Source organism: Arthrospira sp. PCC 9901, assembly GCF_059013425.1.
In genome coordinates this window covers 3077185-3307870 of the sequence record NZ_CP102296.1, presented here as the reverse complement: position 1 = coordinate 3307870, position 230686 = coordinate 3077185, and the positions used below count along the sequence as shown (strand labels likewise).

Here is a 230686-nt window from a genome sequence, read left to right as displayed (position 1 = left end):
TAACAAACTCACCGAGTCCGAGTCCGAGAAACTCCTGCACATGGAAGACACCCTCCACCAGCGTCTTATCGGTCAGGAAGAAGCTGTCAAAGCCGTTTCTCGCGCCATCCGTCGTGCGCGTGTCGGACTCAAGAACCCCAACCGACCCATCGCTAGTTTCATCTTCTCTGGACCCACAGGCGTAGGTAAAACCGAGTTGACTAAATCCCTCGCCGCCTACTTCTTCGGCTCAGAAGAAGCTATGATCCGCCTGGATATGTCGGAATTTATGGAGCGGCACACCGTTTCTAAACTCATCGGTTCCCCTCCCGGCTATGTGGGTTACAACGAAGGTGGACAACTCACCGAAGCCGTGCGCCGTCGTCCTTATACCGTGGTGCTGTTCGACGAAATCGAAAAAGCTCACCCCGATGTCTTCAATATGTTATTGCAGATTTTGGAAGATGGGCGCTTGACCGATGCTAAAGGTCGCACCGTAGACTTTAAAAACACCCTGATCATCATGACGAGCAACATTGGCTCTAAGGTGATCGAAAAAGGTGGCGGCGGTCTTGGGTTCGAGTTTGAAGAAAATCAAGCTGATGCTCAATATAACCGCATCCGCAACCTGGTTAATGAAGAACTTAAACAATACTTCCGTCCTGAGTTCCTTAACCGTCTTGATGAAATTATCGTCTTCCGTCAACTCAATAAAGATGAGGTCAAGGAAATTGCGGTAATTATGCTTAACGAGGTGTTCGGTCGCCTCACTGAAAAAGGCATTCGCCTGGAAGTTACCGATCGCTTTAAAGAAAGACTGGTAGAAGAAGGTTATAATCCCAGCTACGGTGCGCGTCCCCTGCGTCGCGCCATTATGCGTTTGCTGGAAGATAGCCTCGCCGAGGAAATCCTCTCTGGTCGCGTCAAAGAAGGCGATACGGCGATCGTTGATGTCAATGAGGACGGTCAAGTTCAAGTCTTACAAGGCGAAAAACGGGAACTGCTCCCCCAAGCCGCTGACTAATTGCTAGGCGTAGGTTTTTAAGCCTATTGTTATTGCATCGATAATATATGTAGGGATAATTCGTGAATTGTCCCTACTTTTTTTTAGAATGATGTAGTAGCGTTTTCACAAAAATCATGAATAATAAAAACTCGGGGCGCTTGGTTTGGAATCACTCTACCCACCTTCAGGGCTTGATCCCTGTCTTAGATAGATTAACCAAGTATCAGGGAATTCACACGATTACCCCGGGAGTAATTACTAGGGCTAAGGCTCATTGTCCGCACATGAAGTTAAGAGTATCTGTTCCTATTCGCGGCGGCTTTAAGGTCTTGGCTAGGGCGGGAAAAACCGTTCAGGAAGTCTTTTTTGTGACTAGCCTCTCCCAAAGCGAATTAGAAGGAGCGATCGCTAATGCTCTGAGAAAATGACTTAATATCCTAGACTTTCCGGGTAACCGGGTTCCTATCCGAAAAGGAGTCACGGAACCCGTTACACCCGGTCAAAGTATCAGAAACCTGGTTTCTCAGTCCTCTCTCTAGCCTCCAGCCACAGCCGGAACAATACTCACTTCATCACCATCAGCTAAGGCGGTATTCGTACCATCTAAGAAGCGAATATCCTCACTGTTGACGTAGAAATTCAAAAAGCGCCTCGGTTTTCCTTCATCATCACAGAGACTTTTCTTGATACCCGGACAACTAGCTTCCAGGGAATCAATTAGTTCCATAATGTTCGTCCCCTCGCACTCAAGGGTAGCTTGGTTGTTAGTGAACTTTTGCAGGGGAGTGGGAATTAAAACTTTAACAGCCATTGTTGATTAATTGGATAGAAAATTGCCGTCAAAAGGAGAAGGCTTGCACCTTCCCCCAAGATTTCACGTAAAACTCCTGGGAGAGTTGGAAGCTCCGTGATTTATCGCGGAGAGGAAAACCGACTCAAGCGGCTTTAGCCGCCAGCACCCCCTTGCGGGGTGGAGGGGTATGGTTGCCCCTCCATGGAGCTATGGTTGGCTCCGACTCCCTTGCGGGGTAATGTTTGCTTCGCCAATGTTCAGAGTCGGTACTATCCAAATCGCACGTCCTTAACCCCTTAGAGATGTTTAACGATTCGGTTCTAGGGCCTGGAACTAGCACGCATTCCAGGGTAGGAACTTTAACTCTTGCTCTGAACGTAGCCAGTTAAGGCTTAGGCTGGTCAGCTACCTGAAAGGGGGGCACGAAGCCCCTGTGCTTCAGCCGGGGGTGCTGACATCTTACCCGATTTTGGCTAATCTTAAACCAAAACCTGTTGCCATTCTAAGCGATCGAGAGTCCGTGCGCGTTCGATCGCCACTTCAAAGCTATCTAGTTTCGGGTCAATGGTCAGAGGTTCGCCAATGTAGCCGTGAACCGCCTCCTGAGTTTTTAAGCCATTTCCAGTAATGTAAACAACAGTAGTTTCATCGGGGTCAATTTTACCCGCTTCCACCAGTTTTTTCAACACCGCAATCGTAGTTCCGCCAGCCGTCTCTGTAAAGATACCTTCAGTTTCCGCCAGTAATTTGATACCCTCGATAATTTCAGCATCATTAACTGACTCCACACTACCGCCAGACTTTTTGGCTAATTCTACTGCATACACACCATCAGCCGGATTACCAATAGCGATAGATTTAGCGATCGTATTAGGTTTAACTGGCGTAATAAAGTCGCGATTTTCCTTGAAAGCATGGGCTACAGGAGAGCAACCTTCCGCTTGTGCGCCACTAAAACGCACGGGTTTATCTTCCACTAAACCCACCTTAACAAACTCTTGGAAACCTTTATGAATCTTGGTATATAACGAACCAGAAGCGATCGGCGCTACTACATGATCTGGCAGTCGCCAACCTAACTGCTCTGCTACTTCAAAACCCAGAGTTTTAGAACCTTCCGAATAATAGGGGCGCAGGTTGATATTAACAAAACCCCAACCGTAGGTATTAGCTACTTCTGAACAGAGGCGATTAACTTGGTCATAATTGCCCCTAACTGCCATCAGAATCGGATTATAAATTAATGTTCCTAACACCTTCCCAGCTTCTAAATCGGAGGGAATAAATACACAACAATCTAATCCCGCTTTAGCTGCGATCGCTGCCGTAGAATTCGCTAAATTTCCCGTACTCGCACAGGAAACCGTCGAAAAACCTAACTCTCTAGCGCGGCTGAGAGCCACAGATACCACCCTATCCTTAAAGCTAAGGGTAGGCATATTAACAGCATCATTTTTAATATAAAGATTTTTTAGACCAAGGCGGCGGGCTAACCGTTCTGACTTCACCAACGGAGTCATCCCAGTTCCCACATCAATAACATTATCTGTAGCTACCGGTAAAAAGTGACGATAACGCCAGATCGAATTTGGGCCAGCTTCAATAGTTTCGCGAGTTACCAGTTGGCGAAGGTTGTCATAGTTATAGTGAACTTCCAGGGGACCAAAACACACCTCGCAAACGTGCTTGGCTTCCAGAGCATATTCCGCGCCGCACTCTTTACATTTGAGTTTATCAAAAGTAGCTCCGGCGGTGGGGGTGGTGGTGTGGTTATGGGTGGCCTGGGTCATGACACTTACCTCTGCTTTTTCTGCTGTTCTAACTGTTGGATGAAGACTATCACAGTTGTCAAATTCCCGTCAACCATACCCGACTTTTTTTGTCGGGATTAAGAAAAATCGCCGTAAATCATGGCTTTTCGCCGATAATGCCCGAGGGAATGGGGGTAGAAAAATTTGGGGTAAATAATTTACGCCCTCACGATAGGATTAAGAAAGATGACCCAAGTCGTACTTTAAAAGCATTGAGATTAAGACATGGAATTTAGAGCCACAGATACTAACCGCCTAGACTGGAGTGGAGATGTGTTAGCGATAGGTCTGTTTGAAGGACAAGTCGAACTGAGTGGGGATTTAGCAGAACTTAATCAAAAACTCGGTGGGACCCTACAAGAACTTATCGAAGAATCAGACTTTCAGGGAAAAGCTGATAGTAGTGCTTCTGGTCGTGTGGGTGGCAATAGTCCCATTCGTAAGGTGGTTTTAGTGGGGTTGGGGTCTGCTGAGGACTACACCCTAGAAGCTATCCGACGTGGTGCGGCTGCGTCAGGACAGGCGGCGAAAGCACTCAAAGGTAAAACCCTGGGTATCAGTTTCCCGGTGGGTAATGCGTCGGAGACGGTGGGGGCTATTGTAGAAGGATTAGAGTTAGTTCTGTATCAGGATAATCGCTTTAAGTCGGAAACTAAGGACAAAGAAATTCAAGTCGAGTCTGTAGATCTGCTAGGGTTTCCGGGTACAGAAGCAGCCATTACCCTGGCTCAACAGGTCTGTTCTGGGGTGTTCTTGGCGCGGGAGTTGGTGGCGGCTCCGGCTAATGAAGTTAACCCCATAACTATGGCAGAATTGGCTAAATCTCTGGCTGCTGAGTATGGGTTGGAACTGGAAATTTTGGAACGGGAAGATTGCGAAAAATTGGGAATGGGAGCATTTTTAGGGGTGGCTCAAGCCTCGGATTTGCCTCCTAAGTTTATCCATCTCACCTATAAACCCCAGGGAACACCGACCCGGAAACTAGCTATTGTGGGTAAGGGTTTGACTTTTGATTCGGGTGGTTTGAACCTGAAACCCACGGGTAGCGGCATCGAAATGATGAAAATGGATATGGCTGGGGCGGCGGCGACTTTTGGCGCGGCTAAGGCGATCGCCACCTTAAAGCCCACAGTTGAGGTGCATTTTATCAGTGCCGTAACCGAAAACATGATTAGCGGCCGTGCTATGCGCCCTGGAGACTTCCTGCGCGCTTCTAATGGCAAAACTATTGAAGTCAATAATACGGACGCTGAAGGGCGTTTAACTTTGGCTGATGCTTTGGTGTTTGCTGACCGCCTAGGGGTTGATGCTATGGTGGATTTAGCAACTCTCACCGGAGCCTGTATCATTGCCTTGGGAGATGATATCGCTGGGTTATGGAGTCCTGATGATCAATTGGCGCAACAGTTACAATCTGCTTCCCAAAAAGCTGGGGAAAAATTCTGGCGGATGCCAATTGAGGAAAGATATTTTGAAGGACTCAAGGCTATTCATGCTGACATGAAAAACACGGGACCTCGCGCTGGGGGTTCGATTACGGCTACTCTGTTCCTGAAACAGTTTGTTAAGGATACCCCTTGGGCTCATTTGGATATTGCTGGCCCAGTTTGGACAGATAAGGATAAGGGCTATAATAAAACTGGTGCGACCGGATTCCCTGTCCGAACCCTGGTGAATTGGGTTCTGGCTAATTCCTAACCAGGATGGCAATTCCCCTATGCAGTTCGGAGGCGATCGCCTGGGGGATTGCTCCCATTTTGCACCTTTTCTGGTTATGGCAATCAATGCTCCATTTCCCCGCCAACCGCCAACCCCTTGGTTGGTGACTAAATGCCTCCCATTCCGGTATCTTCTGGAATCCGGTTGTATTAACTTTCACCTATTATCACCATTACTATAGACATCTCAATATTGGGCAACTAATTTGCTAGGTTAATTATGCTTTTCAATGGGGATAACCACCGAATTATGGGTGCTTATAGATAGGTTTTCCCCTAGTGGATCAATATCTGCTCTCTCTGTTGACGGGAAGCGAACCCCAAAAAATAATTTAACAAATGCTAGAATTGTTGGTATATGTTTTTACCCAATTATTAACCTTTGAGCCTCATATAATGCTCAGGGGGTATAGCTTTTCGCCAGAATCACTATCAAACTGGCTACATTTGTGGTTAACTGCTGCGATCGCATTGGTTAGTTACTTGTCAGCAGGTATGCTCAACAATAGCTTATCAATCTATGGCGATCGCTGTCAATTATCAACCCCAAATCAACCCTTTTGGCGCGGCGGTGGTAATTTCATCGGTAACTCGGGGTTACTCAGCTTGGGGTTAGTCATGGCGGGGAATTTTCAAATACTTGACACAGAAATTCACTGGTATCCCGTCGGGGGAATATTTGTGATAACTATCTTAGCCATTTTAGGATTACTCGCTACCAACTTAATATTCTTTTGGCTGTGGTGGTTTCAGATACCTATGTTGGGGTTTATCCGCCGCCATAATTTGACATCTAGCCTAGATAATTCAGCCGCCAATAACTCCCCCAACTCAGGAAATCCCAATCCATTAACTATCAAAGTAAACGCCAAGATCAATAACTGGTCTGCGGAAGATACCATATCCCTGACACAATTTTCTATTGATAAAGCCGCCGATGCGATTTTTTGGATTGGAAGAGAAGGAGAAATTATTTATGTGAATGAGTCAGCTTGTCGCCTGTTGGGTTACTCCCCTAGCGAATTATTGTTATTGACTATTCATGATATTAACCCCGATTTTCCGCGAGAGTCTTGGGATTTGCATTGGCAAATACTGCGGCGCTGTGGGTCTTTAAAAATTGAGGCTCGTTATCGGACTAAACATAATCGCCTAATTCCCGTGGAAATGATGATTAATCATCTCAACTTTAAAGGTCAGGAATATCAATGTGTGTTTATCCGAGATATTAGCGATCGCAAACAAGTTGAGAGAATGCTGCGGGAACGTCAGGGAGAATTTCGCACCCTGGTTTCTAATATTCCCGGTGCAGTTTATCGCTCTAATTTAGACATCGATCGCACCATGACCTTTATGAGTCCGGGGGTGGAGTCTATTACTGGTTATAGCCCTAATGATTTGATTTTAAACCGAACTATCAGCTTTGCAAGTCTGATTCATCCTGATGACCAACAAACAGTTATAGACGCGATTCAAATATCCGTAGAAAAACGCCATCCCTATATTTTAGAGTATCGGTTACGGCGAGCCGATGGTTCCCAACGATGGGTTTATGATAAGGGTCAAGGTATCTTTGATGATGACCAACAAGTTTTATGTTTGGCGGGGGCAATTTTTGATATTACTAAACAAAAACAAGCCTCGGAAGCTCTGCGGATTAATGAGGAGAGGTTACAATTAGCATTAACTGGAACTAATCAGGGTTTATGGGATTGGAATTTAGGCACTGATGAGGTCTATTTTAGCCCTCAATGCCGACAAATGCTGGGTTATGATATGAAGCACATCAACAACCATCCTCGGTCTTGGTTGAAGCTGGTGCATCCTGAAGACCGCCATCAGGTGATTTATTGCTTAAAACAACACTGGCAAAATCACACGCATTTTTGTGAGGTTGAACACCGGATGTTTACCAATAATGGGGGTTGGAAATGGGTGCTTAATCATGGTCAGGTGGTGAGTCGAGATGAGCAAGGTAAACCCCTACGCATGACCGGGACAGTTAGGGATATTAGCGATCGCAAACAGGCTGAAGATGCTTTGCGACAGTCGGAAGCTAGGGAACGCGCCAGAGCATTACAGTTGGAACTAACCCTTAAACAACTCCGACAGGCTCAAGCACAATTAATTCAAAATGAAAAACTTTCCAGTCTGGGTCAAATGGTCGCAGGAATTGCCCATGAAATTAATAACCCAGTTACCTTTATTTATGGTAATATTAGTTATGCGGCTCAATATGTCCAAGACTTGTTGGCACTGATTGAACTATATCAGCGATATTATCCACAGCCAGTGGCGGAAATTCGCGATCGCATTGAGGAAGTAGAACTAGGTTTTATTGTAGAGGATTTACCCAGAATTTTAGATTCAATGGAAGTCGGTTCAAATCGGATTCGACAGATTGTTTTGTCTCTGCGGAATTTTGCGAGACTTGATGAGTCGGAAATGAAGCCAGTTAATATTCATGAGGGGATTGAGAGTACATTATTAATCCTACAACATCGACTCAAAGGACGACTTCCCACCTTAGAAAAACATGAGTTTCCCGAAATTAAAGTCATTCGTAATTATGGAGACTTACCCAAAGTAGAATGTTATGCGGGTCAACTGAATCAGGTATTTTTGAGTATTTTAAGTAATGCAATTGATGCGATTTTGGAAGTAGAAAAACTCGAAAATGGCTTGGTTGACTTCGAGCCTACTATTCAGATTAGCACTGCATTAATTAACTCTGATTGGGTGTCAATTAAAATTTCTGATAATGGTTTGGGTATGGAAGAAGAAGTGCGAAAACGATTATTTGAGCCATTTTTTACCACTAAACCCGTGGGTCATGGTACAGGTTTAGGATTAGCCATGAGTTATCAAATTGTGGCTAAACATGGGGGAAATTTAACCTGTAAGTCGGTACTAACTAAGGGGTCAGAATTTGCGATCGAAATTCCCCGGCGACCTTCTGTATTGAGCAAAACCGGACGATATTATCTCCAAAGTGAACATTATTCTAAGACAGAATATGAACGGGACTCTCTTCAGAGTTGAGGAGAGCTAAATTAACTATAGCATCCCCTTGATTAACTAAGGGATTTTGCTGATTTCCAATAACTAACCCATCAGCAGGAGCCCTGACTTTGACGCTGGTATCACCAAAAGCATCAGATATAACACCTAGTAGTTGGCGCTTATATACCCGTTCCCCCAACTCAATAGATAGTTGTAATATCCCACTACGAGAAGCACGCACCCATTGAGTATTTTGCACTTCTATAGGTTCCAGGGGAAAGTTATCAAATTGGAACTCATACATATCTAAGGTTTCCATCACCCGTAGGATACCTTGAACGCCAATATAAATAGCATGGGAATTAAATCGTAGCGCCTCCCCTCCTTCATATAGAAGAACCGGAATCCCTTTTTGAGTGGCGGCTTGACGGAGGGAACCATCCCTAAGTTGGGAGTGAATAATCACAGAAGCGCCAAAAGCGCGCGCACATTGGTAGGTAACAGGATCATCTAAGTTGGCTCGAATTTGTGGTAAATTCTTACGGTGACCTGATGCTGTATGTAGGTCAATTCCATGGGTGGAGTGATTGACAATTTCTTGGAGGAATAAATGAGCTAGACGGGAGGCGAGGCTTCCTCTTTTGGAACCCGGAAACGAGCGGTTTAAGTCTCGGCGATCTGGTAAATATCGAGATTGTTCGATAAATCCAAAGACATTGACAATGGGAACAGCAATTAAGGTCCCCCGCAACCGCTTGGGGGAAATTTTTTGCAAGACTTGATGAATGATTTCAACGCCATTAATTTCGTCGCCGTGAATAGCGGCACTTAGCCAGAGTATGGGTCCCTCTGTATAGCCATTGATGACGATAACGGGTAGGGATAGCATAGTTTGGGTGGGAAGGCGAGCCACGGGGATTTCGATGCGCTTAGTGCGTGCGGGGGGAATTGGGGTGCGGCAAATTTCAAGCATTAATGGACGATCGCTGGTCAGAAAGCGGAACTATAAGAATACACTTATGACATGATTATAGCAGATAATAGCTCATCGATTACTGAGTTTTTTTACTCTGGAGATATTCCCAGGCTAAAAAGATAGCAGCAATGGTTCCGGCTACTTGAATCTTTTGGGTGGCGATCGCATCTATAACTTCAGCCACTGGTATCAGAACCACTTGGATATCTTCGGTGGGGTCCAGTTGGGTCTGGTGCTGCAGTTGCACATTTTCCGCCAAAAATAGGTGAATAGAATTAGTGTCCTTGACGGGATTATCGTATAGGGTAGCTAGGGGAATTAAAGAGGAGGCGACATAACCTGTTTCTTCCCTAAGTTCCCGTAAGGCGGCGACGGTGGGGGTTTCGGTAGCCGGGTCAAAACCGCCAGCGGGGAGTTCTAATAAAATCTGCTCGACTCCATGTCGGTATTGGCGAACAAAAATCACCTGCTGGTCTTCGGTGACAGCAAAAACTAAGGCGACATCAGGCCGAATATTGATAAAAAAATCATCTATAATATTCCCATCGGGAAGGGCGATCGCATCTTGGCGCACCCGACACCAAGGATGATCTATGATCATTTGCGATCGCAGTCTTTTCCACTTTTGCATGAGTTTCCAAATCTAGGAGTTAGGGTTGCATTCTAACTAAAAACATGATACTAACTCCAGAGATGAGCTATAGTAGCAATCAGCTTTTCTCAGAAAACTTTTTTTGATGTGGCGATCATGCAAAACAAGTATAGACCGTTTCCAGTGTCACTTGGTTTTTCCAGTGCCGCGCCAACCCAACCACTCCCAATCGGGAAATTGACACGGCCGCGGTTCCCTAGTCTTTTCAAATTAGGTCTAACTACAGCGATCGCCACTTTGATAGTAGGTACAGAGGCGATCGTCAACACAGTTTTAGCCGTTACCGTTCCCCAGTGGACCCTCAACCCCAATAACGGAACCGTTCAAGTCCAACTACCAGAAGGAGTTAGACCCCGACTAGCCGTAGTCCAACAACCCAGCCGCATTATTATCGACCTACCAGATACAGATTTAGGTGTTAATGTCACCGAACTCTACGAGTCCGGCTTAGTGCGTCGGGTCAGCGTTAGCCAACTTGAACCCACCGTAGCGCGAATGACAATTGATTTCGCTCCTGGCTTCATTCTTGATGACAGAGAAATTCAACTCAGACGAGTTGGCGTAGAAAATCAGTGGGTATTGCGTCCCGTTTTGTTAGCCCGTCGTCAACCCCCCGCAGAAAATAACTTAACCACAACCCCCATAACTCAGTCTCCCACATCTGCCAATATTTCCCCCCAATTAACCCCCCAACCACGCCCCATCAGCGCCTTACCCAATCCTCAACCCCAGCCTTTCCCAGATGTTGAGTTTCTGCGAGTCCCCCTAAATCGCCCCACCCAAACCAGCTTGGTGAGACCAGAGCCACTTGCTCAACAAGTCGGAACTCAAATTCTCCCCATGTCTAACACAACTGCAGCTATCCCCTTTGGTCAACCTCTACCCACAGAATTACCACCACCTAGCCAAGGTTTTCGACCCGTACCAGAACCCCAACGCCCCGACCGTCGTATTTTATTACCCGTCGGTACAACTGTCACTCTCCAATATCCTGGAATTGACGATGTGCGCCTAAAATCCCAATTCAACCGCCAAGATGTTTTACTTTTGCAAGGGGGAATTGTAGACGCAGCAGGTAATTTTGTCGTACCTCCAGATACCCCTGTCGTCGGAAGGTTTGAAACCACTAATCAGGGAACCCGTTTTGTCGCCCAAGCCATTAACCTGGAAGGTCGTAGCATTCCCTTTGTGGCTGAATCAACTTGGATTCCAGGTGCGAGACCAATTAAGCCGGAAAATGTGGCTATTGGGTCAGGAGTTGGCGGTTTGGGAGGATTACTCGTTAGTGGTTTTGATGGATTGGGATTCCTAGCTGGGGCTGTGGGAGGGGCTGTTGTTGGCGCTATTAGTTCCCCTCAACAGCATATTCTTGAACCGGGTCAGGTTGTCCAAGTCCGATTGGTTCAGGAATTAGCCCAAAATGACTTTTTGCTAGGAATCACCCCAGCTTTACCAACTAGCCCACGATTTTAAAGGGTTTTAAAAGCGATCGGACTCTGGTCTAGGACGGTTCTGGATTAGACCTGATTGATTCAGAAAATCGTTCTGGGCGCTATTGTTTTGGTAGATACAGTTTACCTCTGCATCATCGTTCAGGTCTCCCGTATAGCCAAAGGTGTTCATCCGGTGTTTACAGTCTCTTTCGTCTTCCACGGTGATCAGGTTCCGCTGTCTCAGTAGAGCCCAGTTACTGGTCCGCAAAACGCATCCGGGTTGCATCCGAGGTTGAGCGACGAAAACACTAAACGGGTTCAGGGTCACAAATACCCGTAAATCTGTCACCATGGCACTGGCTCCGAATTTAACACAGATTTCTGGGTTGGGAGCGCTGCGATCAATGAATTCGCTGGATGCTACATTCTGGGGGGTTAGGGTGGCGGTGGAACTTATCGCCATACCTATACCAATTCCCAACACCAGAACGCCTGCTATCACTGCCATCGCGGTATAGTTAAAGGCGGAAGCTATGGGAGATGTGGGCTTAGTTCTACGTTTCATGAGCTTTTGGAATACCGTGATCAATTTTTATTCTCTACCGAGAGCTGCATTTTAAGGCTCTGCACCCTATTGTAGACATGACGATCGCTCTTTGGTATTCAGCAGTTAGGATTTTTCACCGCTAAACTTTTCTACACACCGCACAAACATTTCTACCCCCATACTTAGGGCGGTTTCGTCAAAGTCAAACCGAGGATGATGGTGCGGATAAGCTAAATTGCGATCGCTATTAGCAGACCCCATGAAAAAATAACACCCCGGTACTTCTTGCAGGAAAAATGACATATCCTCACCTCCCATAGTCTGACATTTTGGCACTATCCCCGCTGGGGTTTCTACCACACATTCCGCCACACTTCTCACCAAATTGGCTAGGGATGGATCGTTAATTACTGGCGGATAAGTTCGTTGATAATTTAACTCATATCTCGCCCCATGACTTTGACAAATTCCCGCCACAATTGATTCGATGCGGTTGCTAAAATATTCATTAAATTGAGGATTGAAATAGCGCACTGTCCCCTTGATTGTCGCTTGGTCTGCAATCACATTATGAGCATCTCCAGCATGGAAAGAACCCACAGTAACCACGGCAGACTCTAAGGGGTCAACATTCCTTGCTACAATGGTTTGCAGGGTATTCACAATTTGGGAACCTAACAAGATTGCATCTATGGTTTGATGCGGCATCCCTCCATGTCCCCCTTTCCCCAATATGCGACATTCAAAGATATCTACCGCCGCCATTAACGCACCAGCACGCACCCCCACCGTTCCCAATGGCAAATTATTCCACAAATGCAACCCCAAAATTGCCTCAACATCAGGATTTTTTAATACCCCAGCTTCAATCATGGGCAATGCGCCGCCTGGCCCCTCTTCAGCGGGTTGAAAGATTACTTTTATTGTACCACACAAATCCTGTCTGTGTTGCGATAAATAATAGGCAGTTCCTAGGGCGATCGCTGTATGTCCGTCATGACCGCAAGCGTGCATAATGCCATCATGACAAGATTTATAACTAACCTCATTTTCTTCTTGAATAGGTAAGGCATCAAAATCCGCCCGAATTGCTAAAACTGGCCCCGGTTGATGACCTTCAATAATGGCTACAATTCCGGTTTCGGCAATTTGTGTTTGATGATTAATTCCCCATTCCTCTAGTTTTTCGGCAATAAACTTAGCCGTTAGTTTTTCTTGAAATGCTAACTCTGGGTATTGGTGAATATGTCGCCGCCAGCTAACTAACCGTGGCTGTAGTGCTTGAATGTCCGGGCGAATTTTCTCGGTGCTGACCCGGTGGGGAGTGGAGACAGTTGCAGTCATAGATGATTTATAATGGCTGTGGGTGTACTAATTTTATCATGATTTTAGCAGATAATCAGCCCTAGGGGAATTCTGCCTTTTTCTTTCTCTAGGTGATGAAAATTGACAGCGATCGCGATAAAATTGGAGTGGTGCAGTCCTTAGCAATTCCTGCCCAGGCTAACCACCATCATCAGTATATATCAGATTCGACCTATGTTAAGTTATTCGCGGATTTTCTTAATCTCAGCATTAGGACTGGGAACCTTACTCCCTAACCCGGCTATATCAGTTCCCCATATAGTGGTTTCATCTCCATTGTTATTAGCCCAAAATCAACCATTCCAAATTAGTGAGATGCAAATGGTCACTAATGAAACCCTCACCGCCGGACGTTATACGGTAGAAGGTAAACTGACTAATCAGAGTTCAGAGGTAGTGCGATCGCTACAAGTAGTTTATCGTTTATACCGTCAGGAAGGTGATATTTTAGTGGAAGTAGAAAGCCACCAAGCCACCGTTAGCCCAGGGGAGTTACAACCCGGAGAAACTGGTAAATTTGGCTGGGCTTTTTCCGAGGTTCCCCAGGTGTTTTTCATAGAAGCGATCGCCTCAGAAAACGGAACCACAGAAATTAATCAGTGCTATGCTGATGGTTTAACTAGGCGAGAAATGTGTCGCCTACAGCTTAATCCTCAAGCCGTTTATCCCCTCATTATCAACAACTAATTACTAACCATAGGATAACTCAAACATGAGCCAACTTTACCCTCCCATAGAACCCTACGCCGAAGGAAAACTACAAGTTAGTTCCTTACATACCATTTATTTTGAACAGTCCGGGAACCCAGAAGGTAAACCCGTGGTGATACTTCATGGGGGACCCGGCGGCGGATGCTTACCAGAATATCGTCGATATTTTGACCCCGAAAAGTGGCGAATTATCATGTTTGACCAACGGGGATGCGGTCAAAGTATCCCCCATGCAGAATTAGAAGAAAATACGACTTGGCATTTAGTAGAAGATATCGATCGCCTGCGAAATCACCTAAATATTAACAGTTGGGTGGTGTTTGGTGGTAGTTGGGGAAGTACCCTATCCTTAGCCTATAGTCAGACTTACCCCCAGCATTGTCAAGGGTTGATTTTGCGGGGTATTTTCATGTTAAGAAAAGCCGAACTACAATGGTTTTATCAGGAGGGAGCCAGCTACATTTTTCCTGATGCTTGGCAGGAATATATCAAACCTATTCCCCCAGAAGAACGTCACGATTTAATCTCAGCTTATTATCGTCGTTTAACCAGTGATGACCCCCAAATACAATTGGCGGCGGCTAAGGCTTGGTCAATTTGGGAAGCCAGCACCAGTAAATTATTGCCAGATCAGCATTTAATCGAAAGATTTGGTGATGGCAATTTTGCCACGGCTTTCGCTAGAATTGAATGCCACTATTTTGTCAATCAAGGTTTTTTTGAATCCGAAGACCAACTATTAGTTAATGTTCAGCGTATCCGTCATATTCCAGCGGCGATCGTTCAGGGTCGTTATGATGTAGTTTGTCCCATGAAAACCGCCTGGGAATTGCATCAGGCTTGGCCGGAAGCCGAGTTAATTATTATTCCTGATGCTGGACATTCCATGAGTGAACCAGGCATTCAAAAAGCCCTAATTGACATATCAGATAAATTTGCCACCTTGTAGGTTAGATACCCTCTCCCAGTGTAGGAGAGGAGAGGGGTGAGGATGAATATAACCGGGGTATGACGCACCGGAGGGGGGATTAATTCAGGTTTTCGAGTTTGATGCGAGGGTCTACTGATTTTAACAATAAATCCGCCAAAAGATTACCCAGAATCAGCATAACAGCACCCATCATTAAACTAGCCATAACTAGATAAAGGTCCTGTTGTCTAACTGCTTCTAAAGTTAACCTTCCTAGTCCCGGCCAGTTAAAAAAGGTTTCGGCAATAAAAGCGCCGCCTAATAAACTAGCAAATTCAAATCCTAATAAGGTAATTAAAGGATTAATGGCATTTCGGAGAGCGTGAACATAAATCACTCGGTTTTCTGGGAGACCTTTAGCGCGCGCCGTTTGGATATAGTCTTGACGTAAGACATCGAGTAATTGACCGCGCATGAGTCGCTGTAAACCCGCGAAACTGGTGATACTTAAAGCCAGGGTTGGTAAAATCATGTGCCAAGCAATATCACCGATTTTCCCCAAGAGAGACAAATCAGGATAGTCTATGCTGGTCATACCTCCAACGGGAAAAAGAGGGGAAGTTTTTTGGGCTAAAAATAGTAACAGTAAGGCGGTGATGAAACTGGGGAACCCTTGACCAGTGTAGCTGATTACTTGTAGGGTGCGATCGACTCGGCGGTTTTGATTAACGGCGGCCAAAATTCCTAGGGGAAGTGCGATCGCCCAAGTTAGAATGAGGGAAGAAATAGCTAACAGTAGGGTAGCGGGGACTCTTTCCCAGAGTAAATCCGTGACCGATCGCTGATTTTCAAAACTATAGCCAAAGTTCCCCCTAGTGACAATTTGGGTTAGCCAATTCCAATATTGGATAATAGGAGGTTGGTCTAATCCGAATTGTTCTCTAAACTGATTGAGAGTGTCCTCAGAAATTTGGGGATTATTGATATATTTATCAAGATAATCACCCGGAGCCAGTTGGACGATCGCAAAACAGAGTACAGAAGCCAATAGCAGAGTAATCAGCGCCTGAAAAAGTCGTTTCGCCACATACAACAAGTTATCAGAGTCAATGCTCATATTTTTTTTTCAGTGATAATCTATTAAAGTGACAATGGGGACATCAGGTAATTGATTTCGTCCCCCCAAGGCCTTTAACTCGATGATAAAAGCAAAACCCACCAAATGACACTGAGCCTCTTGTACCAATTGAGCCGTGGCCGCCGCCGTTCCCCCGGTAGCTATCAGATCATCAACAATCAGAACCTTGCTACCTGGTGCCATGGCATCAATGTGCATTTCCAGGCGATCGCTCCCATATTCTAACTGGTATTGTGCAGCGATGACCTGTCCTGGTAGCTTCCCAGGTTTTCGCACGGGGATAAACCCACAACCCAACTGATAAGCCAGGGGAACCCCAAACAGAAACCCACGGGACTCCATACCCACGACATAATCTGGGGAGAGGCGATCGCACTTATCCTTCAAAGTGTCAATCGTATAGCGTAAGCCCTGAGAATCCCTTAACAGGGTAGTAATATCTCTAAAGACAATACCGGGCTTAGGAAAATCTGGGATATCGCGAATAAAAGATTTAAGATCCATCAGGGTAATGTAAATATTAGGAGCATGATTTCATCTCAAATTAGGTTAACATTTTACGGCAATACGGTATAATACCAAGTATGGTGCGAGACCTTCGGGTATGAAATAGAGCTGAAATGGGCGTGGGGACTACCCGGTGAGGACTTCAACCCCCTGGTTGATTGGGTCGCATCCCTGGCCATCCCATAACACAGCCTGATTTTTTTGCCCCCCTTCGAGACTTCCAATATGGTTGCCAAGGTGAAGCGTCTAATCAGGTCTAAGACTGCCCGCGCCATGCTGAAATGGGCGCATTATCGATTCAAACTAACCCTGAGACATAAGCGCGGAAATAACTGAACAGTTGTAGATGTGACCGAAGAATACACCAGCAAAACCTGTACTCACTGTGGTCATGTCCATTCCCAGCTAGGTGGCTCAAAAGTGTTCCGATGTCCGGAGTGGGGGTTCACTCTACCACGGGACTGGAACGGTGCTTTTGGAATCTTTCTAAAAGCTTTGCGGGATACCGCCTCTGTTACCTTAACGGGTAATAGTGCTATCGTTGCATTGTCCGGGAACAATCGGAAAAATGTCGCGTAAATGTATCAGATTTGCTAACCAATCTTTAACTATATATTGTGTTGGAATCGATGTTGCCGTGAGCATAATGCAAGTAGAACCCTATCAAACTAATTTAAACCCAGTCATATTAGACAGTTTGCCGGATATACCCATCTCCGACAAAGGATGTCCCCGTCGGGCGCGATTACAAATCGACCTGATGTTACTAGCCATTGAAGCCCTCGCCCTGGGGAGTTCCGAACGAATGCTGGTCAAGATATCGGAGTTAGAACTGCAAGGAATTATCCCGAATCGAGTGGTATTATGGCGACTGCGTAGCACTAACCCCCTGCGACGCTACAGCCAACGACAACCCCTCACTCTGAAGGAAGCTAAAGCCCTAGTGGTGATTATTGCCATGATAAGTCGAGAGTTAACAGTGAGAATTCGCCAGTTGCTGATTGACTTTGAGCAAATGCAGCGCAAGCAAATCCCCATAGAACAGCATTTGCAATTATATAGCTATCTGGAAAGGTTCCAGGCTCACTTCCGTAGTCGGATGAATCCTCGGCGCGCGGGTGTAATTGCTTACAACTCCCCAGAGAAACTCAATGATTTAGCGATCGCTTTGCTGGGAAAATTGCTATTCTGTACAGGCACGGCAGGGATGCAACGGTTTTGGATGAGTCTGTTTGATGGAGAGATAGCATGACGATTATACGTCAGTACAGTTTGCCTAACTGCAAGCTGATTTTGCATGGGTTGAGTAGTCCCACAGATAATACCTCAGAAACTCGGCCCCGTTTATCGCGATTGATGAATGCGGAGTGCCATTTTGTCGGTTATCCTCAGCCTATTGTGGGAGGGAAAGAGTTTTTCGAGTGTTTACTGCAACGGGTGAGTCAATACGCCCAAGAATTTCTCAGCGGCGTATCACATCCCCCCTCTGCTAACACTGCTGCTGAGGTTCCTATGGTGGAGTTACGCAGACTAGACGGCAATTTACACCGCCTGATTGTCCGTAATACCCCGTTAGATGGGGATTCCCAGATGAAAACCGATCCGACATCCCCAGTGGAATTAGATTTAACCACGGTGCAGTTATTTGATCTGGTGGAAGCAGTGGATCAGTTTTTCGCTGATTCTGGGACTTTACCTGAGCTTTCCTTGCAGTTAAAAGCTATTCCCAAGCGTTATACTAAGGCAGAGCAATCTGTTACCCAAAGGGCGATACCTGTAGCGGTAGGGGTGTCTGGATTGGCTATTGCAGCGATCGCATTATTTGCTCTGCCAGTTCCAGAGGTTCGGCGACCCCTAGAACCTAATCCTCAAGAGTCCACAGAAACCCAATCACTATCAGAAACTGAAAGACCACCATCAGCCGGACAATCTCCACCACAGGGAGTTAATACAGACACAGAGGGGGAAAATACCACTATTGGCGAACCCGGTGCTACCATTGGCCAGTCTAATTTACAACCTAATTTAGTCTCACCGCCATCTATTGATGACCCCCAGGAAATTGAGAGATTACAGCGAGAATTGTTTGCTCAGATAAACCAAGCATGGGTTGCTCGCATTAACCGAACCCTAGTTTATCGGGTTACAGTAGCCAGTGATGGCAAAATTATAGATTATGAAGCAGTTGACGATGTTACCCCAGAGGAAGAGGCTCCCATTCCCCTATCAGAGTTACGCTTTCAGCAGGTAGGACCTGACCCAGCAGAACCCCAAGCGGATATGATGGTGAGATTTAATCATCCCGGAGGTCCGTTAGAAGTGCGTCCTTGGGAAGACTGATAACCTAATGGCAATTGAGGGTAAATTTATGGCAGATCCAAAACCAAGTAAATCTTCCCCTAAATCCAATTCCGGGGTTTTGGTGGGGCTGTTGTCCTTCATTTTTCGTCTGTTATTGTTGGGGGTAGGTAGTGCTGTGGCTTGGGTAGTGGGAATGGCTGTAGCTCAAGTTTACCCGAACACCAGTTCGGAAATGCCCCTAACTGAACAGTTACTAAGGCGCGAGCCAGCATATCAACCCTCTTTCCCAGACCGAGAAACTCCTAGACTCACTCCCCCCAAAGCGCCACCTACTTCCCTAACTCCAGAAGTCCAACAAACCTTACAACCCCAACTCCAACAATTACAACAAGATCTCAATGCCTTGATCGGTCGCACCGCCGCCCTAGAAATTCAAATCGGTAATAGTCGGCCAGCAGAAACGTTGGAGAGACGCTTACAAATTATAGAACAGCAATTAACAGCCCCTAGTTCCCCGGAGGCGGAAAATATACCCCCACCAACTCCCCGCACTGCTAGGTCTAGATCTGGAAGTGGCTTGATCATGACTTTACCCAGTGATATTTTATTTAACCCAGGTAGTAGCACTTTGCGCCCTGGGGCTAATGTGATCCTGGATAACTTGATTCCAGATCTGCAAAACTATCGGGGGGCTGTAGTGCGGGTGGCAGGTCATACTGATGATAGCGCTCGCCGTCAGCAAAATCTGGTTTTGTCCTCTGCACAGGCGGAAGCAGTTGTGCAATACCTCTCTAATGCTGTGGACTACCAGGCTTATCATTGGGTGGCGATCGGTTATGGTATGACTCGCCCAGCCTTGGAAAATACCTCGGACATCAATAGACAACTTAACCGCCGCATTGAAGTTGCCATTACCCCCCCCTGAAAAACCTAAATCTAAACACAAAGGGAAAATTTATACATGAGACTGGTTTTTTTTGGTACGCCTGAGTTTGCTGTGCCTAGTTTGCAACGATTATTGACTGATGAGCAATTTCAGGTGGTTGGGGTGGTTACTCAACCAGATAAACGACGGGGACGTGGTAGTAAAACTAGCCCTTCCCCGGTAAAGGCGATCGCATTATGTGCAGGTCTACCAGTTTGGCAACCCCGTCGCATTAAAAAAGACCCACAAACTTTGGCTAATTTGCGGGAAGTTGAGGCTGATGTTTTTGTGGTGGTCGCTTATGGACAAATCCTCTCCCCGGAACTTTTGCAGATCCCTAAATTAGGATGTGTCAACGCTCACGGCTCGATTTTACCAAAATATCGCGGAGCGGCACCTATTCAGTGGTGTTTATATCATGGCGAGACTGAAACCGGAATTACTACCATGTTGATGAATGAAGGCATGGACACAGGACCCATGCTATTGAAGAGTTACACCCCCATTAGTTGGGAGGACCAAGCAGCTAATTTGGCTGAACGTCTCGCTAATATGGCGGCGGAACTTTTAACGGAGACTTTGCTACAAATGCGATCGCAAACGATACAACCTATTCCCCAGGATGATACTCAGGCTACATTAGCGCCTCTCATTAAGCCAGAAGATTATCAACTTGATTGGTCGAAGTCAGCAGTTGCCCTCCATAATCAAATTAGAGCCTTTTATCCCCATTGTGTCACTACCTTTAGGGGACAAAGTTTGAAAATTAGCGCCTCGGTTCCCTTGGGTTTTGTTCCCGAAACAGAACTTCCTCCACCATTGGCTCGTTTGTCTACCGCCGATCTTAACCCCGGTAACATTGGGGAAATTGTGGCGATCGCCAAACGCTTCGGCCCAATTGTTCAGACCGGGTCAGGATACCTATTGGTTTCCGAAGTCAAGTTACCCGGAAAACGGGTTCAGTCCGGTTGGGATTTTGTCAATGGTACTCGTGTAGCGATCGGAGAAATTCTCGGTTAAAATTAGAACTATGCAACCCCAATAATTTGTGTAACTTTCATACACCTACTAGCATTAAGAGACTAATATGGTCAGTCCTAGCCCAGAAGTTAATTTTCCTGTCCATTTTCAAGATAATATAGCCTGGGTCAAAATTCCCCATCGCCTCAGTGTATTGGAGGCTGTGGATTTTAAGTCAACTTGTCATAATCTCGTTTTGGGAGATCAGGTTCCACAGGCTATTATTCTCGATTTTAGCGAGACTACATTTATGGATAGCAGCGGAGTCGGTGCCTTAGTCAGTAACCTCAAAGCCGCCAAAAACAAAGATGTGGAACTTTTGCTAAAAAATGTCGGTCCCCAGGTAATGGCGGTTTTTTCTTTAACATCCCTTGATCAGGTTTTAACCTTTCAACAGGATGAACCCGCAACTCCTCTTCAATCTACCGGAGGTGGGGATAATAGCCAACTATTACCCGTTACTCATCCTTCCGTTCGCTCTGTGGTTAAACGCTCTATTGATGTCGTCGGCGCTCTAGTCGGATTAGGAATTACTGCAGTTTTATCTATTCCAATTGTTATTGCTATTCGCCTTGATAGCCCTGGTCCGATTTTGTTTGGTCAAATTCGTTGCGGTTGGATGGGTAAGCGTTTCCGTATGTGGAAGTTTCGCTCTATGGTGATTAATGCTGAAGAACTCAAAAGCACAATTCCTAATCAGGCGAAAGGTCAAATCTTTAAAAATGATGATGACCCCAGGATTACTAAAGTAGGTCGGTTTTTGCGGCGCACTAGCCTGGATGAATTACCTCAATTTTGGAATGTTTTAATGGGGGAAATGAGTCTGGTCGGCACTCGACCACCTACTCCTGATGAAGTCGAACGTTATGAGGTTCCCCAGTGGCAACGCCTAGATGTTAAACCCGGTATGACTGGAGAATGGCAAGTCGGCGGGCGATCGCAGATTAAGGATTTTGAAGATATTATTCGCCTTGATCTAAAATATCAGGAAAACTGGAGCTTGATGTATGATCTCAAAATGATTGTCCGCACGATCGCCATTTTGTTCAAAAAAAATAGTGGTGCAATGTAAGATTAATGGAAGATGAAAGTCTACTAATGCGATCGCATCTTAAAGTAGGTACAGATCTACTGTTTTTAGAGGAAGTATTAGAATGGTTTGATCAGATAACTACTCCCTTTTTACCTCCCGATCTGGGCTACGAATGCAAGATTGCTATTACCGAAGGGTTCACTAATGTGGTTCGTCATGCACACCATGGATTATCTAAAAACACTCCCATTGATATTCAGGTGCAGATTTTATCTAATTCTATCGAAATCAAACTCTGGGATTTTGGTCAACCTTTTGATTTCCCCAAAACCCTGCATTTTATTCTTAACGAAAAGATTGCACCTTTGGAAAAAGAACAAGGTAGGGGTTTGATTTTGATGTCTAAACTCACTGATGAAGTCACTTATTGTCGCCTGGATGACCATCGTAACTGCCTAACTATGCGACGGCATTTCTCTTAACTTTCAGTCATTATATAGAGTGCATCTACTAACTATACCCACCCTCAACTAATTATCTGAGATTATCTGAGATTATCTCAGACTGTGACATTGTATAATATAATAGATTTGTGATAAGTACAAAATATTGATTTAGTCAAACCCTAAACTAGAGCTATGATAGCCTCACCTACCACTACACCCAGTCGTTCTAGTCAAACCGTCCGTAAGCCTTACCCTAACTATAAGGTAATTGTCCTTAATGACGATTTTAATACCTTTCAGCACGTCGCTAACTGTCTAATGAAATATCTTCCCGGAATGACTAGCGATCAAGCCTGGGAGTTGACCAACCGCGTCCATTATGAAGGTCAGGCGACCGTGTGGGTAGGCCCCCTAGAACAAGCCGAATTGTACCATACCCAACTCAGTCGCGAAGGTTTGACAATGGCTCCCCTAGAAAAAGCCTAATCGTCACCTTCAGCATCTGACATCATAGCCGATCGCATTAATCCCGGCCAGATCAGCAGGAAAAATCCCATCCAGGTCAGGACGGGAACCCCTACAATTACCGATAGCCAAACCTGATGAAAGATTAACCAACTCCCGCTAATTAAGCTAACTCCCGTCAGCATAATTGACCACGGTTGACACCACCAGGGTTTATAGTCCCAAGGATTATAACTTGAGGGTTGATTTTGATTCATTAACTGCCTTTTTGTAATTGCTTAACTAGATGAACTAACTCAGGTAAAATCAGCTTTTCCATAGCTAGTTTAACTGCTCCTTGGGAACCGGGAACCGAAAATAATAGAGTTTCCCGATATACCCCGGCGGTGGCGCGAGAGGCGATCGCACGGGAACCAATATCATGGTAACTCAAAAACCGGAACAGTTCCCCAAAGCCAGGTAAAGTTTTTTCTAGTAACCCCTCAATAGCATCATAAGTCGTGTCTCGTGGTGCTATTCCCGTTCCCCCATTCACAATCACCGCCTGAATTTTAGCATCACCACACCATTGATTAAGCGCCTGAGTAATCAAGTCCGGTTCATCTTTAATTATCACATAATTTCCTAGATGATGACCATTATCTCTCAGCATTTGCTTAATCAAATCACCGCTTTTATCCGTGGACTCAGTGCGAGTATCACTCACAGTTAAAACCGCACAATTGACGCTAAAACTACCGCTATCTGGGTGAGGAATTGAGCTACTCATAACCATCCTTAACTCTCATGCTAACATTAAGCCAGTTCCATCACCACATCTAAAGTATGTCCTAAAGACTCATAGACTTGGCGCTGTTCAAATACAGTTAAAATATCCCCATTAATCTTATTCGCCGCCGCTTCACTGCGGATAATTTTCAGAGCTGTAACCGTAGGAACTCCATGCTTATAAGGTCGATCGCCTGCTGTTAGTGCGTCATAAATATCAGCGATCGCCATCATTTGTGATTGGATCGGAATTTTCTCCTTTTTCAATCCCAAAGGATAGCCACTACCATCTAACTTTTCATGATGTCCATAGCTAATCTGTGGCACATTTTCCAGTCCCTTAGTCCAGGGAATTTGCTTTAAGAAATTATAGGTATGGGTGACATGACCTTCAATAATTTCGCGTTCGGAAGCCGTCAAATTACCGTGAGTTATTAACAATTGTTCAATCTCTTCTGGTGTCACCAGCGGCTTAATCTTGCCATCTATATCCCGATAGGTAATCTTTGATAAATCATGGAGTTTTTCCAGGGGTTGAGAAGGTAAAATCTCCGGTTCGTTGGCTTCCAGCACCATCTCCCAAAACCCTTGCAAATGCTCAATCTCCTGATTCATTTCCAAATCCATACTTTCAAGAGTTTGACAGTGGGGGCATTCTGTGCTATTCTGGGAGTGGTTGCTGCTGTAGTCTAAAAGCAGTTGATATTTCCTTTGTAGACAGTCTATCTGTAAACTCTGTCGAGCGATCGCAAACCGTTTTTTCATGATTTCCAATTCCCAAGGATAAAGTTTCTTAGCCTTGTTTAAAACAGCTTCAGGAACTCCCACTTTGCCAAAATCATGAAGTAGTGCCGCATAACGTAACTCTTGGAGTTGGCGATCGCTAAATTGTACCGCCGCCAGGGGACCCTCAGATATCTGATTAATTTCCTCCCCCAAACGCACCGTCAAAACTGCCACCCTTTCCGAATGTCCGAAAGTACAGGGGTCCCGTGTCTCAATCACCTGCACGGAGGTTTTCACAAACCCCTCAAATAGTAACTCAATACTCTCTTGTAAATCACTGCGTTCAATGGAAATTGCCGCCTGAGAAGCGAGACTCCGCAAAATCCGTTCTTCCCAATCAGAATAAGGCTGGGTGTACTCCATGGTATTTTCAGGAGTCAGCACCAGCTCAGATTGTAGCTTGCGGTTAATCAGTTGTAGAACCCCCAGGGTTTCCCCTTCCCGGTTTTGCATGGGGAGAACTAAAACCGAGCGAGTCCGATAACAGATATTCTCATCAAAACTGCGATCGAGACGATAAGGCTGTCCCTGTGGTAAGTCGTAAGCATCATCAATGTTGAGACTTTTCCCAGTCAAAGCCACATGACCAGCCAGACTCCTATCAGTCAGAGCGATCGCAAATTCTCGGAACGACAAATCTGGCAAAGACTGATTTTGAGCCACCTTAAACAGCAATTTAGGGTGATCATCACTGCGATCTACCAGATAAACGCTTCCCGCATCGCTACAGGTAATCTCCCGACTCTTACTGAGGATCAGATTTAACAGCTTCCCCAAATCCAGAGTTCCCGAGAGTGCCGTACCGATATCCAACAGCTTTTCAATCAGCAGCGACTCTTCACTAACCCCTACAGACACATTAAGATTATCAAAGACCATAATCCCACATCAGAACCTAGAACCAGCTTACAGCTACCCAACTTTGTGGAATTCTAGCGGATTTTGGGGCAGTTTATAGAATCTAACTCAAACTGGAAATTTTCTCAGCCATAGAAAAATCATTCTTAGTCAACCCCCCAGCATCATGGGTAGTCAGGGTAATTGTCACCTTATTATAGGAAATTTCCAAATCCGGGTGATGACCTGCCGCCTCTGCGGGTTCCACCAGTTGATTAACAAAAGCCACCGCTTCCACAAACCCCTTAAAGGTTTTCACACACTTAATAGTTTTACCCTCAACAGACCATTCGGGAACCTGAGTAGCCATTTGTTGAATTTCAGTTGCACTCAGTAGTTCAGCCATATCAAAAATACACCAATTCTATTACATCTAAAAAAACTATCCGCTCCCACGGATAACTCAAGCCTTGGATACTACCAGGACATCAGTCAGCGATATGAGAGCGGTCTAGCGGGTCTCTGTTGTTGGAACCTGACTGCCGGAAGGATCTCTCCAATCCAGCCAGACCATTTAGTAGGCTTTTCGGCTCCTAGCAATAGGAACCTAGGCCGAATTTTAGAGGTCAGCCCCGGCGCACAGCCGGCGTTCTCCAACACAGTGACCCATGCGTTTACTACTGTCACTCATGGGCATCACCTCCTGGATATCCGAAACTTACGAACCAGGATAACACAAAATTCTGAAAGTGCAAGCTCACCGCTGAGAGTTGGCTATTTTGTGATTAATAGGCGATCGCACTTTCTGGACCGAGATGCTGAAATCAGCCACCAGAGAAGACTTTAGTCCAATAATGGTTATAGTCCATCAGATCCCCCGTATCATTTTCCAGGAAATAGTGACCCACCCCAATCTGAGTAAAATCTGGATTAAGAATATTATCACGATGTCCGGGACTATCCATCCATCCCTCAACCACTAACTCCGGTGTAGTATGACCCGCCGCCATATTTTCTGCCAATGGCACTATCAATGTAAACCCTGTGGCCCTAATCCGGTCAGTTAAATTAGATCCATCAATTCCGGTGTGACTAAAAAAGTCTTGCAGTGCCATATTAGTGCTATGGGTACGCGCCGCCTGGGTGAGTAGGGGGTTAAGCCTTAGTGGTTGCAAATCTTCCATAACTCGTTCTTGATTGACCAATTCCAGCACTTGCTGTTCAAAACGCAAGTTAGAAGCAGTTTCACCTAAGTCTAGTTGAATATCAGCATGATTTGCTGCTCCTAGTTCCCCAATAAAGTCGCGAGTAGTGATTGATTCAACATCGACATTTTCCAGGGTTGCCACCGTCTGACCATCGAGTAAAATCAAGGTAGAGGCATCGGATTGTTTAATCCGTAAATCTGCAATAGTAACCCCATCAGGAACCCGCAATTTATCGATACCAGGCTTAAAGTCGGTAATCAGATCTTGATTGAGAGTCGATGATTGCAAAATAAACTGATTAGCACCACTGCCTCCGGTGAGAGTGTCTAAACCTCGATCGCCTGATAAAACGTTATTACCAGACCCGCCGACAATCCAATCATTGCCTACACCTCCATAGATAGTATCATTGCCAGACCCGCCATAAATGGTATCATTGCCCCGATTACCAAATAACAGGTCATCACCAGAACCACCATTCAAGTAATCATCGTTTTGACCGCCATAAATCGTATCATTGCCGGAATTACCGATAATCGTATCATTCCCCTGATGTCCTAAGAGGATGCGTCCTTGTGCATCATTGACCAAATAATCATCACCCGGCAAAAGGGCGATCGCTTGTGGTAATCCCGGACTTGACAAGCGCGCAATTTGCTCATCTGGCAGTTCCGAGACGATCATGAAATCGTTAGCTGGACTAGCCATAGCAAAAGTCAAGCCGTTTTGAGTGATGATATCGGAAAACATAATAACAGACCCTTTTTCTGACCATGATAAATCGTGGTTTTACCATCTTCTATGTTTATTCATTAAGAATTATGGATATCCGAATGTTATCCCAGGAGAATAATGATTCTGTAGTGTTGGGGATTGAATAATGCGATCGCGTTCGTCCCCAAATTTGACCATTCGGGGCAAGTTTGTGTTAGGATCTGGAAAATGTGCGGGTAAAACTCCCGTGGCATATCCTCCGGGGGTGAGAATATATAAAATTATTGGGGAGTTCGGGAGAAAAAATTGTTTTTGGTCGTCAGTCTGACTGTTATCGTGCCAGGGTAAGAATTGCGCTATACAGGAATACTCTAGCCAGCCTCCATCAACAGACTTGATGGGTGGTATGGATCAACCCTCGCTGTCATGTTTGTATGAGCCTAGAGGTATAACGCCAATATAGAAGCGTGGGGGAAATGTCAAAATGAACTATTACGATCGCAACTTGAGAACATGATTAAATCATTTTTCCATTTGAGCCTGTTACTGGGAGTTATCAGTAGCCATTTGTTAATGAGTCCTACCCTCCCACCGAGGACCGTGGGAGCATCTCTGCTGGGAACCCAGGCGGCTGAAGCATTAACATTAGAGGAAATTCAGGAAAAATTACGGCCAGTCCCAGTATTTACCATTACCGACCCTACCGGTTCCCCCCTAGTGGCCACAGTTCCCGCTGGAGAAAATGGCAGCGGTACCGCTGCGGTAGCAGGGATATTTATTAGCCGTCAGGATGCTCTAAGATTTGTGGAAAATCTGAGAAACAATAACCCTGAATTAGCCAACTCCGTCGAGGTAACAGCAGTTTCTCTGGGGGAAGTCTATCAAATGAGCCAACAGAGTCGCAACCGTCCTGATGATATCCAGTTTGCTTATGTTCCCGTGCAGCGAGAGGTAGAATCAGCCCGGGAGGTAATGCAGCAAAGTGGTCGATCGCCTAATGAGTTTAATGGCGTGCCTCTGTTTATGGCAAGAGGAGGCCCAGACAATGGTTATTTAACCATCCAACGTGGCAATGACCAAGTGATTCCCATGTTCTTCTCTAAACAAGACTTAGAGGGGATGTTATCCCAATTTCAAGAACAGCAACCGGACTTAATATCTTCGGTTACTGTCCAGGTGGTTCCCCTGGAAGCGTTATTAGAAGCCTTCCGAACTGATGATAACCAATTTTTAGATCGGATCATGTTAGTTCCACCCCGGGAAACCTTGGAATTTTTGAGAAATAATTAGGGTTAGGGCAACTTGTGGGGGGGGATTGCTTGTCAACTTCCCCCCCATATCATCAGCCTACAGCCTGTTCAGAAATCATCTGATCACCTCTTAAAGTCCCTCTCCCCCTATGGGATCCAGGATTTAGGGTGAGGGCAATGTATTAAGCGACTGGTGAACAAGCTGTAAGCAGGTTTTCAGGTGGTGCTAAATGGTGGAAACAGGGGAAAGTGACTATATATCTGGTGAGGAACTGCGACAGTGGCAAAAACAGGCTCAAAATGATGCGATCGCTGCCGAAGTTTCTGCCATAGAATTAGATATGTTTCTGGAAGCACTCACCGATCTGACTCGCCTAGACCTGAGATTAGACGACTTTGGCGATCGCCCATACATTAAACTAAATCAGCCCTGGTCAGCAATTGTCAAACTCTGGGAACGTCGCATCACGGAACGAGTCCCCCTACAGTATATATTAGGTGTAGTTCACTGGCGAAATTTTACCCTCAAGGTGTCTCCTGCCGTTCTCATCCCCCGTCCAGAGACAGAGTTAATCATTGATATAGCCTATCATGCCGCGCCATCAGCCGGGTCAGGAAATTGGGTAGATATGGGAACAGGTAGTGGTGCGATCGCTTTGGGGTTAGCATCGGTATTCCCCGAAGCCATGATTCATGCTGTAGATTGCAGTTGGTCAGCTTTAGCGATCGCCCTGGAAAATGCCCAAAGTCTAGGTTATCAAAATAGGGTAAAATTTTACCAGGGGTCTTGGTGGGGTCCCCTCCATAGCCTGAAAGGGAAGGTCAGCGGCATGGTGGCAAATCCGCCCTATATTCCTAGCCAGGAGCTACCAAACCTACAACCAGAAGTAATCCTATATGAACCCCCTCTAGCACTCGATGGCGGCGAATCTGGCTTAGACTCCATTCATCATCTAGTACAAACAGCACCCCAATTTTTACAACCTGGGGGTATTTGGATCATAGAAATGATGGCAGGACAGGGAGAAGCGGTTACATCCATGTTAGAATCAGCAGGGTGTTATCGGGATCTTAAAATCCTCCCGGACCTGGCTGGTATTGATAGATTTGCGATCGCTTATCTACAATAATAGTTGATGTAGTTGCTTGGCACAGGGTTAAATGATCGGATCAGATTCAGACCGGGTTCCTAGCGTATCTGTGAGCGATCGCCACCATGGGGACCCTTCTACTCATACTCATCCCCATGTCCATAGCGAGGAATCACTCAAACGTATTATCAATCGACTCTCCCGCATTGAAGGACATATTCGCGGTGTCAAAACTATGGTCCAAGAAAGTCGCCCCTGTCCCGATGTACTCGTGCAAATTGCGGCCGTTAGGGGGGCTCTCGATCGCGTCGCTAGAATTATCCTAGATGAACATTTAACCGAATGTATAGCCAGAGCAGCTAAAGAAGGTAATATAGACGTGGAAATTGAGGAACTAAAAGCCGCCTTAGACAGATTTCTCCCATGATTGTATCTAGCCAAAACCCTGTCAAAACTTCTCAAATTGCCTTAGCGATGGTCTGGTTGACCTTCGTGATTTATGCCTTTTTCTTAGCGCCGCCAGACCAGCCAGAAATTACTTTTAACTTGATTAAAAACCTGAGTGTAGGGAATTGGGAGGGGATTAATCCCCTGATTATATCCCTATTTAATCTCATGGGAATTTGGCCGTTAATTTACTGCTGTGTAATTTTTGCCGATGGTCAAGGTCAAAAAAACCCCGCGTGGCTTTTTGCGATCGCATCTTTTGCCGTGGGTGCCTTCGCCATTTTACCCTATTTGGTGTGGCGCAAACCTAACCCCGAATTTTCTGGAGTTCCCAATCTCTTCATCCGCATTTGGGACAGCAAATTCACAGCCATAGTGCTAATGGTAGGAGCGATCGTTCTAGTCTTTTATGGTATCACTCAGGGAGATTGGCGTGACTTTATCTATCAATGGCAAAATAGCCGTTTTATTCACGTGATGAGCCTGGATTTCTGTTTATTATCAGTATTATTTCCCGCCTTATTAGGAGATGATATCGCGCGGCGCGGCAACCAGACTCCGACTTGGTTATGGTTGGTGACACTCATTCCCCTATTCGGACCTCTGCTATATCTCTGTGTGCGTTCCCCCCTGTGCGATCGGGCTTGAGTCAGCTATCCATAATTTTCATCAAAGCCTCCTGTCAACCCCTGGGAAAAACCGCAATAATCCCCAGCCGGGAGTGTTAATGACCGTAAAATATCAGTAATTTATCTCATCCTCAACCCAAGGGTCAGGCGAAAATTTACCTCTAAACCTGGTAAAATCTCCTCATCGAATTGCCCGACAGTACCATGAACAAAATATTATTGAAAACTAGCGCATCTCTACCCCTGCTATTATTATTTGTACTCATCAATGCTTGTTCAGCCGAACCTCAAGCCATTGGTCGCCCACCCGTCCCCGTCAAGATAGAAAACGTAGATACCACCGATGTTCAATTCAGCAGCGAATATAATGCCAGAGTTGAAGGTATCGAAAACTCGATCATCAGACCGCGAGTTAGTGGATTAGTAAAAGAACTATATGTGCGCTTAGGCGATCAGGTAACTGTAGGAGATCCGATAATTCAAATTGATGGTTCCCAACAGTTAGCCAACTTTGAAGGTACGATCGCCACAGTACAAGCCAGACAAGCTCAATTAATTGGTGCCGAAGCCGAATTAGAAGCCCTCCGAGCCAACTTAACCAGAACCAGAGCCGAACTATCATTTCAATCTCAAGGAGCCAATTTACAGCGTTCCCAGCGGGAGTTAGAGGCTCAGATAGAAGAACAGGAAAGACTAGAATTTGACCTACAAAACGCCCAAGACAACCTAGAAGGAGCCCGTCGCGAATTAGATAGGCGCGAAGCAGTGCGACAACAGCGACAGGCTACCTACGAGCGCTATGAGAGATTATGGCAGGAAGGCGTAGTTTCCAGCGAGCTATATGATGAAAAACTGCGGGACAGACAAACCAGCGAGGCTGATGTAGCTAATCAAGAACAAGAAGTTCTCGCCGCCACCGCCAGAGTCGAATCGGCTCGGATGAATTTATCTCGTCAAGGGCGCACCATTGAAGCCGCTAGGGCGAGTGTGGAAAGTTCCCGCCGAGATCTAGAACGCCAAATTGCTACCCTAGAAGCTCAAATAGCCAGTCAGGAGAAAGCTATTGAAGCCCAGCAAGCACAGATAGCCCTCGTAGGTAGAGAAATCCAAGGGGCTAGGTCTGGGGCTGTCGCTCAACAAGTACAGTTAGATTACTATAGTGTCGTCGCTCCTATTTCCGGCATTGTCAGTAATGTGCCGATTAAAGTCGGAGATTTGGTCGATAGCCAAACCACTGTTACCACTATCCGACAAAACCAAAACCTAGAGGTTAATATCAATATCCCCATTTCCCTATTACCTCAGTTGAGGGTGGGAATACCTGTACAACTCATAAGCCAAGACACTGGGGAAGTCATTGGCACCACCAGCATATCCTATATTGCTCCTGACGCAGGAACTGAGACTCAGACTATTTTGGCTAAAGCCATTTACCCTAACACTAATAATGAACTCCGCACCGATCAAGTGGTCCGAGCTAGGGTAATTTGGCAACAGGAAGCTGGGGTCACGGTTCCCACTAATGCCGTCACCCGCATTGGCGCACAGAGTTTTGTGTTTTTAGCAGAACAACAAGCTACCCCCTCCGGGGAAACCATTTTAGTCGCTAGACAAGCTCCGGTGACACTGGGAAGCATTCAAGGACAGAGTTTTGAGGTGCTTTCTGGGGTGCAAGCAGGCGATCGCGTTATTACCGAAGGCATACTACAATTGCGAGATGGAACCCCGATACTAGATACCACCCGCCAATAACTAAGCCCTAAAATTGCCATAATCGAGTATTATCAACTTTCATGTAGGGGAGAGTTGCTTTGGTTTCTGGCTGATAACATTGATAATCAGGCTACTTTCCCCCCCTCGCTCTAAATTAAGTTCCTTATCTTGATCGCTATGCTTAACCACCTATATTTGATTGTCTATGCTGTTATTTGTTAGCACCTTCATCAAGCGCCCCGTTCTCACTACAGTTTGCTCCATTCTCATTGTATTGGTAGGGGTGATATCTATTCCGCTGCTACCTATTTCTCAACTACCACAACTGGCTAACACTCAAATCAACGTAACTGCAGTCAATATTGGTGCTGATGCCGAAACCACAGAAACCACTGTGACTAGCATCTTAGAGCGGGAAATCAACGGCGTTGATAACATGAGATATATCTCATCAAACACCGCTAATAATGGGGTTTCTAATGTCTCTGTAGCCTTCCCTGTCAACGTTGATCGAGATATTGCCCAGGTTAACGTTAACAATAGAGTATCTCAGGCAGCATCAAGTTTACCTGATGTCGTTCAACAGGTCGGTATCACCGTAGAAGCATCTTCACCCAGTATCCTGTTGGTACTGGGGTTTTATTCAGATACTGATCAAAATAACCAGCCTATTTATGACGATGTTTTTATCAGTAACTTCCTAGATTTAAATGTTCTTGATGAAATTACCCGCGCTCCTGGAGTCGGGAGTGTAACCATTTTGGGGGAACGTAGATATGCCATGCGTATTTGGCTAAACCCCCAAAAAATCGCAGCTAGGGGATTAGTTGCTCAAGATGTAGTCGCCGCCTTACGACAGCAAAATATTCAGGTCGGCGCTGGTAAAATTGGTCAGGCCCCCACCCCCCCGGAGCAAAGATTTGAGATCCCCTTGCGCGCTCAGGGTCGCCTTCGAGATGTCTCCGAATTTGAGGAATTGGTGGTTGGTGTCGGAAACGATGGCACTCTGATTAAAATTACAGATGTAGGTCGGGTAGAGTTAGGCGCACAGGACTATAACCTTGACGCAACCTATAACAATCAAGCCGCCGTGGGGATGGCTGTTTACCAAAGACCCGGTAGTAATGCCTTGGAAACAGCCGAGGCGGTCAAGTCAAAGATGCAAGAGTTGAGTGCATCTTTCCCTCCAGGGGTTAGATATGCCATTCCCTATGATACAACTCTATTTGTGCAAGCCTCCCTACAGGAAGTGGTGATCACCCTCCTGCAAACTATTACCCTGGTAATTTTGGTAATTTTTGTGTTTTTGCAGGATTGGCGCACAACCCTAATTCCTACTATTGCTATCCCAGTGGCACTCATTGGCTCAATGGCAGGTCTAAAGGCGATGGGGTTTGAACTCAATACCCTCACACTGTTTGGTTGTACATTGGCTGCGGGTTTGGTCGTTGATGATGCGATCGTCATTGTGGAAGCAGTTTCTAGTAAAATTGCTCAGGGCATGAAGCCACGACAAGCCGCCTTAGACGCAATGGAAGAACTCACTGGCGCTACCATATCCACTTCCTTAGTATTGCTGGCTGTATTTATTCCCGTTGCCTTTTTCCCCGGAACTACTGGAATCATCTTTCAGCAGTTCTCCCTAACCATTACTTTTGCGATTATCTGTTCCACATTTAACGCCCTCAGCTTCTCTCCGACTATGGCTGGGGTGCTATTGCGTCCGGCTAAGAAAACTAAGGGGCCTTTAGGATGGTTTTTTGAGAAATTTAACCAAGGTTTTGGCTTCATACAAAATCAATATGCCAAGTTGATTCGGTTTCTGGTGCGGATTAATACCCTGGTGATGGGGATTTTTGTCGGTGGTTTGGTGCTGACTGTCCTTATGTATGGCTGGGTACCTACTGGATTTGTTCCCCAAGAAGACCAAGGCTTCTTTTTGGTAATTATGCAAGGTCCTGATGGCGTATCCCTTAACTACACCGCTAATGCTGCTGAGGAAATTACTGATCTGATCTTACAAGAACCAGAAGTTGAATCAGTATTCGCGGCGGCGGGGTTTGGTTTTGATGGTCTTAATCCCTCCCAGGGGGTGATGTTTGTTCAGCTAAAGCCTTGGAGTGAAAGACCCACCCCGGAACAGTCCGTTTATGGGGTTCTCGGTCGCATTAATCGAGCTTTGAGAGGGGTTACAGCAGTACAGGCTTTTGCGGTTAATGCTGCTCCGGTTCCTGGTATGGGTAGCACTGGGGGGGTGGAAATCCAAATTCAAGACCGCAGTGGTAATTTGCCGATTTCTGCTTTGGTAGAAAATGGTAATCGCTTACTGGCTCAGTTGAACTCTGATAAATATCCGGCTGTGGGTAGGGCTTTTAGCCAGTTTTCTGCATCTAAGGGTCAGAAAAATATCCAGGTATTACGCGATCGCGCTCTGGCTCTCAATGTCAATATCAGTGATGTTTTTAGCACCCTACAGATTTATTTTGGCTCCCTATATGTCAATGATTTTGTCCTCGGACAACGACAATACCGGGTTGTGGCTCAAGCAGAATCCGAGTTTAGGGCTGATCCTTCTGATATCGGCCGCCTATCAGTGCGATCGCTTGATGGGAACTTAATTCCTTTGGAAAACTTGGTTAAGTTTGAAGAAATAGTCGGGCCGGAAATTATCACCCGCTTTAATCTTTATCGATCTATGAGAATTCAGGCTGACCCCGCTCCGGGTTTCAGTTCTGGACAGGTCATTGCAGCTATTGAACAAGCCGCCGCCGAGACCCTTGACCCATCTTTCGGCTATGCTTGGCAAGGAAGCGCTTTAGAGGAAAAAGCTGCTGGCGGTGCGGCGATCGTCATCTTCGGACTCGGATTTGTCATTGCCTTTTTAGTCCTTTCCGCACAATATGAAAGCTACATCGACCCCCTCATTATTATGTTAGCCGTCCCTCTCGCTGTTTTGGGCGCTTTGGCTGCTATTTGGTTCCGTTCTAATGTCTTGATGGCTGGCGGCATTTGGCCTGTAGTTAACAATGATGTTTATGCTCAGGTCGCTCTCGTCATGTTGATTGGTTTGGCTTCTAAAAACTCCATTCTCATTGTCGAGTTTGCTAACCAACTACGAGACAAAGGACTTAATATTCAGAAAGCAGCAGCACTAGCTGCAGAGCAACGCTTCCGACCTATTCAGATGACCGCGATCTCTTCTTTGGTCGGATTCTGGCCTCTGGTAATTGCTTCCGGTGCCGGTGCGTCTAGTCGTTGGTCTTTGGGAACTGCTATCTTTGGCGGAATGTTAGTCGGAACTCTATTGAGTCTCTTGATTACTCCTAACCTCTATATTGCTATTAAAACCCTTGAGGCTCGTTTCCTCAAAGGTGAGAAGCCTCAACCTTCTGATAGTTCTGGCTCTAATGGTTCTGGACCTAATGGTTCTGGACCTAATGGTTCTGGCTCTAATGGTTCTCAGACCAATGGACATCAACAACACCAACCACAAAGTCAACCCTTAGATCATACCCTTACCGAAAATTAGCACCTGCATTACCTATCAAACTGATTATGTCTGAAGATACACAGGAATTTGAATCTACCGATCTACCTTCTGAAGATCCTACCCCTTCCCCAAATTTACCTCTGGAAACCTCGGAAACTTCCCATGCTCCGGTTAGTTCCTCCTCCCTTGAGGAAAGAGTTACTAAATTGGAGGATACTTTAGCCCAGATTTTGTCTTTGCTTAGTGATAAGTACCGTTACGGACGGTTACAGAATTTGCTGGCTGAGGGAAATTGGCGAGAAGCAGATTTAGAAACTACTAAGGTGATGTTGGAAATTGCTACTCAGGCTTATCATGATGATTTGAAGCCTGATGATGTCATGATTTTTCCCTGTAGCGCTCTACATCTTATCGATAGCCTCTGGGTTAAGTATAGCAATAATCGCTTTGGCTTTAGCGTTCAACGACAAATTTATACCGACTTAGGGGGAGATGATGATATCTCTAAGATTGACATAGATTTGCTTACTCAAGTAAGCGATCGCTTGGGGTGGCGCGAAGAACATAAATGGTTAGATTATCCAGACCTTAACTTTACTATATCTGCCCCCCCTGGATGTCATCCTTCTAACTGGTGGCGATCGGCTTATGGTGCTAAAATGGCAGTCTATTTCCTCGCCAGATTGATTCGATGTGGCGTTTAATCCACCCTGCGCGTGTTTCTGGTGCGTCAGTTATCAATCTTCCCCTTAATATTAGATTTCATCCTTATGACGCACCCTACCTCTTGACAAACACAGGATTAAGGGTTATAATAAATCATATTTTTCCGCAGAATTAACCCTTAATTAATTCAAGAATAAACTAATGTTTAAAGATTGGTCATCCGATGATTGGATTAATCATATACTCTTCTTTGGTACACTTTTCATGCTGATTGCTTCCTTTGTCTTTCTCTAGGCTTTCTGCATAAGTAACCCTAACTAACCTGCCACAATTGGGGAAGTATCGTTAATTTTCGTTAATTTTTGGCCTATATAGGATGATTCTCTGTTAACCTGAAGGTAGCCGGTTTATAAAGCCGTCCTGGAAGGACGGGGTTTCCGACCCAGGAGTTTCCATGAATATAAGGCTAGTGATTTTTTCGGGAATTGTCATGGCTGGTATAGGGTCTGTGTTTGGTTTGGCTATGTCTCATATAGCAGCAAAACCCTATCAATGCTGTGGCGTGGTTTCTGTTCATAATGATGTTGGCTACAGCCAGTCCCGGCATCCCCAAGCATATACTGTAGCGGGATCGATGATGGGATTTGTCGCCGGGTCTGTTTTGGAAGCCTTGCGACAAGCTGAACTGGAACATAAACGGAACTAGAGCCCCCAGGAACCCGCAGGTTAACGGGTGTCCCAGAGTTATTTGACCATATCCTGATTTTAGGATGGGTTGGCGATAAATCGTTCCGTCATTTCGTATGCCTCATCATCAACGAACTGTTTTGGCGGATGCTTCATAAAAAAGGCTGAGGGAGAGTCCAACACGCCGCCAAGTCCCCTGTCTAGTCCTAATTTACAGCAGCGGATAGCATCGATAACTACTCCGGCTGAGTTAGGAGAATCTTCCACAGACAGGCGCAATTCGATGTTCATGGGAACATCTCCAAATAGTCGTCCTTCCATGCGGATAAAGCAGACTTTATTATCCTTTTGCCAAGGAACATAATCGCTAGGTCCGACGTGGATATTTTCGTTGGCTAGACGTTCTCGCACCACGCTCTGAACTGCCTCAGTTTTGGACTCTTTTTTCGAGTCGAGGCGGCGACGGTCTAACATATTCAGAAAGTCCGTATTTCCGCCCGTGTTAATTTGGTAGGTGCGATCAATTTTGACTCCTCGCTTTTGAAATTGATTAGCTAAGGCGCGGTGAGTAATAGTTGCGCCTAATTGGGATTTAATATCATCGCCGATAATAGGAACCTTATTAAGTCTAAATTTCTCCTCCCAGAGGGGATTACTGGCGATAAATACGGGAATGCAGTTGACGAAACCGACCCCAGCATCTAAGGCACATTCGGCATAAAATTCGGTGGCTTCCTGGGAACCAACAGGCAGATAATTAACTAGAATTTCTGCGCGGGAGTCTTGTAAAATTTTGACTACTTCTGCTTTCGAGGGTTGAGGTCGCGCGCTGGGTTGAAAGCTGTAGCGTTCATCTACATCAACCATGTGTTCTGCTACACCATCGAGAATGCGACCCATTGACACATTAACCCCAGTTGGGGGAACATGAGAACAGAAAACTGTGGTGCAGTTAGGGGGGGCAAAAATTGCCTCTGCCACATCTAAGCCAACTTTTCTGCGATCGATATCAAAGGCGGCGACCACCTCCATATCAGAGGGTTTGTAGCCGCCGATTTCCCAGTGCATAAGTCCGATGGCATCCTGGGCATTTTTGTCGCGATAATATTCAATCCCTTGGATTAAAGAACTCGCACAGTTACCAATACCAATAATGGCGATACGAATTTTTTCCACAAGCAATCTGTTCCTCGACTCCTAAGTTAAAATAAGTCCTGCCTAGATGCCAAGTTTAGGATATTGACAGCAGCGACAGATCTGTTAATTAATCAAACAGCGATTGTACCTTGGAAGCACCAGGGTTATACCAAGCCTAGGGTTGGGAAAGGGGATTGATCACAAATTTTTAAATCCCTACCATTAATAAATGGTTTTGTCAAGTGCTGGGCTAGGGAAAACCAGGGCAAATCTAACCACCGTTAACCGGATGAGATCTGGGTGTTGAGTCAATTTTGCCCTAGTTTAGCTGTGAGTTGCTATCAGGAAATTTTCAATAATTCCACATCAAAAATTAAGGTAGCATTCGGAGGAATCACGCCACCCGCACCGCGATCGCCATATCCCAAGTCAGCCGGAATAATCAGTTTTCTGCGTCCCCCTACTTGCATAGAGGCGACTCCCTCATCCCAACCTTTAATGACTTGACCAACCCCAATTGTAAAGGAAAAAGGCCGATTGCGATCGCGGGAACTGTCGAACTTAGTGCCATCCTTCAGAGTTCCGGTATAGTGAACCGTAACTGTCTGACCCGCTTGGGGACTAGCACCAGTTCCCTCCTGTAAATCCACATACTGGAGACCGGAATCTGTTGTAACTAGGTTTTCTTCTGTATTTGTCATATTTTGAGCAATGGTGAAATTAGCTGTCGGTGCTGCTATACCTCCTGACAGCAAAGAATTGGTAGAAACCTTGCTTTCCTGAACCTTGATTTCGGTTTCAGGTCTGACCTGGGTTCCCATATTGGAAGCATTAGCTTCTTTTCCAGAATAGGTAATTTGAGCAACAATGAGAACCAGGGAACAGGCCACAATTACCCCAAAGCTGATCAAAATTTCTCGCACCTTTTATCGTCCTCCTCAGTTAAGTTAGGGAAAATCATTTTACCAAGAACCGGCTAACTGTTGATTCAGATACATCAAGGGGAGTCATTCCGCCATGGGGACATAGCCAAGGGTTCTGGCTTCCTAAGTTTTGATGAACATGACCCCATTGAGTACACCTGAAATTTGACAGAAAAACTGGTGGTAACTATTCCAGTTTGACAGGTTATGGTCCTTAGCGCCAGTGGCGATTTTCCAAATCTCGCATCTGACGTTCTAAACGGTCTAAGCGTCCCCGCAACTCATCAAGTTCTGCCTGGCGGGGAACACCGATATCCTGCATCATATTTTTAATCTGGCGCTGCATCAACTCTTCCAGGCTTTGTTGATCCATTTTCAGGCGCTGGGTCATCTCATCAATAAAGCGTTTAGCATCATCTGGGTTAAGGGTTCCCTCTTTGACCCACTGATCTGTAACCTCCTGCAATTTCTCGGCTACCAGGGAGGTGGTACCAATGCCGATCATCAAAAGCTGTTTGAGTAAATTGTTGTCATCCATAGGTTTTTAAGTATCTAGTACAATTTAAGCTAGATTTACGGTCAAACAAACTGTATCACTTTTCACTTTTTTTGTTGGAAGCCCCCTACTGTCGATCGCTATTGATTTTCCTATGCCAGAATGTCCCCGTTGTCGTCAACCCGTTGATTCTCAGGCGATCGCCTGTCCCTACTGCAAATATGAACTGAAGGCCTTTGGTCATCCGGGTATTCCGTTACACCGCGCTGATCAAGGGGAGTTTCTGTGCCAGAGTTGTCTTTATCATGAAGACGACACCTGCAACTTTCCCAAACGTCCTTATGCCAGGGAATGCACTCTCTATCAAGACCGGAGTAAACCAATTTTGCCTCAGCCGTTTGTCAACCACCAGGGGAGATTTCCACACTCTGTGGGTGAATGGGTACGAAGAAACGCCCTAGGGGTGGCTATTGTGATTATTATCATCATCAGTGTCTTACTAGCTTTGTAGCGGGGGAAGGCGCTACGATCGCACTACGGAACGGATCTGCTGCCAGAGGCGCTGATATTGTTGCATACTGGCAACAGTTAGGGGCAGCAAAAATTCACTGCGCTCTAAAATGTCGGTATCGGGTAACAGTTGCGGATTTTCCCGTAAATCCTTGGGTAAATCGGCTCGCGACATTCCCCAAACTATGGGGGAGGTTGCGCCAGTCAATAATGACATTTGGGTAGCTATTTCAGGTTGCCAACAAAAATCAATCCAGGCTTGAACTAGGGGGTTATTCGTGGCACTGGTGGCGATCGGTTTGACCCACACATCAGACCATAAAGCAGTACCAGATTTAGGGATAGCGATCGCTATATTATGTTGTCGTTGCACTTGGGGAGAAATATCTCCCGACCAACCGACAGCCAGCCAAGTATCACCCAAAATTAGGGGTTTGAGATAGTTATTAGAATCATAGAGGCGGACATTTTGGTGTAGTTGTTCCAATTCCGCTTTCAAGTCGGGAACTAGATCCAGATCAGGGGTGTTGTAGGAGTAGCCCAATTTTTTCAGGGTTAAACCAATCACCTCTCGCGCTTGATCTAATAGGGAGATACGACCCTGGCACTCAGACCGCCATAGGTCTTGCCAGTCGGTTGGAGTCCAGCCTAATTTCTCAAATCTATCAACCCGATAAGCGATCGCTGTTGTCCCCCAGCGATAGGGAGCGCCCCAAATTTGACCTTCTGGGGAGTTGCTCAATTCTCCATTTGGGTTACGTCTAACTAGGTTTTGCCAGTTTTCGGGTAATTGCTGCCACTGGGATAAATCCTCTGGGTTGAGGGGTTCGATTAATTCCTCTCTAATGGCTGCTGATAGCCAATAGTCGCCAATCATGACTAAATCAGCGGGGTTGCTAGTGGCTTCCGCTTGTAATTGCTGGTAGAGGTCTTCGAGATTAAACTTGGGTACAAAACTTAACCCAGGCCGCTGCGGTTGTTGGCGGCGAAAGCGGTTTACCAGTTGAACGGGAACAGAACCATTTAGCAACTGGACCCGAAAATCTGTGGGGGTATCACATCCCCCGATTAATTCCGCCAGTGCTAATAGACTTGTTCCCCACAGGAAAGATCGTCGGTTCAGTGACATATTTATAAGGTGGGGTGGCGTTCCCCGATTCTTGACCCTCACCTGTACGGGGGTGATCGCGATGGGTTGCCACTTTGTTGTTTAGAACCATTGTACTGTCATTACTGGCTTAAATCTCATCAGAGAAAATTTGGTAACATCAGACACAACACTTGCTTTAATTATCGGATTTAATTCTGGTCAAATATTTAGTCAAGCCCTATGGGCTGGTAATTGGTGGGGTGATGGTAGCCTTCAACCGTAAATATACTTATGCAAATTAGTGGGAAATAGTCTCGCCCATGATTATGAATATATATGGGGGAATTCTTTAAGTTATATTAAGGTTTGAACTGCCAGAGATTGACTCTGGTATAGGAGCATGATTTAATCTCAAATTAGGTTAATATTTTAGGGCAATACGGTATAATAAGCGAGAAGAGTTGAGGATAAACCTATTGCCAAATATGTCAAACCCAAGGAAGCCGCCCAAATCCTTGGAGTCCATGAAAGAACACTCCGCAGATGGGACGACAATGGCTCAATCGAGACCATCAGAACCCCCGCTGGGCAACGACGATATAACGTTGAGTCATATACTGCCAAATCAGGCAGTGACAAACGCAAAGTCGTTATCTATGCCAGAGTTAGTAGCCGCGCCCAGCAGTCCGACCTCAACCGACAGGTGGCCGCATTGTCCAACCTCTACCCCGAAGCAGAAGTCGTCTCAGAAATCGGAGGCGGGCTCGACTTCAAGGGAAAGAAAATGCTGGCCTTACTGGGACATCATTTGTCAGGAGATGTCGGCATGGTTGTCGTTGCCCACAAAGACTGATTGGCAATATGGGGATTTGACTTGTTTCGATGGCTCTGTGAGCAAAACAGGTGTTCACTCATGGTTCTCAACCAGACAAGTCTCAGTCCAGAACCAGAAATGGTTGAGGACATCCTCGCCATCCTCCACTGCTTCAGTTCCCGATTATACGGACGGAGTAAATACAAAACTCAGGTCAAAGAAGATCCGGATTTACCCCAGCCCGGAGCTAAATCAAGTCTGGCGCCAATGGCTGGCTGCTTGTCGGTATTGCTACAACCAAGCAATTGCATTATCTAGGAGTGGTAAACGACTAAGCAAGTTAAAGTTACGCAATCAAGTGATGCAGAGTGACTTACCCGAATGGGTCAAAGAAACACCCTGCCACATTCGGCAAAATGCCATCTTTGATGCCTATCAGGCTTTGAGCGCCAGTCCTGATGCCAGGTTTAGAAGTTGTCGTGACAGCTCTCAAGGGATGAAGTTCAATAATACTAATTTCTCTTCAGGGAGTTGGTATCCAAGACTAACGAAAGGATTAACTTTCATGGTTTCCGAACCCATCCCTAAAACTTGCGGGCAAGGGACTCAGTTGGTGTTTACCAAAGGTCGATGGTTGGCGATTTTCCCTGAACCAGTTGCCGTTACCACAACTGACGCTACTGGCGTGATTGCATTAGACCCGGGTGTCCGAACTTTCATAACTGGGTTTGATGGCTCTCGGTTTCTGGAATTGGGCTCCGGGGATATTGGACGCATTACTAGGCTATGTCAACATTTGGATGATTTGATGAGCCGAATCGCCAAGGAACCCTGTCGTTCAAGAAGGCGACGGATGAGGCAAGCGGCTCAACGAATGAGAACTAAAATCCGGAATTTAGTGGATGAGGCCCACAAACAAATTGCTCACTACTTGACTCACAACTACAGCCTAATTTTTTTGCCCACCTTCGAGACTTCCGATATGGTTGCCAAGGTGAAGCGTCTAATCAGGTCTAAGACTGCCCGCGCCATGCTGACATGGGCGCATTATCGATTCAAACTAACCCTGAGACATCAAGCCGAGATAACTGGAACCACAGTTGTAGATGTGACGGAAGAATACACCAGCAAAACCTGTACTCACTGTGGTCATGTGCATTCCCAGCTAGGTGGCTCAAAAGTGTTCCGATGTCCGGAGTGTGGGTTCACTCTACCACGGGACTGGAACGGTGCTTTTGGAATCTTTCTAAAAGCTTTGCGGGATACCGCCTCTGTTACCTTAACGGGTAATAGTGCTATCGTCGCATTGTCCGGGAACAACCGGAAAAATGTCGCGTAAATGTATCAGTATATCGCCCCAGGAATTGGGTAAACTTCAATGGGAAGTTAAAAGGTTAAATAAATCGGAAGTAATCAGGGGTTAGCGGAATCTTGTTTTAGGATGGGGGCAAAGATTATTAATCACCTAGCATGGAGTATCTATGGATATGTTAGCAGAACAAGTAAGGACCTTAACGAATAAAGTAGATGCCCTGTATGAGGTAGTCATGCAGCTACGGGGAAGTATTCCTAGGGATGATCATGGTTTTTCGGAAATGTTTTCATTGACTCGGACTGCTGAGGAAGGACTGACAGATAGCAGTGTGGTGATGGAAGAATCGGAGCTGCACGATCGCAAATACAATAGTGGATTATACCCAGTTCCTTCCCCAGCAATGACTGTAAGATTTGAGGAACGCCAGGGTACACACAAAGATATTTTAAGTGATGATCACTATATAAATAGCAGCACTATGGTAAGCCAAGAAACCATGTTTAGTGCAGATGTTCAGATCCAGCGTTTGACAGCGCAGCTTACTGCTGCTTACAATCGTATTGCCGCCTTAGAAGAGCAGTTATTGTCTCGGCGGGTGCGCGCTTGAAGGGAGAGGGGTTAGAGATGGCCAGCAAGCTGTTCAATTTGTGTCAGTAACTGGCTTAATGTCCACTGACTGCACAGATAGGAAGCGATCGCACATCCTCCGGCTCCGACACCCTCTTTAACATATCCTTGCTCAAATGCTTGTAGTTGGGGGTAATGGGAATGGGTAAAATCAAGTTGGGTTGCCAATAGGGGAACCGGACCGATCGCCTTAGCGAGTCCGACAGTATCCCCTGTGGTATCTTCTGCAACCCAGCGAGTAGTACCAACCGCGACCCGTCCCGGACACCAGGAAAGATTTTTAGCAGAAGCGATCGCCTCAGCCAAAGCATAAACAGCCAGCATTTGGGTTCCCCCCGCCAAAAGAACCCCTACCCGGCGACTAGCAGCAATAGTCATAGCAGCAACCGCAATTTGCATAGGGTCGCCAACAGCAGCAACCAGTGTCAGGGGATCGACTTGACCTGGGGTAATTTGAGCCGCCCGGAGTCCCGCCGTAACTATCGCTAATTTTTGGTCATGGTTACACTGGGGGTGGCTACTGTTAACTTTTCCGGCCGCGGGAATTCCCAAACCCATCAACACAGCCAGAGCGGTGGTAGTTCCCCCGACGACACATTCTCCGATGATCACATAACTATCATCAGCCATAGCAGCAATGCGATCGCCCCAAGCCAACCCCGACTCAAATAGATGTTGAACTATGGTAGAGTTCAAAGCAGCGCCGGAACTGAGACACTTAGCCGGGACTCCTCCCAGGTCGATAGTTGGTACACAAGGAATTACCGGAACCCCAGCATTAAATAAGTTAATGGGGATATTCAGCGCCGCCACTACAGCCCGCGAAATCAATACCGGGGAAGCACCAGCCACCAAAGGCGGTAAAGGATAACGGGGAGATGGCACAGGACCTGTGACCAGAAATTCAGCGTCTGCGAGATAGGTGCGGCGGCGATCGGCGGGTGTAGCGCCAGCGGCGGAAATTCCGGGAATTAAACCCGTTTCCGTAAATCCCAAAACACAGGCAAAAATGGGCTTTTGGTGTCGATATTGGCTTAACCAAGCCTGACCATTACGGGGCTGTGTATAAATTCGGACTGCCATTATTCCTCATAGTCCAGCAAAATCTGTACCCAACGGGGGGGGCGGGGAATAGGACTTTTAAGGCGATCGAGCATCAACAGAGACACCAAATGCACCACAAACAGATAAACGATATTATTAGCCAAAACCATCAATACAGCGACAATCTGAATAAATACTAAACTTGGGGGTGCAAGTACCCCCAGACGAATAAAGATAGACTCTAGCAGTTGTGCAATTTGGGTAGTCGCATAAACCCACAAATCCCGACCCAAGAGAATTGACAGCAGCCAGTAACGGAAAAAGAAGCCAATAGCGCCAATTAAGGAGGCGATCGCCACAGTAACCGGCCATTTGGCGCCTCGTTTCCACAAGCCGCCCAACACCACAGCCATCCAACCATAGGGGATCACATAGAGAATGCTGCGTGTAGGACCCATTAAAACTGTCAAAAGCAACCCAGAGGTGATAGCACCCATAATCGCCGCCCGTCGATCCCAGCGCAAATATAGCAAAGCAATAGGTAGGGGAAAAAAGACTCGCAACAGAGGACCGAGAGGAAAGTAGTAGTTGATAAACCAAATCAAACTAGCCGTGGATGCCAGAAAGGCAGTTTCCACCATAACGAGGGGGGACACAGAAGGGAAACTGTCCGATGGTTTAGGAGATGGTTGGGGGCTCTGGTTAGAAAAATCACTCATGCTATCTTAGGTCAGGAACGAGGTTAGCTAAGGTCATGGTAGGACCAAGACCGCTAACCCATGTTAAACCAACATCCTCTCTAGGGCATGAACATCGGGAATGCTGAGAAGATCGCGATCGCGATGAATTAATCCCTTTTTCTCCAGTTTACTGAGTACCCTAGTCACAGTTTCGCGAGCTAGTCCGCTCAAACTGCTGAGTTCTCGGTGGGGTAAATTAGGAATTGTCGTTCCTGATTCTGTGGTTTTACCTTGTCCTTCTGCCAAAAACAACAAAATATCTGCCACTCGTGAAGCACTATCTGACTCACGCAACCGTAACCGCCGATTAACCTGACGCAGACGGCGGCCCATTAACTGAGCCAACCTAATACCTGCCAATGGTTCCGTGTTAATCAGTTGGACAAAATCCTGAGCTGGCATATTGCCAATCATGGTTGGGGCGAGGGTAATTACATCTGTCGATCGGGGGACCTCATCAAGGGCTGCCATTTCTCCAAATAATTCACCTTTCCCCAAAATATTGAGTGTAACTTCCTTACCATCAAGGTTGTAGGTCCTAATTTTGACCCAACCATCTAAGATAAAATATACTGAGCTACCCCAATCATTCTCCAGCAAAATCACTTGATTGGGGGGGTGGCTTCGACCCACCACATGAGAGGTGGCTCTTTCGGCTACCTCGTCGGGTAAACCCTCAAAAAAGGCAGTCGAGAGAATCATCCGGGTGATATCTGATTGTGACTCGCGGGAGAAGTACCGATCTTCCATTGGGCTATGATGTTTGAAATTAGCGCTTATCCGTGGCTAGTTAGCAGGAGTTGTCCAATAGACAATTCACGTAAAACTCCTGGGAGGGTTGGAAGCTCCGTGATTTATCACGGAGAGGAAAACCAACTCAAGCGGCTTTAGCCGCCAGCACCCCCTTGTGGGGTGGAGGGGTATGGTTGCCCCTCCATGGAGCTATGGTTGGCTCCGACTCCCTTGCGGGGTAATGTTTGCTTCGCCAATGTTCAGAGTCGGTACTATCCAAATCGCACGTCCTTAACCCCTTAGAGATGTTTAACGATTCGGTTCTAGAGCCTGGAACTAGCACGCATTCCAGGGTAGGAACTTTAACTCTTGCTCTGAACGGAGCCAGTTAAGGCTTAGGCTGGTCAGCTACCTGAAAGGGGGGCACGAAGCCCCCGTGCTTCAGCCGGGGGTGCTGACAGAGCCAACTTTAGTCAAACGATACCACTATTATTGTGGAGTTTCGTTGTACTTAACTACAATAGCTAAGGTTTGACTACGGATGTAATCCGAGATTGGCTTTGATTATAATTGAGGGCATCAGCCTACACAGTAGACTAACCAGGGATGAGTTGAGAACTAGATTGGCACAGGCAGGTTATCATTTTAAAGGGATATAGAGTCAAAATCACTGTATCCTACCAAAATTAACCTAAATTGGATGTTAACTCACAGATGTGAGCTGGGGGTGGTCCCCCCAACTTTGGGCCCAGCATCGAGCTACGCCTACTCCTAACAACACTATTTTAAAGGTTAAATCTGGACTATTGAAACTCAAAATATATTGATATCCCGGTTAAATTTTCTCGTCAAACGCTAGTAAATTGAGGTCCCTCCCTTGACTTCTCATCAGGATCAAATTCAGACTCTTATTGCTGAAATTGACGAGGTACTGAGTCAACCCAGCCCCAGGCTACCTTGGGTGGCTTTTGGGGAAACCGTGACCCGCGCCCGTCAAGTTTTGGAGCGTGTTCGGAATTATCTCGTATCTCTTCAACAAGATATTGATGACTCTTCATTGTCCCTGAGATCTACAGGTTCCGCTGACCCATCATCTCTTTCGGGGTCCCAACAGCAGAATTTTTGGCAAGCCTTGCGCGAAGAAATGGGTTATTTGCGATCGCGACTTTCGGCTTTGCTAAAGTCTGAGGTAGAAGAGTTACGCCATGAGCGACAACTACTATTACAGGATATCAGAGCTTTAGAACTGCGGCGACAGGAAAATCTGATCTCCGCTGACCAATCCCACGACCAGCAGCAAATTATTACAGAGTTTCTGCAAGAATTGATGAATCGTCTTCAGGAAAGTCTCACTGAGAGTGTTAGCGAAACCCTCAGTAACCTTGAAGAACAGGTTCTTAACGCCCTGCTGTTGGGGGATACTGTTCAGACTACCCCCAGTGAGTCCACTACGGCTTTGGGTCGTCGGGGAGGTGAAGGCGCAAACAGTGGCCGCGATGTTCGGGTTTTCTCTGATGCTGGTGGGGACTATGCGGAGGAGTTGGAAACTTCTAAGATGTTACCCCGACTCACTCCAGCCCAACGACTGGAACAAATGCGGACTCTACAGGCTCAGTCTGATCAGATGCTGATGACCCTTGATTCTAGTTTAAGTGTCATTTTTGAAGCCCTACAAAGCAATTTACAAACTTATCAGGAATCTCTGTCCCAAAATATTGAGAAAATGCACGGTTTGGGACAACAGGGAGAGGTGATTCTTTCGGCTTGGATTAATTATCTCACCCAGCAATTGAGTCAGGCTACAACCTCCCAACTTCAATCTTCTATACAACTGCTTGACCTACAACCTAGACAGGCTACTCCCCCGGTTCAACCTAATGCGATCGGTCAGCAGGGGGTGGTAATAACTCCCGAAACTCAACCCTCCCCAGAGATATCTTCTGTTGAGGATCAGGATTATTTATTTCCTTTTGCGGGGGTGGAACTTCCTTTAAACACTAGATTTTCGGAAACTCAAATAGAACCGGAACCACAACCGGAACCGGAAGAGGATATAGTCGCGGAAACTGAAACTCCTGCTGATATCCCCCCAGAATCCGTAGATGATGAGGGTTGGGATGCTGAGGATTTATTTGGGGATGATGAGGCTGATGATAGTGATGATATAGTGGCGGAAACTGCTGCTGATATCCCCCCAGAATCCGTAGATGATGAGGGTTGGGATGCTGAGGATTTATTTGGGGATGATGAGGCTGATGATAGTGATGATATAGTGGCGGAAACTGCTGCTGATATCCCCCCAGAATCCGTAGATGATGAGGGTTGGGATGCTGAGGATTTATTTGGGGATGATGAGGCTGATGATAGTGATGATATAGTGGCGGAAACTGCTGCTGATATCCCCCCAGAATCGGTAGATGATGAGGGTTGGGATGCTGAGGATTTATTTGGGGATGATGAGGCTGATGATAGTGATGATATAGTGGCGGAAACTGCTGCTGATATCCCCCCAGAATCCGTAGATGATGAGGGTTGGGATGCTGAGGATTTATTTGGGGATACCTCAGAGACATCTACGGAGACATCTACAGATTTATCAGAATCAGAACCTGATGAGGAAGATCTGAGGTTAGATACTCAAGATTTGTTTGAGGATACCCCAGAGGAAGAGCTACCAGTGGCGAGAGAAACTCGGAGAAATGTATCTTCTGCGGGGGGTGGAAATGGTAGCCAGTCAGACCCGTTTGATGGCTTCTCTGTGTCGGAAGAATTAGATGTAAACGGAAGTTTACAGCCAGATGATGTTCAGGAACTTCTCTGGGAGGATGAGGATATTTTGAGCGAAAATATCAATCAAAATCAGCCAGTAGAGATGAATCGAGCCACGCCAAATCAAAAGGCTTCTCCATCTGCTAGTCAGGATACTTTTGAAGATTTTAGTAATATCTTTGAAGAACCCAATTTAAAGGAGGATGAACAGTTTATCTATGCTTCTCCTGATGAGAATTTGCTTCCGGGTGTGGATGATGATAGCGATGATGAATCGATGGATTCTCGGTTCTTAGTTGATCAGAGTACCCTGGAACAATTAGAGGCGGAATTGGCTAAGTTAGAGAAACCGGAATCTAATGAGATTGAAGATATCTTAGCTGAAGATATCTTAGCTGAAGATTCCGGGGAGGATTATCAACCGATTTCTATGCCTTCCGAGGAGGAAATGATTACTTTTGACAACTTATTGGGCGAGCTAAATTCGAGTTCTAAAAATTCGATTTCTGCTGCTTCTAATTCGGCGGGTAAACCCGAAAAATCGGCAACTCTATCAGATAATCCTTTGACGGGATGGGGTGATTCTGATGTAACTCTTGATGATATCTTGAGCAGTTTTGAACAGGCGGAAAATCTATCAGAATCATCAGAGTTAGATGATAATGAGGACTTTTTGAGTTTAGAAGTATTGACTCAAGACATGAGTAAAAGTAACCCGAAAAAACGCGATTAATTGAGGTTGAATTGGAGATGACAGGTTGTTGGGAATTGACTTAAAATATTACCCTAAGCCTCAATACCTCTCTCCAGTTGGGAGAGGGACTGCGTGGGGGGTATTACATGATTAATCAAGTAGCATATAGGAGCGATCGCACCTTTTAAATAATCGCCAAGCTACCACTAACTAGAGGGTGAGAAACGGCTATGGGGAAGGAGAATAAAGGAGCGATCGCTTTGGGGTGGGGATTTCTTGGCGGTTGGGGATTGACAATTGACAGGCTTTGATTGGTCGGTTTCAGCAATTGTTAAATTAATCTTAAAATTCCTGGTTTTTGACCGGGAATAATGATGGGAAAATCTTTATATTTATGATGTCAGCGGAGAGTGTATACTGTCTGACAGAGGATTTGGTTCGCGTCTTGTACAGCCGTTCGGCGATTAGCTACCCTCTCCAATAGGGGGTATGCTGTCAGTGGCGGGTTGTGCTGGCAGAATGATAGTAACACTAACTATAAATCGGTGAAATTCCATGTATACACTGCATCAAATTAACCTTAAATATCGGCCGCCACTAGCCAAATTACTAGGAAATAAAGGGATTTATCAACCCTGGGATTTCCGTAATTTGTTCAGGAGTTATGTGTTATGTCTAGTCCTGCTAGTTTTAATTGTATTCGGCTTTCCTGAACCGTCTCATGCTGATATAGTAACCGTTGATGTTGCAGTGGAACAGAGCAAATATAACAATGAGTCTTGGGATGTATTAAATGGAGCCCCGGATTTGGCAATTTGTTTGTCTAATCAAAGATTGGGAACTGTTTGTATTCCTGATGGTTCTACACCCGACAGTATTAAGAACCCTAACTGTTCCAATTCTTATCTATGCAGATTTAGCCTCAGTGCGCCCCCAAATGCGGAATTTAAAGTTTCTGTAGTTGATGTAGATGTGATGTTCAATGATATAATAGGGGCGGGTTGGTGTCGCCAAGGAATGACTTGTGAAATCGGACAAGCTAAAGTAGCTATTAAGTGACGGTTAAACTTGTCTAATTGTTAGCCATAATAGTTAATGACTTCTGTGGTTTTTGATCAGAGTTTAATTTCGGTTCATGGTCAAATCTCAGAAGCGATCGCATAATGATATGGCTGTCCCAATAGGTGCGATCGCTTTGGGGTGGGGATTTCTTGGGGGTTGGGGATTGACAATTGACAGGCTGTGATTGGTCGGTTTCAGCAATTGTTAAATTAATCTTAAAATTCCTGGTTTTTGACCGGGAATAATGATGGGAAAATCTTTATATTTATGATGTCAGCCGAGAGTGTATACTGTCTGAGAGAGGATTGGGTTCGCTCAACTGCTATCTACCAGACTAGACTCCTGGAGTAATTATGCCTAGAAAAAAAGCTCCCAAAAAGCTGAAAGAAGTTCAGGACTACACCCACAATAAACAACATCCCCAACGACCGGATATTGGCACAGAATCGCAATTTCAGAAGCCTAAACCTCCCGTTACCTATCGCTATGATTCTTCCCTCGCACCGGAGTTAAATTGGGATGAAAACCCAGCACGGGAGAAAGCTGAGGCTTTAATTACTAAAATTCTCAATGCTACGAGTTTGGAAGAAGCACAAGCCGCCGCGCTTGAGTTGAAGTCTATGGGGGAACCTTTCCTTAATTGGTCTGGAAAAGCAGAACGCAGCAGTTTGGAAGTGCCAACATTACCTCTATTTGTACATGAAAGACTTTCCACTAGGGCGATTCTTGAAACTCTCAAATCTCATGAAATTGGGGGTGATCAACTTAATCTTTTCGACCTATTTAATGACCCCCAATGGTCGATTACTGACCAAATTCTTAGGGCTTACGAATACCAAGGAAATTGGGTTAATCGCATGATTTTGGGGGATTCTTTAATCACTATGAATTCTCTGGTACAATATGAAGGCATGGCGGGGAAGGTACAGATGATTTATATTGACCCTCCTTATGGTGTGAAGTTTGGCTCGAATTTTCAGCCATTTGTGAAAAAACGGGATGTTAAACACAACGAGGATGAACACTTCACCCGCGAACCGGAGATGGTTAAAGCCTACCGCGATACTTGGGAATTGGGGTTACATAGCTATTTATCTTATTTAAGAGATAGGTTATTATTGGCGCGGGAATTATTAACTGAGAGTGGCAGTGTTTTTGTCCAGATTTCTGATGAGAATGTTCATCATGTTAGGGAAATTATGGATGAAGTTTTTGGGGCGGATAATTTTATTAGTGAAATTGTTTTTGTCAAGACAAGTGGTCTTAGTAGTAATTTTCTAGCAAGTAGGTCTGATTTTTTACTGTGGTACGGCAAAGAAAAATCTTGTAATAAATACAATCAATTGTATAAGAAAAAAAATATTGAATCAGGGAATGCTTCTAATTACTCATGGGTTGAATTTGAGTCAGGAGAACGCAGAGGCATGACAAAAGAGGAAAAAGAAAACTACTCTCTGATACCTGGAAATGTAAAAATATATAAGGCTGACAATATAACTTCTCAGGGAAATCCTATTACTGATTTTGAATATCTAGGAAAAGTATATAGACAAGGATGGAAAACCAATATTGAAGGTATGAAAAAATTAGCACACGCAAATCGTTTGCATGTTGCAGCAAATAGCTTACAGTATGTGCGGTATATTAATGATTTTCCCTGTGTTCCTATTACACAGTTGTGGGAAGATACAGGGACTGGAAGCTTTACCGACCCAAAGGTTTATGTAGTTCAAACTGGTACTAAAGTCATAGAACGCTGTCTATTAATGACCACAGACCCCGGCGATATTGTACTAGATATAACCTGCGGAAGTGGGACGACTGCTTATGTAGCGGAACAGTGGGGGAGAAGGTGGATAACTTGTGATGTGAGTAGAGTTCCGTTAGCCTTAGCAAGACAGAGACTATTAACCGCAACTTTCCCGTGGTATGAACTAAAAGACGGTAATTCCCCCAGTGGTGGGTTTGTGTATAAACGGAAGCAGAACAAGAAAGGGGAAGAAGTGGGGGGAATTGTGCCGCATATTACCCTCAAGAGTATTGCTAATGATGAACCTCCGGCGGAGGAAATTTTAGTAGACCGTCCCGAAGTAGATAACAGTATTGTGCGGGTGTGTAGTCCGTTTACCATTGAGGGAACCATCCCGCCTCCGGTGGATATGGAAAACCAAGAGGAACCGGAAACAGAAGCCGTGGTGATTGAAAATAGTAGGTCTTATGAACAGCGAATGCTGGAAATTCTCAGGAAGTCTCCGATATTGCACCTTCCCCAAAATCGCACCATTAGGCTCTATCAAGTTCGGGAAACGGCGCGATCGCAAAATTTATCCGCAGAAGCCATCACTCAAGCAAGGGATTTAGAAATTGCCGAAACCAGTGAAACTGAGGAAGCGATCGCCTTCCTGTTTGGGCAGCAGAAAATGGAGCGATCGCGGAAAGGACAGTATTTGAAGCCGCGCGGGAAGCGCACTCGAAAAAGTATGCTCATTTATTTGTGATTGGCTTTGCTATTTCAGCGATCGCGCGTCAGTTTGTGGAACACTGCAAAGACACCATGAGTATTCCGGCTACTTATATTCAAGCTACCCCTGATTTATTGATGGGGGACTTACTCAAACACATGAAAAGTTCTCAAATCTTTAGTGTCTGTGGACTCCCTGAAATTAAAGTACACAGGACGGAGGATGGAAAATATCAAGTAGAGTTACTAGGCTTGGATGTTTTCGACCCGACGACAATGGAGGTGGAATCACAACCCGGAAAAAATGTCCCCGCATGGTTTCTCGACACGGACTATAATGGTCTATGTTTCCACGTTAATCAAGCCTTCTTCCCCCGCACCAGTGCTTGGGAGGGTATTAAAAAAGCATTAAAAGGAACCTATGATGATGAAGTTTGGGAACATTTGGCGGGAACCAAAAGCGCACCGTTTGAACCGGGGGAGTATAAAGAAATTGCGGTTAAGGTGATTGATGACCGAGGCAATGAATTGTTAGTTACTGAGAGTTTATCTTAATTGATTAAATGAGGTGTAAAACATTATGGATAGAGACAATAAAATTCAAGAACCTATGTTTAATATAAATAATGTAGAGGAAGTCCATTCATCTAAGCCACATCATCGCTGGAATCAACGTTATAATAATCAACATATAGCTGTGAGTAGATTTGTTAAATATTGTTTTATATACGACCCATTGGTTGATTTAAATACTGGAAAACAATCAACATTTTTTATAAATCCTGACAGGTTGCCGAGTTACTATTTTGACTCTAAAAATTCACAAAAAACACAACAATGGATTTTATGGAATCTTATGGAAATACCCAGTCTTACAAAGTTAAAAGAGCAATACATTGAATCTAACCATTGCGACAGAAATAGTTTTCTAGAAAAAGCATCAAATACAGTCACATATTATACTTGTTTTGCACCATATCGAATTTTAAATCCACAAGAGATAACTGCCAAATATTTACAGGATTATAGTGGCAAAAAAATTAGATGGAAAAACATAAATAATGATAAATTTGAAACTAGCAAGCTATTGTATTACAAGCAATATATTTGTTGCGAACATGAGGGAGAAAAAGGATGGATAATTCTTTCCAGAAAACCAAAATTCGACATAAATGATTTTTATATGACAATAAGTATTGGCGAAAATATTGTAGAAGCTGACTTAAATTATCAAAGTCGAAGAGCGAATTCATTTTTAATGAATATTGATTCAAATCGTCGCATATTTGATTCAGATATTCCTGTCAATATAGAGCAAATGAAAAATGAATGTCAGAAATACGATAAAAACATAAAAATTGATAGTTTTAAGCATAAATATATCAATGTTTTTGATCCCGACAATATTCAATTCGAGTTATCTTGTGAATCTGAACAATATAAATTTACGGCTGCTGTTTATCCTTCTTCTATTAAGTGGACTGTAAAAACATATATAATAGAAGCAGAGTTCGACATACCAATAACAGGGACGGGAGAAACATTAAAAGAAGCCTTTGAAAAGTTAAAAGAAAAGTATGAAAGTCTTTCAAGAGATACAGAATTTATCAAACAGCAAGTTATACATATGAGTGAGCAAATAGAAAAAGAACTAAGACAAGAAGGTTATGAAGAATACAGATGGATGATTGAAGAATTTGGAGACGATATTTTTCCCGATCGCGATTGATTTAGTAACAATATCTGATAATTATGACCTACGAAGTAAACGAACCAATCCTTAATTCGCCGTTTGATGAACCGTCCCACTATTGGTTTATCCGAGATGGCTATGAACCGGAACTGATTAAGGGTCGTCGTCCGGCGATCGCTTATCCACCACTGGAAGGTAATGTAGATTGGGATTTGGGGGAGGTTCTGAAACAATCCCCCGTGGAAGAATTTTATCCGGGGTATGAAATGACGCTGGTTAACCAACTGAGGGAAAGGGTCAAAGAATGGCGATCGCTAGGCTATCCCGGCGTAACCCGGACTACTTTAGACTTGCTGAACTACTGGAAGCGAGAAGGGAGAGAACACCGTCTATTTTTTACACAAATAGAAGCGACGGAAACAATTATTTTCCTAACCGAAGCCAGAGGGGATTTAAAGCAAGGAATTGATGTTCCCATTGACTCACCTACTGATTTAACTGTCAAAGCCTTTATCCGCTACGCCTGCAAAATGGCCACAGGTTCGGGAAAAACCACGGTAATGGGGATGTTGGCGGCGTGGTCAATTCTCAATAAAGTAAGCGATCGCCAAAATCCCAAATTCTCTGATGTGGTATTGGTCATCTGTCCCAACGTCACTATCAAGAGACGGTTAGAAGAATTAAACCCCGCCAATGGGGAAGCCAGCTTGTACAGAATGCGAGACTTAGTTCCCCCTCACCTGATGGATAAACTGAGACGGGGGAAAGTGTTGGTGACTAATTGGCACATTTTTGAAAAGCGATCGCCTCCCACCCCAGGGAATGAGTCAGCCAAAGTGGTGAAAGTGGGAGTTCCGGTTACTACCACAGAAGCCATTAAGATTGGCGCAAAAAATGACACCATGCGAGGGACCCGCTACCTAACCCTGGAAAAGTTGGAAGAACAGCAACACCTGGGACAGATTAAAGTTTTGGAGGAAGACCGCGATCGCCAAGGAAATCTCAAAACTGTGAAAGTTGAACAAACCCGCTACCTAGAAAGTGACGCGGCTTGGATTCGGCGCATACTGACCGCTGAAATTGGGAACAAAAAACGCATCCTAGTTCTGAATGATGAAGCACATCACGCCTACCGCATCGCACAAGCTGAGTCAGAGCAAGATGAGGATGAGGAACTAACCGACTACAGCCAAAAGGAAGCCACTATCTGGGTGGAAGGACTCGATCGCATCCACAAATACCGGACGGTGAATCTGTGCGTAGATTTATCGGCTACCCCGTACTATTTACAAGCCGCTGGAAAAGACAGCAATAAACCGTTTCCTTGGGTAGTCAGTGACTTTAGCTTGATGGATGCCATTGAATCGGGGTTAGTGAAAATCCCCCAGCTTCCCGCGCGAGATACCACCGGAGCTCAAATGGCAGAACTAGCCTATTTTAACATTTGGAAATGGATTACCAACCAAATGACCCCAACAGAACGGGGTAAAAAAGGCAGCGCACCGAAACCGGAAGCTGTACTCAAATATGTTCAACACCCTATTATCATCTTAGGTGGGAATTGGGAAAACACCCGTAAACTGTGGGCAGAAAACCCCGATGACCCCAGACCGCCAGTTTTTATCATCGTCTGCAAAAATACCAAAATTGCCAAGGTCCTCTATGAATGGATTGCTGAGGATATTAAACCAAATGGCATCTCCTCATTAGGTTTGGCATCCCTTCGCAATAGTGAAACCGAAACCAATACCATTCGCGTAGACTCGAAAGTGGTGGAAGAGTTGGAGTCCGGGAACAGCAGATCCGATGACTCGAAATGGATGCGCTTTACCCTGGATACAGTGGGTCAGGTTAACTGGCCCTGTGATGACCAAGGAAGACCTATCTACCCGGAAGATTTCTATGACCTGGCTATGAAATTAGGGCGATCGCTTCATCCACCAGGTCGGGATATCCGCTGTATCATTTCCGTGGGAATGCTGACCGAAGGCTGGGATTCTCGGACTGTGACCCACATCATCGGTATCCGACCCTTTCAGTCTCAGTTACTCTGTGAGCAAGTGGTGGGGAGAGGTTTGCGGCGACGTAGCTATGAACTCACCGAGGATGGTAAATTTGCCGAGGAAACCGCTAATATCTTCGGGGTTCCTTTTGAGGTTGTCCCGTTTAAGGCTAATCCCCAAGGGGGAAGACTCAAGAAACCTGAAAAACGCCATCATATTTACTCGGTCGCGGGAAAGGCACAATACCGCATCGAATTTCCCAGAGTGGAAGGCTTCTGTCAGGGTATCCAAAATCGCGTGACTGTTGATTGGGATGCGATCGCACCATTGACAATTGACCCGTTCAATATTGCACCAGAGGTGCAGATTAAAGCCACTCTCCCCAATAATCAAGGTCGCCCCAGTCTTTGTGGCCCAGGTCAGTTAAAAAGTTTGGATCTCAATCCTTACCGCCAAGGGAAAAGGCTGCAAGAGTTAGTATTTAAGTTAGCCGCAGATTTGACTAAAACCTATTGTCAAAATCCCAATTGTGAAGCGCCGCCTCATGTTCTATTCCCTCAACTGCGAGGTATTTGCGATCGCTACCTCACCGAAAAAATCAAGGTGGTCAAGCCGTGTCAGTTGGTTGATGTTTGGTTAGCCCCCTATTATGGTTGGGTGATCGAAAATCTCAACGGTGCGATTTACCCTGACACTGACGCAGGAGAAGCCCCAGAAATTCCCAAATATGAAGCTAATCGCGGTAATGGCTCAACCGATGATATCAATTTCTGGACCAGTAAGAAAGTCTACAGTGTCCAGCATTGCCATATCAACTGTGTGGTAGCAGATACGGATCAATGGGAACAAGCCAGCGCCTACATCATCGACACTCACCCAATTACTGAGGCTTTCGTGAAAAATGAACGGCTAGGGTTTACTATTCCCTATTATTATGATGGCAGCGATCGCGACTACCACCCGGATTTTATCATCCGTCTGAAAACTACCGCCACCCACTACGTTATCCTGGAAACCAAGGGTTATATCTACGAGGGAACCGAGGCGAAAAAGGCGGCGGCTTTGCGCTGGGTGAAAGCTGTTAACAGCGATGGTCGATTCGGACATTGGGATTATCGAATGTGCAAGCTGAACCAAGTTCGGGAGTTTTTAGATCAGTTGATGGCGGAAATTAATTCCCAGTGATATAATTCTGCCTTAATTGTAGTTAAATTATGAGTTGGATATGATACCATTAAAGAGGCGATCGCACTATGTTAAATAATCGCCAAGCTACCACTAAATAGACCGTCAGAAACGGCTATGGGGGACCCAGTGGAAAGTCAGCACCCCCGGCTGAAGCACAGGGGCTTCGTGCCCCCCTTTCAGGTAGCTGACCAGCCTAAGCCTTAACTGGCTACGTTCAGAGCAAGAGTTAAAGTTCCTACCCTGGAATGCGTGCTAGTTCCAGGCTCATGAACCGAATCGTTAAACATCTCTAAGGGGTTAAGGACGTGCGATTTGGATAGTACCGACTCTGAACATTGGCGTTCGCGCAGCGTGCGCGTTAGCGCAAGCGCAAACATTACCCCGCAAGGGAGTCGGAGCCAACCATAGCTCCATGGAGGGGCAACCATACCCCTCCACCCCGCAAGGGGGTGCTGGCGGCGGTCAGCCGCTTGAGTCGGTTTTCCTCTCCGCGATAAATCACGGAGCTTCCAACCCTCCCAGGAGTTTTACGTGATTTCTGCAACAGCCACGGGTGTGGGTCCAGGGTGTGGGTCGGGGGGTTGGTTCAAAAAAATTAACACAGTTCACAATTAATTTCCGCCCTGTGAGATAGTAAATTCTGAAGGCATTAGGGGTTAGATATCTGTTGTGTCGTTGAAGTATGCTCTGGTCCATGAATGGTTAACACCGAAAGCCACAGGGGGGTCAGAGTTAGTGGTGCGAGAAATTCTCAAGCATATTGATGCCCAAGTTTATGCGCTGATTGATTTTGAATCAAGTAATCCTGAGAGTTATCTATATGGGCGAAAGATTGGGACCACATTTTTACAGGACTTTCCCTGGGCGAGAAATGGTGTACAGAAATATTTACCGCTATTACCGTTAGCGATCGAACAGTTAGACCTGCGGGAGTATGACGTAATATTATCTTCATCCCATGCTGTAGCCAAGGGAGTGATTACAACGCCTCAACAAAGGCATATTTGCTATTGTCACACTCCTATGCGCTATGCTTGGGATCTCACCTTTGACTATCTCAGAGGTAGCTCTGTCGGCTCAGGAGTCCCCGGTATGTTAACCCGTGTGTTGCTGCACCAACTACGGCAATGGGATGTGATTTCAGCCAACCGGGTTGATTATTTTATTGCTAACTCTCAACATACAGCCCGGAGGATATGGCGATGTTACCGTCGTGAGGCGAAGGTAATTTATCCCCCGGTGGCGATGGACAATATGAAATTTCAGGCCCAAAAAGAAGATTTTTATCTGACCGTTTGCCGTCTGGTGAGTTATAAGAAAATTTCCCTAATTGTCAAAGCCTTTAACGAATTGGGTTATCCGCTGGTAGTAATTGGTACAGGTCCTGAATGCGATCGCATCAAGAAAATTGCCAAAGACAATATCCAGCTTTTAGGTTGGCAAAGTGATCAGGTAGTAGGGGAATATATGTCCAAAGCCAAAGCATTTGTCTATGCCGCCTGCGAAGACTTTGGAATGGCGATCGTAGAAGCCATGGCTTGTGGAACACCTGCGATCGCATTAGGAGTAGGAGGCGCGACAGAAACCGTGCGAGATATTCGCAAATATCCCGACTCCGGGACCGGGTTATTATTTACGCCGCAAACAGAAACAGGTTTAATGGAGACAGTCCAAGTCTTTGAAAGTCTCAATGGGCAATTTCATCCGGAAATTATCCGAACTCATGCGAGTCAATTTGATCAAAGTCGGTTTCGGGAGGACTATCTTAATTTCGTAGATAAGTGTTTGAACACAATGGACTCCCAAAATTTCAGCTAAAATGCCAAAGTATTTAAGAGAGCCAGAAAAGCTGAAAACCCCTAATTTAGGTGGATTGTCCAGACTGGTTCCCCGGTGACGACCTGTCATCTGGGATCTTAGTATATGAGTACAAGATACTCAATCATCCTTATTGAGTGTCTCAAGGCTTTATGATCATGACTGTGTGTGGTGTGAATTGAAGGAGTAAGATGACTGCCAATAGCCAACTTATCTTCGGTAGGGGACTTCGACGTGCATTTACAAGGCGTGGCTTTGTACCCTTAGTGCGTCCGCGTCAGCAACGAACCCTGTCTCTGGTACAGAGTCTGAACGGAGACTTTTTTAAGCGTTCATTTGACATTGTGTTTTCCCTATCGGTTCTGATTTTGTTTTCTCCGGTTTATTTGATACTGAGCTTGTTAATTGCCCTGAGTTCCCCTGGTAGCGTGTTTTACGTCCAGGAAAGAGTCGGCAAAAATCGCCAACGGTTTGGTTGTATCAAATTCAGGACCATGGTTAGTAATGCAGATGAGATGCTGATGGAGATCATGGAAACCTCTCCTAACCTCCGCCAAGAGTTTCAGGATACGTTTAAACTTAAACATGATCCTCGAATTACCTGGATCGGTAGATTCTTGCGTGTGACTAGCCTTGATGAGTTTCCCCAATTCTGGAATGTTCTCAAAGGTGATATGAGTGTAGTAGGCCCTAGACCCCTGGTAGCCGAGGAATTACATAAATATGGTCGTCACATGGATAAGGTTCTGACCATCAGACCGGGAATCACTGGACTCTGGCAAGTCTCAGGACGCAATGATATTCCCTATCCTCGTCGAGTTCAGATTGATTTGCACTATGTTAATTTCAAGAATTTCTGGATTGACCTATGGATCATTATCAAAACTATTGGTGTGGTAATTTTCCCCAAGGATAATGGTGCTTATTAACCTGGAGGGGTGAGTCATCAGAAATTATGTGTCCTACCCGGTTTCTGAGTTAAGATATTTATGGTTCTTGTCTAAGTAACCGGGTTTTTTATAACGGGTGCCAGTGTCAAACTTGCCCCACTAGGGAATAATCATGAGGGTGCATAATAGAGTATAGACAACCGCCATGGGCGGGCAAATTCGTATGGAAAGGAAAATAGTCAGATGTCAAACAGTAAACCAGCGTTAATCACAGGTATCACAGGTCAAGATGGTTCATATCTGAGTGAGTTACTATTAGAAAAAGGCTACGAAGTTCACGGAATTATTCGTCGTAGTTCTAGTTTTAATACAGACCGCATTGAACATATTTACAAAGACCCCCATAATCCTAATGCTCGGTTATTCTTACACTATGGGGATTTAACAGATGGTACGACTCTGCGTCGTATCCTAGAAGAGGTTAAGCCGGTAGAAATTTATAATTTGGGGGCTCAATCCCATGTTAGGGTCAGTTTTGACTGTCCAGAATATACTGTTGATACTGTCGGTTTAGGGGTATTAAGACTATTAGAAGCTATTCGAGATTATCAGCAGCGCACAGGGATTCAGGTGCGGTTTTATCAAGCAGGTTCTTCGGAAATGTTTGGGAAAGTTCAGGAAATCCCCCAGAAAGAAACTACACCTTTTTACCCTCGTAGTCCCTATGCTTGTGCGAAGGTTTACGGACACTGGCAAACGGTTAATTATCGGGAATCCTACGGTTTATTTGCCTGTAATGGTATCCTGTTTAATCATGAAAGTCCCCGCCGTGGTCCGACTTTTGTTACCCGCAAAATTACCCGCGCTGTAGCCAGGATTGTGAAGGGAATGCAGAAGGAACTTTATCTGGGTAATCTGGATGCCAAACGGGATTGGGGCTATGCTAAGGATTATGTCCGGGGAATGTGGATGATGTTGCAACATGATCAACCGGATGATTATGTGTTGGCAACTAATGAAACTCATTCAATTCGAGAGTTTTTGGATGTGGCTTTTAATTATGTCAATTTGGATTGGCATGATTATGTCAAATTTGATGAACGCTATTTACGCCCGGCTGAGGTAGAATTGCTGATTGGGGATTCGACTAAAGCCCAAAATGTCTTGGGTTGGAAGCCGTTAGTGTCTTTTGAGGAATTGGTAAAGCTGATGGTTGATAGTGACCTAACACTATTGGAAGAACCTCATGAAGAGGGAGACCATTTTGATTAATTTTTAGACGAAATAACGGGTAAATAACATGAATACTCTGGATTTACAAGACCAACGGATTTTAGTCACGGGAGGGGCTGGTTTTCTGGGAAAACAGGTGATTGACCAGCTTCTGAAGGCGGGGGCTAAATCTGAAAATATTTCGGTGCCCCGATCGCATAATTGTGACCTGCGAAACTTAGAAGCCTGTCAACAAGCCGCTAAAGGTCAGGATATCATTATCCATTTGGCGGCCCATGTGGGGGGTATCGGCTTAAATCAGGTAAAACCCGCTGAGTTGTTCTACGATAACCTGATGATGGGGGCTCAGTTGATTCACTCAGCCTATCAAGTAGGGGTCAAGAAATTTGTCTGTGTGGGGACTATCTGCGCTTATCCTAAATTTACCCCGGTTCCCTTCCAGGAAGATGACTTATGGAATGGCTACCCAGAGGAAACTAATGCCCCCTATGGTATAGCCAAAAAAGCCCTATTGGTGCAATTGCAAGCCTACCGACAGCAGTATGGGTTTAATGGGATTTACTTATTGCCGGTGAATCTCTACGGCCCAGAGGATAATTTTAACCCGAAAAGTTCCCATGTGATTCCGGCTTTGGTGCGTAAGGTCTATGAAGCACAACAACGGGGGGATAAACAGCTTCCGGTGTGGGGTGATGGTAGTCCTAGTCGGGAATTTCTCTACTCGACTGACGCGGCGCGGGGAATTGTCATGGCTACCCAACATTATGACGAACCAGACCCGGTGAATTTGGGGACTAATTATGAAATTACTATTCGGGACCTGGTAGAGTTGATTTGTGAGTTGATGGAGTTTCAGGGAGAAATTGTCTGGGAAACTGATAAGCCTAATGGTCAACCGCGCCGCTGTTTAGACACAAATCGCGCTAAGGAAAAGTTTGGGTTTGTGGCTGAGGTGGAGTTTCGCCAGGGTCTGAAAAATACTATTGACTGGTATCGACAAAATCCTGATCTGTGAGTAAGTCTCAACTACGCCGCCGTTTGTTAAGCGATCGCCAATCTCTAGCCACGACTGTTTGGCGACAAAATAGCGATCGCATTACTGACCATCTACGCCGTTGGTGGCGATTTCAGCAAGCCAAGACTATCTTGGCTTATTTTAGTTTTCGCCAAGAACCCGATTTGAGTCCTCTCTGGTACGTCTCCCCAGAAAAGGTCTGGGGGTTTCCTCGCTGTGTGGATGGGTCTTTGATTTGGCATCACTGGCGGCCGGAAAATGCCCGCCAAAGGGGGTCTTTTGGTTTAATGGAACCAGACCCCAGCTTACCGGTTTTGCAGCCGTCTCAGGTCGATTTAATCCTGGTTCCGTCCGTTTCCTGTGATGGCTGTGGCTATCGGTTAGGATATGGGGGAGGATTTTATGACCGGATGTTGAGTCGGTCTGAGTGGTCTAAAATTCCTACCGTGGGAATTGTGTTTGCGGCCGCCAGGGTGGATACTCTCCCTAGGGATAGTTGGGACCAGCCTTTGGCCGCGGTTTGTACTGAGGAGGGTATATGGGAGTTGTCAAAATAACTTCTGGTGGCCGCGTAAATTATCGGGCGATCGCTACTTATATGGTACTCATTGCTATAGCGATCGCTATGCTATTTCCCCTATTTTGGTTGGTGGGAACTGCCTTTAAATCCCCTACCGAAAACATCTTTCAGGTTCCCCCCCAGTTTATTCCTCGGGAACCTACTTTCGGGAATTTTGTCAGAGTTTGGCAAACTAATCCCTTTGGTCGCTATTTATTTAATAGTACCCTCGTCGCCGTTTTAACCGTCGGATTAAATCTGCTATTTTGTTCCTTGGCTGCCTATCCTTTGGCGCGATTAAACTTTTGGGGTCGCGATTTTCTCCTAAGTGCGATCGTTTCCACCATCATGATACCCTTTCAGATTGTCATGATTCCCCTGTATATTCTAGCCGTACAGTTAGGATTAAGAAATACTTATTTAGGCATTATTTTTCCATCCTTAGCCTCAGCTTTTGGTATATTTCTATTGCGACAGGCATTTATGGGAGTTCCCAAAGAGTTAGAAGAAGCAGCCAGAATTGATGGCTGTTCAGAATTAGGCATTTGGTGGCATATTATGCTCCCCTCAGTCCGTCCCGCCTTAATGACTTTAGCCATTTTTGTCTTTATCGGGTCTTGGAGTGATTTTCTGTGGCCCTTAATTGTAGTCGATCGCCCAGAATATTATACCATGCCTTTAGGGGTAGCAAATCTAGCCGGAACTTTCTCTCTCGATTGGCGGATAGTCGCCGCCGGTTCCGTCATTTCTATTGCCCCTGTGTTACTACTATTTTTAATAGTACAACGGTATATTGTCCCTACAGATACAGCTACGGGGGTCAAAGGTTGAGGATGAGGATTATTAATCTCAGTCCTAATAATCAACATCATATCCACCAGGCGGCTACTTTATTAGTGGCAGAATTTCGGGAAAATTGGCCGAATGCTTGGCCTACTTATGAACGTGGTTTAGCCGAGGTTATAGAGTCTTTTGGCGACGGTAGAGTTAATCTGGTCGCCGTCGATGACCATGACAATATTCTAGGCTGGATTGGTGGAATTAGTCAATATCAAGGTCATGTTTGGGAATTACATCCTTTGGTAGTCAGAAGGGATTATCAAGGGTTGGGAATAGGGCGAAAATTGGTCGCTCATTTAGAGGATTATGTGCGGTTACAAGGAGGGTTAACTTTATGGTTGGGCACCGATGACGAAAATCATTTAACCTCCCTATCTGGTGTCGAATTATACCCCCACTGTTGGGAACATATTGCTAATATAAAAAATCATGGTCGCCATCCCTATGAGTTTTATCATAAATGCGGTTTTGTGATTATGGGAGTAGTCCCCGATGCTAATGGTATCGGGAAACCTGATATTTTGATGGCTAAATCTTTGAGACTGGACAACCATTCTGAATCCAAATAATTAATTATGAATCATCCCACAACTAAGCATCCAAAAATTACCTCCTGTTATTGGGAAATTTCTCAACTACCTGGGTTAGATGCAGATAATATTAAACTCCTGAATAAATGTGGTATTCAAAACACCCAGCAACTTCTCGCGCTCGGGAGTAATAATGCTCATAAAATCGCCTTATCCAACCAACTAGGTATCAACATCAGAAATATCAGTAAATGGGTAGCAATGTCCGACTTAGCCAGGGTTCCCAGTATTGGTTATCAATATTGTGGTGTCTTATTACATAGTGGCGTAAGTTCAGTTAACCAACTTTCTCAGATGTCTATTCAACAACTACATAAACAGATTTTACGGCTATATGTAGGAACCATTAAATCTCGCCAACTCTGTCCATCTATTGATGTCATCCAAACCTGGATTAAACAATCTAAAAGATTGGGTAAAAATTAACATTAAAGTACAATCAAAAGATGTATAATCGGGGTAGCGGAGATAATCACTTATTTCTCAATATTCGGGTTTATCAAAGCCGCCCAAATCTCAAATATATGACCAGATTAAATCATGAATTTTTCCGAAGATTTGCGACAAAATGCACCAGCCACGGAAAGAAACCGTCAACCGATTTTAGAGGTATTAAAAAGGGTGTTACCACCCACGGGAACCGTCTTAGAAGTAGCCAGCGGCACAGGACAACACGCGGTTTTTTTTGCTCCCCGTCTCTCACCTAGGCGGTGGCTACCTTCCGACCCGCAACCTTTGTTACAACAGAGTATTAAAGCATGGCAAACTCATTACCCTTCAGATAATCTCTACCCTCCCCTAGGGTTAGACGTAGAAGCTAACCCCTGGTCAGTCGAAGGGAATAATTTACCTTTGGAATTATCGGAATTTCCCATCACTGCTATTGTAGCAATTAACCTGATTCATATCTCGCCTTGGTCGGCTTGTGAAGGGTTAATGGCGGGAAGCGATCGCATTTTGAAAACAGGGGGAATTTTATATCTCTATGGACCCTATCAAATCGGTGGAAAACACACCGCACCTAGTAACGCTTCCTTTGATGAATATTTGCGAACTTCTAACCCCAAGTGGGGTGTCAGAAACCTTGATGATGTGGTAGAATTAGCCAAGGGTTATAACCTAGAATTGGTGGAAACCGTCCCCATGCCTGCCAATAATTTTTCCGTAGTTTTCAGGCGTTGTTAATCCTGAGTTACTGAGGTCAAGTCGTCTAATTTTACGGTAAACTGCCTACCCCAACTTGCCATTAAACCATAGCAAATAGTCGGAGTATAAACCGCCACCAACTGACTAGGAAATTATCAGATTGACGGGAGGATGTGGGCTGCTTATAACCAGTGTAGTAGGGTGGTAGTTGGTCAGTCATGAGGGTGACACCATTACGGGTTTCTGCCACTCCAATAGGTATTGAACCGCCACTAAAAGTGAGAAACCCAACATTAGCATAACTCAGGGATGAATCAATGTTAATAAATCCGGGAATATCTGCAAATCTGCCATTTAAAATAAAGCCGCCTAATACTTCTGTTTTCCCGCCATTAATGGTTTTAACCAAAGTCCCCTCATCTTCGGTTTTATATCCAAGAATCCACAGAGACCCGCCATCATTGGTAATCCTAGGACTATGTGTAATTTCCGGGTTAATTTGACGCATCCACACATTTTGATTAGTAAACACCCAGGGACCGCCGCCAACGTCTTCAATATAGACATCTCCGCCGTTTCCTTGGGTACTACTATAGCTATTGACAAGAGAACTAGAAATAATCAAAGTGCGATCGCTTTCATGTACAATAGAAATAGAAGCTGCCTCTACTCTTTCGATAATCACCGTCGGGGATGTTCCTTGTCCAATTCTAATGACACCATCACCAACAATTCTAGCTTCCGTAGCAATTAACCGCTGTACATTACCCCTTAATTCCAAAGTGCCATTAACATCCCAAACCCCATTAGGAAGATAAACAGTTTTCCCTCCCGAATCAATAGCAGCTTGTATCGCTTGTGTGTCATCAATACCATCATTAGGATTCCCCCCATAAGCCAGGGGACTTACCCACTCTGATAAATCATGCCAAGGCAATTCTGGGGTTTCTTTAATCGGCAGATTTAGCATAGTTTGGGGACTGTCAAAAAGACTCTGAAACTCTCCCCTAGCTATCCACTCCCTCACATAACCATCAGGTTGGGAAGCATTCCCACGACCGCTATCATTCTGCAAAATTGCCTGTTTATATCCCGAAGTTCTCAATTGGCGAACATACATTGCTTTTTGGTTATGAATCGCTGGCAATTCCGAAGCAGAACCGAATCCAGTTAACTCAGAATCAATCAGCGTAAAAACACTACCACCATCAGGCATATTCCAAATTGCTGTCACTTGATTGGTACTCTGTAAGCCTCGGACAAAAACATTTTGATTAAAGTTTTTCCAGCCGTATTGGTTTTGGTTTTCTAGGGTAATATGTTCCAGGGTTTGACTGGCTGTAGGGTTCCAGGTTTGGATGCCGATATCAAATCCAACTACATGAATATCTTTAGCTAGTAGGGGCCCATTTTCATCGATGGAAAGGTTTAAGCCGATTCTCCCTTGACCATCTCTTGAGATGATTTTAACGTTGCGAATTGAACCCTGATTATTGGCAATAAAATCTATCCCATTAACGTTAGGATTACCGCGACCAATATCAACGGTCAGGTCTCGAATACTGTTCCGAAATCTTTGCGCTGGTGGGGAACCTGTCCAAATTACTGATGTATCTAAACCGGAGTTATCATCAAGTTTAATAATGGTTCCGTCACGGCTTTGACCTTGTAGAATGTTCCGTTTTTCGGTTCCCGCATATCTAATTTGACCGCTAACGTTATACACTCCATCAGGAAAGTAGAAAATATGATTTCCGGTTGGGTGGTCGTTTAATGCCTGTTGAATTGCCTCCGTGTCGTCCTTTCCATCGTTAGGAATAGCGCCATAGGTGGTCACGTCCACTACACCCGCATCTGCTGGAAAAACTATGGTCGCATAGACTAGAGGAATTAACATGATTTTGGTTTGGGGGAAAAGGGAAATCTTGGTATCAATTATAGATGGGTTGGGGGGTTGACAGGCGGCGGAAAATCATGGTAAGATATTGACATACTCCTATAGCATAATGGTAATCTGTTAACAAATTTTGAAATTGCCAATATCCCCATTATCTAATATAGTAGCACGGGGGTAAGGAAAAAGCAACCCCACCCAACCCCAGTGAGGCGGGGCCGTTACAAAACTTAACATAATTCTAGCGAGAGGATGTCAACTACTTACCTTTGCGTCCGGTGGTAGTGTCGATCGCCTCTAGTTCAGAGAGTTTAAAAGTGACTAATTTATCCCAATTTCCGCCTTCAAATAAAACGGCAGCTTTGCCGTCAGCGACTCTTTGGACTTGTCCTTGAAACTCATAGTAGGTATCATCAGCATTAATAACGCGAACGGCGGAACCTGGTAGAATCATGTGTTTATTATCCTCAAAAAAAATGGTGTAATTTCTCAGAGACTGAGTGAGGTTTGACCAAGCCAGGCAGCCAGAGGAATTGATGAAGGTCAATTATCCCTGGTGCCGGGAAGGGAAGAGAGTTAAGCCAGAGCCATAACCGAGACCCTAGCGGCGATTTTTTGTGCGATCGCAGTCAACTCCTGAGCGGAGGCGGAGTCGGGGTGAGAGACCACAATAGGAACCCCAGAATCCCCACCTTGTCGGACAGGCATTTCCAGGGGAATAGCGCCCAATAGTGGTACTCCCAAATCATCAGCAGTTTTCTGACCGCCGCCCGTGCCAAAGATATCATATTTGCGATCGGGGAGATCTGGGGGGACGAAATAGCTCATATTTTCGACAATGCCCAAAATAGACACACCCAACTGTTCAAACATTTTTAAGCCTTTGCGGGAGTCCAACAGAGAGACTTCTTGGGGAGTAGTAACAATGACCGCCCCAGACATAGGAACAGCTTGTGCGAGGGTTAACTGAGCGTCTCCGGTTCCGGGTGGCATATCGACAATGAGATAATCCAACTCACCCCAATACACCTGATAGAGAAACTGTCGGATAATGCCATTTAACATAGGACCGCGCCAAATGACAGGTTGATCGCGGTCAATCAGAAAAGCCATGGACACCAACTTAACGCCATAGTTAAAAGCGGGTTCCAAGCGATCGCCTTCGGGAGTTTGCTGAACCATGACCTGAGTATCAGCGAGACCCAACATAGTGGGGTCATTAGGGCCATAGATATCAGCATCAATCAAACCGACCTTAGCGCCGGTGGAGGCGAGGGCGACGGCCACATTAACCGCAACGGTACTTTTACCAACCCCCCCCTTACCGCTAGAAATAGCGAAGATATTTTTGACCCCGCTAATTCCCTGACGGTCTGGGAGAGATTTTTGTTGTGGAGTTTCCGCCGTGACATCTACTTCGACGGTTTCGACTCCGGGAAGCTGTTTAACAGCCTTTTGACAATCTTCGACGATAAACTCGCGCAGGGGACAAGCGGGGGTGGTCAAAACCAGGGTAAAACGGACATCTCCGCCAGTGATTTTCACATTACGGATCATATTCAATTCCACCAAACTTTTTTGTAGTTCGGGGTCTTGAACGGGTCTTAAAACTTCCAGTACGGAACTGGCATCTAACTTATCTGGCATGATATATGGCTGTTACTATCTGGTAATACTGCTAATAGCTTAACTGGGAAAGGGTGTTGTTACTGCTGGTAGTGGCAAATAGTAGTCCCACCGGGCAGATTTCCATAGTTAACTGTTAAGTTATATGGACTTATGGGTTAAACAACTTGACTGAGGAATCCATAAGCGGGGAAGATGAAATAATTTCGCTTTCTGTGAGTTGGTGGCTCATCAAGTGCGAAAATATTAACATACAAGAGGTTAATTAGATTATGACAGTTTCGACGGCTTCTGATACGGCTATAGTTCAATCACCCCCTCCGGCGGACTCGCGGGAGCGTGTGAGTAAGTGGATGAAACAAATTCAGGATGAAATCTGCGCCGGATTAGAAGCCCTAGATGGGGCGAAAACCTTTGTAGAGGATGCTTGGGAGCGCCCGGAAGGGGGTGGCGGTCGGACTAGGGTGATCCGAGAAGGTAATGTGTTTGAACAAGGGGGAGTTAACTTTTCGGAGGTTTGGGGCCAGAATTTGCCACCGTCGATTTTAAGCCAGCGTCCAGAGGCGGCGGGTAATGGATTTTATGCGACGGGAACTTCGATGGTGTTACATCCCCGTAACCCCTATGTGCCAACTGTTCACCTGAATTATCGCTATTTCGAGGCGGGCCCGGTGTGGTGGTTTGGTGGGGGTGCTGATTTAACTCCCTACTACCCGTTTGCGGAAGATGCAGCTCACTTCCATAAGACGTTAAAGGAGGCTTGCGATCGCCATCATAGCGAATATTACCCGGTGTTTAAACGCTGGTGTGATGAATATTTTCATCTGACACACCGCAATGAAGCCAGGGGAATTGGTGGCATTTTCTTTGATTACCAAGGCGGTGAGGGTTTACTGTATCGTGGGCAGGAGACTGAAAGCGAGGCGGCGATTTATAGCGATCGCATGGGCGCACCGGAATCACGGGACTGGGAGGCATTGTTTAGCTTTATCCAAGATTGTGGTAAATCTTTCTTACCCTCATACGGTCCGATTGTAGAGCGTCGTAATTCTATGGAATATGGCGATCGTGAACGGAACTTCCAGCTTTATCGTCGAGGAAGATATGTAGAATTTAATTTGGTCTACGACCGAGGCACAATTTTCGGGTTGCAAACCAAAGGTCGCACTGAGTCGATTCTCATGTCTTTACCTCCTTTGGTAAGATGGGAATATGGTTATCAACCTGAAGCGGGTACGCCGGAAGCTGAACTCTATGAGACGTTCTTGAAACCTCAAGATTGGTCTAACTGGACGGCTCCTGAGTCACAGGCCTAAGTTCAACCGTAAGTCTCATGGGACTTGCTAGGGGGGACTGACTGCCAGATGCAGGGAAAAGGACAGAAATTGATCTTGATTCAGTCCCCGGACAACAGCTAATCTGATAACTGCAATGGTATTCTTGGTCAAGGGTCAATGTTTTTGCTAGACCCAAGTTTGGCCGATATTGGCCTGATGCTGACTAGAACGCGCTTGGTCAACAAAGAGCTGTGGTTGGGAAAGTTTGCACCTCTGTTGGGGTTATACTTTCTGAGGGATGGGGTCTTTGATAGCTCCAAGAACTTTCATTTTCTTTCGGCTTGAGGCTACCTAGAAAGGCCATTATGGTGACTGGGTGAATACTCAGCAGCCAGTAGGTTACTGTATAAATCACCAAGCAAAATCCCCGTCGCCGTTTTGGCGGGGACTGTCACAGTCAAAGAAGCAACCATCGCAAAATCAAGAATTTCAGAGGGGACGGTCAGTGATTCATATCGATCAAAAGGAACATACGACCCAGGATGGCACTAAGGTCATAGTATTAGCACCAACAGGACGCTTAGATATCACCACCGCCTGGCAGTTTCGTCTCAAACTGCAAGAATGTATATCTAAGCTCAGTCGTCATGTGGTCGTGAATTTGGGTCAGGTGAACTTTATCGACAGTTCCGGGTTGACCTCCCTAGTGGCTGGTATGCGAGATGCTGATAAAGTTAAGGGTAGTTTCCGCATCTGTAATGTTCACCCAGAAGCCAAACTGGTATTTGAAGTGACGATGATGGATTCTGTGTTTGAGATTTTTGAGACGGAAAAGGAAGCCTTAGAGGGCGGTGTCAGAGCTAGTTAAGGCGGTGAAAGTTGAAGTTAAACAAGAATGGCCGGGGGTTCATCTACGAAGTCCCGGTTGTTGGTGCTAATCATCGCTGATTGCTCTAACTACTATTCACAGTCTTGGCAAATTTACCGTCTCAGGGGACAATTAGTTTAAGTCCCTCCCGGTCACATAGACGCGGGGCTTTTAGAAATTTTAACCGTGAACAATATCCGCACTGTTTCAGATACCAAGCGAGCTTTTTACAACATCCATACTCGGCCGATTAACTCTATCTATCGTCGCGTGGTTGATGAGTTAATGGTGGAAATGCACCTGTTGTCGGTCAATGTCGATTTTAAATATGACCCCATTTATGCCCTGGGTGTGGTCACGGCTTTCGATCGCTTTATGCAAGGATACATCCCCGAAGCCGATAAATTGTCGATTTGGGCGGCTTTGATTATGGCCCAAGAAAGCGACCCTAATCAATATCGGGCTGATGCTACGGCTTTAGAGGCACAGGCGGCGACCCTTTCTGTGAAAGATTTGACGGAAAGGGCTAAGATAGCTCAGGAAAGTTCCGGGGATGACCCTTTGCAGTCCTGTTTTCATGCGATCGCCAATAACCCTAAATTCAAATACTCTCGGCTATTTGCCATTGGTTTATATACTCTCCTAGAAAAAAGCGATGTCACAGCGGCTCAGGACTCGGAAGGGTTAAAAACCATCCTAAGTGACTTTAGTGAGGTTTTAAGGCTACCTAAAGACAAGCTGGAGAAGGATTTAGACCTGTACCGCACCAACCTAGAAAAAGTGGCTCAGGCGCGGTTAATGGTAGATGAGATGACCCAAGCCGAACGCAAGAAGCGGGAACAAAAGGCCGCCCAAAGCCAAACTGCCACCTCTGGTAGCAAGAACCCTAGCAAAGATGATCAGGTGTCTGATTCCTAAGCCAGTGGTTATCGGTGGCGATCGCAATAGGTGCATTAATTAGCACCAACTGAGCGATCGCCTTAAATTAGTTTGGGGTATTAGTTTCGTGATCCGGTTCGTAGTCTTCCGCGTAGGCTTTCAGTAAACCGCTCATTTGTCCCAATAGAGAACTATCGGATATCTGGCCTAACACTTTTTGATTTTGGGCGGCGCGGTCTAAGTTTCGTGCAATAGCCTCTTTCACTTGGCTAGAAATGAGGGCTTGTAGTTCCTCCTTAGCGCGAGACCTCTGATATTGCGCCCCCTCTTCTGTGGTAGCATACAGTGGCGGTAAGCGGTTGAGAGCATAGGCGGCAATATCCCCCACATCCAAAGACTGCTCGCTTACTTCATCAATTTGGGCCACTTGAGCGATCGCCTCACTGAGAACTAACTCTTCCATCACATTAATAAACTGCTTGCGGGGTAAAACAACCACTTCCCCCGTCAACAAAGCACCCATGAGGCGATCGAGAGCCATATACTCCTCGATGGATAATAAAGACTGCTCGCTTACTTCATCAATTTGGGCCACTTGAGCGATCGCCTCACTGAGAACTAACTCTTCCATCACATTAATAAACTGCTTGCGGGGTAAAACAACCACTTCCCCCGTCAACAAAGCACCCATGAGGCGATCGAGAGCCATATACTCCTCGATGGATAATTCTGAAGCTGTATTACATATCCGCCCTACCTCTGCTTCCATAGATGGTGTCAAATAACCATCCTGTAAAGCCTGATCAACAATTCTTTCAATACTCATCGAAACTCCTGGGTCTGAAACCCCGTCCTTCTAGGACGGCTTTACAAGTTAATTAACTATACGCCACGAATTGTAGGATAGAAACTGACAATCTTTACGCACTGGGTTTTGACACATCCCGTGAGGGGAGACTTGCATAATGCAGAAATGTCCGTAACAAAGTGGTTTCATCGGCGAGGGGCAAAAGGGACATCGAAAAAAAGTAAAGCCTTCGAGCCACCTATAGGGGCGCTTTGACTAGGCCTGTGAGAACTTTTGGTTCATTCCCGAATCTCCGTTGCGTGATTCGCCCAGAGAGTAAAATTAGTTCTACACCAATCAGCCACTGATTAACCCAAACTCCACAAAACTAAATTTTCTAATCACCATCAAGAGAATCATTTATTCTATACCGTCAAACCGCCAAGGTACTGGATCTACAGATTGACCGTGAACATAAAGACCCCAATGAAGGTGTGGTCCCGTAGATGCCCCTGTTGATCCGATCGCCCCAATGGTCTGGCCTGCTGTCACCATTTGTCCTTCCTTTACATCAATTCGACTCAAGTGAAGGAAAATACTGGTAACTCCCTGACCGTGATCAATACCAATAGTGTCACCGTGGATCTCAAATCCTTCGGACTCATGCCCCACCAAAACCACCCGACCCGCTGCTGGTGCTATCACCGGAGAACCCGTCGGAGCGGCATAATCAACCCCTCGATGATAATAGTTTTGGGCGAACTCCCCGTTATAGTATCTTCGGACCCCATAAATTGTTGTCACCTCACCGGAACTTGGACGCAAAAACGGCCCATTCCAATGTCTTTTGGGGGTAACAATTCGTTTAAATTCATCAACCCGGTCAAACTCATGGTCTGTACCTCGCCGCCCAGCGCTATCTGGTGGCAGCCAAATGGACTGGGTGGGAAAACCGCGATCGCGCAATTGCACGCTCACATTACTCTGTTGGCTACCATTGCTAATCTGAATTGATTTCGCACCCGTTTGGTCTAGGGGAGTCGTCGGAATTAAAGCGCGATAGCGATCGCCACCCAGCGCAAACAGAGGATAGTTTTTCCCTCCCATTGTCACTGTTGGTTGCGACTCCTCGCTATTCACCCCACTTATCACCACTGAAATGGTATCTCCCAACTGAGGGGAGGTAGGGCTAACTTGAACTTGAAAGGCTACCGCTGGCTTAGTTACAATCAGCAACACAGCAGCAAGTGCTAAAAACAAGCTGCTGGTCAGTCGTTTGATTTGACGGCTTTTTCCGTGAACACCAGTCATGGCGTACTCTCGTAATTGTATCATTAATCTCTGTTTCTTCTGTTAACTCATCAATTCGGACTTATTGTAACCAATCAGATAAATTTTCGAGAGTTTGAGTTTAGCGTTTCTCCGGTCTTCTATGTTGTCTACTTCTGATCAAAATCTGTCTCGCCTCAGTTTAACTATTCGCGGTGCTGTTCAAGGTGTCGGGTTTCGGCCCTTTGTCTATCGACTCGCTACCCAACTCAACCTCAAGGGTTGGGTAAATAATTCCGTGGGGGGGGTTTTTATTGAAGTCGAAGGCTGTTCAGAGAGTCTTGAGCGCTTCCAACAGCGCCTGCAAATAGAAAAACCACCAATATCCCATATTCACAGTTTAGAGGCCGTTTGGCTGCCTCTGGCTGGCTATTCTCACTTTGAGATTAGAGCTTCTCAGTCCACTATTCAGGGCGCTAAATCAGCGATCGTTTTGCCAGATCTTGCCACTTGTCCCCAATGCTTACAAGATATTTTTGACCCCCATAACCGCCGTTTCCGCTATCCCTTTACCAATTGTACTAATTGCGGGCCGCGCTACAGCATTATTAAAACTCTCCCCTATGACCGGGAGAATACTACTATGGCCGCCTTCCCAATGTGTCCTAATTGCGATCGCGAATATCACCACCCTGGCGATCGCCGTTTTCATGCTCAACCTAATGCTTGTCCCGTCTGTGGTCCCATTTTAGAATTATGGAATCATCAGGGACAGGTTTTAGCTAACCGCCATCATGCCTTATTACAAGCCGCCGCCGCCATGGGTCGCGGTCAAATTGTCGCCATGAAGGGTTTGGGAGGCTTCCAGTTACTTGTAGATGCTACTAATGCCGCCGCCGTTGAACAATTGCGAGTCCGTAAGCATCGACCCCATAAACCTTTTGCTGTAATGTATCGCAGTATACAGCAAATAGACCAGGTTTGTGATATATCCGCCGCCGAGGAACAATGGTTGCGATCGCCTCAAGCCCCCATTGTGCTATTATCAAGGCTGCCCGGTGCATCCGCTTTGGCGGATAATGTCGCTCCCGGTAATCCTAATTTGGGGGTTATGTTACCTTATACCCCCCTCCATCATTTGTTGATGGCTGAGTTAGATTTTCCCATTGTTGCCACCAGCGGTAATTTTTCTAACGAGCCTATCTGTACTGACCAGACAGAAGCCCTCCACCGTTTGGGAAAAATTGCCGATATCTTTCTGGTTCATAACCGCCCTATCGCCCGACCAGTAGATGATTCCGTCGTGCGGAGTGTTTTGGGTGAACAGATGGTTATTCGCCGCGCTAGAGGTTATGCACCCCTACCTGTGACAATTTTAGACAGAGATAGCCACCATACAACACCTGATTCTATTCTATCACAGAGCATTTCTAATTGTCAATACCCATATATTTTGGCAGTAGGTGGACACTTAAAAAACACCATTGCTATTGCCGTAGAAAAACAAGTTTTTATCAGTCAATATATTGGCAATTTGCAGAGTCCACAAGCGTTTCAGGCATTTAAAGAAGCAATTAACAGCCTCAGTAATATCTATGATTTTAAGCCTGATTTGATTGCTTGTGACGCACACCCAGACTATATTTCCACTCAGTTTGCGTATCAATTAGCTGCCGAGATTTTGCAACAAGAAAAACGGCAAGTTCCCGTCATTCCAGTACAACATCATTATGCTCATGTTTTGGCGGTTATGGCAGAACATCAATTATCATTTCCCGTCTTAGGAGTAGCTTGGGACGGTACTGGTTATGGATTAGATGAAACCATCTGGGGGGGAGAGTTTCTACTAATTAATAAAATCGGCTTTCAGCGAGTCGGACATTGGCGAAATTTCCCACTTCCTGGAGGTGATAAAGCCGTCTTAGAACCCCGACGATTAGGCTTAGGATTATTATATGAATTGTGGGGGGAACAGTTATGGGATTATTGGGATGAGCAGAAAATTAGCTTAGGGAATTTCCCCCAGTTAAAGTTAATTTTGCAAATGCTGAACCGGAAAGTTAATACACCTAGAACATCTAGTGTCGGGAGGTTATTTGATGCGATCGCTTTTTTGGTCGGTCATGGTGACAATATCAGTTTTGAAGGACAAGCCGCCATGGACTTAGAATTTGCGATCGGTGATGTAATTACTGATGAGCATTACCCAATTAATTTGCACCAAAGTTCAGGTAAAATCATTTTAGATTGGGAACCCATGGTCAAGCAGGTACTTAAAGATTTTAACAATCATGTTCCTGTCAGCCTGATCTCTGCTAAATTTCACAATACCTTAATAGAGGGAATCATTATGGTATCTCAAAAGTTTCCAGAGGTTCCCCTTGTCTTAACTGGAGGATGTTTTCAAAACCGATATTTATTAGAAAAGACTATCCAGCGACTAACTTCAGAAGGCATTATTCACTATTGGTCTAAACAGGTTCCCACCAATGATGGCGGGTTAGCATTAGGACAGGTCATGGCTATTATCATCAATCATCCACAATCTAATTAATAATTAATAATTAATAATTAATAATTGCCGGGCGGGTTATTCATTATTAATTGATAGTACATCAACGGTAAAACCAGAAGTTTTTAACTGTTGTACGATCGCCTCTTGATTTTCCACCCAGAATTGAGAGCCAAAGCGTACCAATGGTTTAGGCGAAACTTGACCATCAACAATGGCTTGAATAGGAACCCTTCCCAACTCTTGATTACCTCGATATTCTTCTAAAATGCCTTTCAGAATTTGTAACCTTTCCAATTGGCAAATTTCTTCAGGAGTTAAACAGAGTTGAATAACTGAAGAAGCCGCCAAATTAGGCGGAAGTTGCGAGGGGGAACCTGGCTGATTATTCGGTTTAATTAAGTCATCAGCAGACTTGATCGCGTCCACAATAATTTGAGTCTGATCATCCCGTTTTTCCACCTTACCCTCAACCACAACAACCGCATTTTCTTTTAACTCCTGTTGTACCGCCTCATAACTACTAGGAAACACCACAGCATCAATTTGTCCCGTCAAATCTTCTAGTAGTAGAAACGCCATGCGATCGCCTTTTTTAGTCAAATGGGGCTTAATATTAATTAAAATCACCGCCACCTTAACAGCAGCTTTTGACTTTTGTTCTGGCAGTTTATCCAAAGTCACATTATCCGGGAGTATCCCTGAGTCTAACAAAGACTTGAGAGGGTGATCCGAAACATAAAAGCCTAGTAATTCCTTCTCAAATTGCAACTTATCTTTAGGCGCATAATCATCACCTTTAGGAAAAGCAGGTTCTCCCGAAGGTGAATTACTCTCAGTAGTTGCATAATTGACCAAATCAAACAAATTCGTTTGACCAATTTCCCGATTTTTCGCCCTATCTTGTGCCCAAGGAATAACTATATTCAAATATTCAATTGATTGCTTGCGGTTAGCATGGAGACTATCAAAAGCACCCGATTTAATTAAAGATTCCAAAGCGCGACTATTAACCATTTGTAGATTAATGCGATCGCACAAATCCGCCAAACTGCGAAAAGGTCCCCCTTCCTCTCGTACAGATAGCAAATGTTCAATCGCGCCATCTCCCACATTTTTAATCGCCGACAACCCAAATACAATCCTATTTTCTATAGGCGTAAAATCCACATTAGAGCGATTAATATCAGGTGGAACTACATCAATACCCAAATGCTTACAGGATTCAATATAAGCCCTAACCTTGTCAGTATTGCCACTATTCTCCGTCAGCAAAGCCGCCATATACTCTGTCGGATAATTAGCCTTTAAGTAAGCCGTCTGATAAGTAATGTAACCGTAGGCGGTAGAATGGGATTTGTTAAAACAATATTCAGCGAACTTAACCATTTGGTCGAACAGATGTTCTGCGATATTTTGGGGGACTCCATTGCGCGTCGCACCATCAATAAAAGTTTCCCGATGCTTCTGCATTTCCGATGCTTTCTTTTTCCCCATAGCACGTCGCAGCAAGTCCGCCTGACCCAAAGAATACCCCGCCAAATCTTGAGCCATTTTCATAATTTGTTCTTGATAGACCAAAATTCCATAGGTCTCATTCAAAATAGGTTCCAAAAGTTTATGTTCATAGCGAATTGGTTCTCGTTTATGCTTACGATTAATAAACTGAGGAATTAAACCAGCATCTAAAGGTCCGGGTCTATACAATGCCAAAATAGAAGAAATATCCTCAATACTGGAAGGCTTTAAGTCCTTCACAATCTGACGCATTCCCGAAGATTCTAGTTGAAATAAACCTTCCAAATCTCCTCGTTCCAAAATCTTATAGGTTTTCGCCACATCCTCCGGCATTTTTTTCACCGAACCTTTAGCCAGAATATCCATGGCTTTACGTTCCTCAGCGGCTAAATTATAGGGGTCAATATCTATGTGATGATTTTGGGAAATATAGTTTAAAGTTCTTTGAATAATCGTCAAGTTTTTTAAGCCCAAAAAGTCCATTTTCAACAGACCCAGGGCTTCTATATCTTCCATAAAATATTGAGTAATGACCGACCCATCATTATTCCTTTGAAGAGGGACAATTTCATCTAAAGGCTGTTTAGAAATCACCACCCCCGCTGCGTGAACTCCAAAGGTTTTGTTAGTCCCTTCAATACGAATTGCCATGTCAACCCACTGGCGCACAGCAATAGTTCCCACTTCCTCACCAGCATCATTTTTAATGGGTACAAAGTCATTATCGTATGCTTGTTTAAATTCCGGGGATGGACTTTGGTCAGAAATCATCACCTTTAATTTAGTCGGTTTACCACGAGATACCGGAATCATTTTTGCCATTTGATCCGATTTGCTATAGGGTATTCCTAACACCCTAGCAACATCTTTGAGTACCGCCTTAGAAGTCATGCGGTTAAAGGTGATAATTTGAGCAACTTTCTCTTCCCCATATTTGGAGGTAACATATTTAATCATTTCATCACGGCGGTCTATGCAGAAATCTGTATCAATATCCGGCATAGATTTTCGTTCTGGGTTCAGAAAACGCTCAAATAGTAACCCGTGATGAACCGGATCAATATTAGTAATTTGTAAGGCGTAAGCGACCAAGGAACCCGCCGCCGAACCCCTACCAGGACCGACAGGGATATGATTATCTCTAGCGTGTTTTATGTAATCCCAAACTACTAAAAAATAGGTAGCAAAACCCATTTTTTGCATCATTTTTAATTCATATTCGAGCCTTTCTCGATAGACGGGCTTAATTTCCGATCGCCCTTGAGCATTTAATCGTTTTTTCAAGCCTTCCCAGGCGATTTCTTCTAAATAAGTATCAGCCGTATGATTCGGAGGTATCGGATAATCAGGAATACGAGGTTCCCCTAAAATTCCGGTATAGGGTTCCACTTTTTCCGCCACTTCTAAGGTATTAGCGATCGCTTCTTTAATCACCTCATCTGGGAGATGATCTCGAAACAGTTGCATCATCTCTTCCGCCGATTTTAGGTACTCTGTGCCACTATAACGTAATCGGTTATCCTCAGTAATTAACTTTTGTGTATTAATACATAATAAGGCATCATGTGCTTCCACATCATTACAGGAAATAAAGTGTGAATCATTAGTCGCTACAATTTTGACTTCAAATTCCCTCGCCAGTTGCACCAAAGCCACATTAACAATGCGGTCTTCTGGGGAACCATGATCTTGAATTTCTAAATAGTAATCATCCCCAAACACCCTTTTATACCACTCAACAGTTTGGCGTGCGATATCCATGCGCCTCTGAAGAATAGCTTGGGGAACCTCACCACCCAAACAAGCACTGGTAACAATTAAGCCTTCGTGATACTCTTCTAATAGTTCCTTATTAATACAAGGACGAGCAAAAATTCCCTTTCCTTGAAAACCTTTTAAGTGAGAAATAGTAGTTAATTTCACCAAGTTTTTATAGCCTTGGGTATTTTTAGCCAAGACGACTTGATGATATTTTTTAATTCCTCGCTGTTGAACTGTGACATCAGCATTGAGGACATACATTTCATTGCCAATAATAGGTTTAATACCCTTACTGCGGCAGATTTTAATAAGTTCGATCGCCCCATACATCACCCCATGATCCGTAAGAGCGATCGCTGGCATTCCTAATTCCACAGCGCGACTGACCAACTGTGGGAGTTGAGAAGCACCATCAAGGAGGCTGTAGTCACTGTGAATATGCAGTCCTACAAAAGACATAATTTAACTTCTCCAACCATTAATTTTAGATGTACAATCCCAGCCCAAATGTTAAGATAGTGGCGGAATTAATAACGGTTCTAATTTCCCTTCACTGTCTAACTGATAGAGGTCGTCGCAGCCGCCGATATGCTGATTATTGATAAAAATTTGGGGAACCGTGCGCCGACCGTTAGCCCGTTGTGCCATGGCTTCTCTAGCATTATTATCGCCATCTATTTGATAATCAGTATATTCAACCCCTTTCCACCACAGCAGCAGTTTGGCGCGGATACAGTAAGGACAGGTTTGCCAACTGTACACCTCAACCTTAGCCTTGAATTTACCGGGATTTCTGCCGATAATATTATTCAGAAAATCTAGCATTTTATCAACTCCTATTATTTCGCAAAAACTCAGATTAATTATAATTAATATAGTTCATGTTTTTAACTTCGGCACGCAGTCGAGAAATTAATTTTTGCTCCTTATATATTGATGTATAATAGTGCAGCATAAAAACCATATTGATTCCAAAAAACAAAGAAGTTAAAATGGTTCTAATAGCCGCAGCCAAACTCAACTCGGAAACCACCGTAAATAGAGCAAATACAATAGAACATAGACCAAAACCAGCCGCAAATGCACTGATGGTTAAAAATCGAACTTTGAGCATCATAAGTTCAAAGAATGAGAAGTTAATTTATGCTTACCAATGGTTATAACCCCAAACAACATAAGTAGGTGCTTGATCTGGATTTACACAGATTATTGCTGATTTAGTCCCCAAAGTCAAAGAATTATCCACACTCAGACCTGGGGAAGATTTAGGGAGCAGGGAACAGTTGCCCAAAGCAGGGGGTTAAACCCCACGCGATCAAAAACCCTACACCCTATTACTTCCCGGTTTCCCGACCCCAGACTCAAGCCTCCGAGACAGCAACTTATTTATTAAGTTCTCTACGCAACTCTTCAAGTTCGCTGTCAATCTCCGGATTAGAAGTCGAACTATCAGTAGGCGCAGAAGGTGATAATTGAGGCTGATTAGCAGGAGCGCCCAGTTGAGCCTTCATAGTCGCCAACTCATCATCAACATCACTTCCCGCTTCCAGGGCGCCGAATCGTTCTTCCAAGCCACCACCAGTCAACTCAGCCGCCGCAGTAGACTTCGCTTCCATAATCATGACTTTTTCCTCCATGCGTTCAAAAGCGGAGGTAGCACTACTGGTATTAAGACCACCAAGGACATTAGTAGACTTCGCTTCCATAATCATGACTTTTTCCTCCATGGGTTCAAAAACGGAGGTAGCACTACTGGTATTAATACCACCAAGGACATTATTGAGCTGTTCATTAGCCTTAGCCGCCTGATGAGCTCTAGCCTTGAGCATATTTTTCTTAGTCTTGGCTTCGGAAATTTTACTCTCTAAGCTAACCAAGTTCCGCTTGAGAGTCTCTACCTGTTCAGTTTGCTGCCTGAGACTCATTTCCAGGGTATTAGCGGTTTCGAGATAGCCCTTTTTGCGCTGGAGGGCCTCCCGCGCCAAGTTTTCATCGCCCTTTTGTAGAGCTAGTTGCGCGCGAGACTGCCATTGGTTAGCTTGGGACTGGGCTTGATTATACTGTTGTTGAGAACGTTTTTGCTGGGCGATGGTCTGAGCGACGGCTTGGCGCAACTGGATCAGATCCTCTTGCATTTCAATAACAGCTTGTTCAAGTATCTTTTCCGGGTCTTCTGCCTTATTCACCAAGTCATTCAAGTTGGCCCTTACAACTCGGCCGATACGGTCAAATAATCCCATGACGCTGTTTTTCCTTAAATGGTGTATAATTGACTTAGAATAATCAGTCTGGTTAAAGTCAGCTAGTTTAAGGGTATAGGCTAAGACCTTCCCTGACTAGAACCGATAGCTATAGTTTAACTTGTTAATCGAAAGTGTTTTAGGATCGCTGTTCAATCACATCAAATAAACCCTCATCGAGATCGTAGAATGAGAAGTTAATTTATGCTTACCAATGGTTATAACCCCAAACAACATCAGTAGGTGCTTGATTCGGATTCAACAAGATTATTGCTGATTTAGTCCCCAAAGTCAAAGAATTATCCACACTCAGACCTGGGGAAGATTTAGGGAGCAGGGAACAGTTGCCCAAAGCAGGGCGCTACACCCCACGCCCCAAAAAACCCTACACCCTACTACTTCCCGGTTTCCCGACCCCAGACTCAAGCCTCCGAGACAGCAACTTATTTATTAAGTTCTCTACGCAACTCTTCAAGTTCGCTGTCAATCTCCGGATTAGAAGTCGAACTATCAGTAGGCGCAGAAGGTGATAATTGAGGCTGATTAGCAGGAGCGCCCAGTTGAGCCTTCATAGTCGCCAACTCATCATCAACATCACTTCCCGCTTCCAGGGCGCCGAATCGTTCTTCCAAGCCACCACCAGTCAACTCAGCCGCCGCAGTAGACTTCGCTTCCATAATCATGACTTTTTCCTCCATGCGTTCAAAAGCCGAGGTAGCACTACTGGTATTAATACCACCAAGGAGATTATTGAGCTGTTCATTAGCCTTAGCCGCCTGAGCTCTAGCCTTGAGCATATTTTTCTTAGTCTTGGCTTCGGAAATTTTACTCTCTAAGCTAACCAAGTTCCGCTTGAGAGCTTCGACCTGTTCAGTTTGCTGCTTGAGACTCATTTCCAGGGTATTAGCGGTTTCGACATAGCCCTTTTTGCGCTGGAGGGCCTCCCTCGCTAAGTTTTCATCACCCTTTTGTAGAGCTAGTTGCGCGCGAGACTGCCATTGGTTAGCTTGGGACTGGGCTTGATTATACTGTTGTTGGGAACGTTTTTGCTGGGCGATGGTCTGAGCGACGGCTTGGCGCAACTGGATCAGGTCCTCTTGCATTTCAATAATAGCTTGTTCAAGGATCTTTTCCGGGTCTTCTGCCTTATTCACCAAGTCATTCAAGTTGGCCCTTACAACTCGGCTGATACGGTCAAATAATCCCATGGCGCTGTTTTTCCTTAAATGGTGTATAATTGACTGAGAATAATCAGTCTGGTTAAAGTCAGCTAGTTTAAGGGTATAGGCTAAGACCTTCCCTGACTAGAACCGATAGCTATAGTTTAACTTGTTAATCGAAAGTGTTTTAGGATCGCTGTTCGATCACATCAAATAAACCCTCATCGAGATCGTAACCTAACATTTGAGCCATAGACTGAAGCCGGGAGCGACTTGGTAATCCCATCTCCTGAAGCCAACGGGTAATCACAAAAATTTTCTGCATCAGGAAAATCTCCAGAGCTTCTGGATTGTATTGTATGCCTTGCGGACCGTGAAACTGGTGGGGAACTAGCATAGCGACATAACGAGCCAACTCTCCCGATCGCCAGTCTAAAGCATAAGGTAGCCAGGGATATTGGCTATCAAGACAAATAAACCACAGTCGAACCTCTGGCACCTCAGACAACTCGCGGGGGTCTTGGTCATCTAGGGGATAGTCAATCTCAAAGCTGATTTCGGGTTCGGCACTTCTGAGCTTTGATTCCTGAATCAGTTGCTCAATAACCTTGTCAACAGGTGAGATATCCAGATGATTGATGCAGTGGGAGTCTAGTGTGATTCTAATGGTCATTAAGTTTAACTTGGGCCAAGCTACAATTAGCGTGTTAGCTTAATTTTATCATTGCTTGACAAAGGAATCGGTATAGTTGCGGTTGGTCAAAATTGCCTGAGTATTAAGGTTAACATACAGTGCCATTAGCTGGGAAGTTTCCAGGGAAACTTAACAATGATGCTCAAAGGGAATTGATCTGTTAACATCAAGTTGCCCTAGAATGGTGTTTTTAAGTAACCTTGGGCAGAACCAGGGGACAACTAAAGGAACCCACCCACCATGGTTAGGCTGAACCATTAGCACCAAAGGAAGATGAAGTTATGGCAACTCCCCAATTTGAACACTCTAGCCAACCTGCATTAGAAGCAAGTGCATCCAGTGATGTGGTTGTCTCTAGTGATGCGGGAATGATTGCAGAAACAAGTCAACCTATAGTTTACCCGAAAAAGCGAGGCAAAAGGCCGGGTGTCCCTAAGGGTTTTTGGGGATGGCAACTGCTGTGGTTAGTGGTCCTATTAGGTTTCGGAACGACGGCAACGGGTGCATTATTATGGCTACTGACTACGCCACCCCCTCCTAATTGTGAAGAAATCTCAGCAATTTCGGCAGCAGGCGATCGCCTACATTGTGCAGACCAAAGTACAAAATCCGGTAAACTAGAGGATATTCAAGCAGCATTTGCCCTAGTTAACGGTTGGCCAGAAGACCACCCCCTGCAAAACCAGGGAAGACAGATGATGCGAGAATGGTCTCAGAGGCTGATATTCTTCGCCAATCAAAGACTAGAAGCGGGAGACTTGCAAGGAGCCTTAGATTTGGTGGCGGTGGTTCCGGCTGATAGCCCCGCCTATGAGGAAGTACAGCGAGCCATGGCAAGTTGGCAGAATTATTGGGATGAGGGTTTAAATTTAGCCAGACAAGCGGAAAACGCGATGAAATCCCAGGACTGGAATCAGGCTTTCCGCTATATTCAAGCTGTGGGTAAGCTCAATAATGTACACTGGAACACTAAGCGATTTAATGAACTACTCGATCGCCTTAGCTTAGAAAGGCAAGGAGAACAGCGCCTAAAAGAAGCTGCCAACATAGCCAAGCGTTCTACTCCCGAGAGTTTAGTTGAAGCGATAGAACTGGCTAACAAGGTTGATGAGCAACTGTTTATAGTTTCGTTAGCCAAAAAAGAAATTACCTCCTGGAGTCAGAAACTCTTAGAGTTGGCGGTATCCGCGACTGAGAAACAAGATTTTGCTCAGGGGATTAAAATCGCCAGAATGGTTCCCTCGTATTCTCCGGTCCACAGGGAAGCGAAGGATATTATCTTACTAACTGAGCTGCAACAGGTGATTTCTAACCAATCCCTAGGACAGCCTTTGCTACAAATAGCCACGTTAATTGAGGGTCAAGCGGCTCTAGAAAGAATACCAAGCGATCGCCTTCTGTATCAAGAAACTAAGGCCATGGTGGATGATGCCTCCGCCAAAATTCAGGATTTAGTAGGCATACAATTAGCCAGTACCATAGCTAAAGTCAACCATCCCTGGGCTTTACAATTGGCGATAGATCAAGCCCAGATGATTGCCCCAGAGCGTCCCCGTCGCCTTCAGGCTCAAACCTTAGTAGCACATTGGCGCAATGAAGTACAACGGATACAGGATAGACCCTATATCCTCATAGCGAGAGAAGCAGCCAGAACCGAAACCGTCGATGGTTTTAGGACAGCGGTAGCCTATGCTGAAAATGTGGCACTTGGGCGACCTTTACGCATTGAAGCCCAAACTCTAATTGCCGAGTGGACAAAACGGATTCAGATTATTGAAGATCAACCCATTTTTAGCGAAGCATTAGCCCTGGCTCAAGATAATAAATTGAGTGAGGCGGTGAAAAAGGCTTCAGAAATTGACCAAGGTCGCGCCCTATATAACGACGCTCAGGAGAAAATTGCTGCATGGGTGACAACCATTCAAACGGCGGAAGATCAGCCAATTTTGGATAGCGCCTACTCATTAGCAAGTCGGGGTAGGCTGACAGCAGCTATTAACGAAGCCTCTAAGATTGGTTCTGGTCGCGCTTTATATTTTGAGGCTCGAAATGCGATCGCTCGATGGTCAGCAGAACGCAACGCTATTTGGGCAAGTCAACGAGCAGCAGAGGAATCTTACCGCGCTCCGGCTCGTCAGTCTTATGATAACTCTAGGTCCTACGAGTCAAGTTATTCTGATAACTGGAGTTCAAACGAGCCAAGTTATTCTGATAACTGGAGTTCAAACGAGCCAAGTTCCTCTAATAATTGGGATTCCTACTCGTCAGGTTATTCTGATTATGTAGCCCCAGCGCGCGCCTATGAGCCAGCCCCCGCCCCCGCCTATGAGCCAGCCCCCGCCCCCGCCTATGAGCCAGCCCCCGCCCCCGCCTATGAGCCAGCCCCAGCGCCCGCTAGTTCTGGAGATTACAGCGCTCCCGATTCTAATTTTTTCTTGGAGTAACACAAATCACGTTTTGAGAAGATTCCCCAGGTTATTTCTGGTTGTAGGTTGAGGCTCAAAAAAATGGTTCGTTTTGTGGTTGTGCTTGGGTACTGATGCCATCAGGTCAGGTATAAGTCCCTGAAACCAACGACAAAAATACTTTTATTATTTTGCTCGGACTGGATATGAGCCAATCGATTATTCAACTGCTGCTGATTGATGATGACCCCATATTTAGAATGGGAGTCAAATCAATTTGTGAGCCATTTTCTGACCTGGAAGTGATTGCAGAAGCGGTCACTCTGAGAGAGGCTTTAGCAGTGCTAGAGAATTGGGTAAAGCCACCAGTCGCGCCTACCTCTGGGGTGATTCCTGATACTGTGAAAGTGGCGATTTTGGAGTTGAGGATTAAAGATTTAACTGCCCAAAAAAATCAGGGTACTTTGAATCAGCAACGTTCAGCGATCGCATTTTGTCAGCAAATCCAAGCCTCTTATCAAAATATACCCCTGTTGCTATTTACCTCGGAATCAGATCCTAACTTACTAATCTCTCTCCGGGATTTAGGAGTCCAGGGTTATTGTCCCAAGGGAGTGGGATTAGAAGAACTTTTGATCGCACTGCGACAAGTAGCAGCCGGAGAACGCTATTGGGTCAGTCCTATTTCTGGGGCGGCGCTATCTTCCCAGGGAAACCCACAGCGCGCCCTCACCAGTTGGCAAAAATTTCGCTATGGTTTAGTTAAACCGGGGCTAAGGTCCATTGAACAAGCCCTACAAGAATTAACCAAAGAACTCCAGCAGGCTGAATCTATCCCTAGGGGTGATAAGGTTATGATGCTAAACTTGCTGATTACTAGGGGTCGCTATCGGGAGTTACGCGCCGCCAGGTGGCTGGTGAGTCAGTTAATACCACCATTACCACCCCCAGTTAATAATCCTCCCTCACCGTCAGAACCTACTAATCAACCATCATCCCCAGGAACTAATCAACCCCCCAACCCTGGTCAATTAGCAACCACAAACGATTCGAGTTTAGTATTAGCTACTGAGACTTCTACGGTGGATGTACAGTCGCTATTATTTGATGTGACTGTGGCTAAACTGCAATCAGGTTTGGTTAATTATACTGGTATCCCCTTAGAAATAGATATCCTTAAACTAACTAAAAAACAAGAGCTGATTTATACAATCTTGCGTAAATCTGAGGATTTAATCAATGAATTAAGGCTGTCGGAGATACAGCCAGAACAGCTAGATAGCAAAAGCTATAGCCTGATTATAGATTTGTGGACAGAAGCGATCGCCGATTTTTTTGGTAAGTATTATTCCCTCAAGGTAAGAGATGCACAAGTGGAAGTAGTACCAGTATTATTGAGGGATGCTCCCCTAGTGGAAAAAGAAATTCTTAATCATATTCCTATGATTAGGGATTTACTCGCTCATTTGTTATTCGGAGAACCCCTAACCATTGATAATCAAGTTTATGCCCTAGGTAGTTGGGAAGCCACACGACGCGCCGAAGCCTTATTGCAACATTGGGTGATTCAAGTCGCTAATGGGGTAATGCAGCCTTTACTTAATCATTTTGCGGATCTGGAGGAAGTTAAACAAACATTCTATGATCGGCGGCTACTGTCAACTAGGGAAATTGAAAAATTTAGGAATAACTTGTCCTGGCGATATCGCGTGAGGCGCTATATGAGTGAACCCCAGGCTATTTTTGAAAGTAGCTATACATTATTCATTTTAGGCGATCGCGGGATTGAAAAACTGACAATTTATGCCTCCCGTCGCCAAGAACTAGAACAACTTTCCGGCATTCAGTTGGCGGTGACATTGGTCTTAGAAGGTCGCGATGCGATCGCCCCTAGGGTGAGAACAGCTATATCCTTCATTGGTAGCACAGCAGTTTATCTATTAACTCAGGTGCTAGGTCGCGGTATAGGCTTGATTGGCCGTGGTATTATTCAAGGTATTGGTTCCTCCATTCAAGATAGCCAGTTTAGGAAAAAATAGTCCTCATAGTCCCGGATTCTTTGGTAGAATGAGTCTAAGGCGGTATTTATTTCCGCGCTTTAACCCGTGTGGGTATCATTCAAGGGTTCGACCTACAGAATTTTGAGATGACACAACTCCCAACTACCCTATCTGAAGCGATCGAACAAGCCAAACAAGCGGCAACTGCTGCTCTCGATGATGGCTACAAATTGATTCAAGTTGAACTGGTATTCCCAGAAATTGAACTTCAAGCTCAGTCGATCGCCTCCCAGTTTATCCCCGCCCTCGAAAAACCCGACACCCTGCTTAAAGTCTTTTTTCCCGATGCAGGGTCGGCAGCTTTGGCTCGTCGAGATTGGGGAGAAACTCCTTTCCGAGTCACCGATATAGGAACCAGTCGTTCCCCCGTAGAAACTCGCCTACAACCCGATGATGGGCAGTTTTTGGTCGTGTCTCCATCTCCTGTAGAAGTTAACCAAGTCGAAAATCTGCATAAATTGGCAGGCGATCGCTCGGTGGTTCTTCTTAATCCCCGTTTAGAAGATGTTGCTATCATAGGCATAGGATACGCGGCTCGCCAACTGCGGGAACGCTTCCTAAATACTATTGAGTCTTGCTACTATCTCAAGCCTCTCGATGGCGCGGCTTTATTTCGCTGCTATCCAGGAACTTGGGAAGTTTGGCTAGAAATTGAAGGGGAATACCAAAAAATTACCGAACAATCAACTAAACCTGTGGGTGATCAGCTAGAACAAATCTTGGCTCGTGCCTCCCAGGGAGATGACCCGTCATCTGTTACACCCAACCTACCACCTGCTAAGAAAAAAGGTTTTCTGTCCGAACTGCAAAGTTTTATCAATGCTTTGAGTAGATAAGCCACCTTTCACTCAGGGCAATTCATTGAGACATAAAGAAAGAAAATGTCTAAGCGGCGGATTGTTATTGGTGATATACACGGCCACTATAAAGGAATGATGGCCCTTCTTGACAAGGTGGCTCCCAATAGTGATGATGAGATCTACTTTCTTGGAGATCTCATCGATCGCGGCCCGAAAAGCGCTCAGGTGGTTGAATTTGTCAAAAATAGCCCCTATAAGTGCTTAATGGGTAACCATGAACAACTCATGTTGGAAGCCCTCCCGGAAGTAGGTAGAAATCAACAGGCTTGGCAGGCTTGGCTTTATAGTGGTGGTCAAACTACTGTGGCCTCCTATCAAGAGGCGGAAATTATCCCTCGCGACCATCTGCATTGGATGCGATCGCTACCCCTATTTCTCGACCTCGGAGATACTTGGCTGGTTCATGCCGGAGTTAACCCTAGGCGATCCATTGAACAGCAAACTGCTTCCGATTTTTGCTGGATTCGTAAAGAGTTCCATTCTATCCCAAAACCCTATTTTGACAAAAAACAGATTATTATCGGTCACACGATCACTTTTACTTTTGATGGGGTGGAACCAGGAAATATTGTCCAAGGACAAGGTTGGTTGGGTATAGATACAGGGGTTTATCATGCTAAGAGTGGTTGGCTAACAGCCCTGGAACTTGATACTAATACGGTGTATCAGGTGAATGCACTCCATTCTAAGTTTCGTGTCCTACCCCTAGAAGAAATTGTCACTACCCTCAAGCGACCCTCTATTTTTGATAGGTTGCGTTATGTAAGCCCTCAAGCACATTAATTTACTTCCCTGTTGACGGCGGCGGGATGATTTTTGTTAGCCAAGTCTCGATTCCTCTTTTAGTGGGTTTTCCTGAGGCGGTAAATCCCCAAATATCCCGCTTATGTTGGGGACCATAACTAATATGAATGGGGCGATCGCATCCATAAAAATATAAAGAGTCGAAGGGTAAATGATGATCTATAACCCAATCAACCAGTTGGTTACTTTCCAGATTTCTGATCATAAAATCACAGGAAGCCCCTAATCGAGAACAGTAATATTTGCCTTTTTGGTTAAGTTCATGGGCTAGATGTTGGTCTAGGTTAGGGGCAACCCTACCGTTTTTGATTCCGGTGTGATCATCTTTTTTTTCTAGGTATCTTTTCAGGTCCTTAGAACAAAATCCATAGGTTAACTGAAAGCGATCGCGCCCAAATTCATCAATAATTGGGTCGATAATTGCTTTATTTAAGTCCTTGATCGCCTCGATACTTTCTGGCTGTTGTGGGTAAGGATTAATGCGATCGCTATATTTAGCATAGGTTTTTGTACAAGTACAAAACTCTTCTAAAAACAGATATTTCCCCAGTTTAATATTATCCATAAATCATGCCCCTAAACCTATCCTCCCTTTCCCGGAGGGCAGCTATATTAACCTGATCGCTCCCTAATTATTAATTATTAATTATTAATTATTAATTGAAGAGGAGGCTGGTTGATTAATCTTCTGGTTAGCAGAGGTAATTAACAGCCCAACCCCCCTACATTATCTTCCCCATTATCGATTGTGTAAGGCGCGAGCTACCGCCTCACAGGCTTGATTAACTTCCGCCTCCGTCACAATTAAAGGAGGTACAAATCGCACAACTTTCGGACCTGCTGGCACTAATAAAACCCCTTGTGCGATCGCCGCATTAACCAGATCAATAGAAGTCAATTCCACATCTGGTTTTAATTCCATCCCATTAATTAAACCCCAACCGCGAACCTCAGCAATTAAATCAGGATACTCAGAAGCGATCGCCTGTAGGCTGTTTCTGAGCTGTTCTCCCCGCTGTTGTACATTGCTAAGGATATTTTCCCTTTCCAGAGTTTGACACACCGCCAAAGCCACACCACAGGCGAACGGATTACCACCAAAGGTACTCGCATGGTTTCCCGGTTCAAACACATCACAGAAAGACTTACACATCAGCGCACCGATAGGAATACCCCCACCGAGTCCCTTAGCGGAAGTAAAAATATCCGGTTCTATACCCAGATTTTCATATCCCCACCAGCGACCAGTGCGACCCATTCCCACCTGTACCTCATCGAGAATCAGCAAAATTCCCTTTTCATCGCAAATCTGGCGAATTTTTTGGAAGTAGGCCACATCTCCCGGACGCACTCCCCCTTCACCCTGTAGGGCTTCTAAAAGGATAGCCGCCACCCGGCGACCGTTTTGGTCAACTTCTGCGATCGCATTTTCCAAAGCCGGAAGGTCATTATAGGGAGTATAGACAAAACCTGGAACCAGGGGACTAAATCCCTTTTGATATTTGGGTTGTCCAGTCGCCGTAATTGTAGCCAGAGTGCGACCATGAAAACTAGCGTGGGCGGTAATAATTACCGGATCTTCAATATTAAGGCGATCGTGGGCATATTTACGCGCCAGTTTAATCGCCCCCTCGTTGGCTTCTGCGCCAGAGTTACAGAAAAAAACCCGGTCGGCTGCGGAATGCTCAGTTAACCAAGCTGCCAACTCTCCCTGTTCCGGGATATAGTAGAGATTCGAGACATGATGCAGCTTTTGGATTTGCTCGGTTACCGCTTCTATTAACTTGGGGTGCGCGTGTCCGAGGGTACAGGTAGCAATTCCCGCCACAAAATCCAGATATTCTTTCCCCTCTGTATCCCACACCTTACAGCCAGAACCTTTTTCCAGGGCGATAGGAAACCGCCCATAAGTGTTCATAACATTCGCGTTAAAGCGATCGATACTGAACTGTTCAGCCCCCGTTCCTAGACCGTCATCTCTGATTAAAGTTTCTGGACTCACAAATCGCTCCTTCAGTCTTTATAATGCTGATATTGTTAACCATCATATATCAGCCTTTATGGGGGCGCGTCACCGATTTCTGATATCCACTGAAACCCTTTGGGGTTTACCAACCCGCTTATTTTGCTGAACCCTAGCAATGGCTAAACTTGAGTTAAACTATCAAAATCAGTAGTAATCAGTGAGTTTATGCGATCGCGATTCTTTCCAGTTATCTTGGCTTCTGTGATTATCGGCTTCCTCAGTTGGCTGTGGACCCCCCCCGCCTGGGCGATGATTCAGATCGAATTATTTGATATCGGTTATCAAGACTGTCCGGCAGAGTTATCAGAAGGTATGGTTTCTAGTGGTTCTATCCAAGAGGCAGACTGTTTTATTGTTACCGGAAAAGCTAACAATACCTCTGGTAAAACCGTTGTCGATGCCGATATCTTCGGGCGGATCTATGATGCTAACGATAATCGGGTAATGCAAAACCGCACCCGCCTCGGTAGTATTGATGTTGTACCTCCAGGTATTAGCGATTTTGAAATCCGAATTTCTATAGCCTCTAATCTGGAAAAGCCCTTTAAGTTTAAGCAATTTAAGGCTTCTGGTTTTACGGGTCGTATCGGCCGATAATTACCAGTTATCACGATATGGCAGTTAATTTCATTCTATCGGCTGCCTGAAACTCGGTCAAATTATGAGTAAATATACCCCAGGCGATCGCCAATTGGGTCTATGGTTAGATCGCACAATGAAACAGATATTTAAAGCCCCCGACATCATTAAAGCGGCTAACTATCAAACCTGGCAACATAGTTTTATGCGTCAGCGCCTGGGTTTGGGACTATGGCTGGCTTTGATAGTCTATTTGACCTTTTCCCTATCCCAAATCAAGAATTGGCTATTCTATCCCCAAGATTTTCGCCTAGATTGGTTAATTACTCAGGTATGTGTACAATTGGGGGTATTGGTAGGGTTAGTGTTATTACGAACCGCGATCGGTCGCAAATACCCAGGTTTGATTTTTCTGCTATTATCCTGGATGGTCACACTCAGCCCCCAAATTCGGGCAACATTTTTGGGTATATCTCAACCCGCGATTATTGAGTGGCCCTTAATGTTCTTTTCCCAAGCTACCCTGCTTCCTATCTGCTGGTGGTTACATCTCATTTCTCAATTGGGGGTATTACTTTATTATTTTGGCACTCAAATTATCCTAGATCTTCCAGTCCGGTTACCTGTGGATTGGATGACTCAGGATTTTCTGGTGTTATACTTTTTTTGGATCTGTGTTATTTGCAATTTGTCGGTTTATTTATATGACCGTCTCGCTCATTCTGAGTTTAACTCCCGCAAAGCCTTAGTTACTGCCTACGAACAGGTTAAACAAGAACAGGAAAAGTCCGAAAAACTGCTACTTAATATTCTACCATATCCTATCGCCGAACGCCTTAAACAAGACCCTAAAACTATTGCTGATGATTTTACCGATGCGGGGGTGCTTTTTGCTGATATTGTCGGTTTTACCGAGATTTCAACTAGGTTTAGTCCCACGGATTTGGTGCAGTTGCTAAATGGTATTTTTTCCGGATTTGATGGGTTGGCAGAACAACACGGTTTGGAAAAAATTAAGACTATTGGGGATGCTTATATGGTGGTTTCTGGGTTGCCTTTACCTAGGGAAGATTATGCAGAAGCGATCGCTGATATGGCCCTGGATATGCAGCGGACTCTCCGGGAGTTCAACCGACAACATCAACAAGGTTTTAAAATCCGTATTGGTATTGCTACCGGTCCCGTTATTGCGGGGGTAATTGGCTTGAAAAAGTTTATTTATGACCTGTGGGGAGATACCGTTAATATTGCTTCCCGAATGGAGTCCCATGGTATCGCTGATGAAATTCAGGTGACAGAAGAAACATATATGGCACTTTGCGATCGCTATATCTTTGAAAAGCGCGGCACAATTCCTATTAAAGGCAAGGGTGAAATGACCACTTATCTACTCAAAGGAAAACATGAATAAACTAGGGGAAAAATTGGCTTTTCCCCCCACTTTTTCGCGATTAATTAAACTTTAATACCTAGTTATTATAGGTAATAAAATCACCCCGAACCCAACCACGAGCCTTAGACGCTGGAAACTCCACATAATACCACTTATAGCCATCAACTACCCTCTCATTAATCACATCAACATAGTCTCCTGCATAACCATAATGAGCCACAGAATAGTTAGTTCCAGGTCCTGAACGAATGTTAATTTGAGACCCCGGATCCCTCGCAAATAAACGCGCCGGATAAGCCCAAGCCGGAACTACAGCAGCAACTATCATAACCATAGATAGACCAGCAGACAGCAACAGTTTCTTAGGACTCATTGATTGACTCCAAAATTAATAGGTGAAATATTCAGCTAGCAATCCTTTAACCGATTAAGCAATTGTTCTAGCTTAGTCCTATTATCATCCACCAATTAACCAGCGTCATCAGTATAATTGCTTACCTTTGAACAATCCTGGCTTGGTGTTGGGTTTCAAACAACCTACTACTGTGCTGGGTTTCACCCAACCTACTGTGTTGGGTTTCACCCAACCTACTTTTCTGGGTTTCAACCAAGTTACTATGGGGGTGAGATTAATACTTGATGTTGCGTTGACATCTAGTTTCACCCCCACCCTCAATTGTATCAGGGTTGTTAAATTACGTCCTTCCGTTTTTGCACGACTAATAACAAGCCAAACATCACGGCAATTAAACCAATTAAAATCCCCCAATATTTGCCGACATTCACATTAAACATGGAACCATAGTCCTGGAAAAAACGCTTAATGGTTCCTTCCGCTTCACCTAAAGCACCCTCATATTTACCTCGCCATTCTCCATACTCATCCTGCCATTGTTGAATAGCTGTCTGGTACTCATTAACCCGGTCTTGATAGGCTTCCATATCAGCTTGATATTGATCCATCTCATCCTCATAGTCCAGTTGCGCCTGAAAAGACTGGTTATCAGGTCTAGTAGGTTGTTGGGGAGGGTCGCCAGGAGATTCAGGACGGACGGGTTCTGGCTGGTCAACAGCGGGATTATACTTAGCTAAAATACCGGGAAAACTGCATTGACTAAATAGGCTAGTTCCTAAACAAATACAGTCCTGTTTTTGGGCATCAGTTAAGGCATCGCGTTCATCCTCATCTAACTGCCAACAGGGGTCTTCAGCTACATCTCGACCTACTCCAGTGATAGTAACAAAGGATTCAAACGGCCATTTGGTGAGGGTGAGATGATTAATAATGAGTCCTGGTAATCCCAAGGTGTTAATAGGTAGCATTCCTCCGCCAAAAGTAATTTGAGGAACCAAAAAGATAATGGTCAATAAAGGGGCGATATTCTGATTAGGAGAAATAGCGGAAACCAATAATCCCATTACCATTCCCGCCATGGTTGCCAAAACTAAGGTTATGTACAAGGAAACATAAACGGAAAGGTCACCGGGAATCTGAACAGCTATCAGTTTAAACAATAGGAAAATTGCAGCTTGATATAAGGCGAATACTGAAGCTATACAAACCTTGGAAAGAATATAGGGAAGAATTTGTAAACCAATAGTCCTTTCCCGGCGGTAGATATCGGCTTCTTTGACAATATCGCGCATGGTGGCGATACTACCGACCATGACGGCGACTAAGGCGGTAACAAATAGCATGGTAATTACCTGCCCAAAATCGCCTTTGGTATCGTCAAACATATAGCGATTCCAGGTAAACCAGTCAAGTATACCGAGAATAGGCGCGATCGCTAACATTAAGATTAAACTAGCCCGATCGCGCCTTAAAATTGACCAATTCCGATTCGATAAAATCAGAAACTGTCGCCAAGCAGAAACCCGTTTAATTGTCGCGCCGGGAACCTGTTGCGATCGCCTATTACCATTAGTTTCAGCCTGAACATTGCTGAGAGTATTTTGGCGTTTAACCACAAACCTTTGGTATTGGGAAGAGTTGAGATAATCCTGCTGCCAATCTTCAGGCGATCGCTCCCTTTCCACCTTATGATAAATTTGATTAAAGCGCTCAACCCCAAAATATTCCTGGGCTTCTTGAGGAGGGCCGAAATAAGCAATCCGACCCCCCGCACCTAAAAAGACTACTAAATCACACAGCATCACATTATCGGTAGCATGGGTAATCAAAATCACCGTCCTACCTTGGTCTGCCAGATTTCGCAGCAGATTCATAATATCAGCTTCTGTACCCGGATCTAAGCCAGAGGTTGCCTCATCCAAAAAGAATAAACTAGGCTTAGTCAACAATTCCACCCCAATAGATACCCGCTTGAGTTGACCGCCACTGAGGGCTTTAATCGGAACATCTCGACGGTGAGATAATCCCAAATCCTGGAGAACCTCATCAACCCGTTTCTGTCTTTCTGCTACAGTGGTATCAGCAGGCATTCGTAATTGGGCTGCATAATCCAAAGCCTGAGTCACAGTTAACTCAGTATGGACAATATCCTTTTGGGGAACATAACCAATTTCGGTGCGGTAGGCGTTATAGTTTTTGTACAAGTCAACCCCATTGACTAATACATGACCCCCCGTAGCTGGACGAAAGCCGTTTAAGGCATCAAGAAGAGTAGATTTACCGCCGCCACTAACCCCAGCCACTACCACAAATTCCCGCGCCTGTATCGATAGGGAAATATCATTGAGTAGGTTAACTTCTTTGGAAACCTGTTTATTTAAGCCTAGCGCATCGAGGCGCAGATTACCTTCTTCGTTGACCTGTACTAGGGTCTCATCAATGTTTAAGGTGAACCGACAAGGACCGATGCGAATATTGTCTCCCACCGTCAGGTTGCGATCGCCTGTAATTACTTTACCATTGACAAAGGTTCCATTGGTAGAGTTTAGGTCTGTTAACACAAAAGACCCGTTTTTCCGGGCAATTTGGGCATGGTGGCGAGACACGGAGGGATGATTAATGACTGTATGATTACTCCCATCGCGACCAATAGTAATTAGATCTTTTCCCCGTAACTCTAGGGTAAAACTTAGTACCGTGCCACTGCTTTGCCCTATAGTATTATCAACTACTGTGTCTTCTGATATGGCTGGGGCGGCGGCTTGGGTTGGGGCTACAGCCAGGGAACTAAAGCAAAAGGTTAGTTTAGTATCGCCTATTTGGATGGTGTCATTATTGGCTAAGGGTTGCGGCGTTTTGGGGGGAATTGTATCTGCGTTTAGCAGTGTGCCAATGGTACTACCTAAATCCACAATTACATAGCGATCGCCTTCTAGTTTAATCTCGGCGTGATGCCGCGAAACACTCATATCTGTTAATACTACCGTGTTATCGGGGGCGCGACCAATGGAAGCTACCCCATTATCAATGAGTATTTCCGAAGCAGATGTGCTGCCGTGAATTTTGAGTTGGGCATTGGTTGATGGTAAACTCATGCAATATCTCCATTAGCTGGGAAACTGACTAGCTGTTGTTGACTACCAGCTAATCTAAACGCATACCTTCCCTCAAACCTTAGCACAATCACAGTTCTCCGGCTCAAGCGCCCGGTATTCTGGATTAGTAGACTCCAATGGCGATACCTTGGTCTAACCTCTGTCTAACCTCCCTCAAGGCTAACATCACAAAAAAAGCGATCGCCCTTCGCTCAATTTTACAGCGATCGCTAGGTTTATGAAAAACAACCAGTTACTTCTATTATAATACCAACATCAACACAAGTCAACAATTCTTTCCCATTTAGCTGTAATTAAACTCGGTCTGATGCTCATTGAAACAAATGCCTTTACCAACTGGTTTATTAAATGCTGCTACTGTAAAAATTCAAGACTGAACAAGCTGTAATTAATGTTATAGGGAGGAACGCTATCAAAATTATTTAATCCCCGCGAGGATGATTAAACACCAAGGCCAGACCAATTTAACAGGGGGTTCTGGAAAAATAATGGGAAATTTGGTGAAGATTGTGTAAATTGTGTAAAATGATAGCATCCTAATCTAGGCTCGTAACTGCGACCCGTGGGGACTAAGTTAACCCAGATTAGTGGTCAGGGAATTTGCATCAACGGTTGGGAAACCCATCAGCAACCTCTAGGAACTCTAGTTATGTCTGAACCGCTGATTTCTGCGATCATTTGTACCCATAATCGAGCTAACTACTTAGGGGCTGCGATCGATAGCTTGCTAGATCAGGAATTGGATGAGTTTGAGGTGATAGTGGTAGATAATGCTTCAAGCGATCGCACCCGTGAAATAGTCGAAAGCAAACTCGATCACCCTAAACTCCGTTATGTCTACGAGCCGATCACGGGTCTGTCCGTCGCCCGCAATACCGGAGCCAAAACTGCCCAGGCTCAAATTTTAGCCTACCTAGACGATGATGCCGTCGCTAGTCGCCAATGGCTAAGGGTACTCTACACAGCGTATCAAGACAACCATAAACTAGCCGTAGCAGGAGGTCGCGTTACCTTAATTTGGCCAGAAGGCATCACCCCACCCCCATGGCTATCCCCCGGTTTAGCCGAAAACTTAGGAGCATATAACCTGGGAGATGATATCCTTTATATAACTAATCCCGGCTTAACCCCCAGAGGACTAAACTACTCTATCCGCCGCACCTTTCTTGACCAAATTGGAGGCTTTGACCCTAATCTAGGTAGAGTGGGAAAACGGCTGCTTTCTAACGAAGAACTGGTGATGACAGAAGAAGCTCTCAACCGAGGCTGGGAGGTGGCTTATATTCCCGATGCTTTGGTGGCTCATAATGTCGCTCCAGAAAGAGTTAAGCGCAGTTGGTTCATGGAGAGAGGCTGGTGGCAGGGAATTAGTGAGTGTTACCGTGAACAACTGTCAGGACGCGCCAACTGGGGACAATTAGGGCGGGGCGGCGAGAATATGGTCAGAGGACTTTACAAATCCCTAAAGTATTTTAACGATCCAGCTACCCGATTTGATAATTTGGTTTATGCTTATGGTCAAATTGGCTATTTAGGAGCGGCGATCGCTGGTTTGTTAAACATCAACAACACAGCCACCAAACCCAAAACATGAGAAATCACCTATCTTAATGGTCTACTTATCAACATTGTGTTATGAGCATTACTGCATCCAAAATTCCCGTTTCCGTGCTAATTCCTGCCAAAAATGAACAGGAAAACCTCCCCGCTTGTCTAGCTAGTGTGGCTGTGGCTGATGAAATTTTGGTGGTCGATTCTCAAAGTAGCGATCGCACTGTGGAAATTTCCGAGAGTCTGGGAGCTAAAGTTGTACAATTCCACTTCAATGGTCAATGGCCGAAAAAGAAAAACTGGTCCTTAGAAAACCTCCCCTTTCGTAATGAATGGGTGCTAATTGTGGACTGTGACGAACGCATCACCCCCGAATCTTGGCAAGAAATTGCCCAAAAAATCCAAGACCCGGAATATTCTGGCTATTACATTAATCGTCGGGTATTCTTCCTGGGGAAATGGATTCGCCACGGCGGTAAATATCCCGACTGGAACCTGCGTCTATTCAAGCATAAACTAGGTCGCTACGAAAATCTAAACACGGAGAATGTCCGCAATACCGGAGATAACGAAGTACACGAGCACGTAGTTATCTCGGAAGGAAAAGTCGGTTATCTTCAAGAAGATATGCTTCATGAGGATTTCCGGGATTTGTTCCACTGGATAGAACGCCATAACCGTTATTCTAACTGGGAAGCACGGGTTTACTACAATATCCTCACGGGTCAGGACGATAGTAAAACCATTGGGGCTGATTTATTTGGAGATGCAGTCCAGCGGAAACGCTTTTTAAAAACTATTTGGGTCCGACTGCCCTTTAAGCCTCTGTTGCGATTTATCCTATTCTATATTATCCAACTGGGTTTTTTGGATGGTCGCGCTGGCTATATTTATGGCCGACTATTGAGCCAATATGAATATCAAATTGGGGTGAAACTGTACGAATTGCGTCAATTTGGTGGTCAGTTGAATGTGGCTAAAACCACCACAAACACGGTCACGCCTCAGTCTGTACCTCAAACAGTGGAAAAATGACGAAAACCGACACATCGACAGAAGCCTGGGTTGATCTGCGAAAGTATGATCAATCTGGGTTTGACCGGGGGAAGCCAGGATGGTTTATTTTGCTGTGGTGGCTGGTTCAGGCGATCGCCTTTCCCCTCACTCCTCACCCGTTTAATAGCATTCGCTGTGGGATTTTGCGGCGGTTTGGCGCAAAAATTGGTCAAGGGGTAATTATTCGACCTACCGCTAGGTTTACTTACCCCTGGAAAGTGGCGATCGGTGATTATAGTTGGATTGGTGATGATGTGGTACTTTATAGCCTAGACCGTATCGAAATCGGTGAGCATTGCGTGATTTCTCAAAAGTCCTATTTGTGTACCGGAAGCCACGATATCCATGACCCCGCTTTTGGTCTACAAACCGCCCCAATCGCGATCGCCCCCGGGGTGTGGGTGGCTACAGATTGCTTTATCGGACCGGGTGTAGCGATCGGTGCTAATACAGTTGTCGGCGCTAGATCCAGCGTCTTCAGTGACCTACCAGCAGCCCAAATTTGCTTAGGAACCCCCTGTCGTCCCCATTCCCCCCGAAATCTCATAATTAACAATTAATAATTAACAATTAATAATTATTAATTATTGGGGCGGGTTCTGCTAGTGTCTCGCCTCCTCGCGACTGCATGAATAAACCCGATCCAACTATGGGCTGCTGTTATTCATTCATAGTCTTATAGGTCGATACTGCTGAAGGTGAACTGCGGTTGAGATAGCGGAAAATCCAATACTTAAATACCGCATCTAATATAACTGGAAAAGTTGCAATAAATAGAAAGTTAAAATCTCGACTTTCTGCTACTCCGAAATGTCTAGCCACACTTTCCAGAATTACCTCCCAACCGTGGGGGGAGTGGAAACCTACGAACATATCAGTTAACAAAATAATGATAAATGCCTTAGCGCTATCACTGAGACCATAAATTATATCCCCCATAAATGATTTCAAAACTTGCACTTCTTGCTTATTGTTAGACAAAATCAACACAAACGTAAACACTGATATAATATCAGCAAAAATGTTTTTAATAGAATTAGAACTTAATGTGCGATATTCCTCGGCAATTTTGATGGCTTTGGCTTGGGTTCTTTCCTCCAAATCTTCCTCCGTTAATTCCGGTATTAAACCCACCATCATCTCAAACTTTAACCTAGACTCATATCTCTCGATTTCCATTAAGGCTTCTTCTTCCATATCAACATTCATAAATAGGGGCGTGTTTTCATTCACCCAAAATCTATCTACCAAGGGACCAACCACAAAATTTTTCGACAATTGCTGAGTCAGAAGCGGCACTAAAATCAAGATGAGAATAAATCTAATCGCAATAATAGTTTTAACTTTCGATTTCCGATAATCTTTAATCACCTGTTCTTCTGACTCTGGGTTAAGTTCCCGTTTAATGCGAGTCACAGTTCTGAGCAAAGTTCGAGGTAGAAAGCTAGTGCCGGAGTTTTCAGATTTGAGGTTATCTTTAAGATTATTATCCGCTTTGGGGGGAGAAATAGGGATATCTGAACTGAGAATAGACTTCGACTTTTGGGGAAGCGAAACCAGTCCATTTTCTGGCTCGTTAGGTATCAGAGAACGACTTTCTAGGTCTTCAACTTTTACCAGTGCTTTAGATGTTGATGGTACTTTGCTTGGGGATTTTTTTTGATGATAACGGCTAGTTACAGCATCAATAAATTCTAGTTTTTCACAGACGATCGCAATGGTATCGGCATCTTGATGGCGATCGTAAATATCATCCTGATTCCGCAACTTTCGATTAAGTTCGGCGGGGTCTATTTGTTCGGAAATGGCTAAAATAGAGCGGCTAGTGTTAAATTCTGCCAACCGCATTTGAATGACTTGTAAATACCTATTAACCTCCGATTTAAAATAAGACAAGACTCGCTCGCTATATTCATCAGAAGAAGACCCGATCGCCTCACCATGAAAATGCTCATTTTCCAGAGAGCGGATTTTGAGAGCCGCATCTAATGCCTGATCTAAAGCTCGATCAGGAGTATCACGAAACCACTGATTAGCGCGATTGAGAAACCGCTTAAACTGAGTCCAATTTGAGGATGTCATAGTGAGTTGCCATAAACACCTATTTGAGGTTAGGCGCGAAAAAATGGTAATGTACGGGGTATATTAGCACTTTTACTGAAATGGCTGTGGTTTGGCAATCACTGTGGATTACCGGAGGCTCACGAACAGGTAAAACTACCCGTTTGGTAGAGCAATTTTGTCTTTGGAGTCAAATGTATCTAGGCGCTCTCAAAGCGCCCTATTCAGCCCCATTTAAGCCCAAGCACCCTCTACAAGGCTTGCGTCCCCTAGTTTTAGCTGCTAATGGAACCAATAAACGCCATTTAGTTGATAGGATAACCCAAGCATCTGCTGGACAATATCCATTTTCCGCCATCACCATTATGGGATTTTTTCAGCAGGAAGTGCTTTTGTTTTGGCCCCTGCTAATTGAAGCCCTAGACCTGAGAGCCCAATTTCCCCAGAGGTTGCGTCCTGAACTAGAACAGGAACTTGCCAGCCAACTTTGGAGTCCTGAAATCGATAGCGGAAAATTAACGGACCTTGGGAAAGGACGCGATCGCATTGTCCGTACAACCCTCGATCTATTACAACTAGCAGCACTCAGCGGCACGCCTGTTGAAGATCTGCCTAGTATATTAGAACGCCATCAGGCCTTTTATGCCATTCCAGAGACAGCCTACACCTGTATGACCGAGATGCTCCTGCGTTGGCAAAATTGGTGTCAGCAAAAGGGATTACTGACTTATGGGATTATAGCAGATTTATATTGGCCACATTTGTTGAACCATCCCACCTATCAAAAGCATCTAATCAATCAGCATCGAGTTATCTTAGCCGATGATGTGGATGAATACCCAGCGATCGCCCGCCATTTATTCGAGTTTTTATTAGAGAATCAAGTGATGGGAGCATTTACTTACAATCCCCAAGGTGCAGTGAGACTAGGTTTAGGGGCAGATCCTAAATATCTAGCACAGTTGCAAGATCGCTGTCAGATAGAACAGCTTTCTCCTGTCGAGGGTTTAGCGAAAACTCTCGGTACTCAGGTGGTGTCATGGATAAATCAAGATTATGGTCACTTTCCCGACTTGAGCAACTCTCAGCAGTCAGTTTTTGCCATAGAAACCACCTCTAGGGCTGAACTATTGCGGCGGACGGCTACAACCATCATAGAAGCCATTAAAAATGATGAAGTACAGCCCCAGGATATTGCTATCATCGCTCCGGGGCTAGATGCGATCGCCCGCTATAGCATTCGGGAAATTTTAACCCATGAGGGTATTGCACTAGAAGAAATCCAACCACAGCAACCGCTGATCACTTCTTCCGTAGTGCGATCGCTACTTATCCTACTCGCCTTAGTATATCCAGGCTTAGGGCGGTTAGTAGATAGAGATGCGATCGCCGAAATGCTGACCATTATCAGTAGCCATATCCCAGAGAGTAAACACAGCAGCACATCAGACCCCGACTCACCCGCGGCCAATTTTCCCATCCAGAATGCGATCGATCCAGTGCGAGCCGGTTTATTAGCTGATCACTGTTTCGCCCTTGATGTGCAAAATCCGAAATTACTGCCAATTAATACCTTTCCACGCTGGGACCGCCTCGGCTACCGTGCAGCCAACACCTATAAATATATTTGTGAGTGGTTAGCCCTACAGCAACAGCAGTATCATCAGAACCTCCTCCCCAGTCCTGTCGCCTTATTAGAGCGAGCCATCCAGGAATTTTTCCTTCCTAGGGCTACAGGTTCATCTTACTTAATTATGGATATGAATCGCCCAGCCTTAAAGGTTTTTGCACAAATCGACCTGTTGCGGGAATTAATGGAAACCGCCATCCACTTTTGGAATATTTATACCAGAGACAAACCCCAGCCATCACCCTTAGAAACCGTCGAAATCACTCGCCAATTTATTGAACTGTTGCGCCGGGGAGTTGTGACCGCCAACCCCTATCCCATCGGAGAAATGGCTGTTAAACCTCATCGTGTCACCCTCGCCACCATTTTCCAATACCGTGTCAATCACCAATCCCATTCCTGGCACTTTTGGCTAGATGTGGCCTCACCCCTCTGGTTCCAAGAGGGAGCCAGTAGCCTTTGGGGTGCGCCTCTGTTTCTCAGAGATATTCAACAGCAGAGACAGCCTTGGACCAGTGAGGATATGATGGCAGCAAACCAACAAAGACTACAAAGGATAGTCTGGGATTTATTAAGTCGGGTTAGCGATCGCCTTTACCTGTGTCATAGTGAATTATCAGTTAACGGTCAAGAACAACTCGGACCTCTTCTACCCCTCGTTAATAGTGTACAATACGCCCCTAGACCTAATCTGTAGGGGCGAAAAATTTTTCGACCCTACATTCCCCAATAGTTTAAACCGTCGATAAACCTCAGATAAAACTGGGTAGTATATATATCAGTTCTGCCAAGAGAGAAGTTAGGAAAACCGCAATATGAATCAAATTAAATTTATGCAATCCCGCTCAATACCCCCCTAAATACCCCCTAAACTCATCAGATAATCTCAATCATACCAAATATTTTTTAATGCTGATTGATTCCCAACTCAGCTATAATTAACCCTGAAAAAGTCAATTCTCAGTGTTTGTGCATGACAAATATACTCAATAATACATCTTGATTTTCCAGAATCAGTCACCGGAAAACCTCAATAATTTATGATTAAAAGTCACAGTTTCTGCGATATTAGTATACGGGCATTGACTGATACATCATTAATCTGTTTAAATTGATAGCCATTCATATTATGGCGATGACTTCAAATCACCCATGTGGCTACCTTCCCCAAATCATGCCCCCAAAAACTTAAATAGCCTAACCGTTAAAATAACCCCTTGTCTATGCCAAAATTCCCAAGTCATCACCAATTAGGAGTCACCTCATGACCAGTTCAACCATTCCCACCACCCCCGCTCAACTTGCGTTGCGAGTATCTCCTGGAGATCAAATTCTCAGCCTCAACCAAGTTGTCCTCATCTTTCCCGCCGAACCAATACCCAACAGATTTGAAACCTTCCCTGGGTCCATCACCAACATATTACCCGCCTCCAACGGCTTAGGGGATACCCTACTCGGAGAGGGAGGAGTGACACTATTTGTTCCCGATGAGCCAGGCTTTGAAGCCACAATTCAAGGTAGCAGTGAAACCGTAATAGTAGTTAGAGCCGCCGGACAAGACCAAGGATTCCTCACCGTTCTAAATCGAGAACCCGGTAGACTCCAAAGCCGTGCAGACGGCTCCTTTGTCTTTATCCCTGACGATGCAGGAGACCCAGAGCCAGACCCAGGGACTGACCCATCACCAGATCCAGGAACTGACCCAGGAACTGACCCAGACCCAGAACCAGAACCCAGGGAAAATCAACCCCCCATAGCCAACGATGTTTTTGTCACCACCAGCCAGGGACAAGACACCTTTTTTGATGTACTCCTCAACGACACAGACCCAGACGGAGATACCCTCAGCGTTCAAAACTTCAGCAGCACCGCCAACGGAGCCTTAATCTTCAACGGCGCGGGAATATTCACCTATCGACCTAACCCAGACTTCTTTGGTACTGATGGCTTTAGTTACAATGTCACCGACGGGACAGACTCCGACCTAGCGCAAGTGGTGATCTCAGTTCAACCTGGCGATTTAGCCCAAATTATCGAAGGAATAGGTCAAGGAACCACCGGAGATGACTCCATTATCGGCTCATCAGGGGATGATGTCATTAATGGTTTAGCTGGAAACGATACCATCTTCGGTTTAGCTGGAAACGACCTCCTACAAGGTGACGAAGGCGACGATCTACTCTTCGGCAACCAAGGCAACGATACCCTGGACGGCGGACCGGGTAATGATACCGCCTATGGAGGTCAGGACAATGACCTGATTATTGGTGGGGATGGTAATGACTTACTATTCGGCAACCTCGGCAACGATACCCTATTGGGGGGACCGGGTAATGATTCTATGTATGGCGGGGACGGCAACGACTGCATTCGGGGTGGTGTTGGGAATGACTTGATTTTTGGCGACAAAGGTAATGATATCCTCTGGGGAGATGACGGCAACGACACGATTTATGGTGGCGAAGGAGACGATTTAATCTTCGGTAATGATGGTGCTGATCTATTATTTGGGGGAGTTGGAAACGATACCATTTTTGGTGGACCAGGAAACGATACTATCATCGGCGGCGAAGGCGATGATCAAATTGCTGGAGAAGTGGGAGATGATTTATTATTTGGAGGTCTCGGAGCCGATACCCTCACAGGTGGTTCCGGTAGTGACACCTTTGCGATCGCCGAAGGTAGTGGCGGCGGTAGCGTAGAAGAAGCTAATGTCATTAATGACTTCACTGGTGGGACTGATAAAATTGGTTTGTTGGGGAACCTCACCTTTGAACAACTCAGCATTACCCAAAGCGAGGAAAACGCCGGGAATGCTATTATCCGTAATGGTAGTGATGGAGAGTTCCTAGCAGTTCTCATTGGGGTTAACAGCAATAACTTAACCGCCTCCGATTTTGTCCCCGTCGTCGGCTTGGACATCGGCATACCCACACCACCCACACCGACACCACCGACACCACCGACACCACCGACACCACCGACACCACCGACACCACCGACACCACCGACACCCACACCGACACCACCGACACCCACACCGACCCCTCCTGTACCTCCACTTCCGCCACCCCCACCCCCTATCAACTTGCCACCTAACGCAGTTGATGACCGGGTGAGACGAGCAGTGAACCAACCAGTGACCTTTGACGTACTCGCCAATGATAGCGACCCAGAAGGGCAACCTATTAGGGTGATTGAATTTACCATGACCACAGGGGGGGACTTAATCCAAAGTCCTGCTGACCCCAGAGGCGGAACATTTACTTATACTCCTAATCCTGGCTTTGTAGAGCCGGAAACCTTTACCTATACCATAACTGATGGTAGTGGTAACACTGCCCAAGCCACTGTATTTATACAGGTTAATCAACCGCCAGAATTAGTAGTTAATCGCGGGATTATCCTACTGCCAACTCAGCAACAAACCATCACAGTTAATAACCTATTTGCCGAAGACCCAGACAATCTTCCGACTGAGGTATTTTATGAGGTATTAAGAGAGCCTCAAGCTGGTATTATGCAGAGATTGGGGACTACTTCCACCGATCGCATTAGAACTGGCGATCGATTCAGCCAAGAAAGCATTAATACTGGTGCTATTATCTATACCTCTGGTAGAGAGTCTGGCGTAGATGATTTAGTATTCCGACTCACAGATAGTGTGGCCACCTTACCCCAGCAAATCTTTAGTATCTCAGTCGTGGATGACTTCATTCAGGGAACTGATGAAGATGACAACATAGAGGGTACCGCCTTGAGTGAGTACATTCAAGGATTTGGTGGTAATGATACCCTCGTGGGTGTTGGCGGTCGAAATATCCTCGATGGAGGTCCGGGAAATGACTCCATAGTGGGGGGAAGTGGTAATGATGTCATTGATGGTGGAGAAGGAAACGATACCCTATTGGGTAACGAAGGTAACGACTCCATCTTTGGTGGACCCGGTAACGATTCCATCATTGGCGGTAGCGGAATTAACAGTCTATTTGGAGAAGGTGGAGACGATACCATTATCGGCGGTGATGATGGTAATTTACTCAGTGGTGGTGTTGGTAATGACTCCCTCACTGGTGGCACAGGTAACGATACCATTTTTGGTGGTGATGGTAATGACACCATAATTACTGAGCGAGGCGATAACCAATTATTTGGAGATGACGGTAACGATTTAATCTTCGGTGGAATTGGTCGAGATCTCATTCAAGGCGGACCAGGCAATGATACCCTAATTGCTGGCTCTGGTAATAACACCATTTTTGGTGGACTGGGTAACGATTCTATCGTTGGCGGCGAGGGAGATGACACCCTGTTTGGTGGTGAAGGTAACGACACCATTGATGGAATTGGCGGTGATAACAGCATCTTTGGCGGCGCTGGGAATGATTCGATTATAGCCGGACCCGGTAATGATACCGTATTTGCTGGACCAGGTAATGATCAGGTCTTTGGTGGTGATGGTAACGACCTCATCTTCGGAGACAGTGGCAATGATACCATCTTTGGTGGCACTGGAGATGATACCATATCTGGGGGAGCAGGTTCTGACCTACTCACAGGAAATTCCGGTAACAATGTCTTCTACTACCTCAACCCCGGCGAGGGAGTCGATATCATCACTGATTTTAAACAACCAGGAAACGATCGCTTCTTAATTCTGTCTGGAGAAAACAATTTTGATGGGTTAGTTCCCACCGTTGGCACCGCCGCCGCACCCCTCCAAAGCGCTATCATTAGCGCTCTAGGCTCCGAAGGTACTCGACATTAGCGGACGACAATTAATTATCTTCCAAGACACCTTTGATAATATTCAAGCCGTTAACGCCGCGCTCAAAAATCAAAGGGGTTCAGATGGCGGTTCCGCTTTGATACTCTACCGGAATAACCTTACCTATCCAGGCTTCCAAGGTAACTATATTCTCGGTTTTGACCCGAACTTATCTGATGATAGTTTACCCGCCTTTGACCTGGCTATTCTGCCATCAATTGATCCTTCGACCGATAACATTAGTACCATTCTCGGCTCTAATGATTTCACCATCATCTAGCCATAGTTCCTGATTTCCCAAAGCAGGGGAGAACAGTTAAACCCATATCCTCCCCTGTTTCAATATTCCCCCTAATACTTGATCACTATTAAGGAGTCCCATCATGACTGGTGTTAATATCCCTACCACCCTCGCTCTCATATCTCGCCGAGTTATTCCCGGTAATAGTCTACTAAGCACTAATAATATTGAATTAATTTTTCCGGCTGACCCCATTCCTGGTAAATTTCAAACCTTTGGGGGGGCGATCGGGGATACCATGACCGGAGCCAATGGGGAACTCTTATTTATTCCTGAAGAACCAGTTTTACAAGCTGTTTCGATCGCTACCAGTTCCATTGTTTATCTTGAACAAACTGACTCAGGCTTTCAAAGTCTCGCAGGACAAGCCGGAGAAACTTTACCTGGTGGTGGGGGGGAAATTCTCTTTCGACCAGAGGGTTTTGAGTTTCCCGAACCCGAACCCGAACCCGACCCGGAACCCGCACCCGCACCCGCACCCGCACCCGCACCCGACCCGGAACCCGACCCGGAACCCGACCCGGAACCCGACCCGGAACCCGACCCGGAACCCGACCCGGAACCCGAACCCGCACCCGACCCAGAACCAGAAATCATCACCATACAAGGTTCAGGAGTTGGTACAGAGGGAAACGATACCATTCTGGGTAGTGATTTTAATGATGCGATCGATGGTGTAGGTGGTAATAACATCATTTTCGGTTTAGGGGGAGATGACTTTATCCGAGGGGGTGATGGTGCAGACTCCATTAATGGCAATGCCGGTAATGATACCATCTATGGTGGCGACGGAGATGATTGTATCCGGGGTGGTCAGGGTAATGATCTGATTTTTGGTGAAGGTGGGAATGACCTGTTATTCGGTGATAAAGATGCTGATATCCTCTTCGGTGTCTCTGGTAATAACACCATGTATGGAGGTCAAGGTAATGACAGCCTCATAGGGGGTGAAAATGACGACCTGATGTTTGGCGATAAGGGTAACGATACATTATTAGCTGGTGGTGGCAATAATACCCTTTATGGTGGCGCTGATAATGATTTCCTGTTTGGTGGGACTGGTAACGATTTACTCTTTGGTGATGATGGTAATGATGAACTCGTTGGTGGTAAGGGGAATGATACTATCTTTGGCGGTCCCGGTGACGACATAATTTTTGGCGGTGATGGTAATGATATATTAAGAGGCGGAAAGGGTAACGATCGCCTCTTTGGAGATGAAGGTAATGATTTACTAGAAGGCGGTCGTGGCGTTGATACCCTCACTGGTGGTGGTGGTAGAAATATATTTGTTGTTGGCTTAGTTGTCAGTGCGTCTGAAGGTGGTGGTAGTGTAATTACAGCTACCACTGGCGGCGCTTCCCCAGAATTAGCAGATCTGATCACCGACTTTCAAGCTGGTGTTGACAAAATTGGATTAACCGGAGGACTCACCTTTGCGGATATTGAAATTCGTCGTGGTGAAGGTGCCAATATCAGAAATACATTGCTCATAGACCGCAATACCGGAGACTTTTTAGCAGTTTTATTAAATATAGATCCAGCCATGCTGGACGAAACAGATTTTCTCATCGACCCAGACGGACCTTTAGTAGATCCAGAACCAGAACCCGGACCCGAACCAGAACCTGGACCCGAACCAGAACCTGGACCCGAACCAGAACCTGGACCCGAACCAGAACCTGGACCCGAACCAGAACCTGGACCCGAACCAGAACCTGGACCCGAACCAGAACCTGGACCCGAACCAGAGCCCGAACCAGAACCTAGTCCGACTCCCAGTCCGACTCCCAGTCCGACTCCCAGTCCGACTCCTAGTCCCGAACCCACTCCTACCCCTCCTGTTCCCACTCCCCCCCCGGTTCCCACACCGACCCCAACCCCGACCCCGACCCCAACCCCGACCCCGACCCCGACCCCGACCCCTTCTGATGGTCCTGAAGCCGGAAATGATACCCTCAGTGTGGCACAGAATAGTTCCTTAAACATTAATAATTCCACTCTGTTAGAGAATGATAGTCCGGGAATACCAGGGGATATTCTCACCATTACTAATGTACCATCAACCACCAGTGAAGGTGGCACAATCCAACCTAGTGGTTCATCTTGGATCTATACACCACCCAGCGATTTTGTGGGGGTAGATACCTTCGTTTATACAGTTAGAAATAGTAATGCTCAAACCGCTACTGCTACTGTTTTCATTAATGTAGAATTAGTTAATGAGCCTCCGGTAATTGACCTCAATTCTGCCGCACCTGGGAACGATTTTAGCACCAACTTTACCGAAGGAGATTCTCCTGTTTTCATTGGCGCACTTGGTAGCATTAGCATTAGCGATCCAGATGGTGATGATATAGTTTCAGCCACTGTTACTATTACCAACCCAGCCAATGGAGAAGAAGAAGGTTTATCAATTACCGGGTCTTTATCTCCCAATATTACCGCCGATGCTTATGACCCAAATACGGGAGTTTTACTACTCACTGGAACTGCGCCTCCCGTAGCGTATGAAGATGCCATTTCCCGAATAGTTTATAGTAACACATCCCTAGCACCAGGTACAAGCGATCGCCTAATTACCGTAATCCTTAGTGATGGTATTGAAGACAGTAATCCCGCCAACTCTATCATTAGGATTACTGCCATTAATAACCCCCCGACAAATACAGTTCCCGAAGCACAAGAAACCGATGGAGAAACCCCCTTATTATTTAGTGAAGAGAACAACAATTCCATTAGTATTTCCGATCCTGATTCTGGTAGTAACCCAGTAGAAGTTAGCCTAGTTGCCACCAACGGCATTTTAACAGTCGGCACCAATACAGAAGGCGTGCAAATTAACGGCAGCGACACCGAAACCCTAACCCTTACAGGTGTAATAGGTTCAATTAACCGCGTCCTAGATGGTTTAACCTTTACCCCCACCGAGGAATTTAACGCTCAAAACGGAGAGTTAGAAATTACCACCAACGACCTCGGCAACACCGGACAAGGCGGTCCGTTAACAGATACAGATACCATCACCATTAACGCCCTAAATTTACCTCCCAATGCACTAGATGATGTAGCCACAACAGTTAGCAATACACCAGTTATTCTCACACCGGAAGAACTTATCGCTAACGATAGCGACCCCAACGAAGATGAACTAACCCTAACAGAGGTTGGAAATGCCGTAGGGGGAACAGTAGCACTCACCAGTGATGGTAATATCCAATTCACCCCAACTACAGATACACAAGGTCGAGCAAGTTTCGATTATACCATTAATGACGGCAGGGAAGAAACAGACACAGCAACAGTTACCGTAGTAGTCAAACCATCATTAGAAGAAGCAGACGATATTCTAGCCAATGATATTTTCAATGTCGATGCTGCATCAGGTCTTCTCGCCAGCGATACTCCTATCGAAGAAGATACACTTAGTATCGTAGACTTTGACGAAACCAGCGATCAGGGAGCCTTAGTACAAGTTAATCCTGATGGTAGTTATACATATAACCCCATCGATGTCAATGCTTTTCGACAGTTACGAGAAGGGGAACAGGTTGTAGACACATTTAGTTATACAATTAGCAATGGTCTTGGTAGTACCGTTACCGCCACCGTCAGCATTACCGTCACTGGAGTTAATGAACCTCCTGTTGCTGTCGATGATAGCAATAGTACCCTGGCTAATGCAGTGCTAACTGTGAGTGAGGCTGAGGGAGTTTTGGTTAATGATACAGACCCCGAAGGCGGTCCGTTAGAGGTGGTTGATTTTAACCCCAATAGTTCTCAGGGTGCTACAGTTACCGTTAATCCTGATGGTAGCTACACCTACGACCCAACTACAGTAGAATCATTTATAGCATTGCGGTTTGGTGCCACCTTAGAAGATACCTTCACCTATACAGTAGCTGATGATATGGGTGTTACAGCCACGGCTACTGTCACCATTACCGTCACCGGGGTTAATGAACCACCCAGTAACAACCTACCAGAAACCCAAGCCACTAATACTGATACACCCCTAGTATTTAGCACTGAAACTGATAATGCCATTACCATTGCTGACCCAGACGCGGGGGATGACCCGTTAGTGGTGACTATAGTGGCGACCAATGGGACAGTTACCCCTGGGGAAAATACCGAAGCGGTGGAAGTTACTGGGGAAAACACGGAAACTCTCACCTTGACTGGTACTCTCTCAGCTATTAACCAAGCCTTAGAAGGGTTAACATTTACCCCATTACCAGAGTTTCTCAACGAAAATGGTAGCTTGGAAATTACTACTAATGACCAAGGTGGTGGAGATCCTGATAATCCTTTAACAGCTACAGATACCATCACCATTGAAACCCTAAACCGACCACCCGTCGCGGAAGATGATCAGGTTGATGCTTTACTAAATACTGCCATAAACATCCCTGGGGAAACTTTACTAGCTAATGATAGCGACCCTGATGATGATGTTCTCACCATCATAGAAGTGAGTAATGCTAATAACGGTACAGTAGAACTAGACCCAGAAGCGGGTGATGTGTTATTTACCCCAGACTCGGACTTTGTCGGAGAAGCTAGTTTTGAGTACACCATTAGTGATGGACGTTCAGGTATCGACACAGCTACGGTGACGGTGCTGGTAAAATCTCTGCCTACGGCTGTTGATGACGAGAATAACACCCTTGCTAACCAAATTTTGAGTGTTGAGTCATCGGAGGGAGTTCTCGCCAATGACTTCGATTTAGACGGGGATCCGTTAACGGTTGTGGCTTTTGATGGCAGGAGCGCTCAGGGTGCTACAGTACAAGTTAATCCCGATGGTAGTTATACATTCGACCCCAGAAATGCTAATGCTTTATTGGCGTTGCGGGAAGAACAGGAGATAGTTGATACTTTCACGTACACTATCGAGGATGTTGATGGTAATCAGGCTACGGCCACGGTCAGCATTACTGTAACTGGAGTTAATGAACCTCCTGTTGCTGTGGACGATCGCAATAGTATCCTGGCGAATACAGTCTTAACTGTAAATGCGCCTAGAGGTGTGCTGAGTAATGATACAGACCCGGAAGGGGGTCCGTTAGAGGTGGTTGATTTTGACTCTAATAGTTCTCGGGGTGCTACAGTTACGGTTAATCCTAATGGTAGCTACACCTTTGACCCAAGGGAGGTAGAATCATTTATAGCATTGCAGGAAGAGGAAACTTTAGAAGATACGTTTACCTACACAGTAGCTGATGATATGGGTGTTACAGCCACGGCTACTGTCACCATTACTGTCGCGGGGGTTAATGAATCTCCTGTTGTGGATCTGAGTCCTGATGATTCGGAAACCCTTAATTTTGCGACTACTTTCACGGAAAAACAGCCACCAGTGGCGATCGCTTCTGGTGATGGTGTTAGCATTACCGACCCTGATAATGATAGCCTAGTGGGCGCTACTGTCAGGATTACTAATCTGTTAGATGGGGATTTTGAGGAATTGGCAGTTAATACGGGTGATACCGATATTACGGCTAATTATAATCAAACTACGGGGGTGTTAACACTCTCTGGGGAAAATTCCCTGAGTGTTTACGAAGAGGTTTTGGCAACGGTAACATATATAAATCGTTCCCTCGATCCAAATACAAGCGATCGCATTATTGAAGTGGTGGTAAATGATGGCAGGGATGATAATAACCCCCTAGCTGTTAGCACTATTTCTGTGGTGGCGGTTAATGACCCCCCTGAGATTGATTTAGATACCACTAACAGTGTCGTCGGCGGTAACAACTTCGCTAATACCTTTGAAGCCGACGCTGGTCCGGTGGCGATCGCTTCTAATAATATCAGCATTACCGACCCAGATAATACTACCATCCAATCAGCAACTATTACTCTGACCAATCCCATCAATGGGGAAGATGAGGGTTTATCCGTCATTGGCGGACTTCCGGGAGGTATCACCGCCGAAACCTATAATCCCGAAACGGGGGTTCTGAGACTTTCTGGTAGTGCATCTTTCGCCAACTATCAAACAGCTATTTCCCGCGTGTTTTACAACAATACCTCAAACCGTCCTAATACCACAAACCGCATAGTAACAGTGGTGGTGAATGATGGCAATGATGACAGTAATCAGCCTCGGACAACTATTGATATGTTTGTTCCTCTGATTGCTAATGATGTGGGTCCGATTGTTACCAATATTCAATGGAACACATTATTGACGACATTATTTATTGATATACTCTCTAATGATATCTTTCCAGAGGGTGAGAATCCTACTGTTGAAAATGATGCCGCCGAAAGTGCTTCGGCTATACCTATTTGGGAGGAATCATCTAATGAAATTAGCTACGACATCATTGATACTTTTGTCGAGGAGGATCGATTTACATACACTATCAGTTCGGATGACCAATCAGTAACAGCCACAGTTTTCATTGATAGGAGACCCGCACCTGGGGATACTCCTGTCAGTCTTGAAGGCGGTAATTTTGGTGACTTGTTAACTGGTGGTACTGGTAATGATACCTTATCAGGATTGGGCGGTAATGATACGCTATTTGGTGGTTTGGGGAGTGATTCTTTGGTAGGAGGAGAGGGAAATAATCGCTTTTTATACCAGAGTCCTGATGATGGTGGCGGCACAGCATTTAATGCTGATAGTACAGGTAGTATTACTGAACAAATTGGTACGGGGTTATATGATACGATCGCCGATTTCACAGGTCTGGGAGAGGCGGAAGGAGATGCGATCGCTTTATCTAGTGATTTGATTCCCAATACTGACCGCATTCTCCTAACCGTTCAAACTGATATTTCATCTAATGTCTTGGATGGAAATAATCTGTTTGCTTATGATGATGGTAGCCATACTTACATCATTTATGATGGTGATGGTGATAATACTACCGGGGACGACTCCCAGATTTTAGCCAGACTCCAAAATATCACAGGGGTAACTGAGTTATCACCCGATGATTTTCTGATTTTTTAGAGAGTCTCACCCGCCTATAACAGGCGGGTATGTCCTGCTTTTGGGGAGGCATATAGCCAACTCCAGAACCCGCCTCTACTCGTGAATATGGTATGATATTACTTCAACCCTAACCTTTTTCGTAGCCAAGTTGCACCCATAAATAATAACGGAGTGGCGATTAAACCCACACTGATAAAATGTAGGGGAAAGTGGAAGTAAAAATACCATAAAATCAGAACTCCATAGGTCGAGTCTATATGGTCAAACAGATAAGTAATGATATTCGCTTCTTCTCCTGGGGCAATATTTAGCCGACGTTTGATATAAGAGTTCGGCAATTCTGACAGGTTAAATACCAACCCGGTTAGCAACCCAAATTCAACCGCCTTAAAGTCTTGGAAATGGATAGCAAAAGCCTGGTTAATTTCCACCAATGACTCTAGGAATTGAAACCCGATTACACTCACCATAAAAGTTAGGGGTAGACTAATGAGACCCCGCCATTTCTTGTTTTCGCCAAACCATTCTTTTTGCACGGGGAAGTTTAATAATTGAAACGGTGGAGTTTTCCATAAGAATGCTTCTAAAACTCCTGCCAAAAATAACCCGCAGGCTATCCACATCAAATTAAGTAAGTCCCAGGTGAGCATTGATAATATATCAGTTCTTGTCATGGCATGAGATTAATAGAGTCAATTTATTATCCATTATAAATTATCCCGCCCCCATACTGTATTATTAATGGGATATCGTCGCTTAATAGGATTCCCTGTAGTAGAGCGATCGCTTTTTAGCCCGGGCATCAAAGGGCTATTTTACATCAACTCCCCGGCATCATCAGACCCCAGTCCCACCCCCCCAAAAAAAAGTTGCACAAATCGGATATAAAAATTGATTGAGGTGTGATATATTAGTGTTGTTAAGGGTTTACTAAAGCCTTACTCAATCATCTCGTTTAGCCAATCAGAAACCGAGACCCATAACTGCTCCATCGTTCCCGAGTTCTGATCTGAAGCTCAGGCAAGCTCAGTCTGCCCAATCGGATACAGTCAGGGAAGGACTTAAAAACATAGCTCAATCAAGCTGTGCGTGCAGTTGTTAACTGCACACTGAAAGTTTCTCCTATTCACGTCGCGTCTTTCTCAGTGGCTGTATTTTGCCAAAGTCATTTGGTCATTTTCCCATGCCGATTAATGGGGTTTGTTTGTCGTGTCAAAAATCCGACACCAACCATTAAACCTCTCAGCCTCTTGACTGTTATTTCGAGATCATTTTCCCGACTCATGAATACATGAGAAACACAGCCATAACTCAGATCATGTCAAATCCCAAAACCCTCACCATTCCCTACTCGCGCCATTTCCTAGAATGGCTACACCAACAGCAACTCAGCCTAGGGATCACCACCTATCAAACCAACCGCCTCTGTTTCATCGGGATCCAACCCGACGGCCAAATCTACACCCCCGTATGGGAATTTGACCGTCCTATGGCACTTCATGCCACCTCAGACCGCCTCTATTTAGCCACCCGCTATCAAATTTGGCGACTCGAAAACGTCCTCGAAGGCGGTCAACTCCTGCAAGAAAAATACGATCGCCTCTATGTCCCCCGTGTCGCCCACACCACCGGCGACCTAGACATCCATGCTATAGCGATCGACCCCAACCAGAACATTATTTTTGCCAACACCGACTATAGCTGTTTAGCCACCCTCCACCCCCAACATAGCTTTACCCCCTTATGGAAACCCGAGTTCATCTCCAAACTCGCCCCCGAAGACCGTTGTCACCTCAACGGAATCGCCACAGTTAACGGCATTCCCCGATATATTACTGCCATCAGCCAATCAGACGTAGCCTCCGGTTGGCGGCACCAAAGGCGAGACGGAGGAATTGTCATTGACATTCAAAGCAACCAAATCATCGCCCAAGGCTTATCAATGCCCCACTCTCCCCGGTGGCATCAAAACCAACTCTGGCTACTCAACTCAGGCACCGGAGAACTGGGCTATATTGACAACAACCAATTTATCCCCGTCACCTTCTGTCCCGGCTACGGACGGGGGTTAGCCTTCGTTGGCAATTATGCCATAGTCGGACTCTCCAAACCCAGAGACTATCACTTCTCCGGCTTATTACTCGAAGAAAAACTACAACAGAAACAAGCCACCCCCCGTTGCGGCATCCTTATCATCGACATCACCACCGGGGACATCATCGAATGGCTGGACATGGACACCGAAGCCAGCGAACTCTACGATGTCGCCATTCTACCCCAAGTCCGTTGTCCTATGGCAGTAGGATTTCAAACCGGGAACATCTCCCAACTCATAACTATCGGACAACCCATCAATTCAACCCCAGCCCAAACATCCCCCAACTCTGACCCATCATATCCCCCCAAAGATACAACATATCAACAACACTTTGAACAAGGGCAGACCCTCAAAAAACAGGGTCAACTAGCCGCGGCAGAAACCTGCTTTCAAAAAGCCATCCAAGCCAACCCCAACTATATCCCCGCCCACAATAACCTGGGTACATTGCTGCAACAACAACAGCGATACAACGAAGCCATAATATGTTATCAAAACACACTCAAACTTAACCCCAACCTCCCCGAAACCCTCGCCAACCTTTCCTCAATTTATCTGCTGCAAGACCAACTCCAGCCAGCAGAAGCCGGACTCAAACGCGCCCTAGAAATCAACCCCAAATGTGTTCCCGCCCTGTACAACCTCGGCTTACTGTACAAACAACAAGCCAAATTAGAAGCAGCCATCAAACTCTTTCAAGCCGCTGCCAGCCATCAACCCAACTACACAGAAGCCTACTTCCACCTCGCCCAAATTTGGGAATTTCAAAGTCAATTTACCCTAGCTAAACTCGCCTACCAACGAGTCCAACAACTCAACCCGAACCACCCCGGATTATCACATCATCTTGAATTTGTCAAGCTCCAGTTATGTGATTGGGAAAATTACGACCAATTTATCAACAATTTAATTCAATCAATCCAGGCATATATTGACCAACCCAAAAGCCATGCTATCCTCCCCCCCTTCCAATTAAACGCATTTCCAATTCCCCCGAACTATCCCAGAAAGTCGCCCAGAAAAAAGCGGCCAGTCTTAGCCAAGCCATCAGCCAAAACCCCCTGGAATTTAACTACCAGAAAACGGACAAATTGCGCCTGGGTTATATCTCTCCCGAATTTTATAGTCACGCCGTCGGGCGACTCATTCAAGATATCTTTAAACAGCATAATCGCGCCGAATTTGAAATCTTTGGTTATCATCTATTAAGCGCCCATGATGAAGTCACAGACCAGATAATCAAGGGCTGCGATGAATTTCGGCATCTCGACTCCCTCAGCGCCCCCGAAGCTGCCCAAAAAATTAACAATGATGGCATCCAAATTCTCATCGATTTAGCCGGATATACCGGATACAATAAACCGGAAATATTGGCGTATAAACCCGCTCCCATTCAAGCCGGTTTTCTGGGATATCCCAACACTATGGGAGCGGAATTTATCCAATATTTAATCACCGATAACTGGGTAGTCCCTGAGAGCCTAGCCTCCTTTTATGACGAAGAAATTATCTATCTCCCCCATCAATTTATATGTTCCTTCATGGAGATATATGACCAACCCTTAAACCGCTCGGATTTCGGATTACCCGAAACCGGATTTGTGTTTGCCTGTTTTAATCGCCACTACAAAATTAGCCCCGACTTATTTCAAGTCTGGATGCAGCTATTACAGGAAGTAGAAGGCAGTATCCTGTGGCTATCCTTACCCCCAGTAGAAGAAACCCTCAGCCACCTACGCCAAACTGCGATCGCTGCGGGAGTTGACCCCCAACGGCTAATTTTTGCGCCGAAAATTCCCCATAACCAATATTTAGCCCGTATGCAATTAGCCGATTTAGGACTAGATACTTGGAACTATAACGGCGGTTCCACCACCATCGCCGCCCTGTATGGAGGCTTACCCGTCTTAACCAAACCAGGTGTGACTAATGCCACCCGCATGGGAGCCAGTATTTGTGCCAGTGCCGGAGTACCCGAAATGATATGTAACAGCGCCCTTGACTATCATAAAAAAGCCCTCTATTGGGCAAATCACCCCCAGGAATTGCAGCAGTTAAGGCAGCAGATAAAGGGTCGAGATAGTCCCTTATTTGATGTTTCCAAATTCGTCAGTAATTTAGAGACAGCTTTGCTGCAAATCTGGCATCGTTAAACCGCCCATTCTAATCCCTGTATTTTTGAACATTAGGAACAGATCGCAATGTCCAAACAAGCACCAATTCTCAATGAAACCAACTTCACCCTAACAGCCATTAACCAAGGCGCTACCGACCCCACAGGCAACAACCTGGGGACAATTATTGATATTGACAGCATCATCGTTGATGGAACCCTGGCCTTCAGCCTCGCCACCAATATCGAGCTGCCCGGTGTTGACGACAGTTCCCTGGCTACAGCGGACTTCAATGGCGACGGCAAAATCGACATCCTACTCACGGGCTGGGATGGTTCAAACCGCTTCAGTCGAGTCTATCTGAACGATGGCAGTGGCGGATTTACCCACAACACCAATATCTCCCTGACGGGTGTTACCTTTGGTTCGGTAGCCACAGCGGACTTCAATGGCGACAACCACATCGACATCCTACTCACGGGGTTTGAGAGTAGCACGAACCTCATCAGCCAAGTCTATCTGAACGATGGCAGTGGCGGATTTACCCACAACACCAAGATTTCCCTGACCGGTGTTGAAAATAGTTCAGTAGCCACAGCCGACTTCAATGGCGACAGCCGCATCGACATCCTGCTCACGGGCTGGGATGGTTCAAACCGCATCAGTAAAGTCTATCTCAACTTTCTCCAAAATTTCAGATACGGATTTGTCTGGACGAACAGTGATAATAATTTCCTGGTCGATGTTGACGGGGGTTCGGTAGCCACAGTGGACTTCAATGGCAACGGCAAAATCGACATCCTGCTCACGGGCATTGATAGTAGCAACAACCCCATCAGCCGAGTCTATCTCAACGATGGCCGTGGCGGATTTACCCACAACACCAATATCTTCCTGGAGGGTGTTAAAAATAGTTCGGTAGCGACAGCGGACTTCAATGGCGACGGCAAAATCGACATCCTGCTCACTGGCCAAAGTCGTAATAACCCCATCAGCAAAGTCTATCTCAACGATGGCAGTGGCCGATTTACCTCCACCTTCCTGACCCCCGGTGTTTACCGGGGTTCGGTAGCCACAGTGGACTTCAATGGCGACAGCCATATCGACATCCTGCTCACGGGCGAAGATAGGGGCGGGAACCCCGTTAGCCAAGTCTATCTCAATGACGGCAGTGGCGGATTTACCCACAACACCAATATCGAGCTGCCCGGTGTTCGGTATAGTTCAGTAGCCACAGTGGACTTCAATGGCGACGGCAAAACCGACATCCTACTCACGGGCCGCGATAGTGGCGGGAACCGCATCAGCCAAGTCTATCTCAACGACCCAATAGAAGTCCCAATAGGCAAAGCCATCTATGAAGCCAACATCAGCAACGGCACTTGGCAATACAGCACGGACGGTGGCACTACTTGGGTAGACCTCCCAGCAGTTAACCAAACCAACGCCCTACTCCTGGACGGCAGCAGCCAAGTCCGGTTTGTCCCCAACCCCGACTACAGAGGAGAAGCCACTTACAGCTTCCGCGCCTGGGACCAATCCGATGGACTCGCCGTCGGCAGCACTGCCGACGTTAGCACCAATGGTGGCACCACGGCTTATAGCGCCAACACTGGCACTGCCAGCATTACTATTAACCCGGTCAAACAAGCACCAATTCTCAATGAAACCAACTTCACCCTAACAGCCATCAACCAAGGCACTACCGACCCCACAGGCAACAACCTAGGGACAATAATTGGTGACCGCATCACCGTAGATGAACTGCCTAAAATCTTAGACTTCAGCCACGCCACCAATATTGACCTGCCCGGTGTTCGGTATAGTTCAGTAGCCACAGCGGACTTCAATGGCGACGGCCATATCGACATTCTGCTCAAGGGCGAAGATAGTAGCAGGAAGAACATCAGCCGAGTCTATCTCAATGATGGCAGTGGCGGATTTACCCAGAACACCAATATCGACCTGACCAGTGTTTACGACAGTTCGGTAGCGACAGCGGACTTCAATGGCGACGGCCATATCGACATCCTGCTCCCGGGCCGCGATAGTAGATCGAAGGAGATCAGCGAAGTCTATCTCAACGATGGCAGTGGCGGATTTACCCACAATACCAATATCTCCCTGCGCGGTCTTGGCGATGGTTCGGTAGCCACAGCGGACTTCAATGGCGACGGCCATATCGACATCATCGTGAGCCATGAGACTGTGTGGAACAACGACATCCAAGTCTATCTCAACGATGGCAGTGGCGGATTTACCCAGGCCACCAATACCTCCCTGCGCGGTCTTGGCGATGGTTCGGTAGCCACAGCGGACTTCAATGGCGACGGCCATATCGACATCCTGCTCACGGGCCAAGATAGTAGCGGGAAGAACATCAGCCAAGTCTATCTCAACGATGGCAGTGGCGGATTTACCCAGAACACCAATATCGACCTGACCGGTGTTTTCTTCAGTTCGGTAGCCACAGCGGACTTCAATGGCGACGGCCATATCGACATCCTGCTCACGGGCGAAGATAGGAGCAAGAACCCCATCAGCCAAGTCTATCTCAACGATGGCAGTGGCGGATTTACCCACAACACCAATATCTCCCTGCCCGGTGTTCGCTATAGTTCGGTAGCCACAGCGGACTTCAATGGCGACGGCCATATCGACATCCTGCTCACGGGCCGCGATAGTAGCTGGAAGGACATCAGCGAAGTCTATCTCAACGATGGCAGTGGCGGATTTACCCACGCTACCAATATCGACCTGACCGGTGTTTACGACAGTTCGGTAGCGACAGCGGACTTCAATGGCGACGGCTTTATCGACATCCTACTCACGGGCTCGAATGGTTCAGACCGCATCAGTCGAGTCTATACTAATGACTCTGTATTGGCTTCACCCGCCAAAGCCATCTATGAAGCCGACACCAGCAACGGCACTTGGCAATACAGTAAGGGCCGTGGCACTACTTGGGTAGACTTCCCAACAGTTAGCCAAACCAAAGCCCTACTCCTGGACGGCAACAGCCAAGTCCGGTTTGTCCCCAACCCCGACTACAGAGGAGAAGCCACTTACAGCTTCCGCGCTTGGGATAAATCAGATGGACTCGCAGTCGGTAGCACTACAGATGTTAGCGACAATGGCGGCAACATGGCTTATAGCGCCAACACTGGCACTGCCAGCATCACTATTAACCCGGTCAAACAAGCACCAATTCTCAATGAAACCAACTTCACCCTAACAGCCATTAACCAAGGCACTACCGACCCCACAGGCAATAATTTAGGGATAATAATTGGTGACCGCATCACCCTAGATGAACTGACTAATGACTCTGTATTGGCCTCACCCGCCAAAGCCATCTATGAAGCCGACACCAGCAACGGCACTTGGCAATACAGCACGGACGGTGGCACTACTTGGGTAGACTTCCCAGCAGTTAGCCAAACCAACGCCCTACTCCTGGACGACAACAGCCAAGTCCGGTTTGTCCCCAACCGCAACTATACAGGAGAAGCCACTTACAACTTCCGCGCCTGGGATAAATCAGATGGACTCGCAGTCGGTAGCACTACAGATGTTAGCGACAATGGCGGCAACATGGCTTATAGCGCCAACACTGGCACTGCCAGCATCACTATTAACCCGGTTAATGATGCCCCCGCCCCGGACAATCCCAATTTTTTGCGCGATCGCGGTACGATTTTTAGCGCGGAGAACTTGAAGGTCAGCTTTGGCAGTTCCCAATTTGATTTCAGAAACTCATTTTTTGGGGTAATCGAAGAAAGCCTGGTAATTCAGAATGAGTTTAAAGCTCAATCAGATTATGAATTGTTTGTCCAGTTACTAAGACAATATATTCCGGGGGCAACCATTGACATTGCTGGGGGGAGGAACAATGGGGAGATTTTGAGCATCATAAAATTAGAACTATCCCCTCTAAAACTTAAATATGATATGGAATTAAATCCTGTTAGTTCTCGTATCATAGAATTAAGAGGTTGGTCGGAAACCGATGAATATCTATCATTCTCGTTTGAGAGAAGAAAGAATACTAAATATTCTGATTTTTATCGTCATTTCTTCTCTCCGCTTCAGGGCAAGGCTGTCAATGGTTACATCCAGGAAGGAACGGTCTTCCTAGATACGAATTTTAATGGCATTCTCGATGAAGAGGAAATCCAAACTACCACCGATCGCAACGGACAATTTCAGTTTTTGTTGGATGAGGAAACTCTTGCTCAAATTGATACGAACCAAAATGGCATTATTGACTTGACGGAAGGGCGATTAGTCACCACCGGCGGGATGAATTCCGGTTCGGAACTTCAATACGAAGGCATTTTAACAGCGCCCGCCCATTCGGAAATTACCAGAATCACCCCATTTACAAGCGTCGTGGAACGTATCGCGCGTCAACTGGCTGTTGATAGTAATATTGAAGATCCCGTTGAGGCTGCTAAAGATTTAATTCGTCACCGATGGCATCATTATCTCCAGCCGAATGCCAACCTAGCGTTCTCAGCCTTCTATTCCTCTGGTAATGATCCTGATGTCAAGCAGCCAGAAGTTACCGACCCCAATACACTCCGCATTTTTGATCCAAATGTCTTCGGTTTCTGGACAAATCAAGATGAAAATTCATTGGTCAGTATCGACGGTCAAAGCTATGACGACCTCGATCTGTTGATCCTCGACCCGAGATTCAGTGAAGAAATTATCAATCTTTCCACTTTTTTGGACGCAGAATCCTATGACTTTTTGATAGGAGCGCAAACCCAGTTAGTCAGCGAGCTATTTGCTACTCTAACAGGAGAACCAATTGACCGAGTTCTAGATTTGCTTGCTAATTCACTCACCGGTCCCAATTTAAACGAAAATAATTTAGGAATTGTAAATGATGTCGGCGAGTTGGTTTCCAGTTGGATAAGAGATCTAGATATCGCCGACTTGTACAATGGCAAAATTGGAATTTTGTCAGTCGCAATTAAAGAAGCATCTCGCCACCTGGCAATCGAGGCTTACAACGCCATTATCAATCAAGAAAAAACTGACAACTATCGGAATGTTTTTCGGGTCAATGCAAAGATCGAACGTTTATCCGAGTCAATCCAAGACATTCTGACTCAACTTCGCGAAGGTGAGTTGGACGATATGACCGTTCAAGAATACAACGACATCTTCTCTTCAAAGGCCTTACAAGAACGCTTTGATAACGCCACCTACACCGCCGACAATATCCACCCTCCCGATACTGAGGGCTTCAGCATCTCAGTCCCCGAAGATAGTCAGTATGTCTTCCAAGTCTCGGACTTTCCGTTTACTAAGGGCGACGATGATGACACTTTAAAATCTATAATTGTCGAAGAAAAACCATTTTGGGGAACCCTTAAACTCCGAGATGAAGAAGTCGCGAATGGGGACGAGATTGACGTTGCTGATATTGAAGCGGGTTTATTGGTCTACGATCACGATCTAAATAATTTCGATCTGGTCGAGGGTTTGAACCGCTTTCTTTTCCGAGTTACTGATGGCAAGTTTTATTCTAACGACCCCCATCCAGTTTTCCTAAATGTGATATCTGAGTCTGAAGTAACTCCCGAACCTGACGATTCGGAAACCGACCCTCCAATTGAAGAACCCGTAGATGAGGATGAACCTGTTGATGAGGAAACTCCTGTTGATGAGGATGAACCTGTTGATGAGGATGAACCTGTAGACGAGGAAACTCCTGTTGATGAGGATGAACCTGTTGATGAGGAAACTCCTGTTGATGAGGATGAACCTGTAGACGAGGATGAACCTGTAGACGAGGATGAACCTGTAGACGAGGATGAACCCGTTGATGAGGAAACTCCTGTTGATGAGGAAACTCCTGTTGATGAGGCACTTGTACAAGATGATGTGATTAGCACAATTCCTCCTGTGTTTGTGATGCCTCAAATGCCACCCAATGAACCGACTTCTGAACCTATTGTTGAGGACACTGAAGAAACACCGACAGCACCAGTGACACCACCTGGGGTTTCTACGTTGTACAATCTGGCTAACTTCATTGCTCCTATATCCTTCCCCCTGTTTTTCTCACCCGACATTATGCCTTCAACTCCGGGAGTCTTTACCAACGATGATGGCGTAATTCAGGGAACAGAAGGGGATGATGTGATTGTAGGTATTGAAGAAGATGATATTATCCTCGCCGGTCTTGGGGATGACATGGTTATTGCTAATGGCAATAATTTGATTTTCGGCGAGGTGGGTAACGATACCCTCATGGGGGGTCCGGGAAATGATACGCTGTTTGGCAACAAAGGAAATGACCTGATTTTTGGTGGTCTTGGTGATGATGAAATCTATGGCGGTCAAGGAAATGACACGATTTCTGGTGGCGGCGGAAATGACATGATTTGGGGTGGTCTTGGTGATGATTTCATCGAAGGAAATGAGGGTAATAATACTTTGTTTGGAAACCAGGGTAATGACACCATTTTAGGTGGTTCAGGAGATGACCTTATCTATGGCGGTCAAGGAAATGACCTGATCCACGGAGGTTCGGGAAATGATACCCTATTCGGAGACTCAGGAGATGACACTCTCTTTGGTGGAGAAGGTGATGACCTGATTTTTGGTGGAGAAGGTGATGATATCCTGATTGGTGGGGAAGGTAATGATACGCTGACGGGTGGAGAGGGTCGCGATCGCTTTGTGATTGCTGCTACCTATGGCACTAATACGATTACTGATTTCACCGTTGGTCAGGATATGATTCTCCTGGATGGTGGATTAACTTTTGAGGAACTGACGATCGCCTCTGTTGGGGGTCAAACTCAGATTCTGTTTGGGTCAGCAGTGCTGGCGGAACTTTTGGGTGTCGATGCTAATACCATTAGCCAAAATGACTTCGACACTTTTGTATACTAACTAGGTACTTGTGGGGGCAAAAAACCCCCACTGTCTCTGGTTATGGTCTCCCCCTATGTTCCAAGCTACTCGAAGACGTTTAGCGATTTGGTACACTGCTGTAACTGCGGTTTTGTTGTTGTTATTTGCTAGTGGGTTTTATCTGTATGTCCGCAATACGTTAATCGATCGCATTGATGACACTCTCAACCATGTCGTCGAGGTAGTAGAGCGATCGCTTGTCATTGAACCCGCCCTCAGCCCCATTTCCCCATCTTCCATGGGGGTGGGGCTTATCACTGTTAATGTGGAAGCCAGTTTTGGCAATAATGTTGATGCTGCTGCTGATGATGACCATATTGATTTAGAATGGTTCAGCCCCACCGGAGAGTTGTTATGGTCTACCCTCTCTCAACCCCTTGATATTCCCCTCCATACCCACCGCAATGGCGAAACTGTCAGGCTAACCGATCATCATTGGTCTTTGGCTAGTCAACTTTCTGGAAATTCTCACCTCACCTCTCAGGAAGTGGTCTTGCGACAGGTCACAGACCGCGTAGAAAGAGGTCGCCAGGTGTTGGGATATTTACGGGTCAGTCATCCCTGGTTTGAGGTGACAAAGCCTATTCGTCAATTATTAACCGATTTGGCTATGGGGGGGGTGATGATTTTAATTTCCGTGGCGGCTATTGGTTGGTTTTTATCGGAATTAGCGATCGAACCTGTGCGAGAATCCTATCAACATCTTAAACAGTTTACGGCTGATGCTTCCCACGAACTCCGTAGCCCGATCGCCACTATTCAAACTAATGTCCAGGTGGCTTTAGCAGAAACTGATGTTAATGCAGATATTCATCAGCAATTACAGGTTATTGAAAGGTTGACCAGACGCTTAGGGCGCTTGGTGGATGATTTGCTATTTTTAGCCCGCACCGATGGTAGAATTGTCGAATCTCAGTTTACTTCTGTTCCCCTCGATGCTTTGCTGATGGAAGTCATGGAGGAACAGTCTGCTAACGCGGAGGCGGCTGATATTAATTTATCACTGAATTTGGTGGACCCTCCTTCCCTGTTGTCGGCGGGTGATACTTTACCCCCAGAAACGGAAACTGATTGGTTCACTATGGAGGGCGATCGCGATCAATTGGTTCGGTTGTTGATTAATTTAGTCAGTAATAGTCTCCGCTATACTCCCAGAGGGGGAGAGGTGTCTTTAACTCTGCAATATCTCCCCAAAAATAAGCGATCGCCGCATCATGGTAACTCCAAAGAATACTACCATTGGCAAGAACAGTTTGAGGGCTTACAGGTCCTAGTCAAAGATAATGGTATTGGTATCCCCCCACAAGCTATTCCCCAAATTTTCGATCGCTTTTATCGAGTAGATCCAGCCCGCCCCAATTTAGAGGCGGAAAAATCTGGGGAAGTTACTCAGATTTCCGACACCCCCCAGACATCAGGTTCCGGGCTAGGTTTGGCGATCGTATCAGCGATCGTTGATCATCATCGAGGTAAAATTGACGTGGAAAGTGCAATTAATCAGGGAACAACCGTTACTGTTACCTTCCCCCTGCAACAAAGTAATTCATAATTGGCGTGTTTGGTTGGGTGCTATGTAAGGGCGGGTTATGGTCGTCTTCGCCCGCCCAATATGCTAATAGGGGTATTACATTGAGGGAAAATGAGTGCCGATTTTCTGACCGTCTGGCATATAAACTTGTAGGGGAATCTTAGCATTATCGCTAATAGACTCCAAAGCTACAATCAGTGTATTAACATGGTTTTTCGCCTGCGATCGCGGCTGTGGATTTCCCGCCCTATCTCCAGCAATTGCCGAGTTTTTAATTTGCTGAACATACTCAGAAGTTAACCGGACTGTAATCAAATCACGACTAATGCCATAATTGCAGACTTTCGGATTTCCCGCACAAGTGCGACTGAGATCCCCCCGTGCTTTTTCTAAGCGCGATTCAATTTGCACCTGAGCCTGTACCTGTTGCCATGCTTGATTATAACCTGGTATTAGGGACTGCATTTCTAGGTAATAGGAACTACTCTGAGGCACATTATTAGCAAAAGAAACCGCACGACCCCAGGCGCGAGAGGCTTCATTCCAGGCTTCCCGTTCCGCAAAAATGCGGGCTTGGTCAGCATTATTTACAGCTCGGTTATAGGCTTCCAAACCCACCTGTTCAATAGTTTTGCGATCGCGAGCATCTTCCAAGCGGGGCTGATAACGAACCCGTAATAATTGAGCCTCCTGGTAAGCCATAGTACCCGGTGGAATCGATGCCAGAATATTGGTGGCACTTTGCCAGGTATCATAGACCAATTGCCAACTTTCCGCGTGTCTAGCGACCCCCTGACGCGCCCCAGCCACCTGTGCCGTGTTTTTTGCCCTTTCCAGGGTTTGCTGGGCTTCTCGCTCCAATGAGAGCCGCCCACGGACTGTGGCTAAATTGCCACGATATTGAGTTAGGCGGGTTTCAGCAAAGGGATAAATAATGCTCTCTGGGGGGACTTTTTGTAGTTGAGCGATCGCATCTTCCCATAACTGCTGCATTTTCAGCCAATCATCCATAGGGTGGGGGGGATTTTGACTCATTTGCGCCGCCACCCCAGCCATAGTCAAAGCCGTGACCACAGAACTTAAATTCTGTTGTTCAGACTGATAATCCCTCAATAGCATCCGCGCCTCCAAATGATGAGGAGACCACCAGGGAATGCTTTGCAGTAATGCGATCGCTCCTACCAACTCCTGACGAGCCAATCCCGGCGCTCTAGCCGTCGGTACAGTTTCGATAGTATTTTGTGATTGTTGAGCCAAACTCCTCGCCTGGTGAATTTCCCGACACTCTCCAATCACACAGGGACGGGTCAGAGTATACAAACAAGCCAAAGCCACCACCACCCCAACCCCCATTTGAGGAGAGAGCAGAATTTTCCTGAGTAAACCCGGAGATTTCTGAGAGTCCTCCTCCCAGTCAACAGTCAGAACCAAATCTTCCAAATCCTGCGGGTCAAAAGGATTTTCAGCATCATCGATCGCAGTATCATACTCCGACTCATGCTCAAAAGGATTGGGCAAATCAGGGCCTGTAGATGTATCCCTTGTAGTCGGATAATTTCGAGTCAATGATGGTTTTTCTTGAAGGGTTGCCTTCATACTTCACTCCTAACGTAATAATAGGAAAATTGTTAGATTACAGCCTGTTCAGAAATCATCTGATCACATCTCAAAGTCCCTCTCCCCCTCTGGGATCCAGATTTAGGGTGAGGGCAATCTATTAAGCGACTGGTGAACAAGCTGTAGCGAGCCATTAATTTAAGCCTAGTTCCCGCTTGAGCAAATTAATCGACTTGCTACCGATATAATTTTCACAGCAAACCAACTGAGGGGGGCGGATAATCTCCTCACGATTAGCCAGTATGGCATCCTTAACAGCTTTGACACTAGCCTGATCGCAAATCACGACCTTAGCACTGCGAACAATAGCATTAATTCTATAGTCATTTGGCAGTTGAGCAGTCATAACTAATACATCATCCCCCCGCAGACTGTGAATAATCACCTCCGTGGCTCGTAACAACCCCGAACTGAGGCTAATAATTCCCAAATAAGTTCCTTTGGGTAACTGTTGAACCAAAGCAATTTCCTTAGCAAAATCATAAATGTCTACCGGAATGACCCGCACCGACCTCGGACCTGCTACAGCTTCCGCTTGTCCGATAAAATAGCGACTGGTGACCACAGTTCCCGACGGAACCTGTTCTATGGTTTCTGCTAGTTTTTCAATGGGTATGAGTTGGACCGGAATTTTTAGGGCGACTTCTAACTCCTGAGCCATTAACTGACCAATACCAATATCCTGGGTGGGGGCTGTGACTAAGACGCGGGCGCTACAACGTAACCGCCAGTCAATTTCCGCTAAAAATAGTTCGCGGGCTTCATTGAGGCTACAGCCTTGGGATAATAAGTTATCTAAACTCTGTTGAATAATTTGGTTAGCTTGTGGGTAATGCTCCAAAATGGGAGAACTAGCCCGGGAACCGCCTTCATGACCCAAGGCTTTCACATAAATTCCTGACCCGGCTTGGGCTTCTACTAAACCATGGTCTTCCAATTGTCGATAAACTTTACTAATCGTATTGCGGTGTAGTCCTGTTTGCATCGCCAGTTGACGGGTGCTGGGTAAGCGGTGTCCTGGGGGAAACTGGCGAGAAGCTATGGCAAACCGAATTTGGTTAAAAAGTTGATTGGAAGCAGGAATGTCGCTATCGGGTTGAATGTAAAACTGAACCATAACCAATTTCCAGAGGGTCGGTATGAGCAGACTTTAGCCTGCGGTGGGGTTTGACGGTTAGGGGAACTGTCGGGTTTGAGAGATACTTTAAAGTGTAACCAGTAAAGCATGATCAGCCCATGGATGATTTTGGGGCTGGCTTTCCTGTGTTACCGAAAATAACTGAATCATGGAATTATGGCAGATTTAGAGATTCGTACCAATCATGTTACCGTTAAAAATGGCGATCTGAATATCGCGGCTTATCTGGCGCAACCTACCCAGGGGGGACCGTATCCCGGTGTGGTGGTGATCCAAGAAATTTTTGGGGTCAATTCCCATATCCGAGATGTTACCGATCGCATTGCTGGGCTAGGATATGTGGCGATCGCTCCTGCTATTTACCAACGCTTGGCTCCCGGTTTTGAGGTCGGTTACACCGACGCCGATCTGCAATTGGGACGCAAATACAAGGAACAAACTACAGCCCTGGAACTCCTGAGCGATATTCAAGCCACTATTGATTTCCTCAAACAGCAAGATCATGTCAAAAATGCGCCTTTTGGGGCTATTGGCTTCTGTTTTGGTGGTCATGTGACTTATTTGGCTGCTACCCTCCCTGACCTGGGGGCGATCGCTTCCTTCTATGGCGCGGGAATTGTTACCGGAACTCCCGGCGGCGGACCTGCTACCGTCACTCGCACTCCCGAAATTAAAGGGACTCTGTATGGCTTCTTTGGTACCGAAGATCCTTTAATCCCTAATTCTGAGGTTGACCAAATTGAGGCGGAACTGCAAAAATATAAGATTCCCCATCGTATTTTTCGTTATCAAGCCACCCACGGTTTTTTCTGTGAGCAGCGAGATAGCTATAATAAAGATGCTGCTGAAGATGCCTGGAAACAAGTTAGGGAACTGTTCGCTCAGGAACTAACCGGCTCTTAGGAACTTGGGAACCCTTGAGGGGTTGGCGATCGCATATCGCTTAACCCTTTCAATTCGGTCTACTAAATGGCTTCTCATCTTAGGATATCTTAGACTTTTGTTCTCAGAGAGCAGCCAAAACTCGGAAATCCAGGGAAAGTGCGAGAACGGGTTACAGTGTGAATTTGTGTTGGGTTGGTTTATTCTATGACTACAGGAAATCAGTCGTTTTCAATTGATGATTTTGCCAAAGCCCTAGAAGCTCATAATTATGATTTACAAAAAGGGCAAATCGTGACAGGTAGGGTATTTGAGTATGATTCTAATGGTGCATATATTGAAATCAAAGGTGGTAAATCACCCGGATTTTTACCCATGTCCGAAATCTCCTTCACCGCAGGGGATAATCTATCGGAGATTTTACCCCTAGGTGAAGAACAAGAGTTTTTGATTATCCGTGACCAAAACTCCGATGGTCAGGTATTACTGTCTCTGCGAAAATTGCAAGTTGAAAAGGCTTGGGATAATTTGTCAGAAATCGCCGAAAATTCCGAAAGTTTACAGGTAGTAGTTACTGGCGTTAATCGCGGCGGCGTGACTGTAGATGCCGATTGTTTGCGCGGATTTATTCCTCGATCGCATCTCCTGGTTCGGGATAATTTAGAGGCTTTGGTCGGTGAAACTATCACCGTCACTGTTCTCGAATTTAATCGCGATCGTGAAAAGCTGGTACTGTCTCAACGTATGGCTTCTCAATCCGTTTCCTTTAGCCAGCTTCAAGTTGGTCAACTGGTAGAGGGAACTGTCGGAAGTATTAAACCTTTTGGTGTGTTTATCGAACTAGAAGGCGTAACTGGGTTGATTCATATTAAGGAAGTTAGCCAAAAATATGTCGGTTCTCTCCCTGATATATTTACCATAGGTCAAACCGTCAAAGCCTTAGTTATTAGCCTAGAAGAGGGTCGCCAGCGCGTGTCTCTTTCTACTCGACTTCTGGAAAATTACCCCGGGGAAATTGTCGATAAATTCCCCGAAGTGATGGATTCTGCCGAAGCACGCGCCGAAAGGGCTCGCAAGTTACTTACAGCTTAAATATCGCCGAAAATCGGGCAGCTTTTTAGTTGCCCGAACCCGTGAATTAACTGATAAAGTGATGGTGATTTATTGATGGTTTATGGACTAGGAATTGATGGGGGTGGCTCGAAAACTGTTTGTCTGTTAATTGACGATCGCTATCAGGTCTTAGGTAGGGGAGAAGCTGGACCCTCGAATTATCAAAGTATCGGTTTGTTAGCCGCCACAATGGCTATTAAAAACGCCATTTCTCAAGCCGTTAGCTATCACCAACCGGGGATTTCTATTGGTAGTTTGGGGTTGGGTTTGGCGGGGGTGGGTCGCCCCGAAGATATCGAAATTGTGCGGGAATTGGTGCGACAAATTCAGTCCAATGAACAACTACAAATTAATTGGAATATTGCACCGGAAAATTTGTTTATTGGCGGCGATAGTCTGATCGCACTCGTGGGAGGGTTGGGTCATGATGTCGGAATTGTCGCTATGGCTGGGACAGGTTCTCAGGTGTTTGGACGTAACCACCACGGGAAAATAAAAAGGGTTGGTGGTTGGGGTTATATTTTGGGTGATGAAGGCGGCGGTTATGATATCTCTGTCCGGGGGTTGCGCGCCGTTATGCGATCGTTTGATGGCCGTTTACCGCCAACTCGCTTGACTCAAGAGTTACTCAATGAACTCGGTTTAAAGTCTCCTGAAAGGCTCATAGAAGCCGTTTATAGGCGTGGTTTAGGGGTGCGAGATATGGCGGCATTATCTACTATTATTGACCGCGTGGCGGCTGAGGGAGACCCCGTAGCAGAAACTATCATAACTGATGTGGCTCAGGAATTGGTTTTGGCTACTCAAGTGGCGATCGCTGATTTATTTAATCCCGGTGATTTTTGCGAAATTGTAACAGTAGGTGGTATTTGGCGCGGCTGGTCAAATTTACGCTCCGAATTTATCACTGGAATTAATGCGATCGCTCCCCAAGCTGAAATAGTATGGCCCCGTCACGAACCTGCATTAGGCGCGGCATTATTGGCTATGAAATTCAAATAACTTAACCTGAACCTTAGATAGATATATTGCGATCGACATTTGGTATAATAGGAGTAAGCCTATAGGCAAAAAACGCACATCTGCATCTAATTATAGTTACACATTCAACACCCCCCAACTAATTCAACCCATACCATCTCAAAATATGACCTATAACTGCTGAATAACCATTAAATTAATGACATCCCAAAAACCACATTTAACATTCTTTCAACTCATCAATATGAGTGTCGGATTTTTCGGCATTCAGTTTGGCTGGGGGTTGCAAATGGCAAATATGAGCGCCATTTTTGAACACCTAGGCGCTCAAGCCCACCAAATCCCCATTTTATGGCTGGCTGCACCACTCACCGGGCTATTTGTTCAGCCAATTATCGGTCACATGAGTGACAACACTTGGAACTTTTTAGGACGCAGAAGACCTTACTTTTTAGTCGGTGCTATTCTCAGTTCAATTGCCTTAATTTTCATGCCCAGTTCCTCCAGTCTTTGGATGGCTGCTGGTCTCTTATGGATACTAGATACCTCCGTTAATATCAGCATGGAACCCTTTAGGGCTTTTGTTGGGGATTTACTACCCGAAAACCAGCGAACGCGAGGCTTTGCTATGCAGAGTCTATTCATTGGTTTAGGGGCTGTAGTTGCTTCCGTATTCCCCTGGTTTCTCAACCATGTTTTTGACATCTCATCAGTCGGAATAGACGGACAAGCAATTCCCTTAACCGTCAAATTTTCCTTTTATATCGGCGCGGCCGTTTTTTTGGGGACTGTCCTCTGGACTGTCTTAACCACCCAAGAATATCCACCCCAAGATATCCAGAACTTCAACAATCAAAATAAAGGCGGTATTCTCCAAGGCATAAAAGACATTTGGGATGCTTTCCGAGATATGCCAGAAACCATGGTACAATTGTCCTGGGTACAGTGGTTTACCTGGATGGGAATGTATTGTATTTTCCTGTATTTCCCCCCAGCAGTTGCCCGCAATATTTTTGGCGCAGTTGATCAGGATTCCCTATTATATTCTGAGGGGATAGAATGGGCTGGACTTTGTATCGCCGCTTATAATGCCGTCTGTTTCGGGTTCTCCTTTATCTTACCCCAAATAGCAAAATCCACTAATCGCCAAATTGCCCATTCTTTCTGCTTAATATGTGGGGCGGTTGGATTATTCTCTCTGGCGACCATTGATAATCAATACCTCCTATTCCTACCAATGATTGGTATAGGTATTGCTTGGTCTAGTATTCTATCTATGCCTTATGCTATGTTGGTGGGATGTCTACCACCAGACCGGACAGGTATATATATGGGGATTTTCAATTTCTTTATCGTCTTACCACAAATCACCGTCTCTCTCGGGTTTGGTTGGGTAATGCGAAATCTCCTGAATAATGACCGCCTATCTGCTGTGATTATTGGTGGTGTATTTTTCCTAATGGCGGCTGCTTTGACTCAGCGGGTACAACCAGCATCAACTATGCTTGAAAGTCCTAAGCAACCTGTCACCCAAGCTGATATTACTACCTCTACTTAATTGATGGCTGTTTCTCTCGCCGGTTAATCTCTCTGAGGCTGGGAATCTACTTTAAAGATGTCGATATGGTTTAATAGGGTTGGGGGTAGTGTTGTTGCTACCCTACAACCATCGACCATTGATCTGGTTTTCAATTATGAAACTCAAAAAAGCGCTTTTAGTAATTAGTATCTGCTGCTGGGGATTACTTTTTCCGGTGTGGAATTGGGGGATAATTCCCCCGGCTGAGGCTGCCAAAACACCCGTGATTATTACCCCCAGCGAGGAAGTTTCCCAGGGTGTTGATCAGTTTATTCACAAGTTGCCCCGCGACTATTATAACATAAATAAAGTCGCCAAGGTTAAAAAACTTTCCCAAAGCGATCGCGCCTTATTTATTGATGTCCGGGAACCCTCCGAATACAGGCAAGGTCATATCCAAGGAGCAATTAATATTCCCCTACGGACCATCACCGAACGCCTAGACGACATTCCCCATGACCGCCAGGTGGTTATTTACTGCTCCAGTGGCTACCGGACAGGCATTGCCGTAGCTTCCTTACAACTATTAGGCTACAACAATATCAAAGGATTTGCCCCCAGTATTAATGGCTGGAAAGAAGCAGGAGAAACCTTAGACAAATAGTCCTCAATCCTCTATTTTCTCATCGGAAAACTGCCCCTTATCCAACTATGAGAAGTCATGACTAATCAATAAATTCCTCCGAAAATTGCTCTGGATTTTCGAGAGAATCCTGTAGTTGTTGAAGTATTGAGCCAGAATGCTCCTCTGGTTCCGGTTGTGGTTGCCGTTGTGGTTCCGGTTCGCGGACACTTTCCGGGGCTAATTCTGGGTTAAATTCCTGTTGTGGTTGCGGTTGTGGTTCCGGTTGTGGTTCCGGTTCGCGGACACTTTCCGGGGCTAATTCTGGGTTAAATTCCTGTTGTGGTTGCGGTTGTGGTTGCGGTTGTGGTTGCGGTTGTGGTTGCGGTTGTGGTTCCCGGACACTTTCCGGGGCTAATTCTGGGGAAGCAGCCGGAGCCGGAGCGGGAGCCGGAGCCGGAGCCGGAGCCGGAGCCACCGACCGACAATTCTCGCTATCGAAATTAAAATCATACTGATAAGCAATAGGGCGACCCTGACCCTCAAAGGGAATATCGCGAATAGCTGCCACCGCCGCATCATCCAAAATCGGATAACCAGTTCCCCTTAATAACCGGGGTCCGGCAATTACGCCACCCCCAGAACCAATCATCACACCGACCAAGGCTTGACCGCTGAGATTTTGCTCACAGGCTTCTGCTGGATATAGTGCCGAGATAGTGCGAGGTTGTCTGGTGTCCAAGTCAGGATAATCTGGCAGCATCGACAGCACCCATTTTGCATAAGCTTCTCCCCCTTCTAACATGGCATATTGACTATCGGAAACCTCCCCGGTAGGCGTAGGTGGTGCAACCGCATCATCAGAAGAAGGAGAACCAACAGCCTCGGCGCGACGCTGGTTGTCTGCCTCTAGTCTAGCTAATATTGAACCCCGCCCATCAGGTTGTTGTACTTGAGTTTCCGGGGTGAACTCCTGGGTGGGTTCCCCAGAGCCCCCAGATTCCCTAGGTATTCGGGGAGGTTGATTATAGCTAGGGTCATGTTCAGGAAACCGAGGCCTAGGCGGAGGGGGTGGCAACATGGAAAACTGCTCTTCGAGTAATCGTTGTTCCTCCGGTGACAGATGACTAAATCGAGGATTATTTTGTAGGCGCGACAATTCCTCACGGTTTCGGTTTCCGGGAAAACTGGGTTGACCGGGTGGAGTTTGATAAAACTCAATAGGTGGCGGCGAACTAAATTGAGCAGGCGGCGGGGAGGAAGTCTGAACAGGGGGTAAAAATGTACTATTGCTGGGATTGTTGAATATTTGGGGGGGTCCACTGGGGACGACACCAAAAGGATTATCCCTCGGTTGTGGCAATGTGGAGGGAAAAACGGGAAGTTGTTGGGCTGAGGGAGGAAATGGGGATGGGGTGGGGGCGCTACCCCACATGGGTAAGGACGGAGGTTCAGGAAAGGGGGTAAAGGAAAATTGGGGCGGCGGTGCTGGAAAAACCTGGTCAATTTGACTAGGAGATAGTTCCACCAGTTCTACACTGGGGGGTAATTGCACAGTATTTGGATAAAGACGGATATTTTCCAGGTTGAGAGCAAATACGGCGTGTAAACCAAGGGATGCAAGTACAGCAACCGTGGTGGGTTGACGGATGAGTGAGGGAATGTAGGAAATGGCGGAAGTGGTAGCAGTCATGGTCAAACCTGTTAAATCCAAATCAATATCGGGAGCTGTTGCTGTACTCGATCGCATTTACTGTTTTAGCACGATTAGTTTTAATCGTGGGGGCTTAATTAATCCTTAATCTGTGGTTTTGTCTAACACAACTGTGGAATATCCAATTAGAATGGAAATGCGATCGCGCATAGAAGCAAGTCGCTCCCGGGTGGTAGCACTATGGCGCGAGGCTTTCAGAAATCTGAGATCTAATCCCAACAATCGCATCTGCTTATGGGTTTCTGTAATGTAGGACTGAAGTTGTAGCTGGCTGTCACTATCGCATAGCTGCATAATTCGACTCTCAAACACCGTCTGAACCTCGCCAAAGGCTTCAGTCATCTGATTTACATCGGATTGGTCAGAAACCATGGTTTTTTGGAGTTTTTCCAAAGATTGCCTGAATTGTGCGATCGCTTTATGGAACTCCTTTGTTAACATAATGTTAAGAAGTTTGTCTATTATTTAACCATCATAGACAAAAATTGTACCTAACAGCTACCCAGCCTACCCCAGGTTAATCTAGCTTAATCGTGATCCCTATGCAATTAGCATCCAATTGGGTGAATTGTTGTGGTTCTGAGCTATGGGCGATCGCCCTATAGGGGTATACAGGGATATGTGGGGAATATCTGGGGGATAAGTTAGGATATTTCCCACAGCCTGAAAACATCCCCTATTCAGAGCGATCGCTCCCGGAACCACCAGCTAAAGGCCTGTGTGTGGGAGTATGAATCGCTAACCCAATAGTAGCATCGCCGCCGGGGTTGTGGAAACTCCAGCGGTCAAATCATCGATTATTTTTTCCATACTGACTGCTGTTAGTCAGGAGAAAGCCCTATTTTACTCTGGGTCCCCAGTCCCACATATTTTGTATCCAAAACTACAAAGTCATCAAGTATCTGTAATTGAATAGGCCTAAATACCATGAACATCAAAACTCTATCATCCTCAAACACCTACGAATGCTTAGTTCCTGACTGGCTACAACATTGTTTGGACAACTCCCACAGCCTGGAGTCATCAGATACCCCGTCATTTTCTCCAGACAATGATCTGATCTCGCGGGCTTTCCTATTCGCCTACCAACTACATAAGGGACAATATCGCAAATCAGGGGAACCTTATATTAACCATCCCATTGCTGTAGCAGGTATACTGAGATTTTTAGGTAGTGATACGGCTATGGTGGCGGCGGGTTTTCTACACGACATCATCGAAGATACTGATGTCACTCCGGAAGAATTAGAAAGCCACTTCGGACCAGAAGTCCGCCATTTAGTGGAAGGCGTGACCAAACTATCTAAGTTTAACTTTTCTAATACCACAGAACGCCAAGCTGAGAATTTCCGGCGAATGTTTCTGGCTATGGCTCAAGATATTCGAGTGATTGTGGTTAAACTAGCCGATCGCCTCCATAATATGCGAACTCTGGAATTTATGTCAGAATCGAAACAGCGAAGTATTGCTTTAGAAACTCGCGAAATTTTTGCCCCGTTAGCGAACCGTTTGGGTATCGGTCGTCTGAAGTGGGAGTTGGAAGATTTAGCCTTTAAATATATAGAACCGGAAGCCTACCGAGAAATTCAAATCCGCGTAGCTGACCGCCGCGCTATTCGGGAAGAAAAACTAGCAGCCTTGGCGGATATTTTACGCGATCGCATGGAAAAAGCGGGGATTCGATGTTATGAAGTAACCGGTCGTCCTAAGCACCTTTATGGCATCTATAAAAAGATGCAAGAACGTCACAAACAGTTTCATGAGATTTATGATATTGCCGCCCTGCGTTTAATCGTAGAAACTAATGAGGAATGTTATCGGGCTTTAGCGATAGTTCATGATTCTTACCGCCCCATTCCCGGACGTTTTAAAGATTATATCGGACTGCCAAAACCCAACCGTTATCAGTCTCTACACACGGGAGTTATCGGGAACACTGGTCGCCCGGTAGAAGTGCAAATTCGCACGGTAGAAATGCACCATATAGCGGAATATGGAATTGCTGCCCATTGGAAATATAAGGAAACTGGCGGTTCGGAATTTGGCAAATTAACAGAAACCGATGAGAAGTTTACCTGGTTACGGCAACTACTGGAATGGCAAAGCGATCTGAAAGATGCTCAGGAATATTTAGATACGGTTAAAAATAACCTCTTTGATGAGGATGTTTATGTGTTCACCCCTGATGGTGATGTGATGGCTTTGAGCAATGGTGCCACTACGGTAGATTTTGCCTATCGGGTGCATAGTGAAGTGGGCAATCATTGCAAGGGGGCGAAGGTTAATGAACGGATGGTTCCCCTGGATACGGTGTTAAAAAATGGGGATATTGTCGAGATTTTAACCAATAAAAATAGCCACCCGAGTTTAGACTGGTTGAATTTTGTCAGAACTAGCACGGCTAAAAATCGTATCCGTCAATGGTATAAGCGATCGCATCGTGATGAAAATATCGCCAGAGGTCGGGAACTTTTAGAGAAAGAAATGGGTCGGAATGGTTTGGAATCTCTACTGAAATCCGCCCCGATGCAAACAGTGGTTCATCGCTGCAATTATCACAGTGTTGATGATTTATTAGCTGCTTTGGGTTATGGAGAAATTACCCTGAAACAGGTGGTGCATCGACTCCAGGATGTCGTGAAAGCTAATAGTCCGGTTCCAGAAGTTTCGATGGAACAGGCGGCTAATAACCTACAAATGCAGAATTTAGCCCCTAGAAATACATTACATGGGTCTGTACCTACTTCTACATCTACTAGCAAGTCTCCCATAGCCGGGGTAGAGGGGTTAATGTACCATATCGCGGGATGCTGTAATCCGATTCCTGGAGAGCCAATTATTGGGACTGTGACCCGGACTCGTGGCATTTCCATTCACCGCCAAGGCTGCCATAATGTTAGCAAGGTTAGTGGCGATCGCCTAGTTCCAGTTAGTTGGAATCCTACCCCCATTGACCAAGGACGACCCAAAACTTATCCGGTGAAAATTCAGATTGAGGTATTAGACCGGGTGGGGGTACTCAATGATATTTTATCTCGACTCAAAGACAACAATATCAACGTTTGTAGCGCTCAGGTTAAGACGTTTCGCGACGCTCCGGCTTTAATTGAGTTGGGTATCGAAATATGCGATCGCAATCAATTTGAGCAGACCTGTCTACAAATTAAAAATATCAGTGATGTTCTCAACTTGCGTCGCATGAACCGAGGCGATCAAAGCTAGGCTAAATTCGCCAATCCACAGAGAGGCGGCTTCCCACATTTGGGCGACTTCTGGGCGCCCAGCCGCCTCCTTGGGAAAAGGCTGTAGCTGCATCAACTAACCACAGCCCCTAGGTGATTAACTGGATCGGGATTCTTGAATAATGTGCAATCCTGTGGGTAAACGCAGCATTTTTAAACCGATATTTCCCCGGGTAGGATTATAATCTAAGTTGGTATTTTCTAGGTTAGCCCCCGATAAATTAGCCCCTTCTAATTGGGCGGCTGAGAGATTCGCCGCCGTTAAATTTGCCCAAGTGAGATTAGCATACTTTAAGTTGGCACGGCTGAGGTTAATATTAATAGCTTGACAGTGACTTAAATTCGCACCTACCAAGCTAGTTTTATAGAAGTTCGCCCCATGTAAATAGGCGGCGGTGAAATTAGTGCGATCGCATTTAGTACGGCTAAAGTTAGCGTTAGACAAGCAAGCATAACTCAAATCACTGTCTTGTAACTCACAATTAGCCAGGACTAAGTGACTTAAATCTAACCCCCGCAAATCCACGCCTTCCACCATTAGATTACTGAATCGGCGTTCTCCCGCCTCTAATTGCTTAATAAACTCGCTGCTACTCATAGCAGTTTTTACCGGATCAATGTCGTCAATGTCCGGGGTGTCAATATCGGCGGATGGGGATTTTTTGCTACTAAATAATTCATTCATCCAGTTAAACATTGGTTTATCCTCCATGGTATCAATACTCTACTGAACCCCAGAATTGGGGAACTTGACGGGTGACGTTTTCTCGCAGTCGGGGAATTAACATCATGACGGTGATATAAAGGTCTTCTATTCCCGTGATTAAAGTGATGAGCTTCAAATCAGGATTAGGGTAGCAACTCAGTTGATTTTGCAGACATTGCGGGCGCAGATATTCCTGTAAGTAAGATAAACCGTAACGCACATCATTAACTTGCTTGATTAAGGTCACATAACAAGAGGCAAAACCTTCCTGAAATCCCGGTTCTGGAGCATCGGGATGATTCCTGGCGATCGCAGTTAAACGCTCCAGAAATTCGATAGTTTCAGTCAAGCTATCCAGCAACTCAAAACGCTGCCGTGAGTCGGGTTGATTGCCATTTTTAATGTTGTTGCCAAAATCATACATCAAGGCGCTTAAACGGTCAAATAACCCTGGTAGAGATGATTCTATATGGTCTAGGTCGGACAATAATGCGCGGGCTTGTTTGGGGGATGTCAGTTGTCGTTGATAAGCTAACCTGGCGACTTCTTGCAATTGGGGGAGAGATTCACAGCGCCCAGTTTTCCGGTAGTTTTCCAAGAACCTGATCAGCAGAATGCGATCGCTAATTTCAGCGGGGAAAATGTCGGGTTTATTCTCAAAGGGGGTGACATGAGAATGGTTAAGATTACGATTAGGTTGTTGCATGGGAATCACTTTCATGGTTGCTAAGTATTTGAGCCAATGGGGGGGTATACCGTGTCAAAATATACGGGTATTGCGAGAGTAGAAATCACCCTAAATTGGATGGTTATTTTTTGGGGGAATTATCGGGCAAATCTGCCGCATGAATAAGATATTCGAGATAGGCTTCTATGGCTTCTCCCACTGCATCATCCCGCGAGATAATCACATCCTCCCGGCGGGCGTGGGCGAGAGTCATCCAACAGGCGGCGGCGCTACTGACCACGGAAACAACCATCCAACCGAGGGAAATTCCCAACCCGGCAATATCAAAGCGCATCACTTTATCGGTGAGGTTTAACATGGCTAAACGGATGATTTCGGTGCCAGAGATTAGCTGATAATTCTCATCAAAATGTCTGGCAAATAATTGGGGCATTTCCTGGGCTAAAAAGAGGACATCATCGCCGATTTGATGACGCTTGGCTAATTTATTTGACCAGTCCTGCTGTGCTTGTTCTTTGATGGCGATCGCCTCCTCTCGTAGCCGAAACATCCGCTGTTCGGCGGGCAGATTTTCGGTGGGAACCGTCCGCCAATTGCGATCGCGATCGCTCCAGGAACCGTATAATTTGACATATAATGTATCCCAATTAGGATCATTGCGGTCGTTTGGCAACTCTTGCCGTAACTGTTCGTACTCCTGGCGCGCGCTGAGATAGGCGGGAGTTGTCGCGGGAATATCCTCCAACTTCTGAGTTTGTGTCTCGATGATTTCCAGGGCTTTTAAACTGCTAAGTTCCGGGCGATTATTGAGGGCTTCGCTACCTATCGCCGCCGCCAGAGATTGCAAGATTGACATAGCGATCATTGCCGCCGCCCCGGCTTTTGCCCAGTTCTTATTCCCCCGTTTTCGTCCAGCGACAGCAGTACCATTGTCGTTAGTGAAACGCACCAGTAACAGGTTGAGCATGGGGCTAAAAATGAAAGCCAAAACGCCAAATTCCTTGAAAGCAAAAAACAAAATTGGCTGATTGGTTATGGCATTAACCAGACTAGCAGTGCTAATTACGGTGGCGGTGAGTTGGGAGTGTTCGACCAGTTCATCAGTGACGCATTTTTTGCCATAGAATTGTTGGGGATTTGCCCAAATGAAACCTAGGAGAAATAAGCCGATCTTCTTTCCGGTCTGTTGGGAATTATTAGCTTTCCGGCGAGGTTCTAACAGTTCTGGGCGCAGTTCCCGCAAGGTTTCGGCTGCCCTTTTTGCCTCTTGTTGAGGTTCGGGAATAGCAAAGGATTCAAAAGGTTGGCTCATGGTGGGTGTTTTTTTTGCTAAGATGGGCGAAATTGCCCCCCTGTCATTCAGCAAGGGGGACTCCAGATACTTATCAGTCCAATGACACTGAATTTATGCGTTCCCAAGTATCGATCGCTTTGGGAGTTCTCAAACTATTGCTGAGGGAGTTGGCGACCAACATTAAAATTAGGGCGATCGCCAAAAATCCGATTAAGCTATCGACCGGCTCCAAAAGCAGCTCTGAGCGGGTTTTTTGACCACAGAAGGAACAGTAAACCCAGCCGCCGCGTTCTTCGCGGGTACAGGGGAGGGCGCGCAGATGTTTCATTTCTTTGTAAGGGCAGACAATCATCATAGAATGACCTCTTGTGAGTGTTGAACAAAGACCAACCTACGGAATTGGACTCCGCAGGTGTGGAGCGATCGCCGTTAAGCCGTGGGGATAATGAGCATCATGTTATTGGTGAGGATTTCTAAGGCGATCGCCTGTTCTGCGAGTGCCCGACCCATGCGATAGGAATTTTGCAACATCGTGGGTAGGTGTCGCTGCAAAACATCACCAGTCATGGCTGATTTCACCAACACAATCGGTTCAGATACCCAATTTTTAGTTACTGGATTCCACCAACTGCCATTAGAAAGAGTCGCATTGTTGCCCCCAGCGGGTCCTGTTAATTCCTGGATAAAGGGTTGTGCTTGGGAGTATTTGTGTAATGGGATATGCCACTGGACGGCGTAGGGCAAGCTATCAATCCGGATTTGAGAAGAGGCGATCGCATTTTCGATGACTCCATGCAAGGAGGGGTTTTGGGGGGTAATGCCACCAGGGATAACAGGGGGGAGAAGGGTTTTGATATGTTGCATAATTTTATTTGCCAACTCGATAGTTATAGCTTGGCAAATTAACCCTGAAATGAACAGATGTTTTGTCTGGAATTTTCCAGGTTTTGTCGCCTAATTTTGGATGATGTCGCAGGATGTCGCAGGATGTCGCCTAACCTTGGATAAAGCCTAGACATTCCCCGAAAAAAGAGTTTAAACTGGGCACAGATGTAACCAAAATTAGGTACAATATGGAAACCTTCAATATCAAAGTGGTGGAAGCGATGGATATTCCCACAGAATATGAAGTAGCGTTTCTCGGTAAGATAGCCGAGCAACTCGATCTACAACCCTTGACCGTGAATATTTTTACCAATCGGCTATTGCAGGACAATCTCGATGCCAATTGGGAGCAGGTGGTAACAACGCTCAAATTGACAGTAACGGCGAACGCAGCGCGACAGCACTATTGGAGTCGAGAAATTCTTCCCAAACTGAAGGAATTGGGATTCTCTTATGAAGAGGGGGCAAAAAAACTCTGGGTAGAGGCGCGGCAGTGGTTGGCACAGACGCAATATGGGGCTTGGTTATGGGAACAACTCTCCCAGAAGTCCCAACGGACGCAACAAATGGGATTTCTGGAGGCGTCGGCAACCCCTGGGGTAGACCATTTGGGGGCGCGTCGGGAACCGTCTAAAGACTATAAGGATAAGGTGAGGTTAGATAGCGAGGTGATTTTAGAGATTAACGTGACAGCAACAGCATATTTGACCTTGTTGGAACGAGAACCCAACGGGACAGTGGTCTGTTTGTGTCCCTCGGAGTATGCACCGAACACCCTGTTATCCCGCAAAATCGAGAAAATCCCCCAAGAATCCGCCCCCTATCCGACTTTTGCCGCGACGGAATTAGGTCAGGAACAGTGGATAGCTTTGCTGACTCCTCAGAGTCCGCCTTTTGAGTGGTTGAAACAGAGTCGTTGGGAGGCAATGGAGTTGCAACCGTCGCATTTACAAGAGCTGTTCGAGTATGTGAAGACGAACCAAGTGCGGTTACTCTATACGGAATATGAGGTGGTTTGAAGATTTTGTGTTTGGTGTTTTTGTGTCGGAGTTTTTAATAGGATTAAAAAATCATGGATGAACAACGGATTCAGGAATATGTCCCCCTCATCAAGCAGTTGCTTAGTTGTGTAAATGGGGAAGAATTAGCAATCCTAGAAGCCAATACTCACCTTTTGGATGCTGGCTTATTGCAGGTCATGGCAGCCTATAGCCAGTATCTTCGCAGTCAGCAACAAGATAACGCCGCTGACTGGTTAAACAACTTTGCCCAACAACTGCAATCTTATCTTTCAGACGCTGCACCCCCTGAGAACTCTGAGACTGTAGAAACCCTGAATCAGCAAATCGTGCAACTGTACCAACAGGGACAATATGCCGCAGCCATTCCCCTAGGGCAACGGGCGGTGAAACTGGCACGAGAACAGTGGGTAAACCAGCATCCAAATCTAGCGATTAGCCTCAACCAACTCGCCTTGTTGTACAAATATCAAGGGCGATACGCTGAAGCCGAACCCCTGTACCAAGAAGCCGTGACCATCGCCCGCATCGCCCTCCCCCAAAACCATCCCGACCTGGCTACCCACCTCAACAACCTGGCGGCGTTGTACTATGCTCAAGGGCGGTACGCCAAAGCCGAACCCCTGTACCAAGAAGCCGTGAATATTGACCGCATCGCCCTCCCCCAAAACCATCCCCAACTCGCAAGGGACCTAAACAACCTCGCCTTGTTGTACAAATATCAAGGGCGATACGCTGAAGCCGAACCCCTGTATCAAGAAGTGCTGAGAATCGACCGCATCGCTCTACTAGAAAACCATCCTTCCCTCGCCACCCACCTCAACAACCTCGCCGAGTTGTACCGTTCTCAAGGGCGATACACTAAAGCCGAACCCCTTTACCAAGAAGTGCTGAGAATCGACCGCATCGCTCTACCGGAAAACCATCCCTCCCTTGCCTCCCACCTCAACAACCTCGCCGAGTTGTACCGTTCTCAGGGGCGATACACTGAAGCCGAACCCCTGTACCAAGAAGCCCTGAGAATCGACCGCATCGCTTTACCGGAAAACCATCCCGACCTCGCCGGAGACTTCAACAACCTCGCTTTGTTGTACCGTTCTCAAGGGCGATACACTGAAGCCGAACCCCTGTACCAAGAAGCCCTGAGAATCGACCGCATCGCTCTACCGGAAAACCATCCCTCCCTTGCCTCCCACCTCAACAACCTCGCTTTGTTGTACCGTTCTCAAGGGCGATACAATGAAGCCGAACCTCTGTATCTCGAAGCAGTAGCAATTGACCGCATAGCCTTACCCGAAAGCCATCCCCAACTCGCCAGGCACCTACAAAACCTGGCAGGGTTCTACTATGCTCAAGGCAAATACCCCGAAGCCTTGAAACAGTTTCAAGCCGCTTTAGAGTCAGAGAACTTACGCCTGCGCTACATATTCCGAACCAGTTCAGACCGCGAACGCCGGGAATATCTACAAAATCATCTAGAAACTTATTACGCATTCCTGACTCTAGTTTGGCAACATCTTCGAGATGACCCCCAAGCGGTTGGCGCTGCCTTAGATGCCGTGTTGGGACGGAAAGCGATCGCCACTGCCGCCCTTGCTGCCCAAAATGCTGCCATCTATAGCGGACGTTACTCAGCAGAAATTCAAACCCTATTTCGAGAATGGCAAAAATGCAACGAGGAAATCCTTGAAGCAACCTATAACCCACCCCGTCCTGACCCTGACCATCCTGAAATCTACCCCACTCAGATAGCGGAACACCGTAAGCGCCTCAGCAAACTCCAACAGGAGTCAGAAAACCTAGAAAAACAACTCGCCAAAGAAATCCCCGAACTCCAACTGAGCCAACAGGAAGTGAACCGCAATCTGGTTGCCGCCCAACTTCCCGACGGTTCAGCCCTAGTGGAGTTCGTCCGGTTCAAACGCCATGATTTCGGTGCATCGGAAGAAAAACAATGGCAGGAAGACCGCTATATCGCTTTTGTGGTGATGGCGCATCAACCGGAACAGGTGCGGTTGGTGGATTTAGGGGAAGCGGAACCCCTGGATAAGCTGATTAAAGCATTTCGCAGTTATTTTGTCGATTCCAAAGATAACCTCGCCCGTCATCGTCAAGATGCCTCAATTCAAAAGTTGAACCGATTGCTACAAGCATTTGTCCTGCATTTAGAGAATTTATATGAAGACTTCACCCAGAAATACCAAGAAATACAGCAGTTATGCCAACAGCTACAGGAAACCCTCTGTCAACCCTTAATCGAGGCATTGCCCTCAGTCTCCCACTGCTTCCTGGCTCCAGATAGTAACCTGAATCTGCTGCCGTTCCAGATTTTGCCTCTGTCCCCTGCCAGCAACAGGCACTATATCGGGGACAAATACCGAATCAGTTATCTGAATAGCGGACGGGACTTGTTGCGCCAGGAAATTAGCGATCGCCCTCTGACAATCTATCCCGCCACCATTCTCGCTGACCCCGATTACGACTGGAATGGAACCGAACCCGGGCAGCAAAGCAGTGGGAAACAGCAAGGCGAGGAGGATAGCAACAGTCCACGCCTCCCCACCCTATCCGGCTTTTCTCGCGCAGTGGGAACCGATATTTTCGGGATTCGTACCGGGGAACTCTTAGGCATTACCCCTTACCTGCGCCAAAATGCCCTCTCCCACCACCTGACTCATGGCAACTGTCCCCGCATTTTAGCCGTTGCCACCCACGGGTTTTATCGCACTGCGGACAAACCCTATCTGGAGTTGATTCGTGAATTACTCGAAACCCAACCCGGAACCGAAACCCAATGCTTTGAACAGCATCCCTCCCTCATCAGTTTGCAACTGGTGGAGATGCTAGAACAGTTTGCCGAAGTCTGGGAATCGAAGCATCCCCCAGTTGCCCAACGGATGCGGGAATTTGTCCCCCTGATTCGAGACTATCTTGCCAAACATCCGATCGCCAGTCGCCTGGATGCCGCAGATGCGGATAATCCCATGTATCGGGGAGGAATTGCCCTCGCGGGGGCCAATGTCTGGAACCAGGGAGGCGAACTCCCAGACGGAAACAAAGGGATTCTGTTTGCCCAAGACATTGCCGCTTTGGACTTGTGGGGCAATGAACTCAGCGCCCTGATTGCCTGTCAGACGGGACTCGGTGAAGTGGCTTCTGGAGACAGTGTAGGGGGGTTAAGGCGGGCGTTTGTGGTGTCCGGTTCAAAAAGCCAGGTGATGAGTCTTTGGTCCGTTCCTGCCCGCGCTACGGTGTATCTGATGGAACGGTTTTTCCACCATTTAAACCTGGGGCTAGGACGGGCTGAAGCCCTCAGCCACGCTCAGTTTGAGGTTCGCACGGTGACAGCAGGGGAACTGCGACAGTCGCAATTAGGAGGAGAGATTTTGCAGGAGTTAAACGGCGATTATGGGGATGAGGATTGTCCCTTGTCCAGTCCTTATTATTGGGGGGCGTGGGTGTGTCAGGGGGATATTTCACCGTTGTCGGTAGAATTATATCAGCCTAGGGCTGTGAGTTAGTTGATTGATGATGTAATTATCGGGTGGGGCGGGTTATTCAAATCCTGGTTGGGGCGGGTTTATTCACAAAATCGGGGTTGTGAATTGGAATTCCCGGCGGAACCCGCCCCTACGTTGGGTGGAGCGGGTTTATTCAAATCGGGGTTGTGAATTGGAATTCCCGGCGGAACCTGCCCCTACGTCGTGGCTTTGTTCAAAAGTTGGATGTTGGAGAAGGTAAAGCGATCGCTCCGACCACTTTCTGGGTTGTGGATAATCCGCTGATTGAGGATTTGATACTTACCCACTTGGGTATAGGAATCTTCAAAATCGCTTTTTTCCCCCTTCTGTTCCCCCGTTTTGGGGTCATGATAAACCGAATCATAACGGTGGGAAAGATAACCCTCCGGCGTTTGGTGGCTGCTGTGGGTGTAGATGGTCACTACCACCCCGTGAATGTGACGATGCACCATGCAGACCTCATTATTGCGGAGTTGGTAGCGATCGCCTTCTCCTTTCCCGCCGATAATGATTTCCACCGCCCCGGTTTCGTCGGTTTCGCCATAGCTAAACGTATTTTCTCCATGTACCGATTCAAAATCCCGACGTACCCGGTGGATCGCGGTTTCCCAAAGTTGTCCATGGATAGCCTTTTGCGCCGCCTCGTCAGCAACATCTAACACTTCCGCCTTCATGTCCGCCCCTACCTTCGCGCGACCATGAATCACCTTGCCATCATGTTCGTAGGTGATATCAGCAGTATAGCCTGGGAAATCCGCATCCCAGGTGTAGCGATTTTCATAAGCCGCCCGGAAAAGTTCGCGTGCAGAAACTTGTGTAGCCGTCATAAATACTCCTAGTGTGAAGATGAACAATTGTTAATTAGTATAAACCATTACCAGCATATCCCCTTGGTGGGGCATTGCGCCCTGGCGATCGGGTTTCCCTCCCCCTAGCGGTTTCTCCCGGTCTGGTAACGGTCATTCATTCACCGGGAAATTTCCTACCCCGCTACAGTTTCCGGTAGGGGGGTCACAAACCAGGAGTCAGAAACGGGGTTGTATTTCTATTTGAGAGATTCCCCAATGAGGGTAAAAGCTGCCCAATGTTTGGGTTGAGGATATTCTTCCATAGTGGTCAACATCGCTTGTCGTAAAGCCACAGCCCGATCGCCTTTTTCGGGTAGAAGTCGATAAAATTCCTGCATTAATTTTGCCGTGGGTTCATCGGTGGCTTGCCATAAAGAGACAATCACACTTTCCGCCCCCGCACCAATAAACGCACGAGATAATCCGATGATACCATCACCTGTAATTCTGCCGCCACCTGTGTTACAAGCACTTAAAACCACCAAGGAAGCTGTTAAATTCAATCCCATGATTTCCTCGGAACTCAGAAACCCTTGATCGCCATCACTGGGAGTTAGTGCGATCGCTCCTAAAACACCCCCAGACTCACTAAAATCATCCAATAAGCCGTGGGTTGCCAAATGCACGATCGCCGCCGCATTAATGCGTTCCAAAACCTCTGATTTCGTGGCTGCACTACCAATTAACGCTTCTGTATTCAACATAGAGGCGATGGCGATCGCTTCCGCTTCTGCACCCGGTAAATTAGCTAATCTCTCCGGTCCTTCTCCCGGTTGTATCGACAATTTTGGCATCACTGGATTGCCCACCACTAGAGCATTTATGGGGTTAGTGCTTCTGTTGGGCATCCGGTTTTCTGCCAGTTGGCGAGTCAATTTTAACACTTGAATTGCTGGGGCGGTCAGAATAGTATGCTGAGTAATTAAATAGCGATCGCTTTCATCCAGTAACGCCGGAAACGGCACAAACAATAACTCCTGGTGGGGGATGAATATCACCTTCTCTTCTGGATTTTGGGGGAGTAAATCGGCGATCGGTTTTATCAGCACATCATGCAGTTGTCGCAGGTGACTCTCGCGGAGATTTCGGGTAGAAATCGTCGGCAGATTTTCCGTGATCACCTGGTGAGTTCCCCGCACCAAAGCCGTTAGTAAACTTTCCCCTTCCGAGTCCGTCCCCTCCGCCAAAAAAGGCACTAAAGTATCCCTAAAGGTTTCTAATTGGCTTAAATTGACTTCCCGAAATGTGATGTTTCCCGTCGGTTGCACCACCCAGATAAACAAAGCCGAATTTTCCCCGAAATTATCACTAATAATCGAATATTGAACTAGGGTAGCATTTTGCTGTCCTGCCACTTTTTGAATGTCCGCAATTGTCATCGGCGGATTATTTACCCGCGCATATTCTGCGACCGCTTCAGGAGATAATTGCTGGGCGATTAATTCCAGGAAAGCACGGGCGCGTCCTCTCTCCGCAATTTCTAAGGCGATTTCCGGTTTATTGGCGCTAATTAATGCTTTTTGTAGTATACTATAACTAGACCGATATTTATCGAAAATCGAGACTTTATTAATATCGCTCAAGCCGGGTCGCAGAGATTCTAATGCGTCAATTGCGGCGTATAAGGTTTGGGTAGCTTCGGCGATTTTTCCAGCTTCAAATAAGGCGACACCTTTATTGTTGAGGGTGACAGCAATTCCGGCTGTATTCCGTAAATTTCGCCTAATTTCTAAGGCGCGATCGTAAAATTCTATCGCTTGGGAATAGTCCCCCATTAATCGATGAACTGAGCCGATATTATTCAAGGCTTGACCCTGGGAATCTTCTTCACCGATCGCCCTCATAATTTCTAATCCTTGATTGTACAATTCCAAGGCTTGGGAATAGTTGGCTAATTTCTCATAAGCAGCCCCCATATTCAACAGAGTTTGACCAACCCCGACAGTATCTCCTCTTTCCGAGGCGATCGCTAACCCTTTCCCATAGAATTCTAACGCTTGGGAATATTCCCCCAGAGCATGATAAACCGCCCCCATATTAGCGAGAGTAATTCCCACCGCAACATCATCATCTTCTTGTGCAAATAGCGCCCCGGCTTGTTGAAAATAAATCAGGGCTTTTTGAGGTTGTCCCAAAGCCCGATAAATGTTCCCAAGATTATTATAAATAACCGCCCAACCATAATAGTCTTCTGCTGGCAAAACTTCCATGGCTTGCTGATAAATATCCAGGGCGGCGGGATAGTTAGCTTGGGAGTAATAAAGCGCCCCCAAATTCATCAGAGTTTGGCTAATTCCCTGTCTGTCGTTAATATTTTGGCTAATAGTTAAAGCCTCGTTTAAAAAATGCCCAGCCTGGGGATAATTGCCCAAATGGCGATAGACAATACCGATCTCATTTAAGATTACCGCCTCTAGTTGGCGATCGCCTTCAAAACGCACCTTTTGCAAAGCGCGATCGAAGGTTATCAACGCTTCTTTCAACTCACCGCGATCGACCTGTTTATATCCGTGTTCATACAATTCTATCGCTTCACTGACCCCACCTTCTCCCCTTTCTTGTGCCAAAACTGGCAGCCCTATTACCGGGAAGGAAAGAAATTTGATAAACTCAATTTTACCCAGAGTCAGAAACCCAATCAGGAACACACAGGACCAATTTTTTTTGAGAGGCATTTTAGTTAAATGATGAATGACCAGTTACAATTGCTAATTGCCGAGACTTGTCGGCACCCTCCCGGCAGCCTCAAACGGCAGCAAGGGTTAACTCAACTGTATCGAATCATTGTCAATTCAGGCAAGCTATGGCGAGAAAAAACCCCCTATTATGAGGAAGTCTGGCAACAAACTTGGCTGTATTTTTGCCTAAATCTCTGTGAAGCCACCACCGGGAAAGAGAAATATGATAGCGATCGCAGTAGCATCACCACCTGGCTAAATGTTTACCTAAAAATGCGCCTCAAAGATAGGGCTATCAAACAGCAAAAACAGAAACAGCAAATGGTTTCCGCTTCACAAGCGTTATGTGATGATGACACCCTCACCTTTTTGGATACCTTAGAAGCGCCGCCAGATATCCCGCCGATCCTACAAGCGACCCGCCAGTGGGCGGAAACTGACCCAGAGGGAGAATTGCAGCGTGTCCACCTCCGGGGTCGAAAAGATGTTACCTGTCAACTGTTGATTTTACGGCGTTTACCCCCAGAAACTACCTGGGAGGATCTTTCCGCACAGTTGGGTTTACCAGTTTCTACCCTCAGCAGCTTTTATCAGCGGAAATGTCTGCCACAATTGCGTAAATTTGGCAAATCAGCCGGATATCTATAAAAAGGTCATTACACCAATAACAATTATGGCTAATCATACCCAACAAATCGAAAATTCTGCCTTACCCATGTTGATCGGCATCAATTCGCGCCGCCTCGCCCAACAATTTGCGAGGGAACAACCCAATCGCCAAAAAGCTGAACAGGTTTATTTTAACACTCTGGCGGTATGTGTGGTGCGTAATTATTTAGAGTGGATGGGAATTGCTACCCAAGTTAATGCTGGTGATAGTTGGAATCCGATCGCCCGCTTGGCTAGTGATGTGGCAGATCTACAGGTGACCGGATTGGGGATTCTCGAATGTCGTCCGATCCGCGAAAATCAGCAAATTTGCCGAATTCCCCCAGAAGTTTGGGGCGATCGCATTGGCTATGTAGTCGTGGAAATTGAAGATTCTTTAAAAGCCGCCAATATTCTGGGATTTATGAATAATATCGATCGCCCAGAAATTCCCCGGAGTCAGTTGCAACCCATAGAAGCACTGCTGATCACTTTATCTGGGTTGCGTCGGCAGAATTTGGTTAACCTTAGTCAATGGTGCCAAGGCATCTTTGAGGAAACGTGGCAGGATTTGGGGGCAATATTTAGCACTCAAAATATCGCCTACAATTTCCGCAATTCTCCACCAGATAGCCAAGCCGAGATAGAAAAAGCAAAATTGATTGATTTGCAAATGCAGTTGGGCAGTCAAATGGTAGTATTGTTGGTGGCGCTAACACCAGAATTTGACACCATGGCAGTCAGAGTGCGACTTTATCCCCCTGATGGAGAAATTTATTTACCCCATAATTTACGGTTAGCATTACTATCAGACCAGGCGGATACTTTAGAAGAAGTGCGATCGCGCCGTCATGATAATTATATCCAACTACCCCGCTTTAGCGGAGAAATAGGGGAACGCTTTTCTATTCAAGTCGCCCTAGAAAATGCCATGATTATAGAGAACTTTCAAATTTAATGACCAGCCCCCAAAAATCAACTCTTGTCGTCATTAATTTAGGATATGGGAATTTGCTATCCGGTTTTCCCCATGTCACCGCACTGCTTTGGGAATCAGAAAATCACCGTCCCCTCAAGTTTACTGGCGCGTTACCTCCCGCCCCGGAATTGGATGGGATTTATCGTCGCTGGAATTTGATTTATCAAGCACTTTATCGCCGTCCGGGATGGTATCCACGCATCAAAATAAATCAGGAAGATATCACCAATGTTTCTGAGGTAGAATTTGCGGACATTTGCCAGCAGTATATTGAGGTAATTAATCAGTGGTTGGGTGCTGAGACATTTAGAAATATCGATCGCCAATTGCGATCGCATCTCTACCATGATGACGAAATCCAATTAATTCTGGAAACCGATGACGAATTAGTGAGGCGTTTACCGTGGCATTTGTGGGATTTTTTGTCTGATTATCCCCAAGCCGAAATTGCTTTAAGCGTCCCCGAATATCATCGAGTAAAGAAGAAGTTGCACCCCAGAAAAAAGATGAGAATTTTAGCTATTCTAGGCAATGATAACGGTCTCGACATAGAGGCGGATCGCCAGGTGTTGTCAGAAAACGATGATGCGGAAACTGTTTTTTTGTGGAAACCTTCCCGTCAAGAAGTTGACAAACAGTTATGGGATGATCGCGGTTGGGATATTTTATTTTTTGCTGGTCATAGTGAGAGTGAAGAAAATGGGAACGGGGGGTTATTGGCGATTAATTCCACCGAGAAAATCGGCATTTCTCATCTAAAATTATCTCTAAGAAAGGCTATCAGCAGAGGTTTACAACTGGCAATTTTTAATTCTTGTCAGGGGTTGGCGTTAGCTACAGAATTGGCGGATTTACATATTCCCCAAATTATTGTAATGCGAGAACCCGTGTCGGACAGGGTAGCCCATGCCTTTTTGGCGCAATTTATCCAGGCTTTTTCGAGGGGATATTCTTTTTATTTAGCAGTGCGAGAATCCCGGGAACGTTTGCAGGGTTTAGAAGATAAATTCCCCTGTGCGAGTTGGTTGCCAATTATCTGTCAAAATCCTGCCGAATCACCCATAGTCTGGCGACAGCAACCGCCACCGCCAAAACGGAATTTTTTACCAAGGGGCGATCGCTCTTTTGGGTTAACCAGTTTGGCGATAACTTTAATGATTCTAATTATCCGGCAATTGGGAATTTTACAAGGGTGGGAATTGCGACTCTATGACCACTTAATGCGATCGCGTCCTCCCGAACCACCAGACCCCCGAATTTTAGTCATTGAAGTGACCGAAAATGATTTACAATTGCGACAAGAATATTCTATCTCAGATGGCACTATTAGTCAAGTATTGCAGCAATTAGAACCCCATGAACCCAGAGCGATCGGGTTAACCATTTATCGAGATTTTCCCGTTCCTCCTGGGGAGTCAGAATGGCGAACACAAATGCAGGAACAAGACAATTTATTTGCTATATGTAGTTTCCCAAGGTCTAATGAACCCGCAGTGCGATCGCCTGATGTCATCCCCAAAAATCGCTTAGGATTCGATGATGTCCTAGTCGATCCTGATGGAATTTTGCGCCGTCACCTATTCTTTATGAGAGCCAACCCCGACTGTAACACCGCTTTTTCCTTGAGCTTTCAATTAGCCCGCAAATATCTGGAGTCTGAGAATATTTTTCCCGACAATCAAGGCAATCAAAACAACCCATTAAAATTCGGTCAAGCCATTTTTCACCCTCTGCAAAGTCCCCATACAGGAGGATACCAAAATATAGCGATCGGGGGTTGGTCTGTGATGTTAAATTATCGTTCTTTTCCCATAGCCAGAACTCTGACCCTCACCCAAGTTTTGCAGGGAGATTTTGACCCCAACCTAGTCAAAGACAGAATTGTGCTGATTGGTTTTACCAGTAGAGTCAACGCCAAATTTTTTAGCACCCCCTACCGTGCCGGAAAATCTCCTTCTGAGCAAGTACCAGGAGTCATGGTCCAAGCACAGATGGTCAGCCATATTCTTAGTGCAGCCCTTAACGGTCGTCCGCTGATTGGGGTATGGCTTTGGTGGCAAGAAGTGATTTGGGTGGTATTGTGGTCAATAGCCGGAAGTGCGATCGCATTGTATATCCGCCACCGGGGATGGGCGATCGCCGCGATCGTGATAGCGATCGCGATCCTATATATCCTCTGCTATCTGCTATTCCTGCAAGGAACCTGGGTTCCCCTCCTCCCCCCACTATTAACATTGGCGATCGGTCCTTTTTTGACGAAATTTTTGCGTAAATTTCTGCCCTGACTGCGATAAGTAAATATAACCCCAACTACCCAGGAGTAGCAGCTTGTCCAGTCCTTCGAGAAAACCCCCAAAACCCCGCCAATTTAAGTTATCCATCGCCTTGATTCTCCTAATCGGGATAGTGCCAATACAGCGAGTTTACGGCACTTATAGCAGGGAATTAAGCCCAGAAAATCATCAATTGCCATTATCCGATACCCTTGTCGCCACAGCCTTTGACGTACCAGACCCCCAACCCCCAGAAGATCGGGAAGGTTCTGGGAGTCGCACCTCTTGTCCCGCCGTCGATAAACCTCTGACCGCATTAATTCCCAGTCAAGTGAACTACACCCTATCGGGACATCCCACATTCTGGTTTTATGTACCTTATTCCTCGGAGCTAACCCGTGAGGTAGAATTTGTGGTATTGGACGAACAAGAAACCGAAGTTTACCAAACCGTCGTGAGGATTACCGATACACCGGGAATTGTGAGTTTCCGCCTACCGGACAGCCTCCCCCCCTTGGAAATTGGCAAAAAATATTTGTGGCAATTCTCCTATAGATGTCATCCCAGAATTAGGGCTGAGGATGACTATGTACAAGCAATGGTGGAAAGAGTTGCCGCCTCGAGAAGTCTAACCAGTCAGCTAGAAGCGGCAACAACACCCATGCAGCGGGTGGAAATCTATGCGGCGAATGGGTTATGGCACGATACCCTCACGACTCTCGCCGAATTACGTCGGGATAATGCAGGAAATGCAGATATCGCCGCCGGGTGGACGGAACTTCTGGAATCTATTGGTTTGGGTCATCTAGCTAATGAGGCGATCGGGGGTTGTTGTCGTTAGCCTCGACGGGAGAAACGGGGTTTCTGGGCTGTTTAACAATTAACCCCAAAAATTTTTCCCAATTTGCGTAAAAGTTATCCGCGAAGGCGATAGGTAGGTATCACCTACAATTTCAGGAGTCATGCGGATTGTCAATTTACAAGCGATCGCTCCCCCGCCCTGCTTATGTGTCAAGGAAATTCCGTGAAAATACTGATGTCTGGAAACATCAGAACGGCTTTAATGGATAATTAGCAGAACTTATGATTGACGTTAAAAGGCGATCGTTCCCTCTGTCCAGTCCGTCCCACTCACCGAATCAGCCCTAGCCACGAGTACCGATCATGCAAACGCCCTTAAATAATCAGCATCAACTTATCAATGGTCGCTATCAAGTTATAAAATCCCTGGGAACGGGTAGTTTCGGCGAGGTATTCCTGGCACAAGACACCCAGATGCCCTTGCAGCAACACTATGTGATCAAGCAACTGAAGCGCCAAGTTCAACGCCAGTTTAACAATATTGTTAAAGAACGATTCCGGCAGGAAGCGGCAACATTGCAAACTTTGGGGGAGCATAACCAGATTCCTCGGTTGTACGCTTACTTTGAGGAGCTGAACAAGTTTTACTTAGTGCAGGAGCATATCGAGGGTGAAACCCTAGAAGCGAAGGTGCAAAGGGAGGGTCAACTCAGCGAAAGTGCCGTGAGGGAAATTTTGACCAGTCTGTTGGGAGTGCTTCAATACATACACAGCAAGCAAATAGTCCATCGCGACATCAAACCGGACAATATTATTTTGCGCCAGGAAGATGGCAAGCCAGTGTTGATTGACTTTGGTGCCGTTAAGGAAGCCATGAGTACCCAGCTCAATACCCAAGGAAATGCGGTTAACTCCATTATAATTGGTACTCCTGGGTTTATGGCTTCTGAACAGGCAATCGGTAGACCTGTTTATTCTAGTGATTTATATAGTTTGGGACTGACCGCAATTTATATGCTAACAGGTAAGCTGCCGCAAGATTTGGCGATGGATCCTGGGACGGCAGAAATCCTTTGGCCACAAGATGCACCAGAAGTGAGTGTCGGTTTAGCCAATGTGTTAGATAAAGCAGTTCGCTCCCACGCTGGCGATCGCTACTCTAGCGCCCAAGAAATGCTCGATGCCTTGAAATCCCTTACGGATACATATATGCAGCCCGATAATAATATTCCCGCTTCTGCACCACAACCCACATCGACATCAACAAAACGTGGGCTATTGGTTCTATCGACGATTGTTTCTCTGGTTGTTCTGGGGTTGGGGTGGCGATCGCTTCCCTACCTGTGGAAACCGAAAGTACAAGCCCAATCCTTAACAATTGGCAGTTTAAGCAATCCCAAGTACAACACCGACCTAGTAGATTATTTACGACAAGAGTTAATCCCCAGTAATTTTATTGATTTTTTTCTGGGTAAAAAAGTAGACTTGGCGATCGATGGTGACCATAATCTACCTTACCAAGAAGCCAAGGATAGAATAGCCAAGAAAGAGTGGGATGTCGTCTTTACCCTGTCTCCGATCATTTCTGTTGCTGCCAAAGATAACAGTTATACGTTTGCCGCTTTAATGTTTCCTGAAGGTCCGCCTTATTATTATTCTGCATTGTACGTCAGAGCGGACAGCCCAATTCAATCTATCAATGACATAACACCAAGCACCGTAATTGCCTTGGGCGGGTTCAACTCAGCATCGAGTTTTTATATGCCCGTTTACGATTTGTATGGCAAAACTCTAACCGTAGATATGGGACACCGAGGGCAGAATATTCGGGAAATGGTGAGGACTGGAAAAGCCGATTTGGGTGCGGGGGCTTTAGGTGATACAGTCAAAAACGATCCAGATATCCGTATCATCCACCTGAGTCGAGCTATTCCGGGTGCAGGAGTATATCTCTCTCCCGAACTTTCAGAATCAGACAGAAAGGTAATCGAAAGAGTTTTGTTCAACGCCCCTCCAGACATTCAAAAACAAGCCAACTATGGCCCAGGCTCAGAATCAGATTATACCAATTTCAGAGGAATTATCCGGAGAACCGAAGAAATTTTAGTTTGTTCTAATTTTAGGCAGAATCCCGTTAATTTCTTTTGTGGAACTGGGGTGGGTACAGTTCCTACAACAGTTAATCATGGTGGGAATGAGATCAGGGGTCGAGTCAATGGCTGGAGGCGGCCGACTGTTGACACAGTTTGGTTAAATTTGATGGCAGAAGGTAATCAACTTTATCGGGTGGTAGTATCTTCGCAAATTCTCAATCAAGTTCCTGGTGCTACGAATTTGCTGGAACTTCAGAATAAAGAGATTAAAGTTATGGGAGTAGTCCCGAATCAAATAGGTGATGGAATACTGGAATTAAATATTCAGAATTCAATGGAATTGGAGGTTTTATAAAACCAAATATCTATACCGAAGCATAAATGGGGTATATTCCCCATCATCAGGTTAGTTATCGCGGAGGTTTCCGAAACCGGTTTTCTTTTGGTAACCCCCAGAAACCCCCTTTATTTCGGGAAAATTAGGCGATCGCCTATTTTATCCGAACATAACTAAGGTGCGATAAACACACCCAGAACACAATCGGCAGATTCCTTGAGTTTATGGGTGTATTCCTCCTAAAAGCGGATTACATAGCATCAGGGTCAATGCCTAATTCCCGCAGTTTTTCCGCCAGGCGGTTAGCGCGTTCTTCTGCTTTTTGGCGATCGCTCTCTAACTCAATATAAGTCGAGAATTTACGACCATCGGGACGATACAATTCTAACCCCGACTCCGACATTTCAAATCTCACCCCTAGCCGGGGAGAAATCCAGCCGTTTATGGATTCAATCAAAGTGAGTTTATTCTCTGCGCGAATCCAGCCACATACATCGATTTTATCAGGGTCATATATATAGTATTCTTCCACTCCATAACGCTGATAAAAGTCCAGTTTTTTCGCCATTTCCGTTAAGGTATTACCGGGAGATAAGACTTCAAAAACTACTTGGGGGGCGATATCATCTTCTTCCCATTGTAAATAAGAACCCCGTTTAACTTTGGGTCGTCCTATGGCTACCATCACATCTGGAGCTACTCGCAGTTTATTGTTGCCTTCTACGGGATACCAGAGTAAATCTCCGGCTACAAATACGTTAGGGTCATCTTTAAAGAGGGCATCAATCCCTCCTTGAATGGTGACAATCCAGCGGAATTGTTCGGTATTTTCTGCCATAGGTTTACCGTCGCTTTCGGGGTAGATAATTGGGGTTTGGGCAGTGGTTTTAATCTCGGTTACCATGTCGCCTCCTTGGGGTGCTTTATGGGTGTATTCGTTGTCAAAGGGGATTACATAGCATCAGGGTCAATGCCTAATTCCCGCAGTCTTTCCGCCAGGCGGTTAGCGCGTTCTTCCGCTTGTTGGGCGCGTTCTTCTGCTTGTTGGCGATCGCTCTCTAATTCGATATAAGTCGAGAATTTACGACCATCGGGACGATACAATTCTAACCCCGACTCCGACATTTCAAATCTCACCCCTAGCCGGGGAGAAATCCAGCCGTTTATGGATTCAATCAAAGTGAGTTTATTCTCTGCGCGAATCCAGCCACATACATCGATTTTATCAGGGTCATATATATAGTATTCTTCCACTCCATAACGCTGATAAAAGTCCAGTTTTTTCGCCATTTCCGTTAAGGTATTACCGGGAGATAAGACTTCAAAAACTACTTGGGGGGCGATATCATCTTCTTCCCATTGTAAATAAGAACCCCGTTTAACTTTGGGTCGTCCTATGGCTACCATCACATCTGGAGCTACTCGCAGTTTATTGTTGCCTTCTACGGGATACCAGAGTAAATCTCCGGCTACAAATACGTTCGGGTCATCTTTAAAGAGGGCATCAATCCCTCCTTGAATGGTGACAATCCAGCGGAATTGTTCGGTATTTTCTGCCATAGGTTTACCGTCGCTTTCAGGATAGATAATTGGCGTTTGGGGAGTGGTTTTAATCTCGGTTACCATGTCGCCTCCTTGGGGTGCTTTATGGGTGTATTCGTCGTCAAAGGGGATTACATAGCATCAGGGTCAATGCCTAATTCCCGCAGTCTTTCCGCCAGGCGGTTAGCGCGTTCTGCTTCCTGTTGGGCGCGTTCTTCCGCTTGTTGGGCGCGTTCTGTTTCCTGTTGGGCGCGTTCTTCTGCTTGTTGGCGATCGCTCTCTAACTCAATATAAGTCGAGAATTTACGACCATCGGGACGATACAATTCTAACCCCGACTCCGACATTTCAAATCTCACCCCTAGCCGGGGAGAAATCCAGCCTTTTATGGTGTCAATTAATGTCAGTTGATTCTCTGTGCGAATCCAACCACAGACATCGATTTTATCAGGGTCATATATATAGTATTCTTCCACTCCATAACGCTGATAAAAGTCCAGCTTTTTCGCCATTTCCGTTAAGGTATTACCGGGAGATAATACCTCAAAAACTACTTGGGGGGCGATATCATCTTCTTCCCATTGTAAATAAGACCCCCGTTTAACTTTGGGTCGTCCTATGGCTACCATCACATCTGGAGCTACTCGCAGTTTATTGTTGCCTTCTACGGGATACCAGAGTAAATCTCCGGCTACAAATACGTTAGGGTCATCTTTAAAGAGGGCATCAATCCCTCCTTGAATGGTGACAATCCAGCGGAATTGTTCGGTATTTTCTGCCATAGGTTTACCGTCGCTTTCGGGGTAGATAATTGGCGTTTTGGGAGTGGTTTTAATCTCGGTTACCATGTCGCCTCCTTGGGGTGCTTTATGGGTGTATTCGTTGTCAAAGGGGATTACATAGCATCAGGGTCAATGCCTAATTCCCGCAGTCTTTCCGCCAGGCGGTTAGCGCGTTCTGCTTCCTGTTGGGCGCGTTCTGTTTCCTGTTGGGCGCGTTCTTCTGCTTTTTGGCGATCGCTCTCTAATTCGATATAAGTCGAGAATTTACGACCATCGGGACGATACAATTCTAACCCCGACTCCGACATTTCAAATCTCACCCCTAGCCGGGGAGAAATCCAGCCGTTTATGGATTCAATCAAAGTGAGTTTATTCTCTGCGCGAATCCAGCCACATACATCGATTTTATCAGGGTCATATATATAGTATTCTTCCACTCCATAACGCTGATAAAAGTCCAGTTTTTTCGCCATTTCCGTTAAGGTATTACCGGGAGATAAGACTTCAAAAACTACTTGGGGGGCGATATCATCTTCTTCCCATTGTAAATAAGAACCCCGTTTAACTTTGGGTCGTCCTATGGCTACCATCACATCTGGAGCTACTCGCAGTTTATTGTTGCCTTCTACGGGATACCAGAGTAAATCTCCGGCTACAAATACGTTAGGGTCATCTTTAAAGAGGGCATCAATCCCTCCTTGAATGGTGACAATCCAGCGGAATTGTTCGGTATTTTCTGCCATAGGTTTACCGTCGCTTTCGGGGTAGATAATTGGCGTTTTGGGAGTGGTTTTAATCTCGGTTACCATGTCGCCTCCTTGGGGTGCTTTATGGGTGTATTCGTTGTCAAAGGGGATTACATAGCATCAGGGTCAATGCCTAATTCCCGCAGTCTTTCCGCCAGGCGGTTAGCGCGTTCTGCCTCCTGTTGGGCGCGTTCTGCTTCCTGTTGGGCGCGTTCTTCCGCTTGTTGGGCGCGTTCTGCTTCCTGTTGGGCGCGTTCTGTTTCCTGTTGGGCGCGTTCTTCTGCTTGTTGGCGATCGCTCTCTAATTCGATATAAGTCGAGAATTTACGACCATCGGGACGATACAATTCTAACCCCGACTCCGACATTTCAAATCTCACCCCTAGCCGGGGAGAAATCCAGCCGTTTATGGATTCAATCAAAGTGAGTTTATTCTCTGCGCGAATCCAGCCACATACATCGATTTTATCAGGGTCATATATATAGTATTCTTCCACTCCATAACGCTGATAAAAGTCCAGTTTTTTCGCCATTTCCGTTAAGGTATTACCGGGAGATAAGACTTCAAAAACTACTTGGGGGGCGATATCATCTTCTTCCCATTGTAAATAAGAACCCCGTTTAACTTTGGGTCGTCCTATGGCTACCATCACATCTGGAGCTACTCGCAGTTTATTGTTGCCTTCTACGGGATACCAGAGTAAATCTCCGGCTACAAATACGTTAGGGTCATCTTTAAAGAGGGCATCAATCCCTCCTTGAATGGTGACAATCCAGCGGAATTGTTCGGTATTTTCTGCCATAGGTTTACCGTCGCTTTCGGGGTAGATAATTGGCGTTTTGGGAGTGGTTTTAATCTCGGTTACCATGTCGCCTCCTTGGGGTGGTTTCTGGGTATATTCGTTGTCAAAGGGGATTACATAGCATCAGGGTCAATGCCTAATTCCCGCAGTCTTTCCGCCAGGCGGTTAGCGCGTTCTGCTTCCTGCTGGGCGCGTTCTGCTTCCTGTTGGGCGCGTTCTTCCGCTTGTTGGGCGCGTTCTGCTTCCTGTTGGGCGCGTTCTTCTGCTTTTTGGCGATCGCTCTCTAATTCGATATAAGTCGAGAATTTACGACCATCGGGACGATACAATTCTAACCCCGACTCCGACATTTCAAATCTCACCCCTAGCCGGGGAGAAATCCAGCCTTTTATGGTGTCAATTAATGTCAGTTGATTCTCTGTGCGAATCCAACCACAGACATCGATTTTATCGGGGTCATATATATAGTATTCTTCCACTCCATAACGCTGATAAAAGTCCAGCTTTTTCGCCATTTCGGTTAAGGTATTACCGGGAGATAATACCTCAACAACTACTTGGGGGGCGATATCATCTTCTTCCCATTGTAAATAAGACCCCCGTTTAACTTTGGGTCGTCCTATGGCTACCATCACATCTGGAGCTACTCGCAGTTTATTGTTGCCTTCTACGGGATACCAGAGTAAATCTCCGGCTACAAATACGTTAGGGTCATCTTTAAAGAGGGCATCAATCCCTCCTTGAATGGTGACAATCCAGCGGAATTGTTCGGTGTTTTCTGCCATAGGTTGACCGTCGCTTTCGGGGTAGATAATTGGGGTTTGGGGAGTGGTTTGAATCTCGGTTACCATGTCGCCTCCTTTGAGTGGGTTGGCTAAAATCAGATGTGGAAATTTAGGATTAATATGTTGACTATTTGGAGGTTGATATGCTAGTATCACTATGATGATGTCTGCCCTAATTAGATTATAGGGGTTGAGGTCTTGGACTGTACCGATGAGTATTAGGCGACGGTGAATCGGTAAAATTGTCTAGGGAAAGAATGGGAAACACCCAGATAAACCCAGATAAGAAGGGATATAGGGAAGTCGGAGGAAGCAACTGTAAGATTGTGTAGAAATGCGATCGCATTTGTAAATCTGATGACGATCGCATTATTGAAATCAGGTAAAATCCATGGCTAAATTAGAGACAAGGGATAATTCCTTGTCTCCAAATATAAACTACTTAGCCGTTAGTAGTGGCATATTCAGGAAGCCGACGCAGACGTTCTTCACCAGTGAGAACTTTTACCTGTCCATCATCATCCAAGTCTACCAAAGCCTGATCACCCGGTTTAAGCGCACCCGATAGCATGGTTTCCGCCAGGACATCTTCTAACAGATTCATAATCGCACGACGGAGGGGACGAGCGCCATAATTAGGATCATATCCCACCTCAACAATATGATCTTTAAAGCGATCGCTAACTTCCAGGACAATCTCCTTATCCCGCAAGCGAGCAAACACTTCCTCCAACAGGATATCAGCAATCTGTTTAACCTCATCTTTGGTCAACTTACGGAAAACAATAATCTCATCGAGACGGTTAATAAACTCCGGTCGGAAATACTGTTTCAACTCCTCATTAACCAAATTGCGAATCCGAGTATATTGAGCCTCTTCCTGTGATTGCTCAAACTCAAAACCCAGACCGCCGCCACCCTTTTCTATCACCTTCGAGCCGATATTGGAAGTCATGATAATCAGAGTATTTTTGAAACTGACCGTGCGACCTTTAGCATCAGTCAGCCGTCCATCCTCCAAAATCTGCAATAGCATATTAAAGACATCGGGGTGAGCCTTTTCGATTTCGTCAAACAGAATCACCGTATAGGGACGACGACGCACCGCCTCCGTCAGTTGTCCACCCTCATCATAGCCGACAAAACCGGGAGGGGAACCAATCAGCTTAGAAACTGTGTGGCGTTCCATAAACTCCGACATATCCAAACGGATCATCGCTTCCATGGAACCAAAGAAGTAATAAGCCAAAGCCTTGGTTAGTTCGGTTTTTCCTACCCCGGTCGGACCGGAAAAGATAAAGCTGGCGATCGGTCGGTTGGGGTTTTTCAGTCCCACCCTGGCGCGACGAATAGCGCGGGAAACGGCGCTCACAGCCTCATGTTGACCTATCAGGCGCTGATGTAGGGTATCTTCCATGTGCATCAGTTTAAAGGACTCAGATTCAGTCATTTTAGTGACGGGAATTCCTGTCCAGGCTGAGAGGACATCGGCGATATCTTCTTCGGTAACAATTAAGTTAGTTTTGATGCTGGTTTCCACTTGGGAAGCGGCTTCAATTTGGTCTTTGCATTTCAATTCACGATCGCGCAATTCTCCAGCCTTATCGAAATCCTGAACTTGAACAGCGGCATCTTTTTGTTTAACAATGTCGGACAGTTCCACTTTCAGATCTCGCACTTCTGGGGGTAACTTAGAGTGCATCACCCTCACCCGCGAGCCAGCTTCATCAATTAAATCGATCGCCTTATCAGGAAGAAAGCGATCGCTAATATAGCGGTGAGATAGTTTCGCCGCCGCCAAAACCGCCTCATCAGAAATAGTCAAGCGGTGGTGTTGTTCATAAACCGATCGCAACCCAAATAGAATCTCGATAGTTTCCTCAACGCTAGGTTCTCCCACCATTACCGGCTGAAATCGGCGTTCTAAGGCGGCATCACGCTCAATATACTTCCGGTATTCATCCAGAGTCGTTGCGCCGATACACTGCAATTCTCCTCTTGCTAAAGCCGGTTTGAGCATATTAGCCGCATCCATAGTTCCCTCAATAGCTCCCGCTCCCACCAGGGTATGGATTTCGTCAATTAGTAGGATAATATTGCCATTAGCCTTAATTTCCTGAACAATTTTTTTGAGTCGTTCTTCAAACTCTCCCCGGAAACGGGTTCCCGCCACCAGAGTTCCCATTTCCAGGCTCACCACTTGGCGATTTTCCAGAAGTTCCGGCACATTTCCATTAATAATACGTTGAGCGAGTCCTTCTGCGATCGCTGTTTTACCAACCCCCGGTTCACCAATTAGCACCGGGTTGTTTTTGGTACGGCGACCGAGTATTTGAATCACCCGTTCTATTTCGCGATCGCGTCCTACTATAGGATCTAGCTTTCCTTGAGCTGCCAACTGAGTCAAGTTAGTAGAAAACTCATCAAGGGTCGCCGTTTTACGGCTTTGACTGCGGGAAGTTCCCCCGGCTGAGGCGGGTACTTCCTCCCCTAAATTTTTAATCAATTCTGTCCGCAATTGTCGGCGCTCAATACCGAAGTTTTCCAGAACCTTGGCTGCTACGCCTTCTTCATCTTGCAACAGGCCTAGCAATATATGTTCTGGCGCAATATAATTATTGCCTAACTGCCTAGCCTCTTTCATCGCCGACTCAAAGACCCTCTTGGCGCGAGGCGTAAACGGAATTTCTGGTGGCATAAAACCAGAACCGCGCCCAATAATAGATTCTATCTCCCGGCGGGTATTATCCAAGTTTAGGTTTTGCTCTGAGAGTACCTTGGCGGCGATACTGGTTCCTTCTCCAATAATACCCAGTAGCAGTTGTTCAGTACCGACGAAGTTATGTCCTAAACGTCGCGCCTCTTCCTGAGACAGCATCACGGCCTTGATCGCTTGATCTGAAAAATATTCAAACATTTGTGCTTTTCCCGTCCAGCTATTGTACTTAGCTAACCCTGGGGTGTGCTTTTGATCCGTGCAGGAGGAACATCACACCACCAAGATTTGTAAACTTTTGTGTATTTTGCCTATCCCTACTCTATCGCTACTCTAGCAATAATGCAGTAAGGATAGCCGTAATTTTGCTGAAACGGGGACTAGGGGCTAGGGACAGGGTTTATCAACCCGTCCCCAATTTTTAGACCCTACTCAGCCAAGAACTTGACCGTGGCAAATAATTGCTAACAGATCAACCAGGTTTCTTGGTGGCGGTTGATGTCAAATTAACCGCCTAATTATCAATTATCCTTACTCAATTATCATGCTCAAATACCATGATACCTGAACCTGATGCGTTTTGGAAGGTCATCACCAAATTATTACCATTTACCCGAAACTCTTGCACGCCTTCTAAAGCCTGAATAAACTCTGATTCCTGAGTCATTAACTCTGGTTCACAAGCCATGGAAGTTGAGGCTAAGGTGTTAATTTCTAGTTGCTGGTCTTTGACCTCATAACCACCGATTAAACGATTACAGCCACCAGTTCCAGAAATGCTATTTTCGGCAAACTCTAGGGTGACTTTGCTATCAGCGACTAAATCAATCATGGAGTCAGATTTTGTCCAAAACAACAACCGCCACGGCTTATTTAACATGGAGTTAACACTAGGTTCATCATACTTGCTAAACACCATAAAACCCGACCCCGAATCATTTTGGTAATTCATGATTAAATTATCACCATTGACCCGAAACTCTTGCACACCTTCTAAGGCTTTCACAAATTGGAACTCTTGGCTCATTAAGGCTTCTTCGCAAGCCATTCTCGTGCTACCTACGGCACTTATTTCTAGGCGATTATCATGGACTTTATGGCCCGCCATTAAACGATTACATCCCGCCGAACCACTAACTCCATTTTGGTCAAAAGCTAGGGTGATTTCACTACCAGCAACTACATCAACTAACCTATCAGCTTGACTCCAAAATGATAGTTTCCAGCTACTATCTGCAATGGGGTTATTCATAGCTATATATTGTTCAGAAATATTTTGATTAAACACTGACCCAGACTGGGCTATCCCTTGATTAGCAAACCATACGGGAGAAGCGATCGCACAAGTAGCTACCACCAGCAAACCTTTCCATTGACTTAGTTTTAACATCTTTTTTCACTCCAATTAACCATCTGAGTATAGCAACTATTGTGGGTTTATTACCCACTTTCTCAAATCACACCAACCATAAATTAGGCATCATCGAACACCAGGAACTTTTCGGATTAAATATCTGCCTGCTGTCAGTTTTCTTAATTTTTTCCATCCATCTTGATGATAAGACAAAACTTGACATCTGCCCTCACCATTTTAGGTAATGCGATCGGGTGAGCCAAATAGTGAACAGTATGACCAGGCCCCTCGACCTGTCTTAATGGGGTGTAACTTTAGGAATTGTGGTGAATGGTGGTTAATTCAAAAGTTGAGCCAATAGGCGAGGCATAGGTAAAATAATTGTTAGTAAAACGCCTAAAGTCATCAATCCGATGATATCTCGGACATCATCAACTTCACTAACATCATTAAGGGCTGGTTCATCATTAAGGGGTAAAAAGAATAGCAGGATGGCTAAAATCATAAATTCCGACTGAATTAAAGCCACGAATAACATCAAAAAGCGGGTAATTTGACCAATAATTAGACTGAGGCGCTGACCAAACATAGCATGAACCATGTGGCCTCCATCTAATTGACCAATAGGGAGTAAATTAAAAGCGGAAACTACCAAGCCTATATATCCAGCGATCGCCACCGGGTGCAAACTGATAGCCATATCCCGGCTTAAAGCATCTCCTAAAGCCAGTTTTGCCAAGATAGCCAAAAACATCGAAAACCTAGGATTGAGGGCATTAAAGGTCAAAATTCCCGACTTATCAGGCACAATATCGACGACTTCCGAATGAGCAAATCCCCAGAATAATAAAGGAATGGTCACCAGTAAACCAGCCCAGGGACCAGCCACACTGACATCAAATAAAGCGCGGCGGTGGGGATATGGCGATCGCGTTTGAATAAAAGCGCCAAAAGTTCCCAGAAAAAAGGGAACTGGAATAAAATAGGGAGGGGTTACCTGAATCTGATGGTGTCTAGCGGTCAAGTAGTGGCATAACTCATGAACCCCCAAAATCGCCATTAAAGCGACAGCATAGGGAAACCCCGTCAACAATAGGGAAGGATCATCCTGCCAATCCTGATTTGATATTCCCATAATTGTGCTTCCCGCGACAGTAGTTGTAAACAGGGTAATCACCATTAGCGCCAAGGCTAACAGAGGCTGACTCAGCAGGTCTTGATCAGATTTGGGAGGAGCGTCGGGGTGACGTTGGGGATTAGGGACAAGGGCGAATAGGGGTTTATCAGATAAGTCTCGTTGGAATATTACCAAAAAGCGATCGCCAAAATTTGCCTCAATTTTCTCTCTTACGGTTTGATAAGCTATATCAGGTTGCGATCGCAATTGACCCCGACAAATCACCGCCTGGGGTCGATATTCCACATCATGCAACGGAAACACCGACCAAGGGAAACAAGCCCTTAATTTAGTCTCCTCACTCTGGCTGATAGGTGACACAGGTTCTGGAGTTTTGGTAGTTTCTGAGACAGAAGAATCTGTTTCACTTCCGGCATCTTCTGGGGTAGGATACTGGCGGCCAATATGCACCAAAACCCAATATAGACAAGGACAGACAATAAATGGAATAATCACCAGTAAAGCCGGAATCGGGGTCTGTTTGCCATAAATTATCACCCAGCCAGTCCAGATGAAAGCAGGTGACATCATCACCAACCACAAGATCCACACGGGAGTCCTGGTAATGCGGGTGACACTTTGACGCAAAACCAAATAAGTGACAAGTCCTAGAATTAGTAGCAATAAAAGCATAATGATATTTTGATCGCAGGGAACACCGTAACCGGGAATCAGGGAAACCACAAAAAAGGATCTGGTATAGTTTACCGATAACTCGTTGAGATTCAAAAATGGCCCATAGCAACACCAGTAGAAACAGCGTAATGGCCCAGCAGCAGTCTACAACCAAACCACCGAAACCTATTTTTGAAACAATTTATGGATTTTCACCAAACCGAGATACTCTGGGTGGGACAGCTTACTTCATTGTAGAAAACTCAGGTAATATCTTGATCGATTCTCCGCCTTGGACAGAAACTGAACAAGAGTTTATCCAGCAACAGGGGGGGCTAAAGTGGTTAGTGATCACCCATCGCGGCGGTATGGGTAAAGCTAGGGAAATTCAGAAAGCTACTGACTGTCAAATTTTGTGTCAGGAACAGGAAGCCTATCTGTTACCAGAAGCTGAGGTCATATCTTTTGAAAGGGAATTTTCCCTAACTCCAGAGATTATGGTGATTTGGACTCCTGGACATTCTCCCGGTTCCTCCTGTGTTTATACTTCCCAGTATGGCGGGATCTTGTTTTCCGGTCGCCATTTGTTACCTGATGCTAAGGGTAAGCCAGTCCCCCTACGAACTGCTAAAACTTTTCACTGGTCGAGACAAGTTCGCAGTGTGCAGGTCCTATTGGATAGATTTACACCGGAAACGTTACAATGGATTTGTCCTGGGGCTAGTATTGGCTTATTACGCGCCAAGTTGGCGATCGCTGACGGTTATCACCAAATCGCTGATAGCATGAGGCAATAGCTCACCTCAATTGTCCGTTGCCACTTGTGTGGCAAAATATTCTATAGCTGTTGCTAAATTTATCGCCAAATAACTATGACTTCTGCAACTACACTTTCCGATGCTCCTGATTTGACAGGTGATGATTACATTGTTATTGGTTTAGCCCACTGCTTTATTAAAGAAGATGGGGAAGTCCAACCGGTTACGATCGCCGAACCCATCCCCTCAGCCGCCTTAGAAGCGATTATCAAGGGTATTCCTACCTCCTATCAAATCGCCTCTGCTGTCACCCTGGGAACTTTACTCACCGATGAGTCTGTCACACTTCCTGAAGCCTTCAGCCCAGAAACTCAACTCTGTGACGACTTTAGAGAACGTACCATCGCCGCCGCGCGTACCTACAAACGCCGTGAGGTGGCTAAGTCTCATATTCCAGTCGGGACTACCTTGGAGAAATTGAACTTTTCCACCGAACGCAAACGCCTACTTAATTCTGAACGAATTGTTAGCGCGGAAGATAACGTTAAACAACACGCCTACACCCACCAAGTTCTCTAGTTAGACTTCAGCGGTATATATATTCTGAACTCCAAGCCGCCTTGGGGTTGGGAAACACAAGCCAGTTCACCACCATGCTTTTCAACTACTAGGTGATGGGCTATAGACAATCCTAGGGCGGTTGTTTGACCAAAAGTAGGCGCGGCTAATAATGGTTCAAATACCTGCTGAAATTCCTCTGGGCTTAAACTTGGACCATTATCAGCTATGGAAATCATTACCCTTTTTCTGTCTTTCTCCTCCACTATGGTAGTGCTGACTGACAGGGTAGGATCAACCATGCGATCGCCTCCTACCATCGCCATTTCTAGCCGATCTATATGGTAGGTGATTAGATTCATAAATACCTGATTTAATTGTCCGGGATAACACTCGATTAACGGTAAATATCCATAGTCTTTGACTAATTTAATACTCCCTCGCCCTCCCTTAGCCTGTAGGCGATTTTGCAAAATCAGCAAGGTACTATCTAAGCCTTCATGAATATTCGCCTCCTTCATTTGGGATTCATCTAGACGGGTAAATACACGCAGCGATCGCACCACGTCCCTAATGCGTTCCGCCCCCACCTGCATAGATTCAAACATTTTGGGTAAATCTATCTTGATAAAATCAAGACCTATTTCCTCCATTTCTTCCTCAATTTCCTCCGGGGTTTCTGGATAATACTCGTTATATAAATCTACTAATCTCAGTAGATCCTCAATATACTTATACCCATGACCTAGATTACCAAAAATGAAATTCACCGGATTATTAATTTCGTGAGCAATTCCTGCTACTAATTGTCCCAGAGAAGACATCTTTTCAGTTTGCACTAATTGGGTTTGGGCGCGTTTTAACTGTACTAAAGCCGCTTCTAACTCGTTGCGGCGGCGAGTTTCCTGTTCCTCACTTAGTCGCAGCGCCATTTCCATATTACGGCGTTCGGTAATATCTAGCCCGACAAATACCGCCGCCGCGCCCCGATGATATTTTTGAGCTACAATTAAATAGGTGCGTGGTTCACCCTTAACATTAGCAGTAATTTCCCGAGAACTTGTCCAGTTATTGCTATCAAAAAAAGCATAGACAAATTCATTAAATTCTGGGCTGGTTTGCAGAAAACCTACCTCTTTACCGATGAATTGATGGGTTGGTACACCATAAGCATTAGCTAGGTGTTGATTAACCCCTAAATATCTCAGGTCTGAACCTACCCAAGACACTAACCCTGGTACCGCATTCAAAACAGCTTCGAGTTGGTCGCGCGACTCGGTAATGACTGAGGAAGCCGCTTGACGTTCGGAGATATCTCTGGCAAACCAACAGATTAACGGTAAGGTGGGAGAATGGCGATCGCCTGTTTGTATGGCAGTATTAACCTTAATATCAATATCTGAGGGTTTAACCTCTAAATAGTTAACATTGACTTCCACGGGACAAATTACGCCATGGCGACAACTATGGCGTGATTCAAAAGTCAGCGAACCTTTATGGCGAATATCCTCGCACTGGACAGACCAGATAGTTGGGGATAGGTCAGGATCAATATCGTAGATTTTCAGTTTTAGTAATTCCCCCCGGGAATAGCCTAATAACCTACAGGCAGTGTCATTAACATAGCATAACCTACCATCAAGGGTAATCCACAATACCGCATCCGCCGCCCTATCCATCGCCAATTGGGTCAGTTGTAGGGTATCCTTTAACTGTTTTGATGCGGTAATGGCTTCTAAGGACAGGATTAAACCAGCGATCGCCCCGGTTTCCGTTTTCCAAGGCCTGACAACCCATTTCACCCATTCTATGCTACCATCACTCAGGCTCAGACAGGTTTCTAATTCCCAACTGTCTAAGGTTCCTGCTAAAGATGCCTCCGCGTTCTCATGCCAACGATCTGGTAAGTTCGGAAATAGCTGATAATGGGATACACCCAGTAAATTGTCGGAAATTTGGCTATCACTATACTGGTCTTGCCAGTACTGGGATATAGCCACATAGCACATTTGGCGATCGACCATAGCGATCGCTGTCGGCATTGATGCCATCAGTTGATTAAATAGTATATCTCCTGATCTCCCTGGAACTGCTGCACTATACATAGAATTATAGCCACAATTATAGCCATTGCTAACTGATGCCGTCTCCTGGGATGAAAAAGATTGTGTGGGCTGGTTATTCACAATTCGCGATACTCCGGTTAATTGCATCTAGTCGGCACAGTTAGAAATTACAGGGGAATATTGGAGCGTTTCGGATCATTTATGTTCCATTTCTACGTTCCATTGCAATTATTATGGGGGGTCTCACCCTCCATTGTATTCTTGGTTACAGATTTTGTCTATATTCCTTATTGCTTTTCAACCCATGTCCCAAAGTCCCATAGCCAGCGGGCTGCGTAGGGTGCGTCAGAAGCCGACTATATGAATCCTAACCGGAAAATTTGGGCCTGACGCAGCACAGCGATCGCCATGGTGCGTCAGAAATCCATTTCCTCCCTTGATGATAATTATCCCTATCTGACGCACCCTACAGGTTGACATCTATTTTCAATCATCATGAATTATCCCAGATTTAGCCTGTCTAATTGATGGTATTTAAACATAATTTTCTGAATTTTGGATAAAACATCAGTTAATTTTATTTGGTCAATAGGTAGTAAATCCATAACTTCTAAAACCCGCTGCAATCCAAAAATAATTTCGGCTCGTAAGTGTCGGGCTTGAAAGCCGGGCAATAAATCCTGTGCCCCTTGTCTAATTGCCCATAGACGTTCGGCGTGTGACACTTTGGGGGCGGTTTCATGAGTTAAAATAACTTGAACTTGGGGATAGTTGAAATTACACCAACGACAAAATTCATAGGGGCTCTGTTCTTGTTTGATAAAGTACATAATATCAACAATACATAAATCGGGAAGCTGGTTTTTTAGGGATTTTTGATTTAAAAATAACTTGATTTCAGAGGGTTTATTGTAGTGGTAAACTGATAGACCTTGAGAAGACAAGATTAAATTCCAAATCATTTGCTGTGGCTTGGAGATTTGAGCAACCAGCACAGTTTTATGAGGGTTATTTATCATACAAAAACTCACTTTTTGTTAATCAAGCACAATCCTATCGGTCGAAATCAATCAACCTTCAGTAATAGCTTTTGATGGTTTTTGTAGAGACACCCTTAACTTAAACAACAAGAATCAGCAAATCTTGAAATCAGACTGACTAAAATTTAGACTGCGTGTTATGATCTATCAAATAGCCGTTTAAACTCCACCCCAACTGCTGATTATAGCAGTGGGACTGGTAATCTTAATCTCAATCAACTAATTAGTTGCCAATGCCTGAATTTCATCAATTACTAAAGTTGCCATCTATTTCTCGCAGACAAGCTATCAAGATTTTGGGAGTCAGTATAGCTGGTGGAATCCTAGGCTATTCCAGATTCAAAAAACCCCAACCTACGATCGCCCAAAAAGACTCAATTGCCCTTCCCTATACTTTAAACAACCCTAAAAAAGTTGTTGTAGTCGGTGCCGGATTAGCAGGTTTAGCCTGTGCCTACGAACTCAGCCAACGGGGGTTTGCAGTGACCTTATTGGAACGCGCGCCCCAACTCGGTGGCAAAATTGCCAGTTGGCCGATTCAGGTAGGAAACCAGACGTTTATGATGGAACATGGGTTCCACGGGTTTTTCCCCCAGTATTATAACCTGAACAGCATCATTGAGGAACTCCACATCAGAGATAATTTTGTATCTCTTAAATTCTACTCGGTAGTTCTGAGAAATAACACTTATGAGCCGGAAGTGTTTCGCCCCAATCATTCAGCCTTTCCCTGGAATATAGTAGATTTAGCGATCGCATCACCCAACCGACTCCGGTGGGGAATTAACCTCACCAAACGCCAACACTGGGAAGTTTTCCGAGAAATTGGTGGTTTCGCCATTCCCGACAGCTTTGAAAGACTCGATCAGATCTCCGTCAGCGACTGGGTAAAGGGAGAATTTCCCCAAGGTCTTTACGACCTGTACTTTCTCCCCTTCGCTAAGTCTAGCCTAAATGCGCCGGATTCTCTTAGCGCCGGAGAACTAATGCAGTTTTTCCATTTCTACTTTTTCGGGAACCCAGAAGGACTAGCCTTTAACGGGACCCGCGAAGATATGGGTAGCAGTCTCGTCCAACCCATAGCCGATGCAATTATTGCCAAAGGGGGTAAAATTATCACCGGAGGGGTAGTTTCTGAGGTGAAATGGCGAGATGGAAAAATTGACTCCCTCACCTACACGACGGGAGACCGTCATGGGTCAGCACCTTTTTGGGTAAATCGTCATGTCAGTTTAGGAAACACTGGGGAATATTTTGGCGCGGCGGATGAAGTTTATGCTGTTAACCCCGATAAAACGGAAGCGATTTCCCTCACCTGTACTCACCAAGGTTGTACTGTTAATCAGGAGTCTGATGGACGTTTTTACTGTCCCTGTCATGGCGCTATTTATGATCAACAAGGTCGGGTGATTTCGGGTCCGACTCAACAGGATTTACCCCGATTTAAGGTTCTCCAATATGACACTACTCGCCTACGGTTAATTGCTGAAACCAACAAACCCCCCAAAGGTAGGGGGGATAATAGGGAGCTAAAACAGGAGGTAAGCTCGCTCTACTCTAAAATGGCTGCTTCTGAACTTTCCGTTACATCTGTTACACAATCGACGATTAGTTTAGCAGCGGACTATTACATATTTGCTACTGATGTTCCGGGGGTTAAATCTTTATTTTCCCTGTCTATAGGGGATGTTAACCGGAAGGTTCAACAACAAATCGAAAAATTGGCGATCGCTGACCCTTTTGCGGTGTGTCGATTCTGGTTTGACCGCGATTTTCCCTGGGAACATAGCGATTTTACCTCGGTATCGGGTTATAAATTAACCGATAGTATCACCCTATATCATCGCATTCAAGAAACTTATCAACAATGGCATCAACAAACGGGAGGAAGTGTGGTAGAACTGCACGCATACTGTTATAAAGAAGCGGATTTCCCTACTCAATCAGCGTTGCTAACCACCTTTGAAAAAGAACTATATGAAATCGTCCCTGAACTGCAAAACGCCACTCTATTACATCGAGAATTAGTCAATCAAAAGAACTTTTCTGGCTATCCACCGGGTAGTTATAGCGATCGCCCTTGCACTGATTCTGGTGTCCCTAATCTCCAATTTGCGGGAGATTGGGTAAAAATGCCTTTTCCCTGTGGTTTAATGGAAAGGGCGGTTAGTAGTGGCTTATTGGCGGCTAATGATATTATACACCAAGAAGGATTGCAAAGACGACCATTATTATCTGTCAATCCCAAAGGTATTTTGACCATTTAAATTTACCTGAACATCAACATAGTAAAAACCTTGACAATTGCGGGAAATTGTGATAATTAAAAAACTACCATCAAGCAAGGTTAAATGTTAAGTGGATCAATCGAAAACCTCATCCAACCTAGTATTGGTATCACCACCCATAATGATGACAAATAAACCAGAACCCAACCCCAACTCAGAAACTGAATATCAATTAGAAAGAGATATTCTTTCCGGTCGTCAATTCACCTTGGCTGATGTTATTGGTAAAGAAGGAGGCAGTTTTTTAAAAGGCGAATCACCCGTGCCTATTTTAACCCAGGCTATCAACGAAATCAATGGATTTATCGGTAAAAATCTTTCGGACTCATCCGGTGCATTAAAAATGGTTTTGCAGACTTGGGTTAAAAACGATTCAGGAGTGACTCAAAAGGTAAATCAACCCCTAATAGCCTTGCGGGATATCCTAGAATCGATTACTTCTAATTTAGAATTACTGTATGAATTTGTGCGACAAGTTGATTTTAAATGGGGACAAATGTATGATGAATTACCTCACTTTCAAAAACCCGGACAAGAACCCCATCCTGATGATGAATATACCCATGAATCCGTCAAAAAACAATTAACTGAATTATTAGAAAAGGTCAATCATCACCTATCAATATAACCTGGGGTTAATTAGGGAAATAATAGCGCCTATATTCCCCAAGATACAGCCAATTTTAATCTGGTGGAATACACGGGGGATGATATATGGCAATTAGAAGATTAATAAACCCGCCCTATGGGTAGAGGGAGAAGGGCTGTTTAACTAACCTGTGATATCAATGCTTTATCATAGGTAATAAGTCACAAAAAACGGGTTTCTGGCGTTTAGGGCTAAGTCTTAGTTTCCCTAGCCTAAATGTTCATAGAAACCCGATTTTTAGGTAGCGATTTGACTTTCGCGGAACCCTATCACTTGCTATGGTGTACGCCTGAATTTAGTAGATAAAAATACCTCCAGTTGATTGAATATTAACAGTGCGTAACCCAGCTTGGTCGCCACTGGGTCGAATTGTAAGGGTGACGTTGTTATTAACAACTTCTAGGTTATATTGCAGACTCAAAGAAGCAACTAAGGGGTTAATCACCAAATAGGAGTCTAGGGGAATGTTGTTATAACTAATCCTTTGTCCATTGGCTAAATTGGCGGTTTCGGTGGTAGTCAAACCATACTCTAGGGTGACACTAGATTGATTGACGAGGGTTAGGTTAACCGACTGTTGTGGATTAATTCGCGCGACAGGTTGCCAAGGTCCGGGGCTATAGGTAGAAGCAGCCGGAGGATTTTGGGCGAGAATAACTCCTGTAATTGTTTCGGAAGCATTAAGGGTTTTTGGCTGTACTACGAAGGATAAACACAAGGTAGTTACAACACTTAGTCCGACTACATTAAGACGACGGTTCATTTGATGATTCTCCTAAATACACGCGCTAACATCAAGTGTGAGGAGTTATTTCTATTATTGCCCAACCTGGATGTTTTGGATAGACAACTAACTAGGAGTTTATTGGAGGTGGGCGAAAACTGTGGCTTTTTGTACGCCATTTTCGCGACCCCTGGCGCTGATAGTCAGCGATCGCAAATGATTAAAGAAAGGCTGGGCGGATAATTCCACTAATCTTAGCAAAGGCATTTGTTGGCGTAAAATGTCCCGACTGACATCCCAATCAATATAAAAATAGCCATCATTTTTCTCGGAGAGTAACTTGAGACTATTGCTAAATTCGGGATTAGTCAGAATGTTTCCAGTTTCCACCCCATGAATTGCAGCATCGATCGCCTCAACAGAAGTGGCAAAAATTTCGTAATCCCCAACGGTGGCGTGAACTCCTCTGGGTTCCGCCTCAATCATCTGTTTTCTGGCGCTGGTCTTGTTTTTAGACTTGATCGGAACAGTTTTAAGTTGTGTCCAAGCCCATAGGGTATAGTCCCCTAATACAAAACTCCCGACACTGTAACCCCTCTCAGTGGCGATCGCGTCTAAAGCCTCGATAGCAGTTTCGGCTAAAGGAGTCCGTTTGGCGACAAATACCCAATCATTGCGATCGCCTATGGGGTGGGGGACTAACGCGAGCGCGTATTCTTCTGTTACCCAATTAAAAATATCTTCGGGTAAATCAACACCCCAACTTTCTTGTATGGAAACCTGTGCGCGTCTTAAAACTCCCCCCAAGGTCTCATTACTCCCGATAGTCCCGGAGGTTTGCGCCCACAAATCTTTTAAATCTCGTCCGGTCACTACTAGGGGACTATTGGCGCTGATATACTTTAAGGCTGTGGGGGGTTCCGACAATAACGGCGGCTCAAATTCTTCGCTGGTGGTAGCAATTATGGCTGTATCTGCTAATAATCCTTGGGGGTTTAGGGTCAGTCCTAGGGCTAAACTGGGTTGAATGGGTAGGGCGTTGATTTCATCGGGGGTTAATTCCCAATTCCCTAAATTTAAAAATACTAATCCAATTTGACTGGAGTCTAAAGCGGCGATCGCTTTTTGATAACTCTCGGAGTTGGCTAGGTTGAGGGTGGATACCTGGAAATTATTAATGGCTTCCCGCAATACTTTTGGATAGTTAGCAAATAAAATAAAGCGATCGCTTAATACTGCTGTCGCTAATGTGGGCGCTAATTCTACCGACTCCCTTTGGCGGTAAGTAATAGTTACCCCTCGATAGGTTTCCGAGGTTACCATTACTCCCGACACGGCTTGTCGTTGCCAAAATAATTCCAGAAATTCCTGACTCTGTTGGGGATTTTGGCTGGTGAGGGCGAGAAGATATCCCGGTTGTTTATCATTACTACTATCGCGATCAATATCTGCGGCGATCAGAGACAGGGTTATTTCCTCTCCTAACCAGGGTTTGATATCCCGTTGGTAATTTAGTCCTGTATTTCCTAGCAGTATCTTTTTAAATCGGTTAAATTCCTGATGCGATCGCTGTCTTTGTTTCGGTTCAGCTAATACCTGGCGGAAGGCTTCCAGGCGGTCGGGGTTGACCAACAACGATGCTGTAAACGGCGCATTTTTTGGCACAAATACTGTCGCTGTGGGAATGGTTTTGGCTTTAGCCCCCAATAATGATAGGGGAGTTTCACCTAACAGCGTCAGGAAGAAACTCACCCCCACCAGTAGCAGGGTCGCAGTGGCGATACCTAGCAGAATGAAAAACGACTTCAGCTTCATATTAATCTGAGTTGACAGGGGACGGTTGATTGATCAACATAGTCTCACCAATATCTTCTCACAGATGGCGGTTTGGCGAACCTAATCACTAGACTTTTTCCTGGGAGGTTGGCTGAACATAAACCACCACAACTCTAACCCAATTAAGCCTATCCCGGCTAGGGTGATACCTACTTTTAAGCCTAGGGGTTGTTCGATTTTACTGAATTTACCATATTCTCCACCACCATGATCATGATGGTGCGGTGATGCGATCGCTTCCACGGGAATAGATGCGATCGCACCTAATAACATTAACATCGTCAAAGAATTCTTGATTATTCTAACTTTCATTTTGGTTCCGGATCTATTTACTGGGTACATAAAGCATGATTAATCTACCTAGTGATTTGGGATTTGTTTCTATAACCGAGTTCGCTGCAATCTTAACGCATTGGTAACCACAGAAACGGAACTCATAGCCATCGCCGCCCCGGCTATAATAGGATTAAGTAACCAATTGGTTAGCGGGAATAAAACTCCAGCAGCGAGGGGGATACTGGCTGTATTGTAGAAAAAGGCAAAAAACAGATTTTGGCGGATATTCTTCATGGTAGCACGACTCAGTTTAATCGCCGTCACAATCCCCTGTAAATCTCCCGAAATTAAAGTAATATCTCCGGCGGCGATCGCTACATCAGTTCCCGTCCCGATCGCCATTCCTACATCAGCTTGCGCTAAAGCTGGCGCGTCATTAATTCCATCTCCCACCATTGCCACAATCGCCTGTTTTTGAGAGCTTTTAAGCCTCTCTTGTTGCAGGGATTTAATAATCTCTGATTTCTGGTCGGGACGCACTTGTGCAAATACCCTATCTATAGCTACCTGTTCGGCGATCGCTTCCGCAGTTTTCTGATTATCTCCCGTTACCATTACCACCTGTAATCCCATCGATTTTAAAGCCCTTACCGCTGCTACGGAAGCAGGTTTTAGACTGTCTGCAATCCCCAATAATCCCTCTATTTCGCCATCACTAGCAATCCAAGCCGTCGTTTGTGCTTGGGTTTCCCAACTTCCTTGTTTTTCCTTAAAAATACTCGTATCAATCCCCAATTCTTCCATCCATATAGAAGTACCAATTTGAATTAAGCGATCGGACACCTTAGCCTGTACACCCATTCCCGGCATTGCCTCAAATTCCACTACTTCCGGTAAAGGTAATTCCACCTCCTGAGATTTCGCATATTCCACAATCGCTTCAGCCAAAGGATGTTCGGATTTGGCTTCCACCGCCGCCACCAGCCGCAGCAGTTTTAACTCATGATTATTAGTGGTTACTCCCACAGTGATATAATTAATTACTCTCGGTTTACCTTCCGTCAAAGTTCCCGTTTTATCTAAAACTATAGTCTGGATTTTGTGCGCTAATTCTAGGCTGTCTCCACCCTTAATTAAAATACCATGTTCCGCACCTAAACCCGTCCCGACCATTACCGAAGTCGGAGTCGCTAATCCCAACGCACAAGGACAAGCGATAATTAATACACCTACCATAGTCACTATAGCTAGGGTAATATTTCCCGTCCAATTAAACCAGACAATAAAAGTGGCGATCGCTATAGCTATCACTGCCGGTACAAACCAGCTAGTTACCTTATCTGCTAATGTTTGAATCGGTGCTTTTGCACCTTGCGCCTGTCTTACTAACTGCACAATTTGCGCCAAAACAGTTTCTTCTCCCACCCGTGCAGCCGTAAACTTAAAGCTACCAGTTTTATTAATTGTCGCCCCAATCACTTCATCACCAATCTGCTTTTCTACCGGGACACTTTCCCCCGTCACCATCGATTCATCTACAGTCGATCGCCCTTCGATTATCTCTCCATCAACCGGGATTTTTTCCCCAGGACGAACTATCACAATATCCCCAACCTTCACCAATTCAATCGCGATATCTTCCTCCTTACCATTACGAACTACACGAGCAGTTTTTGCCTGTAATCCTATTAATTTTTTGATAGCTTCTGACATTTTCCCTTTGGCGCGATGTTCTAACCATCTCCCCACTAAAACCAACGCAATAATCATCGCCGCCGACTCATAAAAAACATCGGCACTCAATCCCTGACTCAACAAAACATTAGGAAATAACGTCACAAACACCGAGTAAACATAAGCCACACCCGTACCAATCGAAGTTAGAGTATTCATGTCGGCGTTACGCTGCTTAAATCCTTTAATTGCACCCGTGAAACAACCTTGACCACACCAAAACATCACCGGAGTAGTTAACACTAATTGCAGCCAGGGATCATGCAGCCAACCCGGTATAAAATGGATGTCTAAACCTGTCATCATTGGTAAGCCACCAATCATCAAGAATAAACTCACAAATCCCGAAAATGCCACCTTCTTAATTAGTGCTTTTTCCTCGGCATCACTCTCGGATTCTCCCGGCTTTTCTAAGTTTCCTAAACCCCCTAAAGGTTTGGTTGTATATCCAGCGTCAGAAATCGCTTGTTCAATTACCTCTAAACTGACCGCTTCTGGGTTATAATCTATAGCAGCTTGTTCAGCACCAAAGTTAACTTGACATTGATTAACTCCATCAAGTCTATTCACTACTATTTCAATGCGGGATGCACAGGATGCACAACTCATCCCCCCCACTTGTAAATGAGTGGTTTTCATAGCGAAAATTTACCTTTGACAATTTTATACCTTGATTTTAAAGTCTCCTGTGAACTGGAGAGTCAACCAAAAAACCGAGTTTCTCCCAGTCTCTTGACAAACTTATGGCGATCGCTTCTAAAGAAACCCGGTTTCTCCCAGAAACCGGGTTTCTAAGCATCTCTCAAAAAAACCGAGTTTCTCCCAAACCTCTTGACAAACTTATGGCGATCGCTTATCCTTATCTCTAGGGGTAACTATGGCTATACGCTTGATTTTTTATTCAACAGTGTCAAGAAATCGGGTTTTTCCAGTAAGACTTAAAAGGGTACATCATCTTCACTGTCATCATCTTCTGGAGAATAAAACTCTATGGTATCCTCCAATGCTACAGAAGAAGAAGAAACAGTTGTCACCTGTGTATTTTCGGGATACCAAGGGATAATTTCCCCATCAAAAAACTCTGCCAGTTTTTCAGCCGCCATAGCCACATCATCAACCGGAGAATTATTGTCATTATCAGCTACTTTAACTGAAATATCCTCAATTTTAGGAGTTGTTAATTCCGGCGGTTTCTCAGTTTCTGGTTCCCTAGTAGGTGGCGGGGGTTCTGGTGGTGGGGGTGGCGGCGATTGTACCCTCTCAGATATCGGTTTTTTCTCGGGTTCAACCCCAGGAGAAACTGCCCCCATTCCCACTTCTAAATTTACCTGAATTTTAGTATTAAAAACCTTCTGACAAGCAACTTCTAAACTAGAGATTTTCGCCTGGGCAATTTTCAATAATGGATTGGATTTAAGCCCGATACAGACTACATTACCATGGTGCGATCGCAAACAGCCATGTTGACGCATCAAAGCCTGAGTTCCCAATTGTTCGATCGCACTAAGTATCTGTTCCCAAAGTTCCTCCAGACTATAGTTTACTGCTTCCTCTTGATTAGCAGTAGTAGGCTGTGGCGGCGGGGGTGGCGGCGGGGGTGCATCCGGCACAGAAACAGCTTGTGAGACAGGTTGAGCAGGCGCAGGAGGCTTGTAAACAGGCTGTGACCTCATTTTTGAGGTAGGCTGATTTGAGATAGGCTGAGGCTGCACATTTACCACCCCCGTAGATACCGTTTGAGGACGCAAAGCCTCCGGTAATAACCCTAATAAAGTCACCTCCAACCATAAACGCGGCTGAGTGGTATTTTTAATCTGTACCTCGCTATCGCGGAGATGTTTTTGACCAGCCAGGATAATTTCATGTTCCCAGCGTTGGGAAAAGGCGCATAAACTTTCCCAAGTCGGTTGAGTAAGTTTCACTAAATCCTGGCGATTTGGTGCGGTTTTGGCGATTAATAAATCTCGGTAAAATTCCCCCAGATTTTGCAGCACAATTAAAGGTTCTCGACCCCGGTTCAGTAACTCGCGGGTTTGGTCTAAAATTGCCGTCGCTTTACCCTCTGCGATCGCCTCTAATAATGTCATCAAATCCCGTTCAGGAACAGCCCCAACCAAGTCCCAAACCCGTTCAACCGTAATTTCACCTGACAGTAAACTTAATTGGTCTAACAGGCTTTCCGCATCCCTTAATCCCCCTTGAGCAATTTGAGCCACCATCATCACCGCTTCCGGTGTAATAGCAATGTTTTCCTTGGCGGCGATAGTTTCTAAATGAGTCGCCATGGCTTGTAAAGGAATGCGCCGAAAATCAAAGCGCTGACATCGAGAAATAATCGTCGGGAGAACCCGTTGAGGGTCTGTAGTCGCCAGGACAAACACCACCCGATCAGGTGGTTCTTCTAGGGTTTTCAGTAAAGCATTAAAAGCCGCTGTACTCAACATATGGCAATTGTGAACTAGCAGACCATTCGCCACAAAATTATGATTATGTTCTACCTCAATATCATAGACATGATTAACCCCTAACTTTTCGATAGATTTTACCTCTTGTAATCCCGTATTGATAGCCACATCAATTTCCGGTGATAATATCTTCATTTTGGGGGTAATATTTGCCGCTTTTATCCAGCCTTTATCTGTCCTAATCAGATGATTGCCAGTGCATTTAATCTCCGTCTGAAAGGTTTTAATTTTCCAAGTCTCACGAACCCCCTGGTCAAGCCAGCGTAAAACCTGCTGCCATTCCCATTGTTGAGTAGACTCATTATAACTAAGAACTCGACATTCTTGGAGAGTCGGATCATCAATTCTCAGCCATCCGCGATCGCTTAAAATCAGAGCATCACCCGTCAGACATTCATCAATTACATAGACCTTATAGCGACATTGAACCGGGGAAAACTGCGTCCGTTCAATTAAATCCCGGATATGATCAACCCCCGTATTACTAGCAGCATCAATCTCCACAAAATCTAAAGTTGCTCCCGTAGTGATACCCCGACAGACCTCGCAAATACCACAGGGAGTTTCTGTCGGGTTAGAAGTTTGTAGACAGTTAAGAGATTTCGCTAAAATCCGCGCACTAGAAGTTTTACCAGTACCCCTCGGACCTGTAAATAAATAAGCCGGAGCAATACGCCGCGATCGGATCGCATTAGTCAGAGTTTGAGCGATCGCCTCTTGACCCACCAGATCTGCAAAAGTTTGGGGACGATATTTGTGGTGAAGCGGTTCGTAGGTCACGGTATAATCTCAACATCCCAAAAGCAACTAATTATTAACTAATCCCTAAGTTCATCCTAGCCAGACTAGCCCTAGCAGAAACCGCCGGAGTTTCATCATTATTAACCATCCCCTCCAACCTTTGCGAAACCTGTGTAAACCAATGGGGTTTATCCACCTCAGAAGCCGCCAAACCTTCCAAACCCACAACCGTTGCATAACGAACGATCCATTCCGTATCTTCAGAAGTATGCAGCAGAGTTTTTAGGGTTCTTTCCTTAGCCTCAGAGACTGCTTCTGGTGACATATCCTCCCAGCGAATTGCTCCCAAACCCCGCGCCGCAGCACGACGCACACTCAGAGCAAAATCACTACCCGCCGCCTCCAGCAAAACATCTAAACCCCTAGGATCACCAATACCAGACAAAGCGCGAACCGCCCAAGCCCTAGCACCATAGTTATAACCATCTAACCTCTCTAGTAGACCAACCACAGCAGGTTTACCAATGGCTATCAATCCCTCAACTGCAGCCACCGCCGCGCCAGGGTTGTTATAACCCAAAACACGAATTAACATGGGTACTGCATCCACAGAACCAGTCGCGGCCAATTGTGACACCGCGCCTATCAGTTTTCCAGCAGAGTCCGCCTGTTCCACCGCTAAAATTAGTTCCTCAACCTTTGTCATAATAGAGAATCCATCAGCTTCATGATTTTAACTGCCTCTTCAGATAGGCATTTTTCCCCAATTTGACTGAGATGGTGTTCCAGAATTCCCTGTAAAGCAATTAGTTTCAGGCTATTTTCAGCTAGGGTGTTGGCTATAGGTTCGGCCGCCTGAAGATATCCGATCGCCCCTAAATCCATTAAAGCACTGCGTCGCAATTGTAAATCTTCCCCCCGCAAAGCTGCAATTAAGCGATCGCCATAAACCGGATCACCCGTAAGCTGATACATAGCCCTTAAAGCCGCATACTGTATTCTAGCGATCGGATGGTTTATGAAAGGTTCAATATCAGTTAACGCCTCAGTTGCGCCCAGAGTTCCTATGGCTTCAATTACTGCGTCATAAGGCTGTTTTAAATGGGGTTTACCCGCTATCGGTGCAGTATCTTCTACTCCACCCACCAATAACCCACGCAAAGCATAAACACAGCTAGAGTCTCCCAGACCTTCTAAAGCCTGAGCCGCCGCTTCCCGCACATAAAAATCTTGGCAATCTAAACATTTGACTAGGGGAGTCACCGCGCGCCGATCGCCCAATTTACCCAAAGCCCGAGCCGCATTTCTCCGTAAAGGATAGCCCCCGTCCTTAGTGCGATCGGACTCATCATCCAAAGCCCTAATTAACGCATCAACTGCGATCGCATCACACACACGAAAACGCCCCAACCACCAAGCCGCATAATAGCGACGATTTGGTTCTTGATGGTTTAGGGCGGCGATCGCCTGTTCTACTGTCCAAGCATCACCCCCTTCAGCTTCTCCCCCAGTTAAAGGCGCATTATCTGCGCCCACTAGGGGGGATGCACCTGGGGTTTTTGATTCAGAATCCTGCATGAAAATCAGAATTGAATGGTCTAAATTATTCGCCCTCAGCTTCAGACACCGTATTATCGGTAGTCATCGGCTCAATGCTAACAATTTTACCACCCATGCGGTTAATCCGCCGCATTTCCTGATTCATCCGATTGTAAGGAACAATTACAAATTGATTCCCACTCGAGCGAATCTGATATTCTGTCTTGTCGGTTTCGTCATTCTGACGCATTCCCGCCACTTCATATTTAAAGAAGCGAGCGCCCGAAGGACTACTCCCCATTTTTCCGGCACTGATGTAACCCAACATTGTCCCTATTAATCTCCCAAAACTATCAAGTTTTCTCTTGCCATTCTAAATAGGCGCAATGCTGGCAATTGTGCCACCTTGGCGCTGAATTTCCCTCAGTTGTGCCGAAAGCTGCTCATAAGGAACAATAAAAGCCTTACTGCAACGACGTACTCTGGGATAACGGCGCTCACGGATTCCAGAAACCTCTACACGGTAAGTCCGTCCCGCTTGCAGAACTCCACCTTGGCTGAATCCAGTGCTAGGAGCCACACTCTGTCCAGATGGACGATAGGACCAACCATCCGAATCCCCAGAAGGAGCCACTACCACAGAAGCGCGGTTAGCACCTAGTTCCTGCGCCAGACGAGACATAGTGCCTTCACCTTGAGCGCTATCACTATTAGCATAACCCCGATATAGGCGGAACATCCGGGTAAAACCAACCGTTTTCTGTCCCCGCTGAGTCTCGAAACCACGGTAGTAGGGAACAATATTTTCGCCGAAGCTCTCCAGATATTCTGGAGAATCAATATAAGAATCGATATCGGCATCGTACCCTTCGTTTTGGTATAAGTCTAAGTGGAAAACCACCTCTGACTCATCATAGGGAGCCCGACCCAACAGGTGTTTGTAATTTAGTTCAATTACACGGGTCTGGAAATTCGGGTAAAAGAATTTCTTTTTATAAAGCTCTGACTTCGCCACACACCGCACAAACTCCCGTACTGTGATGCTACCATCGCACAACAGTGACTCCGCACTCGTGAGGCGCTCAGAACTCATCAGATAATCATTACCCAGTAATTGACGGTATACCGCACGAATTACCTCTTGGGCATTGTCACGACTCCAATTGGGACGCAACTCTACCAGAGAACTCTCCTGGAAAGCTGTTGTCCCTAACCGAGACGCTTGGGTTGTAATGGCCACTAAAATCCTCCTATGATCACAACCGAATTACTTGCGGATTTAGTCCTAGACAATCTAACTTGATTATGCTATTGTTATTAACTGGTTAACAGTTAACAACTTGCTGTTCTAAGCAGGGGTCACGCTGATGACCCGTCCGCCCATGCGGTTGATCCGCTGCAACTGTCCTGAAAGTTGCTCGTAGGCTACTGTGTACTCTACTGTGGCTCTACGCATTCTCGGTGTCAACTGTGTGGGCTTTTGTACTACTACCACACGATACAATTGACCGCGCGAGCCACCATTAGCCCCCACCAGAGCTTGTCCGCTACCGGCTGGAGAAATTGGCGAAGACGTATTGCGAGCTACTTCCCAAGTTAAACGTCCTTGGGTTTGGTTTTGGGCGCGATCGCTATTCGCGTATCCCCGGTAAAGTTGGAACATCCGGTTAAATCCCACAGTCCACTGACCCCGTTGGGTAGCAAAACCACGGTAGTAAGGAACTACATTTTCACCGAAACTCTCCAAATACTCAGGAGAATCGAGGTAAGAATTAATCTCAGCCTCGTAGCCTTCCTCGTTATACAGGTCAACGTGAAACGCGATTTCTGACTCATCATAAGGAGCCCGACCCAGCAAATGCTTATAGTTCAGTTCAATAAACCGAACTTGGCTATTGCCATAAAAAAACTTTTTCCGGTACAGTTCCGAAACAGCTAATGCTCGCACAAAATCCCGCACCGTAATTTCACCCTGGCGCAACAAAGACTCAGCACTCGTTAAGCGCTCCCGTTGCATCAGATGTTCATTACCCATCACCTGACGATATGCAGTCAAAATTACAGCTTGCACATCACTCTCGGTGAAGTTCGGGCGCAGTTCCACTCGTTCAGACTCTTCAAAAGCTCTGATTCCTAGACGACTTGCTTCTGCTAAACCAACCATTATTAATCTTCTCCCGATTTTTTGACTTTATAGAGAAAAAACTCTTTTTAATCGGTTAGGTAATCTCGGATACCGATTCCACCAAGCTCATCCCGCTTTAATAAAAGATGCCCGGACTGCTAAATAACTGATAACCCAATTGCTAACAGCTATTTACCGTTCCGGGCAACGCAAAAAAGGACCTAGCTCAGGGCGTTGATCGCGTAGTCGAGGTAGGAGTTAGCTTCAACAGCAGCGTCACCAGACAAACCGTGGTTAGCTTTGATGTATTTCAGGGCTTCAATGTACCAGCTTGGAGAAAGCTCGAAAGTCCGGTTGATTTCATCAATACCGGCAATCAGGTACTCATCCATGGGGCCAGTTCCACCAGCAATCAGGCAATAAGTTACCATCCGCAGGTAGTAGCCGATGTCACGAGCACATTTGTCCTTACCGCGTTGGTCTGCCGCGTAGTTAGGCCCCTGCATTTGGGTGGTGTAGGGGAACTTGTTGTACACTGCTTGGGCAGCACCACTGATCAGACTATCAGATTTGGAGGTCAAAGCTTTAGCAGCTTCCAGACCAGCTTTGGCTTGACGAAAACGACCAAAAGCTACTTGGATTTCGGTGCTGCTTAGGAAACGACCTTGGGAATCAGCGATAGAAACTGCTTCGGTTAGGGGGGTTTTCATTCTCGAGTTATCTCCCGATTGGTTTACAAAAAATTAGGTAACAAACAGAAGTCAAGTAACTTAGACTTCAGCTAAACTGTTTCAATTGTTATATGCTATGGAGCTGCTTAATTAGGAAACTGCAGCAGCAGCACGATCAAAGTAACCAGCGATTTCTGAAGCCAAAGCGCTACAATCACCAGGAGTGATACCTGCGGGATCGTTAACGATCGCCAGAGCAGCTTCTTTCATTTTGCCAACACCGACAGCAACGGAGGAACCGGGAGTTCCCAAAGCCAGGTAAGTTTCACGCAAACCGTTCAAGCAACGATCTTCGAGAACACTTGCGTCGCCAGCGAACACAGCGTAGGTTACATAACGCAGGATGATTTCCATGTCACGCAAGCAAGCAGCCATACGACGGCTGGTGTAGGCGTTTCCACCGGGAGCAATCAGTTGGGGTTGCTCTGCAAACAAAGAACGAGCAGCATTAGAAACGATGGTGGAAGCGTTGCCAGTAATGCGGTTAACGGCATCCAAACGTTTGTTGCTTTCAGCAACCATTTGGCTCAGAGCATCGATTTGAGCTGTACTCAGCATTTCGCCGCGAGTATCAGCCTGAGAAACCACCTTGGTGAAGGCATCAAACATGGACTTATCTCCTACTTGTTGACTTGCTTAGAGTTAGCTTGGGATTCGACACACCATGAATGATCTTTACAATCAATCCATCGGTGCCATCTCCTAGGACCCCTTCCGGGGCGAACCACCGACTATGGCCTTGACTATGGCCCGGCGATTCATTTCTGAGTTGGTGTCCTAGAACACTTTCAGAAATCTTAGAAGATTGTACACGGTTTATGAGAAGAATTTAATATTTTGACACGAAATGTTAATTAAACTTCATAAACCAACATTCGTCTTCCTTCTCACCCCTTCAAATATCATTTATACACTGCCAACGCCCTTTAGTTTGTTAAAATTTATTAAGAAACGTATCCAATTGGCATTAAAGTCTCTTCAAAAGTTACTAAGTATTAATAACTAAGTATATTTTCTGAGAAGGAATTAATAGCGAATCCGGGGGTCAATGCAAGCATTCAAAATATCGATCGCCAAACTAGCGGTCACCACAATCACGGCCAAAAACACGACCACTCCCTGGACTGTGGGATAGTCTCGCAGACGAATAGCCTCATACAAGCGATTGGCTAATCCCGGCCAAGAAAAAGTGACCTCAGTTAAAATCGCCCCTCCCAACAAAGCGGCAAAAGTCAGCCCCAAAACGGTAATCACGGGAATCATGGCATTTTTGAGAGCATGAGCCAGCAAAATCCGTAACTCGGAGACCCCCCGCGCCCGCGCCGCCTCGACATAATCAGCTTGTAGAGTTTGTCTCAAATTCACCCGGACAATGCGCTCGAAAATGCCACTCAGCAAAATGCCCAAAGTCACACAGGGTAGACACAGATAATATATAGTCGTCCAGAAAGCGCCGAAATTGCCACTCAACAAACTATCAACGGTATAAAGTCCGGTATAACTAGGAGGAGGAGTCACAGTCACCGGAAAACGGGTCCCCAAAGGAAACCAGCCCAACCACACGGCAAAAATCAACTGCAACAGCATCCCCGCCCAAAAAGCGGGAACCGAATAAGTAATAATTCCAAATAAGCGTCCCCCAGTGTCCCAAATAGTATTAGGCTTAAAAGCAGCCACAGCCCCGACAGTAATTCCGACGACGAGGGCGACCAACATACTAAAAACTGCTAATTCGACGGTAGCGGGAAAATGATCACCAATAATCTGCCAGACGGACTGTCCTTGAGTAGTTATAGAAGTGCCCAAATCAAAGCGCAGTAGAGCGCCCATATAACTTATATATTGTTCTAGCAAGGACCCCCCCAAACCCAACTGCGATCGCAAGGCTTCCTTAGCCGCACTAGGCGCTCTAGGGCCAAGAATAGCATCTACTGGATCACCGGGTGTCGCCCGCAACAACAGAAACACGACGGAAGTAATCGTCCACAACATCAGCGGGGCCAACAACAGCCGAGTAATCACATAAAATTGCAGCGCTTTAGCACGAGACATCAGATCAAGCCACGAAACAACTCGCACCCATCAGCAAACTACCTCAAGAGTGCGATCAAAAATCATATCAATAGTTCAGTATTTATGTGGGACTATTACCGGGCGGGTTTTTTCTGTTTTTCCTCAAACCACCCGCCACGACCCATCTACCAATTAAGCATCAAGTAACGACTCAAAACTAGTCCGCAAAGACTTTAAATCAGCCACCCGCGCCACTAGCAAATTCTCGTGACCAGCATCCTCCAGTCGGCCTTTCCAATACTGGATACTCTCAGAATTATTCATCCAAAAATTAATCACGGTATCCACAACGCGATCGCATTGCCATCCTCGCTTGGATGCCACCATTTCCACTGACTCAAGAAACATATCCAGGGTACACTGACGATGGCCCAGATATTCAATGCCGCTGGTCTGTTGTTCCTGTTGCTGCTGTTGCTGGTAAAAAAACGAAAGAATTGGAGAAACTCCCACCAAGTTAAATGTGTATTGCATACTTGCCTCCAAATCATCTGTGAAATGGAACTTAGTTATATCAACTAAGCTGCCCATAAAGGGGTAAAATTAAATACAATCTAGCCCTGTACACTCGAATTTTTCGGCTAAATTAATAAAAATCTCATATTTGGCAGCATTCGGTCCGCAAAACCAAAATGAATCTAAAGAAAAGCTAAATATTAGCCGAAAAAGTTTAATATTGTCTTTAATAAGTCGCCAGGAGGAACTATGAGAGCAGTGCTGATGGCTGGGGGGTCAGGAACACGACTCAGACCTCTTACCTGTGATTTACCCAAACCAATGGTGCCCATACTGAATCGCCCCATTGCGGAACATATCATTAACCTACTGAGGCGGCACCATTTCCAGGAAGTTATCGCTACCCTGCACTATTTACCGGACATCATGCGGGAATACTTCCATAATGGCAGCGACTTTGGCGTTCAAATCACCTATTCGGTGGAAGAGGATCAACCCCTGGGAACTGCAGGATGTGTGAAAAACATTGCCGAACTCCTAGACAGTACCTTCTTAGTGATCAGCGGCGATAGCATAACTGATTTTGACCTCAGCGCGGCGGTTAAGTTTCACACTTCCCAACAATCGAAAGCTACGTTGATATTAACCCGGGTTCCCAACCCTCTCGATTTTGGGGTGGTGATTACGGACGAAAATCAACGCATCAAGCGGTTTTTAGAAAAACCCTCGACTAGCGAAATATTTTCCGATACGGTCAACACGGGAATCTATGTCCTAGAACCGGAAGTGCTGGAATATTTGCCCCCTAATCAAGAATGCGATTTTTCTAACGACCTTTTTCCGCTGTTATTAGAAAAAGGGGTTCCCATGTATGGCTTTATTGCAGAGGGTTACTGGTGCGATGTGGGTCACTTAGAAGCCTATCGTGAATCCCAATATGATGCACTACGGGGGAAAGTTAAGCTAGATTTTCACGTGCGAGAGCGATCGCCAGGAGTCTGGGTCGGTGAAAACACCTATATCGATGATTATGCCCGCATTGAAGCCCCTGTGATTATTGGTAATAACTGTAGAATTGCAGCTAGAGCGCATATAGAAGCGGGAACCATCCTCGGAGATAATGTCACCATAGGGAGTGATGCCAACCTTAAACGCCCGATTGTTTGGAACGGAGCCATTATCGGTGAAGATGTACACTTACGCGCCTGTGTGATTGCTAGAGGAGCAAGGGTAGACCGCCGCGCCCATGTCCTAGAGGGGTCAGTGGTCGGCTCGTTATCTACGGTAGGAGAAGAAAGCCTGATCAGCCCCAATGTCCGGGTTTGGCCTAGCAAAAAAATTGAATCGGGCGCTACCCTCAACATTAACTTAATTTGGGGAAACACGGCTAGGCGTAACCTTTTCGGTCAACGGGGAGTTCTCGGACTGGCTAACATTGATATTACACCGGAATTTGCGGTTAAATTGGGAGCAGCCTACGGGTCAACCCTTAAACAAGTGGCTACGGTGGCGGTATCCCGTGACCAACGCCGCATTTCTCGGATGGTAACGCGATCGCTAATTTCTGGCTTGATGTCCGTGGGAGTCAATGTCCTTAACCTAGAAGATACAGCCATTCCGGTAGTCCGCACGGTGATTCGTAAGCTCACTGTTGTGGGCGGTATTCATGTGCGTCTATCTCCAGATCGCTCGGATCAGATTCTGATTGAATTTCTCGACAACAAAGGCATTAACATCACCAAAGCTAAAGAGAAAAAAATCGAAGGTGCTTACTTCAAAGAAGACCTGCGACGCGCCGGGGTGGCGGAAATTGGTAACATGACTTACCCCAGCGAGGTGATCGACACCTACCGCACGGCTTTTGAAAGACACCTCAATATCGATGGGCTGCGCCACAGCAATGCTAAAGTGGTCATAGATTATGTCTATGCAGTGTCGGGAGCCCTTTTACCCCGCCTACTTGCTAAGTTTGGTTGCGATGCGGTGGTCCTCAATGCTAGTCTAAATCAAATTGCTATTTCCCCAAGCGATCGCGAAAATCTACTGGATCAACTAGGCCGGGTAGTTGAAGCCCTCAGAGCTAACTTCGGGGTTCAAGTCTATGCAAATGGCGAACAGTTCATTTTGGTAGATGAAAGTGGTAGCCTGATTCGGGGAGAAGAACTAACCGCCCTCATGGTGACTATGGTTCTGACCGCTCACCCCAGAAGCACGGTGGTAGTACCCGTTCAAGCCTCCTCCGCCGTGGAACAAATCGCCCGACGACACGATGGCATAGTTATCCGCACTAAAGCCAACCCCACGGCTTTAATGGAAGCCTGTCAAGCTCATCCTAATGTCGTACTCGGCGGTAGTGGTGATATGGGGTTCATCTTCCCCCAAATGCACCCCGGTTTTGATGCCATGTTCTCGATTGCCAAAATGATTGAAATTCTGACCACACAGGAGCGATCGCTCGGTCAAATTCGCACCGATCTCCCCCATGTCATACACCGTCGCTATACTGTTCGTTGTCCTTGGTCTGTCAAAGGTGCACTCATGCGACATCTAGTAGAAACCCATGCGCCAGAAAACTTAGAATTGATCGATGGAGTCAAACTCATTAACTACCAAGACGATAATTGGATTTTGATTCTTCCTGATGCTGGAGAACCCCTAATCCATATCTATGCCAACAGCGACGATCGAGATTGGGCTGATGCTACCCTCAGAGAATACCGAAATATGGTACAAGATTTTGTAAATCAAGTTCAAGGTATGAACCGAGAAGACTATTAGCCCTGATTCTCGATAACTAGCTGTAACCTACTGTTTTCAAGAGATATAATTTGCATGAATAGCTGTATTTTGACCGCGAAAATTATTCAGGAACCACAACTGCGCTACACAGCCGATAATCAAATACCCATTGCCGAAATGTTAGTCGAGTTCAGCAGTAACCGACCCAATGACCCCCCATCACACTTAAAAGTAATTGGGTGGGGAAATACAGCCCAAGAAATTGGACAAAACTATCATGTGGGTGATTGTGTACTCATCGAAGGTCGCTTGGGGATGAACGTGGTGGAAAGACCCGAAGGCTTTAAAGAGAAGCGAGCCGAATTGGTCGCGACGCGGATTTATACTATCAGTAGTTTGATATCTGGCAACCCAGAAACCCCGATCAACACTCATTCCGCCCCCAGTTCCGCCCCCAGTTCCGCCCCGAGTAATGTGGTCCCCCTTGGTAGTCGTAACCGCACGAGCCCTAATCCCCCAACCTCTGGATTAGAATATGATGCACCGGAAACTCGCTCTCCCGTTACTCCTAACCCTGAACCATCTCAATCAGATACTCCGGGTGATGACGATCCGATTCCCTTCTAATCTCAAATCCCCTTGAAAGACTCACCGTTTCAGAGAGGGGAAGTTTTTAAGCAACTTGGGTTCTGCTATACAAGGAAATTGCAGGGTAAATAAACTGCCTTTTCCCAGTTCACTTTTGACCGTCAGAGATGCTTGATGATGATAAGCGATCGCCTGTGCTATGGCTAGTCCTAATCCGGTTCCCCCAGTTGGGCGAGAGCGATCGCTATCCACCCGATAAAATCTCTCAAAAATTCGAGTTTGGGCTGCTACGGCCATGCCAATCCCTGTATCTTGGACTGTAATTAAAGCCGTGCGATCGCGCACCATTAAACTCACCACCACTTCCCCTGCTTTAGGCGTATATTGAATGGCATTAGCGATTAAATTCGACACTAAACGATAAAGCTGAGATTCATTACCTAACACATAAATTTCCTCAGCAGGAACTTCTGGCATTAGATTAATTTCCGCCAGAGTTGCAAATTCTGCATATTCTTCAGTTAAATCATGAATTAAATCATTTAAACAACAGGGTTTAAAGATTTGGCTAGATGTGTGATGTTCCAAGGTACTGAGAAATAATAAATCGGCGATTAAATGGCTTAAACGTCGTCCCTGTCGTTCAAGGGTTTGTAGCATCGCCTGCATTTGCTGGGGATTTGATGGGGGAACCCGTAAAATAGCCTCAATAGTTGCTAAAAGAGTCGCGAGGGGAGAGCGCAGTTCATGGGCAGCATTGGCGGTAAACTGTTGTTGCTGTTGATAGGATTGGTAAATAGGCCCCATCGCTAATCCAGAAAGCCACCAACCAGCCACCACGACTAAACCTAACGCCAAGGGAAACCCTAAACCTAAAATCCACCTCATTCGATTAACTTCTGCATCAAACGTCGCTAAAGTGCGTCCAATTTGGATATATCCCCAAGAGGAATCTAAGTGCATTGGCGTTTGAGGATTAACCTTGCCACTGTGGAGAATGGTAGTGAATTGATGGTAGCGCGTCCCTCTCGCACTGCGAAAGGTTTGCCAAGGTGTGGGGTTTAGGGTTTGGGGTAAGGGGAGAGGGTGATTTGGGGAAAAGGCTAAAAGTTGACCGCGATGATTGAACACCCGGATATAGTAGGTACTGCGATCGCTAATGCCAATAGTATGACGCTGAATTAAGGTGGGGTGATGGTTACAAGGTTGTCCTTGTAGGCATAAATCGGGAAAAATTTGTCGTAGGATACCTGTTGGCTCTCCCGATTGAGGGAGCATGGGTTCTAAGCTATCATGAAGTGTCCCGGCGATTGATTCCATTTCCCGTTCCATCGCTGTCCAATTCGACTGAATCAGAGAGCGATACACCCCAAACCCCGATAAGCCCAAAATCCCACCCATCACTAACGCATACCAAAGCGCCAGACGGATTCTGCTATGGCGAAACAGTTGATAGCTATTCATCGCGGGGAGGTATTAAAACGATAACCCTGACCTCGGATGGTTTCAATGGGACACCCGCAGTCATAACTGGCTAATTTTCGCCTTAATAAGCGCATTTGCGCCGCCACCACATTACTGATGGGTTCCTCCTCTAAATCCCACAGTTGATAGCGGATTTTACTCCCCGGAATAATGCGATCGGGATTTTGCATTAAATAGGCAAAAATCTGGAATTCTTTGACCGTTAAGGGAATCATTTTTGGGGGTTGGGTGAGTCGATTACAGATAGTATTGTTCGCGTAATCTAGCATAAATGCGCCTACAGTCAGGGTTTTGGGTTGGAGGGTGGGCGATCGCCTTTGGAGAGCGCGTAAACGAGCCAATAATTCCGCCATCACAAAAGGCTTCACTAAATAATCATCAGCCCCCGCATCAAGTCCAGTAATTCGATTTTCCGGTTGTCCCAGAGCCGTTAACATCAAAATCGGTAGGGGGTTCTGGTGAGAGCGGATGCGTTGGCATAACTCCAAACCCGACAATCGAGGCAATAACCAATCAATAATCGCCACCGTGTAATCTGTCCATTGACTGTCTAAACAATGCCAAGCCTGAATCCCATCGGCTACCCAATCGACAATATATTTCTCATTGACCAGAACTTGCTTAATGGCCAATCCTAATTCCGCTTCATCTTCGACTAACAGGATTCGCATTGTGAGAATTGCCAGGGGGAGACGACTGCGATCGAGGTTAACAGACCGCGAAGGAAAAAGGGGGAGATTTCACCTGGATTTCATCTTTTCTTTGGCAAACTGGGGAGGCTTTGGTATAAAACCCCATTTTTTGTGAGGAGGTCTGATGAACACAACTTCTATGATTGGCTCAATGTTCGCTCTGAGCTTAATTTTCGGCACACCCACCCTAACCTTAGCCCATGTAGGACATGGGGATGAGTTTCAGGCTGAAGGCGGCATTGATCGGGTTCCTGTCAAGCCAGAAACCGATTCCCTCCTAGGGATTAATGTTACCCCCATTGCTCCGGCGGCGGATGGGAGTTACCGCGTTCTTGTTCCCATGACCGCCCTAGTCGATGCCGATGGGAAACAGTTAGCCTTTGTCTTGTATGGTAATTTTTATGAGCCAGTTCCCGTGCAAATCGGAACAGCAGAAGGGGAATGGGTCGAAGTAACCGAAGGGTTATCCGTTGGGGAACAACTGGTTACCCAGGGTAGTTTGTCCCTCTATGCTGAATCTCGCAAAACCCAAACAGCAGCAACTGCACCCAGTCCAGAAACCGCCACCACTCCCCCCGATGAAGTTCATGCTCAAGCGGAAGCTCAAGGTATCCCACAGGAACAGGATGTTGAGGGTAATCTGGCGGAAACCACAAGCAATAACTTTCCGATGGGAACTTTAGCTACCGTTGGGGGAGGAGTTTTGCTCCTCTGCGGTGGGATTTTCTTCTGGACAGGGAGTCGTCGGAACAAAAATCTCTTTTCCGACAAATAAGGGAGGATTATTGTTAGTCGATGTTTAACACCATCCTTAATCAGACCCTAAAAAATTCCATTGCTCAACGATGGTTAATCGTTATCGGGGCGATAGTCATAACCATCTGGGGCTTTTTGAGCATCACGCAAATGCCCTTGGATGTTTTCCCTCCCTTTGCTCCCCCTCAAGTAGATATCCAAACTGAGGCGGTTGGTTTGGCTCCCGAGGAAGTAGAGGCTCAGATTACGGTTCCCATTGAAAGTGCGGTTAATGGCTTACCCAGTGTCACCCTGGTGCGTTCGTCCTCCAAGGTGGGACTCTCTATGGTTCATGTTGTCTTTGACCAAGAGGCTGATATTTACCAAGCGCGGCAGGCTGTAACGGAACGACTCCAACAGGTGATGAGTCAACTTCCCCAAGGGATTCATCCGCCGGAAATTTCCCCCTTAGTCTCTCCTTTGGGAACGATTCTGCAATATGCCTTTACGGTGAATGGTCAGGGAGAAACGTCTCTGATGGATTTACGCCGTTTGGTGGATGTTACCCTCAGAAATCAGATTCTCTCGGTTCCTGGTGTGTCTCAGGTGACTATTTATGGGGGGGATGAACGGGAAGAACAGATTTTGGTCGATCCGCAACTGTTGCGATCGCGTCAAGTCTCCCTTACTGAAGTAACTGAAGCGGCAAGGGAAGCCAATTCCAACGCCCCAGGGGGTTTTCTCGTAGGTGGAGGTCAAGAGTTACTCATCCGAGGCATCGGACAGGTTAACACCCTAGAAGACTTGCAGCAGTCGGTGGTGAAAGTTCAATACGGTGAACCGATTTTGCTGCAAGATGTGGCTGAAGTCAAAACGGGAGCGGCACTTAAACGGGGAGATGCCAGCTTTAACGGACAGGCGGCGGTGGTGTTGATGATTAACAAACAACCCGATATAGACACCCCCACCGTCACCCAAGCCGTGGAAGCGGTGATGAACTCCCTACAGTCTACCTTTCCCCCTGATGTGGAAGTTCAACGCACTTTCCGTCAGTCAAACTTCATTGATTCTGCCATTGGCAACGTTAGCGGCTCCCTGATTCAAGGAATCATCATCGTTTCGGTGATTATGTTGCTCTTTTTAATGAATTGGCGCACGGCCATCATTACCCTGAGTGCTATTCCTTTGTCTCTGCTGATTGGCTTAATGTTGATGAAAGCTGTGGGGTTAGGGATCAATACTATGACCCTGGGCGGCCTAGTGGTGGCGATCGGCTCCGTGGTCGATGATGCCATTGTGGATATGGAAAACTGCTATCGTGGTTTACGGCGGAATCAAACCCAAGAAACCCCAAAACCCCCCTTTCAAGTGGTTTATGACACTTCGGTTCAGGTCCGTTTAGCCGTCATTTTTTCCACGGTTATTATCATCGTCGTCTTTGCCCCCATTTTTAGTTTAACGGGGGTAGAAGGGCGAATTTTCGCCCCCATGGGTTGGGCTTATTTGCTCTCCATTGCGGCCTCTACTTTGGTCGCCATGACCCTTTCTCCCGCCCTCTGTGCCATTTTATTGGCTCATCATAGACTCCCCCAGGAAGGCACTTTTATTTCACGCTTGGCCGAAAGTTGGTATCGCCCTCTGCTCAATTTGTCTCTGAGGACTCCCCAACTGATTTTAGGATTAGCCTTAGCCTCCTTAGTGGCTACTCTAGCCGTTGTGCCTTCCTTGGGACGGGTTTTCCTGCCGGAATTTCAGGAAAAATCCATGGTCAACTCTATGGTTTTATTCCCTGGTGTCTCTTTGGAGATGACCAATCGGGCGGGAATGGCTCTGGCTCAATCCCTACAAGATAATCCCCTTTATGAATGGGTACAAGTCCGCGCTGGACGCGCTCCGGGGGATGCTGATGGGGCGGGGGTGAACATGGCTCATGTGGATGTAGAGTTGAGTGATGTTGCCCTGGAAGACCGAGAGGCTGCTGTTCAGCAACTGCGGGAGAAGTTTCTGCAATTGCCGGGGGTTGCTCCCAATATTGGCGGTTTTATTTCTCACCGCATGGATGAAGTTTTATCGGGGGTCAGAAGTGCGATCGCTGTCAAAATTTTTGGCCCCGATTTAGTCCAGTTGCGTCAAGTCGGGGAACAAGTCCGCGATGCCATCAAACCCATTGCGGGAGTCGTAGACTTACAATTAGAACCTCAATTACCTATCCGCCAAGTTCAAATTCATTATGACCGCTCGGCGGCGGCTGGTTATGGTTTAACTATGGCTGCCATTTCTGAAGTCGTGGCAACCGCCCTCAATGGTCAAGTGGTGTCCCAAGTCCCGGAAAATCAACAACTGATTAATATTATCGTCGGTTTGCCGATCGCCTCACGCAATAATTTAGATGCCATTGGGGCGATTCCCCTCTCTACCCCCACCGGACAAATTATTCCCCTCAGTGCTGTGGCTAGAGTTGAATATGGTATGGGGGCTAATGTGGTGAATCGGGAAAATGTGTCTCGTTTAATTGTCGTATCAGCCAACGTTGCGGAAAGAGACTTAGGCAGTGTGGTGAGTGACATTCAAGCTGCTATCCGCCAAAATGTCCAGTTACCCAATGGCTACTTTATCCAATATGGCGGACAGTTTGAAGCGGAACAAAAAGCCACCAATAATCTGGTCTGGTATAGCCTCCTGGCCGCGATTATGATTGCCATTTTGATGTTCTTCTCGGTTAAGTCTCTCCCGGCAACTGTGGCGATTATGCTCAATCTTCCCCTGGCCTTGGTGGGTGGTATTGTCTCGATTCTCTTAACGGGGGGGGTAATCTCCATTGCTTCTCTGATCGGGTTTATTACCCTGTTTGGGGTGGCTGTCCGCAATGGTTTGCTGTTGGTGGATAACTACAACCAGAAGTTTGCTCAAGGGATGCTGTTAAAAGAGGTTATTACTCAAGGGTCCCTAGAGCGGTTAAATCCTATCCTGATGACGGCTTTAACTTCTGCTCTGGGAATGTTACCGTTGGCGATCGCACAGGGGGCCGGAAATGAAGTTCTACAACCCCTCGCCATCGTGGTATTAGGAGGATTATTCACCTCTACGGCTTTAACCCTGTTAGTCATTCCAGCCTTATATACCCAGTTTGGCAAGTGGTTAATCCCCCGACTATCTCCTAATCAATGGGAGGAAACTTTCCGCAAGCATGAGCCATCTACCCCAGCAATTCAGTCAAAATCTTAGTTTTGATGGGTGAATAGACCCTTGTGGGGCTCCTTTGGCTCAAGTTATGGCGATCGTTCCGGGCGCCTTTTCCTCTCGAGTAAGTTTGAGGGTGACTCCAAAAACTTCAGCAAAACAGGCCGCGAGGACATCCCGGACTTGCTCGATGGAAATATCCGGGACTAATTCAGCCAGACTCCCTACGGGGAAATCAGAAATACCACAGGGAACGATCGCTTTAAATCCAGTTAAGTCAGGACAAACATTCAAGGCGAACCCGTGCATAGTAATCCAGCGACTCACCTTAATGCCAATGGCTGCTACTTTAGTTTCCCCCACCCAAACCCCTGTCAAACCCTCAACGCGCTGGGCCTCAATTCCCCAAACCCTAATTGTCCGAATCAATACTTCTTCTAGTTGCCGCAAATACCAATGTAAGTCCATTTGATATCGTCGCAGGTTCAAAATCGGATATCCCACCAACTGACCGGGACAGTGATAGGTCACTTCCCCACCCCGTTCTACTCTGTACAGTTCATATTCAGACTCATGGGGGTCAAACTTGAGAAATTCAGAACTAGCCCCCTGTCCCAGGGTATAAACGGGCGGGTGTTCTAATAAAATCAAAATATCCTCTAAATTTGGACAATTAATGCGATCGGCCACTAAGTCTTGCTGCCATCTCCAAGCCTGTTGATAAGAAATTAGTCCCAAATTATAAAATTGGCAATAAACCTCATTAGTATCGACAATAGCAACAGGAGTGTCGTCGGGCATGGTAAAATATTCTTATATATCCACTACAGCAATTAGGAGACGGTCAACTTCAGCACTTCTACAACAAATTACCCCAAAAAGCAAGAGGTTTTTGACAAAACTTTACATAGATTTATGTCAGTCTGGCTGTCGGTGATCAGGTGAGCAGATTGTGGTAACATAATAGGATATCCGCTCAGGTTGCCAGACCTTGGGTTCAGAAAAAATCTGCTAAAACATGGCGGATCTTGATGGACCTAAAAAAGTAAGCCAAAGTAGTAGCGATAACACTGTAAAAAGCTAGGCTACACCTAAAAAAGTTGCGACAATTTCCTAATTTTGGGGGAACCAAAGGGCATCATCAAAGTAATTCTTAACCGGAGTCTACCGCTGTGGAACGACTGAAAAACCAGGTGATAGGTCGGCCAGTTATATTCTGGACAATCATGGATGATTGAATAGGATGATCTGTGAATTGACCCATCAAGAATTGTCAAGAGATGCAAAGGATTTTAAAGAAATTACATTTCTGAAATGCAAAATGTTAAGGTGAAGTTAAGCCCACACTATGATCGGGAGGGAGCTGTATGAAGCTTGTTATCCAGGGTAAAAATCTTGAAATTACCGATGCTATTCACGAGTATGTACAACAGAAAATTGCCAAAGCTGTTAGTCACTTTCAGCAATTGACAAACGAAGTGGATGTCCATTTATCTGTGGCTCGGAACCCTCGGATAAATCCAAGACAAACTGCTGAAGTCACGATTTATGCCAATGGCACAGTTATTCGTGCTCAAGAAAGCAGTGAAAATCTCTATGCCAGTATTGACCTAGTAGCAGATAAAATTGCTCGTCAATTGCGTAAGTACAAAGAAAAACGCATGGCGAAACAATATCAGCTTCCTAAGACTGGTGAAGTGGTTGCACAGAAGCCCATTGTTGATGATTTAATTGGCGATCGCACTGTGAAACTTCCAGAAGAAGTGGTGCGGACGAAATATTTTGCCATGCCTCCCATGAGCATTCAAGAAGCATTAGAACAGTTGCAGCTTATTGATCATGATTTTTATATGTTCCGTAATGCTGAAACTGATGAGATTAATGTAATCTATCAGCGATCGCATCATGGTGGTTATGGAGTCATCCAACCCCGCAATGGTAGCGTTCCGACCAGTAATGGTAAAACTGGTGCGGAATTGACAGAAGGGGCTTCGACCTCTCCTTAAAGTAGGTAGGTGAAGCCACATAATATAGTTGACACTCCCATTAGGGTTAGTGGCGGGTTTCGCCTGTCGGGCCGGTCACCGGGGAGTTAGGCGGCGCGAGGGCTTGGTTTGAGGAATCAAGCCCTTAGTTAGTTGGGATTAATCAACCCACCCTTGGATAAAACAGTCAAAAGTAGGGTAAACTTAAATATTGTTATGCTCCAGCGCTCCAGATAGCCCATTCCATTGTGATCGGGTCAGATAAATTGGTGCGGTGTGTGTTACCATGTCCCAGCGCAATTATAACCAGCGGGGACTGCTATCGTCACATTTGGAGAAAATATTGGATAGTGGGGCTAGGCGGAATACTCACTATAAAAGGCTCGAACCCGATAAGCGGTGGTAATACACGAGCTGGTGGGAGAAGCCGGCACCATAGTCTGGCATCAGTGTCGGGAGTACCTCACTAAAGGTCAGTCACCAACCCACTGTTAACATCGAAAACCAGAATATGATTAAACCTAGGAATAAAGCTTAAATACCATCAGAGGACAATGACCGTGCTTTATTTAGCGGAAGTACAAAAGCAGAAAAGTGGTTTTGGTCTAGGTGGCGGTCGGGCTGAACTCAAGTTGCTGGCTTGTCAGCGGGGGGAGAACAATTGGAGCGCCGTACCGGGGGACGATCTTGTTCCGGCGGAGGATGCCAACAGCTATAAGGATGGCGCTCTAGTTTTAGTCGAACTCAATGCCAGCAAACAAGTTCAGCGCATCGAGGACGGCAAAAAACTGGTCAGAATTCTTGAAGATTTTTCCCGATTGCAAGACAGATTCAAAAATCAACAAGAAGAGATCGAACAGTGGAAAGAATCCCTCACCTACCAAAGTCAAGAACTAAATCGCCGAGAAATGGAAATGGAATCTCGGCGAGAACAGATGGAGCATCTGGAAGCTGAACTCGAGAAGCTCGAACAACAGCGACAGAGCCTGGAAAGGAGCAAACAAGAAGAGGAGAAACTGCGAGCTGAAATAGACAAGGCTCGCCACGAAGTTGAGAGTAGCCGCGCGCAACTTGAAGAAGAAAAGCGATCGCTTGAGGCACAGCGGGCAGAACTGGAAACCCATAAAGGATTAAGCCCAGAAAAAGCCCAAGAAATGCAAGCGATTCTGGAGCGCCTCTCAGGTGGTAACTCTATCAATTCTCTGAGAGAATTGATAGAGCGAACCCAAAACCAGATCAATGATGGCATCTCTGTAGGACAAACCTACCGTCAGCAAATGGAAGAACACCGCACCCGTGCTTCTGAGTTGCAGCAGGAGGTAGAGCAAAGTGCTGAAACTATCCGCCATCAGTGGTCAGAATGGCATCAGTCCCACATCACGTTGTTAAATGATCGAGCACAACTGAACGCCCGCCAAAATCTGTTGGAATTCAATGAACAACAAATTCAGCGATTAGAACAAAATATTGAATACCGACAGACCCTGTTAGACCAACTGCAACGTCTTTCTGATTCGGTTGCTAGTCGTTCCACTTCTGGAGTTAAGGTAGATACGGCACCCTTGCAGAAAATGCCCATTGAACAACTACAGGCGGAAGTTCAACGCTTGCAGGAAGAATGGGATCGATGGTTCCGCATGGTTAAAGAACAAGAAGAGGAACTCAAATACAAACAAGAGGAAATTGAGGAACTTCAACAGGAAATTAATCGGGCTTCTGGGAGCGATCGCACTCAGAAAGAATCGGATCTAGCCGATGAACAAGATGCCTATCAAATGCTGAATAAAACCCTAGAAGGACAGCGGCGGACTTTGGGGGAAAGGGAAGACCACATGAACCAGTATCAAGCGGTGTTGCTACAACGACAAGGTAGCGCCGGAACTCTTGATCTGGGAGGGTCTGTCGGCTTTCCGTCTATTCTGGCTGCTATTCAACAACAGCAGCAAGCCAGCCAAACTGAACTTGAGCAGTTGCGCGATCGCACGGAACAATTAAAAACTGAAATTTCTAACACGGACGCGCAATTGTCCCAACAAGAAACTGAACAGGAACAGAAACGTCAGCAACTAGAAGCCCAAGAACAGAGTTGGATTAAACAAAAACAAACGTTAGCTGAAATTCAAGGTCGCGCTAATCTCTATGAAGAATTACTACCATCCCTTGAGGAAAACTGGAATAATTTACAAGAGCAGATCGAATCGTTGTTAACACAATTTAATCAAATTCAGGAACTCAGCCAACAACAAACTCAAACACAAGGAGAACTTAGTCAACTAATATCTGGTCTGATTTCTTAAACTGAGGATGAAACCCAGAAACAAGTCATAAAAATAGTGAATCATGTTCAGTAGTCAATGGATGTTTTAGGGGCTATTAATCAGGGTAGTAGCTAGAAGGCTAACTCACTTGACCAGGGGATGAGCAGCCATGAACAGTTATCAATCATGGCTGATTGCTATAATGGATGAAACTAGGAGCTAAAAATGTCCAACACTTTGTTAAAACAACTGCGAGATTTTACTATTGTTGTTGCTGATACTGGGGATATCAAAGCTATTCACAACTTTACCCCCCAAGATGCCACTACTAACCCATCTTTGATTACAGCAGCAGCAGGGATGCCGGAATATCAGGGTATTGTTGATGATACCCTCAAAGAAGCTCGCGCTGAACTAGGAACCGAAGCGACTCCGAAAGATGTAGCTACCCTCGCCTTTGATCGTTTAGCCGTAGCTTTTGGGTTGGAAATTCTGGAAATTATTCCGGGTCGCGTCTCGACAGAAGTTGATGCTCGTTTATCTTATGATACTGAAGGCACGATCGCTAAAGCTCGTTATCTGATTTCTCAATATGAATCCCACGGTGTTTCACGCGATCGCATTTTGATTAAAATTGCCTCAACTTGGGAAGGAATTCGCGCCGCCGAAATCTTGGAAAAAGAGGGAATTCACTGTAATCTTACCCTATTATTTGGATTTCATCAAGCTGTAGCCTGTGCTGAAGCTGGAGTGACGTTAATTTCTCCTTTTGTAGGTCGCATTTTAGACTGGTATAAAAAGAAGACCGGACGGGAAAATTATGCCCCTCATGAAGACCCTGGGGTGCAATCTGTTACCCAAATTTATAACTACTACAAAAAATTCGGCTATCCCACGGAAGTGATGGGAGCGAGTTTCCGTAATATTGGCGAAATCACTGAACTGGCTGGCTGTGATTTACTCACAATTTCTCCGAGTCTTCTTGAAGAACTTGATACTAAAACGGGAGATTTACCCCGCAAACTCGACCCCGAATTAGCTAAATCATCGGACATAGAAAAAATCTCAATGGATGGGTCAAACTTTGCTAAAATGCACAAGGAAGATCCGATGGCTTCCGAAAAATTAGAGGAAGGAATCAAGGGGTTTTCTAAGGCTTTAGAATCCTTGGAAGACCTACTCGCCGAACGATTAACTATCCTCGAAAGTTAGGAAACTTTAACCCATGCGGATTAAGAGTTATGACCTGTTGAGGACCCCGATGGAGATGGATTTATCACCCGTAAAGAATGGGCGGGAACCGATCCTGTTTCTCAGGATTTAGATGACAATAAGGATGGTCGGACTACTCCCCCTATCTCCGGCCCTCTCCCAGAAGGAGAGGGAGTAAGATAGGGAGTTTTATTACCTGTTTCTCATTGTCCATTGTCAATTGTCAATTATCCATTAGCTATGTTAGAACCTGCACAAACTGTCCAAATTTTTGAAAACCTGCCGGAGCAGATTTTATCGGCCGGAGAGGTAATTTTTGAAGAAGGAGAACCCGGCGATTTAATGTACGGTATTCTTGAGGGGGAAGTAGATTTTGTGGTGAAGGGAAAAGTAATTGAAACCCTGAAAAAGGGGGATGTGTTTGGGGAAGGAGCCCTAGTTCATCCAGAAAAAACCCGCGCCTCTACAGCCATAGCCAAAACTGGCTGTAAACTGGCAACAATGGATGAACGGCGATTTTTATTCGCCATTCAACAGACCCCCCTATTTGCTTTACTGGTAATGAGAAGTTTCTCGAATCGCCTCCGTCATTTAAAGCGATCGCTTTAAATTCTCAGATATCAGTTGAGTATAGTTTCTGGGGTTTCAATATTGACATTATCCTGATGACCATTTTGGCTGGTGGAACAGGTACTGTGTATTTCTGATTCTTCTCCCAGATAGACACCAAGAGCCCTGGCTGTTTCTATCCAAAATCCATTAGGGTCAAGTAGGCGGGGGCTATTCTGAAATACCTCTTCGAGGGAGACGGTGACAACTTGGTGGTTGCTCCAAGCCACCATTTTTCCATAGTTCTCAGCCGCAATCACATCAACAGCAGTTTTACCAAAAGCGGTAGCCAGCAAACGATCTTGAGCGGAAGGCGCACCACCCCGCTGGACATGACCAAGGACTGTAGCTCGCGATTCTACCCCCAGTGTAGTTTCAATTTCCGTAGCCACATATTCACCTATACCGCGTAATCGCACTTCACCCAAAGCATCTTTATAAGACCGCGACTCTCCGCTGGTAGTTTTAGCACCTTCAGCAACGACGACGATCGCAAATTTGCGCTCCCATAAATTCCGTAACTGCTGTATGCGTTTACACAAACCAGAGACCGAATAGCGAATTTCTGGAATCAAGATAGCATCTGCGCCGCCAACAATTCCAGAATGTAGGGCTAAGTGTCCGGTGGTGCGACCCATAACTTCGACAACCATCACCCGATCATGACTCGCAGCCGTACAGCTAAGGCGATCGAGGGAATCTAAAATTGTACTCACAGCGGAATTAAAACCCACCGAGAGTTCCGTACAAGCGACATCATTATCAATAGTCTTGGGAACCCCTACCAGGTTCATATTGCCCTTTTTCGCCAATTTGTGCAAAATGGCAAGGCTACCGTCTCCACCAATAGCGATCAGAGCATCCAATTCCAAGTCATGGTAGCCAGAAATTACCTCATCAGCTTGAGCCTCGGTATCTCCCTTATTAATGGATCCCAGAATAGTCCCACCCATACTCAGTAACGGGTCAATCCCATGGCGTTCTAATCCATAGCGGTTCAACACAACACTTTTACGCTCAATTAGGCCCTGGGTGGCATAGGGAATGCCCCGTACTTCCCAATTATATTCACAAGTAGCATAATTCACGACAGCGCGAATTACTGCATTCAGACCGGGACAGTCTCCTCCACTGGTCAAAATCCCGATACGCTTACGTTTAGTCATAATATGTAAGCCTCCAAAAGTTAGGAACTTCAATTCTTGCCGATCGCCTTCTCCCGGACAGTTCCAGGTTTTCCATCCCAATCTAGTTCTGATTTTTGGCCAAATTGGTCGTCAACTTATGCAACCTGTCTTTAGGGATATGGGCAATCTTCCCGTTACACTGGGCTATCTTGGTTAGTCTGGGCTTTAGTTCTTCGAGCCCATTGAGCCGTTGTTACCCTTACACTTAAAATCCTACAGCTAATCACGCCAAAGGATGTATGATTTTGGTTTTTTTTTATTCTTTCTTAACCTAGGTTTAAACCCCCTTCGTCAAAATTTATAACTTTCTCATATCCGCCGATCGCCACTTATCTAGGAGTTGACAAAATCCCATAATTGTGCATAAATGATATCGGGAAATTTGAGGGAATCCTGACACATTACCACAAATTTAAGATTAATTTAAGATTCCTTCCCTTGACCGAAATTTGGTAAAAGCATATAGCTGTGGTAAAGTTTATCTGGTAATCTCACCATAGAGCGATCGCATACTTGTTGAAAAATTAATAATTGTTTAAGCTCAATTACCAACTCACTCTCTGTGGTAGAATACCAGCAGTTCAACTCTGTACATGAGTTGCTATCTTCTAGGCTAGTCAATGATTTCTAGCCCCAAATTTTTGCTGTTAAAACCAAATTTTAACAGTGGCTAAAAAGTAGTATTATCCCAACGGAGGATTATCTGAATCATGACAATTAAAGTAGGTATTAACGGCTTTGGTCGCATCGGACGCTTAGTAATGCGCTATGGTAGCACCAACCCTGACATTGAGTTTGTCGGCATTAATGATCTAGTCCCGGCTGATGCCTTAGCATACCTGTTAAAATACGACTCTACCCACGGACGTTTTGACGGGAAAGTAGAATCCCAAGATGAAGCGATTGTTGTGAATGGACAGACCATTCGCTGTACATCTATCAAAGACCCCACCCAACTACCATGGAAGGAACTAGGAGTAGATTATGTAGTAGAATCTACTGGCTTATTTACCAACTATGATGGCGCTTATAAGCACATCGAAGCAGGTGCTAAACGGGTAGTTATTTCCGCACCGACAAAAGACCCAGACAAAGTCAAAACCTTAGTAGTTGGAGTTAACCATCAAGACTTCGATCCAGCTTCTCACCCCATTGTTTCCAATGCTAGTTGTACCACCAACTGTTTAGCGCCGATTTCTAAAGTTATTCAAGACAACTTTGGGTTAGCAGAAGGTCTCATGACGACAGTTCACTCTTTGACGGCGACTCAACCAACGGTAGACGGTCCTAGTCGCAAAGACTGGCGTGGTGGACGTGGTGCGACTCAAAACATCATCCCAGCTTCCACGGGAGCGGCTAAAGCTGTTACCCTAGTATTACCAGAACTAAAAGGCCGTTTAACTGGTATGGCTTTCCGGGTTCCCACTCCTAACGTCTCAGCGGTAGACCTAACTTTCCGCACAGAAAAAGCCACGACCTATGAGGAGATTTGTGCAGCGATGAAATCGGCTTCCGAAGGTGCGATGAAAGGCATTTTAGGATACACAGATGAAGATGTAGTTTCTTCGGACTTTATTACGGACGGTCATTCTAGCATTTTTGATGCGGGAGCGGGAATCGAGCTGAACTCTAATTTCTTTAAAATAGTATCTTGGTACGATAACGAATGGGGTTATTCCTGTCGCGTAATTGACCTAATGCTATCTATGGCTAAGGCTGACGGTTTACTGTAGTTACCATAGCGATTCTGGTTGGGAGACCCTACGCGATCGCATCTTAGGGAAACCCGGTTCTCATCAAAAATCGGGTTTCTGCTTTGGTGAAAACAAGTTTCATCTACAAATTGGAGTAAATGGCGATGCACGAAGTTGGTATTATGGAACAAACCCTAGCGATCGCCTTACAAAAAGCTAAAGAACAAGGGGCTAATCAGATTCACCGTATTAAAATGACAGTAGGCGCTGATTCTGGAGTAGCCGTAGAAGCTCTAGAATTTGCTTTTGATGTGGTGGTTGCTGGAACGATCGCCGCCAAAGCCAAATTCGAGATCGACTATCTCCCGGTTCGCTGTTACTGTCACCACTGTAATCAGGAATTTGAACCCAAAACCTGGTTTTATGAATGTCCCCAGTGCGGCGAACCCAGTCTTGACATTCACCAAGGAAGAGAATTAGAACTGACATCCTTAGAGGTTTCGTAGTTATGTGTACCAATTGCGGTTGCGCCGTCACACCAGGAAACATCCATATTCACAGTCACGCCATAGATCACGATCACGATCATGGTCACGATCACCACCATGGTCACGATCACCACCATGGTCACGATCACCACCACCACCATGATCATAACCATGATCATAGCCATGATCATCAGCACACCGAACATCAAACGGTGGATGTTCACACAGCCATCCTTTCCAAAAATGACCGACTCGCGGAAAGAAATCGAGGCTTCTTTTTAGCGAAAAAACTTTTTGCGATCAATGTGCTGTCTTCTCCCGGTTCAGGAAAAACAGCATTGCTGGAACGCACTTTATCAGATATGGGTTCCCGTCTCAATAGTGCGGTGATTGTGGGAGACCTGGAAACGGATAATGATGCTCAAAGGTTGCGACGAACTGGAATGCAGGTAGTGCAAATTACGACGGGAAGCGTCTGTCACCTGGAAGCGGAAATGATCTCCCAGGCTTTAAGTAAAATCAACCTGGATAATCTGCAATTATTATTTATCGAAAATGTGGGGAACCTAGTTTGTCCCGCCGCCTACGACCTGGGGGAAAATTTGCGGGTAGCTGTGTTGTCGGTGACGGAAGGAGAAGATAAACCCCTAAAATATCCGACTCTGTTCAAAACTGCCAATATAGCCATCATCAATAAAATCGACATTGCGGAAGCGGTAGGGTTCGATCGCGAAACTGCGATTAACAATATCCGCCGCATTGCACCACAAGCTGAGATTTTGGAGGTATCTGCTCGTACTGGCGAAGGTATGGAAGCCTGGTATGATTACCTGGAGAAGGCTTGTTCGTTAGAAGCGATCGCCATCTAAAATCAGGGATGGGGAGTCTTTTGACTTTGAACGAAGGACTCCACCATACCGAATCTGGTGGGTAGTAGTCACACACAAAAACAGGGGGAACTATGCCCCAGGGCGAACGATGGGATTCGAACCCACGAGTGGAGGAACCACAATCCTCTGCCTTAACCACTTGGCTACGCCCGCCATACGATTAGTAATCGTAGCACAGACATCAAATAAAAAGCAATAACCTGAGCGAAATTTTTTTTTCGGCTAGCGGAGACAGGGAAAAGCCGGGTTAACCCAATCATGAGCAGGTATCGAGTCCCTAATGGACAGATGAGTTAACCCATCACCTATGATCACTCATTCGCGAAACCACTGACAATAGAGTTTTCCTTGGTCATCAGTGCGCCAATGGCCAACGAGTTTGCCTTTTTCGGTGAGAGTTTTAGTGTGACTGCGTTCTGGTCTAATCTCGTTGAAAGTCCGGGACTGTTGAGGGATTTTAACTGGGGTTTTATGAAGAGTTTGTAACATGGTCTTTACCTCTGTTGATTATAGATTTTATTTACCTCTACTACCATTATAACCGATGAAATTGAAACGACAAGTCTACGGCTGCACACTTTGGTATGAAGGGACAGCAGATAATTTTCACAAGTAAAAATTAATAATTTTCTACCCGACCAACTACCATTGATAAAGCCAGCGTTACCCCAGGGTTAATCGGAGAAGTTTGGTTTCTTGATGGGACTGTGTTGAATAAAAAATCAAGCGTATAGCCATGTTAGACGGACGAGATAATAATAGGCGATCACCAGAAATTTGTCAAGGGGGTTGGGGCAAAAAGGCGGCGGCGTTGAAGTGTTGAATAAAAAATCAAGCGTATAGCCATGTTAACCCCACGAGATAATGATAGGCGATCGCCAGCCATTTGTCAAGGGGGTTAGGGCAAAAAGGCGGCGGCGTTGAAGTGTTGAATAAAAAATCAATAATTGATGGTATAGGAGAAATTGGCAATTGTAAAGTTTTATTAAGTTAGTGTAGGGTTTCACCCATCAGGGGTTATACTACATATCATAGTAGATGCACCCTGATTCAAGCGCCCATCACACTTTATGAGTGTGGGCGTTTTTTTTTGGGAGTGGGAGGAAGAATTTAATCCAAGATTTGCTTGACATCTTAGGACAATAAGGTATAATACCCCCAAAGATTCGCAACTCAATAATGAGTATACGGTCAAACCCCAGACCATGCCAAATTTCCCTGACGACATACTCATCAAGTCGGATTCTTCATGGTAAAATCCAATCATGGTGCGAGACGTTTAGGAGTCAAATAAGGCTGCAATGCCTGAAATAACCTCCTAGTGGGACTTTCACCCCTTGGTGAAATATAAGGGACTCGTACCCTGACCATCCCATAACTGTTTATATGTCCCAACGTTTGGTATAGAAATATACAAAACAAGGCAGGGAACTCAAGGTCAAAACGCCCAACTGGAAATATTAATGATTCCTTAACAATTGCGTTGAGAGTAACGGCGATAGCCACCCCCAGTTTTGGGAATCATAACCCCAGGATTGAAGCGGGGAACGGAAGGCGTGAAGTAGAACCTACTACCAAATGCGACCACTGCCAACCATCCATGATTAGGGAAACCGAATGTCCGGCTTGAACCATCGTAATGATTTAGCAGCGAAACAGGTTGATACGCTGCGTTCAAAAGAGCAAGGGGAAAAGTAGGGTAATCATGACATCACCTACACAGACTTTTAAAAGTACCCCGGTGGAGAGGACAAATCTAAAGATGGAATGCCCGTATAAACGGAACGTTTAAACCCCTTTTAGGCTCTCAAGTGGCAGGATGTACCTGCGGAGTAGTGAAAGTGTAAGCGTATACCTTTAAGGGGAAAGGATGTGACTGAAAGCCAATGCCTAACTGTAATGGTTAGGATATGCCCACTAGTCACGGTGTGGATATAGAGACTGCGACAATTAGGAGTGTTTACGACGAAAGCGAGTTTAAACACTACGATGTTGTATTTAGCTCCAAAAGTTGAAATCACAAAAGCAGGGAGTCGTTACCCTGTTCCCGATGTCAAAAGGGGTATCCACATCAGGAGCCGTGTGATGTGAAAGTATCAAGCACGGTTTTGAATTGGAGTTGGGGAAGGCGACTTCCCTTTCGACCATAACCCTTACAAAGCTTTCCGGACAAAACTAAAACTCAATGACCGTCAAGCTACCTTGATGGCCAAACACGCGGGGTATGCTCGGTTCGTGTTTAATTGGGGATTACACTTATGGAGGTCAGCTTATGAAGAGGGACTCAAGCCTAATATCAACTCCATTAAAAAGGTTTTTACTAATTATGTGAAACCTCAATATCCTTGGATGTCCGAATTGTCTTCTAAAGTTTATCAATATGCCTTCATTAATCTAGGGGATGCCTTTAAGCGCTTCTTCAAGGGAATAAGCAGTTATCCTAAATTTAAGAAGAAAGGCTACCATGATAGCTTTACCCTTGACAATTCCGGAAAGCCATTCAAGTTGTCAGGAACTCGCCATAAGCTGCCTTTTGTGGGCTGGGTTTCTACATTTGAGGCTCTACCCGAAAGTTGGGTTAAGAAAGTCACTATAACGCGCCAAGCAGGTGACTGGTATATGAGCTTTTTCGTAGAAATCACGCCAGAAATTACACCGAAATATCGAGAGAGAATCGGGGTAGACCTAGGAATTAACAATTTGGCGACTTGCTCCGATGGGACCCAATTCTCTAATCCCAAGGCTTATAAAGCAGCCACCCAAAAACTAGCCAGATTACAACGTCATTTAAGTCGCAAAGTCAAAGGCTCGAAAAATTGGGTCAAATGTCTCTTAAAATTTCAAAAGCTACATCAAAGAGTCGCTAATATTCGCCGTGACACGATTCATAAAATAACTACTTTTTTGGCTAAAAACCACAGCCAAGTAGTCATTGAGGATTTGAATGTGTCTGGAATGTTGAAAAATCATTGTTTGGCGGGTTCTATCGCTGATGCTTCATTTTATGAGTTCCGTCGGCAACTCGGTTACAAGGCAGAACGTTATGGTTCAAAGTTGATTATTGCCGATAGATTTTATCCATCCAGTCAACTGTGTTCTAATTGCGGTTATCGTCAAAAAATGCCCCTAGTCCGTCGGACTTTTGAATGTCCAAACTGCGGTCTGGCGATAGATCGTGACTTGAATGCCAGTATAAACCTAGAAGTGCGAGACGTTTAGGAGTGAAATAAGGCTGCAATGCCTGAAATAACCTCCTAGAGGGAGATAGACTGACTCGACCAGTTTACCCCTTAACTGTATATATGTCCCAACGCTTAGGAAGTTGTGATTCTAAGCAAGGCAGGGAACTCAAGGTCAATCCCATTTTAAGAAATCGCAATATACCGTCCAAGTATTACCTAGGAGGAGTATTATAACTCACTTGGGGCGATTATGGGAAAGAGTAAAGGCGGTAGCCACCCCCAGTTTCAGAAATCACAAATCTGGGATTGAAGCGGGGAACGGAAGGCGTGATGTAGAACCTACTACTATAGGCGACCACTGCCAACCATCCATGATTAGGGAAACCGAATGTCTGGCCTGAACCATCGTCATTATAAAGTAGCGAAATAGGTTGACACGCTGCGCTCAAAAGAGTAAGGGGAAAAGTAGGAGTCTTTCTATACTACCTACACAGACCTTTAAATGTACCCCGGTGGATAGGACAAATCTAAAGATGGAATGCCCATATATACGGAACGTTTAAACCCCTATTGGGCTCTCTGCGAGTACATCTCGTAGAGTAGTGAAAAGTGTAAGCGCATGCCCATAAGGGGAAAGGATGTGACTGAAAGCCAATGCCTAACTGTAATGGTTGGGATATGCCCACTAGTCACGGTGTGGATATAGAGACTGCGACAAGTAAGAGTGCTTATGACGTGAGCGAGTTTAAAGACTACGTGGTGTATATAGCTCCCAAAGTTGAGGTCATAAAGCAGGGGGTAGTAACCCTGTTCCTACTGATAATAGGGTGTTCACATCAGGAGCCGTGTGCTGGGAAACTCGCATGCACGGTTTTGAATTGGAGTTGGAGGGGGCGACCTCTCTTTCGACCATACCAAATCGCCGGGTTCAGACGATTACACTTGTGGACGGGGTGCTGCCGACAGTCCCGGACGAAGCCAGAAATAAACATCAATATCGGGCTATGTCCGGTTTTGTTTAAGTTTTATAGAGCAGTGGTGAAGGAATTAAAATATGGGGTTAAGGTTTCACCTTTGCGATCGCAATATTTTATGAACAACACAGTCGCCTCATTTACCGATATCAGCCAACACTGGGCTTATCCGTTTATCCAAGGTCTGCAACGCCAAGGGGTTGTGAGTGGGTTTAAAGATAGAACCTTCCGCCCCGACCAAACGATGACCAGGGCTGAGTTTGCCTCCATTGTCCAAGCGGCCTTTTCCCTAGTACCCCAACGGGAGTATGTACCGTTTACAGATGTTCCCGCCGATTTTTGGGCGGCTGAAGCGATCCGCAATACGTTTAGATCCAGATTTATCAGTGGTTTTCCTGATGGTCGGTTTCTTGCTGGGGAGAACATTTCCCGGTTGCACGTTTTACTGGCTTTAGTGTCGGGCTTACAGATGCAGGCGGGAGCATCTGTGTCTTTAACTGCTATATATAAGGATGGGGGAAATATTCCCAACTACGCCCAACAGGCGATCGCCACAGCGACGCAAAACGGCTTAGTAGTAAACGCGCCTACCATTGATATTTTGAACCCTAACCGTCCCGCCACGAGGGGAGAGGTGGCGGCTTGCATTTACCAGGCGCGAGTATTTCTGAACCAAAGCCCTATAGTAGCTTCCCCGTATATTGTGGAACTTGCTAACCCCGGAGTAATTCGGCGGGGGACTCACCTATCAGTAAATGGTCGGACTTGGCGCGCGGCTTGGGGTCAGTGGAGTTCGGGAATTTGCACTTATACGGGAGTTAGCGACAAAGGGGCGATATTGGTTTTAGGTATGGAGTTACTGAATACTGATGATGTTAACGTTCAGCCTGTTAAGTGGTTTTCAACTATTGGCAAATCTTACCGCCTGAAAACTCAACTAGACCGGGAATATCGCTATCTGAATTTGGACGATATCGCCCCAGTAGGGAATTGGGAAATGGTGATTGATAACCAAACTTTACGCATATTCTCTGTACCTACTAAAGTTGAGGATATTACCGTTAATGAAAACGATGATATTTGCCGGATTGAAATACAACTAAGTCAAGCTACCCCTTGGGAACTTTACGAACAAAGTCGAGAATGGGAAGTGGTGTTAGATGCGATCGCTGATCAATCTCTAGCCAATCGGTTTCCTGAAACGGCAACCACACCCCCTAAATCTGGTAATCAAGAACAACAAAATGAGGGGGAAACTAGCGGCAGTTCTGAGAAACCATCGCCCATTGTCGTTCGCATTTCAGCCACTCAAACCGTGATTAAGGGAACTTTACCTGATGGGTATAGAGTCCGCACCCAAACCCTTCATAATCGCGATAGATTGGTAATTGAACTGCGGCGAGATGCTTTAGTGGAACAGAGTATTTTGGTTTATCCAGGACTGCGATCGCGACAGCAATATTTAACTTTAGAAGGGGATAAATTTCCGGCAGTCTGGTTAACGATAACTCCTCGGTCGGGGTTGTCAATCGCCCCTATATGGACCGAAACCAATCAGATGCGGGGGACTAACTCTTTCTTAGCTATTACCAAAACTTGGTCAAGTTTGGGGGGGATTAATGGCGGATATTTCAACCGTAATAACTTATTACCTTTGGGGGCTATTCGTAAGGATAATAAGTGGTTTTCTGGGCCAATACTTAATCGGGGTGCTATGGCTTGGGATAATAATGGAAGAGTGAGAATGGGGCGATTAAAGTTAGTAGAAACTCTGGTGAGTTCTACGGGACAACGCTTTGAGGTAGACCTGCTAAATACTGGATATGTGAAGGCGGGAATTGCTCGTTATACTTCCGAATGGGGAGCAAATTATTTACCTCTAACTCTTAATGAAATTGTGGTGGTAGTTTCGGGAGACCAAGTAACTCGACAAATTGAACTACCTGATGATCAAACTCCCACAGCTATCCCCACTAATGGTTATCTGCTGGTTTTCCGTTCTTTTCGGAGTGCTGTTAGTGCTTTTGGGGTCGGTTCTCGGTTAACAATTACGGCGACAACTACTCCCTCTGAGTTTATAGATTTTCCTCATATTATGGGTGGCGGACCTCTGTTGGTGCAAAATCGCAATATTGTGGTTAATGCAGAGGCGGAAGGGTTTAATTATTGGTTTGGTCAACAGTTGGCTATCCGCAGCGCTGTGGGTGTGACAGCGACGGGAGAAGTGCTTATGATGACTGTTCATAACCGGGTGAATGGGGCGGGACCTAGTTTAACAGAAATGGCAAAATTGATGCAGCAATTAGGGGCGATCGATGCTATAAATTTGGATGGTGGCAGTTCTACCAGTTTGGTGCTGGGTGGGCATTTACTTAATCGCACCCCTGATACAGCCGCCAGGGTTCACAATGGTTTGGGAATATTTATTTAGATTCATCAGGTCAGTCGGGACGGGTTGATTAATGGGGCTGTGGGGATAATTAATTCACAGGATAACCCGCCCCTAAATCAGCTTTGATGATTAATCATTTAATTAATCAGTTAGCCCTAAAACCTGCCTTTGTAATTGACAGAGTTCTGTAATGCCTTTTTCGGCATAGTCTAAGATTTGGTTTAACTGATTTCGGTTCAAACTTTCTGCTTCTGCAGTTCCCTGAAGTTCAATAATTCCCAGGTCATCGCGCATGACCACATTAAAGTCGATATCGGCTGCTACGTCTTCCTGGTAATTGAGATCAAGTAAGGGTTCCCCGTGCATCATTCCCACAGAAATGGCGGCGATCTGATGAATAATAGGCGATCGCTTTAACTGTCCCTGTTTTACCATTTTATTAAAAGCATGAGCCAGGGCGACAAACCCCCCAGTAATCGAGGTGGTGCGGGTTCCTGCGTCCGCCTGTAACACATCAGCATCTACCGTAACAGTTATTTCCCCCATAGCCTGTAAATCTACCGCCGCGCGCAAACTACGACTAATCAGGCGTTGAATTTCCTGGGTTCTACCCGAGAGTTTCATCAATTCCCGGGGTTGACGTTGGGGAGTCGCTCCCGGAAGCATCCGATATTCTGCGGTTAACCAACCTTTTCCGGTATCCTGCAAAAATCGGGGTACTCCCGGTTGAATTGTTACCGTACAAAGCACTTGGGTATTGCCGGATTTTGCTAGGACTGAGGCAGCCGCAAATTGAGTATAATCTAGCTCAAACTGCACAGGGCGCAGTTGGTGGGGCTGTCTACCGTCGGGACGTTGCCAAGACATCATTTATTTGATCAGTTTAATGTGGTTAACTGAGGTTATTTAAGGATATTTTCCGAAATTTGTCCGGGTGGTTGATCTCCGTTTATATCCGATAAACAACCCCTAGGCTGACAGTATTTTAATATGGGAGTGCCACATTAATACAAGATCTCATCAGCCTGAGTATAATTTCGGGTGTATCATCAATGAGCGATCGCCCAACGACTAAGCAGTAGTATCGCCCATCCCAGAGTATCACCTATATCTAACACTAGAATCCCTAGACTATTTGACGACTATCCAAATATTGATGTTACGGTTTTTACTGATAATTGACTACCCCGGTCATCCAGTTTGGGAAGATTGATTAATATCTCGAAAAATGCTACAATCTTAGGAAGTCGCGAATATATGGGAATAATCGATTATGGTACAACAAGTTATACCCGAAACCCAACCGACAGTTATTTATCCTGAAAGTGACGGTCAACCCATGTCTGATAACACGCAACAATTTCGCTGGATTGTGATTATCAAAGAAAACCTGGAAATATTGTTTTCTGGGGATGAAAATATCTTTGTGGCGGGTGATTTACTGTGGTATCCAGTGGAAGGAAATAATAAAATCCGTACTGCGCCAGATGTCATGATAGCTTGTGGTCGTCCCAAGGGGGATAGAGGCTCATATCGACAATGGGAAGAGGATAATATCGCGCCACAGGTAGTATTTGAAATTCTTTCGCCGGGAAATACATCGAAAAAAATGGCGGAAAAACTACTATTTTATCAACGCTATGGCGTAGACGAATATTATCTATATGACCCGCAGTCACAAGAGATAACTGGTTTTTTGCGGTCAGAAAATTGGCTAGAATCGATTGAAAACATGAAAGGTTGGGTTAGTCCTCGGTTACAAATTAGGTTTGAGTTAACAGAAACTGGGCTAGAAATTTATCGACCAGATGGGGAGAAATTTTTAACACCAGTGGAATTAGATAAGTTACGACAGCAGGAACGTGAAAGGGCTGAACAGGCTGAACTTGAGTTACAACAGGAACGCATGAAAGCGCAACAGACGGAAATTGAGTTACAGGAGGAACGTCAACGCTATGAACGATTGATAGAGTTATTGAAGCAGCAGGGAATTGATCCACCACAGATGTTGTAAATTGGGATACTCTAAAGGGGAGGCTGATTGAGGATAGGCTGATGTCATCTACCGATCGCAGTAAGGAAGAACTAAACCCCGACTTAAATTCCCTAGAGTTGGGGTTAGCAGCGATTAAACAGAAACAATACCAACAGGCGATCGCACTTTTAGAACCCATCGCCGACTCTCAACCCCATACGAAAGTCGGATTAAAAGCCCAAATTGGCTTGGTGAAAGCATACGATCGCAGCGGACAAAGCGATCGCGCCATTTCTCTATGTCAAACACTCACACTAGAGACCCCAGAAAAAATCAGAACTTGGGCTAGTAATCAACTCCAGCAACTCCAAAGTCGCCAGCCTAACCCCTCAGTCCCCCCTACCGTAGCGACAGGATTTGTTCCCTTCGACCCCAACTTACAACCGCCCAAAGTTCAATCAACCACCCCTAAAGCCAAACCAAAACCAAAACCCATCCCCCCCTTAAACAAACCGCCAATTGAGATCAAATCAGACCAACCCCAGAAACAACAGCCCCAAGTAATCAGCAATTCTCTCCCAGAGAGTCCCCCAGAGGAAGCGCAAACCTGGACTACCCCGACCGAACCTGAGACAGTTTCACATTCCCATCAATGGAAAGAAGCGGAAAGGGCGACCAAATGGCGAAAAATAGGGAAACTGAAAGTCACCCGATTAAGGATCGAACAATTCCTAACCGTATTTATCCTGCTGTGGATAAGTCCTCGCATTGTGGAATTTCTGTTCAGAAACGCCAATAATATCCTGATATCCCTACCCGTGGTGCGACCCATTCAATGGCTATACCGCAATCCTAACCAATGGCTGTACTGGGTTTTAGGGTTATTATTTATAGTCTCCCCCTGGCTATGGGATGGATTGCTGAAATTATGTTACGGTCAAGAAACCCTCCCCCGGACGAAATTATTAGCATTATCTCCAGAAGCCAATCGCATCCTACAAAACTACTGTAAAGCGCGAAATTGGAAATTTCCGGCGCTGCGAGTGTTACCAACGGCTACCCCGATCGCCATGACATTAGGATGCTGGCCAAGATTTGTGCGAATTGTGGTTAGCCAGGGTTTACTCGATACCCTAACCCCTGACGAAATAGCTACCATTTACGCGCGAGAAATCGCGAGTGTGGGAAATTGGGATTTTCTGGTGATGTCGTTTATTACCCTATTAGTGCAAATTCCCTACTTGATTTATCAATACTCAGCTATCGGCGCGCAATGGTGTTTTCAGCGAGTTAGGTCTGAACCCCCATTAATTCCTGATGTAGCCCTATCTATATTAAAACCAGCGACCTACATTCTGCGGGTGATAGCTTTCCCGGTTTCGGTATTGGCTTATGGAGTTTATCAGATTCTCCGGTTTCCGGCTTTGTGGATTTCGAGGCGGCGGGTTTATTATAGCGATCGCATCTGTTGTAATTTAACCGGAAATCCCAATGGTTTGACCAGGGCGCTGCTAAAAATGGCTATTGGTATCTCACAGACCACACCCCAGTTAGACAATACTACCTTTTTATTAGAAGGGTTCGACTTATTAACCCCGATTGCTCCTACCCAGGGGATGACTCTGGGTAGTATATTGGTTAGTTCCCCGCCAAGTCCACTGATCGGGTTGAACCAAGGCTGGGACATTGAATCCCTATTAACGTGGGATCTGAGAAATCCCCATCGCTACTGGTTACAGATTAGCAATTCTCATCCCCTATTAGGCGATCGCCTACTGATTCTCAACAGTTATGGCAAATTTTGGCAAATAGAAACTCAGTTAAACCTTGAAGTTAAGTCCCTGTCTGATTCGCGAGGCGATCGCGCTAAACTTTTAATGCAAGCCGCCCCTTATTTAGGATTACCCACGGGATTAGCGATCGGGTTGCTAATCTGGCTATTAGGGGCAATTTTCGGCAAGCTAGGGATTTGGCAACTAGAATGGTTATATGGGGATAGGGCGATTCTGTGGGGTTGTGTTCCCATTGGTGTCAGTTTAGGTATATTTTGGAGAAATAATCAATTTTTCCCCGACATCAAACCCGCGGCCATCATTCACAATCCTAATCTCCGCGATCTATATTGTAATCCCGACAGTATCCCCATTGACAGTAAACCCATTTGCATAGAAGGTCAGCTAATCGGACGGTCGGGAATTAGTAACATCATGGGTCAAGAACTGATGTTAAAAACCGCCAGCGGTATAGTTCCCCTCCACTATATCCCCCAGTGGACACCCCTGGCTAACTTCTGGCCAAAATTCATCCATCCCTCTGATTTGATTGGTAATTCGGTTAAAATAACTGGATGGTGGCGACGGGGGGCTACTCCCTGGATTGATATAGAAAAACTGGAAAATGTGGCAGATCGTAGCCGTATCTATGGCGGACATCCCTTGTGGTCAGTCATTCTAGCCGGATCACTGGCCTTTTGGGGAGCAAGTATCATTTCTAGCGGTAGAATTTAACTACACATCACATTAGAATTTCTAATATCTCAAGTTTGCATTTTGTCCCAAACAATGTTACATTTGTTAACATCGTGAATATAGGCGATATCTGTGATATCTTGAAAGATGGTCTGTTGCTGCTGTGGTCTTAGCAATGGCAAAAGTCTATGTAGATCATCAGTGGTGGCAGTGATCTGACTGCAAAGATTGCCAAACAAGTTAGTCGTTCCATAAAATTTGTGATTTTGTTTCGCCAAAACATACTAAACTTAAAGAAGCATTTAACAGGTTTGAAGTTGAATTACTTTGACATTAGTTACTGCGATCGCAGCTATAGAAACCTTAAACTTAAAACATATTGACAAAAGTGATAGGAACAGCTATAGCAGATATTTTTGAAGCATGACTCAAATTTCACTCGACCGTTCAAATCAATCTCAATCTTTTGGATATTTGAGGCTGCTCATCTCAGCCAGCCAGGAAACTCATTTATATATTGAAGCCAATGATCATACTCAGTGAGTTCAGGCTGGAAGTAACACCAAGTGGTCTTTTTTGTCAAGTCAAGGCTGAGTTTAATTATGATTTATTAACGTGATCTGAACTCAACAGGATTTTTCAACTCAAATATCAAATTTTTCCTACTGGAGGTATCACTAATGTCCGTTAGATTGTATGTTGGAAATTTACCCAAAGAACTCGATCGCAAAGAATTGCAAGCAGTATTTGCAGAGGAAGGCGACACGATTTCAGCGAAAGTGATAACCGACCGCAAGACTGGAAAATGTCGCGGTTTCGGGTTTGTCACCGTCCAAAGCGATGATTTAGCCGATCAAATCGTTGAGAAGTACAACGGCTTTATGTTCGGGGAAAATGCGCTAAAAATTGAAAGGGCGCAACCTCGTAAGAAAAACAAGCCAGAGTCTGAAGAGGGTCGTAGTTCTGATGGTGGAGAGGCTACAGCTACGGCTACGCCTGGTGTTGTTGCTGCTAACCAGTCTCCCACTTCTAGCGCAAGTTCTGCACCTACAAAAAGTGGTGGTGGTAAGAAGAAAAAATCTAATCGGAATCAACAAGGTTCTTCTAACGCCAACTCTAGCAGCAGTTCCGAGTCCGGGTCCATTCAGCCTGACCCCCGCTGGGCGAATGAATTGGAAAAGCTAAAACAGATGCTATCTGCTCAAGCCAGCAATTCCTAAGTCTCCGGTTGAGGCTTAGGTTTTTGCATATTTTGTCAAACATCCCAGACTGTCAGCACCCCCGGCTGAAGCACGGGGGCTTCGTGCCCCCCTTTCAGGTAGCTGACCAGCTATAGCCTTAACTGGCTCCGTTCAGAGCAAGAGTTAAAGTTCCTACCCTGGAATGCGTGCTAGTTCCAGGCTCATGAACCGAATCGTTAAACATCTCTAAGGGGTTAAGGACGTGCGATTTGGATAGTACCGACTCTGAACATTGGCGAAGCAAACATTACCCCGCAAGGGAGTCGGAGCCAACCATAGCTCCATGGAGGGGCAACCATACCCCTCCACCCCGCAAGGGGGTGCTGGCGGCTAAAGCCGCTTGAGTCGGTTTTCCTCTCCGTGATCAATCACGGAGCTTCCAACCCTCCCAGGAGTTTTACGTGAATTTCTCAATTATGATCAGTTCTGGGGTGTTGGCTGGTATGGCTGATCTGGTTGGTATCTCGATCGCCTATTGGGTGACAAATCAATTAGGATTGCTATATTCAGCAATTTGATAGGATGATCATGATGTACGAGCCGCCATATTTTCTGTTAGCTGCTGGCTTATGGGTTGGTATTATCTGCTGTGTTCCCTTTGTGGCGACCCTCAAGCAACTGGTCAACGACTGGAAAGTTAATAAATCTAGTCGTGCGATCGCCCAATTACGGGGATTTAGGATGCTCGCTCCCTATTTAGCTTGCGCGGTAGGGATCTGTGTTTTCCTCGCTTCCTGTTTGCAGATATTTGCCATTTCTAGCCGTGTAGCTTACGCCTTATCCGTTCCCGTCACCGTAATGATGGCGGGTTCGGTATGGTTTCAGTTCACCCGTGTATTAGATCAATTAGAGCAACGAGGATCTCAGGGAATTGATTTAGATGATCTGAGTTTAGGGAAAATCATTCCCCAGTCTAATCCTGGTAGGGAATAGTTACCCTAAATCGGAAGTCGGTTAATATCCTGGTTTGACCCCAAAACCACCATAATAGTCCCCTTCTTTAAACGTTTGTTAGGTAGGGGATTTATTTCTAGTGTTTGATTTTCCGTGCGTATAGCCAATAGGTTCAAACCGTATTTGCTACGGAGTTCTAATTGAGCGATAGTTTTAGTATCAAAATCATCAGGAACCACCATTTCGACGATACTATGATCAGGGTCTAGTTCAAACTGATCCACGAGTCTAGGCTTAGTGAGTAGTCGCGCCAACTCCTGTCCCATTTGTCTTTCGGGGAACACAACTAGATCCGCACCCACTTTTTTTAACAATTTGACATGGGTTTCCGAGGAAGCCTTAGCCACGACATTCGCCACCCCGGCTTCTTTGAGGTTAAGGGTGGTGGTAATACTTTCGGCGAGGAAACTCCCCACGGCGACAATTACGGTGTCTAGTTCAAATATTCCCGCCTCTCGTAAGGCTGACATTTCGGTTGAGTCTAATTGCAAAGCATGGGTAGCAATGCGATCGGTTAAAGCCGCATTTACCCTTTTTTCATCATTATCAACGGCGAGAACTTCATAGCCTGAAGCATTGAGAGTCGAACAAACAGCCTGTCCAAAGCGACCCAAGCCAATGACTGCAAATTGTTGTTTTTCGGCGCGTAAATTCCGAAAAAAGTTAAGAGATGAAAGATTCATGATGTCCTCACAATCCTATGGAAAGAATAATCTTTTGATTTTACCATTTCTATAGTTTACCTGGTAGATAATCAATAGTTAACCCACCAATAGGTTTTCTTCTGGATAATCAATTGATGAAGGTTGAGGATCACCCAAAACCGCAGACATTAGCAATAATACTCCCACCCGACCAATATACATGGTGGCAATAATAATTAATCTACTGAGCATCGAAAAATCTCCGGTTATGCCAGTAGAAAGACCTACGGTAGCAAAGGCGGAAACAATTTCAAAAAAGATGCTACCAAATCCTAATTCTGGCTGCATCATGACAATTAATAATGTTGCCGAACTAACGACAGCAATGGAACCGACCAAAACTCCGACAGCTTTTAAAATCAAAGGTGAGGGAATTTTGCGCTGATAACATAATACTTCATCTCGACTTTGTAGGGCTGCCTTGGTGCAATTTAACAAGATTCTTGATGTAGTAGTTTTAATGCCGCCTCCTGTACTTCCTGGACTAGCACCAATAAACATTAGGATAATAGTAATCAAAATTCCTGAATATGTCATATCTCCTGTTGATATGGTGTTAAATCCAGCGGTTCTACTGGTGACCGATTGAAACCATGCGGCTTGCATTTTGCCGAATATGGTCAAATCTTGCAAGGTTTGAGGATTATTAAATTCAGTGACAAAAAATAGGATGGTTCCGGCAAATAGGAGAAAAATAGTTGTACTGGTTACCACTTTAAAGTGCAGGGAAAAATCTCGGCGGTTTGGCTCTTGATTTAAGATGGTTTTAATCCACAAAAAAAGTTCCATGATAACTTGATATCCTAAGCCACCAAAAATAATTAAAATACTCATAGCTAGATTAACTATGGGGGAGGATACATACTCAACCAAGCTATTGTCAAACAAGCTAAATCCGGCATTATTAAAGCCATTTACACTATGAAATATAGCCAGCCACAGACTATTTTTTAAGCCATAATCCGGAAGAAAAACCATCATTAATAAGATAACTCCGGTAATTTGAAATAAAGCCATAGTCGCCAGAATAGATCTGAGCAGTGGCATGACTCCAGCGATTCCGGCGGTATCCAAAGATTTTTGGAGTGCTAATTTATCTCGGAGCCCAAATTTTCTACCAATTAATAGCAGCAGTATGGTGTTGGCAGTCATATAACCCAAAGCGCCAATTTCAACTAAGCTAACTAAATAAAATTGTCCCCAAAAGGAATAAAATTCGCTCACATCAACAACTGATAAGCCTGTGACACAGACAGCAGAAGTGGCGAGAAATAGTGCGGTAATAGGATTGCCAAAACTACTGTGATAAATGGTATCATCCATCCATAATAAGAATGTGCCGATCGCAATTACTGCTAAGAAGCCGAGACAAATAGTTCTTGGTACAGTCATAAGAGGTGTCAAACTTTATATAGAAAACTTTATCCTAGATCATAAAATTTAACACTTGTGTATATAATCAAGACTGTTAACTGGGCAATTTATAAATTTTTGTTGCAAATATTGGCCAATTTTTTGTCGAATTGTGTCAAAAAGTGGCTTCCACTAACCACTTTGGCTGATTTTCTGGTAATAATACTCAATGGTGAAGTCATCAGGGTTGTCTCCTAGCGGGACGGCATCCCATGTAGGACGTTGCCAAATGTTGACGGGATCGATCGCCGATCCACAATAGTCTACCTATCCAGACAGCTTTAGAGCAGAACACCGAGGAACGAACACCAAATATGTTTACCTACGTCAAGCCTACCGTTAGACACATTAAACCTGATTCCCTCAACGGACGATCGCTTCTAAAAGTCGTCTATATCGTGCTAGAGGCTCAGTATCAGAGCGCTTTGTCAGCAGCAGTGCGGGCCATAAATGAAAAAAACCCGAACTTGGCGATCGAGATCAGTGGTTATCTGATCGAGGAACTGCGGGACCCGGAAAATTACGAAAACCTGAAAAAAGACCTAGCCGAGGCTAATGTTTTCATCGCCTCATTAATCTTTATCGAAGATTTAGCTGATAAAGTAGTGGAAGCCGTAGCCCCATACCGCGATCGCTTAGATGTGGCGGTGGTGTTTCCTTCCATGCCACAGGTAATGCGCCTGAACAAAATGGGCAGCTTCTCCATGGCACAACTGGGACAGAGCAAAAGTGCGATCGCCCAGTTCATGAAAAAACGGAAGGAAAAATCTGGCTCCTCCTTCCAGGACGGAATGCTGAAACTTCTGCAAACCCTCCCCAAAGTCCTGAAATATATGCCTATTGATAAGGCTCAGGACGCGCGGAACTTTATGCTGAGTTTCCAATATTGGCTGGGTGGTTCTCCCGAAAACCTGGAAAACTTCCTGCTCATGTTGGCAGAGAAATATGTTTTTAAGGGCCAAGAAAAACTGCACTTTGCGGAACCGGTCACCTATCCCGATATGGGAATTTGGCATCCCCTGGCTCCCAAAATGTTCGAGGATGTCAATGATTATCTGAGTTGGTATAACGGGCGCGAAGATATCCCAGAGGACACCAAGGACCCCCTAGCGCCCTGTGTGGGCTTAGTGCTGCAACGCACCCACCTAGTCACCGGAGACGATGCCCATTATGTGGCTATGGTGCAGGAACTGGAAGCTATGGGGGCGCGAGTGGTGGCAGTATTTGCGGGAGGTCTGGATTTTTCCAAGCCTGTAGATACCTACTTCTGGGATACGCCACCCAAAGGCATTCCGGCTCAACCTCTGGTTGATATCGTGGTTTCCCTGACGGGGTTCGCATTGGTGGGAGGTCCGGCTCGCCAAGACCACCCGAAAGCGATCGACTCCCTAAAACGGCTCAACCGTCCCTATATGGTAGCCCTACCCCTGGTATTCCAAACTACGGAAGAATGGGAACAAAGCGAATTGGGATTGCATCCTATTCAAGTGGCGCTACAAATTGCTATCCCGGAATTGGATGGGGCTATTGAGCCGATTATTGTGTCAGGACGCGACGGAGCGACGGGAAAGGCGATCGCCCTCCAAGACCGCATCGAAGCTATCTGTCAGCGGGCGCTCAAATGGGCTAACCTGCGGAAAAAACCAAAACTTGATAAAAAAGTCGCGATTACCATTTTCAGTTTCCCGCCGGATAAAGGGAACGTCGGAACCGCCGCCTATTTGGACGTATTCGGTTCCATCTATGAGGTGATGAGAGCCTTAAAAAATAACGGTTATGATATCCCAGAAATCCCAGAGTCTCCGGGCGCTTTAATGCAGCAGGTTATCCATGATGCTACTGCTCAATATCAAAGCCCAGAACTGAATATCGCCTATAAAATGTCGGTAGAACAGTATGAACGACTCACCCCCTACTCGGAACGTCTCCACGAAAACTGGGGACCACCTCCGGGACACCTGAACACGGA

Annotated in this window: 184 protein-coding genes, 1 tRNA gene and 5 pseudogenes (2 of these 190 running past the window's edge); 102 read left to right on the top strand and 88 right to left on the bottom strand. The window is 45.7% G+C overall.

What is annotated here, in order from left to right; all coding sequences use genetic code 11:
• Positions 1-1003, top strand: partial view of an ATP-dependent Clp protease ATP-binding subunit gene (locus tag NLZ44_RS14380; RefSeq protein WP_493750214.1) — the 3' end only. 1469 nt of this gene lie to the left of the window's left edge; 1003 of the gene's 2472 nt are visible here — the last part of the coding sequence; its start codon lies beyond the left edge, outside the window; it ends in the stop codon at positions 1001-1003.
• Positions 1004-1119: 116 nt separating this feature from the next.
• Positions 1120-1413, top strand: coding sequence for a DUF2103 domain-containing protein (locus NLZ44_RS14375; protein WP_006618429.1), 294 nt, complete (start codon positions 1120-1122; stop codon positions 1411-1413).
• Between the two features lie 107 nt (positions 1414-1520).
• Here the strand turns inward: NLZ44_RS14375 and NLZ44_RS14370 are convergent, their stop codons facing one another.
• Positions 1521-1796, bottom strand: coding sequence for a MoaD/ThiS family protein (locus tag NLZ44_RS14370; protein WP_006618430.1), 276 nt, complete (start codon positions 1794-1796; stop codon positions 1521-1523).
• A 21-nt stretch (positions 1797-1817) separates the two neighbouring features.
• On the opposite strand from NLZ44_RS14370, the pseudogene NLZ44_RS14365 reads away from it, so the two are divergent.
• Positions 1818-2017, top strand: a pseudogene (locus NLZ44_RS14365) (hypothetical protein).
• A 240-nt stretch (positions 2018-2257) separates the two neighbouring features.
• Here the strand turns inward: NLZ44_RS14365 and thrC are convergent.
• On the bottom strand, positions 2258-3568 hold the full coding sequence (gene thrC / locus NLZ44_RS14360; RefSeq protein WP_006618431.1) for a threonine synthase: 1311 nt from the start codon (positions 3566-3568) through the stop codon (positions 2258-2260).
• A 246-nt stretch (positions 3569-3814) separates the two neighbouring features.
• Between thrC and NLZ44_RS14355 the strand changes: the two genes are divergently transcribed.
• Positions 3815-5287, top strand: coding sequence for a leucyl aminopeptidase (locus NLZ44_RS14355; protein WP_493750213.1), 1473 nt, complete (start codon positions 3815-3817; stop codon positions 5285-5287).
• Here the strand turns inward: NLZ44_RS14355 and NLZ44_RS14350 are convergent.
• Positions 5277-5468, bottom strand: a complete 192-nt coding sequence (locus tag NLZ44_RS14350; RefSeq protein ID WP_193520277.1) for a hypothetical protein — start codon at positions 5466-5468, stop codon at positions 5277-5279. The genes NLZ44_RS14355 and NLZ44_RS14350 overlap by 11 nt on opposite strands.
• 178 nt (positions 5469-5646) lie before the next feature.
• On the opposite strand from NLZ44_RS14350, the gene NLZ44_RS14345 reads away from it, so the two are divergent.
• Positions 5647-8349, top strand: coding sequence for a PAS domain-containing sensor histidine kinase (locus NLZ44_RS14345; RefSeq protein WP_493750212.1), 2703 nt, complete (start codon positions 5647-5649; stop codon positions 8347-8349).
• Here NLZ44_RS14345 and NLZ44_RS14340 read toward each other — a convergent pair.
• Together NLZ44_RS14340 and NLZ44_RS14335 are read right to left on the bottom strand one after the other, a co-directional pair.
• The gene (locus tag NLZ44_RS14340) at positions 8312-9283 is read right to left on the bottom strand and encodes a succinylglutamate desuccinylase/aspartoacylase family protein (RefSeq protein ID WP_493750211.1); all 972 of its coding nucleotides are present in this window, start codon (positions 9281-9283) and stop codon (positions 8312-8314) included. The genes NLZ44_RS14345 and NLZ44_RS14340 overlap by 38 nt on opposite strands.
• A 79-nt stretch (positions 9284-9362) precedes the next feature.
• A complete protein-coding gene (locus NLZ44_RS14335) occupies positions 9363-9917 on the bottom strand; it encodes an NUDIX hydrolase (RefSeq protein ID WP_111894713.1) in 555 nt (184 codons plus the stop codon).
• A 198-nt stretch (positions 9918-10115) separates the two neighbouring features.
• Here NLZ44_RS14335 and NLZ44_RS14330 point away from each other — a divergent pair, with 198 nt between their 5' ends.
• Positions 10116-11411, top strand: a complete 1296-nt coding sequence (locus NLZ44_RS14330; protein ID WP_493750210.1) for an AMIN domain-containing protein — start codon at positions 10116-10118, stop codon at positions 11409-11411.
• Positions 11412-11417: 6 nt separating this feature from the next.
• Here NLZ44_RS14330 and NLZ44_RS14325 read toward each other — a convergent pair whose 3' ends face one another.
• A complete protein-coding gene (locus NLZ44_RS14325; protein WP_111892784.1) occupies positions 11418-11936 on the bottom strand; it encodes a DUF3172 domain-containing protein in 519 nt (172 codons plus the stop codon).
• Positions 11937-12041: 105 nt separating this feature from the next.
• Positions 12042-13262, bottom strand: a complete 1221-nt coding sequence (locus NLZ44_RS14320; RefSeq protein ID WP_315644850.1) for a M20 metallopeptidase family protein — start codon at positions 13260-13262, stop codon at positions 12042-12044.
• A gap of 195 nt (positions 13263-13457) precedes the next feature.
• Here NLZ44_RS14320 and NLZ44_RS14315 point away from each other — a divergent pair, with 195 nt between their 5' ends.
• Together NLZ44_RS14315 and pip are read left to right on the top strand one after the other, a co-directional pair.
• On the top strand, positions 13458-13970 hold the full coding sequence (locus NLZ44_RS14315; protein WP_493750209.1) for an FxLYD domain-containing protein: 513 nt from the start codon (positions 13458-13460) through the stop codon (positions 13968-13970).
• A gap of 25 nt (positions 13971-13995) precedes the next feature.
• Positions 13996-14943 (top strand): prolyl aminopeptidase, encoded by a 948-nt coding sequence (gene pip / locus NLZ44_RS14310; RefSeq protein ID WP_111892778.1) that lies wholly within the window; start codon positions 13996-13998, stop codon positions 14941-14943.
• 79 nt (positions 14944-15022) lie between these two features.
• On the opposite strand, the gene NLZ44_RS14305 is transcribed toward pip, so the two are convergent.
• Together NLZ44_RS14305 and NLZ44_RS14300 are read right to left on the bottom strand one after the other, a co-directional pair.
• Positions 15023-16021 (bottom strand): ABC transporter permease, encoded by a 999-nt coding sequence (locus NLZ44_RS14305; RefSeq protein WP_006620710.1) that lies wholly within the window; start codon positions 16019-16021, stop codon positions 15023-15025.
• A gap of 9 nt (positions 16022-16030) precedes the next feature.
• Positions 16031-16546 carry an adenine phosphoribosyltransferase gene (locus NLZ44_RS14300; RefSeq protein WP_008049381.1) on the bottom strand — a complete coding sequence of 172 codons (516 nt, stop codon included), beginning with the start codon at positions 16544-16546 and terminating at the stop codon, positions 16031-16033.
• Positions 16547-16735: 189 nt separating this feature from the next.
• Here NLZ44_RS14300 and NLZ44_RS14295 point away from each other — a divergent pair.
• The 8 genes and pseudogenes from NLZ44_RS14295 to clpS all read left to right on the top strand — a co-directional run.
• A pseudogene (locus tag NLZ44_RS14295) lies at positions 16736-17128 on the top strand (zinc ribbon domain-containing protein); the annotation flags it as partial.
• Positions 17129-17195: 67 nt separating this feature from the next.
• A complete protein-coding gene (locus NLZ44_RS14290) occupies positions 17196-17801 on the top strand; it encodes a DUF3038 domain-containing protein (RefSeq protein WP_006620713.1) in 606 nt (201 codons plus the stop codon).
• The gene (locus NLZ44_RS14285; RefSeq protein ID WP_493750208.1) at positions 17798-18889 is read left to right on the top strand and encodes a DUF4335 domain-containing protein; all 1092 of its coding nucleotides are present in this window, start codon (positions 17798-17800) and stop codon (positions 18887-18889) included. Before NLZ44_RS14290 ends, NLZ44_RS14285 begins: the two co-directional genes overlap by 4 nt.
• A 28-nt stretch (positions 18890-18917) precedes the next feature.
• Positions 18918-19775, top strand: coding sequence for an OmpA family protein (locus NLZ44_RS14280; protein WP_493750207.1), 858 nt, complete (start codon positions 18918-18920; stop codon positions 19773-19775).
• Positions 19776-19811: 36 nt separating this feature from the next.
• The gene (gene fmt / locus NLZ44_RS14275; RefSeq protein ID WP_493750206.1) at positions 19812-20795 is read left to right on the top strand and encodes a methionyl-tRNA formyltransferase; all 984 of its coding nucleotides are present in this window, start codon (positions 19812-19814) and stop codon (positions 20793-20795) included.
• 67 nt (positions 20796-20862) lie between these two features.
• Positions 20863-21867, top strand: coding sequence for a sugar transferase (locus tag NLZ44_RS14270; protein ID WP_493750205.1), 1005 nt, complete (start codon positions 20863-20865; stop codon positions 21865-21867).
• A 5-nt stretch (positions 21868-21872) separates the two neighbouring features.
• On the top strand, positions 21873-22310 hold the full coding sequence (locus NLZ44_RS14265; RefSeq protein WP_493750204.1) for an ATP-binding protein: 438 nt from the start codon (positions 21873-21875) through the stop codon (positions 22308-22310).
• Between the two features lie 156 nt (positions 22311-22466).
• Positions 22467-22760 (top strand): ATP-dependent Clp protease adapter ClpS, encoded by a 294-nt coding sequence (gene clpS, locus NLZ44_RS14260; protein ID WP_006620719.1) that lies wholly within the window; start codon positions 22467-22469, stop codon positions 22758-22760.
• On the opposite strand, the gene NLZ44_RS14255 is transcribed toward clpS, so the two are convergent.
• The 5 genes from NLZ44_RS14255 to NLZ44_RS14235 form a co-directional block, all read right to left on the bottom strand.
• Positions 22757-22996 (bottom strand): DUF6737 family protein, encoded by a 240-nt coding sequence (locus tag NLZ44_RS14255; protein WP_111894487.1) that lies wholly within the window; start codon positions 22994-22996, stop codon positions 22757-22759. The two genes, clpS and NLZ44_RS14255, sit on opposite strands and share 4 nt — an antisense overlap.
• The gene (locus NLZ44_RS14250) at positions 22996-23508 is read right to left on the bottom strand and encodes a MogA/MoaB family molybdenum cofactor biosynthesis protein (RefSeq protein WP_493750203.1); all 513 of its coding nucleotides are present in this window, start codon (positions 23506-23508) and stop codon (positions 22996-22998) included. Before NLZ44_RS14250 ends, NLZ44_RS14255 begins: the two co-directional genes overlap by 1 nt.
• A 26-nt stretch (positions 23509-23534) precedes the next feature.
• Entirely contained in the window at positions 23535-25172 is a 1638-nt protein-coding gene (locus NLZ44_RS14245; protein ID WP_493750202.1) for an HD domain-containing phosphohydrolase, read from the bottom strand.
• Positions 25173-25254: 82 nt separating this feature from the next.
• Positions 25255-25536 (bottom strand): 4a-hydroxytetrahydrobiopterin dehydratase, encoded by a 282-nt coding sequence (locus NLZ44_RS14240; protein WP_006620723.1) that lies wholly within the window; start codon positions 25534-25536, stop codon positions 25255-25257.
• A 418-nt stretch (positions 25537-25954) separates the two neighbouring features.
• Positions 25955-27088 carry a CAP domain-containing protein gene (locus NLZ44_RS14235; protein ID WP_493750201.1) on the bottom strand — a complete coding sequence of 378 codons (1134 nt, stop codon included), beginning with the start codon at positions 27086-27088 and terminating at the stop codon, positions 25955-25957.
• Positions 27089-27565: 477 nt separating this feature from the next.
• Between NLZ44_RS14235 and NLZ44_RS14230 the strand changes: the two genes are divergently transcribed.
• From NLZ44_RS14230 to NLZ44_RS14195, 8 genes are all read left to right on the top strand, one after another.
• The gene (locus tag NLZ44_RS14230; RefSeq protein WP_493750200.1) at positions 27566-28342 is read left to right on the top strand and encodes a Tic22 family protein; all 777 of its coding nucleotides are present in this window, start codon (positions 27566-27568) and stop codon (positions 28340-28342) included.
• 190 nt (positions 28343-28532) lie between these two features.
• Positions 28533-29432 (top strand): peptide chain release factor N(5)-glutamine methyltransferase, encoded by a 900-nt coding sequence (gene prmC, locus NLZ44_RS14225; RefSeq protein WP_008049374.1) that lies wholly within the window; start codon positions 28533-28535, stop codon positions 29430-29432.
• Positions 29433-29463: 31 nt separating this feature from the next.
• Positions 29464-29820, top strand: a complete 357-nt coding sequence (locus NLZ44_RS14220) for a metal-sensing transcriptional repressor (protein ID WP_493750199.1) — start codon at positions 29464-29466, stop codon at positions 29818-29820.
• A complete protein-coding gene (locus NLZ44_RS14215; protein ID WP_111891976.1) occupies positions 29817-30488 on the top strand; it encodes a PLDc N-terminal domain-containing protein in 672 nt (223 codons plus the stop codon). The genes NLZ44_RS14220 and NLZ44_RS14215 overlap by 4 nt, the downstream gene beginning before the upstream one ends.
• A 185-nt stretch (positions 30489-30673) precedes the next feature.
• Entirely contained in the window at positions 30674-32221 is a 1548-nt protein-coding gene (locus tag NLZ44_RS14210) for an efflux RND transporter periplasmic adaptor subunit (RefSeq protein WP_111891972.1), read from the top strand.
• 166 nt (positions 32222-32387) lie between these two features.
• On the top strand, positions 32388-35711 hold the full coding sequence (locus NLZ44_RS14205; protein ID WP_493750198.1) for an efflux RND transporter permease subunit: 3324 nt from the start codon (positions 32388-32390) through the stop codon (positions 35709-35711).
• Positions 35712-35737: 26 nt separating this feature from the next.
• Positions 35738-36376 carry a GUN4 domain-containing protein gene (locus NLZ44_RS14200; RefSeq protein ID WP_006620734.1) on the top strand — a complete coding sequence of 213 codons (639 nt, stop codon included), beginning with the start codon at positions 35738-35740 and terminating at the stop codon, positions 36374-36376.
• 416 nt (positions 36377-36792) lie between these two features.
• Positions 36793-37044: a hypothetical protein gene (locus tag NLZ44_RS14195; protein WP_493750197.1), complete on the top strand. Its 252-nt coding sequence runs from the start codon at positions 36793-36795 to the stop codon at positions 37042-37044.
• A gap of 59 nt (positions 37045-37103) precedes the next feature.
• Here NLZ44_RS14195 and NLZ44_RS14190 read toward each other — a convergent pair whose 3' ends face one another.
• The 3 genes from NLZ44_RS14190 to NLZ44_RS14180 form a co-directional block, all read right to left on the bottom strand.
• Positions 37104-38201, bottom strand: coding sequence for an inositol-3-phosphate synthase (locus NLZ44_RS14190; RefSeq protein WP_315640061.1), 1098 nt, complete (start codon positions 38199-38201; stop codon positions 37104-37106).
• 302 nt (positions 38202-38503) lie between these two features.
• Positions 38504-39085: an FKBP-type peptidyl-prolyl cis-trans isomerase gene (locus tag NLZ44_RS14185; protein ID WP_315640062.1), complete on the bottom strand. Its 582-nt coding sequence runs from the start codon at positions 39083-39085 to the stop codon at positions 38504-38506.
• 214 nt (positions 39086-39299) lie between these two features.
• Positions 39300-39623: a phasin family protein gene (locus NLZ44_RS14180; protein WP_315640064.1), complete on the bottom strand. Its 324-nt coding sequence runs from the start codon at positions 39621-39623 to the stop codon at positions 39300-39302.
• 112 nt (positions 39624-39735) lie between these two features.
• Here NLZ44_RS14180 and NLZ44_RS14175 point away from each other — a divergent pair, with 112 nt between their 5' ends.
• A complete protein-coding gene (locus NLZ44_RS14175) occupies positions 39736-40092 on the top strand; it encodes a zinc ribbon domain-containing protein (RefSeq protein WP_111893968.1) in 357 nt (118 codons plus the stop codon).
• A 12-nt stretch (positions 40093-40104) separates the two neighbouring features.
• Here NLZ44_RS14175 and NLZ44_RS14170 read toward each other — a convergent pair whose 3' ends face one another.
• Positions 40105-41220, bottom strand: a complete 1116-nt coding sequence (locus tag NLZ44_RS14170; protein WP_193520285.1) for an extracellular solute-binding protein — start codon at positions 41218-41220, stop codon at positions 40105-40107.
• Between the two features lie 436 nt (positions 41221-41656).
• Between NLZ44_RS14170 and NLZ44_RS14165 the strand changes: the two are divergent.
• From NLZ44_RS14165 to NLZ44_RS14155, 3 genes and pseudogenes are all read left to right on the top strand, one after another.
• Positions 41657-42229 (top strand): annotated as a pseudogene (locus NLZ44_RS14165) (IS607 family transposase); the annotation flags it as partial.
• A 37-nt stretch (positions 42230-42266) separates the two neighbouring features.
• Complete coding sequence (locus NLZ44_RS14160; protein WP_493753000.1) at positions 42267-43334, top strand: RNA-guided endonuclease InsQ/TnpB family protein; 1068 nt, start codon at positions 42267-42269, stop codon at positions 43332-43334.
• Between the two features lie 142 nt (positions 43335-43476).
• Positions 43477-43917, top strand: a complete 441-nt coding sequence (locus tag NLZ44_RS14155; RefSeq protein WP_493750196.1) for a hypothetical protein — start codon at positions 43477-43479, stop codon at positions 43915-43917.
• Between the two features lie 11 nt (positions 43918-43928).
• Here NLZ44_RS14155 and cobT read toward each other — a convergent pair whose 3' ends face one another.
• The 3 genes from cobT to NLZ44_RS14140 all read right to left on the bottom strand — a co-directional run bounded on the left by cobT (position 43929) and on the right by NLZ44_RS14140 (position 46471).
• Complete coding sequence (cobT, locus tag NLZ44_RS14150) at positions 43929-45020, bottom strand: nicotinate mononucleotide-dependent phosphoribosyltransferase CobT (protein ID WP_008049362.1); 1092 nt, start codon at positions 45018-45020, stop codon at positions 43929-43931.
• Positions 45020-45700 carry a DUF2232 domain-containing protein gene (locus tag NLZ44_RS14145; protein ID WP_493750195.1) on the bottom strand — a complete coding sequence of 227 codons (681 nt, stop codon included), beginning with the start codon at positions 45698-45700 and terminating at the stop codon, positions 45020-45022. The genes cobT and NLZ44_RS14145 overlap by 1 nt, the downstream gene beginning before the upstream one ends.
• A gap of 63 nt (positions 45701-45763) precedes the next feature.
• On the bottom strand, positions 45764-46471 hold the full coding sequence (locus NLZ44_RS14140) for a Crp/Fnr family transcriptional regulator (RefSeq protein ID WP_006620746.1): 708 nt from the start codon (positions 46469-46471) through the stop codon (positions 45764-45766).
• A gap of 9 nt (positions 46472-46480) precedes the next feature.
• Here NLZ44_RS14140 and NLZ44_RS14135 point away from each other — a divergent pair.
• Positions 46481-46695: pseudogene (locus tag NLZ44_RS14135) on the top strand (hypothetical protein).
• Between the two features lie 635 nt (positions 46696-47330).
• A complete protein-coding gene (locus tag NLZ44_RS14130) occupies positions 47331-49955 on the top strand; it encodes a hypothetical protein (RefSeq protein ID WP_493750194.1) in 2625 nt (874 codons plus the stop codon).
• A 145-nt stretch (positions 49956-50100) separates the two neighbouring features.
• Here NLZ44_RS14130 and NLZ44_RS14125 read toward each other — a convergent pair whose 3' ends face one another.
• On the bottom strand, positions 50101-50244 hold the full coding sequence (locus tag NLZ44_RS14125) for a hypothetical protein (protein ID WP_493750193.1): 144 nt from the start codon (positions 50242-50244) through the stop codon (positions 50101-50103).
• A gap of 227 nt (positions 50245-50471) precedes the next feature.
• Here NLZ44_RS14125 and NLZ44_RS14120 point away from each other — a divergent pair, with 227 nt between their 5' ends.
• From NLZ44_RS14120 to NLZ44_RS14100, 5 genes are all read left to right on the top strand, one after another.
• The gene (locus NLZ44_RS14120) at positions 50472-50975 is read left to right on the top strand and encodes a hypothetical protein (protein WP_111894291.1); all 504 of its coding nucleotides are present in this window, start codon (positions 50472-50474) and stop codon (positions 50973-50975) included.
• A gap of 356 nt (positions 50976-51331) precedes the next feature.
• Entirely contained in the window at positions 51332-53476 is a 2145-nt protein-coding gene (locus NLZ44_RS14115) for a DNA methyltransferase (RefSeq protein ID WP_493750192.1), read from the top strand.
• Positions 53473-53994 (top strand): hypothetical protein, encoded by a 522-nt coding sequence (locus tag NLZ44_RS14110; protein ID WP_493750191.1) that lies wholly within the window; start codon positions 53473-53475, stop codon positions 53992-53994. Before NLZ44_RS14115 ends, NLZ44_RS14110 begins: the two co-directional genes overlap by 4 nt.
• A gap of 25 nt (positions 53995-54019) precedes the next feature.
• Complete coding sequence (locus tag NLZ44_RS14105) at positions 54020-55168, top strand: hypothetical protein (protein ID WP_493750190.1); 1149 nt, start codon at positions 54020-54022, stop codon at positions 55166-55168.
• 23 nt (positions 55169-55191) lie between these two features.
• Positions 55192-58320 (top strand): BPTD_3080 family restriction endonuclease, encoded by a 3129-nt coding sequence (locus NLZ44_RS14100; protein WP_493750189.1) that lies wholly within the window; start codon positions 55192-55194, stop codon positions 58318-58320.
• Between the two features lie 379 nt (positions 58321-58699).
• On the opposite strand, the gene NLZ44_RS14095 is transcribed toward NLZ44_RS14100, so the two are convergent.
• A complete protein-coding gene (locus NLZ44_RS14095; protein WP_233497681.1) occupies positions 58700-58888 on the bottom strand; it encodes a hypothetical protein in 189 nt (62 codons plus the stop codon).
• Positions 58889-58992: 104 nt separating this feature from the next.
• Here NLZ44_RS14095 and NLZ44_RS14090 point away from each other — a divergent pair, with 104 nt between their 5' ends.
• The 9 genes from NLZ44_RS14090 to NLZ44_RS14050 all read left to right on the top strand — a co-directional run bounded on the left by NLZ44_RS14090 (position 58993) and on the right by NLZ44_RS14050 (position 66453).
• Positions 58993-60141 carry a glycosyltransferase gene (locus NLZ44_RS14090; RefSeq protein WP_111891767.1) on the top strand — a complete coding sequence of 383 codons (1149 nt, stop codon included), beginning with the start codon at positions 58993-58995 and terminating at the stop codon, positions 60139-60141.
• A gap of 191 nt (positions 60142-60332) precedes the next feature.
• Positions 60333-61070 carry an undecaprenyl-phosphate galactose phosphotransferase family protein gene (locus NLZ44_RS14085; protein ID WP_006668032.1) on the top strand — a complete coding sequence of 246 codons (738 nt, stop codon included), beginning with the start codon at positions 60333-60335 and terminating at the stop codon, positions 61068-61070.
• A 204-nt stretch (positions 61071-61274) separates the two neighbouring features.
• A complete protein-coding gene (gene gmd / locus NLZ44_RS14080; protein WP_006668033.1) occupies positions 61275-62303 on the top strand; it encodes a GDP-mannose 4,6-dehydratase in 1029 nt (342 codons plus the stop codon).
• Positions 62304-62331: 28 nt separating this feature from the next.
• Positions 62332-63279, top strand: coding sequence for a GDP-L-fucose synthase family protein (locus NLZ44_RS14075; RefSeq protein ID WP_111891778.1), 948 nt, complete (start codon positions 62332-62334; stop codon positions 63277-63279).
• Positions 63276-63836: a 5-formyltetrahydrofolate cyclo-ligase gene (locus NLZ44_RS14070; RefSeq protein WP_006620761.1), complete on the top strand. Its 561-nt coding sequence runs from the start codon at positions 63276-63278 to the stop codon at positions 63834-63836. The genes NLZ44_RS14075 and NLZ44_RS14070 overlap by 4 nt, the downstream gene beginning before the upstream one ends.
• On the top strand, positions 63818-64669 hold the full coding sequence (locus NLZ44_RS14065; RefSeq protein ID WP_006620762.1) for a carbohydrate ABC transporter permease: 852 nt from the start codon (positions 63818-63820) through the stop codon (positions 64667-64669). Before NLZ44_RS14070 ends, NLZ44_RS14065 begins: the two co-directional genes overlap by 19 nt.
• Before the next feature lie 2 nt (positions 64670-64671).
• Complete coding sequence (locus tag NLZ44_RS14060) at positions 64672-65247, top strand: GNAT family N-acetyltransferase (protein WP_493750188.1); 576 nt, start codon at positions 64672-64674, stop codon at positions 65245-65247.
• A gap of 6 nt (positions 65248-65253) precedes the next feature.
• Positions 65254-65694 carry a DUF4332 domain-containing protein gene (locus tag NLZ44_RS14055; protein ID WP_493750187.1) on the top strand — a complete coding sequence of 147 codons (441 nt, stop codon included), beginning with the start codon at positions 65254-65256 and terminating at the stop codon, positions 65692-65694.
• A gap of 114 nt (positions 65695-65808) precedes the next feature.
• The gene (locus NLZ44_RS14050; protein ID WP_493750186.1) at positions 65809-66453 is read left to right on the top strand and encodes a DUF938 domain-containing protein; all 645 of its coding nucleotides are present in this window, start codon (positions 65809-65811) and stop codon (positions 66451-66453) included.
• A 61-nt stretch (positions 66454-66514) separates the two neighbouring features.
• Here the strand turns inward: NLZ44_RS14050 and NLZ44_RS14045 are convergent, their stop codons facing one another.
• The 3 genes from NLZ44_RS14045 to NLZ44_RS14035 form a co-directional block, all read right to left on the bottom strand.
• Entirely contained in the window at positions 66515-68251 is a 1737-nt protein-coding gene (locus NLZ44_RS14045) for a glycosyl hydrolase family 28-related protein (RefSeq protein ID WP_493752999.1), read from the bottom strand.
• 316 nt (positions 68252-68567) lie between these two features.
• Positions 68568-68762: an NAD(P)H dehydrogenase subunit NdhS gene (locus NLZ44_RS14040; RefSeq protein ID WP_493750185.1), complete on the bottom strand. Its 195-nt coding sequence runs from the start codon at positions 68760-68762 to the stop codon at positions 68568-68570.
• Between the two features lie 122 nt (positions 68763-68884).
• Positions 68885-69955, bottom strand: a complete 1071-nt coding sequence (locus NLZ44_RS14035) for an Mrp/NBP35 family ATP-binding protein (protein ID WP_493750184.1) — start codon at positions 69953-69955, stop codon at positions 68885-68887.
• A 251-nt stretch (positions 69956-70206) separates the two neighbouring features.
• On the opposite strand from NLZ44_RS14035, the gene hemF reads away from it, so the two are divergent.
• From hemF to psb29, 3 genes are all read left to right on the top strand, one after another.
• Positions 70207-71250, top strand: a complete 1044-nt coding sequence (gene hemF / locus NLZ44_RS14030) for an oxygen-dependent coproporphyrinogen oxidase (protein ID WP_493750183.1) — start codon at positions 70207-70209, stop codon at positions 71248-71250.
• A gap of 466 nt (positions 71251-71716) precedes the next feature.
• Entirely contained in the window at positions 71717-72079 is a 363-nt protein-coding gene (locus tag NLZ44_RS14025) for an STAS domain-containing protein (protein ID WP_006618416.1), read from the top strand.
• 186 nt (positions 72080-72265) lie between these two features.
• Entirely contained in the window at positions 72266-72997 is a 732-nt protein-coding gene (gene psb29 / locus NLZ44_RS14020; RefSeq protein ID WP_493750182.1) for a photosystem II biogenesis protein Psp29, read from the top strand.
• Positions 72998-73064: 67 nt separating this feature from the next.
• Here the strand turns inward: psb29 and NLZ44_RS14015 are convergent, their stop codons facing one another.
• From NLZ44_RS14015 to NLZ44_RS14005, 3 genes and pseudogenes are all read right to left on the bottom strand, one after another.
• Positions 73065-73562, bottom strand: coding sequence for a late competence development ComFB family protein (locus NLZ44_RS14015; protein ID WP_493752998.1), 498 nt, complete (start codon positions 73560-73562; stop codon positions 73065-73067).
• Positions 73554-73784, bottom strand: a pseudogene (locus tag NLZ44_RS14010) (late competence development ComFB family protein); the annotation flags it as partial. The pseudogene NLZ44_RS14010 and the gene NLZ44_RS14015, both read right to left, overlap by 9 nt.
• 381 nt (positions 73785-74165) lie before the next feature.
• Positions 74166-75080, bottom strand: coding sequence for a M23 family metallopeptidase (locus NLZ44_RS14005; RefSeq protein ID WP_493750181.1), 915 nt, complete (start codon positions 75078-75080; stop codon positions 74166-74168).
• 97 nt (positions 75081-75177) lie between these two features.
• On the opposite strand from NLZ44_RS14005, the gene hypF reads away from it, so the two are divergent.
• The gene (gene hypF / locus NLZ44_RS14000) at positions 75178-77568 is read left to right on the top strand and encodes a carbamoyltransferase HypF (protein WP_493750180.1); all 2391 of its coding nucleotides are present in this window, start codon (positions 75178-75180) and stop codon (positions 77566-77568) included.
• Between the two features lie 36 nt (positions 77569-77604).
• Here the strand turns inward: hypF and NLZ44_RS13995 are convergent, their stop codons facing one another.
• The 6 genes from NLZ44_RS13995 to NLZ44_RS13970 all read right to left on the bottom strand — a co-directional run bounded on the left by NLZ44_RS13995 (position 77605) and on the right by NLZ44_RS13970 (position 84878).
• The gene (locus NLZ44_RS13995; protein WP_493750179.1) at positions 77605-81264 is read right to left on the bottom strand and encodes a DNA polymerase III subunit alpha; all 3660 of its coding nucleotides are present in this window, start codon (positions 81262-81264) and stop codon (positions 77605-77607) included.
• Positions 81265-81315: 51 nt separating this feature from the next.
• On the bottom strand, positions 81316-81630 hold the full coding sequence (gene grxC / locus NLZ44_RS13990) for a glutaredoxin 3 (protein ID WP_006620781.1): 315 nt from the start codon (positions 81628-81630) through the stop codon (positions 81316-81318).
• A gap of 34 nt (positions 81631-81664) precedes the next feature.
• Entirely contained in the window at positions 81665-81922 is a 258-nt protein-coding gene (locus NLZ44_RS13985) for a hypothetical protein (protein WP_006668042.1), read from the bottom strand.
• A 265-nt stretch (positions 81923-82187) separates the two neighbouring features.
• Positions 82188-83045, bottom strand: coding sequence for a PspA/IM30 family protein (locus NLZ44_RS13980; protein WP_493750178.1), 858 nt, complete (start codon positions 83043-83045; stop codon positions 82188-82190).
• A gap of 443 nt (positions 83046-83488) precedes the next feature.
• Positions 83489-84253, bottom strand: a complete 765-nt coding sequence (locus NLZ44_RS13975; RefSeq protein WP_493750177.1) for a PspA/IM30 family protein — start codon at positions 84251-84253, stop codon at positions 83489-83491.
• A gap of 139 nt (positions 84254-84392) precedes the next feature.
• Complete coding sequence (locus NLZ44_RS13970) at positions 84393-84878, bottom strand: CRR6 family NdhI maturation factor (protein WP_315639908.1); 486 nt, start codon at positions 84876-84878, stop codon at positions 84393-84395.
• A gap of 302 nt (positions 84879-85180) precedes the next feature.
• Between NLZ44_RS13970 and NLZ44_RS13965 the strand changes: the two genes are divergently transcribed.
• From NLZ44_RS13965 to NLZ44_RS13950, 4 genes are all read left to right on the top strand, one after another.
• A complete protein-coding gene (locus tag NLZ44_RS13965) occupies positions 85181-87343 on the top strand; it encodes a hypothetical protein (RefSeq protein ID WP_493750176.1) in 2163 nt (720 codons plus the stop codon).
• A 167-nt stretch (positions 87344-87510) separates the two neighbouring features.
• Positions 87511-89343 carry a DUF3685 domain-containing protein gene (locus NLZ44_RS13960; protein ID WP_493750175.1) on the top strand — a complete coding sequence of 611 codons (1833 nt, stop codon included), beginning with the start codon at positions 87511-87513 and terminating at the stop codon, positions 89341-89343.
• A gap of 107 nt (positions 89344-89450) precedes the next feature.
• Positions 89451-90200 carry a DUF1995 family protein gene (locus NLZ44_RS13955; protein WP_315639906.1) on the top strand — a complete coding sequence of 250 codons (750 nt, stop codon included), beginning with the start codon at positions 89451-89453 and terminating at the stop codon, positions 90198-90200.
• Between the two features lie 45 nt (positions 90201-90245).
• Positions 90246-91007 (top strand): metallophosphoesterase family protein, encoded by a 762-nt coding sequence (locus tag NLZ44_RS13950; RefSeq protein WP_493750174.1) that lies wholly within the window; start codon positions 90246-90248, stop codon positions 91005-91007.
• A 1-nt stretch (position 91008) separates the two neighbouring features.
• On the opposite strand, the gene NLZ44_RS13945 is transcribed toward NLZ44_RS13950, so the two are convergent.
• Positions 91009-91593 carry a hypothetical protein gene (locus NLZ44_RS13945; protein ID WP_493750173.1) on the bottom strand — a complete coding sequence of 195 codons (585 nt, stop codon included), beginning with the start codon at positions 91591-91593 and terminating at the stop codon, positions 91009-91011.
• A gap of 174 nt (positions 91594-91767) precedes the next feature.
• The gene (locus NLZ44_RS13940; protein ID WP_008049301.1) at positions 91768-93030 is read right to left on the bottom strand and encodes an aspartate aminotransferase family protein; all 1263 of its coding nucleotides are present in this window, start codon (positions 93028-93030) and stop codon (positions 91768-91770) included.
• A 189-nt stretch (positions 93031-93219) separates the two neighbouring features.
• Between NLZ44_RS13940 and NLZ44_RS13935 the strand changes: the two genes are divergently transcribed.
• Positions 93220-93651 (top strand): hypothetical protein, encoded by a 432-nt coding sequence (locus NLZ44_RS13935; protein ID WP_006668050.1) that lies wholly within the window; start codon positions 93220-93222, stop codon positions 93649-93651.
• Between the two features lie 64 nt (positions 93652-93715).
• Positions 93716-95044, top strand: a complete 1329-nt coding sequence (locus tag NLZ44_RS13930) for an adenylate/guanylate cyclase domain-containing protein (RefSeq protein WP_493750172.1) — start codon at positions 93716-93718, stop codon at positions 95042-95044.
• Between the two features lie 58 nt (positions 95045-95102).
• Here NLZ44_RS13930 and NLZ44_RS13925 read toward each other — a convergent pair whose 3' ends face one another.
• Positions 95103-95399, bottom strand: a complete 297-nt coding sequence (locus NLZ44_RS13925; RefSeq protein ID WP_493750171.1) for an SH3 domain-containing protein — start codon at positions 95397-95399, stop codon at positions 95103-95105.
• A 317-nt stretch (positions 95400-95716) separates the two neighbouring features.
• Positions 95717-98476, bottom strand: coding sequence for an FHA domain-containing protein (locus NLZ44_RS13920; RefSeq protein WP_493750170.1), 2760 nt, complete (start codon positions 98474-98476; stop codon positions 95717-95719).
• Between the two features lie 670 nt (positions 98477-99146).
• On the opposite strand from NLZ44_RS13920, the gene NLZ44_RS13915 reads away from it, so the two are divergent.
• Genes NLZ44_RS13915 through hpsU form a run of 3 tightly spaced genes read left to right on the top strand, consistent with a single transcriptional unit; the run spans position 99147 to position 101664 of the window.
• Positions 99147-100091 carry a glycosyltransferase family 2 protein gene (locus NLZ44_RS13915; protein ID WP_493750169.1) on the top strand — a complete coding sequence of 315 codons (945 nt, stop codon included), beginning with the start codon at positions 99147-99149 and terminating at the stop codon, positions 100089-100091.
• Positions 100092-100132: 41 nt separating this feature from the next.
• A complete protein-coding gene (locus NLZ44_RS13910) occupies positions 100133-101083 on the top strand; it encodes a glycosyltransferase family 2 protein (protein WP_006620802.1) in 951 nt (316 codons plus the stop codon).
• Positions 101080-101664 carry a hormogonium polysaccharide biosynthesis acetyltransferase HpsU gene (hpsU, locus tag NLZ44_RS13905; RefSeq protein ID WP_493750168.1) on the top strand — a complete coding sequence of 195 codons (585 nt, stop codon included), beginning with the start codon at positions 101080-101082 and terminating at the stop codon, positions 101662-101664. The genes NLZ44_RS13910 and hpsU overlap by 4 nt, the downstream gene beginning before the upstream one ends.
• Positions 101665-101764: 100 nt before the next feature.
• Here the strand turns inward: hpsU and NLZ44_RS13900 are convergent, their stop codons facing one another.
• Entirely contained in the window at positions 101765-103186 is a 1422-nt protein-coding gene (locus NLZ44_RS13900) for a proton extrusion protein PcxA (protein WP_493750167.1), read from the bottom strand.
• A gap of 80 nt (positions 103187-103266) precedes the next feature.
• Between NLZ44_RS13900 and NLZ44_RS13895 the strand changes: the two genes are divergently transcribed.
• The 4 genes from NLZ44_RS13895 (at position 103267) to NLZ44_RS13880 (ending at position 116837) form a co-directional block, all read left to right on the top strand.
• Positions 103267-105492, top strand: a complete 2226-nt coding sequence (locus tag NLZ44_RS13895) for a recombinase family protein (protein ID WP_493750166.1) — start codon at positions 103267-103269, stop codon at positions 105490-105492.
• Between the two features lie 567 nt (positions 105493-106059).
• Positions 106060-109563, top strand: a complete 3504-nt coding sequence (locus NLZ44_RS13890; RefSeq protein WP_493750165.1) for an Ig-like domain-containing protein — start codon at positions 106060-106062, stop codon at positions 109561-109563.
• Between the two features lie 97 nt (positions 109564-109660).
• Positions 109661-109843 carry a hypothetical protein gene (locus tag NLZ44_RS13885; RefSeq protein ID WP_493750164.1) on the top strand — a complete coding sequence of 61 codons (183 nt, stop codon included), beginning with the start codon at positions 109661-109663 and terminating at the stop codon, positions 109841-109843.
• 103 nt (positions 109844-109946) lie between these two features.
• Positions 109947-116837 carry a cadherin-like domain-containing protein gene (locus NLZ44_RS13880; protein ID WP_493750163.1) on the top strand — a complete coding sequence of 2297 codons (6891 nt, stop codon included), beginning with the start codon at positions 109947-109949 and terminating at the stop codon, positions 116835-116837.
• 98 nt (positions 116838-116935) lie between these two features.
• Here NLZ44_RS13880 and NLZ44_RS13875 read toward each other — a convergent pair whose 3' ends face one another.
• Positions 116936-117493 (bottom strand): CDP-archaeol synthase, encoded by a 558-nt coding sequence (locus NLZ44_RS13875; protein WP_493750162.1) that lies wholly within the window; start codon positions 117491-117493, stop codon positions 116936-116938.
• Between the two features lie 644 nt (positions 117494-118137).
• On the opposite strand from NLZ44_RS13875, the gene NLZ44_RS13870 reads away from it, so the two are divergent.
• The 4 genes from NLZ44_RS13870 to NLZ44_RS13855 are packed head-to-tail and all read left to right on the top strand — an operon-like array spanning position 118138 to position 129516.
• Positions 118138-120126 carry a TIGR03032 family protein gene (locus NLZ44_RS13870; protein ID WP_493750161.1) on the top strand — a complete coding sequence of 663 codons (1989 nt, stop codon included), beginning with the start codon at positions 118138-118140 and terminating at the stop codon, positions 120124-120126.
• Positions 120009-121070, top strand: a complete 1062-nt coding sequence (locus NLZ44_RS13865) for an O-linked N-acetylglucosamine transferase, SPINDLY family protein (protein WP_493750160.1) — start codon at positions 120009-120011, stop codon at positions 121068-121070. The genes NLZ44_RS13870 and NLZ44_RS13865 overlap by 118 nt, the downstream gene beginning before the upstream one ends.
• Before the next feature lie 48 nt (positions 121071-121118).
• Positions 121119-127946, top strand: coding sequence for an FG-GAP-like repeat-containing protein (locus NLZ44_RS13860; RefSeq protein WP_493750159.1), 6828 nt, complete (start codon positions 121119-121121; stop codon positions 127944-127946).
• Positions 127947-128001: 55 nt separating this feature from the next.
• On the top strand, positions 128002-129516 hold the full coding sequence (locus NLZ44_RS13855; RefSeq protein ID WP_493750158.1) for a sensor histidine kinase: 1515 nt from the start codon (positions 128002-128004) through the stop codon (positions 129514-129516).
• A gap of 75 nt (positions 129517-129591) precedes the next feature.
• Here the strand turns inward: NLZ44_RS13855 and NLZ44_RS13850 are convergent, their stop codons facing one another.
• Complete coding sequence (locus tag NLZ44_RS13850; protein ID WP_493750157.1) at positions 129592-131091, bottom strand: hypothetical protein; 1500 nt, start codon at positions 131089-131091, stop codon at positions 129592-129594.
• A 154-nt stretch (positions 131092-131245) separates the two neighbouring features.
• Entirely contained in the window at positions 131246-132229 is a 984-nt protein-coding gene (locus NLZ44_RS13845) for a GntR family transcriptional regulator (RefSeq protein ID WP_006620819.1), read from the bottom strand.
• A 177-nt stretch (positions 132230-132406) separates the two neighbouring features.
• Between NLZ44_RS13845 and NLZ44_RS13840 the strand changes: the two genes are divergently transcribed.
• From NLZ44_RS13840 to NLZ44_RS13820, 5 genes are all read left to right on the top strand, one after another.
• Positions 132407-133153, top strand: a complete 747-nt coding sequence (locus NLZ44_RS13840) for a dienelactone hydrolase family protein (RefSeq protein WP_008049264.1) — start codon at positions 132407-132409, stop codon at positions 133151-133153.
• 186 nt (positions 133154-133339) lie between these two features.
• A complete protein-coding gene (locus tag NLZ44_RS13835) occupies positions 133340-134224 on the top strand; it encodes a S1 RNA-binding domain-containing protein (protein ID WP_008049262.1) in 885 nt (294 codons plus the stop codon).
• Between the two features lie 75 nt (positions 134225-134299).
• A complete protein-coding gene (locus NLZ44_RS13830; RefSeq protein ID WP_493750156.1) occupies positions 134300-135247 on the top strand; it encodes an N-acetylglucosamine kinase in 948 nt (315 codons plus the stop codon).
• Positions 135248-135425: 178 nt separating this feature from the next.
• The gene (locus NLZ44_RS13825) at positions 135426-136784 is read left to right on the top strand and encodes an MFS transporter (protein ID WP_315644845.1); all 1359 of its coding nucleotides are present in this window, start codon (positions 135426-135428) and stop codon (positions 136782-136784) included.
• 136 nt (positions 136785-136920) lie between these two features.
• On the top strand, positions 136921-137409 hold the full coding sequence (locus NLZ44_RS13820; protein ID WP_493750155.1) for a rhodanese-like domain-containing protein: 489 nt from the start codon (positions 136921-136923) through the stop codon (positions 137407-137409).
• 61 nt (positions 137410-137470) lie between these two features.
• On the opposite strand, the gene NLZ44_RS13815 is transcribed toward NLZ44_RS13820, so the two are convergent.
• Together NLZ44_RS13815 and patD are read right to left on the bottom strand one after the other, a co-directional pair.
• Positions 137471-139060 (bottom strand): TonB family protein, encoded by a 1590-nt coding sequence (locus tag NLZ44_RS13815; protein WP_493750154.1) that lies wholly within the window; start codon positions 139058-139060, stop codon positions 137471-137473.
• Positions 139061-139165: 105 nt separating this feature from the next.
• Positions 139166-139522, bottom strand: coding sequence for a heterocyst frequency control protein PatD (patD, locus tag NLZ44_RS13810; protein WP_046320357.1), 357 nt, complete (start codon positions 139520-139522; stop codon positions 139166-139168).
• A 486-nt stretch (positions 139523-140008) separates the two neighbouring features.
• Here patD and NLZ44_RS13805 point away from each other — a divergent pair, with 486 nt between their 5' ends.
• Positions 140009-142303: a RelA/SpoT family protein gene (locus NLZ44_RS13805; RefSeq protein WP_493750153.1), complete on the top strand. Its 2295-nt coding sequence runs from the start codon at positions 140009-140011 to the stop codon at positions 142301-142303.
• Positions 142304-142420: 117 nt separating this feature from the next.
• Here NLZ44_RS13805 and NLZ44_RS13800 read toward each other — a convergent pair whose 3' ends face one another.
• The 5 genes from NLZ44_RS13800 to NLZ44_RS13780 all read right to left on the bottom strand — a co-directional run bounded on the left by NLZ44_RS13800 (position 142421) and on the right by NLZ44_RS13780 (position 145875).
• Positions 142421-143035 carry a pentapeptide repeat-containing protein gene (locus NLZ44_RS13800; RefSeq protein WP_369299410.1) on the bottom strand — a complete coding sequence of 205 codons (615 nt, stop codon included), beginning with the start codon at positions 143033-143035 and terminating at the stop codon, positions 142421-142423.
• A 4-nt stretch (positions 143036-143039) separates the two neighbouring features.
• On the bottom strand, positions 143040-143750 hold the full coding sequence (locus NLZ44_RS13795) for a hypothetical protein (RefSeq protein ID WP_369299409.1): 711 nt from the start codon (positions 143748-143750) through the stop codon (positions 143040-143042).
• Positions 143751-143838: 88 nt separating this feature from the next.
• Positions 143839-145029 (bottom strand): hypothetical protein, encoded by a 1191-nt coding sequence (locus tag NLZ44_RS13790; protein WP_493750152.1) that lies wholly within the window; start codon positions 145027-145029, stop codon positions 143839-143841.
• A gap of 73 nt (positions 145030-145102) precedes the next feature.
• A complete protein-coding gene (locus NLZ44_RS13785; protein ID WP_006620836.1) occupies positions 145103-145366 on the bottom strand; it encodes a hypothetical protein in 264 nt (87 codons plus the stop codon).
• Between the two features lie 74 nt (positions 145367-145440).
• Entirely contained in the window at positions 145441-145875 is a 435-nt protein-coding gene (locus NLZ44_RS13780; RefSeq protein WP_493750151.1) for a hypothetical protein, read from the bottom strand.
• A 209-nt stretch (positions 145876-146084) separates the two neighbouring features.
• On the opposite strand from NLZ44_RS13780, the gene NLZ44_RS13775 reads away from it, so the two are divergent.
• A complete protein-coding gene (locus NLZ44_RS13775) occupies positions 146085-146915 on the top strand; it encodes a DUF4384 domain-containing protein (RefSeq protein ID WP_493750150.1) in 831 nt (276 codons plus the stop codon).
• Positions 146916-146968: 53 nt separating this feature from the next.
• Positions 146969-150436, top strand: coding sequence for a CHAT domain-containing tetratricopeptide repeat protein (locus NLZ44_RS13770; protein ID WP_493750149.1), 3468 nt, complete (start codon positions 146969-146971; stop codon positions 150434-150436).
• 176 nt (positions 150437-150612) lie between these two features.
• On the opposite strand, the gene NLZ44_RS13765 is transcribed toward NLZ44_RS13770, so the two are convergent.
• Entirely contained in the window at positions 150613-151263 is a 651-nt protein-coding gene (locus tag NLZ44_RS13765; protein ID WP_006620841.1) for a DUF3386 domain-containing protein, read from the bottom strand.
• Positions 151264-151481: 218 nt separating this feature from the next.
• Entirely contained in the window at positions 151482-153959 is a 2478-nt protein-coding gene (locus tag NLZ44_RS13760; protein WP_493750148.1) for a CHAT domain-containing protein, read from the bottom strand.
• Between the two features lie 9 nt (positions 153960-153968).
• On the opposite strand from NLZ44_RS13760, the gene NLZ44_RS13755 reads away from it, so the two are divergent.
• The 5 genes from NLZ44_RS13755 (at position 153969) to NLZ44_RS13735 (ending at position 161111) form a co-directional block, all read left to right on the top strand.
• Positions 153969-154610, top strand: a complete 642-nt coding sequence (locus NLZ44_RS13755; RefSeq protein ID WP_006620844.1) for a hypothetical protein — start codon at positions 153969-153971, stop codon at positions 154608-154610.
• Between the two features lie 25 nt (positions 154611-154635).
• Complete coding sequence (locus NLZ44_RS13750; RefSeq protein WP_006620845.1) at positions 154636-155568, top strand: DUF1822 family protein; 933 nt, start codon at positions 154636-154638, stop codon at positions 155566-155568.
• Positions 155568-157874 (top strand): CHASE2 domain-containing protein, encoded by a 2307-nt coding sequence (locus NLZ44_RS13745; RefSeq protein ID WP_493750147.1) that lies wholly within the window; start codon positions 155568-155570, stop codon positions 157872-157874. The genes NLZ44_RS13750 and NLZ44_RS13745 overlap by 1 nt, the downstream gene beginning before the upstream one ends.
• A gap of 121 nt (positions 157875-157995) precedes the next feature.
• Positions 157996-158703 carry a DUF928 domain-containing protein gene (locus NLZ44_RS13740; protein WP_493750146.1) on the top strand — a complete coding sequence of 236 codons (708 nt, stop codon included), beginning with the start codon at positions 157996-157998 and terminating at the stop codon, positions 158701-158703.
• A gap of 323 nt (positions 158704-159026) precedes the next feature.
• Complete coding sequence (locus NLZ44_RS13735; RefSeq protein ID WP_493750145.1) at positions 159027-161111, top strand: protein kinase domain-containing protein; 2085 nt, start codon at positions 159027-159029, stop codon at positions 161109-161111.
• A gap of 232 nt (positions 161112-161343) precedes the next feature.
• Here the strand turns inward: NLZ44_RS13735 and NLZ44_RS13730 are convergent, their stop codons facing one another.
• The 10 genes from NLZ44_RS13730 to NLZ44_RS13685 form a co-directional block, all read right to left on the bottom strand.
• Entirely contained in the window at positions 161344-161997 is a 654-nt protein-coding gene (locus NLZ44_RS13730) for a Uma2 family endonuclease (protein WP_493750144.1), read from the bottom strand.
• Between the two features lie 47 nt (positions 161998-162044).
• The gene (locus NLZ44_RS13725) at positions 162045-162719 is read right to left on the bottom strand and encodes a Uma2 family endonuclease (protein WP_493750143.1); all 675 of its coding nucleotides are present in this window, start codon (positions 162717-162719) and stop codon (positions 162045-162047) included.
• 47 nt (positions 162720-162766) lie between these two features.
• On the bottom strand, positions 162767-163483 hold the full coding sequence (locus NLZ44_RS13720) for a Uma2 family endonuclease (protein WP_493750142.1): 717 nt from the start codon (positions 163481-163483) through the stop codon (positions 162767-162769).
• Between the two features lie 47 nt (positions 163484-163530).
• Entirely contained in the window at positions 163531-164226 is a 696-nt protein-coding gene (locus NLZ44_RS13715) for a Uma2 family endonuclease (RefSeq protein ID WP_493750141.1), read from the bottom strand.
• A gap of 47 nt (positions 164227-164273) precedes the next feature.
• Positions 164274-165032: a Uma2 family endonuclease gene (locus NLZ44_RS13710; protein ID WP_493750140.1), complete on the bottom strand. Its 759-nt coding sequence runs from the start codon at positions 165030-165032 to the stop codon at positions 164274-164276.
• 47 nt (positions 165033-165079) lie between these two features.
• Positions 165080-165817 (bottom strand): Uma2 family endonuclease, encoded by a 738-nt coding sequence (locus tag NLZ44_RS13705; RefSeq protein ID WP_493750139.1) that lies wholly within the window; start codon positions 165815-165817, stop codon positions 165080-165082.
• A gap of 115 nt (positions 165818-165932) precedes the next feature.
• The gene (locus NLZ44_RS13700) at positions 165933-166121 is read right to left on the bottom strand and encodes a hypothetical protein (RefSeq protein WP_146743423.1); all 189 of its coding nucleotides are present in this window, start codon (positions 166119-166121) and stop codon (positions 165933-165935) included.
• 72 nt (positions 166122-166193) lie between these two features.
• The gene (locus NLZ44_RS13695; RefSeq protein WP_493750138.1) at positions 166194-168668 is read right to left on the bottom strand and encodes an ATP-dependent Clp protease ATP-binding subunit; all 2475 of its coding nucleotides are present in this window, start codon (positions 168666-168668) and stop codon (positions 166194-166196) included.
• 334 nt (positions 168669-169002) lie between these two features.
• Positions 169003-169857 (bottom strand): META domain-containing protein, encoded by an 855-nt coding sequence (locus NLZ44_RS13690; protein ID WP_493750137.1) that lies wholly within the window; start codon positions 169855-169857, stop codon positions 169003-169005.
• Between the two features lie 301 nt (positions 169858-170158).
• Positions 170159-171682: a site-2 protease family protein gene (locus NLZ44_RS13685; protein WP_493750136.1), complete on the bottom strand. Its 1524-nt coding sequence runs from the start codon at positions 171680-171682 to the stop codon at positions 170159-170161.
• Positions 171683-171762: 80 nt separating this feature from the next.
• Here NLZ44_RS13685 and NLZ44_RS13680 point away from each other — a divergent pair, with 80 nt between their 5' ends.
• Together NLZ44_RS13680 and NLZ44_RS13675 are read left to right on the top strand one after the other, a co-directional pair.
• Positions 171763-172410 carry an MBL fold metallo-hydrolase gene (locus NLZ44_RS13680; RefSeq protein WP_006620857.1) on the top strand — a complete coding sequence of 216 codons (648 nt, stop codon included), beginning with the start codon at positions 171763-171765 and terminating at the stop codon, positions 172408-172410.
• Between the two features lie 75 nt (positions 172411-172485).
• Positions 172486-172950, top strand: a complete 465-nt coding sequence (locus NLZ44_RS13675; RefSeq protein ID WP_493750135.1) for a hypothetical protein — start codon at positions 172486-172488, stop codon at positions 172948-172950.
• Here the strand turns inward: NLZ44_RS13675 and NLZ44_RS13670 are convergent.
• Together NLZ44_RS13670 and NLZ44_RS13665 are read right to left on the bottom strand one after the other, a co-directional pair.
• Positions 172947-175142: a PAS domain S-box protein gene (locus NLZ44_RS13670; RefSeq protein ID WP_493750134.1), complete on the bottom strand. Its 2196-nt coding sequence runs from the start codon at positions 175140-175142 to the stop codon at positions 172947-172949. The two genes, NLZ44_RS13675 and NLZ44_RS13670, sit on opposite strands and share 4 nt — an antisense overlap.
• 353 nt (positions 175143-175495) lie before the next feature.
• Entirely contained in the window at positions 175496-176014 is a 519-nt protein-coding gene (locus tag NLZ44_RS13665; RefSeq protein WP_493750133.1) for a PleD family two-component system response regulator, read from the bottom strand.
• 254 nt (positions 176015-176268) lie between these two features.
• Here NLZ44_RS13665 and NLZ44_RS13660 point away from each other — a divergent pair, with 254 nt between their 5' ends.
• Positions 176269-178302, top strand: a complete 2034-nt coding sequence (locus NLZ44_RS13660) for an FAD-dependent oxidoreductase (protein WP_493750132.1) — start codon at positions 176269-176271, stop codon at positions 178300-178302.
• A gap of 142 nt (positions 178303-178444) precedes the next feature.
• Positions 178445-178951, top strand: a complete 507-nt coding sequence (locus NLZ44_RS13655; RefSeq protein WP_493750131.1) for a hypothetical protein — start codon at positions 178445-178447, stop codon at positions 178949-178951.
• A gap of 316 nt (positions 178952-179267) precedes the next feature.
• Here the strand turns inward: NLZ44_RS13655 and NLZ44_RS13650 are convergent, their stop codons facing one another.
• The 4 genes from NLZ44_RS13650 to NLZ44_RS13635 form a co-directional block, all read right to left on the bottom strand.
• Positions 179268-179735 (bottom strand): hypothetical protein, encoded by a 468-nt coding sequence (locus NLZ44_RS13650; protein WP_111892652.1) that lies wholly within the window; start codon positions 179733-179735, stop codon positions 179268-179270.
• 99 nt (positions 179736-179834) lie between these two features.
• Positions 179835-181511 carry a DUF3352 domain-containing protein gene (locus tag NLZ44_RS13645; protein ID WP_006620864.1) on the bottom strand — a complete coding sequence of 559 codons (1677 nt, stop codon included), beginning with the start codon at positions 181509-181511 and terminating at the stop codon, positions 179835-179837.
• Positions 181512-181592: 81 nt separating this feature from the next.
• On the bottom strand, positions 181593-181844 hold the full coding sequence (locus tag NLZ44_RS13640; protein WP_233497813.1) for a hypothetical protein: 252 nt from the start codon (positions 181842-181844) through the stop codon (positions 181593-181595).
• 69 nt (positions 181845-181913) lie between these two features.
• On the bottom strand, positions 181914-184181 hold the full coding sequence (locus tag NLZ44_RS13635; protein WP_493750130.1) for a heavy metal translocating P-type ATPase: 2268 nt from the start codon (positions 184179-184181) through the stop codon (positions 181914-181916).
• Between the two features lie 104 nt (positions 184182-184285).
• Between NLZ44_RS13635 and NLZ44_RS13630 the strand changes: the two genes are divergently transcribed.
• A complete protein-coding gene (locus NLZ44_RS13630; RefSeq protein WP_493750129.1) occupies positions 184286-184411 on the top strand; it encodes a hypothetical protein in 126 nt (41 codons plus the stop codon).
• 69 nt (positions 184412-184480) lie between these two features.
• Here NLZ44_RS13630 and dnaX read toward each other — a convergent pair whose 3' ends face one another.
• From dnaX to NLZ44_RS13580, 10 genes are all read right to left on the bottom strand, one after another.
• Positions 184481-186787 (bottom strand): DNA polymerase III subunit gamma/tau, encoded by a 2307-nt coding sequence (dnaX, locus tag NLZ44_RS13625; protein ID WP_493750128.1) that lies wholly within the window; start codon positions 186785-186787, stop codon positions 184481-184483.
• Between the two features lie 34 nt (positions 186788-186821).
• The gene (cpcF, locus tag NLZ44_RS13620; RefSeq protein WP_111894377.1) at positions 186822-187454 is read right to left on the bottom strand and encodes a C-phycocyanin alpha-cysteine-84 phycocyanobilin lyase subunit CpcF; all 633 of its coding nucleotides are present in this window, start codon (positions 187452-187454) and stop codon (positions 186822-186824) included.
• On the bottom strand, positions 187451-188326 hold the full coding sequence (cpcE, locus tag NLZ44_RS13615) for a C-phycocyanin alpha-cysteine-84 phycocyanobilin lyase subunit CpcE (protein ID WP_493750127.1): 876 nt from the start codon (positions 188324-188326) through the stop codon (positions 187451-187453). Before cpcE ends, cpcF begins: the two co-directional genes overlap by 4 nt.
• Before the next feature lie 25 nt (positions 188327-188351).
• Positions 188352-188615 (bottom strand): rod-capping linker protein CpcD, encoded by a 264-nt coding sequence (gene cpcD / locus NLZ44_RS13610; protein WP_187758125.1) that lies wholly within the window; start codon positions 188613-188615, stop codon positions 188352-188354.
• 45 nt (positions 188616-188660) lie between these two features.
• Entirely contained in the window at positions 188661-189527 is an 867-nt protein-coding gene (locus tag NLZ44_RS13605) for a phycobilisome linker polypeptide (protein WP_493750126.1), read from the bottom strand.
• Between the two features lie 108 nt (positions 189528-189635).
• The gene (locus NLZ44_RS13600) at positions 189636-190451 is read right to left on the bottom strand and encodes a phycobilisome rod-core linker polypeptide (RefSeq protein WP_493750125.1); all 816 of its coding nucleotides are present in this window, start codon (positions 190449-190451) and stop codon (positions 189636-189638) included.
• Between the two features lie 182 nt (positions 190452-190633).
• Entirely contained in the window at positions 190634-191122 is a 489-nt protein-coding gene (gene cpcA, locus NLZ44_RS13595; RefSeq protein WP_006618345.1) for a C-phycocyanin subunit alpha, read from the bottom strand.
• A 111-nt stretch (positions 191123-191233) separates the two neighbouring features.
• Positions 191234-191752, bottom strand: a complete 519-nt coding sequence (cpcB, locus tag NLZ44_RS13590; protein WP_317270761.1) for a C-phycocyanin subunit beta — start codon at positions 191750-191752, stop codon at positions 191234-191236.
• Positions 191753-192169: 417 nt separating this feature from the next.
• The gene (locus NLZ44_RS13585; protein ID WP_493750124.1) at positions 192170-193195 is read right to left on the bottom strand and encodes an ABC transporter permease; all 1026 of its coding nucleotides are present in this window, start codon (positions 193193-193195) and stop codon (positions 192170-192172) included.
• A 153-nt stretch (positions 193196-193348) separates the two neighbouring features.
• Positions 193349-193690 carry a hypothetical protein gene (locus NLZ44_RS13580; protein WP_369299401.1) on the bottom strand — a complete coding sequence of 114 codons (342 nt, stop codon included), beginning with the start codon at positions 193688-193690 and terminating at the stop codon, positions 193349-193351.
• A 231-nt stretch (positions 193691-193921) separates the two neighbouring features.
• Here NLZ44_RS13580 and NLZ44_RS13575 point away from each other — a divergent pair, with 231 nt between their 5' ends.
• Both NLZ44_RS13575 and NLZ44_RS13570 read left to right on the top strand, forming a co-directional pair.
• Positions 193922-196450: a mannose-1-phosphate guanyltransferase gene (locus NLZ44_RS13575; RefSeq protein ID WP_048894972.1), complete on the top strand. Its 2529-nt coding sequence runs from the start codon at positions 193922-193924 to the stop codon at positions 196448-196450.
• Positions 196451-196504: 54 nt separating this feature from the next.
• On the top strand, positions 196505-197038 hold the full coding sequence (locus tag NLZ44_RS13570) for a single-stranded DNA-binding protein (protein ID WP_006620881.1): 534 nt from the start codon (positions 196505-196507) through the stop codon (positions 197036-197038).
• A gap of 21 nt (positions 197039-197059) precedes the next feature.
• Here the strand turns inward: NLZ44_RS13570 and rppB are convergent, their stop codons facing one another.
• On the bottom strand, positions 197060-198463 hold the full coding sequence (gene rppB / locus NLZ44_RS13565; protein WP_008049228.1) for a two-component system sensor histidine kinase RppB: 1404 nt from the start codon (positions 198461-198463) through the stop codon (positions 197060-197062).
• Positions 198460-199155: a two-component system response regulator RppA gene (gene rppA / locus NLZ44_RS13560; RefSeq protein ID WP_493750123.1), complete on the bottom strand. Its 696-nt coding sequence runs from the start codon at positions 199153-199155 to the stop codon at positions 198460-198462. Before rppA ends, rppB begins: the two co-directional genes overlap by 4 nt.
• Positions 199156-199300: 145 nt before the next feature.
• On the opposite strand from rppA, the gene NLZ44_RS13555 reads away from it, so the two are divergent.
• Positions 199301-199951 carry a permuted SH3 domain-containing protein gene (locus NLZ44_RS13555; protein ID WP_006620884.1) on the top strand — a complete coding sequence of 217 codons (651 nt, stop codon included), beginning with the start codon at positions 199301-199303 and terminating at the stop codon, positions 199949-199951.
• A gap of 20 nt (positions 199952-199971) precedes the next feature.
• Positions 199972-203136, top strand: a complete 3165-nt coding sequence (locus NLZ44_RS13550) for an efflux RND transporter permease subunit (RefSeq protein ID WP_493750122.1) — start codon at positions 199972-199974, stop codon at positions 203134-203136.
• Between the two features lie 39 nt (positions 203137-203175).
• Here the strand turns inward: NLZ44_RS13550 and lipB are convergent, their stop codons facing one another.
• Positions 203176-203892, bottom strand: a complete 717-nt coding sequence (gene lipB / locus NLZ44_RS13545; RefSeq protein ID WP_006620887.1) for a lipoyl(octanoyl) transferase LipB — start codon at positions 203890-203892, stop codon at positions 203176-203178.
• 566 nt (positions 203893-204458) lie between these two features.
• On the opposite strand from lipB, the gene hpf reads away from it, so the two are divergent.
• The 4 genes from hpf (at position 204459) to NLZ44_RS13525 (ending at position 209155) form a co-directional block, all read left to right on the top strand.
• A complete protein-coding gene (gene hpf / locus NLZ44_RS13540; protein WP_493750121.1) occupies positions 204459-205097 on the top strand; it encodes a ribosome hibernation-promoting factor, HPF/YfiA family in 639 nt (212 codons plus the stop codon).
• 539 nt (positions 205098-205636) lie between these two features.
• On the top strand, positions 205637-207373 hold the full coding sequence (hmpF, locus tag NLZ44_RS13535) for a pilus motility taxis protein HmpF (protein WP_493750120.1): 1737 nt from the start codon (positions 205637-205639) through the stop codon (positions 207371-207373).
• A 186-nt stretch (positions 207374-207559) separates the two neighbouring features.
• Positions 207560-208546: a transaldolase gene (locus tag NLZ44_RS13530; protein ID WP_493750119.1), complete on the top strand. Its 987-nt coding sequence runs from the start codon at positions 207560-207562 to the stop codon at positions 208544-208546.
• Positions 208547-208786: 240 nt separating this feature from the next.
• Positions 208787-209155 (top strand): cyclic nucleotide-binding domain-containing protein, encoded by a 369-nt coding sequence (locus NLZ44_RS13525; protein ID WP_111893520.1) that lies wholly within the window; start codon positions 208787-208789, stop codon positions 209153-209155.
• Positions 209156-209166: 11 nt separating this feature from the next.
• On the opposite strand, the gene NLZ44_RS13520 is transcribed toward NLZ44_RS13525, so the two are convergent.
• Together NLZ44_RS13520 and NLZ44_RS13515 are read right to left on the bottom strand one after the other, a co-directional pair.
• The gene (locus NLZ44_RS13520; RefSeq protein WP_493752997.1) at positions 209167-210321 is read right to left on the bottom strand and encodes an ATP-dependent 6-phosphofructokinase; all 1155 of its coding nucleotides are present in this window, start codon (positions 210319-210321) and stop codon (positions 209167-209169) included.
• A 444-nt stretch (positions 210322-210765) separates the two neighbouring features.
• Positions 210766-210963, bottom strand: coding sequence for a hypothetical protein (locus tag NLZ44_RS13515; RefSeq protein ID WP_493750118.1), 198 nt, complete (start codon positions 210961-210963; stop codon positions 210766-210768).
• Positions 210964-211052: 89 nt separating this feature from the next.
• Here NLZ44_RS13515 and gap point away from each other — a divergent pair, with 89 nt between their 5' ends.
• From gap to hypB, 3 genes are all read left to right on the top strand, one after another.
• The gene (gap, locus tag NLZ44_RS13510) at positions 211053-212075 is read left to right on the top strand and encodes a type I glyceraldehyde-3-phosphate dehydrogenase (RefSeq protein ID WP_493750117.1); all 1023 of its coding nucleotides are present in this window, start codon (positions 211053-211055) and stop codon (positions 212073-212075) included.
• Positions 212076-212200: 125 nt separating this feature from the next.
• Positions 212201-212542 carry a hydrogenase maturation nickel metallochaperone HypA gene (hypA, locus tag NLZ44_RS13505; protein ID WP_493750116.1) on the top strand — a complete coding sequence of 114 codons (342 nt, stop codon included), beginning with the start codon at positions 212201-212203 and terminating at the stop codon, positions 212540-212542.
• Between the two features lie 2 nt (positions 212543-212544).
• Positions 212545-213393 (top strand): hydrogenase nickel incorporation protein HypB, encoded by an 849-nt coding sequence (gene hypB, locus NLZ44_RS13500; protein ID WP_493750115.1) that lies wholly within the window; start codon positions 212545-212547, stop codon positions 213391-213393.
• Between the two features lie 101 nt (positions 213394-213494).
• Here hypB and NLZ44_RS13495 read toward each other — a convergent pair.
• Positions 213495-213567: transfer RNA gene (locus NLZ44_RS13495), tRNA-His, on the bottom strand.
• A 162-nt stretch (positions 213568-213729) separates the two neighbouring features.
• A complete protein-coding gene (locus tag NLZ44_RS13490; RefSeq protein ID WP_493750114.1) occupies positions 213730-213903 on the bottom strand; it encodes a hypothetical protein in 174 nt (57 codons plus the stop codon).
• A gap of 1716 nt (positions 213904-215619) precedes the next feature.
• Between NLZ44_RS13490 and NLZ44_RS13485 the strand changes: the two genes are divergently transcribed.
• From NLZ44_RS13485 to NLZ44_RS13475, 3 genes are all read left to right on the top strand, one after another.
• A complete protein-coding gene (locus NLZ44_RS13485; RefSeq protein ID WP_493750113.1) occupies positions 215620-216633 on the top strand; it encodes an RNA-guided endonuclease InsQ/TnpB family protein in 1014 nt (337 codons plus the stop codon).
• An 826-nt stretch (positions 216634-217459) separates the two neighbouring features.
• Positions 217460-217618, top strand: coding sequence for a hypothetical protein (locus NLZ44_RS13480; protein WP_493750112.1), 159 nt, complete (start codon positions 217460-217462; stop codon positions 217616-217618).
• A gap of 16 nt (positions 217619-217634) precedes the next feature.
• Positions 217635-220001, top strand: coding sequence for a phosphodiester glycosidase family protein (locus NLZ44_RS13475; RefSeq protein ID WP_493750111.1), 2367 nt, complete (start codon positions 217635-217637; stop codon positions 219999-220001).
• Between the two features lie 102 nt (positions 220002-220103).
• Here the strand turns inward: NLZ44_RS13475 and rph are convergent, their stop codons facing one another.
• Entirely contained in the window at positions 220104-220832 is a 729-nt protein-coding gene (rph, locus tag NLZ44_RS13470; protein ID WP_111894679.1) for a ribonuclease PH, read from the bottom strand.
• A 403-nt stretch (positions 220833-221235) separates the two neighbouring features.
• On the opposite strand from rph, the gene NLZ44_RS13465 reads away from it, so the two are divergent.
• The 4 genes from NLZ44_RS13465 (at position 221236) to NLZ44_RS13450 (ending at position 226579) form a co-directional block, all read left to right on the top strand.
• Positions 221236-221976, top strand: coding sequence for a Uma2 family endonuclease (locus NLZ44_RS13465; protein WP_493750110.1), 741 nt, complete (start codon positions 221236-221238; stop codon positions 221974-221976).
• Between the two features lie 41 nt (positions 221977-222017).
• The gene (locus NLZ44_RS13460) at positions 222018-224444 is read left to right on the top strand and encodes a M48 family metalloprotease (RefSeq protein ID WP_493750109.1); all 2427 of its coding nucleotides are present in this window, start codon (positions 222018-222020) and stop codon (positions 224442-224444) included.
• A 641-nt stretch (positions 224445-225085) separates the two neighbouring features.
• Positions 225086-225625, top strand: coding sequence for an RNA recognition motif domain-containing protein (locus NLZ44_RS13455; protein ID WP_493750108.1), 540 nt, complete (start codon positions 225086-225088; stop codon positions 225623-225625).
• A 552-nt stretch (positions 225626-226177) separates the two neighbouring features.
• Positions 226178-226579: a hypothetical protein gene (locus NLZ44_RS13450; RefSeq protein WP_493752996.1), complete on the top strand. Its 402-nt coding sequence runs from the start codon at positions 226178-226180 to the stop codon at positions 226577-226579.
• Positions 226580-226584: 5 nt separating this feature from the next.
• Here NLZ44_RS13450 and NLZ44_RS13445 read toward each other — a convergent pair whose 3' ends face one another.
• Together NLZ44_RS13445 and NLZ44_RS13440 are read right to left on the bottom strand one after the other, a co-directional pair.
• The gene (locus NLZ44_RS13445; protein ID WP_006668113.1) at positions 226585-227283 is read right to left on the bottom strand and encodes a potassium channel family protein; all 699 of its coding nucleotides are present in this window, start codon (positions 227281-227283) and stop codon (positions 226585-226587) included.
• Between the two features lie 78 nt (positions 227284-227361).
• Entirely contained in the window at positions 227362-228696 is a 1335-nt protein-coding gene (locus NLZ44_RS13440) for a TrkH family potassium uptake protein (protein WP_493750107.1), read from the bottom strand.
• Positions 228697-229031: 335 nt separating this feature from the next.
• Between NLZ44_RS13440 and NLZ44_RS13435 the strand changes: the two genes are divergently transcribed.
• On the top strand, positions 229032-230686 hold the 5' end (the start) of the coding sequence (locus NLZ44_RS13435) for a magnesium chelatase subunit H (RefSeq protein WP_493750106.1). 2329 nt of this gene lie beyond the right edge of the window; 1655 of the gene's 3984 nt are visible here — the first part of the coding sequence; it begins with the start codon at positions 229032-229034; its stop codon lies off the right edge, out of view.

Coding starts and splice junctions, on each gene's coding strand:
- NLZ44_RS14290 (WP_006620713.1), top strand. CDS start 17,196: ATGCAAGTAGAACCCTATCAAACTAATTTAAACCCAGTCATATTAGAC.
- NLZ44_RS14210 (WP_111891972.1), top strand. CDS start 30,674: ATGAACAAAATATTATTGAAAACTAGCGCATCTCTACCCCTGCTATTA.
- fmt (WP_493750206.1), top strand. CDS start 19,812: ATGAGACTGGTTTTTTTTGGTACGCCTGAGTTTGCTGTGCCTAGTTTG.
- NLZ44_RS13870 (WP_493750161.1), top strand. CDS start 118,138: ATGTCAAATCCCAAAACCCTCACCATTCCCTACTCGCGCCATTTCCTA.
- NLZ44_RS14145 (WP_493750195.1), bottom strand. CDS start 45,700: ATGAGTGATTTTTCTAACCAGAGCCCCCAACCATCTCCTAAACCATCG.
- NLZ44_RS13550 (WP_493750122.1), top strand. CDS start 199,972: ATGTTTAACACCATCCTTAATCAGACCCTAAAAAATTCCATTGCTCAA.
- cpcE (WP_493750127.1), bottom strand. CDS start 188,326: ATGCAGGATTCTGAATCAAAAACCCCAGGTGCATCCCCCCTAGTGGGC.
- NLZ44_RS13720 (WP_493750142.1), bottom strand. CDS start 163,483: ATGGTAACCGAGATTAAAACCACTCCCAAAACGCCAATTATCTACCCC.
- NLZ44_RS14375 (WP_006618429.1), top strand. CDS start 1,120: ATGAATAATAAAAACTCGGGGCGCTTGGTTTGGAATCACTCTACCCAC.
- NLZ44_RS14075 (WP_111891778.1), top strand. CDS start 62,332: ATGAATACTCTGGATTTACAAGACCAACGGATTTTAGTCACGGGAGGG.
- NLZ44_RS14205 (WP_493750198.1), top strand. CDS start 32,388: ATGCTGTTATTTGTTAGCACCTTCATCAAGCGCCCCGTTCTCACTACA.
- NLZ44_RS13490 (WP_493750114.1), bottom strand. CDS start 213,903: ATGTTACAAACTCTTCATAAAACCCCAGTTAAAATCCCTCAACAGTCC.
- NLZ44_RS13680 (WP_006620857.1), top strand. CDS start 171,763: ATGGCCCAGCAGCAGTCTACAACCAAACCACCGAAACCTATTTTTGAA.
- NLZ44_RS13855 (WP_493750158.1), top strand. CDS start 128,002: ATGTTCCAAGCTACTCGAAGACGTTTAGCGATTTGGTACACTGCTGTA.
- NLZ44_RS14140 (WP_006620746.1), bottom strand. CDS start 46,471: ATGGAAGATCGGTACTTCTCCCGCGAGTCACAATCAGATATCACCCGG.
- NLZ44_RS13875 (WP_493750162.1), bottom strand. CDS start 117,493: ATGACAAGAACTGATATATTATCAATGCTCACCTGGGACTTACTTAAT.
- NLZ44_RS13845 (WP_006620819.1), bottom strand. CDS start 132,229: ATGGTTCAGTTTTACATTCAACCCGATAGCGACATTCCTGCTTCCAAT.
- NLZ44_RS14370 (WP_006618430.1), bottom strand. CDS start 1,796: ATGGCTGTTAAAGTTTTAATTCCCACTCCCCTGCAAAAGTTCACTAAC.
- NLZ44_RS13890 (WP_493750165.1), top strand. CDS start 106,060: ATGACCAGTTCAACCATTCCCACCACCCCCGCTCAACTTGCGTTGCGA.
- cpcA (WP_006618345.1), bottom strand. CDS start 191,122: ATGAAAACCCCCCTAACCGAAGCAGTTTCTATCGCTGATTCCCAAGGT.
- NLZ44_RS14355 (WP_493750213.1), top strand. CDS start 3,815: ATGGAATTTAGAGCCACAGATACTAACCGCCTAGACTGGAGTGGAGAT.
- NLZ44_RS13660 (WP_493750132.1), top strand. CDS start 176,269: ATGCCTGAATTTCATCAATTACTAAAGTTGCCATCTATTTCTCGCAGA.
- NLZ44_RS14055 (WP_493750187.1), top strand. CDS start 65,254: ATGAATCATCCCACAACTAAGCATCCAAAAATTACCTCCTGTTATTGG.
- NLZ44_RS13705 (WP_493750139.1), bottom strand. CDS start 165,817: ATGGTAACCGAGATTCAAACCACTCCCCAAACCCCAATTATCTACCCC.
- NLZ44_RS13795 (WP_369299409.1), bottom strand. CDS start 143,750: ATGAAAGTGATTCCCATGCAACAACCTAATCGTAATCTTAACCATTCT.
- hypB (WP_493750115.1), top strand. CDS start 212,545: ATGTGTACCAATTGCGGTTGCGCCGTCACACCAGGAAACATCCATATT.
- NLZ44_RS13730 (WP_493750144.1), bottom strand. CDS start 161,997: ATGGTAACCGAGATTAAAACCACTGCCCAAACCCCAATTATCTACCCC.
- hpsU (WP_493750168.1), top strand. CDS start 101,080: ATGACGAAAACCGACACATCGACAGAAGCCTGGGTTGATCTGCGAAAG.
- NLZ44_RS13570 (WP_006620881.1), top strand. CDS start 196,505: ATGAATAGCTGTATTTTGACCGCGAAAATTATTCAGGAACCACAACTG.
- rppB (WP_008049228.1), bottom strand. CDS start 198,463: ATGAATAGCTATCAACTGTTTCGCCATAGCAGAATCCGTCTGGCGCTT.
- NLZ44_RS13900 (WP_493750167.1), bottom strand. CDS start 103,186: ATGACATCCTCAAATTGGACTCAGTTTAAGCGGTTTCTCAATCGCGCT.
- NLZ44_RS13630 (WP_493750129.1), top strand. CDS start 184,286: ATGGCGATCGCTTCTAAAGAAACCCGGTTTCTCCCAGAAACCGGGTTT.
- NLZ44_RS13825 (WP_315644845.1), top strand. CDS start 135,426: ATGACATCCCAAAAACCACATTTAACATTCTTTCAACTCATCAATATG.
- NLZ44_RS13600 (WP_493750125.1), bottom strand. CDS start 190,451: ATGGTTGGTTTAGCAGAAGCAAGTCGTCTAGGAATCAGAGCTTTTGAA.
- NLZ44_RS14250 (WP_493750203.1), bottom strand. CDS start 23,508: ATGAGTAGCTCAATTCCTCACCCAGATAGCGGTAGTTTTAGCGTCAAT.
- NLZ44_RS13665 (WP_493750133.1), bottom strand. CDS start 176,014: ATGATAAATAACCCTCATAAAACTGTGCTGGTTGCTCAAATCTCCAAG.
- NLZ44_RS13910 (WP_006620802.1), top strand. CDS start 100,133: ATGAGCATTACTGCATCCAAAATTCCCGTTTCCGTGCTAATTCCTGCC.
- NLZ44_RS13780 (WP_493750151.1), bottom strand. CDS start 145,875: ATGCAACATATCAAAACCCTTCTCCCCCCTGTTATCCCTGGTGGCATT.
- NLZ44_RS13675 (WP_493750135.1), top strand. CDS start 172,486: ATGACTTCTGCAACTACACTTTCCGATGCTCCTGATTTGACAGGTGAT.
- NLZ44_RS14280 (WP_493750207.1), top strand. CDS start 18,918: ATGGCAGATCCAAAACCAAGTAAATCTTCCCCTAAATCCAATTCCGGG.
- NLZ44_RS14335 (WP_111894713.1), bottom strand. CDS start 9,917: ATGCAAAAGTGGAAAAGACTGCGATCGCAAATGATCATAGATCATCCT.
- NLZ44_RS14245 (WP_493750202.1), bottom strand. CDS start 25,172: ATGGTCTTTGATAATCTTAATGTGTCTGTAGGGGTTAGTGAAGAGTCG.
- NLZ44_RS14325 (WP_111892784.1), bottom strand. CDS start 11,936: ATGAAACGTAGAACTAAGCCCACATCTCCCATAGCTTCCGCCTTTAAC.
- NLZ44_RS13460 (WP_493750109.1), top strand. CDS start 222,018: ATGTCATCTACCGATCGCAGTAAGGAAGAACTAAACCCCGACTTAAAT.
- NLZ44_RS13555 (WP_006620884.1), top strand. CDS start 199,301: ATGAACACAACTTCTATGATTGGCTCAATGTTCGCTCTGAGCTTAATT.
- NLZ44_RS14320 (WP_315644850.1), bottom strand. CDS start 13,262: ATGACTGCAACTGTCTCCACTCCCCACCGGGTCAGCACCGAGAAAATT.
- NLZ44_RS13835 (WP_008049262.1), top strand. CDS start 133,340: ATGACTACAGGAAATCAGTCGTTTTCAATTGATGATTTTGCCAAAGCC.
- NLZ44_RS13895 (WP_493750166.1), top strand. CDS start 103,267: ATGGCTGTGGTTTGGCAATCACTGTGGATTACCGGAGGCTCACGAACA.
- prmC (WP_008049374.1), top strand. CDS start 28,533: ATGGTGGAAACAGGGGAAAGTGACTATATATCTGGTGAGGAACTGCGA.
- NLZ44_RS13735 (WP_493750145.1), top strand. CDS start 159,027: ATGCAAACGCCCTTAAATAATCAGCATCAACTTATCAATGGTCGCTAT.
- NLZ44_RS13645 (WP_006620864.1), bottom strand. CDS start 181,511: ATGAAGCTGAAGTCGTTTTTCATTCTGCTAGGTATCGCCACTGCGACC.
- NLZ44_RS13750 (WP_006620845.1), top strand. CDS start 154,636: ATGGCTAATCATACCCAACAAATCGAAAATTCTGCCTTACCCATGTTG.
- NLZ44_RS13485 (WP_493750113.1), top strand. CDS start 215,620: ATGGCCAAACACGCGGGGTATGCTCGGTTCGTGTTTAATTGGGGATTA.
- NLZ44_RS13465 (WP_493750110.1), top strand. CDS start 221,236: ATGGTACAACAAGTTATACCCGAAACCCAACCGACAGTTATTTATCCT.
- NLZ44_RS13820 (WP_493750155.1), top strand. CDS start 136,921: ATGAAACTCAAAAAAGCGCTTTTAGTAATTAGTATCTGCTGCTGGGGA.
- NLZ44_RS13745 (WP_493750147.1), top strand. CDS start 155,568: ATGACCAGCCCCCAAAAATCAACTCTTGTCGTCATTAATTTAGGATAT.
- NLZ44_RS14170 (WP_193520285.1), bottom strand. CDS start 41,220: ATGTCACTGAACCGACGATCTTTCCTGTGGGGAACAAGTCTATTAGCA.
- NLZ44_RS13525 (WP_111893520.1), top strand. CDS start 208,787: ATGTTAGAACCTGCACAAACTGTCCAAATTTTTGAAAACCTGCCGGAG.
- NLZ44_RS13670 (WP_493750134.1), bottom strand. CDS start 175,142: ATGCAATTAACCGGAGTATCGCGAATTGTGAATAACCAGCCCACACAA.
- NLZ44_RS13925 (WP_493750171.1), bottom strand. CDS start 95,399: ATGAGTCCTAAGAAACTGTTGCTGTCTGCTGGTCTATCTATGGTTATG.
- NLZ44_RS13585 (WP_493750124.1), bottom strand. CDS start 193,195: ATGTCTCGTGCTAAAGCGCTGCAATTTTATGTGATTACTCGGCTGTTG.
- NLZ44_RS13980 (WP_493750178.1), bottom strand. CDS start 83,045: ATGGGATTATTTGACCGTATCGGCCGAGTTGTAAGGGCCAACTTGAAT.
- NLZ44_RS13760 (WP_493750148.1), bottom strand. CDS start 153,959: ATGCCTCTCAAAAAAAATTGGTCCTGTGTGTTCCTGATTGGGTTTCTG.
- pip (WP_111892778.1), top strand. CDS start 13,996: ATGAGCCAACTTTACCCTCCCATAGAACCCTACGCCGAAGGAAAACTA.
- NLZ44_RS13450 (WP_493752996.1), top strand. CDS start 226,178: ATGTACGAGCCGCCATATTTTCTGTTAGCTGCTGGCTTATGGGTTGGT.
- NLZ44_RS13860 (WP_493750159.1), top strand. CDS start 121,119: ATGTCCAAACAAGCACCAATTCTCAATGAAACCAACTTCACCCTAACA.
- lipB (WP_006620887.1), bottom strand. CDS start 203,892: ATGCCCGACGACACTCCTGTTGCTATTGTCGATACTAATGAGGTTTAT.
- NLZ44_RS13935 (WP_006668050.1), top strand. CDS start 93,220: ATGCGATCGCGATTCTTTCCAGTTATCTTGGCTTCTGTGATTATCGGC.
- NLZ44_RS13830 (WP_493750156.1), top strand. CDS start 134,300: ATGGTTTATGGACTAGGAATTGATGGGGGTGGCTCGAAAACTGTTTGT.
- NLZ44_RS13950 (WP_493750174.1), top strand. CDS start 90,246: ATGTCTAAGCGGCGGATTGTTATTGGTGATATACACGGCCACTATAAA.
- gmd (WP_006668033.1), top strand. CDS start 61,275: ATGTCAAACAGTAAACCAGCGTTAATCACAGGTATCACAGGTCAAGAT.
- NLZ44_RS14215 (WP_111891976.1), top strand. CDS start 29,817: ATGATTGTATCTAGCCAAAACCCTGTCAAAACTTCTCAAATTGCCTTA.
- NLZ44_RS14285 (WP_493750208.1), top strand. CDS start 17,798: ATGACGATTATACGTCAGTACAGTTTGCCTAACTGCAAGCTGATTTTG.
- NLZ44_RS13805 (WP_493750153.1), top strand. CDS start 140,009: ATGAACATCAAAACTCTATCATCCTCAAACACCTACGAATGCTTAGTT.
- NLZ44_RS14115 (WP_493750192.1), top strand. CDS start 51,332: ATGCCTAGAAAAAAAGCTCCCAAAAAGCTGAAAGAAGTTCAGGACTAC.
- NLZ44_RS14345 (WP_493750212.1), top strand. CDS start 5,647: ATGCTAGAATTGTTGGTATATGTTTTTACCCAATTATTAACCTTTGAG.
- NLZ44_RS13945 (WP_493750173.1), bottom strand. CDS start 91,593: ATGGATAATATTAAACTGGGGAAATATCTGTTTTTAGAAGAGTTTTGT.
- NLZ44_RS13995 (WP_493750179.1), bottom strand. CDS start 81,264: ATGTCTTTTGTAGGACTGCATATTCACAGTGACTACAGCCTCCTTGAT.
- NLZ44_RS14120 (WP_111894291.1), top strand. CDS start 50,472: ATGTATACACTGCATCAAATTAACCTTAAATATCGGCCGCCACTAGCC.
- NLZ44_RS13650 (WP_111892652.1), bottom strand. CDS start 179,735: ATGAACCGTCGTCTTAATGTAGTCGGACTAAGTGTTGTAACTACCTTG.
- clpS (WP_006620719.1), top strand. CDS start 22,467: ATGATAGCCTCACCTACCACTACACCCAGTCGTTCTAGTCAAACCGTC.
- cpcB (WP_317270761.1), bottom strand. CDS start 191,752: ATGTTTGATGCCTTCACCAAGGTGGTTTCTCAGGCTGATACTCGCGGC.
- thrC (WP_006618431.1), bottom strand. CDS start 3,568: ATGACCCAGGCCACCCATAACCACACCACCACCCCCACCGCCGGAGCT.
- patD (WP_046320357.1), bottom strand. CDS start 139,522: ATGTTAACAAAGGAGTTCCATAAAGCGATCGCACAATTCAGGCAATCT.
- NLZ44_RS14305 (WP_006620710.1), bottom strand. CDS start 16,021: ATGAGCATTGACTCTGATAACTTGTTGTATGTGGCGAAACGACTTTTT.
- NLZ44_RS13800 (WP_369299410.1), bottom strand. CDS start 143,035: ATGGAGGATAAACCAATGTTTAACTGGATGAATGAATTATTTAGTAGC.
- NLZ44_RS13790 (WP_493750152.1), bottom strand. CDS start 145,029: ATGAGCCAACCTTTTGAATCCTTTGCTATTCCCGAACCTCAACAAGAG.
- grxC (WP_006620781.1), bottom strand. CDS start 81,630: ATGCTAGATTTTCTGAATAATATTATCGGCAGAAATCCCGGTAAATTC.
- NLZ44_RS13815 (WP_493750154.1), bottom strand. CDS start 139,060: ATGACTGCTACCACTTCCGCCATTTCCTACATTCCCTCACTCATCCGT.
- NLZ44_RS13530 (WP_493750119.1), top strand. CDS start 207,560: ATGTCCAACACTTTGTTAAAACAACTGCGAGATTTTACTATTGTTGTT.
- hpf (WP_493750121.1), top strand. CDS start 204,459: ATGAAGCTTGTTATCCAGGGTAAAAATCTTGAAATTACCGATGCTATT.
- NLZ44_RS13700 (WP_146743423.1), bottom strand. CDS start 166,121: ATGCGATCGTCATCAGATTTACAAATGCGATCGCATTTCTACACAATC.
- NLZ44_RS14085 (WP_006668032.1), top strand. CDS start 60,333: ATGACTGCCAATAGCCAACTTATCTTCGGTAGGGGACTTCGACGTGCA.
- NLZ44_RS14065 (WP_006620762.1), top strand. CDS start 63,818: ATGGGAGTTGTCAAAATAACTTCTGGTGGCCGCGTAAATTATCGGGCG.
- NLZ44_RS14265 (WP_493750204.1), top strand. CDS start 21,873: ATGGAAGATGAAAGTCTACTAATGCGATCGCATCTTAAAGTAGGTACA.
- NLZ44_RS14175 (WP_111893968.1), top strand. CDS start 39,736: ATGCCAGAATGTCCCCGTTGTCGTCAACCCGTTGATTCTCAGGCGATC.
- NLZ44_RS13520 (WP_493752997.1), bottom strand. CDS start 210,321: ATGACTAAACGTAAGCGTATCGGGATTTTGACCAGTGGAGGAGACTGT.
- NLZ44_RS13710 (WP_493750140.1), bottom strand. CDS start 165,032: ATGGTAACCGAGATTAAAACCACTCCCAAAACGCCAATTATCTACCCC.
- NLZ44_RS14105 (WP_493750190.1), top strand. CDS start 54,020: ATGGATAGAGACAATAAAATTCAAGAACCTATGTTTAATATAAATAAT.
- NLZ44_RS13755 (WP_006620844.1), top strand. CDS start 153,969: ATGATGAATGACCAGTTACAATTGCTAATTGCCGAGACTTGTCGGCAC.
- NLZ44_RS13480 (WP_493750112.1), top strand. CDS start 217,460: ATGCACGGTTTTGAATTGGAGTTGGAGGGGGCGACCTCTCTTTCGACC.
- NLZ44_RS14220 (WP_493750199.1), top strand. CDS start 29,464: ATGATCGGATCAGATTCAGACCGGGTTCCTAGCGTATCTGTGAGCGAT.
- NLZ44_RS13690 (WP_493750137.1), bottom strand. CDS start 169,857: ATGTTAAAACTAAGTCAATGGAAAGGTTTGCTGGTGGTAGCTACTTGT.
- NLZ44_RS14155 (WP_493750196.1), top strand. CDS start 43,477: ATGGATATGTTAGCAGAACAAGTAAGGACCTTAACGAATAAAGTAGAT.
- NLZ44_RS13970 (WP_315639908.1), bottom strand. CDS start 84,878: ATGACCATTAGAATCACACTAGACTCCCACTGCATCAATCATCTGGAT.
- NLZ44_RS13695 (WP_493750138.1), bottom strand. CDS start 168,668: ATGTTTGAATATTTTTCAGATCAAGCGATCAAGGCCGTGATGCTGTCT.
- hemF (WP_493750183.1), top strand. CDS start 70,207: ATGACAGTTTCGACGGCTTCTGATACGGCTATAGTTCAATCACCCCCT.
- NLZ44_RS14100 (WP_493750189.1), top strand. CDS start 55,192: ATGACCTACGAAGTAAACGAACCAATCCTTAATTCGCCGTTTGATGAA.
- NLZ44_RS13840 (WP_008049264.1), top strand. CDS start 132,407: ATGGCAGATTTAGAGATTCGTACCAATCATGTTACCGTTAAAAATGGC.
- NLZ44_RS13930 (WP_493750172.1), top strand. CDS start 93,716: ATGAGTAAATATACCCCAGGCGATCGCCAATTGGGTCTATGGTTAGAT.
- NLZ44_RS14200 (WP_006620734.1), top strand. CDS start 35,738: ATGTCTGAAGATACACAGGAATTTGAATCTACCGATCTACCTTCTGAA.
- NLZ44_RS14240 (WP_006620723.1), bottom strand. CDS start 25,536: ATGGCTGAACTACTGAGTGCAACTGAAATTCAACAAATGGCTACTCAG.
- NLZ44_RS13440 (WP_493750107.1), bottom strand. CDS start 228,696: ATGACTGTACCAAGAACTATTTGTCTCGGCTTCTTAGCAGTAATTGCG.
- NLZ44_RS13580 (WP_369299401.1), bottom strand. CDS start 193,690: ATGCAATACACATTTAACTTGGTGGGAGTTTCTCCAATTCTTTCGTTT.
- NLZ44_RS13455 (WP_493750108.1), top strand. CDS start 225,086: ATGTCCGTTAGATTGTATGTTGGAAATTTACCCAAAGAACTCGATCGC.
- NLZ44_RS13880 (WP_493750163.1), top strand. CDS start 109,947: ATGACTGGTGTTAATATCCCTACCACCCTCGCTCTCATATCTCGCCGA.
- NLZ44_RS13975 (WP_493750177.1), bottom strand. CDS start 84,253: ATGGGATTATTTGACCGTATCAGCCGAGTTGTAAGGGCCAACTTGAAT.
- NLZ44_RS14060 (WP_493750188.1), top strand. CDS start 64,672: ATGAGGATTATTAATCTCAGTCCTAATAATCAACATCATATCCACCAG.
- NLZ44_RS13985 (WP_006668042.1), bottom strand. CDS start 81,922: ATGATGCTCAAAGTTCGATTTTTAACCATCAGTGCATTTGCGGCTGGT.
- NLZ44_RS14270 (WP_493750205.1), top strand. CDS start 20,863: ATGGTCAGTCCTAGCCCAGAAGTTAATTTTCCTGTCCATTTTCAAGAT.
- NLZ44_RS14255 (WP_111894487.1), bottom strand. CDS start 22,996: ATGAATCAAAATCAACCCTCAAGTTATAATCCTTGGGACTATAAACCC.
- NLZ44_RS13655 (WP_493750131.1), top strand. CDS start 178,445: ATGATGACAAATAAACCAGAACCCAACCCCAACTCAGAAACTGAATAT.
- NLZ44_RS13915 (WP_493750169.1), top strand. CDS start 99,147: ATGTCTGAACCGCTGATTTCTGCGATCATTTGTACCCATAATCGAGCT.
- NLZ44_RS14230 (WP_493750200.1), top strand. CDS start 27,566: ATGATTAAATCATTTTTCCATTTGAGCCTGTTACTGGGAGTTATCAGT.
- NLZ44_RS13765 (WP_006620841.1), bottom strand. CDS start 151,263: ATGACGGCTACACAAGTTTCTGCACGCGAACTTTTCCGGGCGGCTTAT.
- NLZ44_RS13920 (WP_493750170.1), bottom strand. CDS start 98,476: ATGAGTTTACCATCAACCAATGCCCAACTCAAAATTCACGGCAGCACA.
- hypF (WP_493750180.1), top strand. CDS start 75,178: ATGTTGTCTACTTCTGATCAAAATCTGTCTCGCCTCAGTTTAACTATT.
- NLZ44_RS13715 (WP_493750141.1), bottom strand. CDS start 164,226: ATGGTAACCGAGATTAAAACCACTCCCAAAACGCCAATTATCTACCCC.
- NLZ44_RS13575 (WP_048894972.1), top strand. CDS start 193,922: ATGAGAGCAGTGCTGATGGCTGGGGGGTCAGGAACACGACTCAGACCT.
- NLZ44_RS14235 (WP_493750201.1), bottom strand. CDS start 27,088: ATGTTTTCCGATATCATCACTCAAAACGGCTTGACTTTTGCTATGGCT.
- cobT (WP_008049362.1), bottom strand. CDS start 45,020: ATGGCAGTCCGAATTTATACACAGCCCCGTAATGGTCAGGCTTGGTTA.
- cpcD (WP_187758125.1), bottom strand. CDS start 188,615: ATGTTGGGTTACATCAGTGCCGGAAAAATGGGGAGTAGTCCTTCGGGC.
- NLZ44_RS14050 (WP_493750186.1), top strand. CDS start 65,809: ATGAATTTTTCCGAAGATTTGCGACAAAATGCACCAGCCACGGAAAGA.
- cpcF (WP_111894377.1), bottom strand. CDS start 187,454: ATGACAAAGGTTGAGGAACTAATTTTAGCGGTGGAACAGGCGGACTCT.
- rph (WP_111894679.1), bottom strand. CDS start 220,832: ATGATGTCTTGGCAACGTCCCGACGGTAGACAGCCCCACCAACTGCGC.
- rppA (WP_493750123.1), bottom strand. CDS start 199,155: ATGCGAATCCTGTTAGTCGAAGATGAAGCGGAATTAGGATTGGCCATT.
- hypA (WP_493750116.1), top strand. CDS start 212,201: ATGCACGAAGTTGGTATTATGGAACAAACCCTAGCGATCGCCTTACAA.
- NLZ44_RS14180 (WP_315640064.1), bottom strand. CDS start 39,623: ATGGATGACAACAATTTACTCAAACAGCTTTTGATGATCGGCATTGGT.
- NLZ44_RS13960 (WP_493750175.1), top strand. CDS start 87,511: ATGAGCCAATCGATTATTCAACTGCTGCTGATTGATGATGACCCCATA.
- NLZ44_RS13955 (WP_315639906.1), top strand. CDS start 89,451: ATGACACAACTCCCAACTACCCTATCTGAAGCGATCGAACAAGCCAAA.
- NLZ44_RS13445 (WP_006668113.1), bottom strand. CDS start 227,283: ATGAATCTTTCATCTCTTAACTTTTTTCGGAATTTACGCGCCGAAAAA.
- NLZ44_RS13785 (WP_006620836.1), bottom strand. CDS start 145,366: ATGATGATTGTCTGCCCTTACAAAGAAATGAAACATCTGCGCGCCCTC.
- NLZ44_RS13635 (WP_493750130.1), bottom strand. CDS start 184,181: ATGAAAACCACTCATTTACAAGTGGGGGGGATGAGTTGTGCATCCTGT.
- NLZ44_RS14300 (WP_008049381.1), bottom strand. CDS start 16,546: ATGGATCTTAAATCTTTTATTCGCGATATCCCAGATTTTCCTAAGCCC.
- gap (WP_493750117.1), top strand. CDS start 211,053: ATGACAATTAAAGTAGGTATTAACGGCTTTGGTCGCATCGGACGCTTA.
- NLZ44_RS14195 (WP_493750197.1), top strand. CDS start 36,793: ATGAATATAAGGCTAGTGATTTTTTCGGGAATTGTCATGGCTGGTATA.
- NLZ44_RS14005 (WP_493750181.1), bottom strand. CDS start 75,080: ATGATACAATTACGAGAGTACGCCATGACTGGTGTTCACGGAAAAAGC.
- NLZ44_RS14035 (WP_493750184.1), bottom strand. CDS start 69,955: ATGCCAGATAAGTTAGATGCCAGTTCCGTACTGGAAGTTTTAAGACCC.
- NLZ44_RS14040 (WP_493750185.1), bottom strand. CDS start 68,762: ATGATTCTACCAGGTTCCGCCGTTCGCGTTATTAATGCTGATGATACC.
- NLZ44_RS13775 (WP_493750150.1), top strand. CDS start 146,085: ATGGAAACCTTCAATATCAAAGTGGTGGAAGCGATGGATATTCCCACA.
- NLZ44_RS14315 (WP_493750209.1), top strand. CDS start 13,458: ATGTTAAGTTATTCGCGGATTTTCTTAATCTCAGCATTAGGACTGGGA.
- NLZ44_RS14340 (WP_493750211.1), bottom strand. CDS start 9,283: ATGCTTGAAATTTGCCGCACCCCAATTCCCCCCGCACGCACTAAGCGC.
- NLZ44_RS13850 (WP_493750157.1), bottom strand. CDS start 131,091: ATGAAGGCAACCCTTCAAGAAAAACCATCATTGACTCGAAATTATCCG.
- NLZ44_RS13770 (WP_493750149.1), top strand. CDS start 146,969: ATGGATGAACAACGGATTCAGGAATATGTCCCCCTCATCAAGCAGTTG.
- NLZ44_RS13965 (WP_493750176.1), top strand. CDS start 85,181: ATGGCAACTCCCCAATTTGAACACTCTAGCCAACCTGCATTAGAAGCA.
- NLZ44_RS13640 (WP_233497813.1), bottom strand. CDS start 181,844: ATGAAAGTTAGAATAATCAAGAATTCTTTGACGATGTTAATGTTATTA.
- NLZ44_RS13725 (WP_493750143.1), bottom strand. CDS start 162,719: ATGGTAACCGAGATTAAAACCACTCCCCAAACGCCAATTATCTATCCT.